The 230,686-nt window shown below is 41.5% G+C and carries 205 protein-coding genes, 1 other RNA gene and 4 pseudogenes (2 of these 210 only partly in view); 103 read left to right on the top strand and 107 right to left on the bottom strand.

Annotated elements, in window-relative coordinates; genetic code table 11:
- A protein-coding gene (locus tag V7K32_RS21840; protein ID WP_334995874.1) for an ABC transporter permease crosses the window boundary here: on the bottom strand, positions 1 to 568 show its start. Its footprint begins 650 nt before the window's first position; only the first 568 of its 1,218 coding nucleotides appear in the window; its start codon is at positions 566 to 568; the stop codon falls past the left edge of the window.
- Positions 569 to 578: 10 nt separating this feature from the next.
- Positions 579 to 2,042 (bottom strand): efflux RND transporter periplasmic adaptor subunit, encoded by a 1,464-nt coding sequence (locus tag V7K32_RS21845; protein ID WP_334995875.1) that lies wholly within the window; start codon positions 2,040 to 2,042, stop codon positions 579 to 581.
- Between the two features lie 1,283 nt (positions 2,043 to 3,325).
- Between V7K32_RS21845 and V7K32_RS21850 the strand changes: the two genes are divergently transcribed.
- Positions 3,326 to 4,087, top strand: a complete 762-nt coding sequence (locus V7K32_RS21850) for an ABC transporter ATP-binding protein (protein ID WP_334995876.1) — start codon at positions 3,326 to 3,328, stop codon at positions 4,085 to 4,087.
- A 249-nt stretch (positions 4,088 to 4,336) separates the two neighbouring features.
- Here V7K32_RS21850 and V7K32_RS21855 read toward each other — a convergent pair whose 3' ends face one another.
- On the bottom strand, positions 4,337 to 4,867 hold the full coding sequence (locus V7K32_RS21855; protein WP_334995877.1) for an orange carotenoid protein N-terminal domain-containing protein: 531 nt from the start codon (positions 4,865 to 4,867) through the stop codon (positions 4,337 to 4,339).
- A gap of 222 nt (positions 4,868 to 5,089) precedes the next feature.
- On the opposite strand from V7K32_RS21855, the gene V7K32_RS21860 reads away from it, so the two are divergent.
- On the top strand, positions 5,090 to 5,464 hold the full coding sequence (locus V7K32_RS21860) for a hypothetical protein (RefSeq protein WP_334995878.1): 375 nt from the start codon (positions 5,090 to 5,092) through the stop codon (positions 5,462 to 5,464).
- A 593-nt stretch (positions 5,465 to 6,057) separates the two neighbouring features.
- Here V7K32_RS21860 and V7K32_RS21865 read toward each other — a convergent pair.
- Positions 6,058 to 6,696: an HAD-IA family hydrolase gene (locus V7K32_RS21865; protein WP_334995879.1), complete on the bottom strand. Its 639-nt coding sequence runs from the start codon at positions 6,694 to 6,696 to the stop codon at positions 6,058 to 6,060.
- Positions 6,671 to 7,645, bottom strand: a complete 975-nt coding sequence (gene queG, locus V7K32_RS21870) for a tRNA epoxyqueuosine(34) reductase QueG (RefSeq protein WP_334995880.1) — start codon at positions 7,643 to 7,645, stop codon at positions 6,671 to 6,673. Before queG ends, V7K32_RS21865 begins: the two co-directional genes overlap by 26 nt.
- A gap of 421 nt (positions 7,646 to 8,066) precedes the next feature.
- Between queG and V7K32_RS21875 the strand changes: the two genes are divergently transcribed.
- Complete coding sequence (locus tag V7K32_RS21875) at positions 8,067 to 8,483, top strand: nuclear transport factor 2 family protein (RefSeq protein WP_334995881.1); 417 nt, start codon at positions 8,067 to 8,069, stop codon at positions 8,481 to 8,483.
- Between the two features lie 102 nt (positions 8,484 to 8,585).
- Here the strand turns inward: V7K32_RS21875 and V7K32_RS21880 are convergent, their stop codons facing one another.
- The 3 genes from V7K32_RS21880 to V7K32_RS21890 all read right to left on the bottom strand — a co-directional run bounded on the left by V7K32_RS21880 (position 8,586) and on the right by V7K32_RS21890 (position 11,557).
- Positions 8,586 to 9,011, bottom strand: a complete 426-nt coding sequence (locus V7K32_RS21880) for an ATP-binding protein (protein WP_334995882.1) — start codon at positions 9,009 to 9,011, stop codon at positions 8,586 to 8,588.
- 3 nt (positions 9,012 to 9,014) lie between these two features.
- Positions 9,015 to 10,688, bottom strand: coding sequence for a SpoIIE family protein phosphatase (locus tag V7K32_RS21885; protein ID WP_334995883.1), 1,674 nt, complete (start codon positions 10,686 to 10,688; stop codon positions 9,015 to 9,017).
- Between the two features lie 149 nt (positions 10,689 to 10,837).
- Positions 10,838 to 11,557, bottom strand: coding sequence for a response regulator transcription factor (locus V7K32_RS21890; RefSeq protein WP_334995884.1), 720 nt, complete (start codon positions 11,555 to 11,557; stop codon positions 10,838 to 10,840).
- A 321-nt stretch (positions 11,558 to 11,878) separates the two neighbouring features.
- Here V7K32_RS21890 and V7K32_RS21895 point away from each other — a divergent pair, with 321 nt between their 5' ends.
- Together V7K32_RS21895 and ftsE are read left to right on the top strand one after the other, a co-directional pair.
- Complete coding sequence (locus V7K32_RS21895) at positions 11,879 to 12,634, top strand: WecB/TagA/CpsF family glycosyltransferase (protein WP_334995885.1); 756 nt, start codon at positions 11,879 to 11,881, stop codon at positions 12,632 to 12,634.
- A 219-nt stretch (positions 12,635 to 12,853) separates the two neighbouring features.
- A complete protein-coding gene (gene ftsE / locus V7K32_RS21900; RefSeq protein ID WP_334995886.1) occupies positions 12,854 to 13,600 on the top strand; it encodes a cell division ATP-binding protein FtsE in 747 nt (248 codons plus the stop codon).
- A 35-nt stretch (positions 13,601 to 13,635) separates the two neighbouring features.
- On the opposite strand, the gene V7K32_RS21905 is transcribed toward ftsE, so the two are convergent.
- Both V7K32_RS21905 and V7K32_RS21910 read right to left on the bottom strand, forming a co-directional pair.
- Positions 13,636 to 14,433: an armadillo-type fold-containing protein gene (locus tag V7K32_RS21905; RefSeq protein ID WP_334995887.1), complete on the bottom strand. Its 798-nt coding sequence runs from the start codon at positions 14,431 to 14,433 to the stop codon at positions 13,636 to 13,638.
- 262 nt (positions 14,434 to 14,695) lie between these two features.
- Entirely contained in the window at positions 14,696 to 15,274 is a 579-nt protein-coding gene (locus tag V7K32_RS21910; RefSeq protein ID WP_442938783.1) for a hypothetical protein, read from the bottom strand.
- A gap of 517 nt (positions 15,275 to 15,791) precedes the next feature.
- Here V7K32_RS21910 and V7K32_RS21915 point away from each other — a divergent pair.
- Both V7K32_RS21915 and V7K32_RS21920 read left to right on the top strand, forming a co-directional pair.
- A complete protein-coding gene (locus V7K32_RS21915) occupies positions 15,792 to 16,688 on the top strand; it encodes an alpha/beta fold hydrolase (RefSeq protein WP_334995889.1) in 897 nt (298 codons plus the stop codon).
- A 386-nt stretch (positions 16,689 to 17,074) separates the two neighbouring features.
- Positions 17,075 to 19,000 carry a hypothetical protein gene (locus V7K32_RS21920; protein WP_334995890.1) on the top strand — a complete coding sequence of 642 codons (1,926 nt, stop codon included), beginning with the start codon at positions 17,075 to 17,077 and terminating at the stop codon, positions 18,998 to 19,000.
- A 2-nt stretch (positions 19,001 to 19,002) separates the two neighbouring features.
- Here the strand turns inward: V7K32_RS21920 and V7K32_RS21925 are convergent, their stop codons facing one another.
- The 5 genes from V7K32_RS21925 to V7K32_RS21945 all read right to left on the bottom strand — a co-directional run bounded on the left by V7K32_RS21925 (position 19,003) and on the right by V7K32_RS21945 (position 25,725).
- Positions 19,003 to 19,590, bottom strand: coding sequence for a Uma2 family endonuclease (locus V7K32_RS21925; RefSeq protein ID WP_334995891.1), 588 nt, complete (start codon positions 19,588 to 19,590; stop codon positions 19,003 to 19,005).
- A 375-nt stretch (positions 19,591 to 19,965) separates the two neighbouring features.
- A complete protein-coding gene (locus V7K32_RS21930; RefSeq protein WP_334995892.1) occupies positions 19,966 to 20,928 on the bottom strand; it encodes an orange carotenoid protein N-terminal domain-containing protein in 963 nt (320 codons plus the stop codon).
- Between the two features lie 589 nt (positions 20,929 to 21,517).
- Entirely contained in the window at positions 21,518 to 23,044 is a 1,527-nt protein-coding gene (gene trpE / locus V7K32_RS21935) for an anthranilate synthase component I (RefSeq protein WP_334996242.1), read from the bottom strand.
- 95 nt (positions 23,045 to 23,139) lie between these two features.
- Complete coding sequence (locus V7K32_RS21940; RefSeq protein ID WP_334878531.1) at positions 23,140 to 23,565, bottom strand: photosystem I reaction center subunit II PsaD; 426 nt, start codon at positions 23,563 to 23,565, stop codon at positions 23,140 to 23,142.
- Between the two features lie 150 nt (positions 23,566 to 23,715).
- On the bottom strand, positions 23,716 to 25,725 hold the full coding sequence (locus V7K32_RS21945) for a DICT sensory domain-containing protein (RefSeq protein ID WP_334995893.1): 2,010 nt from the start codon (positions 25,723 to 25,725) through the stop codon (positions 23,716 to 23,718).
- A 967-nt stretch (positions 25,726 to 26,692) separates the two neighbouring features.
- Here V7K32_RS21945 and V7K32_RS21950 point away from each other — a divergent pair.
- The gene (locus V7K32_RS21950; protein WP_334995894.1) at positions 26,693 to 28,978 is read left to right on the top strand and encodes an amylo-alpha-1,6-glucosidase; all 2,286 of its coding nucleotides are present in this window, start codon (positions 26,693 to 26,695) and stop codon (positions 28,976 to 28,978) included.
- Positions 28,979 to 29,025: 47 nt separating this feature from the next.
- Here the strand turns inward: V7K32_RS21950 and V7K32_RS21955 are convergent, their stop codons facing one another.
- The 5 genes from V7K32_RS21955 to V7K32_RS21975 form a co-directional block, all read right to left on the bottom strand.
- On the bottom strand, positions 29,026 to 29,322 hold the full coding sequence (locus tag V7K32_RS21955; RefSeq protein WP_334995895.1) for a hypothetical protein: 297 nt from the start codon (positions 29,320 to 29,322) through the stop codon (positions 29,026 to 29,028).
- On the bottom strand, positions 29,312 to 29,608 hold the full coding sequence (locus V7K32_RS21960) for a BrnT family toxin (protein WP_334995896.1): 297 nt from the start codon (positions 29,606 to 29,608) through the stop codon (positions 29,312 to 29,314). The genes V7K32_RS21955 and V7K32_RS21960 overlap by 11 nt, the downstream gene beginning before the upstream one ends.
- Positions 29,609 to 29,799: 191 nt before the next feature.
- Complete coding sequence (locus V7K32_RS21965) at positions 29,800 to 29,925, bottom strand: hypothetical protein (RefSeq protein ID WP_334995897.1); 126 nt, start codon at positions 29,923 to 29,925, stop codon at positions 29,800 to 29,802.
- 162 nt (positions 29,926 to 30,087) lie between these two features.
- On the bottom strand, positions 30,088 to 30,417 hold the full coding sequence (locus tag V7K32_RS21970) for a DUF2973 domain-containing protein (protein WP_334878535.1): 330 nt from the start codon (positions 30,415 to 30,417) through the stop codon (positions 30,088 to 30,090).
- A gap of 327 nt (positions 30,418 to 30,744) precedes the next feature.
- The gene (locus V7K32_RS21975; protein ID WP_334995898.1) at positions 30,745 to 31,062 is read right to left on the bottom strand and encodes a DUF2605 domain-containing protein; all 318 of its coding nucleotides are present in this window, start codon (positions 31,060 to 31,062) and stop codon (positions 30,745 to 30,747) included.
- Between the two features lie 192 nt (positions 31,063 to 31,254).
- Between V7K32_RS21975 and V7K32_RS21980 the strand changes: the two genes are divergently transcribed.
- The 3 genes from V7K32_RS21980 (at position 31,255) to V7K32_RS21990 (ending at position 34,171) form a co-directional block, all read left to right on the top strand.
- Positions 31,255 to 31,383, top strand: a complete 129-nt coding sequence (locus tag V7K32_RS21980; protein ID WP_334995899.1) for a hypothetical protein — start codon at positions 31,255 to 31,257, stop codon at positions 31,381 to 31,383.
- Between the two features lie 94 nt (positions 31,384 to 31,477).
- Positions 31,478 to 33,328 (top strand): threonine--tRNA ligase, encoded by a 1,851-nt coding sequence (gene thrS / locus V7K32_RS21985; RefSeq protein WP_334995901.1) that lies wholly within the window; start codon positions 31,478 to 31,480, stop codon positions 33,326 to 33,328.
- Positions 33,329 to 33,787: 459 nt separating this feature from the next.
- Complete coding sequence (locus tag V7K32_RS21990) at positions 33,788 to 34,171, top strand: hypothetical protein (RefSeq protein WP_334995903.1); 384 nt, start codon at positions 33,788 to 33,790, stop codon at positions 34,169 to 34,171.
- Positions 34,172 to 34,299: 128 nt separating this feature from the next.
- Here V7K32_RS21990 and V7K32_RS28875 read toward each other — a convergent pair.
- From V7K32_RS28875 to V7K32_RS22005, 4 genes and pseudogenes are all read right to left on the bottom strand, one after another.
- A pseudogene (locus V7K32_RS28875) lies at positions 34,300 to 34,482 on the bottom strand (hypothetical protein); the annotation flags it as partial.
- A 64-nt stretch (positions 34,483 to 34,546) separates the two neighbouring features.
- Positions 34,547 to 34,885: a hypothetical protein gene (locus tag V7K32_RS21995; RefSeq protein WP_334995905.1), complete on the bottom strand. Its 339-nt coding sequence runs from the start codon at positions 34,883 to 34,885 to the stop codon at positions 34,547 to 34,549.
- A gap of 181 nt (positions 34,886 to 35,066) precedes the next feature.
- Positions 35,067 to 35,867: an RMD1 family protein gene (locus V7K32_RS22000; protein WP_334995907.1), complete on the bottom strand. Its 801-nt coding sequence runs from the start codon at positions 35,865 to 35,867 to the stop codon at positions 35,067 to 35,069.
- A 726-nt stretch (positions 35,868 to 36,593) separates the two neighbouring features.
- Entirely contained in the window at positions 36,594 to 36,869 is a 276-nt protein-coding gene (locus tag V7K32_RS22005) for a hypothetical protein (RefSeq protein ID WP_334996244.1), read from the bottom strand.
- 1,154 nt (positions 36,870 to 38,023) lie between these two features.
- Here V7K32_RS22005 and V7K32_RS22010 point away from each other — a divergent pair.
- The 4 genes from V7K32_RS22010 to V7K32_RS22025 all read left to right on the top strand — a co-directional run bounded on the left by V7K32_RS22010 (position 38,024) and on the right by V7K32_RS22025 (position 40,980).
- Positions 38,024 to 38,176: a CopG family transcriptional regulator gene (locus V7K32_RS22010; RefSeq protein ID WP_334996246.1), complete on the top strand. Its 153-nt coding sequence runs from the start codon at positions 38,024 to 38,026 to the stop codon at positions 38,174 to 38,176.
- A 184-nt stretch (positions 38,177 to 38,360) separates the two neighbouring features.
- Positions 38,361 to 38,498, top strand: a complete 138-nt coding sequence (locus V7K32_RS22015) for a hypothetical protein (protein WP_334995909.1) — start codon at positions 38,361 to 38,363, stop codon at positions 38,496 to 38,498.
- 428 nt (positions 38,499 to 38,926) lie between these two features.
- Positions 38,927 to 39,331: a response regulator gene (locus tag V7K32_RS22020; protein ID WP_229454871.1), complete on the top strand. Its 405-nt coding sequence runs from the start codon at positions 38,927 to 38,929 to the stop codon at positions 39,329 to 39,331.
- Between the two features lie 668 nt (positions 39,332 to 39,999).
- Positions 40,000 to 40,980 (top strand): aldo/keto reductase, encoded by a 981-nt coding sequence (locus tag V7K32_RS22025; protein ID WP_334995911.1) that lies wholly within the window; start codon positions 40,000 to 40,002, stop codon positions 40,978 to 40,980.
- 339 nt (positions 40,981 to 41,319) lie between these two features.
- Here the strand turns inward: V7K32_RS22025 and V7K32_RS22030 are convergent, their stop codons facing one another.
- Positions 41,320 to 43,038: a PAS domain S-box protein gene (locus V7K32_RS22030; protein WP_334995913.1), complete on the bottom strand. Its 1,719-nt coding sequence runs from the start codon at positions 43,036 to 43,038 to the stop codon at positions 41,320 to 41,322.
- Positions 43,039 to 43,735: 697 nt separating this feature from the next.
- Here V7K32_RS22030 and V7K32_RS22035 point away from each other — a divergent pair.
- A complete protein-coding gene (locus V7K32_RS22035) occupies positions 43,736 to 43,987 on the top strand; it encodes a hypothetical protein (RefSeq protein WP_334995915.1) in 252 nt (83 codons plus the stop codon).
- A 757-nt stretch (positions 43,988 to 44,744) separates the two neighbouring features.
- Here the strand turns inward: V7K32_RS22035 and V7K32_RS22040 are convergent.
- Positions 44,745 to 44,966, bottom strand: a complete 222-nt coding sequence (locus tag V7K32_RS22040; protein ID WP_334995917.1) for a DUF4327 family protein — start codon at positions 44,964 to 44,966, stop codon at positions 44,745 to 44,747.
- A 223-nt stretch (positions 44,967 to 45,189) separates the two neighbouring features.
- Here V7K32_RS22040 and V7K32_RS22045 point away from each other — a divergent pair, with 223 nt between their 5' ends.
- Positions 45,190 to 46,422 (top strand): cysteine desulfurase-like protein, encoded by a 1,233-nt coding sequence (locus V7K32_RS22045; RefSeq protein WP_334995919.1) that lies wholly within the window; start codon positions 45,190 to 45,192, stop codon positions 46,420 to 46,422.
- Here V7K32_RS22045 and V7K32_RS22050 read toward each other — a convergent pair.
- The 7 genes from V7K32_RS22050 to V7K32_RS22080 all read right to left on the bottom strand — a co-directional run bounded on the left by V7K32_RS22050 (position 46,419) and on the right by V7K32_RS22080 (position 55,448).
- Positions 46,419 to 47,657 (bottom strand): molybdopterin molybdotransferase MoeA, encoded by a 1,239-nt coding sequence (locus V7K32_RS22050; protein WP_334995921.1) that lies wholly within the window; start codon positions 47,655 to 47,657, stop codon positions 46,419 to 46,421. The genes V7K32_RS22045 and V7K32_RS22050 overlap by 4 nt on opposite strands.
- Positions 47,658 to 48,193: 536 nt before the next feature.
- Complete coding sequence (locus V7K32_RS22055) at positions 48,194 to 49,954, bottom strand: protein kinase domain-containing protein (RefSeq protein ID WP_334995923.1); 1,761 nt, start codon at positions 49,952 to 49,954, stop codon at positions 48,194 to 48,196.
- A gap of 190 nt (positions 49,955 to 50,144) precedes the next feature.
- The gene (gene rpsU, locus V7K32_RS22060) at positions 50,145 to 50,333 is read right to left on the bottom strand and encodes a 30S ribosomal protein S21 (RefSeq protein WP_012407716.1); all 189 of its coding nucleotides are present in this window, start codon (positions 50,331 to 50,333) and stop codon (positions 50,145 to 50,147) included.
- Positions 50,334 to 50,450: 117 nt separating this feature from the next.
- Complete coding sequence (locus V7K32_RS22065) at positions 50,451 to 50,777, bottom strand: RNA recognition motif domain-containing protein (protein WP_334995925.1); 327 nt, start codon at positions 50,775 to 50,777, stop codon at positions 50,451 to 50,453.
- Between the two features lie 557 nt (positions 50,778 to 51,334).
- A complete protein-coding gene (locus V7K32_RS22070; RefSeq protein ID WP_334995927.1) occupies positions 51,335 to 52,963 on the bottom strand; it encodes a tetratricopeptide repeat protein in 1,629 nt (542 codons plus the stop codon).
- Between the two features lie 97 nt (positions 52,964 to 53,060).
- The gene (locus V7K32_RS22075; protein WP_334995929.1) at positions 53,061 to 53,678 is read right to left on the bottom strand and encodes an SMI1/KNR4 family protein; all 618 of its coding nucleotides are present in this window, start codon (positions 53,676 to 53,678) and stop codon (positions 53,061 to 53,063) included.
- Positions 53,679 to 54,353: 675 nt separating this feature from the next.
- Positions 54,354 to 55,448, bottom strand: a complete 1,095-nt coding sequence (locus V7K32_RS22080; RefSeq protein WP_334995931.1) for a hybrid sensor histidine kinase/response regulator — start codon at positions 55,446 to 55,448, stop codon at positions 54,354 to 54,356.
- A 737-nt stretch (positions 55,449 to 56,185) separates the two neighbouring features.
- Between V7K32_RS22080 and V7K32_RS22085 the strand changes: the two genes are divergently transcribed.
- Both V7K32_RS22085 and V7K32_RS22090 read left to right on the top strand, forming a co-directional pair.
- A complete protein-coding gene (locus tag V7K32_RS22085; RefSeq protein ID WP_334995933.1) occupies positions 56,186 to 56,905 on the top strand; it encodes a response regulator transcription factor in 720 nt (239 codons plus the stop codon).
- Positions 56,906 to 57,105: 200 nt separating this feature from the next.
- Positions 57,106 to 58,794 (top strand): NAD(P)H-quinone oxidoreductase subunit 4, encoded by a 1,689-nt coding sequence (locus tag V7K32_RS22090; protein ID WP_334995935.1) that lies wholly within the window; start codon positions 57,106 to 57,108, stop codon positions 58,792 to 58,794.
- A 114-nt stretch (positions 58,795 to 58,908) separates the two neighbouring features.
- Here V7K32_RS22090 and V7K32_RS28880 read toward each other — a convergent pair whose 3' ends face one another.
- From V7K32_RS28880 to V7K32_RS22105, 4 genes are all read right to left on the bottom strand, one after another.
- Positions 58,909 to 59,343 (bottom strand): DUF3110 domain-containing protein, encoded by a 435-nt coding sequence (locus V7K32_RS28880; protein ID WP_442938784.1) that lies wholly within the window; start codon positions 59,341 to 59,343, stop codon positions 58,909 to 58,911.
- Between the two features lie 121 nt (positions 59,344 to 59,464).
- Positions 59,465 to 60,073, bottom strand: a complete 609-nt coding sequence (locus V7K32_RS22095; protein WP_334995937.1) for a hypothetical protein — start codon at positions 60,071 to 60,073, stop codon at positions 59,465 to 59,467.
- 62 nt (positions 60,074 to 60,135) lie between these two features.
- Positions 60,136 to 60,273, bottom strand: coding sequence for a hypothetical protein (locus V7K32_RS22100; protein WP_334995939.1), 138 nt, complete (start codon positions 60,271 to 60,273; stop codon positions 60,136 to 60,138).
- Between the two features lie 170 nt (positions 60,274 to 60,443).
- Positions 60,444 to 61,334 carry an aspartoacylase gene (locus V7K32_RS22105; RefSeq protein WP_334995941.1) on the bottom strand — a complete coding sequence of 297 codons (891 nt, stop codon included), beginning with the start codon at positions 61,332 to 61,334 and terminating at the stop codon, positions 60,444 to 60,446.
- A gap of 213 nt (positions 61,335 to 61,547) precedes the next feature.
- Between V7K32_RS22105 and V7K32_RS22110 the strand changes: the two genes are divergently transcribed.
- From V7K32_RS22110 to V7K32_RS22130, 5 genes are all read left to right on the top strand, one after another.
- Entirely contained in the window at positions 61,548 to 62,474 is a 927-nt protein-coding gene (locus V7K32_RS22110; RefSeq protein ID WP_334995944.1) for a LysR substrate-binding domain-containing protein, read from the top strand.
- Between the two features lie 125 nt (positions 62,475 to 62,599).
- On the top strand, positions 62,600 to 62,791 hold the full coding sequence (locus V7K32_RS22115; protein WP_334995946.1) for a hypothetical protein: 192 nt from the start codon (positions 62,600 to 62,602) through the stop codon (positions 62,789 to 62,791).
- A complete protein-coding gene (locus V7K32_RS22120) occupies positions 62,776 to 63,075 on the top strand; it encodes a type II toxin-antitoxin system RelE/ParE family toxin (protein WP_334995948.1) in 300 nt (99 codons plus the stop codon). Before V7K32_RS22115 ends, V7K32_RS22120 begins: the two co-directional genes overlap by 16 nt.
- 92 nt (positions 63,076 to 63,167) lie before the next feature.
- Positions 63,168 to 64,082: a homoserine kinase gene (thrB, locus tag V7K32_RS22125; RefSeq protein ID WP_334995952.1), complete on the top strand. Its 915-nt coding sequence runs from the start codon at positions 63,168 to 63,170 to the stop codon at positions 64,080 to 64,082.
- A 30-nt stretch (positions 64,083 to 64,112) separates the two neighbouring features.
- Positions 64,113 to 64,622, top strand: coding sequence for a hypothetical protein (locus V7K32_RS22130; RefSeq protein ID WP_334995954.1), 510 nt, complete (start codon positions 64,113 to 64,115; stop codon positions 64,620 to 64,622).
- Positions 64,623 to 64,693: 71 nt separating this feature from the next.
- Here V7K32_RS22130 and V7K32_RS22135 read toward each other — a convergent pair whose 3' ends face one another.
- The 3 genes from V7K32_RS22135 to nfi all read right to left on the bottom strand — a co-directional run bounded on the left by V7K32_RS22135 (position 64,694) and on the right by nfi (position 68,141).
- Positions 64,694 to 66,649, bottom strand: a complete 1,956-nt coding sequence (locus V7K32_RS22135; RefSeq protein ID WP_334995956.1) for an FHA domain-containing protein — start codon at positions 66,647 to 66,649, stop codon at positions 64,694 to 64,696.
- 191 nt (positions 66,650 to 66,840) lie between these two features.
- Complete coding sequence (locus tag V7K32_RS22140) at positions 66,841 to 67,389, bottom strand: FHA domain-containing protein (RefSeq protein ID WP_334995958.1); 549 nt, start codon at positions 67,387 to 67,389, stop codon at positions 66,841 to 66,843.
- An 86-nt stretch (positions 67,390 to 67,475) separates the two neighbouring features.
- Entirely contained in the window at positions 67,476 to 68,141 is a 666-nt protein-coding gene (gene nfi / locus V7K32_RS22145) for a deoxyribonuclease V (RefSeq protein ID WP_334995960.1), read from the bottom strand.
- A 227-nt stretch (positions 68,142 to 68,368) separates the two neighbouring features.
- On the opposite strand from nfi, the gene V7K32_RS22150 reads away from it, so the two are divergent.
- Positions 68,369 to 68,890, top strand: coding sequence for a hypothetical protein (locus tag V7K32_RS22150; RefSeq protein WP_334995962.1), 522 nt, complete (start codon positions 68,369 to 68,371; stop codon positions 68,888 to 68,890).
- Between the two features lie 633 nt (positions 68,891 to 69,523).
- The gene (locus tag V7K32_RS22155) at positions 69,524 to 69,694 is read left to right on the top strand and encodes a hypothetical protein (protein WP_334995964.1); all 171 of its coding nucleotides are present in this window, start codon (positions 69,524 to 69,526) and stop codon (positions 69,692 to 69,694) included.
- Positions 69,695 to 69,942: 248 nt separating this feature from the next.
- On the opposite strand, the gene V7K32_RS22160 is transcribed toward V7K32_RS22155, so the two are convergent.
- The 7 genes from V7K32_RS22160 to purC all read right to left on the bottom strand — a co-directional run bounded on the left by V7K32_RS22160 (position 69,943) and on the right by purC (position 79,078).
- Positions 69,943 to 71,208 carry a DNA cytosine methyltransferase gene (locus tag V7K32_RS22160; protein ID WP_334995965.1) on the bottom strand — a complete coding sequence of 422 codons (1,266 nt, stop codon included), beginning with the start codon at positions 71,206 to 71,208 and terminating at the stop codon, positions 69,943 to 69,945.
- A gap of 182 nt (positions 71,209 to 71,390) precedes the next feature.
- Entirely contained in the window at positions 71,391 to 72,557 is a 1,167-nt protein-coding gene (gene lpxB, locus V7K32_RS22165) for a lipid-A-disaccharide synthase (RefSeq protein ID WP_334995966.1), read from the bottom strand.
- Between the two features lie 205 nt (positions 72,558 to 72,762).
- Positions 72,763 to 73,581 (bottom strand): acyl-ACP--UDP-N-acetylglucosamine O-acyltransferase, encoded by an 819-nt coding sequence (lpxA, locus tag V7K32_RS22170; RefSeq protein ID WP_334995968.1) that lies wholly within the window; start codon positions 73,579 to 73,581, stop codon positions 72,763 to 72,765.
- Between the two features lie 313 nt (positions 73,582 to 73,894).
- Positions 73,895 to 74,425: a 3-hydroxyacyl-ACP dehydratase FabZ gene (gene fabZ / locus V7K32_RS22175; protein WP_334995970.1), complete on the bottom strand. Its 531-nt coding sequence runs from the start codon at positions 74,423 to 74,425 to the stop codon at positions 73,895 to 73,897.
- A gap of 154 nt (positions 74,426 to 74,579) precedes the next feature.
- Positions 74,580 to 75,428 carry a UDP-3-O-acyl-N-acetylglucosamine deacetylase gene (gene lpxC / locus V7K32_RS22180; RefSeq protein WP_334995972.1) on the bottom strand — a complete coding sequence of 283 codons (849 nt, stop codon included), beginning with the start codon at positions 75,426 to 75,428 and terminating at the stop codon, positions 74,580 to 74,582.
- Positions 75,429 to 75,632: 204 nt separating this feature from the next.
- On the bottom strand, positions 75,633 to 78,197 hold the full coding sequence (locus tag V7K32_RS22185) for a BamA/TamA family outer membrane protein (RefSeq protein WP_334995974.1): 2,565 nt from the start codon (positions 78,195 to 78,197) through the stop codon (positions 75,633 to 75,635).
- 143 nt (positions 78,198 to 78,340) lie between these two features.
- Positions 78,341 to 79,078 (bottom strand): phosphoribosylaminoimidazolesuccinocarboxamide synthase, encoded by a 738-nt coding sequence (gene purC, locus V7K32_RS22190; protein ID WP_334995976.1) that lies wholly within the window; start codon positions 79,076 to 79,078, stop codon positions 78,341 to 78,343.
- Positions 79,079 to 79,807: 729 nt separating this feature from the next.
- On the opposite strand from purC, the gene V7K32_RS22195 reads away from it, so the two are divergent.
- Positions 79,808 to 80,068 carry a DUF7219 family protein gene (locus V7K32_RS22195; protein WP_334995978.1) on the top strand — a complete coding sequence of 87 codons (261 nt, stop codon included), beginning with the start codon at positions 79,808 to 79,810 and terminating at the stop codon, positions 80,066 to 80,068.
- Positions 80,069 to 80,145: 77 nt separating this feature from the next.
- Here the strand turns inward: V7K32_RS22195 and V7K32_RS22200 are convergent, their stop codons facing one another.
- The 5 genes from V7K32_RS22200 to V7K32_RS22220 all read right to left on the bottom strand — a co-directional run bounded on the left by V7K32_RS22200 (position 80,146) and on the right by V7K32_RS22220 (position 86,691).
- Positions 80,146 to 82,743 (bottom strand): GAF domain-containing protein, encoded by a 2,598-nt coding sequence (locus V7K32_RS22200; protein ID WP_334995980.1) that lies wholly within the window; start codon positions 82,741 to 82,743, stop codon positions 80,146 to 80,148.
- A gap of 303 nt (positions 82,744 to 83,046) precedes the next feature.
- Positions 83,047 to 84,192 (bottom strand): glycosyltransferase family 4 protein, encoded by a 1,146-nt coding sequence (locus tag V7K32_RS22205; protein WP_334995982.1) that lies wholly within the window; start codon positions 84,190 to 84,192, stop codon positions 83,047 to 83,049.
- A 148-nt stretch (positions 84,193 to 84,340) separates the two neighbouring features.
- The gene (locus V7K32_RS22210; RefSeq protein ID WP_334995984.1) at positions 84,341 to 84,847 is read right to left on the bottom strand and encodes a DUF4291 domain-containing protein; all 507 of its coding nucleotides are present in this window, start codon (positions 84,845 to 84,847) and stop codon (positions 84,341 to 84,343) included.
- 12 nt (positions 84,848 to 84,859) lie between these two features.
- On the bottom strand, positions 84,860 to 86,014 hold the full coding sequence (locus V7K32_RS22215) for an NAD-dependent epimerase/dehydratase family protein (RefSeq protein ID WP_334995986.1): 1,155 nt from the start codon (positions 86,012 to 86,014) through the stop codon (positions 84,860 to 84,862).
- A 158-nt stretch (positions 86,015 to 86,172) separates the two neighbouring features.
- Positions 86,173 to 86,691 carry a hypothetical protein gene (locus V7K32_RS22220; RefSeq protein WP_334995988.1) on the bottom strand — a complete coding sequence of 173 codons (519 nt, stop codon included), beginning with the start codon at positions 86,689 to 86,691 and terminating at the stop codon, positions 86,173 to 86,175.
- 220 nt (positions 86,692 to 86,911) lie between these two features.
- Between V7K32_RS22220 and V7K32_RS22225 the strand changes: the two genes are divergently transcribed.
- From V7K32_RS22225 to V7K32_RS22245, 5 genes are all read left to right on the top strand, one after another.
- Positions 86,912 to 87,394 (top strand): FHA domain-containing protein, encoded by a 483-nt coding sequence (locus V7K32_RS22225; protein WP_334995990.1) that lies wholly within the window; start codon positions 86,912 to 86,914, stop codon positions 87,392 to 87,394.
- An 86-nt stretch (positions 87,395 to 87,480) separates the two neighbouring features.
- Positions 87,481 to 87,711 carry a hypothetical protein gene (locus V7K32_RS22230; protein ID WP_334995992.1) on the top strand — a complete coding sequence of 77 codons (231 nt, stop codon included), beginning with the start codon at positions 87,481 to 87,483 and terminating at the stop codon, positions 87,709 to 87,711.
- A 258-nt stretch (positions 87,712 to 87,969) separates the two neighbouring features.
- Positions 87,970 to 88,317, top strand: a complete 348-nt coding sequence (locus V7K32_RS22235; protein WP_334995994.1) for a hypothetical protein — start codon at positions 87,970 to 87,972, stop codon at positions 88,315 to 88,317.
- 96 nt (positions 88,318 to 88,413) lie between these two features.
- Complete coding sequence (ycf46, locus tag V7K32_RS22240) at positions 88,414 to 89,925, top strand: stress-responsive protein Ycf46 (protein WP_334995996.1); 1,512 nt, start codon at positions 88,414 to 88,416, stop codon at positions 89,923 to 89,925.
- Positions 89,926 to 90,067: 142 nt separating this feature from the next.
- Positions 90,068 to 90,418 carry a DUF1257 domain-containing protein gene (locus tag V7K32_RS22245; RefSeq protein WP_012407317.1) on the top strand — a complete coding sequence of 117 codons (351 nt, stop codon included), beginning with the start codon at positions 90,068 to 90,070 and terminating at the stop codon, positions 90,416 to 90,418.
- Between the two features lie 139 nt (positions 90,419 to 90,557).
- Here V7K32_RS22245 and V7K32_RS22250 read toward each other — a convergent pair whose 3' ends face one another.
- Complete coding sequence (locus V7K32_RS22250; RefSeq protein ID WP_334995997.1) at positions 90,558 to 91,376, bottom strand: GIY-YIG nuclease family protein; 819 nt, start codon at positions 91,374 to 91,376, stop codon at positions 90,558 to 90,560.
- Between the two features lie 242 nt (positions 91,377 to 91,618).
- On the opposite strand from V7K32_RS22250, the gene V7K32_RS22255 reads away from it, so the two are divergent.
- The 3 genes from V7K32_RS22255 to V7K32_RS22265 all read left to right on the top strand — a co-directional run bounded on the left by V7K32_RS22255 (position 91,619) and on the right by V7K32_RS22265 (position 93,561).
- Entirely contained in the window at positions 91,619 to 91,879 is a 261-nt protein-coding gene (locus V7K32_RS22255; protein ID WP_334995999.1) for a hypothetical protein, read from the top strand.
- A complete protein-coding gene (locus V7K32_RS22260) occupies positions 91,879 to 92,808 on the top strand; it encodes an SMP-30/gluconolactonase/LRE family protein (protein ID WP_334996001.1) in 930 nt (309 codons plus the stop codon). Before V7K32_RS22255 ends, V7K32_RS22260 begins: the two co-directional genes overlap by 1 nt.
- A gap of 204 nt (positions 92,809 to 93,012) precedes the next feature.
- Entirely contained in the window at positions 93,013 to 93,561 is a 549-nt protein-coding gene (locus V7K32_RS22265) for an antibiotic biosynthesis monooxygenase (RefSeq protein WP_334996003.1), read from the top strand.
- 98 nt (positions 93,562 to 93,659) lie between these two features.
- On the opposite strand, the pseudogene V7K32_RS22270 reads toward V7K32_RS22265, so the two are convergent.
- A pseudogene (locus tag V7K32_RS22270) lies at positions 93,660 to 94,850 on the bottom strand (NAD(P)H-quinone oxidoreductase subunit 4); the annotation flags it as partial.
- A gap of 183 nt (positions 94,851 to 95,033) precedes the next feature.
- Positions 95,034 to 95,456 (bottom strand): annotated as a pseudogene (locus V7K32_RS22275) (NAD(P)H-quinone oxidoreductase subunit 4); the annotation flags it as partial.
- Positions 95,457 to 96,097: 641 nt separating this feature from the next.
- On the opposite strand from V7K32_RS22275, the gene V7K32_RS22280 reads away from it, so the two are divergent.
- Complete coding sequence (locus tag V7K32_RS22280; RefSeq protein ID WP_334996005.1) at positions 96,098 to 97,987, top strand: tetratricopeptide repeat protein; 1,890 nt, start codon at positions 96,098 to 96,100, stop codon at positions 97,985 to 97,987.
- On the opposite strand, the gene V7K32_RS22285 is transcribed toward V7K32_RS22280, so the two are convergent.
- Positions 97,935 to 98,345 (bottom strand): reverse transcriptase N-terminal domain-containing protein, encoded by a 411-nt coding sequence (locus tag V7K32_RS22285; RefSeq protein WP_334996007.1) that lies wholly within the window; start codon positions 98,343 to 98,345, stop codon positions 97,935 to 97,937. The genes V7K32_RS22280 and V7K32_RS22285 overlap by 53 nt on opposite strands.
- Positions 98,346 to 98,957: 612 nt before the next feature.
- Complete coding sequence (locus tag V7K32_RS22290; protein ID WP_334996009.1) at positions 98,958 to 99,455, bottom strand: pentapeptide repeat-containing protein; 498 nt, start codon at positions 99,453 to 99,455, stop codon at positions 98,958 to 98,960.
- A gap of 242 nt (positions 99,456 to 99,697) precedes the next feature.
- On the opposite strand from V7K32_RS22290, the gene gcvT reads away from it, so the two are divergent.
- Complete coding sequence (gene gcvT, locus V7K32_RS22295; RefSeq protein ID WP_334996011.1) at positions 99,698 to 100,834, top strand: glycine cleavage system aminomethyltransferase GcvT; 1,137 nt, start codon at positions 99,698 to 99,700, stop codon at positions 100,832 to 100,834.
- A gap of 125 nt (positions 100,835 to 100,959) precedes the next feature.
- Positions 100,960 to 101,349, top strand: a complete 390-nt coding sequence (gene gcvH, locus V7K32_RS22300; protein WP_229454445.1) for a glycine cleavage system protein GcvH — start codon at positions 100,960 to 100,962, stop codon at positions 101,347 to 101,349.
- Between the two features lie 456 nt (positions 101,350 to 101,805).
- Here gcvH and V7K32_RS28885 read toward each other — a convergent pair whose 3' ends face one another.
- Positions 101,806 to 101,997: a pentapeptide repeat-containing protein gene (locus V7K32_RS28885; RefSeq protein ID WP_442938785.1), complete on the bottom strand. Its 192-nt coding sequence runs from the start codon at positions 101,995 to 101,997 to the stop codon at positions 101,806 to 101,808.
- 34 nt (positions 101,998 to 102,031) lie between these two features.
- Positions 102,032 to 102,169, bottom strand: a complete 138-nt coding sequence (locus tag V7K32_RS22310; protein WP_334996014.1) for a pentapeptide repeat-containing protein — start codon at positions 102,167 to 102,169, stop codon at positions 102,032 to 102,034.
- A 311-nt stretch (positions 102,170 to 102,480) separates the two neighbouring features.
- Here V7K32_RS22310 and gcvP point away from each other — a divergent pair, with 311 nt between their 5' ends.
- A complete protein-coding gene (gcvP, locus tag V7K32_RS22315; protein ID WP_334996016.1) occupies positions 102,481 to 105,405 on the top strand; it encodes an aminomethyl-transferring glycine dehydrogenase in 2,925 nt (974 codons plus the stop codon).
- 471 nt (positions 105,406 to 105,876) lie between these two features.
- Here gcvP and V7K32_RS22320 read toward each other — a convergent pair whose 3' ends face one another.
- The 5 genes from V7K32_RS22320 to V7K32_RS22340 all read right to left on the bottom strand — a co-directional run bounded on the left by V7K32_RS22320 (position 105,877) and on the right by V7K32_RS22340 (position 112,067).
- A complete protein-coding gene (locus V7K32_RS22320) occupies positions 105,877 to 106,746 on the bottom strand; it encodes an SDR family oxidoreductase (RefSeq protein WP_334996018.1) in 870 nt (289 codons plus the stop codon).
- A 79-nt stretch (positions 106,747 to 106,825) separates the two neighbouring features.
- Entirely contained in the window at positions 106,826 to 107,569 is a 744-nt protein-coding gene (locus V7K32_RS22325; RefSeq protein ID WP_334996020.1) for a tetratricopeptide repeat protein, read from the bottom strand.
- Between the two features lie 398 nt (positions 107,570 to 107,967).
- Positions 107,968 to 109,662, bottom strand: a complete 1,695-nt coding sequence (crtO, locus tag V7K32_RS22330; RefSeq protein WP_334996022.1) for a beta-carotene ketolase CrtO — start codon at positions 109,660 to 109,662, stop codon at positions 107,968 to 107,970.
- Positions 109,663 to 109,848: 186 nt separating this feature from the next.
- A complete protein-coding gene (locus V7K32_RS22335; RefSeq protein WP_334996023.1) occupies positions 109,849 to 110,589 on the bottom strand; it encodes an LmeA family phospholipid-binding protein in 741 nt (246 codons plus the stop codon).
- A 101-nt stretch (positions 110,590 to 110,690) separates the two neighbouring features.
- Positions 110,691 to 112,067: a cytochrome P450 gene (locus tag V7K32_RS22340; protein ID WP_334996025.1), complete on the bottom strand. Its 1,377-nt coding sequence runs from the start codon at positions 112,065 to 112,067 to the stop codon at positions 110,691 to 110,693.
- An 878-nt stretch (positions 112,068 to 112,945) separates the two neighbouring features.
- Here V7K32_RS22340 and V7K32_RS22345 point away from each other — a divergent pair.
- From V7K32_RS22345 to V7K32_RS22370, 6 genes are all read left to right on the top strand, one after another.
- Entirely contained in the window at positions 112,946 to 115,159 is a 2,214-nt protein-coding gene (locus V7K32_RS22345; protein WP_334996027.1) for a phosphoketolase, read from the top strand.
- Between the two features lie 192 nt (positions 115,160 to 115,351).
- A complete protein-coding gene (locus tag V7K32_RS22350) occupies positions 115,352 to 116,380 on the top strand; it encodes a GTPase (protein ID WP_334996029.1) in 1,029 nt (342 codons plus the stop codon).
- 402 nt (positions 116,381 to 116,782) lie between these two features.
- Positions 116,783 to 117,802, top strand: coding sequence for a tRNA-dihydrouridine synthase family protein (locus V7K32_RS22355; protein ID WP_334996031.1), 1,020 nt, complete (start codon positions 116,783 to 116,785; stop codon positions 117,800 to 117,802).
- 175 nt (positions 117,803 to 117,977) lie between these two features.
- On the top strand, positions 117,978 to 118,208 hold the full coding sequence (locus tag V7K32_RS22360) for a hypothetical protein (protein WP_334996033.1): 231 nt from the start codon (positions 117,978 to 117,980) through the stop codon (positions 118,206 to 118,208).
- Positions 118,209 to 118,690: 482 nt separating this feature from the next.
- On the top strand, positions 118,691 to 119,278 hold the full coding sequence (locus V7K32_RS22365; RefSeq protein ID WP_334996035.1) for a LemA family protein: 588 nt from the start codon (positions 118,691 to 118,693) through the stop codon (positions 119,276 to 119,278).
- Positions 119,279 to 119,284: 6 nt separating this feature from the next.
- The gene (locus V7K32_RS22370; RefSeq protein WP_334996037.1) at positions 119,285 to 121,216 is read left to right on the top strand and encodes a M48 family metallopeptidase; all 1,932 of its coding nucleotides are present in this window, start codon (positions 119,285 to 119,287) and stop codon (positions 121,214 to 121,216) included.
- A gap of 271 nt (positions 121,217 to 121,487) precedes the next feature.
- Here V7K32_RS22370 and V7K32_RS22375 read toward each other — a convergent pair whose 3' ends face one another.
- Together V7K32_RS22375 and V7K32_RS22380 are read right to left on the bottom strand one after the other, a co-directional pair.
- Positions 121,488 to 124,616 carry an efflux RND transporter permease subunit gene (locus V7K32_RS22375; RefSeq protein WP_334996039.1) on the bottom strand — a complete coding sequence of 1,043 codons (3,129 nt, stop codon included), beginning with the start codon at positions 124,614 to 124,616 and terminating at the stop codon, positions 121,488 to 121,490.
- An 85-nt stretch (positions 124,617 to 124,701) separates the two neighbouring features.
- On the bottom strand, positions 124,702 to 126,117 hold the full coding sequence (locus tag V7K32_RS22380) for an efflux RND transporter periplasmic adaptor subunit (RefSeq protein WP_334996041.1): 1,416 nt from the start codon (positions 126,115 to 126,117) through the stop codon (positions 124,702 to 124,704).
- A 690-nt stretch (positions 126,118 to 126,807) separates the two neighbouring features.
- Here V7K32_RS22380 and V7K32_RS22385 point away from each other — a divergent pair.
- The 3 genes from V7K32_RS22385 (at position 126,808) to V7K32_RS22395 (ending at position 129,847) form a co-directional block, all read left to right on the top strand.
- Positions 126,808 to 127,689, top strand: coding sequence for an Npun_R2479 family HD domain-containing metalloprotein (locus V7K32_RS22385; RefSeq protein WP_334996043.1), 882 nt, complete (start codon positions 126,808 to 126,810; stop codon positions 127,687 to 127,689).
- A 279-nt stretch (positions 127,690 to 127,968) separates the two neighbouring features.
- Positions 127,969 to 129,087: an ABC transporter permease gene (locus tag V7K32_RS22390; protein WP_334996045.1), complete on the top strand. Its 1,119-nt coding sequence runs from the start codon at positions 127,969 to 127,971 to the stop codon at positions 129,085 to 129,087.
- Between the two features lie 163 nt (positions 129,088 to 129,250).
- On the top strand, positions 129,251 to 129,847 hold the full coding sequence (locus tag V7K32_RS22395) for a hypothetical protein (RefSeq protein ID WP_334996047.1): 597 nt from the start codon (positions 129,251 to 129,253) through the stop codon (positions 129,845 to 129,847).
- A gap of 25 nt (positions 129,848 to 129,872) precedes the next feature.
- Here V7K32_RS22395 and V7K32_RS22400 read toward each other — a convergent pair whose 3' ends face one another.
- The 3 genes from V7K32_RS22400 to V7K32_RS22410 form a co-directional block, all read right to left on the bottom strand.
- Entirely contained in the window at positions 129,873 to 130,898 is a 1,026-nt protein-coding gene (locus V7K32_RS22400) for an ABC transporter permease (protein WP_334996049.1), read from the bottom strand.
- A 251-nt stretch (positions 130,899 to 131,149) separates the two neighbouring features.
- A complete protein-coding gene (locus V7K32_RS22405; protein WP_334996051.1) occupies positions 131,150 to 132,802 on the bottom strand; it encodes an ABC transporter substrate-binding protein in 1,653 nt (550 codons plus the stop codon).
- Between the two features lie 170 nt (positions 132,803 to 132,972).
- The gene (locus V7K32_RS22410; RefSeq protein WP_334996053.1) at positions 132,973 to 133,833 is read right to left on the bottom strand and encodes a DNA adenine methylase; all 861 of its coding nucleotides are present in this window, start codon (positions 133,831 to 133,833) and stop codon (positions 132,973 to 132,975) included.
- A 296-nt stretch (positions 133,834 to 134,129) separates the two neighbouring features.
- On the opposite strand from V7K32_RS22410, the gene V7K32_RS22415 reads away from it, so the two are divergent.
- The 10 genes from V7K32_RS22415 (at position 134,130) to V7K32_RS22460 (ending at position 145,110) form a co-directional block, all read left to right on the top strand.
- Positions 134,130 to 134,456, top strand: coding sequence for a hypothetical protein (locus V7K32_RS22415; protein ID WP_334996055.1), 327 nt, complete (start codon positions 134,130 to 134,132; stop codon positions 134,454 to 134,456).
- Positions 134,457 to 134,915: 459 nt separating this feature from the next.
- Positions 134,916 to 136,445 (top strand): photosystem II chlorophyll-binding protein CP47, encoded by a 1,530-nt coding sequence (psbB, locus tag V7K32_RS22420; RefSeq protein WP_334996056.1) that lies wholly within the window; start codon positions 134,916 to 134,918, stop codon positions 136,443 to 136,445.
- 190 nt (positions 136,446 to 136,635) lie between these two features.
- A complete protein-coding gene (locus V7K32_RS22425; protein WP_084227385.1) occupies positions 136,636 to 136,743 on the top strand; it encodes a photosystem II reaction center protein T in 108 nt (35 codons plus the stop codon).
- A gap of 300 nt (positions 136,744 to 137,043) precedes the next feature.
- Positions 137,044 to 138,195, top strand: coding sequence for a 30S ribosomal protein S1 (locus tag V7K32_RS22430; protein WP_334996057.1), 1,152 nt, complete (start codon positions 137,044 to 137,046; stop codon positions 138,193 to 138,195).
- 163 nt (positions 138,196 to 138,358) lie between these two features.
- The gene (locus tag V7K32_RS22435; RefSeq protein WP_334996058.1) at positions 138,359 to 139,093 is read left to right on the top strand and encodes an HAD family hydrolase; all 735 of its coding nucleotides are present in this window, start codon (positions 138,359 to 138,361) and stop codon (positions 139,091 to 139,093) included.
- 619 nt (positions 139,094 to 139,712) lie between these two features.
- On the top strand, positions 139,713 to 140,345 hold the full coding sequence (locus V7K32_RS22440; protein WP_334996060.1) for a DUF4360 domain-containing protein: 633 nt from the start codon (positions 139,713 to 139,715) through the stop codon (positions 140,343 to 140,345).
- A gap of 533 nt (positions 140,346 to 140,878) precedes the next feature.
- Positions 140,879 to 141,511, top strand: coding sequence for a DUF4360 domain-containing protein (locus V7K32_RS22445; RefSeq protein ID WP_334996063.1), 633 nt, complete (start codon positions 140,879 to 140,881; stop codon positions 141,509 to 141,511).
- Between the two features lie 203 nt (positions 141,512 to 141,714).
- Positions 141,715 to 142,356, top strand: coding sequence for a DUF4360 domain-containing protein (locus V7K32_RS22450; RefSeq protein WP_334996065.1), 642 nt, complete (start codon positions 141,715 to 141,717; stop codon positions 142,354 to 142,356).
- A 1,327-nt stretch (positions 142,357 to 143,683) separates the two neighbouring features.
- Positions 143,684 to 144,316, top strand: coding sequence for a DUF4360 domain-containing protein (locus V7K32_RS22455; RefSeq protein WP_334996067.1), 633 nt, complete (start codon positions 143,684 to 143,686; stop codon positions 144,314 to 144,316).
- A 182-nt stretch (positions 144,317 to 144,498) separates the two neighbouring features.
- Positions 144,499 to 145,110, top strand: coding sequence for a DUF4360 domain-containing protein (locus V7K32_RS22460; protein ID WP_334996069.1), 612 nt, complete (start codon positions 144,499 to 144,501; stop codon positions 145,108 to 145,110).
- 67 nt (positions 145,111 to 145,177) lie between these two features.
- Here V7K32_RS22460 and V7K32_RS22465 read toward each other — a convergent pair whose 3' ends face one another.
- The 4 genes from V7K32_RS22465 to V7K32_RS22480 form a co-directional block, all read right to left on the bottom strand.
- The gene (locus V7K32_RS22465; RefSeq protein ID WP_334996071.1) at positions 145,178 to 145,417 is read right to left on the bottom strand and encodes a hypothetical protein; all 240 of its coding nucleotides are present in this window, start codon (positions 145,415 to 145,417) and stop codon (positions 145,178 to 145,180) included.
- Positions 145,418 to 145,470: 53 nt separating this feature from the next.
- Positions 145,471 to 146,487, bottom strand: a complete 1,017-nt coding sequence (locus V7K32_RS22470) for a sulfate/molybdate ABC transporter ATP-binding protein (protein WP_334996073.1) — start codon at positions 146,485 to 146,487, stop codon at positions 145,471 to 145,473.
- Positions 146,488 to 146,597: 110 nt separating this feature from the next.
- Positions 146,598 to 147,560: a transglutaminase domain-containing protein gene (locus tag V7K32_RS22475; RefSeq protein WP_334996075.1), complete on the bottom strand. Its 963-nt coding sequence runs from the start codon at positions 147,558 to 147,560 to the stop codon at positions 146,598 to 146,600.
- Between the two features lie 241 nt (positions 147,561 to 147,801).
- On the bottom strand, positions 147,802 to 148,050 hold the full coding sequence (locus tag V7K32_RS22480) for a hypothetical protein (protein WP_334996077.1): 249 nt from the start codon (positions 148,048 to 148,050) through the stop codon (positions 147,802 to 147,804).
- 236 nt (positions 148,051 to 148,286) lie between these two features.
- Here V7K32_RS22480 and chlP point away from each other — a divergent pair, with 236 nt between their 5' ends.
- The 3 genes from chlP to V7K32_RS22495 all read left to right on the top strand — a co-directional run bounded on the left by chlP (position 148,287) and on the right by V7K32_RS22495 (position 153,161).
- On the top strand, positions 148,287 to 149,507 hold the full coding sequence (gene chlP / locus V7K32_RS22485; protein WP_334996079.1) for a geranylgeranyl reductase: 1,221 nt from the start codon (positions 148,287 to 148,289) through the stop codon (positions 149,505 to 149,507).
- Positions 149,508 to 150,091: 584 nt separating this feature from the next.
- Positions 150,092 to 151,462: a DUF3370 domain-containing protein gene (locus tag V7K32_RS22490; RefSeq protein ID WP_334996081.1), complete on the top strand. Its 1,371-nt coding sequence runs from the start codon at positions 150,092 to 150,094 to the stop codon at positions 151,460 to 151,462.
- 346 nt (positions 151,463 to 151,808) lie between these two features.
- Complete coding sequence (locus tag V7K32_RS22495) at positions 151,809 to 153,161, top strand: pentapeptide repeat-containing protein (RefSeq protein ID WP_334996083.1); 1,353 nt, start codon at positions 151,809 to 151,811, stop codon at positions 153,159 to 153,161.
- A 434-nt stretch (positions 153,162 to 153,595) separates the two neighbouring features.
- On the opposite strand, the gene V7K32_RS22500 is transcribed toward V7K32_RS22495, so the two are convergent.
- The 5 genes from V7K32_RS22500 to V7K32_RS22520 all read right to left on the bottom strand — a co-directional run bounded on the left by V7K32_RS22500 (position 153,596) and on the right by V7K32_RS22520 (position 158,209).
- On the bottom strand, positions 153,596 to 154,210 hold the full coding sequence (locus tag V7K32_RS22500; RefSeq protein WP_334996085.1) for a Uma2 family endonuclease: 615 nt from the start codon (positions 154,208 to 154,210) through the stop codon (positions 153,596 to 153,598).
- Between the two features lie 373 nt (positions 154,211 to 154,583).
- The gene (locus V7K32_RS22505) at positions 154,584 to 155,264 is read right to left on the bottom strand and encodes a calcium-binding protein (RefSeq protein WP_334996087.1); all 681 of its coding nucleotides are present in this window, start codon (positions 155,262 to 155,264) and stop codon (positions 154,584 to 154,586) included.
- Positions 155,265 to 155,670: 406 nt separating this feature from the next.
- Positions 155,671 to 156,285: a Uma2 family endonuclease gene (locus V7K32_RS22510; protein ID WP_334996089.1), complete on the bottom strand. Its 615-nt coding sequence runs from the start codon at positions 156,283 to 156,285 to the stop codon at positions 155,671 to 155,673.
- Positions 156,286 to 156,401: 116 nt separating this feature from the next.
- Positions 156,402 to 157,187: a type I methionyl aminopeptidase gene (gene map / locus V7K32_RS22515; protein ID WP_334996091.1), complete on the bottom strand. Its 786-nt coding sequence runs from the start codon at positions 157,185 to 157,187 to the stop codon at positions 156,402 to 156,404.
- Entirely contained in the window at positions 157,187 to 158,209 is a 1,023-nt protein-coding gene (locus V7K32_RS22520) for a Gfo/Idh/MocA family protein (RefSeq protein ID WP_334996248.1), read from the bottom strand. The genes map and V7K32_RS22520 overlap by 1 nt, the downstream gene beginning before the upstream one ends.
- Positions 158,210 to 159,104: 895 nt before the next feature.
- Here V7K32_RS22520 and V7K32_RS22525 point away from each other — a divergent pair.
- Positions 159,105 to 159,404, top strand: a complete 300-nt coding sequence (locus V7K32_RS22525; protein WP_334878730.1) for a ferredoxin — start codon at positions 159,105 to 159,107, stop codon at positions 159,402 to 159,404.
- Positions 159,405 to 159,604: 200 nt separating this feature from the next.
- Here V7K32_RS22525 and V7K32_RS22530 read toward each other — a convergent pair whose 3' ends face one another.
- Positions 159,605 to 161,194, bottom strand: coding sequence for a SpoIID/LytB domain-containing protein (locus V7K32_RS22530; protein WP_334996093.1), 1,590 nt, complete (start codon positions 161,192 to 161,194; stop codon positions 159,605 to 159,607).
- Between the two features lie 262 nt (positions 161,195 to 161,456).
- Between V7K32_RS22530 and V7K32_RS22535 the strand changes: the two genes are divergently transcribed.
- From V7K32_RS22535 to V7K32_RS22550, 4 genes are all read left to right on the top strand, one after another.
- Entirely contained in the window at positions 161,457 to 161,720 is a 264-nt protein-coding gene (locus tag V7K32_RS22535) for a sulfiredoxin (protein WP_334996095.1), read from the top strand.
- 143 nt (positions 161,721 to 161,863) lie between these two features.
- Positions 161,864 to 162,355, top strand: a complete 492-nt coding sequence (locus V7K32_RS22540; protein ID WP_109009651.1) for a Dps family protein — start codon at positions 161,864 to 161,866, stop codon at positions 162,353 to 162,355.
- Between the two features lie 263 nt (positions 162,356 to 162,618).
- Positions 162,619 to 163,293 carry a nucleotide exchange factor GrpE gene (gene grpE, locus V7K32_RS22545; RefSeq protein ID WP_334996098.1) on the top strand — a complete coding sequence of 225 codons (675 nt, stop codon included), beginning with the start codon at positions 162,619 to 162,621 and terminating at the stop codon, positions 163,291 to 163,293.
- Positions 163,294 to 163,984: 691 nt separating this feature from the next.
- The gene (locus V7K32_RS22550; RefSeq protein ID WP_334996100.1) at positions 163,985 to 164,311 is read left to right on the top strand and encodes an STAS domain-containing protein; all 327 of its coding nucleotides are present in this window, start codon (positions 163,985 to 163,987) and stop codon (positions 164,309 to 164,311) included.
- On the opposite strand, the gene V7K32_RS22555 is transcribed toward V7K32_RS22550, so the two are convergent.
- The 3 genes from V7K32_RS22555 to V7K32_RS22565 form a co-directional block, all read right to left on the bottom strand.
- The gene (locus V7K32_RS22555; protein WP_334996250.1) at positions 164,300 to 165,448 is read right to left on the bottom strand and encodes a PP2C family protein-serine/threonine phosphatase; all 1,149 of its coding nucleotides are present in this window, start codon (positions 165,446 to 165,448) and stop codon (positions 164,300 to 164,302) included. The genes V7K32_RS22550 and V7K32_RS22555 overlap by 12 nt on opposite strands.
- A 337-nt stretch (positions 165,449 to 165,785) precedes the next feature.
- On the bottom strand, positions 165,786 to 166,553 hold the full coding sequence (locus V7K32_RS22560; RefSeq protein WP_334996102.1) for a DUF1350 family protein: 768 nt from the start codon (positions 166,551 to 166,553) through the stop codon (positions 165,786 to 165,788).
- A 277-nt stretch (positions 166,554 to 166,830) separates the two neighbouring features.
- The gene (locus tag V7K32_RS22565) at positions 166,831 to 167,550 is read right to left on the bottom strand and encodes a hypothetical protein (RefSeq protein WP_334996104.1); all 720 of its coding nucleotides are present in this window, start codon (positions 167,548 to 167,550) and stop codon (positions 166,831 to 166,833) included.
- Positions 167,551 to 168,275: 725 nt separating this feature from the next.
- Between V7K32_RS22565 and V7K32_RS22570 the strand changes: the two genes are divergently transcribed.
- Both V7K32_RS22570 and V7K32_RS22575 read left to right on the top strand, forming a co-directional pair.
- Entirely contained in the window at positions 168,276 to 168,839 is a 564-nt protein-coding gene (locus V7K32_RS22570) for a pentapeptide repeat-containing protein (protein ID WP_334996252.1), read from the top strand.
- 271 nt (positions 168,840 to 169,110) lie between these two features.
- The gene (locus V7K32_RS22575; protein ID WP_334996254.1) at positions 169,111 to 170,295 is read left to right on the top strand and encodes a M20 family metallopeptidase; all 1,185 of its coding nucleotides are present in this window, start codon (positions 169,111 to 169,113) and stop codon (positions 170,293 to 170,295) included.
- Positions 170,296 to 170,376: 81 nt separating this feature from the next.
- On the opposite strand, the gene V7K32_RS22580 is transcribed toward V7K32_RS22575, so the two are convergent.
- The 3 genes from V7K32_RS22580 to V7K32_RS22590 all read right to left on the bottom strand — a co-directional run bounded on the left by V7K32_RS22580 (position 170,377) and on the right by V7K32_RS22590 (position 172,567).
- The gene (locus V7K32_RS22580; RefSeq protein WP_334996106.1) at positions 170,377 to 171,429 is read right to left on the bottom strand and encodes a hemerythrin domain-containing protein; all 1,053 of its coding nucleotides are present in this window, start codon (positions 171,427 to 171,429) and stop codon (positions 170,377 to 170,379) included.
- A gap of 201 nt (positions 171,430 to 171,630) precedes the next feature.
- Complete coding sequence (locus tag V7K32_RS22585) at positions 171,631 to 172,008, bottom strand: hypothetical protein (protein WP_334996108.1); 378 nt, start codon at positions 172,006 to 172,008, stop codon at positions 171,631 to 171,633.
- The gene (locus V7K32_RS22590) at positions 171,980 to 172,567 is read right to left on the bottom strand and encodes a Panacea domain-containing protein (protein ID WP_334996110.1); all 588 of its coding nucleotides are present in this window, start codon (positions 172,565 to 172,567) and stop codon (positions 171,980 to 171,982) included. Before V7K32_RS22590 ends, V7K32_RS22585 begins: the two co-directional genes overlap by 29 nt.
- A 404-nt stretch (positions 172,568 to 172,971) precedes the next feature.
- Here V7K32_RS22590 and typA point away from each other — a divergent pair, with 404 nt between their 5' ends.
- The 3 genes from typA to V7K32_RS22605 all read left to right on the top strand — a co-directional run bounded on the left by typA (position 172,972) and on the right by V7K32_RS22605 (position 177,047).
- The gene (gene typA / locus V7K32_RS22595) at positions 172,972 to 174,762 is read left to right on the top strand and encodes a translational GTPase TypA (RefSeq protein WP_334996112.1); all 1,791 of its coding nucleotides are present in this window, start codon (positions 172,972 to 172,974) and stop codon (positions 174,760 to 174,762) included.
- A gap of 357 nt (positions 174,763 to 175,119) precedes the next feature.
- Positions 175,120 to 176,085, top strand: a complete 966-nt coding sequence (locus tag V7K32_RS22600; protein WP_334996114.1) for a DNA-methyltransferase — start codon at positions 175,120 to 175,122, stop codon at positions 176,083 to 176,085.
- Positions 176,082 to 177,047, top strand: coding sequence for a hypothetical protein (locus V7K32_RS22605; RefSeq protein ID WP_334996116.1), 966 nt, complete (start codon positions 176,082 to 176,084; stop codon positions 177,045 to 177,047). Before V7K32_RS22600 ends, V7K32_RS22605 begins: the two co-directional genes overlap by 4 nt.
- 261 nt (positions 177,048 to 177,308) lie before the next feature.
- Here V7K32_RS22605 and V7K32_RS22610 read toward each other — a convergent pair whose 3' ends face one another.
- Both V7K32_RS22610 and V7K32_RS22615 read right to left on the bottom strand, forming a co-directional pair.
- Complete coding sequence (locus V7K32_RS22610) at positions 177,309 to 177,752, bottom strand: DUF29 domain-containing protein (protein ID WP_334996118.1); 444 nt, start codon at positions 177,750 to 177,752, stop codon at positions 177,309 to 177,311.
- A 167-nt stretch (positions 177,753 to 177,919) separates the two neighbouring features.
- A pseudogene (locus V7K32_RS22615) lies at positions 177,920 to 178,021 on the bottom strand (transposase); the annotation flags it as partial.
- 228 nt (positions 178,022 to 178,249) lie between these two features.
- On the opposite strand from V7K32_RS22615, the gene V7K32_RS22620 reads away from it, so the two are divergent.
- Complete coding sequence (locus V7K32_RS22620) at positions 178,250 to 179,413, top strand: DUF58 domain-containing protein (RefSeq protein ID WP_334996120.1); 1,164 nt, start codon at positions 178,250 to 178,252, stop codon at positions 179,411 to 179,413.
- 40 nt (positions 179,414 to 179,453) lie between these two features.
- Here V7K32_RS22620 and V7K32_RS22625 read toward each other — a convergent pair whose 3' ends face one another.
- Positions 179,454 to 180,119 carry a PEP-CTERM sorting domain-containing protein gene (locus V7K32_RS22625; RefSeq protein ID WP_334996122.1) on the bottom strand — a complete coding sequence of 222 codons (666 nt, stop codon included), beginning with the start codon at positions 180,117 to 180,119 and terminating at the stop codon, positions 179,454 to 179,456.
- Between the two features lie 467 nt (positions 180,120 to 180,586).
- Between V7K32_RS22625 and V7K32_RS22630 the strand changes: the two genes are divergently transcribed.
- The 7 genes from V7K32_RS22630 to V7K32_RS22660 all read left to right on the top strand — a co-directional run bounded on the left by V7K32_RS22630 (position 180,587) and on the right by V7K32_RS22660 (position 186,532).
- Positions 180,587 to 180,952, top strand: a complete 366-nt coding sequence (locus V7K32_RS22630; RefSeq protein WP_334885197.1) for a ferredoxin thioredoxin reductase catalytic beta subunit — start codon at positions 180,587 to 180,589, stop codon at positions 180,950 to 180,952.
- A complete protein-coding gene (locus V7K32_RS22635) occupies positions 180,949 to 181,341 on the top strand; it encodes a DUF309 domain-containing protein (RefSeq protein WP_334996124.1) in 393 nt (130 codons plus the stop codon). The genes V7K32_RS22630 and V7K32_RS22635 overlap by 4 nt, the downstream gene beginning before the upstream one ends.
- 248 nt (positions 181,342 to 181,589) lie before the next feature.
- Positions 181,590 to 182,183, top strand: a complete 594-nt coding sequence (locus tag V7K32_RS22640; protein WP_334996126.1) for an IS607 family transposase — start codon at positions 181,590 to 181,592, stop codon at positions 182,181 to 182,183.
- A gap of 42 nt (positions 182,184 to 182,225) precedes the next feature.
- Positions 182,226 to 183,683 carry a hypothetical protein gene (locus V7K32_RS22645; protein WP_334996128.1) on the top strand — a complete coding sequence of 486 codons (1,458 nt, stop codon included), beginning with the start codon at positions 182,226 to 182,228 and terminating at the stop codon, positions 183,681 to 183,683.
- A gap of 257 nt (positions 183,684 to 183,940) precedes the next feature.
- Positions 183,941 to 184,438 carry an LptA/OstA family protein gene (locus V7K32_RS22650; RefSeq protein WP_334996130.1) on the top strand — a complete coding sequence of 166 codons (498 nt, stop codon included), beginning with the start codon at positions 183,941 to 183,943 and terminating at the stop codon, positions 184,436 to 184,438.
- Between the two features lie 29 nt (positions 184,439 to 184,467).
- Complete coding sequence (lptB, locus tag V7K32_RS22655; protein WP_334879242.1) at positions 184,468 to 185,196, top strand: LPS export ABC transporter ATP-binding protein; 729 nt, start codon at positions 184,468 to 184,470, stop codon at positions 185,194 to 185,196.
- A gap of 220 nt (positions 185,197 to 185,416) precedes the next feature.
- Positions 185,417 to 186,532 carry an LptF/LptG family permease gene (locus V7K32_RS22660; RefSeq protein WP_334996256.1) on the top strand — a complete coding sequence of 372 codons (1,116 nt, stop codon included), beginning with the start codon at positions 185,417 to 185,419 and terminating at the stop codon, positions 186,530 to 186,532.
- An 81-nt stretch (positions 186,533 to 186,613) separates the two neighbouring features.
- Here the strand turns inward: V7K32_RS22660 and V7K32_RS22665 are convergent, their stop codons facing one another.
- Positions 186,614 to 187,234 (bottom strand): CP12 domain-containing protein, encoded by a 621-nt coding sequence (locus V7K32_RS22665; protein WP_334879248.1) that lies wholly within the window; start codon positions 187,232 to 187,234, stop codon positions 186,614 to 186,616.
- Between the two features lie 750 nt (positions 187,235 to 187,984).
- Here V7K32_RS22665 and V7K32_RS22670 point away from each other — a divergent pair.
- A complete protein-coding gene (locus tag V7K32_RS22670; protein ID WP_334996134.1) occupies positions 187,985 to 189,352 on the top strand; it encodes a hypothetical protein in 1,368 nt (455 codons plus the stop codon).
- A 30-nt stretch (positions 189,353 to 189,382) separates the two neighbouring features.
- Here V7K32_RS22670 and V7K32_RS22675 read toward each other — a convergent pair whose 3' ends face one another.
- Entirely contained in the window at positions 189,383 to 190,063 is a 681-nt protein-coding gene (locus V7K32_RS22675) for an S-layer homology domain-containing protein (protein ID WP_334996258.1), read from the bottom strand.
- A gap of 154 nt (positions 190,064 to 190,217) precedes the next feature.
- On the bottom strand, positions 190,218 to 190,697 hold the full coding sequence (locus tag V7K32_RS22680; protein WP_334996136.1) for a hypothetical protein: 480 nt from the start codon (positions 190,695 to 190,697) through the stop codon (positions 190,218 to 190,220).
- Positions 190,698 to 190,889: 192 nt separating this feature from the next.
- On the opposite strand from V7K32_RS22680, the gene rpiA reads away from it, so the two are divergent.
- Entirely contained in the window at positions 190,890 to 191,600 is a 711-nt protein-coding gene (rpiA, locus tag V7K32_RS22685) for a ribose-5-phosphate isomerase RpiA (RefSeq protein ID WP_334996138.1), read from the top strand.
- 152 nt (positions 191,601 to 191,752) lie between these two features.
- Here rpiA and V7K32_RS22690 read toward each other — a convergent pair whose 3' ends face one another.
- From V7K32_RS22690 to V7K32_RS22715, 6 genes are all read right to left on the bottom strand, one after another.
- Complete coding sequence (locus tag V7K32_RS22690; protein WP_334996140.1) at positions 191,753 to 196,045, bottom strand: DUF4347 domain-containing protein; 4,293 nt, start codon at positions 196,043 to 196,045, stop codon at positions 191,753 to 191,755.
- 783 nt (positions 196,046 to 196,828) lie between these two features.
- Positions 196,829 to 198,031 (bottom strand): FtsW/RodA/SpoVE family cell cycle protein, encoded by a 1,203-nt coding sequence (locus V7K32_RS22695; protein WP_334996142.1) that lies wholly within the window; start codon positions 198,029 to 198,031, stop codon positions 196,829 to 196,831.
- Between the two features lie 660 nt (positions 198,032 to 198,691).
- Complete coding sequence (locus tag V7K32_RS22700) at positions 198,692 to 198,898, bottom strand: phycobilisome linker polypeptide (protein WP_334996144.1); 207 nt, start codon at positions 198,896 to 198,898, stop codon at positions 198,692 to 198,694.
- Between the two features lie 222 nt (positions 198,899 to 199,120).
- Positions 199,121 to 199,609: an allophycocyanin subunit beta gene (gene apcB, locus V7K32_RS22705; RefSeq protein WP_094349822.1), complete on the bottom strand. Its 489-nt coding sequence runs from the start codon at positions 199,607 to 199,609 to the stop codon at positions 199,121 to 199,123.
- A 65-nt stretch (positions 199,610 to 199,674) separates the two neighbouring features.
- Positions 199,675 to 200,160, bottom strand: a complete 486-nt coding sequence (apcA, locus tag V7K32_RS22710; protein ID WP_334996146.1) for an allophycocyanin subunit alpha — start codon at positions 200,158 to 200,160, stop codon at positions 199,675 to 199,677.
- Between the two features lie 365 nt (positions 200,161 to 200,525).
- Complete coding sequence (locus V7K32_RS22715; RefSeq protein ID WP_334996148.1) at positions 200,526 to 203,801, bottom strand: phycobilisome rod-core linker polypeptide; 3,276 nt, start codon at positions 203,799 to 203,801, stop codon at positions 200,526 to 200,528.
- A gap of 539 nt (positions 203,802 to 204,340) precedes the next feature.
- Between V7K32_RS22715 and V7K32_RS22720 the strand changes: the two genes are divergently transcribed.
- The 4 genes from V7K32_RS22720 to V7K32_RS22735 all read left to right on the top strand — a co-directional run bounded on the left by V7K32_RS22720 (position 204,341) and on the right by V7K32_RS22735 (position 206,242).
- Positions 204,341 to 204,871 carry a hypothetical protein gene (locus tag V7K32_RS22720; protein WP_334996150.1) on the top strand — a complete coding sequence of 177 codons (531 nt, stop codon included), beginning with the start codon at positions 204,341 to 204,343 and terminating at the stop codon, positions 204,869 to 204,871.
- Positions 204,872 to 205,071: 200 nt separating this feature from the next.
- Entirely contained in the window at positions 205,072 to 205,452 is a 381-nt protein-coding gene (locus V7K32_RS22725) for a type II toxin-antitoxin system HicB family antitoxin (RefSeq protein ID WP_334996152.1), read from the top strand.
- Between the two features lie 144 nt (positions 205,453 to 205,596).
- A complete protein-coding gene (locus tag V7K32_RS22730) occupies positions 205,597 to 205,902 on the top strand; it encodes a BrnT family toxin (RefSeq protein WP_334996154.1) in 306 nt (101 codons plus the stop codon).
- 4 nt (positions 205,903 to 205,906) lie between these two features.
- Positions 205,907 to 206,242, top strand: a complete 336-nt coding sequence (locus V7K32_RS22735; protein WP_334996156.1) for a helix-turn-helix domain-containing protein — start codon at positions 205,907 to 205,909, stop codon at positions 206,240 to 206,242.
- Between the two features lie 262 nt (positions 206,243 to 206,504).
- On the opposite strand, the gene V7K32_RS22745 is transcribed toward V7K32_RS22735, so the two are convergent.
- Both V7K32_RS22745 and V7K32_RS22750 read right to left on the bottom strand, forming a co-directional pair.
- On the bottom strand, positions 206,505 to 206,888 hold the full coding sequence (locus tag V7K32_RS22745) for a barstar family protein (protein ID WP_334996158.1): 384 nt from the start codon (positions 206,886 to 206,888) through the stop codon (positions 206,505 to 206,507).
- A 35-nt stretch (positions 206,889 to 206,923) separates the two neighbouring features.
- Entirely contained in the window at positions 206,924 to 207,223 is a 300-nt protein-coding gene (locus V7K32_RS22750) for a ribonuclease domain-containing protein (protein WP_334996160.1), read from the bottom strand.
- 148 nt (positions 207,224 to 207,371) lie between these two features.
- Between V7K32_RS22750 and V7K32_RS22755 the strand changes: the two genes are divergently transcribed.
- Positions 207,372 to 207,713 (top strand): type II toxin-antitoxin system HicB family antitoxin, encoded by a 342-nt coding sequence (locus V7K32_RS22755; RefSeq protein ID WP_334996162.1) that lies wholly within the window; start codon positions 207,372 to 207,374, stop codon positions 207,711 to 207,713.
- 5 nt (positions 207,714 to 207,718) lie between these two features.
- Entirely contained in the window at positions 207,719 to 208,144 is a 426-nt protein-coding gene (locus V7K32_RS22760) for a type II toxin-antitoxin system VapC family toxin (protein ID WP_334996164.1), read from the top strand.
- Here V7K32_RS22760 and V7K32_RS22765 read toward each other — a convergent pair.
- From V7K32_RS22765 to V7K32_RS22790, 6 genes are all read right to left on the bottom strand, one after another.
- Positions 208,113 to 208,553 carry a PDZ domain-containing protein gene (locus V7K32_RS22765; protein WP_334996166.1) on the bottom strand — a complete coding sequence of 147 codons (441 nt, stop codon included), beginning with the start codon at positions 208,551 to 208,553 and terminating at the stop codon, positions 208,113 to 208,115. The genes V7K32_RS22760 and V7K32_RS22765 overlap by 32 nt on opposite strands.
- A 15-nt stretch (positions 208,554 to 208,568) precedes the next feature.
- Positions 208,569 to 208,886, bottom strand: coding sequence for a hypothetical protein (locus V7K32_RS22770; protein ID WP_334996168.1), 318 nt, complete (start codon positions 208,884 to 208,886; stop codon positions 208,569 to 208,571).
- Positions 208,887 to 208,984: 98 nt separating this feature from the next.
- On the bottom strand, positions 208,985 to 210,301 hold the full coding sequence (locus tag V7K32_RS22775) for a helix-hairpin-helix domain-containing protein (protein ID WP_334996170.1): 1,317 nt from the start codon (positions 210,299 to 210,301) through the stop codon (positions 208,985 to 208,987).
- 228 nt (positions 210,302 to 210,529) lie between these two features.
- The gene (locus tag V7K32_RS22780) at positions 210,530 to 211,078 is read right to left on the bottom strand and encodes a PP2C family serine/threonine-protein phosphatase (protein ID WP_334996172.1); all 549 of its coding nucleotides are present in this window, start codon (positions 211,076 to 211,078) and stop codon (positions 210,530 to 210,532) included.
- A gap of 10 nt (positions 211,079 to 211,088) precedes the next feature.
- Positions 211,089 to 211,262 (bottom strand): hypothetical protein, encoded by a 174-nt coding sequence (locus V7K32_RS22785; protein ID WP_334996174.1) that lies wholly within the window; start codon positions 211,260 to 211,262, stop codon positions 211,089 to 211,091.
- A 166-nt stretch (positions 211,263 to 211,428) separates the two neighbouring features.
- Positions 211,429 to 211,776, bottom strand: coding sequence for a hypothetical protein (locus tag V7K32_RS22790; protein WP_334996176.1), 348 nt, complete (start codon positions 211,774 to 211,776; stop codon positions 211,429 to 211,431).
- 452 nt (positions 211,777 to 212,228) lie between these two features.
- On the opposite strand from V7K32_RS22790, the gene V7K32_RS22795 reads away from it, so the two are divergent.
- The 12 genes from V7K32_RS22795 (at position 212,229) to ssrA (ending at position 221,738) form a co-directional block, all read left to right on the top strand.
- Positions 212,229 to 212,645 (top strand): XisH family protein, encoded by a 417-nt coding sequence (locus tag V7K32_RS22795; RefSeq protein WP_334996178.1) that lies wholly within the window; start codon positions 212,229 to 212,231, stop codon positions 212,643 to 212,645.
- Positions 212,633 to 212,962 (top strand): XisI protein, encoded by a 330-nt coding sequence (locus V7K32_RS22800; protein ID WP_334996180.1) that lies wholly within the window; start codon positions 212,633 to 212,635, stop codon positions 212,960 to 212,962. The genes V7K32_RS22795 and V7K32_RS22800 overlap by 13 nt, the downstream gene beginning before the upstream one ends.
- Before the next feature lie 82 nt (positions 212,963 to 213,044).
- Positions 213,045 to 214,247: a class I SAM-dependent methyltransferase gene (locus V7K32_RS22805; protein ID WP_334996182.1), complete on the top strand. Its 1,203-nt coding sequence runs from the start codon at positions 213,045 to 213,047 to the stop codon at positions 214,245 to 214,247.
- Positions 214,248 to 214,778: 531 nt separating this feature from the next.
- Positions 214,779 to 215,219 (top strand): ATP synthase subunit I, encoded by a 441-nt coding sequence (locus V7K32_RS22810; RefSeq protein ID WP_118167295.1) that lies wholly within the window; start codon positions 214,779 to 214,781, stop codon positions 215,217 to 215,219.
- A gap of 60 nt (positions 215,220 to 215,279) precedes the next feature.
- The gene (atpB, locus tag V7K32_RS22815) at positions 215,280 to 216,041 is read left to right on the top strand and encodes a F0F1 ATP synthase subunit A (RefSeq protein WP_334996184.1); all 762 of its coding nucleotides are present in this window, start codon (positions 215,280 to 215,282) and stop codon (positions 216,039 to 216,041) included.
- A gap of 131 nt (positions 216,042 to 216,172) precedes the next feature.
- Positions 216,173 to 216,418: an ATP synthase F0 subunit C gene (atpE, locus tag V7K32_RS22820; protein ID WP_251959337.1), complete on the top strand. Its 246-nt coding sequence runs from the start codon at positions 216,173 to 216,175 to the stop codon at positions 216,416 to 216,418.
- A 259-nt stretch (positions 216,419 to 216,677) separates the two neighbouring features.
- Positions 216,678 to 217,109 (top strand): F0F1 ATP synthase subunit B', encoded by a 432-nt coding sequence (locus V7K32_RS22825; RefSeq protein WP_334996186.1) that lies wholly within the window; start codon positions 216,678 to 216,680, stop codon positions 217,107 to 217,109.
- Positions 217,110 to 217,298: 189 nt separating this feature from the next.
- The gene (locus V7K32_RS22830; RefSeq protein ID WP_334996188.1) at positions 217,299 to 217,871 is read left to right on the top strand and encodes a F0F1 ATP synthase subunit B; all 573 of its coding nucleotides are present in this window, start codon (positions 217,299 to 217,301) and stop codon (positions 217,869 to 217,871) included.
- A complete protein-coding gene (atpH, locus tag V7K32_RS22835) occupies positions 217,868 to 218,422 on the top strand; it encodes an ATP synthase F1 subunit delta (RefSeq protein ID WP_012411165.1) in 555 nt (184 codons plus the stop codon). Before V7K32_RS22830 ends, atpH begins: the two co-directional genes overlap by 4 nt.
- Before the next feature lie 189 nt (positions 218,423 to 218,611).
- On the top strand, positions 218,612 to 220,132 hold the full coding sequence (gene atpA / locus V7K32_RS22840) for a F0F1 ATP synthase subunit alpha (protein WP_334996203.1): 1,521 nt from the start codon (positions 218,612 to 218,614) through the stop codon (positions 220,130 to 220,132).
- A gap of 97 nt (positions 220,133 to 220,229) precedes the next feature.
- Entirely contained in the window at positions 220,230 to 221,177 is a 948-nt protein-coding gene (locus tag V7K32_RS22845) for a F0F1 ATP synthase subunit gamma (protein ID WP_334996205.1), read from the top strand.
- A 171-nt stretch (positions 221,178 to 221,348) separates the two neighbouring features.
- Positions 221,349 to 221,738, top strand: a transfer-messenger RNA (tmRNA) gene (gene ssrA / locus V7K32_RS22850).
- A gap of 276 nt (positions 221,739 to 222,014) precedes the next feature.
- On the opposite strand, the gene V7K32_RS22855 is transcribed toward ssrA, so the two are convergent.
- Positions 222,015 to 222,470: a helix-turn-helix domain-containing protein gene (locus V7K32_RS22855; RefSeq protein WP_334996207.1), complete on the bottom strand. Its 456-nt coding sequence runs from the start codon at positions 222,468 to 222,470 to the stop codon at positions 222,015 to 222,017.
- A 1,422-nt stretch (positions 222,471 to 223,892) separates the two neighbouring features.
- On the opposite strand from V7K32_RS22855, the gene V7K32_RS22860 reads away from it, so the two are divergent.
- The 4 genes from V7K32_RS22860 (at position 223,893) to V7K32_RS22875 (ending at position 229,835) form a co-directional block, all read left to right on the top strand.
- On the top strand, positions 223,893 to 225,632 hold the full coding sequence (locus V7K32_RS22860) for a diflavin flavoprotein (protein ID WP_334996209.1): 1,740 nt from the start codon (positions 223,893 to 223,895) through the stop codon (positions 225,630 to 225,632).
- A gap of 178 nt (positions 225,633 to 225,810) precedes the next feature.
- Positions 225,811 to 227,523, top strand: a complete 1,713-nt coding sequence (locus tag V7K32_RS22865) for a diflavin flavoprotein (protein ID WP_334996211.1) — start codon at positions 225,811 to 225,813, stop codon at positions 227,521 to 227,523.
- Between the two features lie 467 nt (positions 227,524 to 227,990).
- Positions 227,991 to 229,064 (top strand): TIGR03032 family protein, encoded by a 1,074-nt coding sequence (locus tag V7K32_RS22870; RefSeq protein ID WP_334996213.1) that lies wholly within the window; start codon positions 227,991 to 227,993, stop codon positions 229,062 to 229,064.
- A gap of 591 nt (positions 229,065 to 229,655) precedes the next feature.
- A complete protein-coding gene (locus V7K32_RS22875; protein WP_334996215.1) occupies positions 229,656 to 229,835 on the top strand; it encodes a hypothetical protein in 180 nt (59 codons plus the stop codon).
- 20 nt (positions 229,836 to 229,855) lie between these two features.
- Here V7K32_RS22875 and V7K32_RS22880 read toward each other — a convergent pair whose 3' ends face one another.
- Positions 229,856 to 230,686 carry the 3' portion of a dicarboxylate/amino acid:cation symporter gene (locus V7K32_RS22880; protein ID WP_334996217.1) on the bottom strand. It continues 462 nt past the right edge of the window, so only the last 831 of its 1,293 coding nucleotides appear in the window; its start codon lies off the right edge, out of view; the stop codon is at positions 229,856 to 229,858.

The following is a 230,686-nucleotide window of genomic DNA, read 5'->3' on the forward strand; positions in this document are numbered from 1 at the left end:
TGGCTATTAACGTCCCAATCACTTGAAAGCTGGTGTTTCCAACTCGCAATTGCTGACCGATAGCGTTACTATTACCAAATAGTTTTTCTGCCAAGTCTCCACCTAATACAACGACTTGGTTACTTCGTTTAATGTCTATCTCAGAGAAAAACCTGCCTTTATCAGTTTCAAAATCCCGTACCGATAGAAAGCTGGGAGTTGTGCCAATGATGTTGACATCGGTGTTTCTGTTGCGGTATACAACTACCTGTCTGGTGTTTAACTCCGGCGCAACTCCTACTACTGTTGGTACTTGAGAAGCGATCGCTTCAGCATCTTGTAACACCAGAGTTTTTGGCACTTCAAAGGATATACGCTGAGTTTCTCGATTCCCTGGCAGTACAAAAAGCACATTTGGCCCTAATGACTCCAACTGTTTATTAACGTATTTTTGCCCACCTTCGCCAATACCAATCATGGCAATCACTGAGGCATTACCAATAACTATACCCAACATCGTCAGGGCGCTACGCAATTTATTTGACAGCAGGGTTTTACCTGCCATTTGGACACTTTCTAAAAAATTCATGTCTTAAAAATTACGAATTCTTCTGTTCTTTCGCCTTCTCAATTTTGTAATCTTTGGGTGGATTAACAAAAACGCGATCGCCTTGTTTAACTCCCTCTAAAATCTGAGTTTGGTTTTGAATTTGCGCCCCAATTGTCACTTCACGGAACTGGGGTTTATTCTTTGCATCTGGTACAAGTACGCCAGTTTTACCCTTTTCGGTGACGATTGACACCGTTGGTAACACCAAGGCATTATTGACGCGATCGCCTAAAAAAGTCAAATCCACATTTAAGCCAGAACGCAGTTTATCTATACCAGTATTCAGAGCAACCCGCACCTGGAAAGATGTCACACCTTGTTCCACCACTGCTTCTGGAGCAATTAAACGCACATGACCTTTAAAAATGCGATCGGGATAAGCATCAGCGACAATTTCCACCTGCTGTCCCGGTTTAATTCTGCCAAGATCGGCTTCGGGAACTTGAGCTAATATTTCTAACCCGCGTGCTACGGCGACAATTGAACTAGAAGTTGCCGATGCACTAGCAGAAGCCGAAGTTGTAGGTGTGACAAACGCGCCAGGATCAGCATACTTTTGGGTAACAATTCCCGAAAGAGGAGCGCGAATAATTGTATCTTCCAACTGCACTTGCACACCCTTCAACTGAGCCTTAGCCCCTTCAACAGCTGCTTGACGCTGGACAATTTCCTCAGAACGAGTTCCATCTTCCAACAATACCAATGCAGCCCGTGCTTCATTAACTGCTGCTTGACGTTGGTCGATTTCTTCAGTCCGAGTCCCAGTTTGGACTAAGGAAAATCGTTTTTTAGCTTCTTCTAAATTGGCTCTAGCACTTTTGTCATCGCTGAGGGCTTGATCGAATAATTGTTTTTTCTCTGCTCCCTGTTGATATAGATATTGATAACGCTTTACCTGTTCACTGGTGTAATTCACCTTTGCTTGAGCCGCATCCACTTGGGATTGAGATTGAGCAATCTCTTGGGGACGATTACCGGCTTTAGCTTGGGCTAGCTGGGCTTGAGCTTGTGCTAACCGCGCCCTTGCTTGAGCAATTTCTTGAGGACGACTACCAGCAAGGGCTTCGGCTAATTGTGCTTGACTTTGGGCTAAGTTAGCACGGTATTGGCTCCTTTGAGCTTCAATACCTGCGCTATCCATCCGGGCGAGAATTTGCCCTTGTTGAATGCGATCGCCTTGTTGGACATATAATTGCGATAGCACTCCAGGGTTCTTCGGACTAATATTTACGGTCTGAACTGGCACGACTTTGCCACTAGCTGTAATCCGCAAGGTGACGTTTTTCGCTGCTACTGGCACAGTTAATTGAGCAATGTCTTCTTTTGTCCCTTGATTTACCAGGTTGTAGGTTGTAATACCAACAACCAAGACACCCCCTGCTATCAACCCCATCAGCCAGCGTAATGGATATTTAAGTTTGCCAACAACAGGAATTTCTATATGCGTAGCCATATCTAGAAGCCTATAAATCTTGCTTTATGGGAGTAGCCTGTAGTTATATTGATGATGCCCATCGAATTGCCCATAGTAAAATCACCCCTTCAGAGCAAACAGCTGCGCTTTTGCTCCCCTCCCCGCTTGTGGGGAGTGGTTGGGGGTTCCTCTTAACTATGGTTAATTGAGCGGACATAAATATTAAAGGGCAGATGCAGGAATACGCAGTTGTTAAAATTTTTGGATTAAATTTTTCGTTAATAAACTAACAACTAGACGCATAGTTAGCTTCATAGTTGCTTAATCTTCCTTAATAATAAATATTATATGCCTGTATGGCTTCACCTGAATGGGTGACTTTAGCCACATTATTATTTGACACCCTAGTAGTCTGTCCCAAAAGTTTTCAGAGGTTCGTGGTGTTGAGATCCCCGACTTATTGAAGAAGTCGGGGATCTCGCAGCCCCGCAAAATTAATGCGACAGACTACTAGTCACTTCATTGAAAAAACAAATAAAGTTGAATTCAATAAGCAAAAAGGCGTATTGCTTTCTCAAAATGCTTGATTACTTTCTCATTTCAGTAGATTTAGCAAGCAAAAAGGCATATTGCTTTCTCAAAATGCTTGATTGCTTTCTCATTTCGGTAAATTTAGCAAGCAAAAAGGCATATTGCTTTCTCAAAATGCTTGATTACTTTCTCATTTGGGTAGATCGCGCACTCATTTTAGTCTTTTGAGCAACCAAAAAGGGAGCATCCCCCAATGAGTGCTTAAATCTTTTCCCTCACCCCCAGCCCCTCTCCCATATATGGGAGAGGGGAGACATAATTCTAGTTCCCCGAATTCCGTCATATGGGAGAGGGGAGACATAATTCTAGGGACTGACAAATAAAAAAATGTTCCAAAACTGACGCAAAAACTCTCTCTATTTCTTCTCTCTGCGTTCTCTGTACGGCAGTCGCTCATGGGGGAAACCCCCAAGACCGCGCTGCCTTGTCTTTGTGGTTCGTTTATTAAAATAATTTATTTCTTGGAAGTCCCCTAGTTCCCCGAATTCCGTCATATGGGAGAGGGAAGACATAATTCTAGTTCCCCGAATCCCGTCATATGGGATTCGGGGTTAGGGGATGAGGGCTATCAAGGTTTTTGCAATTTTAACAATGATTGGGAGAGATGGAACGCTCAAAGGATTTAGCAGCAACTCTTTCTCTACCAGACGCCCTGGCGTTCACAATCCAAAATCCAAAATCTAAAATGGTATAAATTACTCTCTTCCCAGTCCCAGATTATCTATATCCTTATGGCAAACACTATTACAATTACCGATTCCCTGGTTCCTAATGGTCTACCGAAACCAGCAATCATTCGATTAGAAAACATTTTCAAGATTTATGGTAGTGGTGAAACAGAAGTACGAGCGCTCAATGATGTCAACCTAATCGTGGAACAGGGCGAATATTGTGCAATTATGGGGCCTTCTGGTTCTGGTAAATCCACAGCCATGAATATTATCGGTTGTCTCGACCGTCCCACTGGCGGACATTATTATTTAGATAACCTCGATGTAGCTCAAATGGACGATCGCTCCTTAGCACACATCCGTAATAAAAAGCTGGGGTTTGTGTTTCAACAATTCCATCTATTACCCCAACTAACAGCACTAGAAAATGTGATGTTGCCAATGGTGTATGCTAGTGTGAACCCAAAAGAAAGAAGCGATCGCGCAATAGTTGCATTGACACGAGTGGGTTTAGCAAATCGCCTCAACAACAAACCAACTCAACTATCTGGTGGACAACAACAACGAGTTGCGATCGCCCGCGCGATCGTTAATCGTCCCGTGGTACTCTTAGCCGATGAACCCACAGGCGCACTTGATTCGCGCACAACCCAAGAAGTCTTAGATATTTTTAGCGAACTCAATGCTAGTGGAATTACCGTTGTCATGGTAACTCATGAACCAGAAGTTGCTCGTCAAACCCAGCGCATCGTTTGGTTCCGTGATGGTCAAGTTGTCCACTCCAATATCACACCATCTGACTTGAGTAACCTTGTCTCATAACTTATTAAAGTCCGCCTACCCTTGGCGTTCCCATAGGTAGGCGGACAAGAGTTTGTGTAGCCGCGACTTCTAGTAATCTGTCAAGTTTAAAGAACTAAGTTCGTAGTGAGTTAGTCGCTCAGAGGGGTTTCCCCCATGAGCGACTAACGAACCCGTTGGGTAAGGAATTTAGTCCTTGATTTGAGCGCCCAAGCGCTCACTACAAACCAAGCATTCTTGAGGTGGCCGACTACTAGTCGTCAGTTCCGATTACAAACTAGACGTTTTTCCAGTTTCTGCTTGCGTCTCAATTGGCTTAACATCGGTGTAACCCACTTCACCAGCTATTGTCCGAAACACCGAAATTTGCTCGTCAAAATCTAATCCTTCAATTTGCGAAACCAGATTATTAATTGCCTTAGTTGGCTCATAGCTAGCTGGTAAGTCAACTACGGTATCTCCCATAGCTACTGCCCAAGCATACCAAACTAACAGTTGATTGTTTTCTTTTATCGCCCCATAAGCACGGGAATATTCTGTATCTTTGCAATTAACTATATCCCGCATAATATCTAATTGCTGCTCATCTGATAACTTAAAATAGTCTCCTAGCAGAAGTGGTGCTAACTCAGGTTCGGCCGCAGCAGGAGCAGCTGGTGTGATAGAATCACCCATTTTTTTATAAACTAAATAAAACCAGGCTAATTTGGCATCGGTATCTAAATTGTTAAACCCATCTACCAATTTTTGACTTTCATTGCTCTGGGCTTGAGAAATAGTTTTATCGTAACTTGCAGTCATAATTTTATTTCCAAAGAAATTTTACAGGCCAAACTAAGGCTTACCAAAGTTTGAGCATCAGTTTCTACTATCAAGAGAAAGATTTATATTAATTACAAATTGCAGCTTTAATCTATCTTTTAATAGAGGTAAAGCCTCTCCCAAGGGAGCAAGTAAACAGCTAATTACTTTGTTATGCTCTTTCGAGTAAGCAATAAAAAATTTAACCTAAGGATTTTAATTATGCCTGATGAAATAAAGCCCAATGTTAATGAAGCTCCCACCCATGAGGCTCAATTAGCTGCCGATAGCATAGCTAGTGGTGAAGAAAATGCGCCAAAGGTCGATTTTGATTCTGATTATGCAACTGCACAACAATTCAGCGTTAGTGAAGTCGATCGCACCGGTGAAGGCGCAGCAGCAGCCGAAGCAGCCACTGCACCTAAATATCAAACCTCTAAACCAGTAGAGACAAAAACTCAAGCGCAGCCAACTGGTAATCCTGATGATTTTATCGAGTTAGCAAAGGAAGTTGGGAATTCTAAGACTGAGGGTGTAACTAATGTCAGTGATGATCTAGTAAAACAAGCTTTAGAAAAGGGTGAACGCAAAAATTAAGTTTTCCTAATATTTTGATATTTTGTAGGGTGGACATTGATATACATGACCCACCCTACTGTTTTAGTGAATCACCAATAGTTAAGATTTTCCCTATCGACTTTTTATATCATGTCCGCATAAATAGTTATGCTTACCACAGTCATTAGACCCCACACGCCAGATGCTTTGGCTCTTTGGGGGGCTACGATGTACCTTACGTGATTAGGAAACGCTATACCTCGCCCCTTTTGGGCGAAAAAAACTAATAATTAAGACTAATTCAAACCACGTCTACAAGGGACGTGGTTTCTCTTAGACTAATGACTAAAGGGCTGACAAATAAAAAAATGTTCCAAAACTGACGCAAAAACTCTCTCTATTTCTTCTCTCTGCGTTCTCTGTGCGGCAGTCGCTCATGGGGGAAACCCCCAAGACCGCGCTGCCTTGTCTCTGTGGTTCGTTTATTGGAATAATTTATTTCTTGGAAGTCCCTAATGACTAATGACTAATAGACATCTCCGGAAATTAAATATCTGCAAAATGAAACCCTTGTAGAGACGCGAAATTTCGCGTCTCTACATTCTTTTTTGGAGATGTCTAATGACTAATGACTAATCAGCACTATTCATCACTTCTAGTAGTTCGCTAGGCCGCTGAATTAAATAATCTGGATTTTGCTTGGCTAGTACTTCCGGCGAATTAAAGCCCCAAGTTACTGCAATCACTTGGATATTTGCTTTCTTTGATGCTTCGATATCTCTGGTTTCATCTCCAACATAAATAACTTCTTGAGGTTGGAGTTGATTTTGCCTTAATACATTATTGATTATGGTTGTTTTACCAAAAATCGTAATTCCTGAGTAGATAAAATCAAATAGGTGATTTAAATCATTGATTGTCAGAAACTGCGTAACATTGTCTTTAGAATTAGAAGTGATAATTCCCAGTTTATATCCTTCATTTTGAAGTTCCGTTAATGCTTCTTTAATTCCCGGAATGGGCTTTAATTCTGGGATTTTGTTTTTTAATTCTCCTTTAACTTTTTTAACTAGAAAAGGTATCTTAAATAGAGAAACTCCTGAGTACTTAATAATTTCCCTAGATGTTAAGTTTTTAAGTAGGGATAATTGCTCTGGGCTTATGTGTCTATAACCAAAGTCTACAGCTAGACGATTGGCAATACTAACAAGGGCATCTACTGTATCAGCAATAGTGCCATCAAAATCAAAAATAATTACTTTCGGGGTCATTATTTCGCCGGGATGCGTCAAGATTAGCTAGGGCGTTGCGTCGTAACATTTCTGGCTTAATCCGCCGCAAGGCAGATGCTGGAAATCGTTTATCCCACTCCTGATCTGAGATTTGGGCTAATTCTAGCAGTTGGGGAGCAATATTCGCAGGATTTGGCTTAAACTCTTCAATATCAGTTGTGTTGGCAAAACGTTGATTCCAAGGACAAACATCTTGGCAAATATCACAACCAGCAACCCAGCCTTGCAAATTGGGTATTAGTGTCTCTGGCAATTCCTCTGCCCGATTTTCAATAGTATGATATGCAATGCAGCGATTAGCATCCACGACAAAAGGCTGAGTAATCGCACCCGTAGGACAAGCCTGAAGACAACGAGTACAGCTACCGCAGTGTTCTGTATGTGGGCGATCGCTCTCTAATTCCAAATTCGTCAATACTTCTCCTAAAAATACCCAAGAGCCATATTCTGGTGTAATCACATTACCATTTTTGGCAATCCAACCAATTCCGGCAAGTTGTGCCAACACTTTTTCTTGCACCGGGCCAGTGTCTGCATAATAACGAGCTAATACACCTTCACCAAGTGATTCTAACCATCTGGCTAGCTGTTTGAGTTTTTTATGCATTACTTTGTGATAATCCCTTCCCCAGCCATAACGAGAAATTTTAGCGTATTCCTCGCCTTCTGGACGCTGATGTGGCGTATAGTAATTTAGCGCTACACACACTAGCGATCGCGCCTCTGGCATAACTTTGCGAATATCCTGGCGTTTTGGGTTAGCCATCCATTCCATATCAGCGTGATAACCCAGTTCAATCCATGCTTGTAACCTCTGCGCTTCTATAGCATCTACCCTATCTACAGCAGCAATTCCAACTTTGTGAAAGCCCAACTCGCCAGCTTTCTCTTTCACTATATTGCTGCTTGTTACGGAATACTGATTCATTTTTTTATCGGGATTGTGCCTAAGTAAAGGCGATTTAATTCTACATTACCTAGTCAATACCTTTGATTAACATTTGTTGCTTATCCTATATATAATAAATTTTATTTATATATAGTAGTTTCCGTTTGGATTCAAAATATGCTTTAGGCACAGCATTGCTGTAACTTTACGAATGGTCTGTATTCCCATGCAATTGAAAACCGCTATATTCCAACATCTCAACCATCGTCAGGAAGATTTTTACAAATGTGCCAATCTATCTCAACAGCAGGTTTCTTTTTAGCTATTTTTGTATTGAAATTAATATTTAGGTAGCATAATCTAGATAATTCTATGCTCAAGGTAAAAAAATATACAACTCCATAAATTTATGATTTATGGAGATTGTAATGGGTGAATTTTGAATTCGGAGCAAAACGACGTGACCTCTGCTGAACAGTTGAAAGAAGAATTCCAGATTGAGGGAATTACAGAAACAAGTGTACTGGGTTATTTTAAAACCTTAAATGCAGGAGAATTTGAGGCAACTGCTGCCTTATTTGCGGAAGATGGTGTGATGCGCCCACCATTTGAATCTGATATTGTGGGGACAAATGCGATCGCAGCCTACTTAAAACAAGAATGCCAAAAGATTAAAGCTTATCCCAACACCGGAATAGCCGAGGCTTTAGAAAATGCTTCGATTCAAATCCAGGTAACAGGGAAAGCACAAACTTCGTGGTGTAGTGTCAATGTCTTGTGGTTATTTATCCTCAACCAACAACGGCAAATTTCTTATACTAAAATCAAACTTTTAGCTTCTCCCCAAGAGTTACTTTCTTTACGTCGTGAAAACTAGCAAATAAGTATAATAGCTTAGGCAATGTTTGATCGTACCCAAAATCAAATCAAATCCCAGTAAATTCACATAACACATTACTTGAAAAGTAGTAACTTTTGTCTATTTCACTAATTCGGGTAAAGTAGCTTGTAACTTTAGACAGTTGGCACCATCAATTTGCAATTCGTAGTCTACTTTATCCATGAGACGATTCATAATTAGCCAACCATAACCACCTTCTTGTTTTTCCATCGGGTTTGGAGCATAGTAGTCAGACATATCAAAGCCTTCGCCGTAGTCCCAAACTTCGAGGGCAAGATCCCGATCTTTCACTTCCAAACGCAGTAAAATCGGTAAATTTGGTTTGTCCTTGTGGGCATGACGGACTGCATTTGAGTAGGCTTCTACTAAAGCTAGTCTCAAACGGCTTGATTGTCGTGACCAGTCCACAGAATCTCCTAACTGGATTTTCAAACATCCCAGCAGCCAGGTTTCGACAATATTAAGAAAACTCAAGTCACTTGGTACATGAAGCTCACTTTTCATTAGTTACAAAATCTCCAGTGAAAGTATAGTTTGATCATCTTCTTGAACGTGATTGTCTGCCTGGATGCGAGCTAGTAAATGGTTAAGAGAAAGGGGTTGTTGCTCTTGTTGCAAGAGTTGCCAAAGACCATCTTGATTCAGCATAGAACGGTTAACGGGGTCAACGCCAGACTCGGTTTTTACTGATAAATCTGATAAATTTGATACCGTAGCTTCTGTAATTCCATCGCTGGCCAGTAACAATGTGTCTCCAGCAGCGAGAACCAAGCGACCAGACTGTGCCTGCCACTTAGGCAAGATCCCCAAAGGAACACTGCGAACTTTCAAGTAATTGGGATTGTCGCTTAAAGCACCTTGACGTGACCATAACAGTGGATAAATATGACCAGCATTAGTGTAGACGAGTTCCTTAGTGGTAGGGGTATAACAAGCTAAAACAAGAGTGATGAAATAATTGTTGCTAATTAAGTCTTCACTGAGAGCGTGGTTGAGGTTCTGCATGACCACATTTGGTTCTGCTGGTGCTTCTTGAGATAATTCTCGGCGCAAAACTGAAATAATACTAGCCATAAATAAAGCAGCTGGAACGCCCTTGCCAGAAACGTCACCCACTGCTAACCATAAGTCGCCCTTGGGATGGACAAAAACTTCAAAAAAATCGCCTCCTACTTCCCGCGCTGGGTAACAGCAGGCTTGCACTTTCACACCTTTGATGTCAGGTAAAGTTTGGCGTAGCAAGTTATATTGAATTTGGCGGGCTACTTCCAACTCATTGTGAATTTGCTGTTGTTTTTCTTGGAGGCGTTGGTAGAGTTTTGCTTGAGAGAGGGCTAAGGCTGCTTGTTCGGCAACACCTGCAATTAGTCGGATGTCTTCGTCTTGCCAAGGGCGATCGCGTCCCCATTGATGGAGAACCAGCACAGCCAATAAATGCTGCTGATAGCTAAGTGGCACAACCAGGTGGTGAGAAGGATTACCCTCATATACATCTTGAGCAAGTTGATAATGACCTGTTTCCAGAACTTTTTCAATTAAAACACTGGGGTCGAATAAGCAATCTGATACATCGGATTTGGGATCGCGGTATGAGAACTGGTCTGGTGTGAGGCGATCGCCCTCTACTGGTCTGAGTAAGCAATTGCTAGCTTCAAATGTTTGTCCAATAGTTGCGACAATTTTTTGCAGCATACTGTCGTAGTCTAGAGACTCTCGAATTGCCGTTGTTACAGCATTAAACAAAGATTCTCGCTGTAAGGCCCGACCTAACTCTTGGGTGCGCTTCTTAACTAGACAATATGTATCAGTGGCTTGCTCAACTAAGGCTCTAAGCCGTTCAGGATTCCAGGGTTTAGTAATATACTTGAATACCTGACCGGAGTTAATCGCATCCACCAAATCTTCGACATCAGTAAAACCAGTTAACAAAATCCGAATCGTGTCTGGAAACCGCTCTACGGTGCGACTAAAAAATTCAGTGCCATTCATTTCTGGCATTCTTTGGTCAGAAATAATCACCGCCATTTCACCAAACTGATCCAAGATTTCCATAGCGCCAAAGGCATGATTGGCTTTATATACTTGAAAATCTCGCCTAAAAGTGCGGTAGAGTAAATCTAAGTTATCTGGCTCATCATCTACCACCATGAGCTTAAGTTTATCCACTCCGATTTCAGCCATATTTGACTTTAGTTTTCACATATTTGAATGGCGAGATAATATAATTTTTATCCCACCTGAAAATCAACAAAAAATTAATAACTAATCATTTTCAACAGCTAGGAGTTATCAGTGTTTTAAAAATTGATAACTGTTCACTCAATTTAACCTTATCCTACTAACCCAGAACGCAAGGCGCGGACTGCTGCTTGGGTACGGTCATCGGCACATAGCTTATTCAAAATATTGCGAACGTGAGTTTTAACAGTCCCAACAGTGATGTAAAGCCTTTCGGCAATTAGTGCATTACTACAACCTTCGACAATCAACTGTAGCACTTCCAATTCCCTTTCTGTCAGGGTGTAAGGTTGAATTCCTTCCAGATTCTCGACATAATCAGGGTTAGAGGCAATGGTCTTGGTATCTACAAAAGCTGATTCCAACTTTTGAGGATTTTGTTGCGCTTGTTGTAATACAATCCGAGCGATCGCGGGATCGATCCAGGCGTTGCCATTGTAAGTTACTCGTACTGCTTCCAGCAAATTATCAAATTTTATATCTTTCATACAGTAAGAGTCTGCACCAGCCGCAAAAGCTGCCAACACAGCTTCTTTGTTATCCCGCAGCGTCAAAATTAACACCTTTGTTAGTAGCTGCTGCCCATTAGCAATAGATTTTAACTCCCGTGTTAACTCAATGCCATCCTTATCTGGTAAACCAATATCTACAATGGCAATATCTGGTTGTACCATTTTTAACATCTTTAACCCCTCAGCAGCATTGGCAGCTTCACCTACAACTTCAATGTCATCTTTTTGCAGTAGTGCTGTCCGAATACCTACACGAGTTAGGTCATGATCTTCAATCAGAGCGATACGAATTTTACTCATAGCCAACTTCAGCCCGTTACACTACCTTAACCAGAAAGTCGAGTTTCGTGACATATTCCCACACTAACTGCAAGCAGTATAGTGGGGGCTTCTGTTCGCGGAACCAGAGTTGCAAGTTGAACGTTTTATACTTAGTGAATATTACACTTCAACAATCAAATTTGGACTGGTTCAGCCCAAGTACAAGCGCCCAAGACTAATTAGTTATGCTTTCTATTGTTGCAGGGCAATGGGAATCTCTTGTGCCTAAGTTCTAATATAAAAAATTTGATAAACTTAACATTCAAGTAAATCTGGTGTGAGGTTAATCCAGAATAGGCTATGTCTAAAGGCAATCAAGCATTTTTAGTATTGGGAATACCAGTTCATGTGATGGATAACTATCCAGGCTGGTTGTTAGAATGCCTGCGTGCAGGCAGAGGAATTCATGTAGTAACGCTCAATGCAGAAATGACTATGCAGGCAGAGCAGAATCAAATCCTAGCTCAGGTGATTAAAAATGCTGAATTAGTGATTCCAGATGGAGCCGGGGTTGTTTTGTATTTGCGATGGCTATTATGGCAAAAAGTGCAGCGTTTTCCAGGGATTGAATTAGCAGAAAAACTTTTGCAAGAAATCGGACAACAGAAAACAGGGGCAAAGGTTTTTTTCTATGGAGGAGCGCCTGGAGTGGCTTCAACTGCGGCAGATTTTTGGCAACAGCAAATTCCAGATTTGAGTATAGTTGGCACTCACTCAGGCTACCATTCCCCAGAAGAAGAAGCACAATTGCAAGAAACTCTGGCTCAATTGCAGCCACAAGTGATTTTTGTCGGTTTGGGAGTGCCACGTCAAGAGTTATGGATTGCCGAAAACCGCCATTTGTGTCCCCAAGCAATTTGGATTGGTGTTGGTGGTAGTTTTGATATTTGGTCGGGAACTAAAACTCGCGCTCCCGCCTGGTTAGGTAATAATAATTTGGAATGGTTGTATCGGCTTTATCAAGAACCTTGGCGTTGGCGGCGGATGTTGGCTTTGCCAGCATTTGCTGTGAAAGCTTTTGTTTATCGTTTAACAGCAAGGGGTGTAATTAGTTAAGAGTTATGAGTTATGAGTGCTGAGTTATGAGTGCTGTACATGGATAGCGGGGCGTTTAGCCCGTTATGGGTGCTATTACTTAGTTAGTATTCAAAAAATTTAAATTTTCTTTATTAAATTTTCAATTTTCAGGCGAAACCTGGGAATCCTTATTTTGGAGAGGAATGTCAAATCTAAACCCGTAAGCTATTTGGTTGTGGGGATAAGGAAAATTTAAAAATGCCAGTATTAACAACTCAAGTTAAGACCGACAAATCCGTTCATAGAGAGGACAATAAAACTCAACAGCATGGTAGCAATACTACTGTCAAGGTGCAATTGCAATCTGTAACCAAGACTTATACTAATGGCTCCCACGCCTTGTTGAATGCGAACCTTGAGGTAAAAAAGGGAGAATTTTTGTTTATCACAGGCCCAAGTGGTTCTGGTAAATCAACGCTCTTGAAACTGCTGTATGGCCAGGAATTAGCGACGCAGGGAGAAGTAATTGTTGATGGATGTAATGTAGCGAGTTTAAGGGGCGATCGCTTGTCATTATTGCGGCGAAGGATTGGCATTGTGTTTCAAGATTACAAACTGATTACTCAACGAACAGTAGCGGAAAATGTAACTTTTGTGCTGCAAGCTCAAGGGTATACTCGTAAAGAAATTCAACGACGCTTAGAACCAACCTTGAAGTTGGTGGGTTTGCTGAGTAAAGCTGACTGCTTTCCAGATCAACTGTCTGGAGGAGAGCAACAACGGGTGAGTATTGCTCGTGCGATCGTTGGTACACCACCCCTGCTGTTGGCGGATGAGCCGACTGGAAATCTCGATCCAGATAATTCTTGGCAAGTCATCCAGATTCTCCAGAAGTTAAATTCCTTTGGGGCTACAGTAATTATTAGCACCCATGATGAACAATTGGTACGGCGATGCAATCATCCGGTAGTACAAGTTCGCAATGGACAGTTGTCTCGAAAATAGTCATTGGTCATTTGCAAAAGACAAAGGACAAAGGACTAATAAACGTGATGCTTGGCTTTTGCTGATACGGGTGTGAAAGTTGCTACTGTTTTGGGGGGTAGAACTTGTAAGCGATGGTCTCCGACCGACCGAAGGTCATCGCAGGCTTGTAAACTTTTAAAAGCTGCCTCTCTGATTACAACTTCCTCTTCTCGACTGAGTAGGAGTTGCAAGCATTCGACAACATCTTGCTGCACTGAAGAATCAACTCGCTTACGGCTGATGACTTTAGTTAACTGACGTAGGGCAATCATCCGCTTTAATGGATCTTTTTCTGTTAAATTTACCAACAACTTATCGAGGTGGTCTTCTTCTCGATTTTCATAGAAGTTGACAATTTGCCAGACCAATAAAATTAAAGTTAACAATGTTCCCACGCCTTGCACAATCGCACCAGCAGCAATCCAGGAACTATGAGAGTCAACCCAAATTGCAGCAGCCATGTAAGTAGTGACAGTAGCAACACCACCACTTATGACTGCTAAGGCTAACCGACGATTTGAACTGTTTAAGAACTTACGTATCTTAGACCAGTGTAATTGCCAGTCCCACTCCTGCATTGAATAAACCAATACCATTATCCCAACACCGATTGAGAGAGCCAATAGCAGCATCCAGTTCCACAACAACATAGCGACGACAATTGTCAAGAACCCAAGAAAGCCCCCAGGCCCAGAGAAGCGCTTAAATGTTTGCTGTTTTGTTGCTCCCTTTGTCTTGAACAATGGATGCGACCAGTTCCAGTTGGGAATCTGGTTGATCAATTGCTGCCAAGAAGACGAAGCCTGTGCCACAGTGTTTACCTACTTGATTATGAAATTAACTATTGTATAAGTTTTACTACGGTTGCAGAAAGGGTGAAGACCCAAACCACAAGATGCCCGATTTTTAAGGACAGCATAACACCTCTTGCAAAAGTCCCTAACATCCCACCCCGATATTTTGGGGTGGGGTTCTTATTTTGGATTTATGCAGGAGGTGTATAGTAGACTAGTACAGCACGGCGGAAATCAAGATACCATTTTAAATGGCTCAGAGCAAGGGCATAAAAGCTTTTTAAAGACAAAAACGAAAGTTATCAAGGGTGAATTGACCATCAAAAGCACAGAAGGTAACGCTGTAGATGTTATTCCCAGTTATAGATAATAAGCTATTGGGGGAAATTGCCGAGTCTGAATTGGCAAGATTGGCGCTTGGTAGTACAGTTTGAGCGATGAGTTGGCGATCGCGATCGTAGGCGGAAAGCACTAGCCGTTGCGAACTAGTCACAAAGGCGCTAACCGAATTAACCGGATGCAAGAAAGTAGCTTCTAAAAATCCGCTTTTGGGCGCTGCCATTAAAACTGTTAGCCCTGAATAGGCTAGAAATGCTGGATTTGATGGCTGTATTGCTATAGAATTGTGAAAAATTACTCCGCAGCGTTCATACTGGCGCTCTACTGGTTCAAAACACTTTAAGTCTTCTAAGTCTAAACAAATACAAGTAGGTACAGTCACTCTGCCAGCGTCAATAGCTGACTCGCCCTGATCCCCCCAAGCTGAAACTTTAATTTCATTTTGTATATTAAAGTCAAGCCCAAATTTAGCGTCTTCAATAGTTGGTAGTTTATTTAATTGAAGAGTAGCCTGTACCATAACATCCCGCCTTACCATTACTTAGATAATAAATAGATTTAGTAATACATCAAAAGCTATGTTTCTACATATCTAACTAGAATTAATAGCTTTTTAAAATGAGCATTTTGAATCTTATTGACGCTTAAAATTATTTATGAGTTTCTTGCTAGACTACCATAAAAACTTATGTCTTATTGACGCTTTAGTGATACTTGATACCATGAAAAGCCCTTATAAAACAGTAATTTCAACCTTTAGTCACTTTTTACTATGAAAAAAAATCACCAAATCTTTACAAGTAATCCAGTAATTTTATATTTACTTAATCTGATGGTAGGAAGAAGTCTTAAAGTGATTGGTTCGCTGATAATAACAAGGAGTCAGGAATTTGAACTAAATAGGTAAGTATTTTGGGATGACCAAAAAAGATGCGGTGATGCGGATAAATTATCAAATGCTTTCCCCGTATCTACGTATATCCAAAAAGAATATATTACTTATGCTACTTAATTACTCCAATCAACAAAAAGTACTTATGTTTCAACCACCAGGATTTGAACAACGGTCTATAAATACCTCACTAGGTAGGATGGTATATTATACAGCCGCTAAGTCACCTTTTCCGGACAATTTAACAGGAAAAGATGATCGAGAAACTTTAGTGTTTCTGCACGGCTTTGGTGGTGGCTCTTCTGCTTATGAGTGGTCAAAAGTATATCCGGCTTTTGCCGCCGAATATCGGGTCATTGCGCCAGATTTAATCGGTTGGGGTAGGTCTGAGCATCCGGCACGGAGTTATAAGATTGAAGATTATTTAACCACGATTCGGGAGTTTTTCGAGCAGACTTGTACAAGACCTGTAACAGCGATCGCTTCTTCTTTGACCGCAGCCTTTACAATTCGAGTCGCATCAGCTCATCCTGATTTATTCAAATCTTTAATTCTCACTACCCCCGCCGGACTATCCGATTTTGGCGAAGACTACTCCCGTAGTTTTTTTGCCCAGTTAGTCAGCGTTCCCGTTGTTGACCGTTTACTTTACAGCACTGGAATAGCAACCAGTGGGGGTATTCGCAGCTTCTTAGAGCAACGGCAATTTGCTCAATCTAATCGAGTGTACCAAGAAATTGTAGATGCTTATTTACAATCTGCCCAACAGCCTAATGCTGAGTATGCAGCACTCTCCTTTGTCCGTGGCGATTTATGCTTTGATTTATCCCTTTACATTCAACAACTAACTACTCCCACCGCGATTATTTGGGGACAAAGGTCAGAATTTACTGGCCCCTCAATTGGTCGCCGCCTTGCCGAAATTAATCCCCAAGCGATCCGATTTTTTCAACAATTGGAAGATGTGGGGTTAACACCGCAGTTGGAGTTACCAGCAGTGACAATTGGCTTAATTCGCCAATTTTTGCCTTTGCTTAATTAGTACTTTGTTCAGTAGTACTGGGTAGGGGCGCACAGATGTGTACCCCTACGAGTATCTGTGTTGATTTGTGTTAATTATTTATTTCTGTACCTTAATCCATGCGGAAAGGGCTATATAACCAAGCCAGTGCATTGTAAAGCAGCACTGTTGCCTAGCGTCTCCCTCAAGAGAAGACAGGTTTCACATCGCGGGTGATGGAGTCCGAATTCTATTCGCCAGGGCTGGGCATATTTTTACAACAGTGAAATGTTCTCAGGTCAAGTTAAAGACGATTGGTTTCATTATAGTATTCAAAATAACTATACTATTCAACCTGACTTGATAAATTGCTAATTATACAAACAATATAAGGCATAGCAAATTTATACTAGCAGGGAAATTATCTGATGACTATTCCAGAGCCAATTAAAAAGTTTATCACATGGATACAAGGTTTTGACCATCGGATTTTACGAAATGAAGATGATGTAAAAGAAAAGTTGATTTCACCAATGTTTCGCTATCTCTGTTATCCAGAAAAATGTCATCGTGAATACCCTTTAAAAATATCTAAATTAGAAAAATACGGTAAAAATCCACAAAAAAGTCATATTTATTATATTCAAGATGATATTCAGCAAGAAAACACTGGTAATTCACTTGTTTTTATTAAAGTAATAGAACCTCAAAAGGCTAAATTAAATGAGCCTATCGAGAAATGTAAGTTTTACATTAATCAATTTAATCCATTATTTTTTATTGTCACTAATGGATATATTATCAAGGTTTTCAAATGCCTAGATTACTCTAAAAAAGAATTGGTATTTGATATAAATATAGATAACCTTAAAGATAATGATATTGCTTCAATTTTTTATAATCAACTAAACTTCGATTTTGTAAAAAATACAGTAAATATTTTAATCAATTCTAAATATAACTTAATAGAAAAATTAATTAGACATCATCCAGATTTACACGATGTTTTAGAAAAAAGTGATTTTGAGCCTTGTACTACGAGAGAAGACTACCGCTTGGTTGTTGTGAGCAAAAAAGTAGCGATCGCATGTAATTTACCCAAAGCTTTTGCAGAGGGTAATTGTGAAATAGAGTTCAGTAGCATTATTTTAAGAGGTCTAAAAATTTACTTAAATCATCAAGATATTTTAGGTCAATTAATGACTGGATTGCACACGCAGCCAAATTGGGGATGTCGTCGGTTTTTTAAACAGTTAAATAAAAATACTTTTGAAGTATATTTAGGTAAAACAACTCTAATTTTATCAGAGTTAGAAGTAGCAGACTTGTGTTTTTGTATTGATGGAGTTTGCCAAGAATATAAAAATTTAATAATTGAATTTGAAAATGCTTTAGAAACATGGAGTTTTGAATTCGTAAAACTTTCAGATAGTTGGGGTTTTATCCTTTTTTCTGTAAAACAAGAATTATGGGAGTTAATGCAGCAGTTTGCTAATGAATTTGATTATACTAAAGGCAAGTCAGAATGGCATATATTCCATAGAAAATATATATCAATTCGAGTAAGTCGAGGAATTCGCGATCATACATTTATCTTACCTAAACTTGATATAAAATTAGATTTATTGCCTAATAATCAAATTAACATCATCTATGAGCTAAATGATGTTAATTTAAAATCTATTGAGACAGGTAAATTAACCTTATGGAAGCAAGATATTGGAGTAAAGGGAACTTGGACAGCTAAATATACCAAACAGTGGTTATTAGAGAAATATATTCCAAAAGTTATTAATTATTACTCAGCATCTCAACTATCTGAAGCTGAATTGCTGGCCAAAATCACAAATTACACAAGAGAGCGGGCGCTTATTATAGAAATTGATAATATCAAAGAGTTAGCACCTTATCTTCGTGACATACAATCTTGGCTACATATATATGTAGAAAATATTGCTGCTGCGCTCTTGAAACCATATTATCAAGCCTATACAAATTTGGTGCGTAATACTGATTCATCCATAACAGGCATAGACTATATTATAGGAAATTTGCGTAAGGTTGAGTGGACAAACAGCCAAGAAGAAATTACTAACAATTTGACAGACTGGAAAAACTTGACTTTTAAACATGCTATAGATTGCTTAGATCAGCAAATAGCAAGAATAAATAATTGTGAATACGAAAATAGTTTAAAAGCAGATTTAATAACTCGGACATTTATTTGGATTATAGAAAATGGGAAAATCTCTTTCTCGCAAGCTCAGTTAAATGCTGCTAAACAGGCTTTAATACCACTTTGGGAACAAAGTCGTTTTGAAATGCGCTATATCTATCCTAATCAATATCAATAAAACTACATAATCTGCTGTAAATCCAACACAAATCCAGGTAGTACATTTTCTCCTGATAAACTAGCAGGATTGTCTAATATCTCTACATCTTTACCTGGACGATAAATTTCCACCCGCTTGTTTTTCCGGTCAATTAACCAGCCTAATTGAGCGCCATTTTCGATATATTCTTGCATTTTATCTTGCAATTCTTTCAAGGAATCAGTGCGAGAACGCAACTCTACTACAAAATCAGGACAAATCGGGGCAAATTTTTCTTGTTGTTCTGGGGTTAAAGCATTCCAACGGTCAATTTTCACCCAAGAAGCATCGGGAGAACGTTCTGCACCATTAGGTAGAGTGAAACCACTTGAAGAGTCAAAACCTTTGCCTAATTTAGTCTGTTTATTCCAGATTCCTAATTCAACAACCATATCAAAGTTACGGTTGCCAGTATCACTACCTGTAGGTGGCATAATTAATATTTCCCCTGATGCTGTGCGCTCAAATCTATAATTACTATTTTTCTGACACATCTGGAAAAATTGCTCATCAGTTAAGTCAATTTTCAATTTGAGTGTAGAAGGTAAAGTGGTTGTAGTGGCGTTCATAGGCTATTTTGAGCATCTTACTTTCTATTTTAGTGGTGTGTGGGGTGCGATCGCATGATGACCGATAACACCAATGAATTCTGGGGACACGATCTTCTCAAATACAATAAAGCTGAATTAAGTAAGTGGGCGCAACTACGAGCCAAATACAGAGATTTTACTTTTCGTTACATACTTTGGTTTTATCTTGCCTACCTACTTAGATCGAATGATTTCATTTGTAAAACCATTTTCTGTTTAATTTAAAGTAGATAAGTAGGTAGGCGTAATTAAATATAAGATCAAACCTCACCCTCAATCCTTCTCCTTAATATTGTCGGGGGAAGCCAGATTGAGGGTGAGGTTTTATATTTAATTTGACCCTAAAAGAGTGGTTTATTTACGTACTAGGTTGAGCAGTTCTTTCGGAGAAGCGAGCAAGTCAATCGCTACAAAAAAGATTTTGCCTTGGGGATCTATCAAAAACCGCCATGCAATATTCATCCCAACACTGGCACCGAACCAAGGGGTTTGGACTTTACCTGTGACTTTAACTTGTGTATAGCCATCTTCTACTGGCTCAGATATACCACGCTCTGGGATCATCTTTAATCCCTGGCATTCTTCACGCATATAAGCGCGGATTGCATCTTGACCAACAACCGGTCTTTCAAAGGGAGGTTGCAAAGCACCTTCAGAACGAAACAGAGCAACAGCAGCCTCAAAGTCATTGGCATTCATGTTGTTGATATAGCCCAGCACTGTAGCGTTGCTGATACCCTCAATGGTGACTTTAGTCCGAAATGCTGGTGCAGTGGGAGGAGACACAGGTTCTAAGACTTTTTTGTAACTACCGGGAGCGTTCGGGTCGAATCCCATGCTAATTACGGTATTGCGTAGAATTGTGATTTGTTGACCTGAATCAGCATTCCTGATTGCTTGTAACACATCAGCAGCCTTGGGAGAAAGCTTGTAGCCTTCTGGAATAGGAGCAACGATTCCCTGAGCCATCCATTCTCCTAACTGATACCAGAAGCCCAATTTGATGTTCACGGTGAAGGATGCATAGGAACGACACAAGGGAGTGTCAGCACGGTTAGCCAAATCGTACATGACTTGGGTTTGAGCCTCAAAAGGCATCTGCTTAATTTGTTCGAGTAAGCCTTGTGCGAGAATCATGTTAGCTGCCCCTGGAGCGGCAACCGTAATGCTTCTACCCATCTCGGTATAGGCAAACCAGAGTAATGCTAGTTGATCTTCAGCATTGAGCTGTGAGAATGATTCGACAACAGTTGGAACAATGTCAGCAACTAGGGTGCCGGGAAAAATACTTTGAGCCGACTTGATGGTAAAAGACATAGCAGATGTTCCCAAAAGAAAATTAGAGTTCTATCGAATGTGAAAATCAAATGTGCAAAGACGAAGGGGAATACCTTTAGCTGTTAACAAAGGCACTCAGTAGTCTTGGCATAGACGTAATTTGTCGTAGCCATCGCTATACCTTTGGTATAGCAATTTTCTTGCCTGTGAGTTTGGATACTCGGCAAAGCACATTGCAGGCTCAACTGCATAGTTATCTAGAAAACCTTGATTAACAGTGGTTTAACGCATTAAGGTTGCTTTTGTATCTTTATGTAAAGAAACATAACAATTTAGTTACAAAGAAGCAAGACTTTCTCAGTTATAAATTACGAAGTTCTATTTATGTTTTATATAAGTTTTACTTAAGACGCATTTTGCACAATTGGTGGCTTTGTGTGTATTCACTTCCAAGAGCGGAACCAACCGCAGCCCGCACTTCCTGTCAAGTAGTTATAAAAAATCTTTACAATTTATAAATAAAAAAATGATATAGTACAGCACAGCGTAAATAACAATTCAAAAATAAACATACCATTTCAAATGGCGCAAAAGCTTGAAATACAATTCTTAGTCCCCAAGCCCCAGTTCAACGCAAACAACGAATCGCCTCTAATAGACCTCTAGCTTTATTGAGCGTTTCTTCGTATTCTTTTTCTGGCTCAGAATCAGCCACCATACCTGCACCGGCTTGCACGCTTACGGTATTATCATGTACTACCATTGTGCGAATTGCGATCGCAGTATTTAATTGCCCTTCAAAATCATAATATCCATACACACCAGAATAAACACCCCGACGGCTAGACTCTAACTCGTGGATAATTTCCATTGCCCGAATCTTGGGTGCGCCGCTTACCGTACCTGCTGGGAAGCAAGCTTTCAATAAATCCCATGCTGTTTTAGCAAGTGCTAATTTACCCACAACATTGCTGACTATGTGCATCACATGGGAGTAGCGCTCAACTACCATTAATTCATCAACTTTTACGCTACCATTTTGACAAACACGCCCCAAATCATTCCGCCCTAAGTCTACAAGCATCACATGTTCAGCAACTTCCTTGGGATCTTCGAGTAAATCATAAGCAAAGGCTGCATCTTCTTGGGTGGTTTTACCCCGTGGACGTGTGCCGGCAATTGGGCGTACCGTTGCTATCACTTCACCATCTGAATCGGTTTCGGCTTTCACCATCACTTCGGGACTGGAACCGATAATTTGCCAATTTTGGAAGTTAAAGTAAGCCATGTAAGGCGAAGGATTTATCTGACGTAGGGAGCGATAAAGGGCAAAGGGGTCGCCTGTGTATGCTGTTGATAGTCGCTGGGAAATTACTACTTGGAAAATATCGCCTGCTTTAATATATTCTTTTGCTTTTTGGACACTAGCACAGAAATCTGGGCGGGTGAAGTTGCTGGTGTATTCTTCTGCTCCTCCTGGCTCCCTGCTCCCTGGCGGTTTCCATTCCAATCGAGTTTTTTCTGGCGATAGAGGTAGAGATAGCTTTTCGAGCATTTGGGTGACGCGATCGCAGGCTTGTTGATAGGCTGCCTGTAAAGACGTTACATGTAACGTCTCTACATTACGTAAATCAGCATAGGCGATCGCCCAAATTTTCCGCTTTACCTGGTCAAAAATCAATAGGTGGTCTACCTGCATCCACAACCCATCAGGGATATTTCGCTCATCTGGTGGGTGAATTGGCACACGCGGCTCAATCCAGCGAATTAATTCATAGCCCCAAAACCCAAACAAACCGCCTATTCCTGGCGGTAGCTGTGGTAACTTGACTGGGTGATAAGGTGCTAAACATTCGGCTAAAGCTGTAAAAGGGTCGCCTGCAAAAACGACTTGTGAACCATCACGGTTTTTCTGGGTTGTGCGATCGCCCCTTGCTTCCAAAACCCACACTGGATCGCAACCCACTAAACTATAGCGCCCCAGTTTTTCTCCACCTTCGATCGATTCCAACAAAAAGCTATAGGGCTGACCTGCACATACTTTATACCAAGCAGATACGGGCGTATCTAGGTCTGCCACCCATTCTTGATATACCGGGACGAAGTTGCCTTGTTGCGCTAAGGCCGAAAACTGGGAGAAATCCGGAAACATAATTATTTTTTTAAAAGTAATTGCTAATTGGTAATGGGTAATGGGTTTTTACTTACCAATTACCCATTACTAATTACCCATTAGCTACTAACAGCTAGTTATGGAGCGTCGTAGGTAGTAACACCGCTAAACTTAAGTTTCGCGGGACTGGGATTTTGTCCGATCCGACGGTCTACATAACGAACTTTGTCACGACCTGGGTTAACCTTTTCAGGGAAGACACCATCAGCTGGGTGAAGTAAAGTGGTTTCTCCGTTGGGTAAAATCCGGTAAACCTTGTAATCTGTAATTTTGAGTTTCCGGAGTTGTTGACCGCCCAAAAATATTCCATATTCTTTACGAGCTATATACAGGAGGTTTTCACCTTTCCGCATAATAGCAGCACCACCTGTAGGCAATTCAAAAACTTGCTCTTTCGGGCTAGTCCAAGTGATCGCGTACTTTTCTTCCAGTTCTGCTTTTGTGAGCAAGCCGCCGGTGCTGCCACCGTATAGCGGGGTTTGTCCAGAGAGTGTTTCTGCCATAAGTGATTCTCTCAACGTTTTTAGGGAATCCTAACACCGCAACCAGGATCATATTGCGATCGCGTCATAGACTGTAACAGTTTTTAGTCATTTGTCATTGGTCATTAATCATTCTCCCCCTGCCCATGCCCCATGCCCAATCCCCAATCCCTATCTACTCTTGACTTTTGTCCGCTTTTCCTCTTGGCTACTTTGAACAATCGGTATGGTGAAGTGAAACTGACTACCCTGGTCTTTGCCTGTTGACTCTGCCCAAATTTCGCCACCCCAGCCATTAACAATTTGACGGCAAATTGCTAAACCAAGTCCAGTGCCGCCAGTGGTGCGGCGTAGCGCTCCCTCTTCTTGATAGAAGCGGTCAAAAACTATTTCTAAACGATTCGGTTCAATGCCGCGTCCAGTGTCTGCTACAGTCACCTCGACCATTTTATGGCTGTTGTAAATCGCTTTAATGGTGATTTCTCCTTGGGGTGGCGTAAATTTACAAGCGTTATCTATGAGTTTTGCCAGTACCTCTACCAGCCAATCACCGTCAGCTCTAACCAAAGGTAGGTTTTCGGCAATTTGAGCCTTGATTTTGGGTGGCTTTTCAGTTGAAGAACGCGGGCGATTTCGGCTGAGTGATAAATCTATACACTCTTGTAAAGTCAGTGATTCTGGATGCCATTCCACGCGGCCGCTTTCCAAGTTGGAAAGTGTGAGGAAATCTTGTACCAGTTTTCGCATCCGTTCTGAGTCGGAAAGAGCAGTGTTGAGCATGATTTGCTGCAACTCTAAAGGCATATCCGGCTCACTAGCAAGGCTTTCCAGGCACACTTGAATGGTGGATAGGGGGGTACGCAGTTCATGTCCGGTGATGGCTATGAGGTTACTGCGGGTGCGGTCTAGGGCTTCTAACTGCTGGTTAAGTTCTTCTAGGTTGGCGTAAGCTTCCGCTTGGATGAGAGCTGCTCCCACTTGGGTGGCGATCGCTTCTACCAAATCCAATTCCCCAGGTTGGCACTCGTGCGGTGGCATTCGGCAATAGTGTAACTCCACGATGCCCAATAATCGCCCCTGATAGAATACTGGTTCTATCAGCCAAGAACGAATGGCAAACTTTTTGGCGATCGTGGAAAGGGCTGGCGAATTAGTAACGCGAGGGTCACTCAGCGTATCGCTTACACAAACGCCTTCGCCAAGTTCTACTATGCCCCGAAATAGAGAATTTTTCTCTAACTCCCAGGTTTGCCCACGAACAGATAAAACACCAGGATTTAAAAACTCGTGTTCAATCATGGCTTGGCTATCTGTGGCTTGAGCGCGGTAAATTAGACAGCGACAAGCTTCTAGGTGTTGTCCTAATTCTTGTGCCGCCACCTGGAGAACTTCGTGCGGATCGAGCGATCGCCGAATGGCTGTGCTAATCGAGTTGACTAATCGTTCTTTTCGTGCTTGGGCAGCAATAGAACGGTAGGCTTTGTGCAATTTGTACTGACTAGCTTGCAAGTAAGTTACTAATCGCTGCACAAAAGGATCTGTATCAATGTCACAAGCATATTCATTGATCTGTTCTGCTCCAGAGTAGCTTCGCGGCTCTCCTATACCAAACCTGTAACGGCCCTCCTCAATTTTACTTGCCAGTTCTGGTCTGTAAACCAAAATCCTATCTAACAGCAATTCGGCTGCTTTGAGGCTAGCTCCCCTTTCCGATGTCCAAACTCCCTCAAATCTTCGCGCTGCATCTATATCCAGATTGGGGCTTAGTTCTGGTAGTTGCTTGTTTTTAGCAATAGAACCAAGGCTTTCCCGGCAAACTAGACAAGTTGCATAATTGTCAGCAATCACTACTAAATGCCACTCATGGCTTAAGCCATCAGTTGGCTCAAAAGCGACCTTTTCGTAGTGTTCTGAACTGTTGGCGAAATCCGTTTCTGGAGCAGATAATACGTATATTTGGTTACTCCGCAACGCTAGTCGCAGGTAGCGATGAGCTTCTTGGCGGTAGAATCGCTCTCGCTGGAAACTAGCAATTACAAGAGGTTGAGCTAAAGTCGCAGCCAAAACTTGATCTTCCATCGCATGGGAGAGCGCCGTTAGTGAAGCCTTAAAATATAGCTGGGGCCGCAAGTATGGTAGGGACTTTAGCAGATCACTCAGCACAGAAGTCGAAATGCTCATGAATTATTGTTAAACGCTCAACCTCGATAAGATCAAAAGTCACAGCTGCATTGTACAAATTCCAAGGGACTCTCAAGTTAAATAGAGAGTTGCAATATGTAAAGAACGCGTTTAAGCACTTTCTGCCAAAGCAGGCGCAACACTTTGTTACCAATTAGAAGGAGTGCGGACAACTTGATTTGTTGATTGGCAACCTACTACGCCCAATATACATTCTCGACCAAGTTTGAAATATGCTTGCACAACCAAAATATTTCCGCACTAAGTAGCAAAGTACTATTTTTTATATAATTTTAACTATTTATTTTACTGATAACCACTGAAAAATAATAGTCTACGTGTAGGCAAAATAGCCCATTGTAGTCATCCCCTACTTTGCCTACGTTGATTTATGCCTACTAAATAAATTTTCTTATCCAAAAATTATTACGGGAGCATCCCAATTTTGGCTTAAATCTTTTCCCTCACCCCCAGCCCCTCTCCCATGATATGGGAGAGGGGAGACATAATTCTAGTTCCCCGAATCCCATCTATGGGATTCGGGGTTAGGGGATGAGGGCTATCAAGGTTTTTGCACCTGACGGGATGCTCCGATTATTAGTGCTACATTCACATAATTTAATCATTAATATTGATTAAAATTAATCAATTAATGAATTATCATAAATTAGTTTAATCAAATACCAGAGATATTTAAAACAAAATCGTATAATAAATAATTAGTAGAAAAAAATAATCTCCGCCCTACAAGTGCAAAGAGTGTCAATTTAGAGTTATAAAATGTAAGTTTATCATCTGCTTATACGGGTTTGAGCGCCGCTATGTTATCAGCAGTAGTTAAGTGTTATTTTGGCTCCAATGGCTCAAGCAAGTTTTAGAAAGCGTCTTTTTTTTGAAAGTTGTAAGGGTCAGTAACCTCTACTCAGAAGACCACAAAAATATAGACCTGTACACGGAACTTTGGCTAATGACACCGGATACGCTAATGACCCCGGAAAAAATTTTCCTGGATGGAAAAACTTTTATTCCTGCCGAACAATTACCTATCCCGGAGTGGCCTTGTGTTGTGAGTGAAAGGCCACAACCGACACTGACGGTTAAAGATGATGATTTATTTTTTGTGACTGATACTATCGGGAACATTTCTGGCTGTTCCCTTAACAATGGCAATCCCAGTATGGGACTGTTTTGTTGTGATACGAGATTTCTCAATCGCTTGGAGTTGCAAATTGAGGGGCGATCGCCTGTACTTCTCAGTAGTACTGCTGAAAAGGGGTTTTCACTCTCCGTTTTGTGTACCAACCCCAGAATCGACGAACGCCTAAGAGCCGAAACTGTAGGAATTCGCCGGGAAATGGTGCTGAATGGCGCACTATTTGAAGAAATAGAGGTATCTAACTACAGCACAACAACTGTTGATTTTGAACTAAGCATCAGCTTTGATGCGGATTTTGTTGATTTATTTGAAGTCCGCGGCTATGACAGAGAAAAACGAGGTCGGCTCTTACGTCTAGTAGAACCGACGGCTGATGAAGCAATTTCTCTAGCCGATAGTGTTTCGCTTATACCCAAAGAGCCACCAATTAGGGAAGAATCTTTAACACTCGCCTATCAAGGTTTGGATGGCTCGGTGATGGAATCCCGGATTTTATTTCAGCATCGCCAACCAGACTATTTCAAGGGTTACACTGCGGTTTGGCAGCTAGAGTTAGCTTCTCACGAAACTCAAAAGCTGGGTTACCGAGTCAGCATGTTGAAAAACAACCAGTCTAGTTCAACCGTAAGCGCCGCCTTCACTTTAGGACAGGCAAAAGCTGCTGAGTTGATGGAGGAGCAACACTGGGTAGAACAAATTACCCGCATAAGCTCAGATAAAAGCACCTTCAATCGAGTCATTGAGCGGGCCGAGCAAGATATGTATTTGTTGCGCCAGTCTTTTGGTAAGCATAAGACTGTTTCGGCTGGAGTGCCTTGGTTTTCTACACTCTTTGGGCGGGATTCGCTGATTACAGCTTCTCAAACCCTGATGTTAAACTCGCAAATCGCCAAAGAAACCTTGATATTACTAGCGACATACCAAGGTAAAATTGACGACGAATGGCGCGAAGAAGAACCGGGTAAGATTTTGCACGAGTTACGTTTGGGAGAAATGGCTCGTTGTCAAGAAATTCCCCATACACCCTATTACGGTACAGTTGATGCCACTCCCCTGTGGCTAATGCTGTATGCCGAACATTATGCTTGGACTCACGATCAAGAACTCCTAGAGCAACTTTGGCCCAATGCTCTAGGAGCAATGGAGTGGATCGATCGCCATACAAAAGAAACCAGTTACCTTAACTATTTTTGTAAATCTAAACGCGGTCTTGCTAACCAAGGTTGGAAAGATTCTGGCGACTGTATCGTAGATCATAAGGGAGAATTAGCCAACGGCCCAATTGCCCTGTGTGAGGTGCAAGCTTATGTCTATGCTGCAAAAATGCGTCTAGCAGAAATAGCTAGGATGAAAAAGCGGCTTGATTTGGCAGATCGTTGGCAAGAAGAGGCGAGAAATCTTAAGGTTCGTTTTAATCGAGATTTTTGGGTAGAAGATTTAGATTTCTGCGCTTTGGCTTTGGATGGAGATGGCAACCCAGTAGACAGTATTACCTCAAATCCTGGTCATTGTCTGCATTTGGGTCTTTTCAACCACGAAAGAGCCTATAGTGTCGCAGAACGGTTGCGGGCACCAGATATGTTTAATGGTTGGGGCATTCGGACTCTGAGTAGTTTGTCACCCGCTTACAATCCAATGGGCTATCACACTGGTTCGGTTTGGCCTCATGATAACGCTCTGATTGCAATGGGATTGCGATCGCTCGGTCTTATCGATCAAGCCCTGGAAATTTTTCAAGGTTTATTCGACATGACTAGCCAGCAGCCTTATCAACGTCCTCCAGAACTCTTCTGTGGCTACGAAAGGAATGGTGATAATGCCCCTGTACAGTATCCAGTTGCTTGCACTCCCCAAGCTTGGGCTACTGGTAGTATTTTCCAACTACTACAAATGATGGTTAACTTAGTGCCTGATGCTCAAAATAACTGCTTGCGAATAATTGACCCCGCTTTGCCAGAATCGATTAATCGCTTGTCATTTCATAATTTGCGAGTCGGCCCCACCATCCTCGATTTAGAATTCGAGCGTTCTGGGACTACGACTGCTTGTCGCGTTGCAAAAAAACGCGGTAATTTGCGGGTAGTTATAGAAGCTTAGGAAGGCAGTAGGGAGTATGCCAAGACTCCCTATTTTATCTACCGTTACTAACTGTTGCTGCGTCGCCCAGTAGCTTCGCTGAGTGCTTCACGAATTATCTCATCACTCACACCATGCCGTTTCAGGCTCTCAATCAATGTTGAAACAGTATCACCCTCAAGTCGCTCAATATCTGCTCTAAGTCCTTGTCCGATGTAAGCGCGAACTAATGGCTGATAACCAGAAAACCCTAACAATGGTGCTACCCGCTTCAAATCCTCAATCACATCTTCGGGAATGCGAATTGTAATTGTTGTCATTGGACGACTTTTATCGAGTCGCTTTTTTAAAACTTCAGCTTTCATAGTATTCACGTTCCTTGCGCGTGGCTTTCCGAGCCGAGATGATCCTAATAATGTCGTTTTCACGCTCCATGTAGACGACGTACAGAAGATTCCATCGTCTGTCCAAGCCAATCACAGCATCTCGCTCCTGATCGTTGCGGCTTGCATCAACCACCACTAGAAACGGATCGAAGAAAGCTTCTACGGCTTGCTGAAATGTGATGCCGTCATGATTGCTAGGATTAATCCAAGCTTTCTCCTCGTTCCAAAGGAAGGTAACACCATTAAGCACGAAAAACACATCCATACCTCATAGTCTAGGCAAGATGTATTTACGTTGTCAATACGTTTTCTTGTAAAAACTCACAGTTACAATTCCGGGCTGAATCTTGATGCGTGCCAGAATCTTGCAATGCTCACCTGTTTTTTATCTAGAGAATTACTTGGTAGTCCATGCATCGATTATCTGCTCAACCTGCTCAATTGGAACCCCTACTCTTAGTCAATCTGGTCAAACCCTTCTCGTATAGCCGCAATAAACTCAATTTTCTGAACAATTTCTCGTAGGGTTACATCCTGGAGTAAATGTTTCACCAACTCAATAACGGCTTCTTTGTCACTCATAGCAACTTAAACCTGTGCCAAGTGGACAACACAATGTTAACTTACCAGCCTACCGATGCGATCGCCTCAAATTTAAGGATGGTAATAAATTTCTCCTAAAAAAAGGTTTGAGGATGTAAAAACAACAATAATTTACACCCAAACTCCAAACTCCTAACTTTTTTACCCTTCCTCAGAATTATCTCTTTTATGTCCTGGGGATGCTTCGTAAAGTGCATCGAGATGTTGACGCGCGTCTTCAACGTTAATCGAACGCATTACCAAAAGTGGCTCTTTAATTAAATTGCCTGCGCTATCTAATAACTCTGGATGGGGTACAAACTGTTTTTTTGATGAATAATAGCCATAGTTGCCTTGATTATTCATTGGCGAGCAATTCGTCGGGTAGGTTCGCTCCCGATCAAAACTGAACATAATCAGGTTACGAATTAAGTTGCCAACAGCTATAAATGCAAGGATTGTAAAAGCAAGAATGTAAAGCAAATGTAACATTAGATTTTCCTCCAGGACAGCAATTTTTAAAACTTTATTTTGATTTTGTAACGCTTTGTTTCGCCGACACTGTGACTCACAGTTAAGACTAGTGTTTGACGCACTTTTTGTGCGGTTACATTTATATGAAGCTATTTGTCAACCGTTATTCCACTTACGGTAGCATAGGATACATTACTTTGTTAATCCAAAAAATGTTAAGAAAGTGTTAAGAGGTATTTAGTATTTATTTGACGGCTGATTTACCATCTTGTGTAGACGCAAAGAGGGTTGTCGTTATAGATCGCTAAATAGTCTACCAAAATTTAGCAGATTTGCATGTGTTACTTAGGCTTCACGCCCTTGGCGAAAGCGCATTGCGACATTCCAGCATTCTGTTACTAATTCATGCATTGGCATTAACGTTGCCATATCAATTCCGACTTGTTTATCAGTTGCACTAAACAACATCTTTGCCGTATTCAGTTCAAGCTGCGCTTGCTTAACCCGCAGAAGCAAGTCAGATTGCTCTTGCTGACTCATAAATGATAGTTGCTCGGTTTCGAGTAAATGACGCGATCGCGTAAACCAATGCTGAAAATCTTCCAGCAGGGGTTCTAAAACCGTTTTCAGCAAATCAGTCCCTGGTAAATTCGAGTCTGACATAAATGCGAAGGATATTTCAAACTTTCTTACTAATATTAACGTTATTTACGTTTCTTAATACTTTTTTTAATTCTCTCATAATTGGAGGATATAAAAATTTGTAACAAAGAATACAGTTTTTATTATATAGTCTTGATCTAGGGTTTGTACAGTTCCTTTGGAGAGGGGTCTATAGGTATAGGTGACAGCAAGTTGCAATTCATAAGAGAATTTAGCGATGTCTACGACGGGCTATTCGGCGTCGCGCGCAATCCTGAATTTGATACTCAGCAAACCGATGAAAAATTTATCTTTATCCGCGATCGCAAATTAAGTCAGTAGTTGGATGATATTGCTGAACTGCCAAAAATCAAAGTCGTTATAGTTGAATAAGCCTACAGATTCAGATAAATCACCTTTTGTAATCACTTCGCCAATGGTTCAGCAGCCAATGTCGCCAAATTCATCAAATCAGTCCGAACACTCAGAACAAGTTGAAAAAATTTATTTACCGCGTACCAGCGAATCGGAGAACTTAAAGAAGATTCGCCACACTGCTTCCCATGTAATGGCAATGGCAGTACAAAAGCTGTTTCCCAAGGCGCAAGTTACAATCGGGCCTTGGATAGAAAACGGTTTTTACTACGACTTCGACAATCCAGAACCATTTAGCGAAAATGATCTCAAAGCCATCAAAAAAGAGATGGCGAAGATTATTAATCGCAAGTTTGCGGTTATTCGAGAAGAAGTCAGCCGCGAAGAAGCCCAACGCCGGATTCAGGGAATTAACGAACCTTACAAGCTAGAAATCCTGGCAGATATCAAAAACGAACCAATCACGATTTACCACCTGGGGAATGAATGGTGGGATTTGTGTGCAGGGCCTCATCTGGAAAATACCAGCGAATTAAACCCCAAGGCAATTGAACTAGAAAGCGTTGCTGGTGCTTATTGGCGTGGGGATGAAACTAAAGCCCAATTACAACGCATCTACGCCACCGCTTGGGAAAGTCCAGAACAACTCGCTGAATATAAGCGACGCAAAGAAGAAGCGCTGCGGCGAGATCATCGGAAACTGGGTAAGGAACTGGGATTATTTATATTTTCTGATCTAGTGGGGCCGGGTTTACCTTTGTGGACGCCCAAAGGCACTCTGTTACGGAGTACTTTAGAAGATTTCCTCAAGCAAGAACAGTTAAAACGGGGTTATTTATCTGTAGTAACGCCTCACATTGCCAGAGTAGACTTATTTAAAACCTCTGGACATTGGCAGAAATATAAAGAAGATATGTTCCCCTTAATGGCAGATGATCAAGAAGCTGCTGCACAGGAACAGGGCTTCGTCATGAAGCCGATGAATTGCCCCTTCCACATCCAAATATATAAGAGTGAGTTACGCTCTTATCGGGAATTACCGATGCGCTTGGCGGAATTTGGTACTGTTTACCGCTACGAACAATCAGGGGAATTGGGCGGTTTAACGCGGGTGCGCGGTTTTACTGTAGATGATTCTCACCTGTTCGTCACCCCAGAACAGCTAGATAGTGAATTTCTCAGTGTGGTGGATTTGATTTTGTCAGTGTTCAATAGTCTGCAACTGAAGAAATTTAAAGCTAGACTCAGTTTCCGCGATCCTGCTAGTGATAAATATATCGGTTCCGATGAAGTTTGGGACAAAGCCGAAGGTGCAATTCGCCGTGCAGTTGAAACTTTGGGGATGGATCACTTTGAAGGTATTGGCGAAGCGGCATTTTATGGGCCAAAACTTGACTTTATCTTTAGTGATGCCCTAGATCGGGAGTGGCAATTAGGAACTGTGCAGGTAGATTACAATTTGCCAGAACGCTTTGAGTTGGAATACGTCGCTGAAGATGGTGTTCGCAAACGCCCAGTGATGATTCACCGTGCGCCTTTTGGTTCGCTCGAACGACTAATTGGGATCTTAATTGAAGAATATGCGGGCGATTTCCCTTTGTGGTTAGCGCCAGTGCAAGCTAGATTATTGCCAGTGGGTGATACACAGCTAGACTTTGCTAAAGATGTGGTGGCGAAGATGCGTGCGTTGGGCATCCGTGCAGAAGTAGATACTAGTGGCGATCGCTTGGGTAAACAGATTCGCAATGCAGAGAAAGAAAAAATACCCGTGATGGCAGTGGTGGGAGCTAAGGAAGTGGAAACCAACACCTTGAGTATCCGTACCCGCGCCTCTGGGGAATTGGGGGTTATAGCTGTAGATGAGGTGGTGGATAAAATGAAAGATGCGATCGCTAAGTTCGAGAATTTCTAAAATCTAACATCGGGAATTTCTAAAATCTAACCGCAAACGCACACTAATTATAATTGGTGTGCGTTTTGTCTAGCTGATAGGTTTTGGAAAGGGTGCGATCGTAACGTATTTAATAGACATCTCGTGAAAAAGAATGTAGAGACGCGATATATCGCGTCTCTACAAGGGTTCTGCATAACGCATATTTAATTTCTGGAGATGTCTAATTATCAAAGACTCGTTAACGGAGTTCAGAGGTGGATTCATCCAGTTCAAATACTCATTTTAATTTTAACTTTTCATGAGATTTGGAAAGTCAGAAAGTATCACAGGCAACAAAAGTTTTCTCAATCACCGCACTCAAGAAAACTTTCTGATTTATTCAAGACTGATAGCATAGATTTAAAGACTTGTGGAATCTGCTTTTCCTAAACAGACTGGACTTGCATCAATTAATGTCAATAATTTTTGACTAACATTATGAACCGCTTTACCTCTATTTTGCTGGCTGGCTTGATAGCATCTGCATCAGCTTTAGCTATTTCTCCAAAAGCTGGGGCTAATACACCAGCGTCTTATGTTGCTGAGTTTGATAGCTACGGCTATGAACGCAACGATGATGGTAATTACGAACGTCATAATCGTCACTACAGAAATGGTGATTATGACCGCCAGAACGACCTTCGCAACATTCGTGACGACAATCATCGCCGCTATGACCGTGATAACAATCGTCAATATAACCGCGATAATCATCGCCGCTATAACCGCGATAATAATCGCCAATATAACCGCGATAATAACCTTCGCAACATTGATAATAACCGTCGCTATGAACGCGATCGCGACTGGGGACGTGGTTAAGGGACTTCCAAATAAAAAGATATCCCAAAACTGACGCAAAAATCCTCTCTATTTCTCTTCTCTCTGTGTTCTCTGCGTCTGGAGTGGTTCGTTTATTTGGATAATTTATTTCTTGGAAGTCCCTAAGACTTTACTCCATCATGTCCATCATCAAGGCCAGCAACGATACCGTTAATCTGCCACGCTTCCGGCTTCGGCTTAGGCACTTCTTTCGCGCTTACCCAAGGCAGGGCGAGGAGGAGTGTCAACAGCAAGGTAAAGGGGAAAAGGAAAAAAGGCGATGATCGCTTTTTAAGTACATACTTAGGCATGGTTGAAGCGAATTGGTAATGCGCCACGTCCCGGCGAGTTGATCTGATCAACTCGCCACCTACATTAAAGCTCAATTAACTTGAAGCCCCAAGGTTTGAGAGCCGCTTCAGCTAGTTCTGTATTTACACCTTCATAAGCCTCCCATTCCAAGGGATGCTCTTTTGGATGTCCATCGCCGACATTACCTGCAACTTTGATTATGGGACAGTTGGCGATGCGATCGCGCTCCAGCCCTTTGGGAATTGCTAACTGGATTTTATGCCCGACAAACTTCGCTGTACTCTCCTCAGCTACAGCTTCACGGATTAAACAAATATCCCCAGCAGTCCCCCAAGTCGTTTGGTAGATGTGGAGGAACGATATATAGGGTGCTGGCTTGATGGATCTTTTGAGAACGTGCATTATCTGTAATCCTTACACTATGAGTCAAAAATCATAAATCATACAAGTATTTTCTATCACGCTCGTAGGGAAGAATGTTTTTTACTAACATTTTGCACCTAGCCCAGATGATTATAAATCGTCTGGTGGAATATAGCGGTTTTAGGTTAGTCCAATAGGTTTAGGCTCTCCAAATATAGCCTTAGCCTTTGAAAATGATCTCGTATAGTGACAGCAGAATCTCTACCACAATCAGAATCACCACATACCACTCTACTCGCTGGCTACTGCTATGCTGCATGAACTCCAGCACTGTTTGTGCGGTTTGGGTAATTAGCTCTAGTTTGCGTTCTAGAGCATGGTGACGCTCACGGATTTCGTATTCATCTTCCAAGCGCAGATATAAGTTTTCTAGCTGTGGGGATTCCCATAGTAACTCCGGCTTATCGATAATCTCTACTCGACCGACAATCTTATGTTGAACTAATAGAGTAGTCCCAAGTTGACGGAGTAATTCTCGGCTCTGGCGTCTACTCCTGTTTTCACGCTGGAGACTTGCTGCAAACGGTTCAATTTGATCGAATACAGTCGCTAGGCTGGTTTCATAGTGAGACAGCACAATACTCTTGGCAAGAATATCAGCCACTATCTGCAAGCGTTCTACACTAAATTCATGCAGCAAAATTTTTCCTTCTTTAACTCGCTCACTCTCTGCTACATTGAGATGAATTTCTACCTCTTCTGTTTCTGGGTTGGCAAAAGAGCCACTAACTTGAGAGGACAATTTGGTTAAGAAGGCTACCTTTTCCACAGGTTGAAGATTAAACAGGACAACTGCACCATAGTTCAGCAGTACCGCACAACCGTGTTCACCGACTGTAACTATTACTGGCATAGTCGCCAAGCAAACGTAATTCTCCAAGTTCTGTAAGTTAATATCTTTACCAAGGAATAAGGCCTGCGCTCTAAATCTATCTTTGTCATTAAAAAGGAGTTTTTGCATTGTCGCCCTATGGTATATTCTGCCTGCTGAACTACTTAAGTAGCGATGTCTACGATGGGCTATTCGGCGTCGCAATTAATGCCTGTTGTGAATATCGCTACAATCTCAGCTTACCAATAAATCTATCCAGCACTACCTGAGTACGGCTCACAGTATTCTTGAAGATCCGGTTTTTTAGCTATCTATACCGATCATTAATTCTTAGCTGCCTTTTCATAGTAAGAGGATGTAATGATATCGATTCTAAGTAACTGGGTCAAATTAAATATAAAACCTCACCCTCATCCTCAATCCCTCTCCGAACTCACGGAGAGGGATTGAGGATGAGGTTTTATATAGATGTTTAATTACGTCTACCTACTTAATCAGAATTTTTATGCAAGTTGCTACAACTATTTATCAGGGAGCATCCCAATGCAAAAATCTACTAAGTAAGTGGGCGCAAATAATCATCACTGGCTCGTAGTTGCGCTAAAGCGCAAGAGGGCGCAACTACGAGCCAAATACAGAGATTTTACTTTTCGTTACATAGTTTGGTTTTATCTTGTCTAGCTACTTAAGATAAAAGACTGATATCAAATCCGGTAGCATCTGAATGATTAAAAAACCGCTCCAGACGCAGAGAGCCAAGAGGAACAGGAAAGAGGAATAATTCCTATACAAACGGATTTGATATGACAAAGAAAAAAATACTCCTTATAATTTTGCTTAATTATTTAGTCTTAATTAATACTGAATTTTGAAAACGATAAGACTAATAAGTACGGCAAGACCTAGCGCTCTCCGAAAATAATTAACGCCTTGAAATAATTCCAGCCACGCCCAAGTAAACAAAGAGCCGTATGCTACTAGGTCTAACAATGTATTGATTTTGCCGCTTGTAAAAATTAGAGTTAGTAAACTAGTTACTATCCAAACAATAAGCGGTAGATTTGGCATCTGAGCTATAACAATGTTGCCTTCGTTGTCGCGGAAGGTTTTATCAACCAATGTATTTTGCATCATTTTTAATTGCTACTTAGCTACAAATAATTAACTTACAAAAACGACTCGCTACTCTCATGATAATAGATTTGTATTTAATTGCAAATCCATTAATAAGAGTAAAACATTTCAAACGCTCTTTTGAACTATCTAATTGCTGAGATTAGAGCGCTAAAGCATATTCCTATATGACTATGTTAAGAGGCATATTTACACGAAATCTGCCAAAATATCTATCTGTCGGGAGTCTTTTGTAATTTGGAGCGATTGTGATAGTTCTTACCTCCAGCAATAACTGCCTGAAAATCCGTAGTTTTATACTTTATCTAAAAGAAAACTGCTGTATATCTAAAGTTGAGGATCAGTTTAAAATGATTCTCTCTCCAGAGTCATGAAAGTAACTTATTTAAACAGCTAAATTAAAAAGGTTAATAGATTAATAATCATAAAGACTTATCGAAAGTTCAAGGGGCTATGCAGTAATTGCTGGAAATTGGGAAGATTATATTCAGCAGTTTTTTGATAAACCTTTCGTTCACCTTATCAGTCTCGATTTCTGTCTGATGTGCTTGATATTTCCAATTAGTTGATTATTTGATGATGATATGGCACGCCGAGGGGTCAAGGATATACGTATTTTTTGGTAGTTGCTCTTTTTCGCTTATTTGGGCTATTAGTATATCTGTGTTTACGTCCGTCATTACCAGAAAGTTTTTTAAAAGAGTGTCACGCCACAGCAAATAGCCCGTTATCACAATGCTACTGTTCTTCATCCAAAGGTAAAAGCGTGACTAAATCAGCCAAAATACAGTTTTCTAATTTAATTGCGTAGGCGCAGCCCGCCGTAGGCATCGCTTCCTCAATTGTCCTAATATCTCCAATGTGTTACTGTAGCTTGGGTTGCTAATGTGGGCTAAGGTAGATTTGGGCAAAATACTTAGTTTAAGTCAACCTATATTATACTTTCTTTATACTGGCTTGATAGTTACTACTTTTAAGAGAGTTAAACTTTATATTCTAAAATAGACTTTACATAGTTATTATTATTTGGAAAAATATTTTAGTCTACTTCATCATTTCTTGAATTAAAATTCCTTGATAATACCCATGTAGTAACAGATTAAGTGATTGATATTAGAGAAGTAGTTGAGAACTGGAACGTGTCTAATATCATGAATAAAAAATGGGCTGTTAAACGACTTACAATCAATCTCACATCAGGTGAGTCCGAGAAATTAGAAAAATATTGCTCAAGCACTGGCAGACCAGCAACTGATGTAATTCGGGAATTAATTCGCTCTCTTGTGACTGAAGATGAAGAGTAAAAAACCCAAAAGAAAAGTAAATAACACTGGATAAAAACTTAACCAAGAGAAGGATTGAAAGTTTCAATGAGCTTGATGTTAGACAAGACTTGTCACAGATTTCGGCAAATTGGCAACTGATGTTGTGCTGTTGGATCTTCAATGGAGATATCAACAGCGTTAGACAGTGAAGAAGCTGTGGTTTGTGAAACACAGCTTTAACCCTGCATCACTTCTCCCTCTGTATGCCAGTTGTTGTGTGAGTGCTGTTAAACGCCTCTACATGATTGATACAGTACTCACAATTCAGTTCCGGCTCTACAACTGGCTAGAAATCACATAAAAACTACATAGAAGCAGGCTTCTTCGAGAATGAAGCATTATTTGCGTTTTGGAGTACAAAGCGATCGCATTATCGCACCCTCTGGCCCAATAGACATCTCCGGAAATTAAATATCTGCAAAATGAAACCCTTGTAGAGACGCGAAATTTCGCGTCTCTACAATCTTTTTCGGAGATGTCTAATAGCGTAGTCAATCGCCCAACTATCTAACTTCTCAAGAATATCGAAAGCCGTGTGTTTATCAACTTGTAAATCACAGAGGACTGCGATCGCATAAATTATAGCGGTTCTCGTTTACCTGAGGGACACCCTACACTTCGTGATATAATCTTGTACCACATCTGAAAAGGTCATTTTGAGGGTTTCTCAACCCCTGATTTTATAATTAGCAGGTAAAAGTCACAGAAAGTTATTATAAAATGACATTTATGGAACCTTCTGGAACTCTTGCTGGTTTAGATATTCTGGTAGTTGAGGATGATGATGATACTCGCTTCTTCATCACTACTGTCTTGGAAATGGATGGAGCAAAAGTTATAGCAGTAATATCAGCAGATGCGGCACGCAAAGTTTTATCTGAATTGCAACCCGATGTTTTAATTTCTGATATTGGGCTACCTGGGGAGGATGGCTACACTTTCATCCGCAAAATTCGTGCGCTCAAACCAAAGAATGGTGGACGAGTCCCGGCTATTGCTTTAACAGCCTTTGCTGATAGTGAGGATCGTATCCGGGCCTTGGAAGGTGGCTTTAACACTCATGTATCTAAACCGATTGATCCTGAAGAACTAGTTGAGATAGTGGCTAGTTTGGTTGGTTCTTGTAATTGGTAATAGGACTTACGCACAGGTAACGGAAAATTGAACCTTATTAGCCACAGAGAAGCCAGTGCGCCCTTGCGGTTAAGAGACTTTTCCCTTGCGCGTCTCCCCTTGGGAGAAGCAACTGGCACGACACGGAGGAATAATTTGAGAAGTATTTTGCGTAACTCCTGGGTAATTATAAAGCCTCGTAGGCGATCGCTCTCTTGAAGTGACAGCATTGTATCGAATAATCGATTTATTTGCCGTTGCATGGTTTCTACTTCTCTAAAAGGTTACCAAGGAATTAAAGCCATTTTTTCCTCAATTTACTTAATTAGATTACATCTTAAAAGCTTGGTTTATGCCTACTAAAAAAAATATTTTTCTGCAATAATTTCTATCCAATGGTTTGAAGCTCTGTGAACAATTACTGCATTTTTTAGATCCAAATAAAATTATCAAGAAAACCAACAGTAGCTAAATTGCTTATAGCGTTTCCTAATCACGTAAGGTACATCGTAGCCCCCTCTTCGCAAGCGAAGAGGGGGTTGGGGGTGGGGTTCTTGTACTTCACTCAACTGAGAAATGCTATAAAATACTACTAAAGAGCTAAGACGGATTCCTGTAATTTAGGTAAGATTTTCTTATTTGTTTTAATACTGATGTTTATATAAGACTTAATAGCTAGGAGATTTTCAATGAATTCTAGAAAGTTAGGCAAACAAGGACTGGAAGTTTCACAACTGGGACTTGGTTGTATGGGAATGTCGGAGTTTTACAGTGGTCGTGATGAATCGGAAGCGATCGCCACTATCCATCGTGCTTTGGATCTTGGAGTCAATTTTCTCGATACTGCTGATATGTATGGGCCTTTCACTAATGAGCAATTAGTAGGTAGAGCAATTAAGGATCGTCGAGAGCAAGTAGTATTAGCAACCAAGTTTGGTAATGTTCGTACCGAAGAAGGTGGTTGGAAAGGAGTTAATGGCAGTCCCGAATATGTCCAAACAGCTTGTGATGCTTCACTTAAACGTTTGGGAGTAGAGGTTATTGACCTGTACTATCAACATCGAGTTGATCCAAAGGTGCCAATCGAAGATACTGTAGGGGCAATGGCTCAGTTAGTACAGGCTGGTAAAGTGCGGTATTTAGGGCTGTCGGAAGCTGCTCCGGCGACAATTCGGCGGGCTGTGGCAGTTCATCCAATTACCGCGCTACAAACAGAGTATTCTTTATGGAGCCGCGATCCAGAAGATGAAATTTTACCTACTATCCGAGAACTAGGAATTGGTTTTGTTGCTTATAGTCCTCTTGGTCGTGGGTTTTTATCGGGAGCTATCACCCGTCCTGAAGACCTTGCAGCAGATGATTTCCGGAGAAATCATCCCCGTTTTCAGGGCGAGAATTTCTCTAAAAACCTGCAACTAGTTGAAAAAGTCAAGGAAATCGCTGAAGAAAAAAAAGTCACACCTAGCCAACTTGCTTTGGCTTGGCTACTGGCTCAAGGTGAAGATATTGTGCCGATTCCTGGTACAAAGCGGCGCACTTATTTAGAAGAGAATATCGCCGCAACTGAGATTGTTCTAACTAAAGATGACCTCAGTCGGATTGAAGCAATAGCAGTAAAGGGGATTACCGCAGGCGATCGCTACCCTGATATGAGTACTGTTAATCGCTAAGGAAGATCCAAAAAATAAAACTTTCTTCCCTTTCAAAGATATTGTTGCCAAAACCAGGATATTTTGCAGCTTTCGCCCCCGTAATATCGTGTCCGGGTAATTAGTTATGATTCCCACAGTCATTTCTCCCCACCCCAAAGCATCGGGGAGGGGAGACGAAGCGTAGCTTTGGCGGGGTGAGGTTCTTGGAGTTTAGTAAGTAATCAAGGGGACATTATATAATATCGTGTCCGGTTAAAGACTTATGATTAAGACTGCAAGGGGGCAGTCTTGCTGGGGGAAAGAGGGTTTTCCAATTTTTGCACAGATGTAGTAAGGGACTGACAAATAAAAAAATAATCAATCGTTTTGGTAAGCAGGGGGAGCAGGGGGAGAAGAAATCGGATAGTCGTATTGGATAGAGGAATTGAGTAATTTAATTTTTGGAAATCCCTTATCGGATTTCGTAACTTCTCCAAGTTGGCGTTCGTGTAGCGCTGCTTGCTGTTCGGTAATATCTCTGCCTACTGCTTGGATTTCAACAAGCTCTCCTTTGTCATTACGAATTGCGATCGCATTCCATTGAAACCACCGGATACCATTGACTGTAAATGCACGTCGCTGACGATTAGTCAAGGGATAGGATGAAGATCCTAAAGCTGCCATATCTTCCATCACTTCAGACAAGTCATCTGGATGAAGAAACTGGAAAAATGACTGACCACAAAACTCATCTTCTTTGCAACCGAAGGTTTGACAAGCAACCGCATTGGCAAAGCTAATCTGCCCTTGCAAATTAGTGCGGATAATTATGTCAATTTGGCTTTCCACGAGTTGGCGATAGAGGTTTTCGCTCTGCTGTAATACAACTTCTGTGCGTTGGCGTTCGGTAATTTCTTGTTGCAACAGAACATTGGACATAAGAAGTTCTGCTGTCCGTTTTGCCACTCGTTGTTCTAACTCTTCGTTAGCTTGACGCAGTGATTCCTTTGGCTGTTGGCGATTGCTAATATCGCAGAGTAACCATCGCCAACCAACTTGCTTACCCTCAAAATCGTACATGCCAGCCGCTCTAATGCTAGCCGCAAAAGCTTTACCTCCCCGTGGTTTTAGGTAAATTTCCCACTCCTGTTCCTGCTGTGAATTATTTAGTCGGGTGTTAAAAGTCTGCCGATCTTGGTGAGCAATAAATATACTTAATGGTTTGTTCACTAAATATTTTTGGCGGACAGCCAGCAAGATTGCTGTTGCTCGGTTAGCCTCTTGGATAATACCTGCTGTATCAGTTACCAAGTAACCATCTGGAGCGAACTCAAATAAATCTTGGTAACGCTGGCGCTCCAATTCTACTAGCTCATGGGCAACGGCCAACTCTTCATTTTGCTCGCGCAGTTCTTCTTCTACAACCTGGAGTTCTTCGAGGGCTAGCTGAAGTTCTTGATTAACTTGCATAATTTCAGCCGACTGTGCCTCAACCCATAGTTTTAAGTTATTTTGAGTTTGGTAGCGGATTTGTTCTATCTCTGTGTGCTGATTAACCTGCCTGAATTCATCTTTGGGTTTTTGTAAATATTGCTGCAACCCTTCAACGACGCCAACCATTTTTACTAGGTCAAAGGCTTGTAGTAAGCTACTCTCAGTGATAATTCCTTGCAATTGTCCGCGATCGTCCAAAACTGGCAAATAATGAGTCTGATGCTGACGCAATAACGATAAAGCAATGAAAATATCCTGAGAATCTGATTGTATAAGTGTAACCACTGGCTGCGTCATCACTTGTGCGATCGTCACCGTGGATAAGTCTATTCCAGAAGCTATAAGCCTAAGTACATCTTTTTCAGTAAAAATGCCTAATAAATTTCCTCCCTCCATAACCAACACACAACCAGTTAATGGTTGATTTACTGGGTTTAAATCTAATGAATAATTTAAGTTGCTAGGTACATAATTACTACATATTTTCTGGTTCATCAAGACAATAGCTTCGACTACAAAACTATCAGGGTTAATCGTTAAGGGAGAACGGTTAATAACATGATTTAAGCTAGGTAAGTTTATTAGCTGATCGTTGAATCGCATGGTTTATTTGTCAAATCTAATAATCTTTTTGATATCAAAATTAACTAGCAGAAGCTAGCGAAAGCCAGAGGAAGTAAACTGTTGAAAATCAGTAATTATACTGTTCCAAGTTTAACTCAATTATCAAGGAAGTAACTTGACAGTGAAACCTGTAAATAAATGCCTAATTAAAACCCCCGTTACAAAACGTAATTGCGTTATGGTAGCGGAAACCCTTCTCTACGATACGCTGTTCGCGTTCGGGATAGCAAGGCTATAAGCGAGTCCGCGATTGTCAGCCCCAACTCTTGGAGATGAATTTGCCTTTGGGGAAGTCACGCATTCACCCATTCAAAAATTTACCAAGCCCATACTTCGACTCCCTTCGACTACGCCCAGGACAGGCTTAAGACAGGCTTAGAGCAAGTCTGCTCAGTAACCATAAATAAATTTACTTGCTCTGAGTCAACGGATGTAGTATTTATTGCACTACGTGTCTCAAAATACATTTTTTTATTTTCCATAAATAAATTTAGTTGCTCTGCACCTTTTTATTTCTGGTCATTGCGAATTGCGAATTATTTAAATTTCCTCACAAGTTCCTCATATTTAAATACTATAGTAAAAATATAAACACATCGTTTTAAATACCTCCGGGCTTGTCAACTAGCTACCCTCATTTGCAATAAAACTTTTATTAACAGGATTTGAGAAAAATATGAATTACTGTCCTTGCTGTTCAAGTTTACTTTTAGAACATGTACGCGGTGCAGAAAGTTACTGGTTTTGTCGCCACTGCTGGCAAGAAATGCCAGTTTATAATCTGAACGAATCCAGTTCATTCACCGAGGCTGTCAAGGGAAAACTATCTAGAAAACCTCAACAAGAAAAACGTAGAAATACTACTGTTTACGCAAGCCAATGGCAATCTATCACCGAATGGATAAGGCTACAAGAATTGTCTCCCTAATCCTAAGTGACTGAAATTGGTTTAGGAGAACTCCAAGAAATAAATTATCCAATTTTGTGGGGTGGGCGACACCTGACAATTCAGGTCATCTGAAAAACTTCACTTTTATTTCTCTCTTCCTTTAATAAGGAGCGACTACGCCATTGAAGCAAAGCCCGACAGCCAAGCACGTGGCGTCAGAGACTTTAAATTTTCACCCTTAGAGTGTCGGGAAGGGGGTTAGGTGAATCGTTACCTTTTCCACATAAGGGACTTCCAAGAAATAAATTATTCAAATAAACGAACCACTTCAGACACAGAGAACGCAGAGAGAGAAGAAATAGAGAGAGTTTTTGCCTCAGTTTTGGAACATTTTTTTATTTGGAAGTTTCTAACGTGAAAAATTAGACCTACGTAGAAATTGAGTTTAAGGCTTAACGGGACTCAATACTGCGTAGGTTTTGAAGATTTGTAGGTTGGGTTGAACTTAAGTGTTACCCAAAAAAGTCTTAAAAATGTTGGGTTACCCTGCCTTAAGCCCCTTTGGGTCTACGTTCCTCAAACGCCACTTCACTCAACTCTTTGACCCCCCGCACATGAGTGGCTCCCCAACCTACACCAGAGTGATTTTTTAGGCAAAACCTACGCAGTATTGTAACTGAACTGTATTGGTTTATAACCCCCAACTTAATTCGAGAGTTTTTAGTGTTTAAAAATGAATTTATAATTTTAATTTTATGGAGATGCGGCTAATAAGATTTAGCTTCTAAATGCAGGCTTAATCGTCTTCCCATGATTCGTGATTCAGGAGGTCAATAATTCTATCTCTAAGCAGAAATTCGTTTTTTTCTAACTCCAGTTCAAAATTAACCCACTCACAATGAGGAATATATTTACAGAGAGTATAAATTGATTGCTGACGGTTAACAAGTCTTTTTTTAACAAGTTGAAGTGCTTCTTCCTTAATCACCTCAATGTAGTATTTAACTGTAGTGTTCATAGCTTGTTCCTTTATTTTCAATCAAGGAATTAAAAGTCAAAGCAACTATTGTTTTGACTCTCCCTTAAACTTATCAAATAAAATTGGCGAGAATTGTGAAGAATTAAGAACTCTAGCACAACAAGCTGTAAACACTAAGAGAGGATGTAGATGCTCTCCGTGCGACTTGCCAAAAGGTAAGCTAGGGTAAAGAATAAAGAACATTCTCCAAAAAACTTATACTATGATTTTGAATCTTGATAAAGTTCGCCAATATTTTCCCGCCCTAGCTGGTGAATGGACTTTTTTTGATAATGCTGGGGGTTCACAAACCCTGAAAAAAGTAGTAGATAGAATTAGCGAATTCCTCCTAAGTTCTAATGTCCAGTTGGGAGCTTCTTATGCAGTTTCTGAACTTGCAGGAGAACGATTGGCTTCAGCAACTAGGGGAATGGCTACTTTGATTAACGCCAATTCTTATAAAGAAGTGGTTATGGGACCATCTACTACAATGATGTTGAAAGTTCTTTCTATTTGCCTTGGTCAAACTTTTACGCCTGGTGATGAAATTATTGTGACTAATTGTGACCATGAGTCCAATATTGGTGCTTGGATGGCTCTGGAAAAACAAGGAATGAAGGTTAAAGTGTGGCAAATTCGCCCAGATACCTTGGAACTTCATTTAGCAGATTTAGAACCATTGATGAGTCAGCGGACAAAACTAGTAGCTTTGACTCATGCTTCTAATGTTCTAGGAACCATCAATCCTATCAAAGAAATTGCTGCATTTGTACACGATCGCAACGCGATGATTTGTGTAGATGGTGTAGCTTATGCACCCCACAGGTTAGTTGATGTCCAAGATTTAGATGTTGATTTCTATACTTTGAGTTGTTATAAAGTTTACGGGCCACATCATGCTTTACTTTATGGCAAAGAAGAACATTTATTAAGATTACCTGGTCTTAACCATTATTTTATTGAGCAGACAGATATACCTTATAAATTTCAGTTAGGGAATGTAAATTTTGAATTAAGTTATGGCATGTTGGGGTTATGCGATTATCTAAGTGAATTAGCACAACTACACTACGGCGATCAAACTGCACCTGATTTGAGAAATCAAATGGTACAGGCGTTTGATTTAATTAGCATACATGAAGAACAGATTAGCGATCGCCTCCTAAATTACCTCAACAGTAAGTCTAATGTGCGAGTAATTGGTCAATCAAAAGCTAACCGTAAATTCCGTGTGCCAACTATATCTTTTGTAGTAGATGGAATGAATAGCTCAACCATTCCAAAAAAAATTGACCAAGATAATATTGCGATTCGTTACGGAGACTTTTATGCTAAACGGCTGATTGAATACCTGGGTTTAGCCTCGCAAAGTGGAATAATCCGGGTGAGTATGGTGCATTACAACACCATTGAGGAAGTTAACAGTTTGATTGAGGCTTTTGAACAGGTATTTTAACCGTTATTAAACAGCAAAACTTGCACCTCTTCTTGTGGGTAAATTAATGTTTTACCCACCGGGAGAACAGCTAAAGCATTGGTTTGAGTTAAATTAATTAAATTGCCAGAACTTTGACTACCATCAGCTTGATGAAATTCGTAAACTCCATCAATTAAATGCAATTTACCCCAAAGGTAAGTTTCGCGCTTCCCGTTCGATCGCAACTCATAATGCGATCGCACTTTCAAAAACACTGGTTCCCAACATAAAGTAATTCCCGAAAGTTTCTTGATTGCTGGTAGCACAAACCGCCAAAATGTCACCAACGCAGCAGCAGGGTTTCCTGGTAAACCAAAGTAGAGTGGGGAGTGGGGAGTGGGGAGTGTGGCGACGGTGAGGGGTTTTCCTGGCCTCATTTCCACAGAGCGAATGTGGATTTTTGCTTTTAGTGACTCTAGAATTTTATCAACATAGTCATAATCTCCTACTGAGACACCACCAGAAGAGAGAACTATATCAGCGATCGCAACAGCATGGGCAATAACTTTCTCCAAAGCAACTGGATCATCTTTGACTATGCCTAAAAGTATTGGTTCTGCGCCACTTTGTCTTACTAAAGCTGCTAGTGCATACTGATTAGAATCCACAATTTGCCCCGGTTGCAACGGTTGATCGAGTGTCATCAATTCATCACCAGTCGAAAAAATGGCCACACGCGGACGGCGGTAAACACTTAATTGCGGACATTGTACTGCTGCCAATACGGCAATTTCTGGAGCATTTAACTTAATTCCTGCTGGTAGTAACTGTGTTCCAGATTGATAAAAAGATCCTTTGTGTCTGACAAATTCTTGCGGTTTTGGCGCATCCAGGATAAATACACGGTTTTCCTCGCGGCGTGTCTTTTCTTGCATGACTACAGTATCCGCACCTGCTGGAATCACCGCACCTGTGAAAATCCGTGCGGCTTGCCCTGGTTGAATTGTAGACTTGGGCTGATACCCAGCCGGAATATCTTCAACAATTTCTAAAACGGCTGGGTTTTCGCTACTATGCTGTACATCTTCGTAGCGAACTGCGTAGCCATCCATTGCCGAATTATCCCAATGGGGAAAATCTAGCGGACTGGTGACAGGTACTGCCAAAATCCGACTATCTGCTACTAATAAATCGACAACTTCTGTATCACGCTGACGATCTAACGGTTGTACTAAATTTAAAATAATTGCTTGTGCATCGCTGACTGATACCATAGCGATCGCCTCCGATTTTAGATTTTAGATTTTAGATTTTAAATTATGGATTTTAAAATTCAGTTTCTACAACAATACAATATTTCTCAAAAACAGACCGAACCGCATTAGTTTCATATCCCGCCTCGGAATAAATTCCGTAGCTTAAATCCACGCTTAGTAAACTCAACGAACAATTTAGTCCACAAAGCGTGGACTTCAGCTAAAAGCCAAAGAACTTTAGTTCTGGGCGGGATGTCGGTGAGAGGGTGAGGTTTTTGGGTAATCGCATTTAGGGACTGACAAATAAAAAAATGTTCCAAAACTGACGCAAAAACTCTCTCTATTTCTTCTCTCTGCGTTCTCTGTGTCTAATAAGGTTCGTTTATTGTAGGACTTACGCAAAATCAGGATAAAACGAACCGCAAAGTCCGCAAAGGACACAAAGGAATAAAAGTTTTAAAGGGTTCTTGCGTAAGTCCTGTATTGGAATAATTTATTTCTTGGAAGTCTCTTATGTACACCACCGTAGCCTAAAAGGGGATCTCCTGCGTTCTTCATCGCCACCCTAAAAACCGCAATCCAGGGACAATTAGGTAGTAACTCACTCCTAACCAGAAGCTAATAAAGACGCCTACAGAACCAAAAAAAATCAGAGGTAACTGTAACTCTGACCAGGCTGGTTGACTAGAGAATTGGAAAATCGGAGGCGCTAACCTGAAAAGAATCAAAACTGCATAGGCGATCGCACTCCCAAAGGCAGCGAAGACAGCGTACACTATGTGATGGCTGCGGAGTCCTAAACTTAAGGTAAGTAGGCAAACTGCCACTAAAATTACTGCCACTAAACCCTCACCGCTATCTTTGGGTGTCATTAATTGCAAAATCAACCAGCCGAAGCCATAGCTAATCATCCCCATCAGCGAGGCTACTAAAAAGCGCCGATGTTGACCAAAACACCCGGATACTGTCAGTCCCCAAGCGGTTCCCCAGCCGGCGGTGACGAATACCAAAATATCTGCCCCCAAGAGGGGTTGAGTATTTGGTACTAATTGGTTTTGCTGATTCCAAATAAATTCCACAACCTGACGACCCAAGCTGGTGTGATATGCCAAAATAAAACCTGCGATCGCACCAAAACAAGCGCCAACATAAGCCAAAATCATCGCCCAAATCGTCGCCAAACAAGCTAAGAAAATTTTAATAATTGTCTGAACGATAAAAATAACGGTTTTAGTTACAGCTTGGCTAAAATTAGCTAAAACTTGTTCAATAGCTTGTATTAGCTGGGTAAATCTTTGGTAAACTTGCGTTGAGACTTGTTTAATGTTGTCTCGCAGTTGGGCAAATAATCCTGATGGCGGTAATGGTTGAGAAATCTTCGCCAAACGTTTTTGAATTATAGCTGCATTTGCTGGACGCGATCGCACATCCTCCTGCACCATCTCATCCAGCAAAGAAGCTAATTGGGGGTTGACATTTACCGTAGTTCGCCAACGCAATTTCCCCGTTTGCTGATCTTCCAATTCTAGCGGGTACTTGCCTGTTAGTAGTTCAATCACCGTTCGACCAAGGGCATAAAAATCGGCACTTGGCCCGACAATCCCTCCGATCACTTGTTCTGGTGGACTGTACCCAGAAGAAAATAATCGGGTGGAACTAGACTGAGAACGCAGCTTAGAGGCGCTAAATTGTTTCGCCCCGCCAAAATCAATTAATACTAAGCGATCGCCCCCTGTTTGCCCTTGAGACGCGTTTAAAGATGGCGAAGAACTGCCTAGCATTAAATTAGAAGGTTTGATATCCCGGTGAAGAATCTGACGTTTGTGTAATTCTTGTAAAATCTGTACAGTTTGGGCAAACCAGTCTAAAACCAAATTCTCTGGACATCCTTGGGGAAACTTTTTTAATATCTCCTCTAAAGTCTGCCCATTGATTTTTTCCATTACCAGACAAGGTAGTTGGTGCGGTTTGGGGTTAAACAGTTGTACCTGAAAATACCCTTCGGCATCGACTCTGGGGACACCTGCATGGTGCAAACTAGATAAAACCGCCGCCTCTTGGGTAAATAACTCCAGTGCCTTTGGTGAATCTTCGACCAACACCTTCAGCACTTTCTCTGTTTGAGTTTTTTCATCCCAAACCGTGTAAATTTGAGCAAATCCTCCCGACCCCAAAGCCTGAAGTGGAACATAGCGGTCTAACAGTTGTAGTGGTGCGCCACAACTGTTGCAAAATTTGTTTCCCCAAGGCTGAGGATAAGGACGTTGACAATCAGGATTTATACAGTGAACCGCCCTCTGAGTGATGTGGGACACAACCGCTACAATACAAAGGCTGACTTGATTTTAGCGTTTCTTTAGGTTTCCTGATTTTAAAATAGGCAAAAGGAAAACCCTCATAGATTCTATGAAGGCATTCATTTATATCTATTTCAGATGCTAGGGGCATGTCTTTGCCATGCCACTAGGAGAAATCTATACACATCAGGATTTTCGTGAATTGTTATTAGTTACGAAAACTTCTCTTACTCTGCCTGTGCTTGGCAACTTCTTTGCGCTTGCGTTTTTCTAGGGGTGTTTCAAAATGACGATGCTTTCTCATGTCTGGAAAAATTCCAGCCTTAGAAACTTCTCGCTTAAATCGCCGTAAGGCTGACTCAATGTGTTCATTGTCACCTACGATTACTTGGGTCATTATTTCTCCTAACTAAGTTGACTTCATCAATGGCTATGGAAACAGTAACATTACAAAAAAAAGACAGACACCTTGTCTGACCTTAAGACTCTAGGTAAATTTTTTTTGTTTCCAACCTTAGTAGCGGTTGCGTCCACCACCGCCGCCGCCGCCGTATCCTCCTCTACCACCACCACCAAAGGAACCTCTGTCTCCTCTATCTTCTTTAGGTTTAGCCTTATTTACCTTCAGGTCACGACCCATCCACTCAGCACCATCGAGAGCTTCTATGGCAGCTGCTTCTTCAGCTTCGGTTCCCATTTCCACAAAAGCAAAGCCGCGTGGACGACCTGTTTCACGGTCAGTAGGTACTTGAACCCGTTTTACAGTACCATATTCTGCAAAAATACCACTTAAATCTTCTTGTGTAACGTCATAAGAGAGGTTACCTACATAAATTGACATCGATTCTCTCCAAAATCATCACTGTGTAGAGATTTTAATTTCTCTGAGTAGTCTGTAAATACTAAAAGGAAAAAGCCTTTCAATACTAAAATCAAAGACATCACCAAATTAACTCTCTTAATCTAGGATGACATACGAGCCAACTCTCTGCATCCAGTAGATAATTAACTAGTGATGCGATCGCACTTAGGCGATCGCCTGCCCCCACTTCCCATAACAGCCCACCGCAAAAAAGGGTTGAAAATGGAAGAAGATAAATCCTGTAGGGTGATAAAGGAAATCAGACATGCAGGGGCGCATCTTTAATATCCGAATTGAACGTTTGACTGTATTAACCAAAAGTATTACTCCCAAATTTTAATATGAAAGGCAAAGTCAGGCAACAAATAAAGGGTATAGCAATCCTAATTTGAGTTAGAAAAATTATCTAATCGCTTTCTGGTGCATCGCTTTTAGGACAAGGGAGCAGGCTTGCCGTGAGCGTAGCCGAACGGGAGCAGGGGGAGAAAAAGTGGTTTTGATTCCAAAAATTGGATAATTTATTTTTTGGCGTTCCCTCAATACATGTTCGCTATAGCAAGTTGCTTATCATCACCTTTCCAAGCTGTTTTCAATTCGGCTTTGACAAGTTGAGCGGCCTTATCTTTGCCCAGTGCTTGCAAACTTGCCTGCAAGCCAAATAGAGAACGCCCATTATGGGGATACTTTTTTAGATCAGCACGAAAGACTTTCTCAGCCTCTTTATAGTCACCTTTAGCCAAAAGCACAGCGCCCAAAGATTCCCGCGTGGGAAAGTACCAGTCTGGTGGTTCCACGTAATCAAGGGTATCTTCTACTGCCACTGCTTTTTCTAACAATAAAATTGCAGATTCATAATCATGCTTTTCTTTAGCAATTTTGGCGTCTAGAACTTTTGAGGCAATGTCTAAAATGCGACTGGCGGGACTGAAGCCAATGGTTGCTTCGGTAGAAATTCCCTGTTTGGCGGCAACTAATGCCTGACTTTCACTTGCTGCATCTTCAGGTTTGCCTGTGGCTGTGCAAGCCATGCCGCGAGCAAAATGCCAAAGGGCTGTGGTAGTAGGCAATTTAGCATCGGGGACGGGAGTTTTTAAGATGGCATCCCAATCGCTAAAGCGTGTCTGAATCAGCATTTTGCTGCCCAGGAATCCCTCAAGCATTGGTGCATACGGGTCAATGGCAGTAGCATTGGCAACTAACGTCTCTGCGGCTTGGAGAGCATCTTTATATTTTCCTGCCATGCTGCTGGCCACCATGAGAAAATATACGTTGTGGTTGTAGTACATCATCGGGTAAGTACCCTGGACAAGATATTTTTTGATGTAAATATCATCTTGAGCGATCGCCTGCTTGTTTGCCTGCATTGCCCCTTCATAATCTCCCACACGAAAATAAATATGACTTGGCATGTGTACTAAGTGTCCCGCCGTTGGTGCTAGGGTTTCTAGTCGTTTGGCACTCACAAGGGCCTGTTCTGGGAAAGGTGAGGCTTCCATTGCATGAATATAGTAATGATTAGCCCCGGTATGATTCGGGTTACGTTTGAGAACAGATTCTAAAATAGCCACAATTTCTTCTGTATCTGGCTGTGGCTTGCCATCTTTAGTCCAGTGCTGCCAAGGATGCAGATCCATCAAGCTTTCAGCGTAAAGCGTCGCCGCATCGAAATCATCAGGATAGCGCTTAACTAGGGTTGCCATTGCTTTTGTGTAGTCAAGCGCTAGTTTATACAAGTCTGCATCAGGATTTTGAGAGTAACGTTTTGCTAAGGCGGTAATATAGTCTCGTTCTTGGGCAGATGCTTGGGTGGAAAGTGCTAAAGCTTGCTGTATTGCTTGGTAAGCAGCTAATTCTCGGTTGGGGTCGATTGCTAAGTTAATATTAGGGCCTAGAGCTAGAGCAATACCCCAATATGCGATCGCTAAATGCGGATCGAGTTTGGCACTGTGTTGAAAAGAACGCACCGCCTCATCATGATTGAAAGCGTAAATTAAATTTAATCCCTGATCGAAAAACTCTTGTGCTTGGGGATTAGAAGTAGAAACTGGATGGTGGATTGTCCCAAGTCCAGATATTAAAGTATAGGGCTGTCTTGGTTGAGCGATCGCCGCACTAGGAGCGACTAAATAGAGTATAAGCACCCAAATTATAAATAAGTACTTCATTATTCTTTTTATTCAAGCTCTTTTTTTATTAATATTTAAATATCACAGTTTCTCTAAGGAAGCAATTTGTTTTTATACAGCTTCATATTTCCTGTAATTATGAGTTATATTTTCGATATATCTCTTTTTCAAGTTCCAGCTTTTCTTCATCTATTCGGATTATCATGTCATCTTCTTCTCCATCTTGATCTGGTATAAGTTGATACAAGGTAAACTCACAACACTCTGCAATTACAGATATCATACTGATGAGATTTTTATAGACTCTTACTGAATCCTCAAGGCAATCAACATCCCAAAGATAAACCGGAGATGGATCGAGATCGCCAACTACATAAAGCATTTTTTTACTTTCATATGCAGCAATAGGAAACCATTTTTGGTTCCAATATTCATCACTAGTAGCTTCTCGTAGAGTTTTGTAAATATCAACTGAATCTTGCAAGGAACAAAAAGAACAAATGACATCGGCTCTTAATTGCTCAGGAAACAAAAAATAGAGTGGTAGATAGCCATTGTTATAACCAAGATCGGCGGTTCCATTGCGCCATTGATAAAGTTCGTATATTTCTTCGGATAACCTGAATGGTAAATCCTTAGTAATTTCGTCAATCTGCTGGCGAGTTAAACCTGGATTGTAACAATCAAAGAAATCAAGATTGGTAGATTTTAACCAATTCAAAATATATTGAAGTTCATCCGTAAGTTCAGACATTTAACTAACCTCATTTAGTGATTAAAGACGAAAAAATTTTGAATCATCTCGTCTAATTTACCCAAAATTGAGTACACGGACTCGCTAATACTGAACTATCTACCACCAAGTTGGAAGCCTCCGCACCCCAGGGCTATTTCATTCTCATCTACCTGGCCTTAGAATAAATTCTGAGGCTAATAGCACTCATTCGTTTAAAGACGACTAATAAAGGAAAGGTTTTTAGTCCACTAAAGTGGACTAGGGCAGTTAGCCTGGAACTTTAGTTCTGGGCGGTTTATGTCTAGAACGAAATAGTCCTGCTTTGCACTCTATTGACATATTTACCATATCCAGTTCTCTTGGTGAAACTTTATTTAGAAAGAAGGTGTAGGTTAAATAATTATTTACTGAACCTTTTCCCTTTTTTTAATCTGTGTTTTAACTGAGATTTTTAGGGATTTGGATAAAAGCGATCGCAAAATATTTTTTCAAGCTATCATTGATTTTTTCAAAAGTGCTAAGTAAGTGGGCGCAACTACGAGCCAAATACAGATATTTTACTTTTCGTTACATAGTTTGGTTTTCTCTTGTCTACCTACTTAATTCATGATTAATCTTATATTTACCAGAAACATAATTTAGGAGTCAGGAGTCAGAATTCATGCTAAATTCTGTTTCGATAAGTAATAATTTTTAGTTTTCGCCAGTTACAGGTAGCCGGATAGTGAATGTGCTACCTTTCCCTGGTTCAGATGTAACATCGATTGTGCCTTGATGTGCTTCAATAATGCAGCGAGATAGATATAGTCCTAAACCACTACCAGAACGTTGGTGTTTACCTTGACGAAACCGCTCGAATAATATTGCCTGATCTGGTTTAGAAATTCCTGACCCTGTATCTTGGATATCAATATTCATAGCTACCGGAGTGAGATAGCAGCGAATATCTATAGAACCTTTGTCTGTAAACTTGATGGCATTGCCGATGATATTTGTCAAAACTCGCCGCAGTTCTACGCGATCGCCCATAATGGTAGTTGCAATTTCATCTCTATCAATGTTTACAACTAATCCTTTTTCTTCAGCTAAAGGAGTTAATTCTTGGCAAACTTCAGTAACTAATTCTTGAATATTGCAGTGAGAAATTTTTAAACTTTTGCAGCCCGCTTCATGACGATAAACTTCTAGTAAGGTATTGACCATTTCTAGCAGGTCTCGATTACTGCCAATCATGGTATCAATTATTTCTTGCAATTGTGGCGAAACATCGCAAAACCTGCCTTCGAGCAATAGTTTTAATACGCGGTTGGAGGCTACTAGTGGTATGCGTAAATCGTGAGTAAAACGGGAGACAAAATCTGCCCGGAGGTTAGCCATCTGATCTCGTTCGTCGATACTATGCTTGAGGCGCAGGAGCGATCGCACTCGTGCATGTAATTCATCAGGATCGAATGGTTTACGAATAAAGTCATCTGCACCAGCATCGAGTCCTTCTACAACGCTAGACGCATAGTGAGCCGTGAGCAGCAAAATGGGGATAAATGGCAACGCCGGATTCTGCCGGATGCGTCGAGTAAATTCATACCCATCTATCTCTGGCATCATCACATCTAAGAGAATTATATCTGGTGGTGACTCTTCAACCATAGCCAGAGCAATTTTGCTCTCTTCGACTAAGCTAATTTCATAGCCCTCATCTTCTAGTACAGCTTCTAGAACCAGTAAATTATCAAAAATATCATCGACAACCAGAATTTTATCTTTTTTGACAGTTTTAGTTAAAGACATGGCTAAATAAAAAAAGAAGTGCTTGGCTATCCCTCGCAAATCTAGTAATAGCTTACTTCACCAGCGCTGAGATTATTAAGGATTCATATTTTCGTTTAAAGTTTCCTAAATTAAAATCTAACCCTTTTAAGTAATTCCACTGGGTTTATATTGAATAAATGTATTAATATACTATTGTCTTAACAAATATCTTAGCCGTCTGGTTATCCAAACAATATCTGTGTCTCGATCTTAGGGTGAGGTAGCTTAGTCACTTTTATGTACATCATCCTAGCTACTCCAAGGGCAAGTATTATAACGAGCTTTGGCGGTTTAAGTCCCCTCTGCCTAAGAAGGCCAGCGCGAATTGAATGCCTAAATCTAAATCCCCGACACAAAACGTAATTGCGTAAAGCCTCCGTCAAGGCTTGGCTTAACGCAAAGCGTGCCAGAGGCAAGAGTGCGAATTAATTTAATGGTCACCCACTCTTTTCCTACCGGATTTTCAATCGGAAATTGTTTTCCATGAAATATCTATCCTGAGATTAATGTATAAAAAAAATTTTTGATTGACTTATTATTGTCATATCGAAAGTCTTGCTTTAGAAAAACTTCCGAGATAAGGTTATTTATGTCTAAGGGTAGATGAAGTTAAGGGAACAATACCAACTACATTGCTTTTTGTATAAGATACCGAATAGAAGAACGAGATTATTTTAATCTGTACTTTAGATAAATAACAGTAAAGTTAAGTAACTATGAATGAAATCAAGATCCTCGTGATTGAAGATCACAACCTTACGAGAATCGGCTTACGGGCTGCCTTGCAAACCCAGCCAGAGTTTAACATTGTTGGTGAAGCAGCCAATGCAGCCGATGGCATCAAGCTTCTGAAAACTCTCAAGCCAGATGTTGCTACTATTGACATCGGTTTGCCTGACATGGATGGTATTGAGCTAACACGCACATTTAGGCAATATCAAGCACAGAACGAAGACTATACCACAAAAATGCTAATTTTGACCATGCAGAATAGCGAACAAGCAGTTTTAGCAGCATTTGCAGCAGGTGCAGATTCTTATTGTATGAAGGATATCGAAACTGAGAGACTAGTTGAGGCTGTGCGAACGACTTATGCAGGTAGCTCATGGATCGATCCAGCGATCGCAGACCTTATACTACAACAAATACGTCAAGATTTTCCCGATGGTAGCAGAGGCGCATCTGGAAAAAGAGTATTGATTGAAGGGATTGACCCAGATGTTGAGAAAAGTATAGTCACCTATCCTTTAACTCATAGGGAGATGGATGTTTTAGAGTTGATTGTCGCCGGGTGTGACAATGCAGAAATTGCTAAAAGGCTCTATTTAACAGTCGGTACTGTAAAAACTCATGTTCGAGGTATTCTCAATAAACTCTGTGTTGCTGACCGCACACAGGCTGCCGTCCGTGCTTTGCGGGCTGGATTAGTACCGTGAGCAAAGAAAAATCTTTCTTCCCCACTCCCCACTACTTCGGCTTACCTCGGCAACGGTTGGCACAAGTCGCTCAGTACAAGTCCCCACTCCCCATTTTTAAGTCAAAGCCGTTAACTAGAACAAAGATTTATGAAGAATTTGTTACACAGTTTAGTAGAATGACATAATTGACAAACAAATAAGTATTTTTTCTTATATACATGATAGCGGCTCAATTTCCCTGGCTTACCGCAATTGTCTTGCTGCCACTCGTTGCTTCCTTGCTTATCCCTGTGCTGCCTGATAAAGATGGCAAGCGCGTGCGGTGGTATGCACTGGGTGTAGGTATCGCAGACTTCGCCTTGATGTGCTACGCCTTTTGGAAGCATTACGATGCCAGTAGTGCTAGTTTTCAAATGGTAGAAAATTATGCCTGGATGCCTCAGTTGGGTCTTAACTGGGCAGTGTCGGTCGATGGACTTTCAGCGCCACTTGTGCTATTAGCAGGGTTTGTCACCACACTCTCGATTTTTTCAGCTTGGCAAGTCGATCATCGTCCCCGCCTCTTCTATTTTTTGATGCTGGTACTGTATTCGGCACAGGTAGGCGTGTTCGTTGCCAAAGACTTGCTGCTATTTTTCATTATGTGGGAAGTAGAGTTGATACCCGTCTACCTACTAGTCTGCATTTGGGGTGGGCAAAGGCGTCGCTATGCGGCTACCAAATTTTTGTTGTATACCGCAGCCGCTTCTATATTTATTTTAGTGGCAGCCTTGGCAATGGGTTTATATGGCGGCGGTGATATGACATTTGATATAACTGCCCTCGCCAAGAAGGAATATCCACTTGGACTACAACTGCTGCTTTATGCAGGATTGTTGATTGCATTTGGTGTCAAACTCGCTGTATTCCCGATGCATACCTGGTTACCTGATGCCCACGGCGAAGCATCATCTCCTGTGTCGATGATTTTGGCTGGTGTATTGCTGAAGATGGGCGGATACGGACTGATTCGCCTGAATCTTGAGTTGCTTCCTGATGCACACATTTATTTTGCGCCGGTTCTAGCCATTCTCGGTGTTGTCAATATTATCTATGGTGCATTGAACTCTTTTGCTCAGACGAATATGAAGCGACGTTTGGCTTATTCGTCGATTTCTCACATGGGGTTTGTGCTGCTTGGGATTGCGTCATTCACTGATTTGGGAATCAACGGCGCGATGTTGCAGATGATTTCGCATGGTTTGATTGCATCGGTGCTGTTCTTTTTAGCAGGTGTTACTTACGATCGCACCCACACAATGGTAATGAAAGATATGGGTGGTATTGGTCAAGCCATGCCCAAAGTCTTTGCCCTATTTACAATCTCCGCGATGGCATCCCTAGCACTTCCTGGTATGAGTGGCTTTGCTGGCGAACTCTCGGTATTCGTTGGGATGACAAGCAGTGACGTTTACAGTTCGACTTTCTGCACCGTCACAGTTTTTCTCGCCGCCGTTGGAGTCATGCTCACACCTATCTATCTACTTTCCATGCTGCGAGAAGTATTTTATGGTCAAGGTGCAGCACTTATATGTGACATTAATAATGCAGGTTCAGAAAATCAAGAAGATGACGGAACAGTTTGTTTTGGTACAGACTGCTTCGTACCAGAAGATGCAGTTTATGATGATGCTAGACCGCGTGAGGTGTTTATTGCTGCCTGTTTTCTGCTGATGATTATTGGTATTGGTTTCTATCCCAAGATGGCGATGCAGATGTACGACGTGAAGACTGTTGCAGTTAATGCTAATCTTCGCCAGTCTTATGCCATAGTTTCTCAAACAAATCCCCAGATTTACGCTAAGGGTTTTTTGGTTCCGCAAATTTCAGAGGTTGAGGTTGCGCCCGTTTTGGGAACTTTGAAGTAGCTTTTTGACTAATAGACTTGTCGAAAAGAGCAGCACTAGGTATCTTTGTGAGGAAAAACAGAGTATGTAAGCATTTAGCCGTGAAACCAATTTCAGTTTTAGACAGTTGCCAGACTACGGAGTAGCGTTATTGGAGGAAGGTCTCCAGTCTGTGTTCTCGACAAATTCACTTGGAACAGAGATTTTACTGCCTTCAGGAACCCGTTTGCAGGTGTAATGCTCAGATTGACAGAAACTTAACATTTCACTGATATTAATGGATTCGACTGAAGCAGATGGAAATTTAATTTTAGCTGTCTGCGTTAGTATATTGATATCTGATGCATACCTAACCGCGTCTGCTCGTGAACTAAACATTAAAATTGTATTAGTTTGACCCTGCTTAATAGTGTGTATACCTTCATTTTTGGTATTCGGCTCGAACAGGAGAACGTATACCGAAGCAGGCTGCCCAAGCACTGAAATTCCTGTGTTTGTTGATAAAATTAGGGAACCAGCAGTAACTGCCAACCAATTAGTTAAACGATTTTTTAGAAGTTTTATTTGCATATAGTATGAAATGGTGAACTTGGTATAAGTTATTTAGTACAGCTTTAGAGAACGACATTAAGGCTTGTCGTAATTGGTACAGTCATTGAACAAGTTATTAGCGTAAGTTCTTGCATGGATGCTACACGAACGACGTAACAGACTTAATTCTTCCATTGTCTAGTGAATTAGTTTGAGGAAAAGCTTGCATTGAAGTAGCTAAGGGAAAAACGTGATATCCCATAAGCTCTGGTTTACTATCTTTGACCAGCCAAACAAATGTTTCTTGAATCGATGATTGTGAAGATTTGGTTTCGTAACGAATTAGAATATATTTTTCAGAATCATTATTAGTTAATTGCCACCAATAATCTAATTGTTGAACTGATTTAATGGTCTCAATTTTAATATTTAATTGATGACAAAAAGTTAGAAATTCAGCATAGTTAGAAGCTTTTTTAAAAGCTTCATTAGCTTGTTCGTAAATTTCTTTGCACTTGCCTTGCTCTAATTGTGAGTGAAACTGCTTAACAGCCAATTCAGCTGCTTGATATTTAGTTTCTAAATCATTTGAATCAATATTTTTGGAAGTTTGCCAACTATTAACAACGCTACCAAAACCAAATACATAATCACCAAATTTCACTGCAATACTAGCTCCACCAAATATAATTGAACCAATAAATAGAAGAAACAAGATTATTCCCAAACAGCCACAACAACCTGGAGAACTGGAAGAAGAATTTGGCATAATAGCCTCCTAATAGTTTATCTTTTCAAAATCAAACTTTAAAAATTTTGGTTTTTCTAATACTACCTATCGCGGTCAATAGATGGAATTAGTTCTAATTTCTCTTTTCTAGCAGAACAGCAATGACACTGGCAGACAACTAAACGTTTGCCCTCTTCCGCAGTTGTTGCTTTGGAAAGAATTATAGAAGTTTTGGTCATGGTAACTTCATTGCAGTTTTGGCAAAATGCGAACTCGTCAGACAAATTTACATAGGCTCGTAGATGTGTAGACTCTTGTTTAAAGATTGGAGAGCAGCTATGACAATACCATGCTTCAAAAGTAATACTTTTAATTTTTTCAGCCACTATACTTATTAAAATTCTGGCTATCAGAAAGATAAGATTTCTTGGAATTGTTGAGTTATGCACATGGCAATACCTTTTTCGTAGTAGGCTGCTTCGTTGATGAATACTGGGTATACAGTTGAGTCACCTTCATAGACAATTTCTTCACCATCAAAAGTCAAAAACAATGGTTCTCCAGGATGCAGCGCTTCATAATCCCGAAATTGTAACCGAGGATGAATCATTGCTTGAATTTCTCCAACCTCATTTCTGGGATAATCTATTGTCCGAATGTCTTGATAAATAGTAAGTGTATCTTTTACTCTTGGTGGTGTTCCTTGATTGTAGGCTTCCACGTAGTCAAGAATTGTGTGGACAAGTTCTTCAGTCTGCTGAAATAAGGTCGCGTCCAATACCCCTTGAGCAACTGCACCGACTTCAATAGTGCAACCAAATTTGCAAATTGAATCTAAATACGGGTTTTCTAGAGTTTTTTGTGGTGAATAAAATACCTTAACATTTGAATTGATATAAGTGAGATAAGCTGCTAACCACAAGTAAAATGGATGCTTGCTTGCCAGAATGATTGTTAGTCTCATGTTGGATGTTGTAGTGTGTAAATCAACAACCAAGTCAGCCTCTAGATTACCCCCAGTTCCAAACGTCAGGTAAATTGCCTTGGCTCGTTGCGCTTCGTAACTCGACAGACTTGAATTATCCAAAAAAGAGCGCTGAAAACAGCGATTGAGGTCAGTATCTACATATCGTCTTCCAATTTCAGATGCTTTGGGATTGGCTAACAAAGTGCAACTCTCAAAGGTAAATCGTTTAATTAACTTGGGCATTCGCTCAAATTTTTTAATCAGATAAATTCCTGTGAGTTCATTTCCATGTGTTCCACCAACAATGACAACACGCCTAATTTGATTTGTCATAATAGTATTTCTCCCTGAGTGTTTTAAACGGTATTCAACTAAGAATGAATGTTGTTATTAACATTAGAAGAAAACTAAGATATTGGCAAGCATCACTTATTTATATTATAATATTGTGCAAGATATAGTATCTTTAGAAGAAAAATAATATATTTGCAACCATTATTTATTTATATTAAAATATTTTCAAAAATATAGTAGCAGTAAAAAGTTATGGATTATCAGCAACTAAGCAAATTTGAGCTTCGACAACTGTGCTGCTTCATGGCGGTGGTTAAAGCGGAGAATAATTTTAGTGAGGCTGCTAAAAGCTTGTACATTCAGCAAGCTCCTCTCAGTCAAAGAATTCTTGCCTTGGAAAAAATGCTGAAGGTAAAGTTATTTAACCGCAATACACGTCCGCTTACACTTACGGATGCGAGAAAAGTCTTTTTAGAAGAAGTTAAGGAATCGCTCTCTCATCTTGAACGCGCCATTGACCAAGCGCAACGAGTGAGTCGCGGCGAGATTGGAAGGTTGGTTGTAGGCATGAATAGTGCGCTTGCTAATAGTGTGTTACCTGAGATTTTGCAAAATTTCCGCAGTTGTTCTCCTAACGTGCAATTGATACTGCGCGAACTGACTGCAAAGCAGCAAATACAAGAACTACGCGATTGTCAGATTGATGTGGGGTTTGAGCATTTGCCCAATGATTATGAACAGGATGCAGACTTGATTTTTTTGCCGATTGTCCAGGATGCATTAGTCATCGCGTTACCAGAAAAGCATCGCCTTGCTGCTCTACCAGAAATTCCCCTGCAAGCATTAGCAAAAGAGGCGTTTGTTTTACCCTCATCAGAAAACGCTCCCTCTCTACACAATGAAACAATAAGGTTATGTAAAGATGCTGGATTTTCGCCTGAAGTGGCTCAAGAAGCGACTTGGTTGATTACGGTTCTCAGTTTAGTCGCTGGTGGGGTTGGTGTAGCGCTCTTGCACAGCAATGTGCAGAACCTTCAGCGAACTGGTGTCGTTTATAAAACCATTCAAGGCGCTAATCTCAAACACCAACTTGCAGCTGTGTGGCGCAAAGAAAGAGAATCTTCATCTTCTCTATTGCGCGAATTTTTGAAGATTATTAAGAATGTCATATCCATTTGAGTATTGATAGCCGCTCACTATGGGTAGGCTATCAATGTCACATTGAAGTTATATTAATGTTAATGGTGGACTCTACACTCGACCAAAGCGTTAAGTTGCCTTATTAATGAACTAAAAATGAGCCTATGAATACCACAAAAGAAAAAGTTCAATCTCTGCTGAAGCAATTGCCAGATGATTGCTCAATCGAAGATATTCAATACCATCTGTATGTAATTGACAAAGTTAGTCGTGGATTAGAAGCAGCCGACGACATAGAAGGAGCGATCGCACAAGAGGAAGCTGAAGAACGTTTGAGCAAATGGCTTATCAAATAGTCTGGTCTTCTAAAGCACTAGAAGATGTAGAAGACATCGCCACATATATATCTCGTGACTCGACTGCTTATGCTGCGGCAGTGGTTCAGAGGATAATTGATGTAACTCGTCAATTGAATAACTTTCCACTCTCAGGTCGAATAGTACCAGAGTTTGGCGAAGATGCTATTAGGGAAAAGTTTGTATACAGCTATCGAATCATCTATCGAATTCAGGGCGACACTGTCACTATTGCAGCAGTAATTCATGGAAAAAAACTACTGGATACACTGGATGCAGATTGAGGGCAAGTCACAATCAACATTAGATTACTATAAGTCATAAGCAAATCAACCACTTACATGAGATGCTAGTTGATGATTACTGAGTTTTACCAATGTCTGTTGTTTCTGCCATCACTGTTACCGTTCCCGCCACAACTGCGAATTTGGGGCCTGGTTTTGATTGCATCGGTGCAGCTTTAAAGTTGTACAACGAATTCAAGTTCACTCGTCTAGAAGAAGGTGGGCTAATTATTAATGTCACTGGTACAGAAGCTGAACGAGTCCAAACTGATGAAAGCAATCTCCTTTACCAAGCGTTTATCAAGTTCTATCAACATATAGAGCAGACACCGCCAACTGTGAAAATAGAGATTAAGTTAGGTGTGCCGTTGGCGAGGGGTTTGGGTAGTTCGGCGACAGCTATTGTTGGTGGGTTGGTTGCTGCTAATCAACTTGAGGGTGCAACTCTCTCTCAGTCGCAGGTGATGGAGTTAGCGATCGCAATGGAAGGACATCCTGATAATGTAGTCCCAGCTTTGTTGGGAGGATGTCGTCTCGCTGCTACCAGTGGCGCAGCTTGGGAAATTTGTGATGTTCCCTGGCATCAAAATATTGTACCAGTTGTAGCTATTCCTAATTTTGAACTTTCCACTTCAGAAGCGCGGGGCGTTCTCCCAACAGAGGTGAGTCGCGCTGATGCGATTTTCAACACAGCACATTTGGGGTTGTTGTTGCGCGGCTTGGAAACTGGTAACGGACAATGGTTAAAGGCAGCTTTGCAAGATAAGTTGCATCAGCCTTATCGCAAAGCTTTAATTCCTGGTTATGACGCTCTCAACATCGCAGCTGTTAATGCTGGTGCTTATGGTATGGTGATTAGTGGTGCGGGGCCGACACTATTAGCTTTGGCGGATAAATTACACTCAGAGGCTGTGGAGGCGGCAATGTTAGCTGCTTGGCAAAAAGAAGGAATTACAGCCGAGGTGCGATCGCTTTCTCTCGATACCCAAGGTGCAAAAAGCTTTTAATATTTTACTCAGCACTTAAAAACTCGATTTATGGAGCAAATTCAGGCTGAAATGGCGGCGCTTAAATCTCAAATTCAGATTCTCCTAGAAGAACGCGCTGCACTCACTATTAATAATGTAATCTCTGGCGAGAATGATTCACCCCAGGCAATGGTTGAAGCGTATCGCCGTCAAGCCAGAGAAAATGCCCAATTATCAGTTGAACTCCAGGGCATAGATGCAGCGATCGCAGCCTTGGAAGGACAGATAAAACAAAAACAAGGTAAGTTAGTGCGATCGCAAGGTGAATCAAAACAACTTATCCAACAGCAACAGCTAGAAGAAGCGAAAGAAGTCGCACAGGTTCATGCTCAACGCATTAATCAACTTGCGGCTGAACTCGCCGCAGAAGTCCGTTTTCTTAAGGCTTGTGCTAATCAACTCAGTCCAATGTATTGGCAAGTTTATTACAAGCCTTTCATTACTGGGTTTAAGACAATCTCCGTTCCTTATGTCCGCTCAGATGGGGAAGTGTGGACAATTGTCAACCGGATAGTTTAATGCTTGGGGTTGTTTATTTTTGATTTATGCAAGAGGTCTACTGTATTCATCCTACCTCCTGCCTCCTGACATTAAGGTGACTGATTTAACACCCACTTCAACCACTGCCTAAAAGAACTTATAGTATTCAACCGATGGACTCCAGTAGCACGGGCGGTGGCGAGTCCATCAACGGCGACTAATGCGGCGTATTGCAAGCCCAAGAAACTATCAACTGCTGCATAAGGGCCACCTAAAGTAATAGCCCCAGCAGCATACATTTGACCTTTATCATTACGCATTTCTACTAATTCAAAATTGTTCCCTACAGTCAGTCGCCCCAAGTCATTAACTGGGAGATTGTAATGTTTCACCAAATCTGCTATTAGGGGATTAGTATCTACCTTGGCATCCAGTCCAGTAGCGTCAACAATAAAGTCAGCTAACAATTTTATTTCCCCAAAGCTTTGTTCTCGGATACGGGTAATAGTCCGGTTTTGGCCATCTCGTTCTACATCCAGAACCTCACCGAAGGTAATTTGATACCAGCCTTCGCTTAACCCTTGGGCAGTAATTTGCTGCCAGTCTTGACGGTCGGCGGTGGTAGTTCCACCCCAGTCTGCTAATAAACGTTTGCGTTCATCGGGAGTCGCTTTTTCTAACATTGCCCGGAGTTCTCCGCCCCAACAGGCTTTAGGCCAGTTAAAGGGTTGAAATTCGTAATGATTTTTGACTAAGCGCTGGGTATTTTGAAATTTGTTGCCTTGAGGTTTAGGCGATCGCATTAAATGTAAAACTGCAATATTCCGATTTATTTTTCTAGCTTCATAAATCCGCTGCACAATCCGCGAAGCCACAATTCCCCGCCCCCGAATCAACACCGTACCACCTTGTTGTTCTAGTTGCTGATAAACATGATCGTGAGCTTCATAAGCATTGACCACAGATTTAAAATCTTGATATTTTTCCCTATAAGCTTGCAAATCTGGGAGAAACTGAATTGCTGGATACCCAGTAGCTAAATGTAAATAACGACTAACTAAAAAAGCATAATTTCCTGGGCCGCGAGAATAAGCTATGCAATATCTACCATCATCAGTTTTGCGAATTCCCCTAACTCGCCCATAGCGATAAATTTGATTCCAGCCAATGCGCTTGGCTTCCCTATCTATAGAATCAAAGACATTACCCGCACGGGGTGTATAAGTTTCTGCAAATGTTGGTTCAGCAAAAACTTGCCACAAATACTTGAATGCTGATTTTATCTGTCCCTTAGTGAAATCGTGCCAAGCCTCACGCAAGGCATAACTAGGCCAACCCCAAATATTATCAGGACAAGAGTCAGAATTAGAACGCAATCTTTCATATAAAGGAATTTGCGAATTCAAACACAGGCGCTTGTAACGAGCATAAGGTTCCGCCTCTAATCCCAAAGCCACAATCTTCTCAGCACGGACACCACTAATTCGCAGCAAATCAGCCCAAACAAAGCTACCCAGTCCCGCCCCGATCGCTAGATAATCAGATTCATCTACTGGTAGTCCCGTAGCATGAAGTGCTTGCACGGTGACATTTTCTGCCTGAAACGCTAGCGGCGGGAAATTACTTGCCAAGGGCGTTATCGGCTGGGCTACAGGCAATGTGGGGTCTGGAACATTGGTATTTGCGTTGAAATGAATCGTTGAAGGAAGGCTGGTATCTGGTGCGGGTACATTAACAGCAAATGTCACTGTTATTAAATACGGGCCAATTTGTAACGTATCGCCATTAGCCAGAACACTGCGCGTTTGTGGTTGACCGTTGACATATATACCATTAACGCTGCCTTGGTCAATCACTATTAGATGGTCTTGTTCCCAGTCAATTAGGGCATGGTAGCGAGAAACTTCGTTACTGTTAAGCAGCATCCTAGAAACCCGCACTCCCCTAAGTTCCGCAGGTAAGCGAGCGAATTCTCGACCAAAAGCGATCGGCATACTCAACCTTGGTTGTCGCCGTTCTCCCGTCGCTGGTTCTTCCCAACTCAATTGGATTTGTTCATTTGTCATTTGTCATTGGTCATTGGTCATTGGTCATTGGTCATTTGTCAATAATCAATAAATAGTTTTTCTTCCCCTGCCTCCCCTGCCCCCCCTGCCTCCCCTGCCCCCCCTGCCTCCCCTGCCCCCTGCCTCCCCTGCCTCCCCTGCCTCCCCTGCTCCCCCTGCCCCCTGCTCCCTCATCCCCCACTCCCCACTCCCTAACTCCCTCCTACCATCACACTCACGGCCGCAGCCAAAGATGTCCCACACCAATTACAACCAATTTGGAGATTCTCTCCTGGGGAAACTTTATGACATTTGGGGCATTCTAAGCCATAAACTCCTGGCAGTGGTGCGGGGGGAGTCGGTGAATACTGGTGATGTGCGATGTTTATTGGTGGATGGGGTGGTAGCAAAATTGTTGCTGGAATATTACCAGTGGAAACGCTAGTAACGTTGAGCTTGATTTGCCCCAAAGTGATACTAGTGCCTTGAGTTAAAGGCATTTCACCTTGGACTAATTGCTGTCCATCGATAAGGGGGGGATTTTGCGATCGCAAATTCCTAATATAAAAGCGTTGTTGCTGGTGATCAAAAAATATTTCAACGTGCAGTCCAGAGACAGTGGGGTGACTCAGAACAATATCGCACCGCACGGGATCGCGACCGATGCGGACAGTGCCAAGATTTTTACTTGGCTGTTGTTCGTAAATGTTCTGAGTTTTATCTTGGCCTGCATCGTGCCACTGTAAAGTTAGTGCGTTCATGGTTAGCTACTTCAACTCCTTTCTGTGCGATTCCTAACACGATTGAGTCGGTGCAAGCAAGTATTTAGAAAAAATTTCAACAAGATTTATTTAGCCGACGCTAATTTATCAGCGATGCGCGTAGTTTCTGGTAGCCGATATTTGGGCGTGCAGCGTAATACGTAGTCAATCGCCGTAGGTAAACTAACTCGATGACCACTGGAGATGTAAAGAGGTTTTACTCCTGTGCGCGATCGCAAAACTGCCCCAACCGTTTCACCTTTATATATAAGTGGTTGGCTGCTGCCTTTAGTTTCTGCCAATTCCTCATACTTACCTACTAACCTAGACTTGGCTACACCAATTGTTGGCATATCTATAAGTAACCCTAAATGGCTAGCTATACCTAATCTGCGGGGATGGGCAATTCCTTGGCCATCACAAAGGATGATATCTGGTATTGTTTTAATCTTTTCCAAGGCATCGAGAACTGCTGGAATTTCCCGAAATGACAGGAATCCAGGAACATAAGGAAACGTCGTAGGACGGTGTGCTAGGCTTGTCTCGATTACTTGCAAATCAGGAAAACTCAGTACTGCTACAGCTGCACGGCTAATGGTTCCATCAGCTTCAAAACCCATATCCACTCCAGCAACGGACTCGATAGGTTCTTGGAGTTGATCCTCAGTAATTACTTGATCGCGCAGCTTTTCTTGGATAACTATGGCTTCTTCCAGCGTTGAGGGCCAAGCATGATCTCGATAAAACTTCATATTCAAAATTTTAATTAAACTGATTAATATTAATTCTGTTAATTTGCAAGTACAACAGCAATTTTGGATGTTGATACAGGGAAAATATATTTTGCAAAGGTCTGTGAATAACTCTCTTTATCCTAGACATTTTAGCCCACGTTAGCTGATATCTTACATCATAATGTTACTTAAGGCTGTGAAGAGGGAACCCTGAGAATATAAGTTGATTTTCTCTTTTACTGGTTATGACACAGCCAAATCTTCTGGAACTTGCAAGACAGGGAGATGTAGAGGCGATCGCATCTCTGATGAACCGCCACCTACACTCCAAAGGGATCAACGCACAGGTTGCCTTCCAAGACACTTACTTGGAGGTAATATTAGAATCTGACCAAGTACTAAATCAGCAAATTTTAGTTGCATTTATCCGCAAAGGGTTAACCGCTTTGGGGTCTGCATCTATTGAAATAGTGAAAGTTTACGGACAAGAAACTGGCAAGGAGTTTCCAGCTTGGAGTAGAGAGTTTAATTTAGGCATAGCAGAACCTGAACTAGAAGCAGTAGATGATGAACACTCTTCTAGTAATCCTCAACCCCTAACTATTTGTATTAACTTAAGCGGTGATACCGCACAGGGATTAACAAACCAAGATTTTGAATTTATTGCTAATCAAATCAGCACTGATATTTTATCATCTTGCTATAACGTTTTTATTCAAAAAGTAAGTATTAGTAATGGTAGCTCTGTAATTACAAAAGAACGCTAGTGTTTAAATTGCCTTACCTATAGGCATAGAGAAAGAGTCTAAAGCTATGATTTTTTCAAGAATTATAATAATTACAGCTAAATATTAGAGGATGTTTTAGAGGAAGTAAATAGATATGTTAATAGTGTAATAGATGCTGACCCGATTGATTTTGATAAATTTAGATTTTTAGAGCTTAAAAAACTTAATTAATTAAGAATTAAGGAAGGGGCAGAGAAGTGAATAGCTTCAAGAGAAGCGGTTTTAACAAAGAAGAAAAAAAATCCATTAACAACATTGATTAAACTTCTAATTGGAGCTTGTCTTATATTGTTTGTATTTTTTTTACTTACACCCCAAGGTTCTGTTTTTAACACTTTGTCTGGAAGTGCATTATTAATAATAAGCCTTGTATTTATCTGTATGGTTTTGATTAAGCCTGATTAGGAAAGAATTGATCCGATTTCTCGGAAATACGAGCGCACCTCAAAGCTAAACTAGAAAAAGCAGTACGTAGGCGTAGCCCGTCGTAGACATGGCTCTTATTTCCACCTATCCTGATGAAATGCTATATTCCGACACTAATGAGGATAAATTATCATACTTAATGGACTCAGGCAAAAGGCGATCGTCAAACCTGGTGGTGTAGTAGAAATGTGTTCTCCACAACTTCCAACTGGTGTAACTGTCGAGATGATAGTACTTCTGGAGTCACCCCCAAAGCATTTTGAAAAGCCTCTAACTAGCTTTATCGGATCTGCTAAAGGCAATTTTCCCACAACGCAAGAAGTGGATAACTTTATTCGCCAAGAACGAGATAAGTAGGTAGGCAAGATAAAATCAAACTATGTAACGAAAAGTAAAATCTTTGTATTTGGCTCGTAGTTGCGCCCTCTTGCGCTTTAGCGCAACTACTAGCCAGTGATGATTATTTGCGCCCACTTACTTACATGGCAATACTGCTCGGATAAGACCAAAAGCCTTGTGTAGAGACGCTAAATTTCGCGTCTCTACAGGTCTAAAACACTATCGATAAATCCAAAAACCGAGCAGTATTGAGATGCATGGGAATTCTAGATGCTATTCAAGTCTTGCTGATAATATTGTGCCGCTTGCGACATATTAAATTGTAATAGCTTCTCCTCTGGCAACTTGTATCCCAAACTTGGCTTAAAAGGCGAAATATTCATACTACGAATAATTTCCCCCGCTACAGCCTTTGCTAGTAACGGTGGTACAGAGTTACCAACTTGTCGAAATCCGTGCCATTTGGTTACATGAAATCTAAACCAATCTGGGTAAGAATGCAATCTCGCCGCTTCCCTGACTGTGATACACCGGGGCGTAATTGGATGAATCGGTCTAGGAGATGTAAAAGAACCCCTATACTTATCTGTTCCCGCTCTTAAAGTATTACAGACACCAGCAGGATGCAGCTTGTAAAAACGACTAATTTTTTCTCTCTCGCCTTGTTGAGTATCCTGAAAACGTTGAATAGTTTCTGCTGAATGTTTTGTCCTTAAACTTGAAGAAAGTATTCGCAAATCATATTCTCGTTTATAAGAATAATCATCATCTAGGCATTTGATACCGCGAAGTACAAGAGCATAGTTACTAGGCTTTTCGTATTCTGCTACAACCCAATCTCTTGTTACTAACTCTGGATATTTTTCTATTTCAGGTAAATCTCCAATTGCATCCAATACTGTAGGACTCAATGGGATATCAGATATTTTTTTAGAAGTTAAATGATTTGGTAATGCTTGTTTAGTAATTGGCTGAGGGTATTTCGGTAACTCTACATCCTCCCTTGCACCTATGAGAAATAATCTCTCACGCGACTGTGGTACTCCGTAATGTGCAGCGTTGAGAACTTGGTAATTTTCTTCTACTTTATAGCCGTCAATTCTAAACTCGCTAATTAAGCTTTGGAGGATTTGTTTATGTTCGCCAACTGTAATCCCCCGAACATTTTCCATTACAAAGAACTTTGGTTTTAGCTCAAAAACCAGCCGATGAAAGTGAAACACCAAAGAGTTTCGGGGATCGTTAATAGCCCGTTTACCAATTAGAGAAAATCCTTGACATGGAGAGCCACAAATTACCACATCAATTTCGCGATCGCCAATCTCAGACCGATTCCTAATTTCTTCCCCGGTTGTATCCACAACACTTTTACATAACACTGAGCAAAAAGGGAAGTTAAACTCATGTGTTGCACAGTGGATCGGGTCAATTTCCACAGACGCTAGCACATCAAAGCCAGCTTGTTCAAAGCCAAGAGTCATACCCCCCGCGCCAGCGAATAAATCAACTGCGATCGCTCTTTGTTTTTTCATCTCATAAGCCATGACACCCCAATCTAATTCGTAATTTATAATGACGCTCCTACGTCGCTAACGCTACGCTAACGTAGTTCGTAATTACCCTATGGATAAATGCGGCTTTTAGCAAAAACAGGTGGTTCACACTTAATTTTACTCATAAATAAACTGATTGATTCTCTATTTTTAATTACGAATTACGAATTATTTAGTCGCATTTCCAAAATTTCTTGAGCAACGCGATCGCACACGCCAACTTCTCCTAAACTTTGCCGCATTTCTTGATAATCTAGCAAAGTTTGCTCTCTGCGACTGGGATTGAGTAGCAGTTCCATCGCTGCTTGGATAATATTCTCTGGTGTGGCTTGCTCTTGTAAAAATTCTGGCACAATCGGCTTCATCACTACTAAATTAGGTGGTGATGCAAAGGTTATAGAACCTTTGAGGATTTTACGAGCTATCCAAGCAGTCAGAGAACTTAGGCGGTAAACTACAACTTGCGGCACATTTAACAGAGCAAGTTCTAAATTGACAGTACCAGATTTACTAATAGCTAAATCAGCCGCAGCAAAAACTTCTATTTGTTGACCTGATATAATTGTTGCCCGTAAACCGTAACGCTCAATAGCTTCCTCAATTGGCTGTCTATAGGCTTCCAGCGACAGGGGAATCCAGAAATGAACTTCAGGTAATTTAACTTGAATAGTTTGGGCGGCTTGAAAAATAATTGGTAAAAGATATTTTAGTTCTTGGCGACGAGAGGCGGGGAGAAGTGCGATCGCAATTTGTTCTGGTGGAATCCCCAGTGTTGCACGCGCTGCTTCACGACTAGGAGCGTCTTGCATTCGGTCAACCAAAGGATGCCCTACCCAACTAACTTTTGCCCCTTTCTCACGAAAGTAACGCGCTTCTTGTGGGAAAATTGCCAACAGCTTATCTGTAAAATCAACAATCCGGCTAGTTCTACGCAAACTTATTGACCAAGCCCACTCCTGAGGAGCAATATAATACACTACAGGCACATGTGGTAATTGCTGTTTCATATAAGTCCCAATTTCCAGATTGGGAGTCATATAATCGATCAGCACTACTAAATCCGGTGGATTTTGTTTTAAGAAAGCGATCGCCTGACGTTGTACCTGGAGAGTCGGTAAAAGATAAGGCAACCCTTCTAAAATACCCATTGAGCCAATACTACTGGTGTTTCCCAACAGAATTGCTCCAGCCTCTACCATTTTTTCGCCACCCAGCGCCACAATCTCTAATTCCAACCCAATCGCCCCAGCTTGACGCTTCAGTGCTGTAATTAGCAGCGACCCTTGTAAATCGCCAGATACTTCGCCAGTGCTGATAAATATCCGCATTTGATAATTAAAATTAGGAGTTAGAAAATAAATAGTTAGGAGTTAAAACTGAGGATTTAGAAGTGAGGAGTTAGAAGTTAAAAGTGAGCAGTTAGGAATGATACAGTGAAGCGTTAGCAGTTCAAAAATTTAATTTATCAACTCCTAACTCCTAACTCCTAACTCATACCTCCTAACTCCTACCTCCTAACTCCTAACTTATAATTCACGATTCATCACTCACGCCTTTTTTCCCCTTACCGGGAATCAAGCCACGCCTTCCTGGCATCTGAGAAAGTAGCAGAAAGCGGCGCAGATGCTGCAACTGTTCGCTATCCCCTAACAATTCCAACTGTTCTAAAGCATCCTTAAAGGGCAAATCAGAACGGTAGAGAATGCGGAAGGCTTTTTTCAGCATTTGCAAATCTGTAGAGTCCATACCAGACCGTTTAAGTCCGACAAGGTTGAGGGTTCGTACCCGCGCCGGATTTCCCTCCACTAGCATATATGGGGCCACATCCCGGTCAATTCGGGCCATGCCTCCCACCATTGCTTGTCTACCAATATGCACAAATTGATGGACACCTAAAACCCCACTCAGCCTAGCGCGTGACTCTATATGCACATGACCAGCCAACGCCACAGAGTTAGCAATCACCACCTGGTCTTCAATCACGCAGTTATGAGCCACATGGACATAAGCCATCAGTAGGTTTCCATCGCCAATCACCGTTGCTTCGCCAGCACCAGTAGCGCGGTTAATGGTAACGTACTCACGAATTAAGTTGTTATCACCAATTTTGACCCAGGTTGGTTCGCCCACAAACTTCAGATCCTGGGGTTCCATGCCGATGGCTGCACCTGTAAAAATCTGATTTTGCGCCCCAATTTCACAAGGTCCCTCTAGCACGGCATGAGCGCCGATTATTGTTTCAGGTCCCACTTTGACATGCTCTCCAATCACAGCATAGGCACCGACTTGCACTGTATGGTGGAGTTCCGATTTCGGATGAATTACAGCAGTTGGATGAATTAGCGTTTTCAAGGGTGAATCTCCAGAACTGTCTTGATAAGCCAGCGCCGGGTGGGATTTTTAAAGCAGTGCGTTACCCTGGTTAAGAGAGTTATACTGACTGCCGTCCCATTGAGGCGACTGGCATTGTTGAGCGTTAGGTATTTCAGTGAACGAAAGTGTCGGGCAAAGCAAGTTAAGTGTGTTAGCGAGTGCGTCTCGTAAAGAGGGCGTCGAAAATCAAGAAATTATTCAGATGCTGTTGTGGATTTTTTTTAACTGCGATCCTTTTTCAGGATTCAGTAAGGGCATTTCACGGCTATGCCAATACCACCAAAGCAAACTTTTAATTAACTAGAGAAAACATTAATTCCCCTTCACAAGCAAGTTGACCGTCAACTTCGGCACGACCTTGCATCTTACCGAAACGACGTTGTTTTACCCATAACAGTTCCACCGTCATTACTAGTTGATCCCCCGGTACAACCTGGCGGCGAAAGCGAACTTTATCGATACCAGCGAAGACGAACAGCGCGTCTTCTACCGGAGACATTTGAGTAAGAACAATGCCCCCAACTTGTGCCATTGCCTCGACAATTAGCACCCCTGGCATCAGTGGCCGTCCTGGGAAATGTCCGGGAAAATGGGGTTCATTGATAGTAACATTTTTAACACCAACAGCTTTTTTACCTGGAACGTAGTCAATTATTTTGTCTACAAGTAAAAATGGGTAGCGGTGGGGTAGCAATTTCTGAATTTCTTCAGATGTAAAGGTTGTTTTAATCTCAGATATGATTTTAGTCTCATTTATAGCCTGTGATTCGGTAGATGTAGGTGTAGTCGGATCGATGGTATTCACTTCAGTGAGGATTGACATTGGCCGTATAGTTGATTTTTCATGTGAAAGTTGAGTAGGTAGCCGTATATCGAAAGCCTTAATAATCCTGGATTGTAAACTTTAAATTAAATCTTTGCGGGTTCAGCAGTCACTGATAGGGGAAACCCCCAAGACCGCGCTCTTTCACTAAAATCTAAAATCCAAAATCTAAAATTTTCTGAGCCAGTTGAATGTGTAAATTGTGGCTGGCTTTATACGCTAAGAAATGAGCAATAGGAAAAGTTCCTAGTAAACTTAAATCTCCTACTAAATCCAAGATTTTATGACGGACTGGCTCATTTGCAAATCTTAATGGTGGATTTAGCCAGCCTTCTGGCCCACAAACGAGTGCATTATCCAAACTGCCACCTTTAATTAACCCTGTTTTTTGTAAGTGTTCAATTTGATGCAGTAACCCAAAAGTCCGGGCGGGAGCAATTTGTGCAGCAAAGCTAGCAGAAGCTTTTTCTAGTTCAGTGGTTAGTGACCAACTGTGCCATTGATTACCAATAGCGGGTAGGTCAAAATCAATACCGTAACTAAAGCGGGTTTCTGCTGCTGGGAGGGCGCATACAAAGGCATCGCCTTGATAGATCCATATTGGTTCTGTAATAGCCTTGGGAACTTGGTTGTTAACGGGTTGTGATATTAAGCCAACTTGAGCAATGTTGGCTGTCCATACACTTGCTGAACCATCTAAAAGTGGAACTTCTTGGCCATCAATTTCAATCCGGGCATTATCCACACCCATACCCGAAAGCGCAGCCAACAAATGTTCTACCGTGCGGACATATACCTCATCCTTACCCAACTGAGTTGAGAGAACAGTGTGACTAACTGCCGCAACTTGGGCTGGAACGATCGGCAAATCCGGTAAATCTACGCGCACAAAGTAGCGTCCACTTCCCGCCTCAGCTGGTAGTATCCGCACCTGGGTACTCACACCGCTATGCAATCCCACCCCTATTTGGGTGATTTGGGCTGCTAGAGTGTGCTGTTGCATATCCGACAAGTAAGTATATTTCCTTTAATATTGTTCATTGTCTATTTTGGTAAAATCCCTGATATTCCCCTGAAAATGTCATTAATCCCTTTATCGGAACAGTATTGAGGTAAATGTCAAAATTAGCAAGCTAATCCAAAAAAGTTAATTGTCAGTTGTCCTTTCTCCTTTGTGATTCACTAATGACCAATGACTAATGACAAATTAAAACCTTTCGCCGATACCGAAATTAATCCGGCTATCACCCTCATCGTTAATACCGTAATCAATCCGAATTGGCCCGAGTGGAGACTGGACGCGAACGCCAAGACCATAGCCGTAGCCACTACCATTTTTGTTCAACACTTCAGCCGCCCTAGTACTAGTCCCCAGATCGCTGCCAAGATCAAAAAATAGTGCGCCACTGACTACTGAAAAAACTGGAAACCGATACTCAACTGATGCTTGCACATAAGAGCGTCCACTACCTAATGTTCCTTCGTCATAACCCCGAACGGAGTTGCTACCCCCAAGGGTAAAAGCTTCGTAGGGAGGCAAATCACCAAGAATAGTTCCTGCTTGCAGATTAAATGCTAAGGTTTGTGCGCCTTTGGAGAGGCTAATCAGCTTGATGGGTAAATATTGGCTGTAGCTTCCCCGAAATCTGGTGAGTAAGATGTTGCCTAGCCCGATGGGAACCGACTGATCGACTCCGAAGCGGAGATAAGAACCGCTAGTGGGTTGCAGGGGGTTATTACGGAGATCGCGCTGGGCCCCCAGTTGCAACAGTAGCAAATCGTCTTGACCGCGGCTAGACAAGGTTAGTGGAATTTCGTCACTAATGCGGTTGCCGTTATCATCAAATATCGCTCCTGTTTTTCTGAGATTACCATCAGCATCACGCGCAGAAACTCGTTGATATTGTAAACCTGCTGAGGCAGTCCAGACAGAAGTTTTGTAGGGATTGCTGGAAAGGGGACGGGTAAAGGTGACACCACCACCTACACGGAGAATCCGGGGGCGATCCTGAGAATTTGTATTAGTAGGATTACCTGGGTCAAACGTCCTAATATCTTTATCTTTGCCATTAAAGATCAACGAAATGGAACTGCGGCGGAAAATATTAGTTGTGTACGAAGTCCGGTAAGGATCTCCGGCAATCCAGGGGTCTGTGAACCGCAGGTCAAACAGCAGTTCCCGTTCTCCCACCTGTACTTCTGCTCCCAGTTTTTGGTTTCTACCGTTCAGGTTTTGCTGTTGATAGCTAATTGTTCCAAAAAGTCCGCTAGCAGAACTAATCCCTGCACCAGCCGCAACCGAACCACTGCTGCGTTCCGCTACATTCACTACTACATCCACCTTGCTGGGGTCAGTACCAGGGTCAAGGGAGACATTCACATCTTCAAACAATCCTAGCCCATACACGCGCTGTAGGTCTTTTTGTACTGTGTTGCGATTGAATACTTGTCCTGGCTTCAACTCCAATTCTCGTGTAATGATGTAGTCCTGTGTGCGTCCCCGAATTGGTTGTCCTTTCTCGTCTGTCTCCTGACCTTCTTTATTGCGGAACCGGACTCTAATATTCTCTACTACACCTTCTGCTACTTGCAAGGTAACAATTCCGTTTTCAGAGACTTTGGGCGCTCCAATCACGTTAGCTAGTACGTAACCTTGGTCTTGATAGCGCTTGTTTAACTGCTTGATGCCTTCCTGCAAGTCACGCAAGTTAAGGATTTTGCCATACTGTTCCCGAAATACTTCATCTACAGTATTCGTTGGGAGTACAGAAGCAACACCAGTGCCAGGATTGGCTTGCACTTCGACTTTGGTTAGGACGGGGTTAGGCTGTACAACAAAGCTCACCCGCACTCCCAAGGGGGTATCTTCTGGCGCTGCTTGCACGTTGGAGAAGAAGCCAGTACCAAAGATGGCGTTAATATCTTCTTGCAGTTGGCTGCGGGTTGTCGTTCGTCCTGGTTGGGTACGAATTACTTTGTAAACTTGGTCTTCTAGTCCTGGTGGTAGTTGCCCAGTTTGCGCTTTAACTACTACTTCCGATACCAGTACACGGGGATCATTGGCTTCTGGGGCTGTGTTGGGTTGAGTATTTCCCGGAGTTGTCGGCGGGTTAACATTCTGCGGAGTAGGAGTCGCACCTGGGCTTGGAGCAGGTGTTCTTTGTTGACCATTTGGGAATGGAACATCGGGAGCGGTAGATGGTTCTGGAGTTGTGGGTAATAAAGGTTGTGTTGTGGGTGGGTTGACATTTTCTGGGACTGGAGTAGTCTCAGGAGTTGGGGAAGCCGTTGGTTGTTGAGGCTGTGTTGTGGGTGGGTTGACATTTTCTGGGACTGGAGTAGTCTCAGGAGTTGGGGAAGCCGTTGGTTGTTGAATTTCTGGCGGTGGAATGTCTGGAGCGGGAGACGGCTGTTGAGTAGAGTTAGGATCTATTTGAGGGGTTTGTGCCGTTTTTGGCGTTGTGGAGGTTGGCACGATTACCTTTGGGGTTGCTTCGGCGTAGCCCCCCGCAGGCATCGCTCCTGGATTGGCAGGGTAAAGTCCGACAATGTGGGATTTTTTCGCCTCCATAACCCCTGTGGGATTAGGTCGAGATTCTAGACTTTTACTATCAACCTGACCAGTATCTTTTTCTGGCCGCTGATTTGTTTCTAGTGTCAAAACTTCTGTTGTCTGTTTTGAACTGTTGGCGGTTTCTGCATTTGCACTCAATGAACCGCCCAAAGGGGCTGCAATTGCTACTGCTGCCAGCAACATGGGAGATAAACGCATTTTACTTATAATTCCTCTTCACGACCACACACACAAATAGTCATTAGTCATTAGTCATTGGTCATTGGTCATTAGCCCTTGATGAATAACAAAGGACAACTGACAAAAGACAATCCACACGAGTTTAATCGATTTTTACTCACTTAATTATTACTCTCTACTGCTTTTAGCACTCTTTGTAAAACCTCCTGGTAGGCATCCTCTACATTTCCTAAGTCCCGGCGAAAGCGGTCTTTGTCCATTACCCGGCGGTTTGAGTCCTGTTCTGCGGTATCCCATAAACGGCAGGTGTCGGGGCTAATTTCGTCTGCCAAGAGCAACTGCTGCTGTGAGTCCAAACCAAACTCTAGTTTGAAGTCTACTAGGGTAATGCCGCATCGTTGCCAAAAGTTTTTGAGAAATTCATTGATTTGCAATGCTAGATGTGTAATTGCATCTACTTGTTCCGCAGTCGCTAGTTCTAGCAGGTACAGGCGATCGCGTGTCAACAAAGGATCTCCTAACTGATCGTTTTTGTAATAAAACTCAACCATTGGCTCTTTTAGAATTGTACCCACTGGTAAGCCTGTTTGCTGACACAAACTGCCAGCAGCAATATTTCTGATAACTACTTCTAGGGGTAAAATCTTTACTGCCTTCACCCGCATCTGATTTGGGGTAGGGCTGTCGATAAAGTGAGTTTTTATACCATTTGCCTCCAATTGTTTAAAAAGCTGGCTGGAAATGCTACAATTTATTTTTCCCTTCTCTTGGATACTGCCACGCTTTTGGGCGTTAAACGCCGTGGCATCGTCTTTAAAATCGGCCAACAACACTTCCGGATCGTCCGTGGTGTAGAGAATTTTGGCTTTGCCTTCGTATAACTTGGAATTAACAGACATGGTGGCAGGTAAAGTTCTAGGCGATGGACAAAAGTTGTCATTTGAGGCTTCACCATTTTATCTTTAGTTATTAACTATTAGCTATTGGCAATTATTTACAAGGGTGCGGGGACACGGTTATTGGGCAGAGGTCTATGGCAGGAACCCCTAACGCAAGGAGAGGGCAAGACGGACACAGAGGAAATTCCCGCTCTGCTCTAGTACGCCTTTGTGTATTTTTGGTCACAGCCCAGCAGAGAGTTGCTAAAGATTCACAACTCAATTTCTAACTTTTAACAGACGACAATTGGCTTTAAAATATAGTATGGTTACCTAAGTAATATTGCTACTATAAAATAGTAAATATTTTTACAAAAATGATAATTGCTAGATAATAGGAGTATTTTTTAGCAAATTGTCACTCAGGGTTTCAACTGAAGTTAATTACACTCAGAAATTTATAAATTAAGATGAGATAAATCAACAACTGGGAGGGAAGTCAAATATTCTCTTTAGTGACTTTAGCAGAAACTTTTTTTGTAACTTTTACTGTAAAAGTATTTCAAGGTTTATTTTCTACTCTCTAAATCTAAATCAACCAATTCCCGCTTATTGCATCATTAATAATTGGAAAAAAAGTTTGATGCTTCGAGTTTCCGCACTCTGAGGACAATAAAGATCGGGGTAGCTAATGATTCAGCTTTAGAGATTCAAACACAAGGGGAGTTGAATAAATTGGAGAACAAAATAGTGAACAAGGATGACTTTCTTTACCCCCGCGGCCGTTACTACGGTCAGGTAAAGCCAGAAAACTTGGTTTTTAATGCAAATCTACAAGAATTTGCCCAACGAGTAAGCTACATTTGCAACTTAGAAACAGGTGGAAAACTGCCTCCAGGTCAAGCTTACGAACAAATCAAGGATCTATGGAAACAGTTGAAACGCTCAAAAAAAGAGCTAAGAATTGGCGAAGATCCGTTTCAGGATGAGCAGGGGGAGGTTGGAGGGTGAAGGGGGGTGAGGGGGATGAGGAGGCAGGGGAGGCAGGGGAGGCAGGGGAAGAATGACAAATGACAAATGACAAATTACTATTTAGTAACCATTGTCCAGATACCATCCCAGGATTGTGGGGGCGGGGTTTGTTGGTAAGTACGCGCACGTTCTAGGTGGATATCAACAGCTTGGTCTTGGGGTTGGATGCATTTGGCGGCTTCAAAATAGGCGATCGCTTGGGAGAAGTTGCGCGATAAATAAGCCGAGCGTCCGGTATGATAGTGAGATAAAAATTCTTGAGTGTTGGCATCTAAGGGAGTGGTGCGATCGCCAATTAACTCGTAGATATTAACTGCTTGGTGTTTCCCTTTGACTCGAATTTTATCTAACTGGCGCACCCAAATGCGATCGCTGCAAAGTTGATAAGTAAATTCGCTTAAAATTATATCACAACCATAATCCTTCGTTACCGCTTCCAAACGCGAACTCAAATTTACGCCATCTCCAATTACGGTGTAATCCATGCGTTTACGAGAACCAATATTACCCGAAACCACATCCCCAGAACTAATCCCAATGCCAATATGAATTTGTGGCTGCGCCTGGATAATTCGCCGATGGTTAAATTCCTCTAACCGGTGTCGCATATCTAATGCTGACTGCACAGCCCTCCAAGCATGATTTTCTGTAAGTGGTAGCGGCGCACCAAATACCGCCATTAAGGCATCACCAATAAACTTATCGAGAGTGCCTTCGTGGTTAAAAACCGCCTCTACCATCGTTTCAAAATACTGATTGAGCAGCAATACCACCTCAGCTGCACCAAGATTTTCTGTAAGCGTTGTGTAGCCTCGGATATCAGAAAACAAGATAGTTACTTCCTTACGCTCACCCACCATTAAAGCATCTTCCCCCAAAGCCATAACTTGCTCGGCGACATGGGGAGTTAGGTAGCGGGACATGGTAGTTTTCATTCGTTTTTCCTGGCTGATATCTTCTAACACCACCAAACCACCCCGGACACCGCCTTCGGGGTTAGTTAGGGGATTAACAGTTAGATTTGTGCTGCGTTCTAATTTTTGCACCTGATTAGCGCTGAGAAACTCAGATTGGGAAGTCAGGGGTAGATTCCAGGGAATGAAAATATCGGGGTTAGTGCGATCGCGGACTGCTAAAATTGAATCCTGAGTCCCGAATTTTGATTCTTGAGTCTCACTTTTAACTCCTAACTCCTCACTATTAACTTGATAAATTCCCACTATCAAACTTTGCTCTGGCACATAATGTTTAGCTCCAGTTTTTAAACTATCTTCTAGCCGCATTTGGAGATTTTCAATCGGCACAACTTCCCAAACTAGGCGACCAATCAAATTTTGTTCCCACAAAAACTTGTTGTTCTTACTATTAGCATCTTTTATAGGACAGCCCAGCAACACCAGCGCCGCATCATTAATCGTGACAATGCGTCCTGCCATATCTGTAGAAATCACCGCATCTGATAGACTTTGTAAAATATCTTTTTGATACTGTTTTTCTAACAGCACATTTTCAAACAGACGAGCATTTTCTAAGGCAACTCCTGCCTGAATATTAAAAGCTCGCATAAATTCTTCATCAGAAGCGGTAAAACTGCTTTGTTGTTTATTAATTAATTGTGTAACGCCAATTAATTCATTTGCCGAATTAAATACTGGCATACACAGGATATTGCGAGTTACATACCCAGTTTTTCTATCTGTAGTCGGGTCAAATCGGGGGTCTTTATAAGCATCAGAAATATTTAAGGCTTCACCAGTAGAGGCCACATAGCCAGCAATGCCACGGTTCGCAGGAATGCGGATTTCTATCAAGTTTGTGCCATCTGCTGCCGCAGCAACTTTCGTCCAGAGTTGGTTCATCTCTTTACGATATAAAAACAGTGTACTGCGGTCTGCTTGCATTAAAATTCGAGCTTGCTCCATGACTATTTGCAAAGTTGCTTCTAAATCTAAACTTTGCCCCAGTGTCTGAGTTGCCCGTAACAAAGCAGTTGCGCCTCTTTGATTACGAGCGGCTACATAAAAAGATTGGCAGCTTTCTAGAATAATACCAATAGAAGCGGCGAAGTCTCGAAACCGTTCTTCATCATCAGAATTAAACGGAACATTCCCGGTTTTATTAGCCAGTTGCACTACTGCTACAGTTTGGTTTTTGCTACTGATAACAGGCATACATAAAATATTATGCATTTTGTAGCCCATTTGTTTTTCAAGTTCTGGGCTAAATAAGGGATGAGTAGAAGTTTCAGATATATTTAAATATTCACCTGTACTGGCAACATGACCGGGGATACCCACTTTAATGGGAGTCCGAATTTCTAAGAATTTTTGGGAATTATCTTGAGGAACTTTTGACCACAATTGACCTTTGTCATAGTCAACTAAAAAAATAGCAGTGTGTTCTGCTTGCAGGATTTGACCAATTTTGAGTGTGATAGCTTCTAAAACCTTCTCCAACATAGTTTCTAGAGCTTCATTATTGATTAGTTCAATAGCTCTAAGAAATTGCTGAAACTCAGCAGTTATGAAGTCGAGTAAACAAACAAATTCATTAACAGATAAGTCTTTAACACGACGCAATAGGGCGTGAGTACGATTAACTTGAGTCAATTCAGTTAATGTAGCCAAGACGCTACCAGAATTGGGGAGTGTCACGTCGCTTTGCTCCGAATTCAAAATTCAAAATTAATAATCCCCATACATAAATTTAGGGGCAAGTTAACGGACGCCGTATTTCTCTCTACGAGACGCCAAAGGCAAACGCGCAGTGTATCACTACATCCATTTTTTTTCTTCTCCATAAATAAATTTACTTGCTCTGTATCATGAGTCTGTTTCGGTCATAGGAATTTTAGATTTTAGATTTTAGATTTTGGGCATGGGGTATAGGGCATGGGTCAATAATAGTTCTTCTTGCCCTGCTCCCCCTGCCTCCCCTGCCCCCCCAGTCCCTATTCTCTACTTTCTACTACTTGAGTTTGCCAATTTTTCAGAGAATATCACCTTTTGATAGTAATCTTGTAGCTGTTTAGTGGCTGATGGCCAACCCCAACTTTCTGCTTCCTGGCGAGCATTTTGACGGATGATGTCTCGTTGTTGTTTTTGTTCTAAGAGGCGAACAGTAGCAGCTAATGCTCCTTCAACATCTGCTGTTGGCTCAAAAAGATATCCATTTACTCCATCTGTGACAATATCGGGAATCCCCCCAGAACGGGCTGCTACTACCGGACAACCAGCTGCCATTGCTTCTAGTAGTACTAAACCTAGTGTTTCTGTACGCGAAGGAAAGATAAAGGCATCAGCACTCGCAAAAGCAGAACCTAATTCTTGCCCCATGAGATACCCAACAAAATAAGTGTTTGTACCAGCAAAGTGTTTTTGCAATGCTTCACGGTGGGGGCCATCCCCAACCAATGCTAACCGCGCTTCGGGGATTGCTTCTAAAATTGGTTTGATGCGCTCAATTTCTTTTTCAGCAGAAAGCCGCCCCACGTAAAGTAGTAATGGACTTTCTGGATGATTTTTTGATAGGCGCGATCGCATCTCTACACTAGCTAAATCTGGGTGAAATAATTCCGTATCCACCCCACGCTGCCATAAATCTACACGTTCAATACCATGTGCTGTCAGTTCTTCCACCATTGCTGTTGAGGTACACAGATTTAAAGCAGCTTGATTATGAGCGCCTTTGAGCAGTTCCCAAAGAAAACCTTCCAGCATCCCCAAGCCGTAATGTTGGAGATATTGGGGTAAATGCGTGTGATAAGACGCTACTAAGGGGATTTTGAGGATTTTGCTATAAAATATGCCAGATAAACCTAAAACGGCTGGATTCACAACATGGATAATATCTGGCTTGAACTCTTCTAAAGCGTAACCAATGGCGGGGCGGGGAAGTGCCATTTTCAATTCTGGATACAATGGCAGAGGAAAGCCAGTAACGCCGTAAACTTTAGCGCCTTTGTGTTCTGTGATGCCTCCGTCAGGGGCAATTACCAGCACTTGATTACCACTGCGCTGTAAATGGTCAACGGTATGGCGCAGGCGCGTTACAATGCCGTCAACCTTGGGTAAAAAGGTTTCGGTAAATAGGGCAATTCTCATAAAAAACTATTCAGTCCAGGCAGATAATCTCAGCTTTGCTTGCGTTTCAGTATCAAACACAGAATAGACTCTCTCCTGTGGTGTAATCAACTCTGCACAGTCAGATTTAATGTTTTGGCGCTGTTTCTGTACAAAGTCCGAGATATTCTCAATGTTCACACACAATCCAATCTTTGGCGTAAGCAGCTAGTACTTCACCACGTAACCCTAACTGAATAGCGCGTCTTTCTAATTTTGTCCCCGATGGGTGATGGTCCAGGTCCCATTGCAAGCGAACTTGTGAGCGCTTGAGTGCTTTTTGCCATGCACTTTTATCGGGATAAAGTTCTGGAACGTAGCTGGAATGAACCGCCGCCGCTAAAATTTCTTCAATTGCCGAACGCTTAATCCAAATAGCTAAGACTACCTCTTGCCCATTTTGTGTACCCCATCGAGAACGATACATCATCCAAAGGAAGTTAGGTTTTATCCAACTCATACGCTCAAAACTGAACTCACCACCAAAATAACCGTAGGTGGCGGCGAAGTGACCAATAGCGGGACGATATGCAGCGTAAACAACAATTGAATGGTCGTCATATTGTGCTAAAATATGACGACCATTTTTTGGACAGTTACTGACTTGAGTTAAATAAGGTTCTGTTATCAGCCGCACGCAGAGTTTATCCTAATTTCTGTGCCAAGACACTTTGGGCAGAATTTGCTTATGATCGACTCGTTTCTGATACTTAATGGCAAAGTTTAACAGAGAATCGAGTAGAGAATCAGAAAGTAAGTGAGGCTGTAAACCTAAATCGAGCAATTTAGTGTTTTTAGCGTTGAAGTAATGTTCTTCTTTCTCGACTCGGGGATTATCTAAGTGATTGATTTCTACCTTCAATCCCATAGCGTTACCAGCATTTTTTACCATTAATGCCAATTCGCCGACGCTGAATTGTTCGGTAAATTGGTTAAATACGCGGAATTCACCAGCCTCGGCAGGGTTAGCGATCGCTAATTCTACACATCTGACTGTATCCCGAATATCCAAAAATCCGCGAGTTTGTCCACCTTTACCATAAACGGTTAAAGGGTGTGCGATCGCTGCTTGAATACAAAAGCGGTTCAGTGCAGTACCAAACACACCATCATAATCCAGGCGATTAATCAATAGTTCGTCCATCCCCGTTTCTTCGGTTAAGACACCATAAACTACACCCTGATTTAAATCAGTTGCCCGCAATCCCCAAATCCGGCAAGCAAAGTGGATGTTATGACTATCATGGACTTTGCTTAAATGGTACATCGAACCGGGCTGCTTGGGATAAGGTAGGGTATCCTTGCGGCCATTGTGTTCAATGGTGATATACCCTTCCTCTATATCAATGTTGGGTGTACCGTATTCACCCATCGTCCCCAGCTTCACCAAATGACAGTCGGGGAAATCTTCCCGCATGGCGTACAGCAAGTTCAACGTCCCAACTACATTATTAACCTGGGTGAGAACTGCATGTTCTCGGTCAATCATGGAAAATGGGGCCGAACGCTGTTCACCAAAATGCACCAGAGCATTTGGCTGAAATTGCTGTAATGTTTTATGGAGAAACTCGTAATTAGTAATATCGCCGATGAACAAATCGATAGATTTACCCGTCAAATCTTGCCAGCGCTGGAGACGTTGTTGAATTAGTGCGATCGGAGTGAGAGTTTCAACACCTAGTTCAGTATCCCAGTGCCGCCGCACCAAACTATCTAAAATTCCAACTTCATAACCTCGACTGGAAAGGTAAAGAGCAGTTGCCCAACCGCAATATCCGTCACCACCAATAACCAGGACTTTCATCTTCACCAGTTTTTACTCGCTGATAGCTAAATCTATCAGGTTTGTGTACCCTCTCAATCATCATTCTGGGAGAGATGTGGATTTTGGGGGGAGTGGGGAGTGGGGAGATTAGGGAGCAGGACCAGAAGAATTAATAACTAATGCCCAATGCCCATTTTTCAAGGTTTCGGAATGCGATACTGCTGGGCAATGTAATAAAAGAAACGATAGTAACTTTGAAAATCTTGGCTTTTGCTTCGTCCCCGCAAACAGTATTTCACTTGACTCTGAGTTAGTGTCAGTGTCATCGAACCAACTTGTTGAGAAACTTCTACAACCAGCACCCCAGATACTCCTTGGTAAGTCTGAAAGTTGGATTTTATCTTTTTCACCGACTCTCCATTATTCGGTAGCTGCTGACTTGCCCACCCCCGAATTTCCACGGAGTTATCCTGTCGTGAAATAAACGCAATTCCATCATCATTTTCTGGGGCTGCTAAAGAAGTCCAGTTACTCGGATATGGAAATTCAAAGCCATAACGGGAGTTGCTATAAGTTTTCCAGGCGATCGCTTTGGCGTTAAAATCATTTGCAATACAACCCCACAAAATTATTAACAGGGCAATGACTCCGCTAAGGGTGGCGGCAAACCGATACATTCTTCGCCCCAAAATACAGGTTTTATTAGCAGTAGCCATTTACATTACACATTTTGCCAAAGTCACTGATTTTATAGAAGTACCAGAAACTCAGATCAATACCTTCGCCAATTTACTAGCTATTCCCGAATCCGTAAACTGCTGAGTAAACTGCACCAAAAGAGCGCTCATTAAAAATTCAATAATATTCAGGATATTTACCATTCTCTTTTGAGTTGTCAGTAGAGAAACTTATAAAGAGTGCTTTATCACACAATTTATGCACAGTGCATCTCAGACAGCCGAGCTAACTTTAGAGCTTTTTCACTTCCAAACCAACACATCTTTACAATTTCCAGCGAATCTTTCTGTAATTTGCATCGGTAAGCCAAATGACCAAAAATCACCAGATATTGATATTTCTGGCTTACCAGATTCGGATGTGGCATCTCGCATCCACGCGCAAATTTGGATAAATGGCGATGAATACCATATCACCGATTTGGGCAGTTCTAATGGCACATACATTAACGGTGCGAGACTTCAACCTCAAGTTTTTTTTCCACTGCATCCAGGAGATAGAATTTCCCTTGGCCAGGGAGACAAAATAACTTTCATGTTTAGGGTGCAGACTGCTGCTGCATCTACCACAAAAAATCCTACAGCAAACTCCGCGCCAAAAAAAATTACAGCGCCCAGCATCGGTAAAGAAGAAGAACAAGTAATCTTTGTCAGTAAGATGCCAGTAAGATTATTCGTTTAGGGCTAATCCTAGCAGGGATTACATTTTTAAGTACAAGCATTTATGTAAGCGTTTACTTACGCAGCACACCTGGAATTTTGCTGTGTATGGGAGGTGTAGTAGCTCTAAATTGGGGTGGGCGCGATAATCGGAAACTGGGATGGGTGTTGATTGGCATCGGAATTGCTCTATTCATCGCCAGTGGTGTGGTAATCGGCTCTGTGTCGCTTTTCTCTATGCTGGTGTCATTCGCTGGCATCTCTTGTGGATATCAGTTGTTTACAACCGGCAAGGTGTTCAACTTTAATCCGCTTACGCTCCAATTACGCTCCAAATAGTTAAAAAATCAGCCAACTCAGGTAATCATTAAATTAGCGATCGCTAATTTCCATTAAGGTTTCAGATTTTGACTGCCTAAGTCCTGATTAATTCTACTAGGTTTGTAATCAGCTATTTATCACTCAATAAACAGCATTTCAAGCTAAAATGTAAACAAATGTAACAATATTGGCGTCAAAACGTTTTACTGTCTTGACAACCAATAGAAGAACCGATAAGTTAATATACATACCCGGGTAAGACCGTTAAAGAGTTATATGCAAACGCAAACTAAGCAAAAGGTCACTTTGTATTTATCGCCAGAGTTGCACAGAAAATTGAAGATTCGTTCAGCAGTAGATTCCGAACCAATGTCAGAACTTGCGGAACGGGCGCTGGTTTTTTACTTGTCTAATTCAGAATTGGTTGACGAGTTAGAAGATTCTTCTTATGGGCGGACTCATAGAGTTTATTCATGCCCAGCTTGTGATAGCTCACTAGTATTACGTGATGGGGAACTAGTTGCTTTAGGCAATCAACCAGGAGTAGTTGCTCAACCACATCTTTCCATAATGGATGAAGATGAAACGCATCCCAAAGGTGAGGAAGAGTTAGTTCCTTGCTAGATAAATAAGAATCATGAATAAATAATTCATAATTCGGTTGTCTTTACCAGAAGCAATGTCTCTACTGTCTCTATAAGGTCTCAAGTAGGTCGAAGTATGAAAGAAGAGCTCAATATCCTAATTCAAGCTCAATACCCTTTAATCTACCTTGTGACCTCCGAGGAAGAGCGGGCCGAGCAAGCAGTTTCCACAATCGCCCAGTTGTTAAAGCCGCAACGTCGAGTATTTGTTTGGACAGTAACACACGGCATTGTTGAGTATGGTCAACCCCGGAATGTCACCCAACATAATACCGTGTCTCCAGAGGCGGCGATTGAGTGGATAATTCGGCAGAAAGAACCAAGTATATTTATTCTTAAAGATTTACACCCCTTTATTGATGCGCCTGCAACCAACAGATCGTTACGAGATGCGATCGCTAGCTTTAAAGGTACGCAAAAGAACATCATTTTGATGTCACCAATGCAACAAGTACCGATAGAGTTGGAAAAAGAAGTTGTAGTTATTGACTTTACATTGCCAGATATGGCAGAGTTGAATAAAGTACTAACTCAGCATGTAGATCAAAATCGTGGACGGCGGTTGACAACAGAGGCTAGAGAAAAACTTCTCAGAGCCGCTTTGGGTCTAACTAAAGATGAAGCCGAGAAAGTCTACCGAAAGGCGCAGGTAACTACAGGGCGTTTGACGGAAGATGAAGTAGATATCGTTTTATCTGAGAAAAAGCAACTAATTCGGCGCAATGGCATCTTAGAATACATGGAAGAAGATGAAACCATTGATGCAGTAGGTGGCTTAGAAGAGTTAAAAAGATGGCTCAAACAACGCTCTAACGCTTTCACAGAAAGAGCGAGAGAGTATGGTTTGCCTCAACCAAAGGGGATGTTAATTCTCGGAGTTCCCGGTTGTGGTAAGTCATTAATAGCCAAAACTACTTCCCGGCTGTGGGGTTTACCACTGTTGCGGTTGGATATGGGGCGAGTTTACGACGGCTCAATGGTGGGACGAAGTGAAGCAAATCTGCGGAATGCCCTGAAAACAGCAGAATCTATTTCCCCAGCGATTTTGTTTATCGATGAATTAGATAAATCCTTTGCTGGTAGTGGAGGTTCTTCTGATTCCGATGGGGGGACTTCAAGTAGAATATTCGGCTCTTTCCTCACATGGATGCAAGATAAGAAATCACCAGTGTTCGTCATGGCAACTGCCAACAGAGTAGAACGCTTACCTGGGGAATTCTTGAGGAAAGGACGCTTTGATGAGATTTTCTTTGTCGATCTGCCAACACCGGAAGAACGGCAACACATTTTTAATATTCATCTGACCAAGCGCCGCGAAGACATATCACGATTTGATCTTGAGCAACTAGCCAAGATGTCTGACGGCTTTTCTGGGGCAGAAGTTGAGCAAGCGATCGTTGCGGCAATGTATGAAGCTTTTGCCCAAGATCGGGAGTTCACCCAACTAGATATCATTGCTGCACTGAAGGCAACATTGCCGCTGTCTCGAACGATGCAAGAACAAGTAACGGCTCTGAGAGATTGGGCCAGACAGCGCGCCCGCCCCGCAGCATCCTCCGTAGCTGAATATCAGCGAATGGAGTTTTAAAAGCTTTCCTCTGCCATCCCAGGGGGAAAGGCTAGCTCCCAATGCTAGCAGTTATAAAAAAAGCCGCATCCTGTTAAGCGCGGCTTCGCTCAAAACAAACCGTTGTCGTTTTTCTCAATCTTCATCATTGGAGGAAACCCAAATGTCTCACTTTAGCACCCTGCGTACCAAAATCACCGATGCCGAAATCCTCAAGGCTTCCTTGCGCGACCTAGGTATCAGCGTAAAGACTGAAGCTGATGTCCGTGGTTATAACGGTCAGCGTGTCCGTTCTGACATCGTTGCTATGTTGGATGGCGAATATGACCTCGGCTGGTCTCGCAACAGCGATGGTTCTTTTGACCTAATCGCTGACTTGTGGGGAGTTGCTAAGAAGCACAACCAAACCGAGTTGATCAACTCAATCAACCAAAAGTATGCCGTTAACAAAACTTTGGCTGAAGTAAAACAACGCGGTCTGCAAAACGCTAACGTGAAGTTGGTATTGCAATAACAATTTCTCTGCGCGTTCCCAAAGCTGCACGGGTTAACCATATAAAAAGCGGTTAGCCCGCTTTTTTATCGGGACTGAGATTTATTTCTCAGTCCTTATTTTAATGCTTTATATCATCAGGGAAACACAAATATATAGGTTAGAGTAAATTGAATTCGCCTAAACGCAACAATTCCTTGACAAAGGGGGAGCGTTCACAATTAGTAAATCCTAGTTTTAAATAGCTTCCTCTAAATTCATCAAATCCTGGTCTGTTATTGAGTATGATATAAGGGTTAATAAATACTTTAGATGTTGCCCCATAAACAACATAATTGTAATCAGGGCAGTCAGACTGCTCTTTTTCATAAGGTACGAAACGACTTACAAGAAGATAAATCCTATCATTGCTGTAGGAAGTAAGTTTAGATAAATTGGGATAATTTGCCATCTCATAATTTTCGTAATACCCAGATGCTATCAAAAATATGGGTCGCTGTTCTTCGATAGCTCTAGTAAGTAAAGATAATTTACTTGTGTTTATTGCCAATTCGTCCTCATCTTGACTATCAAAATGTAAACAGTAGCCTTCTTCTCTAACTTTATGGATTTGAATATAAATCGGGCCATGTGATGTTCTAAATATCGGTTGATTTGGTAAGCGTGTGTAATTGAGAGGTGGCCTATAGTAGTCTATGGATTGCTTCTCTAACCTAATTAGAGCGGCTTCTAAGTTTGAGATTTTAGCTAATAAATTCTTTGGTAAAATCTGGTAGCGTATAACGGGATTATCGATACTCTCAAACTGTATCTGACGATGATGATTAATGTGGCGTTTTTTCAAATTGCGTGAAAGACCGATATACATAACTGGGCAATTATAATTACCCACGTAATAAATACCAGGCACTGATGGCAGTTCTCTCCGATGAATATAGGATAAAACTGACATATCTTTATAGTTTAGATTTAACTTCATAATTTTTTCTTTCCATCTAGTGATATAAAGGTTGCTTACTAAGTTAGTTTGCCCAATTAGTCTGTGATCGCTACAAATATCCAATAAAGTTAAAATTACGCTCTTCAGTTTTTGTTCCCCTAATACACATAATTTAATTAATAATTACAAGTGAAAATAGAGAGAGTATTTACAGGAGCTATGAGTACCCAAATCATCATTACCCAGACGATATTTACCAACGTGCAGAACGCTTTGTACGGTTGGCAAATCGTGATGTTGCCAGCATTTTAGTAGATACCATTCAACTTTCAATTCCGCCCGTTAGTGGAGACATTACCAACCTTCAGCCTGTCTCTATCCTTTCTGATGAACAAGTCCTGGTGCTGACCGAACTGCAAATAGAACCAGAACAGGATGCTCGGTTGAGCGAACTGCTCGTAGGCATAGCCCGTCGTAGACATCGCCAACAAGCAGCCACTCTTGCTGAAGGCGATCGCTTCGCTCAGAGTTACAAACCCTGATGCAGGTTTATCCACCTATTTACGCAGATACGCAAATCGAATTAGCACCTGCTAAAATTCTTACCTCGTTCCCGGTCAATACTTTTTTAGAAAATCTAGCGATCGCTGCGGCGGGCTACACCTACGCACCAGATGGCACAATCTTTGTAACCAATCACGAAGTCGGCAAGATTGTTCGCATTACCCCAGATGGCAATCAGCAAATTCATGCCAGTGTTGAAGGTAAGGTAAGTGGTCTTGCTTTTACTCCCAACGGCAATCTAGTGGCAACAGGCTGGAATGCTGATTCTATACCTGTGGTTTCTCTAGTTGCCAACGATGGCACGGTGGAAACGTTGCTGACACTGCCAGATGCTATATTTCTTAATGGTATCACTCAACTGTCTGACACTCAGTATCTGACGGCAGATTCTTATCGTGGTGCAATTTGGCTGATTGATATCGCTCAACGCCGGGGATCAATTTGGCTAGAACATCCAATGCTTGCTCGTAGCAGTTCGGAGAGCGTTACCCCAGCAGCAAATGGCTTGAAGCGTTTTGGTGATTTCTTGTACGTTTCCAATACAGAAAAAATGTTGCTGTTGCGGATTCCCGTTGATACCACTGATAAACCAGGTGAGCCGGAGATTTTTGTTGAGCAGACCAATATTGATGACTTTGCCTTTGATGTGGAAGGGAATCTTTATGGAGCAACGCACATTTACAACAGTGTGATCCGAATTGCGCCCGATCGCAGTACAACCATTATTGCTCAAGCCGAGTCAGGTGTAATTGGTAGCACAGCAGTGGCTTTTGGTCAAGGGAAAGGCGATCGCACAGCAATTTACGTTGTGAATAATGGAGGAATGTTTTTACCTCCGCCCACAGGGGTGGTTCCTGCCAATGTTGTTAGATTTGAGGTTGGTAAAGCTGGATATCCTTTGGCTTGAGAATAATGCAATTTGAAATTTTGGATAATGGAATTAAAAATTCCAAATCCAAAATTTAAATTCGTTTGAGAGCAAACAAATTTATACTCGCTTTGCAACAAGCAAGCTACCTCAAACAAATCCAAAATCGAAAATCCTCAAGCCCTGAATTTATTCATAGGATCAATCCAAAATCTAAAATCTAAAATCCAAAATTGATTAGAGATGGAACAGGACGATCAATTTGTAACTATGGTCATTACACAACTTGTCAAACCAGGATGTGAAAGCGCTTACGAGATTTGGTTAAAAGATATTACTAGTGTTTCCAGAACCTATATAGGACATTTGGGAACAAATGTGATTCGTCCGCAACTTGGGGTGCGAACTGAATATGTGATCATCTTCCGGTTTGACAATTACGAAAATTTGAAGGCGTGGATGACATCGCGCGATCGCGAATCCTGGCTAACTCAAGCCCAATCTTTGGTTGAATCTGACCCTCATGTTCAACAAATCAGTGGATTAGAAGCTTGGTTTTCTCTTCCCGGTAAACCACTGAAGACTCCACCGCGCTATAAAACAGCATTACTGACTTGGGCAGCTGTATTTGTGTTGATTAATATTTTGAGTACGTTTTTAGTCCCTGTACTTCGCGGTTTCCCACCTTTGATTGTTTCGCTGATCGTTACCATTATTATGGTTGTACTTTTGACCTACGTTGTCATGCCCAGAGTCAGCCGTTTGTTTAGTTGGTGGCTGTATGCTAAATAGATTCAATAATACAAAAGTTTCGGGGTGGTTTCATAACCACCCCTTCATTCCCCTCATATTTATAATTTACTTGCAGCACCCTATAATGGGAAGTTAATTTACTCAGAAATATTAATCGAACTTTCAACTTGAGAATTAGCTAATGTTGGTGCAGAGAAAACACGCGAGTACAGACTTGACGGTTGCTGATGAGCAACAACTGGTAGAACTTCACGAGCATGGGCGGTTAATTCTACTGCCTTCACATCATAAGTCTGCGTTGCCAATTTGGGATAGAAACCGATACCGATGATTGGCAGCAACAAACAAGCGGTAATAAATATTTCGCGGGGTTTGACATCAGATATTCCAGCATCCAAGTGTAACTCTTGACTTTGTTCACCATAGAACACTTGACGCAGCATGGAGAGTAAATAAATCGGTGTCAAAATCACGCCAACGGCTGACAGCAACACAACTACAATTTTGAAGCTGGAACTGTAAACATCACTGGTGGCGATACCGAGAAACACCATCAACTCACCAACAAAACCACTCATTCCGGGTAAGGCTAGAGAAGCCATTGAACCAATAGTAAACAGAGCAAAGGTTTTGGGCATTACCTTCGCCATACCCCCCATTTTATCCATCATCAAGGTGTGGGTGCGATCGTAAGTCACGCCAGAGAGGAAGAACAAGCTAGCAGCAATCAAGCCGTGAGAAACCATCTGTAGCACTGCACCGCTAATACCCAGTTCTGTGTAAGAAGCAATCCCAATCAGCACAAACCCCATGTGAGCAATTGAAGAGTAAGCCAAGCGGCGTTTGAGATTGGTTTGGGCGAAGGCACAGCAAGCACCGTAGACAATGTTCACTACACCTAAAATTGCTAACACTGGCGCAAAAGTCACATGAGCATTAGGCAACATTTCCACATTAAAGCGGATGAGAGCATAACCACCCATTTTTAACAACACACCAGCCAAAATCATCGAACCCGGTGCTGATGCTTCACCGTGAGCATCAGGTAGCCAAGTGTGAAAAGGGAAAATCGGCAACTTCACCCCGAAGGCAATTAAGAAACCTGCATAAACCAACAATTCCAAGGTTTTGGGGTATTCTTTCATTCCCAGAGTCGCCATGTCGAAGCTGACGGTATCTCCAGAGAAGACAAGGGCGAAACCGGCTATCAAGATAAATATTGATGCGGCGGCGGTGTAAATAATGAACTTGGTAGCCGCATAACGGCGGTTTTGTCCTCCCCAGATGGAAATCAACAGGTAAACCGGCACTAACTCGATTTCCCACATTAGGAACCCACATTCCGCACTTCAAAATGTATTATCTATCTTTTCAATAAAAATTCCTAATAATGTTCAAATTATTAAGTATTAATATTGAATACCATTGGCGATTTATGTTGTTGATTTAACCATTTTTTTCCACCTATGGGAAATCTACGCATATTACACGATGAAGTGCGGAAAGTCGGTTAGGAAGAACAACAGCAAATCTTGGGCGACAAATACGCCAAGCTGGGCGCTGTACATCGCTAACATCAAACCATAAAATAATCGCGGCTTGGTGGTAACTTTCCAAGCCGCGAATATTGCGAGGGTATTTATTAAGCCTGTTAGAAGCAGCAAGGGCATCGATAAACCATCAACCCCTACCGCCCAATGCAAACCTAACTGCGGTATCCAAGGATAGTTTTCAACAAATTGGAGTCTTGAACTTTGGAAGTCGTACTTATACCAAAAGGCATAAATTATCAGTGCAAAGTCGGCAAAAGCAACTCCCAGACCATACCACCGCACAGTTCTACCTTCTTTATCTGGGATTAGAGGGATGGCTAAGGCAGCCACCAATGGTAAGAGGATTATGGCTGTTAGCCAGGGAAATTGAATAGCATTCATCACTTCTGACAATTAATTTGCCTTCTCGCTTTTAATTGCATTATATTAAGGAGTCCATACTTTTGTAAACATTCTTGAACTCTAAAAGATTAAATTTTTGAGATAGACACGAACATATAGCGGTTCCTGTTTGAGTAAAATACAGTATGGGATGATAGAGTTTATTAACGTCTAAGTACCTGTGGAATAAAAGCTTACTCTGGCGATCTGTGCCAAAAAGCGATCAATGCACATAAGAATAAAGAAAGCTCTCAACTTTGATGACTTGGCGAGAGCTTTCTTGCTGAGTTAAATCTGCAATTAGATTATTTTTATGAGGCATCACAGCAGTGTTTGGAAATAACAGAACTGATTGCTACACCTTGCATAAATCAACACCAAACTCCGCCATCACGCCTAAAATCTCTTCCTCCGTGTCCTCTGCGCCTCTGCGGTTCGATTCTCATGCTAATTAACAACGTGCGTAGGCATAGCCATTTTGAGTACAAAACTCGAAATCTGAGGTTCAAAGGCTCAAGTGGCGATGTCAAACCGTAAGCACTGCGTTTCAATCTTTCTATGCAAATGGTATTTTTACCCCAAAGGAGGAGATTTCCAAATGGAGACAAAGTAGAATTAAAAATAAATATCACAAGCTGTTTATGCAATGGGCTAATTTTCTAGCCAAAGAAGCTGCTACTCATAGCTTATCTCTAGAGCAAACAGCAGCTTTTTTAAAGTATTTTAATAATGAAATTTTAGGTAAAAGTGAAGCTAAACTTATCAACGAATTAAACGTTGATGTTGTTGCTTTCAGAAAGTGGATGGGTGAGATATATAACAAGTTCGCTCAGAGTTATCTTGAGTTAGTTATTTCTAACAATCGGGACAAACTAGAAAAGTTACAAGCTTACTTGAGGGCGAAATATAATAGCGAATTGGATGTCCTCAAACCATTGGCGGCGATGAAATTATTAAAAACGCTGGTGGTTCGGGAACGACTGCAACAAGAACCTTGGGTTGCCAGAAGAATTTGTAAATTTTTGGGATATTCGCCTTTAGCGTTAGAGTTAGTAGGGCGATATCTGGATAAAATGCCAGATTTGTCTCTGGAAACACTACTGAAGCGGCTAGAAAAGAAACGAGTGGAACATGAAGCAGTAGTCAATGCTAACTCATTGATGCCTTATGAATACGGTGTAGCTGAAGCTTTTGAATTAAGTTGGGAACAGTTGGATGAAAATGCACAAAGCTTTGGCTGTTTGCTAAGTTTGTGTGCCTTAGCTGACATTCCCTTATCTCTTGAGGCGAGAGAAGATAACAAAAAACAAGAATGGCTTTCTGCCATAGCCAATTTACTAGAATTGCATTTGCTACAACAGAAAAGTAAAGGAATTTATTGTCTAAATCCCCTAATTCGCCAACTTTTCCAAATGAAGTTGAATCAGTCAAATAAGGCGGATGAAGCAAAAACTAACTTTGCAGCGATGATGTTAGAAGTAGCAAAGCTAATTCCGCAACAGCCTAACCCTGAAGATATTTTTAACCTGACTCCACATATCCCGCACATTACAGAAGTTGCAACCCAACTATTCCAGTATGTGGGCGATGAAAATATAATCACTCTGTTTACCAAATTAGCGTGGTTTTATCAAGGCCAAGGACTTTATCAGCAAGCAGAATATTGGTTACAACAATGTGTAGAAGTGACTCAAAATCATCTTGGTTTAGAACATAGTGATGTCGCTGCTAGTTTGAACAATTTAGCAGGATTTTACAAATCTACAGGACGTTACAGCGAAGCTGAACCTTTGTATCAGCAAGCTTTAAAACAGAGAAAACACCTGCTGGGAGACAACCATCAAGATGTCGCCACTAGCCTGAATAATTTAGCACAACTTTACGATTCTACAGGACGTTACAGCGAAGCCGAACCTCTGTATCAACAAGCTTTAAAACTGAGAAAACGGCTGCTGGGAGAAGAACATATTGATGTCGCCACTACCTTGAGCTATTTAGCATTACTCTATGAATCTATAGGACGCTATAGCGAAGCCGAACCTTTGTATCAGCAAGCTTTGAAACTGTGGAAACGCCTAGTGGGAGAAGAACATCCCCATGTGGCCACTACCTTGAACAATTTAGCAGCATTGTACTGTTATACAGGACGCTACAGCAAAGCTGAACCCTTGCTTAAAAAAGCTTTAGAACTCAGAAAACGGTTGCTGGGAGAAAACCATCAAGATGTCGCCACTAGCCTGAATAATTTAGCACAACTCTACGAATCTACAGAACGCTACACCAAAGCTGAACCCTTGTATCAACAAGCTTTAGAAATGAGTAAACACCTGCTGGGAGATAATCATCCTGATGTCGCCATTAGTCTGAACAATCTCGCAGCACTCTACCGTAATACAAGACGCTACAAAAAAGCCAAACCCTTATTTGAGCAAGCTTTGAAAATTTGTGAACAAACTTTAGGTGTAAGTCATCCTACTACTATGACAATTCGGGCAAATTATGCCAGCTTTTTAAGAGAAGCATATCACTAGCGATCGCTGCGCCTAATTCATAATTCGTAATTCGTAATTCATTAAAATCTATCCCTCTCTCCCCCAGCCAAGAGAGGGGGATAGAATTAAACTCAACGAGGCTGTCGCCAACCCCGTTGGTCTTCAAAACGGAACGTGAAAGTTTCCCTTCATTCCGCTCCTCAATGATACGAACCGCTAAAGCTCTTGCTGACCATGACTTCATCAGCGTCTTTTGGAGTCTGCGATATGCTTTCACATCACCACGGGCAGAGGCTTGATAAATTCTCTTTTGGAGCTTATACACACTACGTTCTAACTTACGCCAGTTAATAGAGTGCCATTCCACCATCAGTTGTTGAGACTGTGTATTAGACATTTGTACTCACTACTTGAGACTTCATCTTCCAAATCACCGTAAGTCTGTCTGCATATTCTGGGAATTACCCCAGACATTCGCTTCTGACTAAATCTTTCCTACTCGCTGCATACGGTTAGCACCTACTCAGGTATTCGACCACCTGAGAGCATACGAGAGGTTATCTCGTTCCGAATGACCATACTATGTACCAATAGAAGTGATGCTTTTCGCCGGGTTTATTGGAAGTGCTTGTTGGTCAGGTAGAAACATGCCAACTGCTTATCCTGTGCCTTTTGGCTCCAACGCATTAAGCCTTATTTCGCTGGTTAATGTTGACGACGATTCAAACGCATCTTCAAGCCGAGGCTTTATTCATAGGTACTTTGCTCGGTGCTTACCAACTTAGGCTGTCAGTAATAACACCTTTCTTTTCACCCCGCTTCAGGCTTTGATGGCTAGTCTCAAACCTGGGGGTGATGCTTTCAGCGTTGCACATACGGGGTAGGATTTGAGGGTTCTAGGATAATAACTCTCACCTACATGGTCATTCAGTTGTCAAGGTTCTGTATCCCTTGCGGCTAATCCCCCTTATCCTTGATAGGATTGGTTTCTAGCCAACGATTCGCACTTCTACTTACATCCTAAAGACTTGCGTGTATTTACACCAGTTTTAGAATTCACACCATTTGCCTTAACACAAAGCTTTTTAACTTGTATCCCATCTAAAATTGCATTCGTAAAATCAGTACCTGTGACATTTACATCATCAAAAGTAGAACGTAGCATCATTGCATCGGTCAACACAGCATCACTTAAATCAGCATCCTTAAACCTTGTTAGATAGGCTATGCCTTCACTAAAATCAGCACCATGCAGATTTACTCCCTCCAACAGGGTGCCGTTAAACACGCCACCACGTAAGTCCGCATTGCTAAAATTAGCATTCTCTAGTTTGAGATTAGTAAACTCAGTGCCAACTAAACTTTGACCAGAGTAATCCTTGCCCTTGAGTTCATCATTACCCATAGAACGGGTAATACTGGAAGAACTTGCAGCTTGCGCCGATAGGGGAAACCAAAAAAGAACCATCGCGAAGACAAAGCTAGCTAACAGTCGCCAATATTTCATAATCTCTTCTTAATAAATCTCAACACTTACACCATTAACTATTAAAGCTTACAGAAGGGGATAAAAGAGTGGGGGGATGAGGGGGATGAGGGAGCAGGGGAGGCAGGGGAGGCAGGGGAAGAAGAACTATTGATTATTGACCAATGACTAATGACTAATGACTAAATTCAATACATAAGACTCAAAAACCAGAAAGCATCTCGTAGGATTATAGATGTTGAGGTGCGATCGCAAAATTACCTGTGGCTAATCAAGAAAACAACGCCCAATCTCTGGCGCGAACCCCTTTATATCAAGTGGGTGTAAAACTTAAAGCACGCTTTACCAGCTTTGGCGGTTGGGAAATGCCTGTACAATTTAGTGGCATTAGCCGCGAACACGAAGCTGTAAGAAATACAGCCGGAATGTTTGATATTTCCCACATGGGCAAATTTACCCTTCAAGGTAAAAACCTCATTTCCCAACTCCAGCCTCTAGTGCCTTCAGACTTGAGTCGATTGCAAGCTGGTCAAGCACAATACACCGTATTGTTAAATCCCCAAGCCGGAATTATTGACGATATCATTGTTTATTACCAAGGTGAAGACACCATTGGTATACAAAAGGCATTTATCATCGTCAATGCCTCAACCTCTGCTAAAGATAAAGCATGGCTATTGCAACACCTTGACTTGGATAAAGTGCAATTCCAAGACCTTTCACCAGAAAAAGCCTTAATCGCCGTGCAAGGACCAAAAGCGATTAAATATCTCCAGCCCTTAGTGGAATTCGACTTACAACCAATCAAAGCCTTTGGACATTTAGAAGCAACCCTACTAGGGAAACCTGCCTTCTTAGCCCGCACAGGTTACACCGGAGAAGATGGCTTTGAGGTGATGGTAGACCCGGATGTGGGGGTAGAATTGTGGCTAAGTCTCCAGAATGCTGGTGTTATTCCCTGTGGACTTGGTGCCAGAGACACTCTGCGGCTAGAAGCGGCGATGGCACTTTACGGACAAGATATCGATGACACCACTACACCCTTAGAAGCAGGTTTGGCTTGGCTAGTTCATTTAGATACCAAAGGCGAATTTATTGGTCGGGAAATTTTAGCACAGCAAAAAGTTGTTGGAGTGCAGCGGCGATTGGTGGGTTTACAAACTCAAGGACGCAACATTGCCCGTCACGGCTATCAAGTGTTATCAGCTGGTAAAGTTGTGGGAGAAGTTTCTAGTGGCACTCTGTCGCCTACACTTGGTTATCCCGTTGCTTTAGCTTACGTTCCTACCCAATTAGCAACCATCGGTCAACAGCTAGAAGTCGAAATTCGCGGCAAAGCTTACCCAGCAGTTGTAGTGAAACGTCCCTTTTATCGGTCAAAAAATCGTGTCGCTAACTGATAAGCGTCGAGGTTTTTGAGGAATAATGTGTTGTGAGTTAGTCAATCTACAGTAAGGTTCATTACCAAATATGGCTTTGATGACTGTTGGGACAATAATTTTTTTGATAAGGGAGAGGAAGTGATATGTCTTTTGAATATCCTCAAGATTTCAGATACCTGGATTCTCATGAATATGTGCGAATAGATGGTGAAATTGCCACCATAGGTATTACTGAATTTGCTGTACATGAATTGGGCGATATCGTCTTTTTAGAACTGCCAGAAGTTGGCGACGCTCTTACTAGGGGAGAAAACTTTGGCACAATTGAATCAGTCAAAGCCGTTGAAGAACTGAATTCACCAGTTACAGGAACAGTTATAGAACGCAATGAAGCCTTAATTAATTCTCCTGAAGACGTGTCAGAAGACCCCTACGGGGAAGGGTGGTTTTTGAAAGTGCGCGTCAATGACCCTGATGAAGTAGAGGATGCCTTGACAGCAGACGAGTATCGCGCCCAAGTAGAAGGCGAGTAGGGAGTAGGGAGTGGGGATGAGGGGGATGAGGGGGATGATATAAAACTTTGTCCCTTATCTACCCCCTCTGTTTTATCACCAACTCTACCTAAACAGTAAACCAAAAAGTTTTTCCCGAAAGAGCGATCGCTAAATACTTTGTAGGCTACGATACTTTTTAACAGAAGACATAGTATCGATAATGATTACTTATGATCAGTTAATAGTATTAACGATTGGAAAGATTGGACAAAATGGACAATTCCTATTCGCCATTTAGAAGAACTAACTGGATTAAACTTTTTGTCTACATTGTCAGAAGCAACACAAAATAGGATTGGAAATCAAATAAGGCTAACTTTGCCAGTGAATTTATTTGATTCATCAAATGACATTGATGATGACGAAGATTTTAACTCTACTAATCAAGCGGCAAACTTGTTGGCTGAGTTGCCGCTTAATCAAGCATCAAAGGTTTCAGTCGAAGTACTCAAGTCCGTCAACAATATCCCCTTCCTCAGTAGTGGTATTGTGGAAGAAGGCTCCAGCAAACTCAGTTTCGATAGTTATAGCACCCAGCAGAGTAGCGTTTTTCAAATTAGTTCCTTGCATAGCAACACTTTCCAAATTGCTTCTGCCCAAATTAGCTCCACTCAAATCGGAACCCATGAGGCTCCCACCAAGCAAATTTGCCCTAGAAAGATTAATAATTTCGGAGATTACATCTGCACAGATCAATTTTTGGCAAATTAGCTCCGCTCAAATCAATACCACTGAGGTCTATCTCAATGAAGCGCCTCTCCCCAGCAGCATAACGTTGCAACAACTCTTCAGCATCCATAGCCCAACCCTTGTATTAACTAACACTAAATATATAGCGGTTCGCATTTAGATTCCTGTTCCCCCCTTAAAAAGGGGGGTTTATAACCTTGAGGGACTTCCAAATAAAAAAATACCCCACAAGATTGGGTAATTTATTTGTTGGAAGTCCCTTATGCTACTGACTTTTTAAGGGTGTAAGATAGGTTGGGGTATCTTAACCGAACCGTATTGCGCTATAAGTCATGAAATTTAGATAAAGTGAAAAGTTACACCTATTTATCATGAGTATTTATTGCAAAATATGAAATAGTACCGTCTGGAGAGTAATTTGTGGTATTGAACGCCCCTATTCTCAAGTCTAATGAGCAGCAAGTGCTGGATGAAAAAAGTCAAACAAGTCAAAAGCTAAGTAGTTTTGTGCCAAGACACATTGGCCCTAACTCCGACGATATCCAGCAAATGCTTAAGGTTTTGGGGTTTTCCAGTTTGGATGCCCTAATCAACCAAACAATCCCACAGGCAATTCGGCTGAAGCAACCGTTAAAGTTACCAGAAGCCGAAAGTGAGTATGCAGCACTAACATCATTAAAAAAAGTTGCTGCCAAAAATCAGGTTTTCCGTTCATACATCGGTATGGGATATTACGACAGTATTACCCCACCTGTGATTGGACGCAACATCCTAGAAAACCCCGGTTGGTATACTGCCTACACTCCTTATCAGCCAGAAATTGCCCAAGGGCGATTAGAAGCGCTGCTAAATTTTCAAACCCTAATTATCGACTTAACAGGTTTGGAAATTGCCAATGCTTCGTTGCTTGATGAAGCCACAGCCGCAGCTGAAGCGATGAGCCTAAGCTATGGTGTTTGTAAAAATCAGGCAAATGCCTATTTTGTCTCTGGTGATTGTCATCCCCAAACTATCGACGTGTTGCAAACACGCGCTAAACCATTAGGGATTAAGATTATTGTTGGCGATCATCAAACATTTGATTTTGATCAACCAATTTTTGGGGCTGTTCTGCAATACCCCGCTAGTGATGGCAGCATTTACGACTACCGCGCTTTTATAGAAAAAGCCCATGCTAAGGGTGCATTGGTGACGGTAGCAGCAGATCCTTTAAGTTTAACTTTGCTGACCCCTCCTGGGGAATTTGGGGCTGATATTGCTGTGGGTAGCACCCAGCGCTTTGCTATTCCGTTGGGGTTTGGGGGACCTCATGCGGCATACTTTGCTACGAAGGAAGAGTATAAGCGGCTGGTTCCAGGGCGAATTGTGGGTGTATCAAAAGATGCTCAAGGTAAGCCTGCATTACGTCTTGCCTTGCAAACCCGTGAACAGCACATCCGCCGTGAAAAAGCTACTAGTAATATTTGTACTGCACAGGTGTTATTAGCGGTAATGGCGAGTATGTACGCCGTCTATCATGGTCCTGCTGGACTGAAGCAAATTGCCGAAAATATCCACTCTTTAACAGTGCTATTGGCGGAAGGACTGAAGCGTTTGGGTTACACTATCAGTTCCAAAGATTTCTTTGATACACTGCGCGTAGAACTGGGAAGACGCGATTTAAAAGATATTCTGGCAGTTAGCGAACAACTTCAAATTAACCTGCGGGTTTTTGATGCCACTGCTGTTGGTATCTCACTGAATGAAACAACTACACCAGAAGATTTAATCGACCTCTGGCAGATTTTCGCTGGTACAGATGATTTACCTTTTACCCTAGAAGAATTAACTTCTCCCTCTCTTCCCCATCTATCTCTCTCTCGTACAAGTACATATCTCACCCATCCAGTTTTTAACCGCTATCATTCAGAAACTGAGTTATTGCGCTATCTGCACAAGCTGGAAAGCAAGGATTTATCGCTAACAACATCGATGATTCCTTTGGGTTCTTGCACAATGAAGTTGAATGCGACTGCTGAGATGATTCCGGTAACTTGGGAGGAATTTGGCAAGATTCACCCGTTTGCACCTGCGTCGCAAACTCACGGTTATCAAATGCTATTTAAGCAACTTGAGGCATGGTTAGCTGAAATTACTGGTTTTGCGGGAATTTCTCTACAACCAAACGCTGGTTCTCAGGGCGAATATGCGGGACTTTTAGTGATTCGCCAATATCACGAAAGCCGTGGACAAAAACACCGCAACGTCTGTTTGATTCCCACGTCGGCACATGGGACAAATCCAGCCAGTGCGGTGATGTGCGGCATGAAGGTGGTGGCTGTTGCCTGTGACTCACAAGGTAATATTGACGTTGATGACTTGAAGAGTAAGGCAGAAAAACACAGCAATGAATTAGCTGCCTTAATGGTGACATATCCCTCAACTCATGGTGTTTTTGAGGAGCCAATTCAGGAAATCTGCGCTGTTGTCCACAGTCACGGCGGACAAGTTTACATGGATGGGGCAAATATGAACGCCCAAGTGGGAATTTGCCGTCCTGGAGATATTGGCGCGGATGTCTGCCATTTAAACTTGCATAAAACCTTCTGTATTCCTCATGGTGGCGGTGGCCCTGGTATGGGGCCGATTGGGGTTGCCTCTCATCTTGTGCCATTTTTGCCCGGACACCCTGTTGTGGGGAATGGGGAAGAAATCTCTAATTCCCAACGTATTGGTGCTGTGGCGGCTGCGCCTTGGGGTAGTGCTAGTATCTTGGTGATTTCTTGGATGTACATCGCCATGATGGGTGCAGATGGTTTAACCGAAGCAACTAAGGTGGCGATTCTCAATGCTAACTACATCGCTAAGAGACTGGAATCGTACTATCCGGTTTTGTATCAGGGGAAAAATGGTCTAGTTGCCCATGAATGTATTTTAGATTTGCGATCGCTCAAAAAATCAGCTGCGATCGAAATCGATGATGTTGCCAAGCGTCTGATTGACTACGGTTTCCACGCGCCGACTGTCTCCTGGCCTGTAGGGGGTACAATCATGGTGGAACCTACAGAAAGTGAATCTAAACAAGAGTTAGATCGTTTCTGTGATGCGTTGATTTCTATTCGCCAAGAAATTGCCGAAATTGAATCAGGTAAGCTGGATGTTCAAGATAATGTTTTGAAGAACGCACCCCACACTGCCGAAAGTCTGATTACTGGAGAATGGCATCATCCCTATTCTCGTGAACAAGCTGCCTACCCTGCACCTTGGACTCGTGAGTATAAATTCTGGCCGGCTGTCGGTCGAATTGATGCAGCCTTTGGTGATAGGAATTTTGTTTGTTCTTGTCTGCCAATGGATGCTTATTAAAATCAAGTGAGGAGTTAGGAGTTAGGAGTTAAAACTCCTAACTTCTATAATAGACTTGTCCGGTTAATCACTTATAATTACCGCATCTGTGCAAAAATCGGAAAAGCCTCTTTCCCCCAGCAAGAACTGCAAGAACTGCAAGAACTTCGCTCTAAATGATAAGTCTTTAGCCGGACACGATATAAGCGACTTCCAAGAAATAAATTACCCAAATGAAACGAACCTTATTAGGCACAGAGAACACAGAGGAATGAGGAGGAGAGAGTTTTTTCCTCAGTTTTTTGGGTATTTTTTTATTTGGAAGTCCCTAAGAGGATGTTTGAAAAGTATTGGGTGAATAAAATTCGCTACTACACAAGCAACGTCTACCCCCGTGGAGTAAGAGAAAATCAAGGGTTTCAAACCCACGGAGGTGGGTTTTGTCTGTATAGCCGCGACTTCTAGTCGCCAGGGCTAGTATGAATTAAGACTTTACAAACAAACATCCTCTAATTCTTCCTTTACAGATAACGGCTGATACCCCAATGCAAAAGCTTTGGAACTATCCAAAGAAACATCTGCTGGTCTAGGTGCTGCCATTTTCACATCTTGCTGTCGGCAGGACTTAAGACCACTGGCGGGAAGTTTAAATACCTCAACTAATATCTGCCCAAAATCATAACGCGAAATCCGCTCTTTTCCACCTAAGTGAATGATGCCGTTAACTTTTTCTAATGCTAATAAAAGTCCTTTAGCCGCGGTTATTCCACTTACTGGGGTGCGAAATTCATCTATAAATAAACTTAGTTCTTTTTCTGCTTGTAAAGTTTGAATAAATGGCTGAATAAAGCTTTTCGCTGTGGGTGTTTCTGCACCAAACATTAACGGCATCCGACACACTGCTGTCATAGGATATCTTTCTAGCATACCTGCTTCTGCCATGACTTTCTGCTCACCGTAAAGATTGACAGGACACACGGCGTCTGTTTCTCGATAGGGAGCATTTAAACCATCAAAAACTAAGTCGGTTGAGGTAAAAGCACAAGGAATAGAATTATCCGCGCAAAGTCCAGCAATATCGCAGGATGCTGTGACGTTAATTGTGTGCGATTCTTCAGGGTGAGTTTGACAAAAATTTGGTTGCGAATGTGCCGCAGTATGAATAACTGCTGTTGGTTTTATATCACTAAAGATACGTTTCAATTCCTGAAAATTTGTTAAGTTTGCTTTTAACGTTTTGATTTCAGGAATCTCTAAAGGATGGCATAAATAAGTGCCATAAATCTCCCATTCTTGTTTTGCAAGCTGGCAAAGATGCCATCCTAAAAAACCACTTGCTCCGGTGATTAACAATTTTTTCATGTCTAATTGTAAACCGCTCAAGAAAAAAATCTTTGTTATAACAAGCTTTTATTCTACACTCAGTAATGGTTACAAAATACTATTGTAGTAATTCTTGAAACTGTTTTGCACTACGTACTTTGCTAAAGTCTGGGTCAGTTTTTGCTAATTTCTTGTATTTATCAGGAACAAGTTCGATTGCTTTATCTAAATTCTCAATTGCTAATTCGAGATTGCTTTGTAAGGCATAAGAGCAAGCTTTGTTGTAATATGCTTGGTGCAAATCCGGCTTGATGCCGATCGCTCTATTATAAGACGCGATCGCATCTTGGTAGCGGTGTAGTTTTGTTAGAGCAATGCCTCGGTTAATTAAGGCTTGATATTTGTCGGGTTGGATAGCGATCGCTTTGTCGTAAGATCCGATCGCGTCTTGGTAGCGTTGCAACGATGTTAAGGCTATACCACGATTATACCAGGCTTCATATTTGTCGGGTTGGATAGCGATCGCTTTGTCGTAAGATGCGATCGCATCTTGGTAACGTTGCAACGATGTTAAGGCTATCCCACGGTTAATCCAAGCTTCAGGACTCTCAATTTTGATGGCGATCGCTTTGTTGTATGCTTTTATTGCATCGTCGTAATGTTGTCTATCTAATAAATTATTACCCTGATGAAAGAAATATTCTGTTTTCTGGGTAGCCTTCGCTTTTATGAAAAGCTGGGTTACATTACTTTCTTGCACAATTTTTGTAGTATTTTCTGTTGATGAGTTTGCCCCACCACTACAGCCAAATGCGAAGAAAGCTATCAAGCCAGATGTAACCAAGCAGCGCCGAAAAACCATGCTGTACCTACAAAAATTATAAAATGATCTTAAAATTTGTTTGTTTTCTCAGTATTATCAAAATACACTAGTTTTCAGCCATTAATTTACTTAATTTTTTCAGAAAGAGCTTTTTTGACAACCCACAGATGCTTATTAGAATCAAGCGTATATTACATTATCATGTTAAATACACACAAAGCAATTATTTAGGATCAATTTGAGCTAAAAAACGATAATTTTATGTTGTTATAGCAATCCGTGCAGGAGTTATGAACAAAAAGATCCCCGACTTCTTCAACAAGTCGGGGATCTAAGCTTCTTGGTGGAAAGCAAATCAAGTAGAATTGCTACATAACTGATGTCAAAACGCAAATAAGCAAAGCCTGACTTCGTAGCTTTGCCTCTTTACATAAAACCTAATTAATGCCAAAGACTGACTCGACAGTTGACTTAATTGAATCCCGCGCATCCTTCAAAGTTTGGCTAATGGGATGCTTTGCTTGCAAAAACACACGCGCACAATTGCGTCCCGGCATTCCCGAAATCGAACCACCTGGATGAGTTCCTGCACCAGTTAAAAATAGATTCTCAATTGGCGTTTTGTAGTTGGCTATTTCTGGTAAAGGACGGAAAAATACCATCTGATCTAAAGTCATGTCAACATGGTAATAATTCCCTTTATATGCACCTAATCTTTCTCCTAGTTCTGCTGGACTTTCTACACGACGGGCGATAGTTGCATTCTTTACATTTGGTGCATAGTCTGCCAATTTATCAATCACTCTATCTGCAACTTTGTTTTTTAATTCATCTGTCCAACCAGTACCTTTTAAACCAGTGCCTTCTGCACCAGCAATTTGATAAGGGGCAAAAAACTCAATCCATACAGTGTGCTTACCTGGTGGCGCTAATGTGGGGTCTAAATAACTAGGCATCACCACATACATTGATGGGTCAGCATCAGGAATTTCCCCCAAGGTACATTTACTATGAGCTTGTTCTACATGAGCCACAGAATCAGCAATTAAGATAGAACCAACGAGATATTCGTCTTTATGGGCGTGGTATGGAAAGCGCAGTGGTTCGTCTAAAGCTAAGTCTATCTTGAGGATAGTTTCGTTATTGTTAACGATGCGGCGTTCTAATCTTTCCCATAAGTTAGGATCGGCTCCATCGATATCGCTTTTATCAGTCATTTGCAAAAATAACCGCTTGGCATCAATATTAGAAATAACGCCGTATTTAGCGCGATATTCGGTGTTTCCAGCTACTCGTACACCAACAGCTTTTCCATCATCAATTAAAACTTTTTCAACATGCTGATCTGTCAGAATAACGCCACCTTTACTTGTGACTAAATTCACCAAAGCCTTCACAAGTGCGCCAGTTCCACCGCGTGGTCTGGCCATTCCCGGATTGTGACGCATCGCCATCATAATTGCACCAATGGCAAGCGTTTTTTGCGATGGCGGCGCACCAAGTTCTGCTGCTAATCTTGATAGTGGCGCTTTTAGAAATTCCTCATCAAACCACTCGTTAAGTAAATCCTCAGCGCTGGTTAACATCGTGCGAATAAAGTCCAGCGTTTTGTTTGGGGAACCAATCATCGAAAATAAATCTTTTAATTTTTTGATATCGTAGTTGCCAACGATATCTATAATTGACTTTGGCGGTGCATTAAACATAGGAACCATTGCACCGATCGCTCGTTGCCAATAATCGACAAATTCTGCGTATTTCTTAGCATCACGTTCACTATAACGAGCGATTTCTGCACAAGTTTTTTCTAGCGATTTATGTGCTAAGAAATACTTTCCATCAGGATGAGGACAGAAAACAACTGGATCGCATTCCAAATAATGCAAACCGTATTTTTCTAGTTCTAATTCTTCAACTACTGGCCCCAAGTGAATAAATTCATGGTCAATAGCACACAAGTTAAATTTAAATCCAGGAGCCTCTTGTGGTAAACATTCTTCAGTTGTTGCTGCACCACCTGGAACAGAACGCTTTTCTAGTAACAGGACGCTATAACCAGCTTTCAGCAAATAAGCTGCACAAACTAAACCATTGTGTCCAGCACCGATTAGCACAACATCATACTCTTGCATAGTTGGAATTTAGAAATAAGTAGGTTTCTAAATAGTAGAAACATTTTACTACTTTTACATCATCCTTCAGTAACAAAAGTTCTGCTAAATTCAAGGATTCAACACCCCAATATCTACATGTAGCATCAGTTTTAGGTGAGGTTTAAATCTCCCTCTGAAATGTCTTTAATTTTTAATTTTTAATTGTTAATATGATGGTATTTGCTTGATTTTAGTTTCTACGAGAAGCACTAAACTACCAGTTTCTACTTTTATATCTTTAATATGAAACACCATATCTTCCCATTTAAAATACGGTATATTCATCAATTCTTTGGCTTTGTGCATTAAAGCTGTAACTACTTCTAGAGAAATTCCCCCTCCCTCAGTGCAGTTAAAACTCTCCAGCATCGCGGGTTGTGAATGAGTGCGTGGACGTGCGATCGCAGTGTAAGCCAAAAGCCGAGTATTTCCCTTTTCCTTTAACAGTACTCTTCCGTTACATTCTATTTTGCCATCGCCAGGTAAAAATATTTCAATTTTTTGTGCCTCAAAACTCACAATTGTGCCATCTACATCCAAATCAAAGCTTTGCATCTGGCTGCTAACAAAGTCTGATGCCAAAGCGCGGTTCATATCTACTTCTGTGAGTATAATCCGAGCAGTGGCATTTACTGGCTCATTGAGTTCTATTTGACCAAAAATAGCGCTGAAGGGATTGATGTTAATACTATCTGTTTGCAGTTTGATTTCCTGTACACGAATATCTTCTTGGATTACTAATCCAAGTCCAGCAACCGAAACTCCATCGGCTTGTCCCTGAACTATTTTCAACAGATCGGTTTGTACATCTATTTCTATTTTCTCTGCACCATCTAGCTTTTCAGATATTATTTTTTCAGCTTCCTGGGATATAAATTGTTCTTCCAACCGATGCTCATCAGGCATGAATTAATCATCTTCTAAATGTCCTCTTACTATTTACTGTAAAGGCTAGATACTAAGAATGAATCTACATTCCGGTATATGCAAATTGGAGGATTGAGTAATCAAGTAGAAATTCTTGTTCGTCTTTTAAGTTTTGTTATTTTGGTAACAACCATTTTTACACCGCCGCTAGGGACAATTGTAATACCACGACGGACTGGATGCACTGGACGTTTATCAGTAAGGCTTAGTTCAAAATGGGATAATATTATGGCTGTTACTAATTTTAGTTCATACATGGAAAATGCCGCACCGATGCAACCGCGATAACCCCCACCAAAGGGTAAATATTCATAAGGCGAAAACTTTTGGTTGAGGAATCTTTCTGGACGAAACTGTTCTGGTTCTGGGTAAGTCTCGCTTCGGCGATGTGCTAAATAAATACAGGGAACTAAAACTGTTTCTGAGGTAAATTTTTGTCCGATAATTTCTACAGTATCTTTTACCATTCGTGGTGTGCAAATTAAAGCAATAGGATGAATTCGCAGTGTTTCTTGACAGACGGCGGTGAGATAAGGTAATTGTGTAATTGCTTCAGGGTTTGTCAGATCATCCAAGGTGTTTAGTTCTTGCATTAGCCGATGTTTCACTTCCAGATGAGAGTGAATTAAATAAAATACCCAGGCTAATACGCCAGATGTAGTTTCGTAACCCAACAGCAATAATGAAACTAGTTGATCGCGTAATTCCTCATCTGTCATTTGTTTTCCATTTACGTCACCCGCTGACATCAGCATACTGAGAATATCTGTACGCGCAGCATCATTTTGCCAACGTCTTTCAGAAATTTCTGCATAGATGAGTTTGTCAATTTCCTCTCGTCTTTTTAAGAAAATTCCCCAAGGACTCCATGCACCTAAATCTTGTTGCAGCAAAGGAAAGAAAAATAGGCTAGAATACCAAGGTTTAGTTACGTCTTCTAATAAAGAACTCAATTTTTCTTTTAATTGTTGGTAACGCCCACCATGAGTAATACCAAATACTACTTTTAAGATAATTTCTAAAGTGATATTTGACATTAACTTGTGTATACAAATATCTGTACCTGATGTCCAATTTTGTGTAGCTTCTTCAGTTATTTGACAAATTGCCTGTCCATAATATTTTAAATTATCGCCATGAAATGCTGGGAGTAATAATTGGCGTTGTTGTTGGTGCGATCGCGCTTCTTGAAATACAATAGAATTCTCTCCAAACAAAGGTTTAAATACATGGGTTGCTTTCTTAAAATCTAATTTGTGTGGAGGGATGGCAAAACAATCACTAATTGCTTGGGGATGGCTAAAAAATACTATCGGTGGCGACTTTAAACCCATTACCCGCATTGTAAGAATGTCACCATACTTAGCAGCATAATTTTCTAATGTTTTTGTAGGTTGAGCAATTAATTGCAGAGTTTGTAGCAACGCTGGTGTGCGTAAATTATCAAGTTTTTTCATTGTTGATTCAATACCGTTACGATTTAGGAAAGTGCAAGGAATTTAATAAGTTTTGGTTAATAATTGCTCCTCTGTAACCCTGTTTAAACGGGAGCATCCCGTCAGGTGCAAAAACCTTGATAGCCCTCATCCCCTAACCCCTTCTCCCATATTACGGGAGACGAGGAACTAGAATTACGTCTCCCCTCTCCCATTTTTGGGAGACGAGGAACTAGAATTATGTCTCCCCTCTCCCAAAAATGGGAGAGGGGCTGGGGGTGAGGGAAAAGATTTAAGCACTCATTGGGATGCTCCCGTTTAAACAGCAAGGAATTAGAACAATAATTTTTAAATTTTTTAAGTAATTTATAGAGCCAATTACTAAGTTAATCGGATTGGCAAATCATTAATATTAATTTTTACAAGGATAATAATATTTTTTTTGAATCTTTAGAAGTATTTACAAAAAAAAGTTACTAAAAATATTTTGGGTGGACATCCAATTAAATTACGTCTTTTGGTAATACCCAAATATCCTATATTGGTGTATATAAGCAGTCTAAAAACTTATTTTTAGGAGAGTCGGAATATATTAAAATACCCCCATAAAGCTTAATACTGCCTAGGTTTTGCCTAAAAGCGGGGTTTGTTGGGTAACACGAATGTTCTAACCCAACCGACAAATATTCTTAAAACTTACCGTATTGCGTTAGCATCGCTACTGGGTAAATTTGCAAGGTTTCGGAACAAACACTGAAACTGATAAATTTTTGTTGATTGAAGTTACTTATACTGAGGTTGCGAAAAAGCAATAAACTGTTACAACCTCAAAGATGTAAAATTTTTGTTAAATTCAACGAGCATCTACAGTTTCACCTAATCGTCAAAAGGTACTCAGCATGACTGCAATTTCTCCAAAGGCATCTTCAGCGCTTCCCGATTTTTCTGAAGGAATTCAATATTTTGGTGAAGCTTTGCCAGATTTTGAAACTTATGGTGCAAAACCTGCTATAGAGTCGGGCAAAATAGCGATCGCATCTCCCACAGACAAAGCAGCTGTATATCAAACTTTACTTGCTGCTGATGCCCTCCGCTACCTAACTTTGCAAGTTACTGCTAGTAAAGCTTCTGGGCATCCCGGCGGATTCGCCAGCCAAGCAGAAGCTTATGCATCTCTTGTCATGCTGGGATACAAGAACATTATTACCGAAGTCGGACACCACGCCCCCGGATTTTATAGTGCCATGTTCTTGGATCGATCGCTAGAGGACATGGGAATTTTTACAGTTCAACAATTGCGCGATCGCTTCCGAGAAAAGCACGGACTTTTAGGACACCTTTCTGGTTTTATTCCTGGTATTCTCGCACCTGCGGGGCCTTTGGGACAAGGGCAACACTTTGCAATGGCGGCTGCACTGTTACACAAAGATAAGTTGTTCCCCTTTACAGTTGGGGATGGTGGATTGGGTGAGCCTTATATTGTAAGTGCGATCGGGCATTTCCATACAGCTTATCCGGCTGTCACCAACTTTTTACCGATATTGGTGTGGAATGGTTACAGCCAAGAACATCACAGCATGGTTTCTTTAAAAACCAACGAACAGATGCAAGCATATTGGCAAGGTAACGGTTTTGATGAAGTGGTGTTAGTGGATGCCAAAGATTTCGATGATCAAAACCAGCCAGGGGATTATGTTGATAGTACTGCCTTTTCCTTTGAGAAACGCCTAGCATTTACTCAAGCAGTCCTTTCGGGTGTGGATAAAGCAGCGCGTTTTGCACTGGGTGGTAAACTTACCGTCTTCATTATTAAACAACTCAAAGGTGCAGGAGTCCACGCGCGGGGGGCAAAATCTCACAACCTGTATCCTAAAGATACGCTGGATGCGCCGCATATTATTAGTGCATTGCAAACCCGTGCTTTGTCTGCGGAAGCTTGGCAATTAGTCAGAACAAATGCCGAACGCGCCGGTGGTGGCCCAGCAGCAAAAACTGTGGTAACAGAATTTGAATTTCCATTACCAGATTTAGGCGAATTACCTTTAGAAGAATATGCAGTTGGAAGTGAAGCAAAAGTTTCTACAACCGCAATGGGACGATTAGTAGGAATAGTTGGAAATAAAGATCGGCATTTTCTTGTCACCAACGCCGATGGTAATGAAGCATCAGGAATTGCCAACATCAACCAAGCATTAAAGATTATCCACCCTACAACCGACGACTTATATAATCAAGCACCAAATGGACAAGTTTATGAACCATTGAGTGAAGATGCTTGTGCCGGTTTAGCTGTCGGTTTAGCGTTAATGGGTGCGAGAACATTGTGGTGTTCTTACGAATCTTTTGCCATCAACGGATTACCAATTTGGCAAACTGTGACTCAATCAATGGCAGAATTGCGCCGTCAAACTCCCTCAACTATTACTTTATTCACAGCCGGCGCATTAGAGCAAGGGCGCAACGGTTGGACTCACCAACGTCCTGAGATTGAAGCTTATTTTGCTGCGTTGATGAGAAATGGAAATGTTTTCCCATTATTTCCGCCTGATGCTAATAGTATTCAAGCTTGTTATGATTGGGCGTTGAAAACTAAGAATAAGGGAATTGTGATTACAGCAAGTAAAACGCCGTTACCAATTCGCACAACTTTAGAACAAACTCGTCAAGGGTTGCGCGATGGTGCAGTGCTATTACATGAAGTTGCTGGTGATAGACAAGTTGTATTTGCTGTGATTGGCGATTTAACATTAATGCCAGTATTTGAAGCTGCTGCTTTCTTAGAAACTGAAGGTATTGGTGCCAAGATTATTTCTGTCATCAATCCTCGGCAATTGTACCGTAGCCATGATACCGCATGGGATACTTGTTCTGAGCCTGAAGGCGGTTTCTTAGATGATGCCAAATTTGCCGAATTATTTGATGGCGATGCCTTAATTGCTGTTACAGGTGGTGCTGCGGGGATGTTAGAACCGATTCTGTTACGGAGTACAGCCAAGCGCGACACCTTTGCTTGGAAACGTGGCGAAACTACAGCCAGTGCTGGTGAGTTGATGGCGTTTAATGGATTGACTGCTGAAGCGTTAACGAAACGTGCGATCGCGTTAGTGCATTAAGATTAGTATTTAATAATTAGGAAAATCTCAATTTTTAACCGCAGGTGTACGCAGATAGATGCCGATAGATTGGCATTTTAATGCGTGTATATGCGGTTCTTATTATTCATGGTGTTTTGTTAACTTTTAATTAGATAGATTGTTTGAATTTTTCTTATTGTCTATTGAGTCTAAATAAAATATAAAAACACCATGAACATCACAAAAGATAATAATTTAATAAATAATCTAAAAAACTTGTTTTCCTCGATAGATTATAAAACTTATCCATCATTCATAGATGATTTATTTTCCCTAATTAAATCCCTACAAAAATCTCGTAATCAATCATTTGTTTTTCTCTTGGTTGGTCGTACAGGAGTCGGTAAGTCAAGCACTATAAATTCACTAATGGGTGAACCAATTTGTACTACAGGTGATTACGATCCAACCACAATGGAAGTTCAGTCTTACGAGCATGAAATTAACGGTATTAAATTCACTATAGTTGATACTCCGGGTCTTTGTGACGATATTCCAGAAAAGGGTAATGACCAAAAGTATATAGAACTTATACGAAACAAAGTAAAACAAATTGATTCACTATGCTTTGTAACTCGTCTTGATGAGACGAGAGTTAGTCCTGATGAAAGGCGAGGTATAGAAGTTATTTCAGAGGCATTTACGCCGGAGATATGGAAACATTCTGTTATTATTTTCACAAGCGCAAATAGAGCAAATGATTATCTAATAGATTTACAAGAGAGAACAAAACGCATTCAATATGCAATTGCAAAGTATACGGGTGATGAAGTAGCCAGTACTATTCCATCAATTGCAGTAGATAATAAGAATCAAACTACCCCAGATGGGAAGAGATGGTTGGAAGAACTTTATACACAAATATTTAAAAGAATGTCTGATAGAGGTGCTTTACCATTTTTTTTAGCAACAGTTACAAGAATAAAGAAAACAGGCAAAAAAAGAAAAAAACAGACTCAAAAAAATCCTTCAGAAAATTACGAACCAAATGATGCTAATGATAATGAGTCAGATATTAATTTTAATAGCCAACAAAGGGAAGATATTAAAACTAAATTATTTAGTGTTGTTCCCATTTTGGAAAAAATATGTGGCTCCCTTGGTTCCATCTTTGGTGGTTCAATAGGTAAAACCATAGGTGAAACAATAGGTGGTGTAATAGGTCATGGACTTGACTTTATTTTTTCACTCTTTTCATAATTTTAATAATACATAACATAAGAATAAAATCAACCATTACGCTTTAAAATCTGCCTTCACAGGTTTAGGTTTTATTTGTATAGCAGCGACTTCAGTCGTCCGGCATAAGTGTTGAATAAGACCCTCGACTTCTCAAAAAAATCGGGGATTTTTAATCTAGCCTATTTTTTTCGTCAATATCCTTATCCAGCAAGGATTTCAGAAATACCGTGCGATCGCCCTGATGATCTCACCCTGCCATCACCTCGGAGTTTATAATAAGATAATACGAAAATTTTTACTCAATTGAGGAGTTAAAGTTATTTATAATGGTGCAAATCATCCAAGCAACCTGTTTGCAAAGAAGCACTAAATATGGCTTTTTTTTGATAGAGTGATGCTTTGTCGATCGCTAAAATCTCTATGCCCCAGGTATCGCTCCCCCAATCGCGGCATCCAAACCTACCCCTCACGGCTCTTGCGCCCATGCAGGATGTGACAAACCTCTGGTTTATGAAGGTCATTGCCCACTACGGCAGCCCTGACTACTTCTTCACCGAGTATTTTCGCGTGAACGATACCTCACGGCTCAATCGTAACATTCTGGCAGCAATCACCGAAAACGACACGGGTCGCCCCGTTTTTGCTCAAATGATTGGCGAAAGCATTCCACACTTAGTAAGAACAGCAAAGGAACTCTGCAATTATAATATCGCTGGAGTTGACTTGAACATGGGCTGTCCAGCACCTAGAATCTATCGCAAAAATGTTGGGGGTGGATTGCTGCTATATCCAGAAAAAGTGGATCGGATTTTGGGAGAACTGCGTTCTGCTGTCAACGATCGCCCTTTAACCGTGAAGATGCGCGTAGGCTTTGAAAATACAGATAACTTTTACGAAATTTTAGATATAATCAATCGCCACAGCATTGATTTGTTGAGTTTGCATGGTCGCACGGTGAAAGATATGTACCACGGGGTAGTGAAATATGATTTGATCGCCTCTGCGGTGAAACGGGTTGATTGTCCAGTGCTTGCCAATGGCAATATCCACTGTGCGACAACTGCTCTTAAAGTGCTTTCTGAAACGGGCGCGGCGGGTGTGATGGTGGGACGCTGGGCGATCGGGAATCCTTGGCTTTTTAATCAAATTCGGCAAGCTTTGCGCTTTGAGCCGATCGCGCCCGTTCCTTTAATAGAGGTACGCAACTATATTGATCGTTTATGGCAAACCCCTTATTCAGCAACTATGCCAGTGCGATCGCGCGTAGGCTACCTGAAAATGTTCCTCAACTACATTGCCCCGAATGTTGACGCTGAAGGTCATTTCCTGCGGCTGATGCGACAGATGCAGACTGAGGTAGAAATCTTAAACCTCTGCGATCGCTTTCTCCTTGGCGATCTGACGAAAACTTTAGCCCTAGCACCCTACTCAGGCGTGTAACCTGCTTGCTATTTCGCTAATTCTCTGCTAAAAATTCTTGAACAGTCAGAATTTCAATGCCTCTCCAGGGCTTTAGCACTAGTAAATCATCTCCGATCAAGCAAAAAGGCAAATATATCTGGATTGCAGATGATAACCAAAATCTTGAAACTGAAATTATTGGTATCTAAATAGCATGACAGACAGAACAGATTTATCAAAAATAATTGTTAACAAAGCCGATGAAAAATTGCAGTCACAAGAAGATATAGAACTTGAGCGAAAACTGCTAGAACTCAAGTTTAAACAAGAACTAAGAAAAGATTGGATTTTATTTATTGTCAGGGATGTAGTCATTTTTCCTGCGGCTATCCTTTTTATTTTTGCTGTCAGTGGTTATTCTCTATTTCTTCATATTCATGGGTGATTTATCTGGCTAAGTAAGTGGGTCAAATTAAATATAAAACCTCACCCTGCCTCCGGCTGACCCCGACAATATTAAGGAAAGGGATTGAGGGTGAGGTTTGATCTTATATTTAATTACGCCTACCTACTTACAATTTTTAATCAACCACAGAGACGCAGAGTACACAGAGAAAAAAGAGATGATATTCATAAACAATAGACATCTCCCGAAATTAAATATGCGTTACCCAGAACCCTTGTAGAGACGTAGCAGTGCTACGTCTCTACATTGTTTTTCGGAGATGTCTAATTTGGAATTGTTGGAAATTATTTCTCTCTGCGTTATCTGCGCCTCTGGGGTTATTTAAAAAATCCTACACCAGTAAAATTGCGTAACTAATTTTACAGACGACGAAACCAACTTGCTACAAGTAAACTCATCTTTATATCCACACAAATTTTGCTGGATATAAAGTAAGTCTCTGATGGAAATCATCTAACAATATGGGGATTTTAATATTTTTTGTTGCTTTAGTTGCCATTATTGCTGTAATTATCATTAATAGCTATAACGATTTAGTCAAGTATCGCAATCGTTACAAAAATGCTTACTCTCAAATCGATGTTCAATTACAGCGCCGTTATGATTTAATTCCTAACTTGGTGGAAACTGCCAAAGGGTACATGAAACATGAGCGAGAAACTCTAGAAGCAGTTATTGCGGCTCGGAATTCTGCAATTAATGCTAGCAGTGGGGCGGCACAAAATCCCGGAGATCCGCAAGCAATGCAACAGTTGGGCAATGCTGAAGGAGCGCTGACGGGTGCATTAAGTCGGTTGATGGTACTTTCAGAATCTTATCCAGAATTGAAAGCCGATCGCACCATGACTCAGGTTATGGAAGAATTATCTTCCACTGAAAACCGGATTGCTTTTGCCCGTCAGGCTTTTAATGACGGGGTGACACTTTACAACACCAAGAGCGAATCTTTCCCCAGCAACCTTGTAGCCAATAGTTTTAACTTTACTGTTGCAGAATTGCTCCCCGAAGCTACTCCAGAAATTAGAAATGTCCCACGCGTGTCTTTTTAAGTGTCTATGAATTTCTTTGAACATCAGGATCGCGCACGCCAAAATACGCAACAATTAATCGGCTTATTTTCCCTGTCGATCGCAGTTATGATTATGGCGATTTATATTGCCACTTTATTTCTGTTTCGCATGGCTCCCCGTGTTTGGTGGCATCCAGGGATATTTATTTACGTGGCTGGGATTACAATAATTGCGATCGCAGTTGGAAGCTTATATAAAATTGCCTATCTCCGTGAAGGCGGAAGCGTAATTGCCGAGGAGTTGGGGGGAAGACTCCTGATAGCAGATATGGCGGATGAACAAGGGCGACAACTATTAAATATTGTCGAGGAAATGGCGATCGCTTCTGGTATTTGCGTCCCAGAAGTTTATCTTCTGGAAAGAGAAACCAGCATTAATGCCTTTGCTGCTGGATTTTCGCCCAATGATGCTGTAATTGGAGTTACCCGTGGAACTCTGGAACATCTGAATCGGGATGAACTACAAGGAGTCATCGGCCACGAATTCAGTCATATTCTCAATGGAGATATGCGGCTAAATTTGCGTTTGGTGGGATTGTTGCACGGGATTTTGTTCATTTATTTAACTGGGGAATTGCTCTGGCGCATTCGTGGTAGCTTCCGTTTAGGAAAGGAAGACAAGGGTTTACCTATCTGGGCTTTTGGTTTAGCACTGATGGCAATTGGCAGTATCGGATTACTCTGCGGACGCTTAATTAAAGCCGCAGTTTCTCGCCAACGGGAATTTCTCGCCGATGCTTCGGCTGTACAGTTCACTCGTAACCCCAATGGACTTACCGGAGTCTTCCAAAAACTCCAAAAGATGGATTCACGCTTGATTGCGCCTGGAGCAGAAGCCGCTAGCCACATGTTTTTTGGTAACGCCCTCAACCCCTCTTTCTGGGAAAATATGTTTTCTACCCACCCACCCTTAGCAGAACGTATCCGCCGCGTTGGGGGTTTAAACGTCAGCAATTTACCAGCAATGCCATCTCGCAATCAAGGGCGTTCCCCCTCCCAGGAATCTCTAACAATGGGCTTTGCTGGTGGTTCTGGCCTCACTCCAGAACAGATTGTAAACCAAGTGGGAAGCGTCACACCAGAGCATTTTGCCCATGCTCAAGCGCTATTATCGCAGTTACCGGAATCGCTGCGTTTGGGTGCGCGGGAGCAAGAAAGTGCAATGGCAATCGCATTTGCCCTAGCCTTAGATACTGAAAATATCGAGATCCAACAACGTCAAATTGCTTGGTTACGCGACGTGCAGCCTGCTGAGTTAGTAGATAAAACTCTGGAATTGAGCAGCGAAATTAGCCAGTTAGATCCTAAAATTCGCTTGCCACTTGTGGATTTGGCAGTACCCGTATTGCGCCAAAATTCTGCCAAAGAATGCCAAAGGTTGTGCAAATGCGTCCACGGTTTAGTTGTAGCTACCGGAAGTTTATCACTGTGGCATTTTGTGTTGCAGTTAATCCTGTGGCATCGCCTCCAACCTATTATAAATCCCACCTCGGCGACAACGGTAGAATTCACATCCATAGAAGAGATTTGGCCAGATAGTCTATTAGTATTGTCCGTCATTGCCCGTGTCGGATACTCCCAATCAGATGCATCCATCGAAGACATCGCCTATGCTTTTCGTTCTGGAGTTTTTCGGCTTCCCAAAGCTGGAGAGCAAGAAAAACCAGAAATACCACTTACTTGTAATTTCACTCAGCTTAAGAAAAGTATCGATCGCCTCCGTCTTGCCAGTCCCAAACTGAAGCAAGCTATTGTTGATGCCTGCGCCCACACTGTACTTTTGGATAACAAAGTTACACAGCCAGAAGCAGATTTATTAAGAGCGATCGCCATGACGCTAGACTGTCCCATTCCCCCATTTTTAAACCCTCAGCGTAGCGTTTCCAAACAGAAACAATCTTCTGCACAGCGAAGTTAAGTAGATAGGCAAGATAAAACCAAACTATGTAACGAAAAGTAAAATCTCTATATTTGGCTCGTAGTTGCGCCCTCTTGCGCTTTAGCGCAACTACGAGCCAGTGATGATTATTTGCGCCCACTTACTTAGCAGTTTTAGTCTTAATAGCGAATGTTGGGTTTCGTCCCTCAACGCAACAAAGCCTTAAGCGCTGGCAATGTTTACAGCTTAAGCGGTTTCAATATGGTTCGGTTAAGGTGAGAGACGCGATAAATCGCCGTCTCTACAATAATTATTGGCGCGATGGTTTTTTACCAAAGCCATAGCGCAATCTATCCTTAATCCAAGTTTGGAAGTTGTCAATGTAGCTAAATATGACTGGCACTACCACCAGTGTCAACAGGGTAGAAGTTGTAAAACCGCCCATAATCGCAATTCCCATTGGTTGGCGAACTTCAGAACCGGCGCCAATTCCTAATGCTAAAGGTAAAGTCCCGGCGATCGTTGCCAAAGAAGTCATTAAAATCGGACGCAGACGTGACACACCCGATTCTACAAGTGCCTGACGCTGAGTTTTACCTTCCTGCATGTTGATGATTGTATAGTCAACTAACAGAATCGAGTTTTTGGTGACAATCCCTAACAGCAGGATGATACCAATCAGGGCATAAAGTCCCAAGGGTTTTTGAGCAAGCATCAACGCAACCAATGCGCCGCCTAAACAAAAGGGCAAGGCTGCCATAATCGACAATGGATGCAGAAAGTTGTTATATAACAGCACCAGAATTGCATAGATACACATTAATGCCAATCCTAATGCACCGCCAAAGCGCCCGAAAATATCTTGCATAATTTTGGCGCTACCTGAAGGTTGCTGTACTACCCCTGGGGGTAAGTTTTGCATCGCAGGTAGTTTGTTGATGGTTTCTACTGCCTGTCCCAAAGAAATGCCTTGCAAATTGGCTTCTACGGCAACTTGACGGGCGCGATCGTAGCGGTTAATTGTAGCAGGGCCACTCCCAAAGCGGATGTCTGCAACTGCGACGAGGGGAATCAATCTACCACTTTGACTGAGGACTTGCAGATTTGTGATTGTGTTGATGTCAGCCCGCGCTTTCGGATCGATTTGCACACGAATGGGGATTTGCCGATCGCTTAAATTAAATTTTGCCAAGTTGGCCTCATTGTCGCCGATGGTAGCAAGAGAAGCAGTCCGAGCGATCGCTTCCACTGTCACCCCCAAATCTGCCGCCCGTTGCGGGTTAGGAATTACCAATATCTCTGGTTTAACTAAACTCGCAGTAGAAGACACTTCCACTAATCCGGCTAGCGATCGCATCTGTTTTTCTAAGGCATCAGCACCTTGAGTCAACGCTTCGGGATTTTCACTTCTAAGGACAATTGATAAACCTTTGTTACTGTCACCTGGTGACTGACTTTGAAAACTAATTCTAGCTCCTGGTATTTGCTCAAAGGAAGGGCGTACTTGTTCTTCAAACTGTTTTTGGGAAATATTTCGTTCTTCTCTAGGTTTGAGATTAATCGCAAGGGTTGCAGAATTGATCTCTTCGGTTGCTAGTACACGTTCAACTACTGGGTTTTGTCGGATGATGTCAGTGGCTTGTGTGACTACCTTATTAACATCTTCTAATGTCGAACCTGGAGCTAATTCTATAGATACGTTAGAAATTCCAAAATCGCCATCATCAACAAAACCCTTGGGAATCAAGGGAAGCAGCGTCAGACTCGCAACAAAAAAAGCTAATGCGATCGCCATTGTTGTCAATCTATGGCGTAACGCCCACTCTAGGAGTGATCTATAAGGTTGAAAACGCCGCCGCTTTTCAGTGATGAATTTTTTACTTCCGTTGCCGCTACCTAAAAGGGTAAATTTGAAATTGAAGAATTTTATTACTTTCCCGGCTTTGCTCCCCTCTTCCTTATCCTTTAAGAGATACGCCCCCATCATCGGTGTAACCATCCGCGCTACCAGAGTTGAAAAAATTGTCGAAACGGCAACGGTAACACCAAATGGTTGGAAAAATTGCCCCGGAATTCCACCCATAAAGGCAACGGGCATAAACACCGCAATAATCGTCGCTGAACTTGCTATTACGGCTAATCCTACTTCATCAGAAGACTCGAAAGCAGCTTCCCAAGCTGACTTGCCCATAGCAATATGCCGTTCCATGTTTTCAATTTCTACGACGGCATCATCTACCAAGTTGCCCACCGCCAGCGCTAATGCCAACAAAGTCATGTTGTTGAGGGTGTAACCAAGGGCTTGCTGCACTGCGAAGGTAGGAATTATTGACAAGGGTAAGGCAACAGCCGTAATTAATGTTGCTCGCCAGTCCCGCAAAAATACTAAAATAACGAACACTGCCAGCAGCGAAGCTTGAATCAATTCATCAATGGTGGTTTGGTAGGATTGGCGAACAATATCCGCTCTAGTAAAAATTAAATCCAGCTTGACATCTGCGGGAAGGGTTTTTTCCAGTTCTTTAACTGCTGCTTTCACTCCTTGTTCCACTGTCACCAGAACACTGCCGGTACTACGCAATACTTGGAAAGCTACCACAGGTTGATTATTCAAGCGGGCGGCTTGACGCACATCGCCAAATTTATCTTCTACGGTTCCCAGGGTAGATAAGGGTACGGAACCACCTTGTGGTAAGAGGATTTCGTAGGTTTTCAACATATCTACACTGGCTGCACTCCCTAAAGTGCGGATACTTTGTTCGCTACCACCGACTTCGGCGCGTCCCCCAGGTAAGTTAATGTTCAAAGTGCGGATTTGGTCATTTACCTGGGTGGCGGTGATACCCAGAGATTGTAAGCGATTTGGATTAAGATTAATCCGAATTTCTCGGTCAACTCCACCCACACGCTGAATTTGGGCGACACCACGAACTCCCAATAAGGCGCGGCTAATAGTTTGATCGACAATATTGCTTAATTCTTCTACAGAACGTCGATCTGATTTAACTGCGTAAGTAATCACCGGCCCGCCGGAAAAGTCCAGACGTTCCACAATTGGATCGTTGATATCTTGGGGTAAATCTTGGCGAATTTGAGCGATCGCATTCCGAACATCATTGGTGGCGCGATCGCTATCTGTACCCAAAACAAAATTGATTGTCGTGTTAGAACTCCCATCGCTGACGGTGGAAATCATATAATCGATATTGCCCAACCCGGCGACGGCATCTTCAATTTTTTTCGTCACTTGGGATTCTAGTTCGGCCGGGCCTGCACCTGGTTGGCTGACTTTTATCGTAACTGTTGGCACATCAATATTTGGGTTAGTATCAATCCCCAAGGATATGAAGGAGAACCAACCCACAACCGTCAAAATTAAAAATAATACTATTGTAGGAACAGGTTTCTTAATCGACCAAGCTGAGATATTAAAAGACATGGGAAAATTTTAGATTTTGGATTTGTCGTTTGTCATTTGTCATTTGTCATTTGTCCCTCATCCCCCCATACCCCTCATCTCGTTTTTACTTTGCAACTCGAACCTTATCGCCATCTTTAAGATATCCTGCACCATCAACTACAACGCGATCGCCTAACTGTAAACCACTTTTGATTTCCACTTTATCTTCATTAGCGGGATCTCCTAACTCTACTTTCTGGCTGCGGACTATATCTCCACTCGATAAGGTAAATACAATTACACTTGAGTCTGCTTGAGATTGCACTGCTTTTTGTGGTACTACCATCCTCATCCCAGAGTTAGTAGTAATTGCAGCACTAGCAAACATCCCTGGTTTAAGTAAAGTTGTTGGTGGTAAATCAATTTTGACTGTAGCCTCTCGCCTTTGATCGTTTACCTGTGGCTGGATCTCTCTGACTCGTCCTTGCGATCGCACGCGCTGATCGACATCTGAAGTAATTTGCACAGATGCACCAATTTTCACTTGATTTAGTTGAATTTCGGGTACTTTCGCCTGAAGTTCCAGTTTTTCATCTCGGATAATCGAAAATAGCTTTTGTGTGCCACCAATCACGGTTCCCACTTGGGTTTGTGGCGGTACACCAGTCACATCACCGACTCTGGCCAGTTTCTCAGCAATTACTCCAGCAACCGGCGATCGCACCACAGTTTGTCCCAACTGAGTTTGTAGTTCTTGCACCTTAGCAGCACTGTTTTTGATATCGGCTTTGGCTTTGTTGATGATAGCTTGGGCGCTGCCGATATTAGCTTGGGCGCTACGCACATTTTCTTGGGATAGATTCACAACTTCTATGGCAGTTTTCACAGCGTAGGAACGAGTATCGAGTTCTTGCTTACTAATCGTCCCAGAATCAGCGAGTTGTTTATAGCGCTGATAATTCTTCGCTGCTTCTTCTAACTTCGCCTTAGCTTGAGCTAAATCTGCTTTTTTTTGCTGGACTATGGCTTTATTTGATGCCAAATCTGCCTGTCTAGCTGCTAAATCGGCTTGTTTTGATTCCACATCTGCTCTGGCTTGGCTAATTTGGCTTTGCAATATGGAACCATCCAACACCGCTAACACTTGGTCTTTTTTGACAAAAGCCCCTTCTTTTACATCTTCGGGGATGCTTTTGATTTGTAAGCCGTTTGTCTGCGGTAACACCGGAATTAAATCGCCTGCTGCTACAGTCCCAGTCGTTTTTAGAGTACGGACAACACGGCCATTTTCGACTCTGGCGATAGTAACTGTCATCGCTGGGTTAACTTTTTTATCCGCTACCGCGCTTTGTTGACGGGATGGAACACGACTTAATACACTCATACCACCAAAGGCGATCGCTATTCCTAAACCAGCCCCTAAGAATAATGGCTTCAACCAAGCAGGGCTTAGTTTTTTATCTGATTTGCTTAAAAAGCTAGCATCTTCAGATGTTACAGGTTTATTCACCTCGACTTCTGAAACACTTTCATCGCTCACAGTCCTACCTCCACTTTCGGTCTATGCATCTCAAGCTTGCTATTTTCTTAAGAAAACTTGAAGTTTATTTACTTCATATCAACTATGACGCATTTCATAGTAAATGTCTTTTAGATACCAACGTCACTAATAGAACAAGCTTGCTAAGAGTAATTACTCACCAAACAAGCTAAAAAAAATTATGTGAATTATCATACAAAAAATTAGCTTATCTCATCTACCTACTCAAGGTCACACACAATATGTATTTAGATCACCGCCAAGCAATGGTTAGATATGAAAAACTAGTGAAGCTAATCTAGATTGATCTAATTTCAAATCCAGCCTTTTATGTATAAACTTATAGCAAATAAATATTTTTGTCCGGCATAGATAATTCCTCGGAAGCCTTTGTGTCACTAGAAAACGATTCTCTATCATGCAATTTAGGCATAAGACAAGCTAGCGTCCACAGCTACACATGAGTTACAAAGGAGCAAAATCTATTGTCCTAAATTCATCTGAGTTCGACCAACCTCTCCTACCCAGCCTCCCTGCAAGGGGGAAGCAATGAAATAATCAGGTTTTTAAGCCTCTCTCCTAGAAAAAGAAAGGAATGGAATTAAGGAGAAATTCCAGCAAGGGTGAGCCTGATTATGGAATTTTGAAATCAAATCAATAAATAATTGGTATTTACCAGAGTAACCAGATATGTTCAATGCCACTGAAATTTTAATTGATGCCTTTGTAAATGAAATTCGAGACGGTTACCGTCGCACCTACGGCTGCTTCAAAAATGATTATCAGGATATTATCGCCTGGGCTGGTAATATGGCTTTAGAAAACATTGCCAATAGCGACGCCCTTTATCACAATGTTGAACACACAGTACTTGTAACCCTGGTGGGGCAAGAAATCTTACGTGGCAAACACATTAGGGAAGGCGGTGTTTCTAGTGAAGACTGGCTGCATTGTATCATTTCTTTGGTGTCTCATGATATTGGCTACGTTAAGGGAGTTTGCCGACAAGACCGAGAGACAGCAGGTTTATATGCCACAGGTAAAAATGGCAAAATGATTTCTGTAGCTCCTGGCGCTTCTGATGCGAGTCTGACACCGTATCATGTTGATAGAGCCAAGCTTTTTATTGATGAGCGTTTTGGAGGTCACAAGTTAATCGATGCTGAGGCAATTAAGAGCAATATTGAATTGACTCGATTTCCCGTGCCTGCGGCAGAAGATCATCATGATACAAGGTGTTTTGCCGGATTAGTCCGGGCTGCTGATTTGATTGGTCAACTAAGCGACCCGCGTTACCTGAAGAAAATTACTTCTTTATTTTACGAGTTTGAAGAAACTGGTGTAAATAAAGTTTTAGGCTATAAAACCCCTGCTGATTTACGGAATAACTACGCTAAGTTTTACTGGAATGGCGTGTTTCCCTATATCCAAGAGGGGCTACATTATCTATCACTGACACAACAGGGAAAACAAATTCTGGCTAATCTCTACTCAAACGTGTTTGTTGTGGAACATGAAAAACAACAGGAAGAACAGCAGCGCTATTTAGAGAAGTTAGGAGTTGGGAATTAGGAGTTAGGGACTTCCAAATAAAAAAATATACAACTATTTATTGTGGGGTGGGCGTCTCGCCCGCCCATAGTCAAAGGCGGGCAAGTTGCGCTATTTAGAGAAGTTAGGAGTTGGGAATTAGGAGTTATTCAATTTTGGATTTTGAATTTTAGATTTTAGATTTTTCCTTCAATCCAAAATCCCAAGTTGCATTGGGAGTTGAGAATTATTAATCATGAATTATGAATTAAGATAAAAGCTTAATAACTCATAACTCATAACTCTTAACTCCTAACTACTATGGATTGGTGGCGACGACTGAAGAAAAATCCTTTGGCACGATTTGGGGCAATTTTGCTGTTAATTTTCTACATAGCAGTAATTGCAGCAGATTTCGTGGCTCCTTATGACCCCTATGCTTCACAGCCCAATGGTTCATTGCTTCCACCAACTAAGATACATTGGGTTTCTAAGTCAGGGCAGTTTATCGGGCCGTATATTTACCCGACGACTCAGGGAGACACAAATTTAGAAACAGGCGATCGCAAACTCATTGTAGACTTGACAAAGCCCTCACCCCTGCGTCTATTTATCTCCGGGCCAGAATACCGATTGTTGCAGATGAGTTTGCCATTACCCCCAAAGTGGGATGAGGTGACAATCTTTCCTGGTATTCCCTTAAATTGGCATTTATTTGGCACAACAACTGGCGCCAACTTCAACATCTTGGGGACTGATGACCAAAGCCGCGACCAATTTAGTCGCCTCTTGCATGGCGGTCGCATCAGTATGTTTATCGGAATTTTTGGCATTATCATTACCTATCCCCTCGGTTTGATTATCGGGGGAATTTCCGGCTATTTCGGCGGTGTGACTGATAGCGTCATCATGCGCTTGGCAGAAGTGCTAATGACTTTCCCTAGTATTTATCTTTTGGTGACTTTGGGGGCAGTCTTACCACCTGGTTTAAGCAGTACCCAGCGCTTTTTGCTGATTGTGGTAATTACTTCGGTTATAAGCTGGGCTGGTTTAGCACGGGTGATTCGAGGACAGGTACTATCAATTAAAGAGCGAGAATTTGTCCAAGCAGCACGCGCAATGGGCGCGAACCCAATTTATATCATCCTCCGCCACGTTTTGCCGCAAACGGCTAGTTATGTAATTATCTCTGCTACTCTTGCAATTCCCAGCTTTATTGGTGCAGAAGCGATATTGAGTCTCATTGGCTTGGGTATTCAACAACCAGACCCCTCTTGGGGCAATATGCTTTCTCTGGCTAGCAATGCTTCAATTTTGGTACTCCAACCTTGGTTAATCTGGCCGCCTGTTGTGCTGATTATCCTCACAGTGTTAGCATTCAACTTACTCGGTGATGGGCTAAGAGATGCACTTGACCCGCGTAGTTTAAATAGAAGATAATCTCTTAGAATAGCAAATGCGTAGGCGTAGCCAGCCGTAGGCATCGCCGACAGCAAATTTTAAATTAGTGAAGTAGACTATCTAGGTCATCTTCTAAATCAAGCTTTTGTGCAAAAATTGACTGTACATTCTCCAACCAGAAACTAAACAAAGTAGTAGTTCTATGGCCTACAGCGAGTTTAGTTTAGCTAAAGCAAAACAAGAGTTTAGTTTAACCATATTAGAAAAACGTGATATTTTCGCCGAAGCTCCTGAATTAACAGCTAGTAATTTACTAGTAGAAACACTTAATTATAACCTGGCGATCGCTTTAGGTAGTAATAGTGAAAAAGCTCGTTCTGAGTTAATTATTGCTCCAATTTTAGTTGATTTACGCCGGCAATTACGAGAACAAATTGGTTTATTTTCTGGGGTAGATTTCACTGTCGATAATAGCAAAGGATTAAACGGTACTTGTGATTTTATTATTACTAAATCCCCAGAAATTCTAATTTTGACAGCACCAGTAATTACAGTTGTAGAAGCTAAAAAAGAAAATATTAATGCGGGTTTGGGTCAGTGTGCAGCAGAAATGGTAGCAGCCCAGATTTTTAATGAGCAATCTGCAACTGAGATTAAAACAATTTACGGAGCAGTCACAACTGGCAGTATTTGGCAATTCCTTAAACTAGAAGAACAAACATTGACCATTGATTTAAGCGAATATTATCTTAAAGATGTGAATAAAATTCTTGGTATTTTAGCGAGTGGTATTTCTTAATAAAATTAACAAAATATTAAATACCTTAATACCGAATTCGCGGATCTACATAAGCATTTAAAATATCAATCAAAATGCTGGCACTGACAACGATCGCACCAAAAAATACTAGCACTCCCTGAACTGTGGTATAATCGCGATCGGCGATCGCTTGATAGAGTCGATTAGCTAACCCTGGCCAAGAAAATGTTACCTCTGTCAAAATCGCCCCACCCAACAGAGATGCAAAAGTTAATCCCAAGACTGTAATTACTGGAATTAAAGCATTCTTTAAAGCATGGGAGGCTAAAATTTTATTTTCCCCAATCCCTCTAGCTCTAGCGGCTTCTACATAATCTGCTTGCAAGGTTTGCTTTAAATTCACTCGCACAATTCTTTCAAAAATCCCACTCAGCAAAATTCCCAAAGTGAGACTCGGTAGGGCAAGATGGTGCAAAGATGCGAAAAACTGGGTGATATTTCCACCGAGTAAGCTATCAATTGTATACAATCCAGTGACAGTAGTGGGAGCCGGAAGATTGGGCGGAAAGCGGTTGGAATTGGGAAACCAACCCAATTGGACAGAGAAAATCAACTGCAAAAGCATTCCCGCCCAAAACATCGGGAGTGCGTAAGTGATGATACCAAACAAGCGCCCACCAACATCAAAATATGTTCCAGGACGAGAAGCCGAAAGAGTACCAACCGCAATTCCAACGATGAGTGCAACGGCCATACTACATACTGCTAACTCCACCGTCGCTGGGAAATATTGTCCAATTATGTCCGAAACATTTTGTCCTCGAGTCATTAAAGAGGTTCCTAAATCAAAACGCAGTATGCTTCCTAAATAATTGAGATACTGTAGCCACAGAGGAAGGTTTAAACCCATCTGTTTTCGCAATTCTTCTTTAGCAGCTTCTGGCGCACGTCCGCCGAGAATTGCATCTTCTGGACCTCCTGGTGTTGCTCTTAGTAAAAGAAATACAATGGTGATAATCGTTAATAGCTGAAGTGGCGCGAGAAGCAACCGGGAAACAATGTAATATTGTAAAGCTTTAGAACGAGACATAAGCAATTCAAAATTCAATTTTTGAAAGTATCTTGTCTATTGACTAGATACGAAAGATATTTACTTAAGTACCAAGAGTCAAAATAAAAAATATTGGACATAACCCTTTCAAAGTGACTTGTAAAATTTCTTTATTCTCTCTGCGCTCTCTGCGTCTCTGCGGTTAAAAATTAATTAAATCAACCACAGAGGCGCAGAGAACACAGAGGTAAGAGGTTAAAGAGTAATTTCTTGTCCCTTTGACTTTTTAACTACTTTTTAATTGTCTGGTAAACCAGAATTTGGGTAGGGTTAAGTTGTACACTACTAACACCTTTTTGGGCAAATACATAGTCTTTGCTTTGCCATAAAGGAACATAAGGTACATCTGTAGCTACTTGCGTTTGAATTTCTGTAAAAATTTTCTGACGCGCTTCGGGATTTAGTTCTTTGCGTTGCTGATCAATCAGTTTATTCATGGCTTCGCTATAGTAAAACGAACCCTGAGCTTGACTACCTCCATCTTCGCATCCTTTAGCAACTGAACCTTTATCACAACCTAAAAACGGCTGGACGTAATTATCTGGGTCTAAAAAATCTGGATACCAATCAAGTAAAGCTCCTGGATATAAACCTTTAGAAATGTCTTTAAAGAAGGCTGGCCCTTCGGCGGGGGTGACTTCAAATTGCAGTATTCCATCCATTTTCGCATCCACAAGAGATTTGAGGGTTTGTGCTGCCAAACTACGAGTAGGTGAACTAGAAGGATACCAAATTTGTACTTTTGCCGGATTCTCTTTAGAAAAACCAGCAGTAGTTAACAATTTTTTAGCTTGATCAAAGTTAGCATCACCATATTTTTCTTTAAATAATGGTACAGAAACTTTAAACGTTGTGGGAATCATGCTATAAAGGGGATCTGCTTGACCAAGTAACGCCCGCTCATTTAACAGGGGACGGTCAATTATTGACGCGATCGCTTGTCTTACCTCTAATTTATCTAAAGGCTTTTGATTCCGGTTTAATACCAGATAACTTACTACACTACCTTCAGCTGCGATCGCTTGCCAATCCCCTTTTTTACCACCTTCTTCTAAGCTCCGATTTTGATCTGGCTGTAGCGATAGATAAGCTACATCCACTGCACCAGTACGGAAAGCATTAAACAAATTAACCGGACTTGTTTGAATTTGCAGGTTAACACCCTTGTTAGCGGGTTTTTCTCCCCAATACTTATCAAACGCATCAAATCTGATTGAATCAGTACCATACTGCGCTAACTTGTAAGGGCCAGTTCCGACAAAAATATTCGGCTTAAATTTACCAGCACCCAGTTCGTAAGCTTTTGGTGAAACCGCACACACTCCAGGAAACGCCAACAATGAAGGAAACGCTGCAAAGGGCTTTTTCAATTTAATAGTTAACTCATACTCACCTGTAGTTTTTACCGAATCTACTACATCAGCTAGTAAAAATGAGGGTTTACCTTTATTTTGAATAAAACGCTGGATGGTAAAAGCCATTGCTTGAGCATTAAAGGGAGTCCCATCGTGAAAAACTACTCGCTGACGTAAGGGAATGGTATAAGTTAAACCATCTTGAGTGACTTTAGGTAATGCTGTAGCTAGCTGCGGCTTAATTTCCGTGCTTCCTGGTTCGTAGGTGTAGAGGCGATCGCTCATATTAAACACCAAACCTAAAGATGCTAACTCATAAGCATCAGCCGGATCAAGGGTTCTTGGTTTTGCTGTTGTACCTATAGTAATCCGGCCATCACCTGTAGGACTATTCACAGAACCCGATGGTATCGTAGTTACCTGTGGACGAGGAGCGCAACTAACAACTAAAAATAAACATAGACAGAACAAAGATAGGAATTGTGTAATCCGACCCCACCGTTTTACGGACAAGGAAAACCAGGTCATACAGTTAAATTTTATGTAATTAGCGGTGAGTAATTTTACTATATATTCGTTAGTTTTATAGCAAGTTTTACAATTAGTTACTACTTTACGCACTTTTTATAGAGTCTAGATACTCTAAAACTTTAAATTTACATTAATTATTTCTATAGAATCATTCAAACTGTTAGACTCTACTTTTGAAAACTTTGAAAAGTAGAGTCTAGAGAAGAGTAGTTTAATATAAAAATTTCTTTCCCCTTATATCGTTCGCCTTTAAAGTTATCTTGTTTACTTTTTCCATTTTTTTGGTCGTCGGTTCTATTAATTCTGTAATTCCATTCTTTGTCGTGTATTTCCAACGCCCATTCATATAGATTTCTAATTTCTTCGCTATTATCGTAAGTTATAAGAAATTTTATCCTCTCCTTATGTCTGTTTAATATTTGGCATAGCCTAAAATGATCGTCTTTACAAAATGAATGAACATAAAATTTATCTTGATTTGCATTGAAATAAGGAGGATCAAGAAATAAGAAAGATCCATCAGGTACAGATTCTATAACTTCTTCAAAGTCGAGATTAGTGATTTTAACGTTTTGAAGTTTCTCAGAAGTTCGCCGTATATTTCTAGGCCAATTCTCTGGACGCATACTGTATTTTTCACCATATCCCCAATAACAGTTCTGATGCTTCATGATCCCAGAGTAGGAGGTTCTGTTGAGGTAAAACCATCTACCAGCTTGTTCTAATTTATTTTGTGCTATAAATTCGTTTTTGTAATATGTATGTCTTTGTTTAGTCGCAGATTCAGCTTCTAAAAACTTTATTAAGTCTTCGGGTTTATCTCGAATTATTAATAAGGTATTTATTAATAATTCATCAATATCATTGAGCCAATTAATATTTACTTTATCTTTTACAAAAAAGATCGACCCACCCCCAGCAAAAGGTTCAGCATAAGAGGAGTGAGAAGGAATATAATTAAGAATCAAATTACGAGCATAAAATTTGCCGCCAGGATATCTAAATGGTGAATTTATAGGTTTGTTCATAATTACCTGAAATATTCATACAATTATGTTGAGCATTTGCTAACCATAGTATACATAAATATTCCTTAGTGAACTTGGTACTCAAATAAAATTCGTAGTTTTAAATCAGATATCATGATTTTGTTATTTATTGTACTGAGTTAAATGAGATAAATCAGTCTTTTTCCTATTAATAAGACGTGGGCAATAATAATTTAAATAACTTTAAGTTAAAATATCATTATTTATACATTATTAACAAATAATATACGATATCCTAAACAGCAGATTGAAAGTCTAATAGTGAGAGTAAAAGCGTGAAATATTTCTTTCTATCTGAAGGATGGGCAGTTGCTAGAGTCTGGGCATCTGATGGACTCTGGCAAATAACCGCATGGCGACGCCAACCAGATATTCAGCGAATGAATATTTGTTTAGTTGAAGAAAACGAATTGCTATGGCTTTATCGAGTTGAAGAAGCCGTTTTAACCGTGGAAGTGAAGCCAACAACACCAGTAATTGCCAGTCAGACCATAGGCCAAGTAGTACTCAAGCGTCTGATGAGCGCCGAACAGGTAATTGAACGCCTGGGTACGGCTGAGACGAAATGTCAGCTGCAAAACATCCAATTGGTGGTTCAGTAGATAGTGGGGCATTGACCACTTGTACTGAGCGAAGTCGAAGTATTGGGCATTGGTTATTAATTCTTGTCCCCCATCCCCCTCATCTCCCTCATTCCCCACTCCCCTGATAAAGAAAGCAAATTTAATCCCCGACAGCGATTGGTAGCGAAAAAACTTGGACATGCTACGCGATCGCATCAATTTACACGCTTGCAAACAATTCCATCAATAGTTACACTTTTTAAAACATTCTCATTTTTGCTTAGTGATGGCTACCCTACAAGGTAAACCTCAAGGAAGCGAGTAAGCATTGCCAAAGTACCCACGCCTGTCTAACTTATAAGACTAAGCTGTGGTAAGGCTCTGGCTCTGGCAATAACAAAAAACAAGAGAGAGTTTTCTGAGTAGCGAGTTTCGTTTCTCAGAATCTCAGTAAGAAAATTGCTTTGTAAACTAACTCATCGAGGAGGAGCGTAGTCGATGGGACTACCCTGGTACCGAGTACATACAGTCGTTCTGAATGATCCAGGACGGCTAATTTCTGTACACCTAATGCACACAGCCTTAGTAGCAGGCTGGGCTGGTTCGATGGCACTCTACGAACTAGCTGTTTTTGACCCTAGCGATCCGGTTCTCAATCCCATGTGGCGTCAAGGGATGTTCGTTCTCCCCTTCATGTCACGTTTGGGTGTCACCCAATCTTGGGGTGGTTGGAACGTTACTGGTGGCCCATCAATTGATCCTGGCTTCTGGTCATTTGAAGGCGTTGCTGCGGCTCACATTGTTCTTTCTGGTCTTTTGTTCCTAGCTGCCGTTTGGCACTGGGTTTATTGGGATTTGGAACTCTTTAGAGATCCCCGCACTGGTGAACCGGCTCTCGACTTGCCAAAAATGTTTGGCATTCACCTGTTCTTATCTGGTCTACTTTGTTTTGGCTTTGGTGCTTTTCACGTCACCGGACTATTTGGGCCGGGGATATGGGTTTCTGACGCTTATGGTGTAACTGGGGCTGCCCAGGCAGTAGCGCCGGAATGGGGCCCAGATGGTTTTAACCCATATAACCCTGGTGGCATTGCGGCTCACCACATTGCTGCTGGTGTTGTTGGTATTATTGCAGGCTTATTCCACCTCACAGTTAGACCCCCCGAACGGCTCTACAAAGCCCTACGGATGGGGAACATTGAAACAGTACTTTCTAGCAGTATTGCAGCAGTTTTCTTTGCTGCTTTCGTTGTTGCAGGTACTATGTGGTACGGTAACGCCGCCACTCCCATCGAATTGTTTGGCCCAACCCGCTATCAATGGGATCAAGGCTACTTCCGTCAAGAAATTCAGCAGCGCGTCCAAACAAGTGTTGCCCAAGGTGCAACCCTTGAACAAGCTTGGGCGCAGATTCCCGAAAAGCTGGCTTTCTATGATTACGTCGGTAATAGCCCCGCTAAAGGCGGTCTATTCCGTACAGGGCCGATGGTTAAGGGTGATGGCATTGCCCAATCTTGGCAAGGTCACGCCGTATTCAAAGATTCTGAAGGACGGGAATTGACCGTGCGTCGTCTCCCCAACTTCTTTGAAACCTTCCCAGTGATTTTGACCGATGCAGATGGAATTGTCCGCGCTGACATTCCCTTCCGTCGGGCAGAATCTAAGTATAGCTTCGAGCAATCTGGTGTCACCGTCAGCTTCTATGGTGGCGATCTGAATGGTAAGACCTTTACAGAACCAGCTGATGTGAAGAAGTATGCCCGGAAAGCTCAAGGCGGTGAAATCTTTGAATTTGACCGAGAAACCTTGAACTCTGATGGTGTATTCCGCACCAGTCCTAGAGGTTGGTTTACCTTTGGACATGCAGTATTTGCTCTATTGTTCTTCTTTGGTCACCTCTGGCATGGCTCTCGGACAATCTACCGAGACGTATTTGCTGGTGTTGATGCCGATCTAGAAGAACAAGTTGAGTGGGGTCTATTCCAGAAAGTGGGTGACAAGTCAACCCGCCGGAAAGAAGCCCTTTAAAATACTGAGGACTGGGGACTGGGGACTGGGGACTGGGGACTGGAAAAGAAGCAAGGGAGCAGGGAGCAAGGAGTTCTCCCCTCTGCCCCCCGCACTCCTCCCCTCTGCCTCTTTTCAATGCCCAATCCCTAATACCCAGTACCCAATCCCTAATCCCTCATTACTAGCTGCATAGGCAGGAAATCGTAATATGGAAAGCGTTGCGTACATCTTGATTTTTACTCTGTGTATAGGTACTCTATTTTTTGCGATCGCATTTCGGGAACCCCCTCGCTTTGAGAAACCAAAAGATAAGTAGATCCTATATACCAGACCTTTAAGCAGATTGAATCTTAATATCCGTTGCTACTAAGTATCGTAGCAACGGATATTATTTTGTGTGTCCTTTGTCTCATTTCTCACTATTTACTAATAACAAATGACCAATGACTAATTGTTGTGATATAATTTCCAATCTTGGAGTAAATATGTGTTAATACTAGCTTTTCTGCGCTAGGATGAAAATGGATGTTAATGTAAGCTGCCATAAAAGTTTTTGCATAACACATCGCGCTTGTCGCACAACCTTTACGGAGACTAGAACCAGGAACAAATAAGCATGGTCAATCAGAATTTAACCGCTACAGAAATTGGATTCACTCACGAAGATTTCGCTGCTCTACTTGACAAATACGATTATCATTTTAGCCCTGGTGATGTTGTCCCAGGAACAGTTTTCAGTATAGAGCCGCGCGGCGCTCTGATTGACATTGGTGCTAAAACCGCAGCATATATTCCTATACAAGAAATGTCTATTAACCGGGTAGATAGCCCGGAAGAAGTCTTACAGTCAAATGAAACACGGGAATTTTTCATCCTCACCGATGAAAACGAAGATGGTCAATTAACCCTTTCAATTCGCCGGATTGAGTATATGCGGGCTTGGGAGCGCGTGCGACAGCTGCAAGCAGAAGATGCTACTGTCCGTTCTGGCGTATTTGCAACCAATCGCGGTGGAGCATTGGTACGGATTGAGGGATTACGCGGCTTTATCCCCGGTTCCCATATCAGTACCCGCAAACCTAAAGAAGAATTGGTAGGCGAAGATTTGCCATTGAAATTCCTAGAGGTGGACGAAGAACGTAACCGCTTAGTTCTATCTCACCGTCGGGCGCTGGTTGAACGTAAAATGAACCGCCTAGAAGTCGGCGAAGTAGTAATTGGTACTGTTCGTGGCATCAAACCCTACGGTGCTTTCATCGACATCGGCGGCGTCAGTGGTCTACTCCACATTTCTGAGATTTCCCACGAACATATTGACACACCTCATAGCGTGTTCAATGTCAATGATGAAGTAAAAGTTATGATCATTGACTTGGATGCAGAAAGGGGTCGGATTTCCCTATCTACCAAGCAGCTAGAACCCGAACCTGGCGACATGATTAAAAACCGGGATTTGGTTTACGATAAGGCAGAAGAAATGGCTGCTAAATATCGTGAACAGCTGTTAGCCAAGCAACAAGGTGCTACTGCTGCTGCGGCTGCATCTGCGGAACTTGAAGAAGATATTCCACCAGCAGAGGAACTTGAAGAAGATATTCCACCAGCAGCGGAACTTGAAGAAGATATTCCACCAGCAGCGGAACTTGAAGAAGATATTCCACCAGCAGCGGAACTTGAAGAAGATATTCCACCAGCAGCGGAACTTGAAGAAGATATTCCACCAGCGACGGAAACAGAAGAAGATATTCCACCAGCTATTGAAGAATAATACATTTATAGTTTTACTTATTTTTAAGTAAGAGTATTAAATCATACAAAAAAGAGGGAACCCCCTCTTTTTTTATGTGGAGAATTGCTAACCGTAAGGAGTTAATATAAGGATAAAAACTCATAACTTTTCACTTTTAACTAAATAAATGGAATGAAATATTGTGGCAACTATTAAATGTAGAAACATCACTTTTGATAATATCCAGGCAATTTTGTTTGACAAAAACGGTACTCTAGAAGATTCAGAAACCTATTTGCGATCGCTCGCACAAAGAGCAGCCAGGTTGATAGACGCTCAAGTTCCCGGTATTGGGGAACCCCTATTAATGGCGTTTGGCATCGATGGGAATATTCTAGATCCCGCCGGGTTAATATCAGTAGCGAGTCGCCGTGAAACAGAAGTTGCGGCTGCGGCATATATTGCCGAAACAGGAAAAGGATGGTTTGAGTCCTTAAAAATAGCCCGTCAAGCTTTGGATGAAGCGGAAAAATACATTGAAAAAACTCCTTCACCTCTGTTTGTGGGTAGCTTAGACTTGTTGAAATACCTACGGAAAACTGGTTTGAAACTCGGTATCCTCTCAGCTGCAACAAGTGATGAAGTACATAAGTTTGTAGAGAATCACCAATTAAGTGATTACATCCAGTTGGAAATGGGAGTAGATGGAGGGCCGACTAAACCAGATCCAGTGCTATTTTTGCAAGCTTGCCAAGGTTTGGGAGTCCAACCAGGCACTACATTGATGGTAGGTGATTCCGTTGGTGACATGCAAATGGCGCGTGATGCTAAAGCCGCAGGTTGTATTGGTATCACTTGGGTGGATAAGTCGGATAACGTCCGAGGTGCAGATGTGGTGATTAATCAACTTGATGAAATCCAGATTTTAAAAGATTAATTTACCAAGCGAAACCCTACCAAGAGGGCTGTCTCACCGCTACGTATCTACGTGCTTTCCCGTAATAATTTGTTAAAATTTACATGATCTATGCCTTTAGATAGATATAAAATATTTCTCATATAAATTACTATTTTTTCGAGACTAGTTGTAAAAGCAATTCTCAATATAAAAATTTAGAAGTCAGAATTCAGGAGTCAAAATCAATTAGTGGGCGATTGAGACTCGCCTATCTGTGATTGATTACTAAATCTTCTCCTTTGAAGACGCACTTGCGTTCTATTTAGTCGCTCTATTAAAGCCATTTATTCATCCGCTCGTAAACTAGCTACCGCCAGTTTTACAGAATTAAATTCTAAATTCCCAATTTTAACTCCTGAATTCTTGTCTGATAAGTGAAATACGCTGATAAATAATTAATTTCTGACTAGGAAATTAATTGTTTTATCCTGTTTCTGTCTGTCTTAACAGAGCGTATTGCACACATTTAAGAACTAGTAAAAGTCCCCAACCCCAAACATGCTGCTGGGTAAGATATCTTTGTGTAGAAGTATCTTAGGAATTTTAAGTTGCAGCTAATGTCCACAGGAAATTACACCTTTTTGCGGAGTCGAAAACTATGAAAATTTTAACTGGCATTATTTCCAGTCTGACGCTACTGAGTTTAAATCTTGTCGGTTTATCTCAGGCACAAGCTCTAACAAAAGGATTTACGTTTCAAAAAGTTCCAGTAACTCTTTTCGGAAATGGTTGTCCAAAGGGAACAGCAGAGGGAATTTTGGTTGGAGATACTCTTTCAGTAACATTTTCTGAATTTGAAGCTTTAGCTGCACCTCCTAAAGTTGTATCAAAATCTTGTAATCTGCGGATCGGTCTGAATGTACCTTCTGGATTGAACGTTCAGCCCATTAACGTCAACTATCTTGGCTTTGCAGATGTGCCTACAGGAGGCAGTGCTAACTTGAATGTTAGAATACTTTTTCAAGGTCAAATAGTTCCAACTAACAATAATCCAAACGCAACGTTTAACCCTGGCTTCTCAGATGTTTGGAACAAAAATGTAGGTATTACATTAGGCACAATAAATGCATGTAAGAATCCAGTGAATTCGATTTTTGGTATCAATACAAATCTGACAGCAAGAGCTACAAATATACCTGTAAATCAAGAAACCCAAATCCGACTTGATACAATAGACACAACAATCGGCCCTGTATTGTTCCAAATCAAGTTTGCTTTTAATCCTTGTTAGGTTTTTTGAATGCATAGTCAGTTTTGCATTTAATTTTTCTTTTTCGCAAAAGCTGATGCCTCTTTGAGGATGTTTTAAAAGTCCCAGAAAGTATGTTTTTACGTTCTCGCTCAGGTCAACTGCGACAAAAAATAAGGTTTCAGCTATGCACTGAGATAATTTACTTTGCTTTATCATGAAAGCAAAATACCGTTTTAAAACATCCTCTAAAGCTGCTTTACGAAAAGTTATCCAAAGATTTCTTGCAATCGCTCTGAAGAAATCTTTGGCACTCTGTTTTTAAAAAAAGTATTGGCAACAAATGGCAATTCTTAAATAAATGAAATACGCTGATAAATAGTTTAAAAGCCAGAAATTTATTATCCTATTTCTGTCTGCTTTAACCAGAGCGTATTGCAGACAATTAAGAACTTCCGTCCCCAAACCCCAAAGAGGCTGGTGGGTAAAATTCTTTTGTGTAGAAGAATCTTAGGGAATTTTAAGTTGCAGCTAATTTGTACAGGAAATTACACCTTTTCGCGGAGTCTAACAATATGAAAATTTTAACTGGCATTATTTCCAGCTTGACGCTACTGAGTTTAAATGTTGTGGGTTTATCTCAGGTACAGGCTCAAACAACAGGATTTGAGTTTCAAAATGTTCCAGTAACTCTTTTCGGAAATGGTTGCCCAAAGGGAACAGCACAGGGTATTTTGAATGGAGATACTCTTTCAATAACATTTGATCAATTTGAGGCTTTAGCTTCACCTCCTAAGGTTGTATCAGCATCCTGCAATTTGCGGATCGGTCTGAATGTACCTTCTGGATTGAACGTTCAGCCCATTAGCGTCAACTATCTTGGCTTTGCAGATGTGCCTACAGGAGGCAGTGCTAACCTGAACGTGAAAATACTATTTCAAGGTCAATTAGTTCCAACTATCAATAAACCAAACGCAACGTTTAACTCTGGCTTCTCAGATGTTTGGAACAAAGATGTAGGTATTGTATTAGGTACAATAAATGCATGTGAAAACCCAGTAAGTTCGGTTTTTGGTATCAATACAAATCTGACGGCAAGAGCTACAAATGTAGCTCCAAATCAAGAAACCCAAATCCGAATTGATACAATCGACACAACAATCGGCCCTGTATTATTCCAAATCAAGTTTGCTTTTAATCCTTGCTAGGTTTTTAAGTGCATAATCTGCATTTAATTTTTCGCAAAAGCTGATGCCTCTTAGAGGATGTTTTAAAAGTTCTAGACTGCTATAAGTCCCCAAACATCAAAGAGGCTGGTGGGTAAAATTCTTTTGTGTAGAAGAATCTTAGGGAATTTTAAGTTGCAGCTAATTTGTACAGGAAATTACACCTTTTCACGGAGTCTAACAATATGAAAATTTTAACTGGCATTATTTCCAGCTTGACGCTACTGAGTTTAAATGTTGTGGGTTTATCTCAGGTACAGGCTCAAACACAAGGATTTCAGCTTCAAAATGTTCCAGTAAGTTTTGCGGGAAGTGGTTGCCCAGAGGGAAAAATACAGGGAGTTTTGAATGGAGATACCCTTTCAATAACATTTTCTGCATTTGAAGCTAAAGCTCGACGTTCTCAGGTTGTAGCAGCATCCTGCAATCTGCGGATCGGTCTGAGTGTACCTTCTGGATTTAACGTTCAGCCGATTAACGTCAAATATCTTGGCTTTGCAGATGTGCCTACAAAAGGCAGTGCTGACCTGAACGTGAAAATACTCTTTCAAGGTCAAGAAGTTCCAACTAACGATAATCCAAACCAAAAGTTTAATGCTGGCTTCTCAGATGTTTGGAGCAAAGATGTAGGTATTACATTAAACACAATAAATGCATGTAAGAACCCAGTAAGTTCGGTTTTTGGTATCAATTCAACTCTCATAGCAAGAGCTACAAATGTACCAAGTAAACCTAAAGGTCTAGAAACCCAAATCCGAATTGATACAATCGACACAACAATCGGTCCTGTATTGTTCCAAATTAAGTTTGATTTTAATCCTTGTTAGGTTTTTTTCCCAAAAGATACTCCCTATCTATAAAGCTGGTTTACCAACTGAATAAATCTTTGACTCTCTGTCTTGATAAATAGTTAGGTCAAGTCAAAGTAGCTGTTCAATCTAACGAAATCACAATTTGCAAAACAGATGTCTTTGCATAGGTAAAATATATTTATCTGTGATTTTGAATTTTTCAAGGTTTATTATGAAGGCAATTCTGAATTGAAGAAGAATTCAGAAGTAAGAATTCAGGAGTTAGAACAAGAAAGTGGAGGGTTCAGATATTTTATTCTTGAACACTAAATCAAACGCCAGTCCGTCTCTAAAACAGAAGATTTAGTGGGGGTATTAAACCTATCTATTCATCTGGTGGTAGAGTAGCTAACGCTAGACTATCTGCCAGTTACACAGAACTAAATTCTGAATTCTAAGTGCTGACTCCTGAATTATTTTCTGAGAAGTCAAATAGGTTTATAACTCTGATAGCAAGAGCTACAAATGTACCTAGACGGTAAGAAGTCCAAAATCCGATTTGATACAATCGACACAACAATCGGGCGTCGATTGTTCCAAATCAAGTTTGAATTTAATCCTTGTTAGGTTTTTTAAATGCATAGTTAGTTTGGCATTTAATTTTTTCCAAAACCTGCTGTTTGTAAAGCTGTAACAACTTATCGAAAGATTTATTCATAGCAATTGAAGAAATCTTTGAGTCTCTCTCTAGATAAATAATTGGGTCAAGTCAAAGTAGCTGATAAATCTAACGAAATCACAATTGGCAAAAAATATGTCTTTGGATAGGTAAAATATATTTTTAGTTGATGGTAAAATGTTTGTAAAACTTCTTTTGAGGGATAATTCTTAATTAAAGAAGAATTCAGAAGTAAGAATTCAGGAGTCAGAACAAGAAAGTGGGGGTTGAATACCACCATTATATTCTTGAACGCTAAATGGAAGGCGAGTGAGTACATCTCCAAAGGAGAAGATTTAGTAGGGGTCTTAAACCCGTTTATTTATTAATCTGCTGGTAGAGTTGCTACCTCTGCGTTATCTGTTTTTTCGTACAGAATTCGATTCTGAATTCTAAGTCCTGACTCCTGAATTATTTTCTGATAAGTCAAATACGCTGGTAAACAATTTCCAAGTCATAAATTGATTATTTTATCATATTTCTGTCTTTGTTAACCAGAGTGTATTCCATACATTTAATGATTGCTAGAAATCACCAAAACCCAAAGAGTCTGCCAGGTAAAGTTTTTTGGTCTAAAAGTATATTAGGAGATTGACATTCCATGTAATATTCATAGGAGATTACAGATTTTCGCGGAGTTATTAGATGAAAGTTTTAACTGGTCTGATTTCGAGTTTGACGTTACTGAGTTTAAATGTTGTCGGTTTATCTCACGTACAGGCTCAAACACCAGAATTTGAGCTTCAAGAAGTTCTAGTAACTCTTTTCGGAAATGGTTGCCCAAACGGAACAGCAAAGGGAATTTGGAATCGAGATACTCTTTCAATAAGATTTTCTGAGTTTGAAGCTTTAGCTTTACCTCCTAAGGTTGTATCAAAATCCTGCAATCTGCGGATAGGTCTGAATGTACCTTCTGGATTGAACGTTCAGCCGATTAACGTCAAGTATCTTGGCTTTGCAGATGTGCCTACAGGAGGCAGTGCTAACCTGAACGTGAAAATACTTTTTGAAGGTCAAGAACTTCAAACTATCGATGATCCAAACGCAACGTTTGCGCCTGGCTTCTCAGGTACTTGGAGTAAAGATGTAGGTATTGTATTAGGCACAATAAATGCATGTCAAAACCCAGTAAATTCGATTTTTGGTATCAATACAAATCTAACGGCAAGAGCTAGAGATATACCTGCAAATCAACAAACCAAAATCCGAATTGATAAAATCGATACAGAAATAGGCCCTGTATTGTTCCAAATCAAGTTTGCTTTTAATCCTTGTTAAGTTTTTTTAAATGCCTAGTCACTTTTGCATTTAATTTTTCACAAAAGCTGTTTTCTCTAAAGTTGATTTACCAACTTATTGAAATATTTCTTTCAATCGTTCTGAAGAAATTTTGACTCCGTGTCTTGAGACATAGTATTGACAACAAACCTGATAAGCTCTCCTTATTTGAGATGAAACATATGAAAGTTTTAGGTGCTTTTATTTCCAGTTTGACGCTACTGAGTTTAAATATTGTCGGTTTATCTCAGGCACAGGCTCAAACACAAGGATTTCAGTTTCAAAATGTTCTAGTAAGTGTTTTGGGAAATGGCTGCCCGTCGGGAAATGCCCAAGTAAGTTTGGCAGGAAATACTCTGTTTGTAACTTTTCCTCGATTTCAAGCTATAGCTGCATCTCCTAAGGTTGTATCACAATCTTGCAGTCTCAGAATTGGGCTTAATGTGCCTAAGGGCTACAAAGTTCAGCCGATTAACCTTAGGTATTCTGGTTTTACAAATGTGCCTCAGAGCGGCAGTGCTGCCCTAAGGGTTAGAGGAGTATTTCAAGGGAAAAATATTCTAAATTCTAGTAATAATTTAGACGCAGACTTCTCGTCTGGCTTTTCAAATGGATGGCTGAAAGATGTATCTGTTACAGGAGATACAATAAACGCGTGTGCTAACCCAGTGAATTCGGTTTTCGGCATAAACACAACTTTGATAGCGCGTGCCACAAATGTAGCTGGGGGGCAGCGAACTCAAATTGGATTCAATGGGACTTATAGAATTAGGTTTAATTTGATTCCTTGTTAGTAGGGGCAGATAAGCGGTGCGATGTAGAAAGTCGAAGTTTAGAGGATTAAATTAATCCTCACAAAAATCAGTGAAAAGCCAGCGCACCAGCCTCAGTATCATACTGTGCTGGTGCTTTTGTATACTGTGATGCAGCTATCTGAGCGGTATCTCCGATTACACTAGTACAATTTGGCGGAAATAAACCTACCATTTGATTACAGCCAGAAAGCCCAAAATTAAAGCAGGCGTGAATGTATGATTTTTGAATGCGTGACTTCCGCCTTGCGGTACTAGCTACTGGTGGATTAGGCAAATATTCTGGCAACGCTTTTCTGCTGCAACCTCAAGCAGCGAGCATAAATACTTGCACATTGCCAACTAAATTGAATAAGACAGGGGGAAGGATTTGGCATCCTTTGGCTTCACATACACGCGTTGTTTCGGTTCTAACTCTAATTGGTTAAAGCGATCGCGTGTTAAATGCGCCGTCACTACTTGCCCGTCATCGAAAGTTAATTCTACCTGAATTTCCCAACCCAAATGTACTAATCGGCTGACTGTCGCAGGTGTAGTAGAACCGTTGGCAACTTTTTCCAAAATCACATCTTGCGGACGCAAAAATACTTGTGGGTGTGGCGCATCAAATCCGCTACTTTGAAAAATCTTCGAGTTGCTGGGTAAGACATTCACCGGGCCAATGAAGCTCATTACAAATGCAGTGGCAGGATTATCGTAAATTTCTGCTGGTGTCCCCACCTGTTCCACACGCCCTTTATTCATGACCACAACTTCATCGGAGACTTCCATTGCTTCTTCTTGGTCGTGGGTGACAAAAACTGTGGTAACATGAACTTCATCATGGAGGCGGCGTAACCATGCCCGTAAGTCTTTGCGGACTTTAGCATCAAGTGCGCCAAATGGTTCATCTAGCAATAAAACTTCCGGTTCTACTGCCAATGCCCTTGCTAATGCTACCCGTTGTCTTTGACCACCCGAAAGTTGTGATGGATAGCGATCGCCTAATCCAGTCAATTGCACCAATTCGAGTAACTGTTCGACCTTTCCCTTAATCTTCTTTGGCTGTGCCTTGCGAATTTCTAAGCCAAAGGCAATATTTTGCTTGACAGTCAAATGCTTGAATAGGGCATAGTGCTGAAACACAAACCCAATATTGCGCTGTTGCACGCTTTGGTATGTAGCGTCCTTACCAGTAAGCAGGATTTTGCCGCTATCTGGCATTTCTAAACCTGAAATTAACCGTAGTAGCGTAGATTTACCCGATCCCGATGGACCGAGTAATGCAACTAGCGAACCACTCTTAATTTCCAGGCTGACCTGATCAACTGCCTTGAAACTCCCGAATTGTTTGGAGACATTCTCAACTACTATACCCACTGCCGCTATACCTCTGCAACTAATCTACAGTTCCCTGCTAGGATTACCGTGTCTTATATATACCATACATAGTTATTTTTGAATTAAAAAGATTTAGCTACTTCTGACTTCTAGCGTAGTACAGCATGAAATTTCAGTTGGCCCAGGAGGCTAAGTTTTTGTTCAAGACTAAACACAAAAACTTCATAATCTCCTGCTTCTGGAAACTGACAGGAGATTTCAGTTGACCCTTGTGCATTCCATTGACTCTGGCATTTTTTGATATTTTGTAGTCTTTGTTGGGTATCTTGATTACCTTCTAGCAAATTCCCAGATTCTAGTAAGTCCCAAAGTGAAGACTCGACTTTTTGTGCTTTAGTAAAGAGGGCAACAATCTTCTTCTGGTAATTTGGAGAACTGGCAATTTTAATTGCAGCGACTTTTTGAACATTTGTTTGATATTCAGTTGGTGAAATCAGCATTAACTCATCCATGAAAAACTGAGGTGTCAAAACTGGCTTGTTTTCAAAAGTTTTGTAGTCTTCACGACGATGTAAAAGTTGCCAATTTAACTGCTGAGGAAAATGACTCATGCTCATTACTTGAGGAGGAAGGATGAGATAATCTGCACTATATGAACCAACTTCGCTAGAATCACCATCATCCCAGGTTGTATCAACTAATTGCCAATTATCTAAAATTTTGACTGCATTCCAAGCATGGTTTGTCCAATCATAATCAGAATGTAGCAGTCTAAATACCTTAGGAATTAAGTCTATGGGCGCTAAGTCTCGACGAATTTTCCCTCTGACATAAACAACATCTGCACCCATAGCTCGTCCCAATGCCATAAATAAATTAGCATAGCCCTCGCAAACCCCTTTGTGAGTCAAAAAAACAGTTTGAGCATCTTGAGCAGGTCGGATTCCCGTTTTCAGCACATCTAAATCATAAGTAACCCGACTAATAACATAGTCATGTATAGCTTTAATTCGTAAATATGGGTCTGATTCCTGTTGAACAATATATTTAGCAACAGATTCAATAGTTGTTTCAATATTGGATGGCATATTGGCAACAATTGGATGAATCATTGCATTCTCTTTCCACGGCCAAGGTGAATTTAATCTAGGAGGTTTAGGTTTATATACTATACCAGTAACAAAACCGTTAATTGGGTTAAGAATTAGAGATGGATTACTTTGATAAATTAGTGCTATCAACAGTAAACTATAAGCTAGCCAATATTTAGCCTTGATCCGTTTTAAACGACTAAATCGCCAAAATTCTAAAGAAGATAGAGAAAATTGATAACGAGTTCTCGATATTTGATATCTAAATAATATAAATAATTATATTTAAAAATAAAATTAGTCCAAGTATGCTGAATACAAGGGATGTTGTGCTAATAGCTGAATTGCCTATTTTCCAAATGGGATTACCTTGAAAAAACAAATATGCAAAGCCACTAACTATACCCACAAGCAGCAAAAGCACCCCAACTCTCTGAACCATGCGGTTTCTGTTTTTCTGCTTCAGCTTACGAACTTCTTTTAGAAAATGTTTTTCAATATTCTCAGGCATACAATACCTTTGTGAACAATAATGTATTAATGATTAAAGAGAGTATTTCAGTTATGTTACAAAAAATTATACATTTAAATTTCAATTTACCTTTAACTAAATTGCCAATCTGGTTTTTTGTATCGAAACATTAAGGAATATTGCATTTGTGCAGAAACCTAGAGGTAAAGCGCCAAATCAGCAGAAAGACCGTGGTAGTATGCTCTGGGTAAATGTGAAGATTGGGAGAAAGACCTTTGACACTACGGGTTGCTGTTATTGGGTCAGGCCCTGCTGGTTCATCTGCCGCAGAAACACTGGCAGCCTCTGGGATTGAAACCTACCTGTTTGAGCGGAAGCTAGACAATGCAAAGCCTTGCGGGGGTGCAATTCCTCTATGTATGGTGAGTGAATTTGACTTACCACCAGAGATTATCGATCGCCGGGTACGGAAGATGAAAATGATTTCACCTTCCAATCGTGAGGTTGATATCAATCTGGTAAATGAAGATGAATATATAGGAATGTGCCGCCGGGAAGTGCTGGATGGCTTTTTGCGCGATCGCGCGGCAAAAGTCGGCGCAAATTTAATTAATGCCACTGTTCATAAACTCGATATACCAGGAAACAATACCGATCCTTATACCATCCATTACATTGACCATACAGATGGGATATCACAGGGGATTGCCAAAACTCTGAAGGTGGATGTAATTATTGGGGCGGATGGGGCTAATTCTCGCGTTGCTAAGGAAATGGACGCTGGGGATTACAATTATGCGATCGCTTTCCAAGAGCGAATTCGCTTACCCGAAGACAAAATGGCCTACTACAACGACCTCGCCGAAATGTATGTCGGTGATGACGTTTCTACTGACTTCTACGCTTGGGTTTTCCCCAAACATGACCACGTAGCTGTCGGTACTGGTACAATGCACATCAATAAAGCCAGCATCAAACAGTTACAGGCTGGTATCCGCGCCCGTGCTTCCGAGAAGCTCGCAGGCGGTAAAATCATCAAAGTAGAAGCCCACCCCATTCCTGAACATCCCCGTCCCCGTCGTGTTGTCGGTCGTATTGCTTTGGTAGGAGATGCTGCTGGTTACGTTACCAAGTCTTCTGGCGAAGGTATTTATTTTGCCGCTAAATCTGGGCGGATGTGTGCGGAAACTATTGTAGAAACATCTAATAGTGGTAGCCGTATTCCTACAGAAGGCGACCTTAAGGTTTACCTGAAGCGTTGGGATAAAAGATACGGACTCACTTACAAGGTGCTGGACATTCTGCAAAGCGTCTTCTATCGTTCTGACGCTACCCGCGAAGCGTTTGTGGAAATGTGCGATGACCTGGATGTACAACGGCTAACATTTGATAGCTATCTGTATAAGACGGTTGTCCCTGCTAATCCCATCACCCAACTGAAAATTACTGCCAAAACCATTGGTAGTCTAATTCGGGGTAATGCCCTTGCACCTTAATTGAGGGCAAAGGACTGGGAATTCCAACAAGTACATTACTCAATTTTGTGGGGTGGACATCCTGCACGCTCATGAATCAGGGCGGGCAAGATGCCCACCCCACAATATATATAAATACTTCGGGCAGAATTAAGCAGTCTAAATACAGTGTCTTCTTGGCATGGTGCTTACAAGCGCCACGTTTTACGAGATTTACACAACGGATTAATTCGAGCCGTTGATGTTACTAAGTAGCTAGACAAGATAAAACCAAACTATGTAACGAAAAGTAAAATATCTGTATTTGGCTCGTAGTTGCGCCCTCTTGCGCTTTAGCGCAACTACGAGCCAGTGATGATTATTTGCACCCACTTACTTAATGTCATTCAGGTTTGGGTGCATTTACATCAAGGACTTCCAAAAAATAAATTATCTACAGAAACGAACCTTATTGGGCACAGAGAACACAGAGGAATGAGGAGGAAAGAGTTTTTTCGTAAGTTTTTTGGGTATTTTTTTATTTGTCAGTCCCTCAGGCTTCCGGAGAAGTATAGATTTAGGTATGCTGTATTCTTAACTTCAGCGATAAATTGATTTTTGAATAAATGCTTAATCTTATTTCTTATTTGTTTTTGGCTCAAGCATCGCCTTCTCCTGCACCTGCACCACAGGAAATCTTCATTCCCCAACAAACAAGACCTTTAACAGGACATCTTGATGAAGTACCGGTATTTAACAGTAATAACCCAGAAGTAGTTCAGAGTGAAGGAATTCTGTTGTCTACATTTCCTCCTCAAGGCAAAAGAGTACCCAGCGCCCACCTGAACTTTCCATTTCAGGGACGGTTTGATTTATTTTCTCACCATATTGCTAAAGCGATTGAGACTCCAAATGATTTGCGGACTCTTTATTTGGGGGTGATTGTTTACAATCCAAGCGATCGCTCTGCAACTGTCAATATATTGCAAGCAGCTAGTTACGTTAGTCAACCTGATGCACCTTTTATCAAACTTCCCGCTATGCAGTCAAATAATTCGGGAAACATTTATGCAGGACCAGGCGATCGCGTGATGAATGATCTGCTGCGAGTCAGACGACAGTCAGGATGGCCAGCCCAGTTGGTAATTCCACCAAAACAAAGCCGGATGTTAATGAATCATCCAATTCCAGTGCGTTCTTTAACCCCGCCATTGAATGGACGTTCTACTTTGTTACGTTTGTATAGTGATAGTCCAGTTTATATGGCGAACCTAGCTATGTTTGCCAAACCCAATCCTGATGGTAGTGAACGAGCGCCCACTTTAGAAGAATGGGAGAATTTGTTAGAAAATGGTGATTTTGCAGGTCCCCGTGAACAGCCTCCCAGCCCTCCCAATCGCCTTGAAGGGGCAAAAGAAATTTACGGACGGGTAGCGGGGGTAGCTATTGGCTCTCGTTGGCAAGTACAAGTTACTAACTCGAATAGTTCATACCTGACAATTCCCGAATCAGGACAAGCTTTTTCTTACGGTTTAAGTACACTTTTGGCAGGCAAAATGGGTACTGGACAAAACCAAACTGCTAAACTAGTGGCGCGTTATCCTGGTACTGCTTACGAAGCTCATGGCAACTACGGCATTGAATACAACATTTCTCTACCATTAATTAATAATACCGATAAGCCGCAAACTATAAAGGTACTTTTCCAAACGCCTATCAAAGAAGATGAGTTAAGTAAACCAGGGCTTCGCTTTTTTTCACCACCCCAACCATCTGTCTTTTTCCGAGGCACAGTTCGTATTCGCTACAATGACGATAATGGCTTACCCAGAACCCAATACTGGCATTTAGTTCAACAACGGGGACAGATGGGAGAACCGCTTGCTCAATTAAAAATATCCCCTGGCCAGCAGCGACTGGTAGAAGTGGATTTTCTCTACCCACCTGATGCTACGCCCCCTCAAATGCTGACAATTGAAACTGTAGACCATACTTAACAATTCAAAATCAAAATGATGCTCTCTAAGAGACGCTCTTGCTAGCTTGCTTCGACGTAGGAGTATATGGACTTAACAAAATTCTTGCATGAATCAAAAGCCCTCACCCTAAATCCATCTCCCAAGCTTGGGAGAGGGACTTTCAAATTCTCTCCCCAAATCCCAAAATTGGGATTCGGGGTTGGGGGATGAGGGCTAGTTTTGCATTCGTGCAATGCTTCGACGTAGGAGTACATGGACTCTAACAAAATTCTTGCATGAATCCTATGGAATAAAGGTTTTTGGTTTAATGCAATTTCTGATAAAACAGATGTTGAACTGAATCTGCTGGGGCAAAATAGAAGACATGACGATTGAATCCAATTCCTCTAATCTACCAACCCCAGAACCAGCCCCGGAAAATGATTTGCAGCCAGATGACTTTGACGGTAGCGTAACTGAGAAAAACCTAAGCTCAGAAGTACTAGCGACACAACAAGCCCTAGCAGCGATCGCATCTTTGAAATCTCCGCAATATACAACTGCTCTCCAACAAGCCCGTGCTGATCTCAACCAACCTACTACCAAGCAATTTTTAGTTAAGCCGAGGGCATTGCTAATTACTTTAATAGCGATCGCCATCACTTTCATTGGAGTTATCCTCAATAACTGGATCGTCGGCATGATCGGAACGCTGATAACTTTGCTGTTATCCCTAGCGATATTATTGCCTTGGTTGCAAAAAGCATTATACGAGTGGTTTTCACCCGAAGAACGCACCCTGTTTGTTGCCATTTTGGGACTAATAGTAGCGATCGTCGGCTTGATCAAGTTTACAGGTGTGGGCGATCGCTTACTGCTTTGGGGACGCCAGATTAACTGGGACGTTTCTGGAACCCTAGCAGAATGGTTTGGTGCTTTGGGGCAAATTCTGATCGCCGTCATCGCCGTTTACGTGGCTTGGCGACAATATGTTATTTCTAAAGACTTGACAATTCAGCAAAACCTGCTAACAGTTCAGCAAAACATAATTACCCAGCAACAGACAATTGATTCCTATTTCCAAGGCGTTTCAGATTTAGTATTAGATCAAGAAGGATTATTAGAAGATTGGCCCCAAGAAAGAGCGATCGCTGAAGGACGGACTGCGGCAATTTTAAGTAGTGTAGATGGCAGTGGGAAAGCGAAAATTCTCCGCTTTCTCTCACGTTCCAAGTTGCTCTCACCCTTACAACGCGATCGGCTATTAGGTCGAGCCATTCTCGACGGCAGTGGCGGATATGCAGAAGACCGCCTAGAAGGTGTGCGTGTCATCGATTTAGGCGTAACGCTAGCCGCAGCAGACCTTTCTGGTACTGATTTGCGTTGGACTGATCTGAGCGAAGCTAATCTTGTCCGCGCTAATCTGAGCGGTTGTGATTTAGTAAAAGCCAACCTCTCCCGTACAATTTTATATAGTGCTAATCTCAGTGGTGCAGACATCAACGGGATTCGCCTATTCTACGGTATAGTGGATAAAGCATCACCCCGCAGTCGCACTCAACCACCAAATTATCAAACAGGCGAACAAACTGGCGCTGTGGTGGAAAATGCCGATTTCACCAATGTACAACGCATGTCTGAGTCTACACGTAACTACTGTTGCACTTGGGGTGGCGAAAAAACTAGAGCTACTATCCCTGGTGGTTGTGAAGGTATTCCCAATAAGTTGGGACGGTAGTTATACCAATTTTAGATTTTAGATTACCTTTAACTACAGGACTTACGCAAAAGACTTCTCAAACTCTTATTACTCCGTGTTCTCTGTGCCTCTGTGGTTCGATTTTTCATTACCTGTGCGTAAGTCCTAAACTAATAAGGTGCAAAATCGGATATATAGTAGTCCTAAATCATTTGTAAAAATAAATTAACCGCAGAGGCGCAGAGAGCGCAGAGAGGCGCATATTTCGATATGATTTGTCACGAAAAATATGACTCTCGCGCCTAACGCACCGTGTTATATCAAGTCCGGGTAATTAGTATATGTAGGGTGTGTTACGGCTTCCGTAACGCACCATTCATAAGGATTTGGTGCGTTACGCTGTCGCTAACACACCCTACGTATCTTTTCAAAAATCAAATATGAGTCCTATAGTTATAAGACTAGATAAAAAATTAGTTAGCCGCATTAAAAATTTGCTGTGCAGTTAAATTTAATTGGGGAAAAGTAGGTGATAAAATCGCGGTGTTACCTTGAAACGGTGTCATTTGATATTCACCATCAACTAATTCGCATACAAAAATAGTGGGTTGTTTGGGATTGCCGATGAACTTTCTTGCACCCAATGCAGCATAATCAGCAATCCAATATTCGGGAATGCCCATTTCCTCATAATCCCTAAGTTTATTGTAGTAATCATCTCGCCAGTTGGTTGAAACAACTTCGATAACTATTGGAACCGATGCTGCTTGGCTTACTGTTGACTGTTTTTGAAAAAGTGGTTCATTGTCGAGATTATCAAGATTTAGCAGCAAAACATCAGGCGAATAAGCGGATTCCGCAGAAGGAGTTTGGATCAATGCAGTTTTGGGAATTCCGTAGGGTAAATTAAGACGATCAAACTCCACGGTTAATTTCCGCGATAAAAACCCAATAACTTTTTCATGCGCTCCGGTTGGGGGCGGCATTTCAATAATTACTCCTTTGTGCAATTCATAGCTTTTCCCATCGTTGGGATACCATTCGATAAATTCATTAAAGGTGAGTAATTTGGGCAACGCTTGGGTCATAATCTTACCTCCATATATGTTTTACTTTATGATGCAAACGCTCCCCTCCCCTTAGCAAGGGGCTACGGTGTATACACAAGTCTGAAATAGCTGAGAAATCACGGTTTTACCCCACCCTAACCCTCCCCTTGGAAAGGGGAGGGAACTAGATTTTCCGGTTTCCCCCCAATGCATCGGGGGGATTAAGGGAGGTAATTCGACTTCTGTATACACCCGTAGTAAGCTAAACCACATCTAGTTTGCATATCTAAAGTTTATATAACTCTTGTGGGGTGGGCAACATGAGCGCCGTAATTATGCAATTTAAATGTGGAACAGCTTACCAAGGGGAGGGGTTGGGGGTGGGGTATTAAGAACTTTTGCAAGAAGTCTATTAAACGATAATATCGCTTGCCACTAGTAGTGGTGATCCTTCAAGTTTAATCTCGAAATTAGCCGCTAGATTACTATCAGTATTACCTTGGAGAATACCTCCAGAATAACGAATCTGACCTGCTGCGGTGAATGCGCGAGTTCCAATGTAACTGAAGGCTTGGTCGCCTTTTATGGTGGTGTTAGCGTCTATGCGAGATAAATCGATTCTGTCACCGGCCAAGTTACCGTTTCCAACAAAATCTTTGATAATATCCCGTGACAAACCAGGTTGACTATCTGAAACTGAGTCGAACTCGAAAACATCGTTGCCAGCACCCCCATAGAGAGTATCAGTCCCAGCACCCCCAAAGAGAGTATCATTGCCACCAACGCCAAAGAGGGCATCGTTGCCCTCACCCCCACTGAGGTAATCGTTACCAGCAACGCCAGACAAATCATCCCCTAAGAGGTAATCGCCGTTAATACTGCCAAAGAGTAAATCGTTGCCTGCACCGCCAAAAAGGAAATAGCTGCTAAAAAAATCAAACCCAACGAGAACGTCGTCACCGCCAAATCCGTTGATGGTAACTAGATTATATTCAGGAATTTCAAGACTGGAGTCCGGCCCATCAAATAAAGAGCGACTGTCGTCAGTCAGATTCTCACCATCATTAGTACCGTTAAGAGTTTTATCTGCCATTGATGAGTTTCTCCTTAACTTAGAGGATAAAAAAATTACCTCATCACTTCCCCATCATCAAACGGCGTTGCTGATTAAAAGTATGAATTTGGTTTCCTCCAAAGGCGCGAAGGAAATAGTTTCAAACATGGAGTTTCACACTTTCATTCACCAACACGGAGAAAATCAGGTAGAAAAATAACGAGTGGGAAGAGATAACAGAAATACACCCGATTTGAAGAGGTCTTTGCTATTAACTCTGAATATTTGATAAGCACTGGATTTATTGATGATGTTGACATCAAAATAGTGCTAAAAGTCATGTTATATTGTTTTTGCGCTTTCCAACATAACCCCCGCTAACGAATTATTAAGCAGTTCACATACTTCTCCCCAAAGAGCGCCACCTGTTCCCCAATCTCTAACTCTAGTGACCTGCAACAAATATCTGTTCTGCGGTCAAATTCAGGTCTGGAAATGTTTGGGAAATGAGGCGTTCTGTTCCTCTAAACTGTTGTGCTTGATAAGTTCCATCTAATAACTGATAAATTGTAATTACAGGTTCTTTGGATAAGCCAATGTAGCGTTTGCCTCCTAACCCTAGATAATCTGCGATCCAATACTCCCCAATCCCCAAGGCTTCGTAGTCTTCCACTTTTCGGGCATAGTCATTCTGCCAATTGGTACTGACAACCTCCACGACTAATTTAACAGAATTGCCTAATGTAATTACTGGCTCAGTTTTCCATAATGGCTCATTCACCAAAGCCGTCTGATCAATAATCACAACATCGGGTCTAAATGCTGAATTTTGACCTAATGGTTTAATCAGGCATTTCATGGGAATAAACCAAGGCAAATTGAGTAGATCAATTGCTACGTTGAGCTTACGATTAATTAACCCAGCTACTTGTTCATGAAGTCCAGTAGGTTCCAAGTCGATTAATTCTCCGTCGATTAACTCGTAGCGGACATCATCTAGATAGCCAGCAACGAATGCCTCAGAGCTAAGATTATCTATATTAATAGTGGCTGAGACCATAGAGATTTATCCTTCCAGGTTCAGAACTAGAGCAGGTATTGCTGCTCTTGATTATTCTAACTACCTTGTGGCTTTGGTTCCTCCCAAATGAAAGGAATTTTTTCATAATTATGTTGTCATACAGCCCAGTAATTCTCGCCTTCTAGTAGAGTCAGAATTTCGACGCCATCTTCAGTTACAGCTAAGGTATGCTCACATTGTGCCGAAAGTTTGCGATCGCGCGTTACCGCAGTCCATTTATCGCCCAGAAGTTCGACTTCATAAGTACCTTCGTTAATCATTGGCTCAATAGTAAAAACCATCCCTGGTCTGAGGCGCTTACCCTTACCGCGTGTGCCATAGTGAGGAACATCGGGCGCAGTGTGGAAAATGTTACTGATGCCGTGTCCTACGAAATCTCGCACTACAGAAAAGCCTTGTCCTTCAGCATACTCTTGAATAGCTGCACCAATGTCTCCAATGCGTGCCCCAGGTTTAACTTCAGCAATACCTAAGCGCAAACACTCCTCTGTCACCTCTACCAACTTTCTGGTTTTTGCCGAAGGTGTACCAACAAAGAATGTTTTAGATGTATCGCCGTGATAACCCTCAACAATCGGCGTTACATCAATATTAATAATGTCACCTTCCTTGAGAATTTGCTTGCCATTGGGAATGCCGTGACAAATTACCTCATTTACACTGGTGCAAATTGATTTAGGATAGCCTTTATAACCAAGGGGTGCGCTTTTTGCTCCATGCGCTTGTGTCCAACGTTCGGCTTCATCGTTTAGCTCAAGAGTACTAACCCCTGGCTTCACAAACGGTTCGAGATGCTGGAGAAGTTTAGCTGCTAAACGCCCAGCTTGACGCATTTTCTCTATTTCTCGTTGGGATAAAATAACAATTAGTTCGGTTTTCATCAACTTTTGTCTAAAGTATCTTTCATAAACATAGTTAACCCTGTCTGTGCAGCTCTTTGGGCAGCATCAGCAACATGCAGCGTATACAAGCTCTCCTCTGGGGTAACATACAAAGGAGTGCCATCAAAAAGATGATCTAACACCATACTTGTGTCTTTAGCGAATAAACCCCGCCGAGGAGCAACCTCTATAGGTGTTGTTTCCCCTGGCTGGATGAATATTCCGGTGTCACCATCAAAAATTAAACCACCTTTTTCACCGTGAACTTCAAACTTGCGTTCTGATTGCCAAATAGTTTCGCCTTTACCATAGACTACTTGGGCTAAAACTCCACTGTTAAAACACAGTTGACTAGTGCAGAAACAGGTTTGGTAATATTCCGGTTCTATTTCCCAATATCGCTGGTGACAGTTAACAGTAAATACTTTACCAAATAAATCGGTAAGACGATGTAGGCGAGACAAGGCACCAATTAAGGGAAAACCGAACAACTCGTGGTTATAAGTCCATTTGCGGGGTGCAGGATTCTGGGGATTGATAGTGCTGTAGCGAACATAAAAAACTTCACCAATTTTGGCTAAGTTTTGCTTCAAGGATTGATGCAAACCACCTAAAAGTTCTAGGTGTTCAACGTGCAGGAGTTTTTGTTGTGCTTTGGCTAAGGCAATCAGTTCTTCTGCTTCGACTACATCCAACGAAAGGGGATATTCTACAACTACATGTTTGCCGTTGGTAAGTGCTGCACGAGCGATCGCACCATGATCTCGATTTATGGTGCAAATCAGCACCAGGTCTATATCATCACGCTCTACTAGCTCTTGCCAAGAACTCAACGCTTCAATCTCGTACTCTTTGGCAAAGGTTTCTGTTGTTTCTGCGGTATGACCAACAACTGCGACTAAGAGCGATCGCATTCCCTCATTATGGAGCAATGCCTCAGCTCGAAACTTTGCCGCATACCCAGTACCCACCAAACCTACACGCACTTTTGCTTTTTCCAAAGCTGCTTCTGAATTATACATGATCCTCACCAGTTCTGTTTTTGATTCTTTCACGCTTCTAAGCTAATCGTCATTCATTTTTCCAAAATGATTCGCTTTTAGTAAGGGCTTCAGCCCTGCTCTTATGCAACTTAAATCCTCATTAGCTTAGTAGTGAGATTGTCTCTTCATCGAAAATCAAATCACTTCACCAGTTTAGACTCTACAACATTCGTACTAAGTAGGTAGGCAAGATAAAATCAAACTATGTAACGAAAAGTAAAATCTTTGTATTTGGCTCGTAGTTGCGCTGTCTTCGCTAAAGCGCAACTACGAGCCAGTGATGATTATTTGCGCCCACTTACTTAGGGCATGTTTTCAAAACTATAACCACAAAATAATCAAGGCGATCGCGCAACCAACGTCTTTGGTGCGGACGCGCTACGTATAGCTAGCTTAAGACTAAGGCTACGGCAAGGCAACTCTTAAAGAGGCTACGCCAACGCACTTAAATTTACGGAGTTGCTACGGTATTCTTTGGATTACTAACTCCAGGCTTATTTCTTGTTGATGATATTGAGAAAATCTCTAATATATCCAATCAAACAGCCTTAATTTTGAAAGGACGTTGGGGATCTGTTCTCCGTAAATCCTACAAAATATAGGTGGCATTAATCCTACCCATATTTTTTATCCATTAAGATAATTTTTTCTAATTACAGCCTGACTAAGACCAAAAATAATATAAATAAAACTTATCAGTATTAAGCAACTAAATTTCATTACTAATCGGGTTCAATTTCCAGTTACATCGTTTAATTTTTCTCGTAGTATCAGAATTGAAGCAAATTTGAATAAGCGGCTAATTCCCCAGAACAGCCGTGACCTTTGCCTAAAGATAACTTATACTACCGTTTGCAAAAGAGAGGATTAGTTAATGCCAACCTATAAAGTGACACTAGTAAATGAGGCCGAAGGACTCAACCAAACCCTTGATGTTGATGACGATACCTATATTCTAGACGCTGCCGAAGAAGCTGGTCTTGACCTGCCTTACTCTTGCCGCGCTGGTGCTTGCTCGACCTGTGCAGGTAAACTCGTAAAGGGTACTGTTGATCAAGGTGACCAGTCATTCTTAGATGACGATCAAATCGAAGCTGGATATGTACTGACTTGTGTTGCTTACCCTACCTCTGATGTGACAATCGAAACTCACAAAGAAGAAGAACTCTACTAAGAGTTAGGACTCTCAACAATAAACCTCTTGCAAGAGTAAATAATGTTGAAAAAATAGAAGCACTGTATATAGTGTCAACGCCTTCTCAATGCCGTGTCTATAAAGCGAATTTGACAAAAAGCCTAATTTAATGTTGAGCAGGAACACAAAGTTTACTGTGTTCCTGCTTGATTTTTTAAGTATGAAATTTCCCGATTAGCTTAAAGTTTTGTCTCTTTGCTAAAAATCTGAATCTGAGTACCAGGATAGTAAAATTGGAGAATTTTTGGACTTGACCAACCTAATTTAGCTAAATTTTGAGCGCCAGTTTGACTCAAGCCGACTCCATGTCCTAATCCACCACCAATAAAGGCGTATCCCCACAGTTCGGGTTTGCCTTTATTCAGGGGTTGTATATAAAATAGCGTACTTCTAGGAGCAGCAAAGGCACTACGAACTTCGTCTTTGTGGAGAACAAAGGTGCTGTTATCAGTTTTAACGGCAAGTTCAAGGATACGCCCACTCTGGCTTCGCTTCACTACTGCCATAGCCTGAATTGTCTTAAATTTGGCATAAGGACTGTTTTTCACCTGCAAAAATTTCTGCAAGTCCTTGGTAATATCCTCTAAAGAGGTTTCCTTATGCCAACGAAACATATCCCACTTGCTTTCATTAAATCCTTCTTTGATATTAATAAATTTTTGGAAGTTCTTTTCATCTGCTAAACTCTGCTTAGACAAGTTCCAAAAAGTAGTTGCAGCATCCAGTACAGGGCGCAGATAGGGACGATCGTCACCATTCCAGACATCGCTGAAGGAGGCAGTAACGCCACCAGTAGTGGAAGAATAAAGGGCATCTACTAGTTCGTTTTTATAGGTTACTACCTTACCCCTGGTTGAGGCGATCGCTTTGTCTGTTTTAGCCCCTGCTCCATTCAGCCCATAATAAACTTGACAGTGAGTATCAGCACACAACTGATAGTTATCTGCTGCGAACCTGCGTAAATTTCTCAACACATAAGTCCGGGCGAGAATTGCTTGGGCTTCTAGCGCAGCTGTTGGTGCATCTGCGCCTATTTCATAAGGCACAACCCCACGCAAATAAATTTCTAAAGGAACTTGGTTAACTAAAGTGTATGTGCCATAAGCATTTGGCTGCAAATTCATTCGCCCAGCATAAAGACGAGCAAACTCCTGTTTCTCGCTTTTATTCACCCGAATCAAGTTTTTATCAGTACTGATTTCCAAATCATTCGGGCTATAGCGCTTACCATCCACAACCCAACTAACTCGCGGCACTTGTTTTAAAACTTTAGTATCAAGATATACTTTTTCTTTGGTAGAAGCTTGGATGTTTTGCAATAGCAACCGCCGCAGTAAAGGAGTGCTATAAACATCGCGTTTCGCCCAAACCTGCCAGCGTTCTGGCTGGGCTATTTCCACTTCCATTCCTTGAGAACGCCATTTATTAGCACTGTCTTCCGCAGTTTCAAAGGTGCGGTATGTGCCTAAAACTACCACTTCCTCAACTGTTGGCTGGGGTAAAGCTTGCATGACTGTTTCCAGCTTTACAGGATTTTTGGTAACCAGAATTTGCTGCTTATTGCCCACAACAAATTTTAGCTTTAAGCGATCGCCTTTTGTGGGTTCTAGTTGCAGCTTGGCTGTGGGTTGTGAGCCAAATCGCTGCACAATCCCAATTTTCAGTTCCATACCCTGAATGTTACTCTCAGGCGCTGATGCAGCAGTTAGTCCCAATAGACAAAATGTGGTCAGCACAGTGTGGGAAAAACGCCAAAGTGAAAATTTCATAGCTACCTGATAGCGTAACCCTACGGGGGAGCAAGCTAACAAAAGCCTCTTTAAGAAGTGCGATAGCGAGTAATCGATCGTCTTCTGCCCCTTAATGCAGTGTTGGAGCTGATTTTCCGATTGCTTTGTAGTGCGGTTTTTTTGTCGCATGAGTGCTCCAATGATACCATTAGCAGTTTTGCCCAAACTGGTGGCAAAACGTAGTCATAATGACTATGATTTATTTAGAGACACAAAACAGAACTAGTTGGATAAACTCCTTATGGTTAGAGTCCAAGAAATTCCATTAAATCAGATAAAACGGCCCTTGCCTGGTGCAAACGATCCAAATAAAGTGCAAGCCTTAATGGAATCGATTGCGGAGATTGGGCAGCAAGAACCTATAGATATCCTAGAAGTAGATGGACAATATTATGGCTTTTCTGGTTGCCATCGGTATGAGGCTTGCCAGCGTTTAGGCAAAGAAACCATTTTAGCCAGAGTCCGTAAAGCACCCCGCAGCGTTTTAAAGATGCACTTGGCATAGAGAATGGGGAATGGGGCATGGGGCATGGGGAGATGAGGGAGATGAGGAGAAGTTGCAGTAAGTTTTTCCCCAATCCCCAATCCCCAATGCCCCATGCCCAATTTGCAATCCCCAATTACATATAACCTAATTAGGAGAAAATTATGTCATCGAAAGTAACAGTTAAAAATGTAAATATAGGCATTGACGAGGCGAGTAGGGCTAAAATTGCCGAGGGTTTATCTCGCCTGTTGGCTGACACTTATACACTTTATCTGAAAACTCATAACTTCCATTGGAATGTAACGGGGCCGATGTTCCAAACATTGCATTTGATGTTTGAAACCCAGTATACAGAATTAGCTTTAGCAGTTGATTTAATTGCCGAGAGAATTAGAGCGCTTGGCTATCCTGCACCGGGAACCTACAGCGAATATGCCAAACTGAGTTCGATTCCAGAAACTCCCGGAGTTCCGAAAGCTGTGGAAATGATCGGTTTACTAGTGGAAGGACAAGAAGCCGTAGTCCGAACTGCACGCTCTATTTTCCCTGTGGTAGAGGAAGTTAACGACGAACCTACCGCCGATTTATTAACTCAACGGATGCAAGTACACGAAAAGACAGCTTGGATGTTGAGAAGTTTACTGGAAGAATAGGGACTGGGGGACTAGTAGTCTGTCAAGAACTAATTGACGGATAAATTAAGAGTAGAGACGGCGATTTATCGCGTCTCTCTAACCGTCAAAATGAATTTGACAGACTACTAGGGACTGGGGACTAGGGACTGGGGACTAGGAACTAATAAAGACTTAATTTTTTTTGCCAATCCCCAATACCCACTTACCCTGAGCGAAGCCGTTCGCGTAGCGTCTCCAAGAGTTGGGATGCCCAATAACCAATACCCAATCCCCAATACCCAATGCCCAATTCTCAATTCCCAATGCCCAATTCCCAAAAGTTACAATATTTAATGCAACAGGTGGGAATTCCTAGTTTTAAAGCGCTGAGTCGCGCTGCTGGTGTCTCAGAGCGTCAACTTTTGCGGTTACGCCAAGGAAAGCTTGAGCAGATGCGGGTAGATATACTGCTTAAGCTGTCGCTAGTGCTACAGATGCCATTGAATGAATTAATCGCAACTTTTTCAACTGTAGAGTTGTTAGCAGAGAAAGCAGCGCCTACTCAGGAATTATTAGAAGAAATTGCAGATTTAAGAAAAGAGTACCAGCGATCGCAGCAACAAATAGAACAGCAGCGAGAGATATTACTACAAGAACTCCAGCAGTCGAGTTTGCAACTGCTGGAGTCTTTATTATTGCAATGGCCAACCGCAGCACAGAAAGCGCAGGAGAATCCCCAGCTAGCAGCAGTCAAAATAGTACCGTTGGTGCAAAAACCTCTCGAAAAGCTTTTACAGGCGTGGGGAGTGGAAGCGATCGCACCCGTGGGAGCAGAATTAGCTTATGATCCCCAACTGCACCAATTGATGGAGGGAACGTCACAACCTGGAGAAATAGTCAAGGTGCGCTACACTGGCTACCTTCAAGGTGAGAAGCTGCTTTATCGAGCTAAAGTAAGTCCTCTTAGAGACAGCTAGAAGGCAAATTTTCGCCTTCCACTAACGCCTGCAAAGGTTTATAACTTGTTCGCGTAATTCGTCCCTGTCTCGGCTACAAAACCGCTTATACGAACCATATTGCTGCTGAAACCAAATTTTTTTGCTAATGTTTTTTAATTTAGACAGAAATTATTGCAATTATGTAAGTAATCGGACATAAATAAATTTAAATGCTAATTACTATCATAAAAAAGGCTGGAAATCTGGTGTTACATAAACAAAGCCTGCTTTTGCAGGCTATTTTGGTAATTTTTAGGGAGGATTCCAATTTTGCATTGACAATTAATAAGCTGCCTTTGATATAACTTACACATTTAGGATGCTCTCAATTTTTATTGAACAAATTTCAGTTTTGCAAAAATCTTTAGCTAATGATCCGAAAAGGTGGAACTTTTACTTGTAGTTTAATATTAGACTCCCAAAATAAGATGTATCTCCGTTATTTTTACTTGCTAGTTTACTCATGATGAGGCAATTTTTATTTAACTAAAGATTAGCTTTTGATTAACAATAAGATAAAAAAATAGTTGAGCTTTACTTATTATGGTATTACTTCTCAATAAAAATTCATCAGTATATGATTTTTATTTGTAAGGATTTTTAAATTTTATCTGATGGGTATATAATAGCAAAATCAGAGCATATTTACATAAATCAGCATGACATAATTATGATAGAACAAGTGAAAATTATTAAGCTCACCGGTAATTTAAACGCCACAACTTCACAATCTTTTCGACAAAATATTACTGAAAGTTTAAAATTGGGTACAAAAATTGTGTTAGTTGATTTCCAAGATGTAACATTTATGGATAGTTCCGGTTTGGGGGCTTTAGTATTAGCTTTTAAAACCTTGCGGGCGGCGGATAGTAAGCTTGTTCTCTGCTCAATTAATGAGCAAGTCAGGATATTATTTGAACTGACTAATATGGATAAAGTATTTGAAATATTTCCTAGCCAAGACGCATTTAATCAGGTTTTAGTCTCAAAGACTTAATGAATCAAAGTTAATTTGCAATATCGATAAATCATCATCAAAAGCATCTTTGGAGTTGAGAGCGACTAAATAACTCAGAACATGGTCGAGTTGGCACTTAACCGGATTTTGTAAGCTAACTAGTAGCTGAATAAAAGCATCCAAACTCCAAAGTGTGCCATCTAATTTAGTGATTTCATAAGCACCATCACTAAAAATGTAAAGAGTACTGAATTTTTCAATATTGCAAAATCCATCAACATATTTTGCTTCTGGAAACATCCCAACTGGCATACCGGGGCTTTTCAAGAGTTTAACTTCAGACTTTCGTGGAGATGTGCCAGTTACTAAAACTGCTGGTGGATGACCTGCACTAGCATAAATTAACTGGCCGTTGGTTCGGTTGTAAACTCCATACCAAATCGTAAAGTATTTGTCATTTTGATAATTCATCTGAAAGGTATCATTCAATGCCTTCAATACCTCGCTAGGCTGATAATAATTTAGGCTTTTGAGCGCACGGGAACGCAGCAGATTCAGCACTGAAACAGAGGGAAGAGTAGCTTTGAGTCCATGTCCGGCAGTATCAAGTAAGTAAATTGCCAGATAATCAGCATCAAGCCAATAGTAATCGAAACAGTCACCGCCAAGTTGCCGTGAGGGAATAAATCGGAAATTTATATTGAAGGGTTCAGTCATGGGAAAAGGCAGTAGCGATCGCACATATTCTGCGGCTTCTGACATTTCTGATTCTAAAAGCAACTTTTGAGCCTGCAAATCTCTACTCAACTGATGCAGACGTAATCCCGCTCTTACCCGTGCTTGTAATTCATTATGCTCGATAGGTTTAGAAATAAAATCATCAGCACCAGCATCTAGACCTTTGACGCAATCGGCAACCGAATCTAAAGATGTTAATAAAATAAAGAATGTGGTGGAAAATTGGGGATCTTTCTTAATGTGGTGGCAGACTTCCAGACCAGTTAACCCCGGCATGATCCAATCACAAATAATTAGTGCTGGACGGTAAGCCAGTGCCTTTTCTATCCCTTCCTCACCGCTACTGGCAGTAACTATCTCATAACTCTGTTTTTCCAGTATCCTTTTCAGAAGTATTCTTATTGAATAATCATCATCAATTATTAATATTTGGAACATCATAATTTTTAGTAGGCACTAATTAATAAATTACTCTAAAAATAGAAAATAAAAGTAGTTTATGAGCTAATGAGTCAGTAGCATCTGTATGTTAAACCTCATCTAAGTTGAGAACCGTAGTTTTTGCCCTCACCCTAAATCCCTCTCCCAGATATGGGAGAGGGACTTTGAAATTCTGGCTCCCCGAATCCCAATTTTGGGATTCGGGGTTGGGGGATGAGGGCAAATCCTTTTCATCACTGAAGAACTACAGGTTTCAAGATAGACGCGGTTTAATACTACTAACTCATTTCTATTTTTTCGTCGAATTTATGAGTTTTTAATTAGTCATAAAACATTATGGAGGTGCAAGAGGGTTAACCCACAAGAGGATAGTATTTTTTAGCTGGTTCAAGTCGCGGTATGCTTCTTGTTTGAACCATTGCCCTAAGGCATCAAAGGGGGTAAAAGATGTTCCAGTTTGCCATTTAATGTCTTGACCTAGAGGTGTTGTATGAGTTCCTGGTAACGTTTGTGTTGTCACCATCTCATCAAAGCGTTTTTGTAAGATTTTGGTTAAAGCTGCGGATTGGTCAATGGTGTCATTGCTAAATTTTATTAATAAATTGCGCCTGATGTCGTAACGCTCTTGGACAAGCTGGTTGGTTTCCAATGGTGAGGGTGTAAACTCAATCGCAAAAGTAGAATTGAATTGTTCTACTAAGGGGATAGCTTCTTTAGCGGCGTAGTTGTTGAAGGATATTAAAATATTTCCTGCGCGTTCTACTTTAAAGAGGCTACCAATCAGCAAGTGAAGTTTACAGCCCATACTGTGTCCAATGCCGTAGATGGGGTAGTAAAGCTTGCGTAATGCCCCAGAATCGTGTAAACGTTCGAGGGTGCGGTCAAAGTTTAGCAGCACAGATTTTGCGATCGCAGTATGATCCAAGGTATTGACGAAAGGCGTAGCAATTACAACATAACCTTTACTTGCCAATTGTTCGAGTAACCAGCGATAAGTGATGTGCGGTGCAGTGGCGACAAATGCACCTCCTAAAAAATGGATGATACCTATGGGATTTCGGGGAATGATTACCCAGTTACCTCTGACTTCTTTCCAGTCCATGCCGATAAGCGATCGCTTTTTTGTATATTCTTTATGTTAGATCGGCGATCGCAACCCTGGGAAGGATTATGGAAAAAGCCATTGAGTATATCTAGCGAGTAGGTTGGAAGTCAACCCATCCAGCAGCGTCTATCGACTTATCGAAACCATCTACGCTTTTTCCAACTCTTCCTGAGTACTGAGTGAATGCAGGAGTACTTTCTAAATCCCCATTACAAAACTTAATTACTTTAGTGCAGCGTCTCCTAGAAAGCATCATTACAAATTACGAATTATCTTAACGCTGAGTCTGTAACCTTTTCATTTCGTGTTGCACATCTAATGCAATCTGTAATGCTTCATTCAGTAATCTTCCATGCTCAGTAGCCTGTTCATTTACTTGCATGGCTGTTAAAGCTGCTAAATTGTTGACGAATAGCTCTGTATTACTAAGGATAAAGCTCTTATTTTCTCTCAAAATTCTTTCTGTCTTTAAAGCCCGAACTAAATCTGATTTGGTGAGTTTTAGTGCTTCGATAACACTCTCTCTTTCCTTTATAAGCACTTCTGGATTACCAGCTTCTTCGATTTGGTCATTGATATCTATTGCTCTAATAACACTATTATATCTTTCAACATCGCTTAATAATATTTGCAAAGAATTTGTCATGTTAAATTTGACAACCTTGCTTCTACTTTTCCATATTAAATATAATACCATTTGTGTAAAAACGCCAACCCAAACACCTAAGATAATTAATAATATCCAGGATGAAATTGTTATCCACGATAAAAACATTTTTATAAAAATATCAAATAAAAGATAACCAAAAACACATATAGTAAAACCAATAAAAACTACAGTTGCCCCTTCCGAGCTTTTAATGTTTTTGATGTATATTTTTGCTAAATTTTTCAGAGGATTTGTAATAATTAAAAGTTTCTCGTTGACAGGTAAATTAGTCAGCCTTTGCAGTTCTTCCTGACTAATTTCCAAGCCCTGTAAATCATACCGCACAGCTTCTCAATCCTTGCCAGAATAGTTATTGAATCTAATATAGCAATCAAATTTATAGAATGCTGGCATTTTGTCTAAACTTTTTCAGGCAAGTTAATACTGCTAGGCAGATCAAGATTTTTTGTACAATATGATACTCTTTTTTTGAAGATCACTATTTCTACTATAAGAGTAACTACAACAAAAATAAATCAATTGCCTGTAAATGCAATGAAAATTTAATAGGTTATTGTCTTGCTAAAGAACCATTTTCAACTACAATAAACAATCAGAAAAAATTCCGCAATAACTAAGATTTTGCAGGATTCTCGATTAGTATCATCGCCCACCCAAAAATAAATTTTAGCAAATTAGAGCTACTGTCCACTCAACTGGACTAAAACCCAAGTTCAGTCTTCTTTAGAGTAATACCAGGCGTATTGGTTATAAATTCCTTCTGCCCTCTGCCTTTGTCTTAATCCAATACCCAAAAACAAGATCCCCCTAGTCGCTTTTTTCATCGCGCTAGGGGGATCACATATTTGGTAGTCTATAAGAGATTCGGTATAGTTCCTTACGCCTCGATTCTATAGCCTATACTTTGGTTTGAGTAGTCTTACTATTAGAATTTATTGTATTTTTACAGCTTCTTAATCAATGCTTCATCCCTGTTGTTCCTTAGGGAGGCAGTATATGTAAGTATGACAGTACGCAATATATCATTTTTGTGGATATCTGTAAAAAATATGAAACTCAAGATTGTGGCTACCGTCGCACTGTTAGCGTGTTTCGGGTTTGCAGAGCAAGCCTTTGCATCAAATCAGCTAGATTTGGATCAGTTGAAGGCAACAAGTGCCTGTCCCAGGTGTAATTTGAGTGGTGCTGACCTAACTCGACTGAATCTAACTGGAGCAAATTTGCGAGGGGCTGACTTGAGTGGTGCTACATTATCTCAAGCTAATCTTACAAATGCCGATCTCACCGGTGCAAATTTAGAAGCTGCGGTTTTGAATTCGGTCAATCTCAGTGGTGCTTCCTTAACAGGTGCAAATTTGAAATCAGCATCTCTGGAAAATGCCGATCTGTCTTATGCCGGTTTGATCAGCGCCAATTTGGAAGCAGCAAACTTAAAAAATGCCAAATTGCAGTTTACCAATTTTCGGGGGGCTAACTTCCGACTAACAACTATGGCTAATGGTGTCGTTACCTCCGACAAGCCCTATAGCTGGTCGTTAGAGAATCAAAATCTTAGAGCATGTAACGAGTTCAAACCCGAAAATACCTTAGGCACAACCTGTTATTCAAAATAAACTGGCGAATGGGGAGTGGGGAATGGGGAGTGGGGAATGGGGAGTGGGGAATGGGGCATTGATTATTTCTTCCTCATCCCCCCTGCCCCCTGCCCCTAAGTTCTCCTTAGACATCTCCGACAATGAATCTAGAGACGCGAAATTTCGCGTCTCTACAAGGGTTTCAGGTTACGCATATTTAATTTCTGGAGATGTCTCTTGTATAGCAAAAGCATTTTGTTTGTTAACAGTTCCTTATCATGGGAAAAAAGCCTGTAGATTAATTGAATCCATGCTTACCCATATTAAAGACTTAGCAGCAAAACTAGCGCCCCGTTTAATTGAAATTCGCCGCCACATCCACTCTCACCCAGAACTGAGCGGTCAGGAGTACCAAACAGCAGCTTTTGTGGCTGGTGTTTTATCTTCCAATGGTCTGCACGTACAAGAAGGAGTTGGTAAAACGGGCGTTATTGCAGAACTGCAAGGCACTAGCCCAAATAACCGTTTATTGGCAATTCGCACCGATATGGATGCCTTGCCAATTCAAGAGAACACCAATTTGGAATATGCCTCTCGCGCAGACGGTATTATGCACGCTTGTGGTCACGATGTCCACACCACAGTGGGCTTAGGAACGGCAATGGTGCTATCCCGAGTGGGTGAGGAGTTGGGTGGAAAAGTGCGGTTTTTATTTCAGCCAGCTGAGGAAATTGCTCAAGGGGCAAGCTGGATGCTGAAAGATGGGGCGATGGAAAATGTCTCGGCTGTATTAGGGGTTCATGTTTTCCCTTCTATCCCCGCAGGATCTATTGGCGTGCGTTATGGGGCATTGACAGCCGCCGCCGATGATTTAGAAATTCTGATTATGGGAGAATCTGGACACGGGGCGCGTCCTCATGAGGCGATTGATGCGATTTGGATTGCTTGCCAAGTGATTACTGCACTGCAACAAGCCATCAGCCGGACACAAAATCCTTTGCGTCCTGTAGTATTGAGTATAGGGAAGATTAATGGTGGTAGGGCGCCGAATATAATTGCTGATAAAGTGCAGTTATTGGGAACCGTGCGATCGCTCCATCCTGAAACCCGTGCCCAGCTGCCGAACTGGATTGAAAACATTGTATCTAATGTCTGCCATACCTACGGGGCAAAATATCAAGTCAATTATCGTCAGGGTGTACCCAGCGTCCAAAATGATTATACCCTAACGCAATTGTTGCAATCAGCCGCAGAAGAAGCTTGGAGTAGCGATCGCGTTCAAGTCTTACCCGAACCTTCCCTTGGTGCTGAAGATTTTTCTATGTATTTAGAACACGTTCCCGGTTCTATGTTTCGCTTGGGTGTCGGCTATAAAGAAAGAATGATTAACCACCCATTACACCATCCCCAATTTGAAGTTGATGAATCTGCTATTATCACCGGCGTTGTAACTATGGCATACACCGCTTATAAATACTGTCAGCAAAATTTTTAAACAAAAACTCCCAGTGCTGATATGCTGGGAGTTTTTGTTTAATTAACCTTTTTTAGCGGATATAGAAAGCTCGAAAGCATCCTACACATTCGATTCACTAACAACGCCTAATTTCTTTTGAATTTTGGTTTTAGCGGCTTTGAATTCAGTAGCCAATTGTTCACTTTGCTCAGTGCTTAAGTTGTTGCGAATGGCAGCAAACATTGTGCTTTCTTCTTGACGAATGTGATCGCCAATAGCATCCATCAACTGTTTGACTTTCTCTTTGAATTGGGGTGAAGATGGGCTAAGAGCCTTAATTTCTTCTAACGCCTGCTTCGCATGAGCTTGTTCATCAAACAACTCTTGAGTGTTATCTTGACCGTAGAAAGGACGTACTCTTGGGTAGACTACTTCTTCTTCAGCTTCAGCGTGAGCAGTTAGATCCTTGTAAATTTGACCGAAGTACTCTTGGATCTTCTGTGGATTGTCGCTTTGCAGCAGTTCGGTAAATAAGGTATTTACCTTGCCGTGATCGAGGCGGATGACATCTTGGATATTCAGATCGCTTTTGTCGCTAGTTTGGGTAACAGCACTACCTACTACACCACTTACCGCAGCCATAGCGTCTTGAACACGCGCCCAAATTCCTTGATCTGCATCTTGTCCAGTCAATTCACGTACCCCCAGAATTTCTAGGATACCTTTGAGTTGTTCTTGGTGAGCGCGGTTCTCAAAGTTAATGGTATTCAAAGGCCCGATCGCTAACAAAACATCAGCACCAACTTTTTGAGCAGCCTTGTGAACAATCAAGCCACTCATTACTACTTGATGTTTCAGCAATTCATGCTGAGATACTTTTTCATACAGGCTTAACTCAGAACCTTTGAACAATTCACGAGCTTTCTCAATGAATTGTGTAACATTTTTTTTGGGTTCAGCCTGAATACCATACTGACCAATTACAGTTTCTAAAATACCTAGGTTTTTTTGATCATCATTTATGAAATTTCGGATGCGATCGCCAATCTCGGCATCAAGTCCTTGCGTCAAAAGTGATTGCTCATTTTCAATCACCAACTGTTGGAGTGCTTTAAGACTTGCAAGTTTTACAGCAATTGCATTGCGTTTCGTATCATCTAATGTAGCTACCATCCGTGTTCTCCTCGGCAAAGTGTTAGTAATTCTTACTTGATATAACCTTGACACAGAGGTTAGGGAGATTCCATCTTTCTTTTGAGCGATCGCGTTCACAACTCAGGGTAGATAAACATAAATTTTAGTTACAATTTCTGTTTTTAGACTTTTAGATAGATAATATTTAAATTTGCATTCTATCCCCAGGCGGATACAATATTAATAATCTAAGATTTCTTTAATAACGCTCTTTAAATCCACTTCAGTAGGGCGTTTTTCAAATTGCTCGTGGCTATAAATCCACACGAGCTTGATTACACAATCAGTTGTATTGAGTAAATACATTAATCTAATTTGTCCCGAAGCGCCTTTGGATACCTTAAACTCTAGCTTGTGAAATGACCATCCTTGAGCTAATTCAATCTTTCTAGGTAAAGGTTCGTTACGAGAATTGATGGGATATTGATCTTCAATTAAATCTTCCAAAACTTGTGCGACACACTCAACAAAATCCGACCTGTAAGCTTTTGCGAGTTTTTTGAAAGAACGGTTGAAATTATCGGATTTTTCAATCGAGAAGGGAGTTGAGCCAGTCACGCACTTCTCCTTTATGAATACGAGTTGATGATTCCGAAGTACAAGCGTCCTTTAAAATTTCCTGCATTACGAATTGATATGCCGGATGATCACGCTCTATTTGGTCTAGTTTCTGGTGTCCCAATGCTTTCAAGTCTTCAAGAAGAATTGCTTTAGTTGAGCTAGCTTCAGGTAGTAAACCTTTACGCGCCTTTTTCCAAGGAAACTCCAAGTGGGTCATACCACTAAGTTGATAAGCATGGTAGCCACCAAAATATTCCCATACTTCTTCTAGAAGTTGTCTTTTATCCTCAGGCATCTCTAACAGTAATTCTTGACTAGGAATAGGCAATTGTTCAGCTTCAAATTCACTGTAAAATCTGTAAGCCGGAGGACAAACAGGCCCATAGCGCCATGCTTGTATTTCTTCTTCAAACAATGGCTCATCATACATCGCCAAATGTAAGCTTTGTGCGTAATACAGAAGCTTTTGAACCTTCATATTAGTCATTTCTGCTTCCATACTGTTTTCGTAAGCTCTGACAATGAAGTAGCGAGCCACATTTAGACAATCGATCATAATCAGACTCGCAAATTAAGGCTGGTTAACTATCTTAGCTATTTTTAACGGTCACTTACACTTACCATATTAGTACATTTTTACTATTGGTAATCAATTTACTACTACAGGACGACGTAAATCCAGCTATCATCTCAATTAACTAGACCAGTTGCTCTGAGCAACTAATTAAAGGTAGGCAAACTTCGGCATCAAGTCTCAATATTTCCGAACCCCTTTTGGGGTGACGTTTACTCATGCGATCGCAATGCAGCATTGACAAACCTCACCGCAATTGTGACGATTAAGCTAGAATTATTAAAGGTTCTTTACAGAGTTTTGCTAATCATACCCAATTCTGTTAAAACAGCCTAGCATTCAAATGTAAATCTTAAAACCCCCTCTAGAGTGAACCATTAGCTTCTATGACGCTCCCAATTCGCAACGTCGCCATTATCGCCCACGTTGACCACGGCAAAACCACCCTGGTTGACGCACTCCTCAAACAATCCGGCATTTTCCGCGAAGGCGAAGACGTTCCGGATTGCGTTATGGACTCCAACGCCCTAGAACGGGAACGGGGTATTACTATCCTGTCGAAAAATACGGCAGTTCGCTACAAAGAAACCCTAATTAATATTGTTGACACTCCTGGACACGCTGACTTTGGTGGCGAAGTCGAACGCGTACTTGGCATGGTTGACGGATGTCTTTTGATTGTCGATGCCAATGAAGGCCCAATGCCCCAAACACGCTTTGTCCTCAAAAAAGCTTTAGAAAAAGGGCTGCGCCCCATCGTTATTATCAACAAAATTGATCGTGGACAAACTGACCCCCACGTTGCTGTTGATAAAGTCTTGGATTTGTTCTTGGAATTAGGGGCAGATGAAGACCAGTGCGATTTTACCTATCTGTTTGCCTCTGGGATGGCAGGTTTTGCGAAGGAAAGCCTGGAAGCAGAATCGGTAGATATGCAACCCCTGTTTAATGCGATTCTGAAACACGTTCCATCACCAGTGGGCGACAGCAATAAGCCTCTGCAATTACAAGTTACAACCCTAGATTATTCTGAATATCTGGGGCGGATTGTCATTGGCAGAATTCACAACGGTACTATCCGAGCAGGACAACAAGCAGCTTTAATCACAGAAGATGGCACCATCGTCAAGGGTAAAATTACCAAATTGATGGGCTTTGAAGGACTAAAGCGGATAGACATGGAAGAAGCAACCGCAGGTTATATTGTGGCGGTGGCTGGTTTCGCTGATGCTTATATTGGGGAAACCATTACTGATCCCAACGAACCGCACGCTTTACCACTAATTAAAGTGGATGAACCAACCTTGCAAATGGCCTTCTGGGTGAACGATTCGCCCTTTGCTGGTCAAGAAGGTAAGTTGGTGACTTCCCGTCAAATACGCGATCGCCTATTCCGCGAACTCGAAACCAACGTTGCTTTGCGTGTCGAAGAAACCGATTCCCCCGATAAATTCCTCGTTTCCGGTCGTGGGGAACTCCACTTAGGTATCTTAATTGAAACCATGCGTCGGGAAGGCTTCGAGTTTCAGGTATCTCAGCCACAGGTAATTTACCGCGAAGTCAACGGTCAACCTTGCGAACCTTACGAACTTTTGGTATTAGACATTCCTGCTGATGGTGTGGGTAGCTGTATCGAACGCTTGGGACAACGCAAAGGCGAAATGCAAGATATGCAACCAGGTAGTGGCGATCGCACCCAGTTAGAGTTTGTCATTCCCGCCCGTGGTTTGATTGGTTTCCGGGGTGAATTTATGCGGATGACTCGTGGTGAAGGCATCATGAACCACAGTTTCTTAGATTACCGTCAACTGAGTGGTGATATTGAAGCCCGTAACAAAGGCGTTTTAATCTCATTTGAAGAAGGTGTTTCTACCTTCTACGCCATGAGAAACGCCGAAGATAGAGGAGCATTCTTTATTGTTCCTGGTACAAAGGTTTACAGAGGTATGATCGTGGGAGAACACACTCGTTCCCAAGATTTGGAACTAAATATCTGTAAGACCAAGCAGTTGACCAACCACCGGGCTGCTGGTGGCGATGAATTGGTGCAACTGCAAGCACCGATAGACATGAGCCTAGAGCGTGCTTTGGAATACATCGCGGCCGATGAATTGGTGGAAGTTACACCCCAATCGATTCGTCTGCGGAAGATGTCGAAGAAGTTAGCGAAACGGTAAGTAAGAATTCTTAATTGATTTAGAAAGCCCGCATTAGCGGGCTTTTTAATTTTTTAGTTACATCTGCCTATCTAATCAGGATTCAGCTTGCTATGAAGGATTAAGTGACTAGATGTATCTCCTGTAATATAATTTGATCCCGAACGTTTTTATAACCGACTTTCCGCACTTCATCGTGTAATATGCGTAGATTTCCCATAGGTGGAAAAAAATGGTTAAATCAACAACATAAATCGCCAATGGTATTCAATATTAATACTTAATAATTTGAACATTATTAGGAATTTTTATTGAAAAGATAGATAATACATTTTGAAGTGCGGAATGTGGGTTATAAGTAACACAGGATTAACGATAATGTTCAGTTCTAATAGTGCATTGAACATGGCAAAAATCCCCTTAGATGTTAAAGTTACACAGCAACAAGTCAGTCCAGAAGAGTTACAACCTTTAACACAAGAATTTCAACTACAATATAAACATCCTCACGGACAGCTTTATCAAGGTAATTCAATTGATTGGCTTGAATCGCTTGATACTGAAAGCGTTGATCTAGTTTTTGCTGACCCACCTTATAATATTAAGAAAGCAGACTGGGACAACTTTGAGAACCAAGAGAAATATATTGAGTGGTCAATTCAATGGATTAGTCAAGCTTCACGTATCCTAAAGTCAACTGGCTCTTTTTATATTTGTGGTTTTTCCGAAATATTGGCTGATTTAAAACATCCAGCATCAAAATATTTCAAAAATTGTCGTTGGTTAATTTGGCACTATAAAAATAAAGCTAACTTAGGTAGTGATTGGGGACGTTCTCATGAAAGCATCATTCATTTTCGTAAATCTGATGCCGTTAAACTAAGTATTGACGATGTGCGAATCCCTTATGGCGCACATACATTAAAATATCCATCTCACCCGCAAGCAGAGACAAGCGCCTACGGAAAGGGAGCAATCAAGAAACATAATAACTGGACACCAAACCCAAAAGGTGCGAAGCCTAAAGATGTAATAGAGATTCCTACTACTTGTAACGGGATGGGTGAGACAACACCCCATCCAACTCAAAAGCCAGAAGAATTATTGAGAAAATTTGTTCTTGCATCGTCTAATGAAGGAGATTTGGTCATTGACCCATTTTCAGGTTCAGGAACAACTCTTGTGGTTGCAGAGCAACTTAACCGTCGGTGGATGGGATGCGATCTAAATATTGAGTACAACTGTTGGGCAACTAAACGATTAGAAAATGTCCGTCGTATGACAAAGGAAGAATGGATAGCCTTCGATCGTAAAAATGCAGAACGAAGAGAGTCTATCCGATGAGTCTAGAAGATTTAGTAAATCACGCAGTAGACAAACAACGTTTTCAGACTATTCAAAACTACATTACCTTTTGTAGAAATTATCTAGAATTTATAACGACGGGTTTGCAAGCTAGAATTGTTTCACAAAATGAAAATCATTACCAGTTTTATCAATATCAAGATGATGGTTATTACAACATTAGTCGACCTATTAATACTCACTTAATGTATGAAGCACAAACATTTGATATTGCTTCTAATCAGTTTTTACAAGCTCTTGAACAGTTGCGAGAGAGACAGTTACCTGATGACTCATTGAGGCAGGTTTTCATCTCTACCATCTATACAGTTCAGCAAGCTATTGGCGCTACCCTCGACGCATTACCTTCTGGAAAGTCTAATCAAGCTCGTAAAGTGAACGGGGATATTTTTGAGCGTCTAATTCGTCTTCTGATTGTATGTCTCAACGTAGATTGTGTTTCTGGAACAGTACAAGTTCCAATTAGAGACGACGACAGTGGAGCAATATTGTTTCATACTAGCTATCAGCATGACTTATTGATTAGTAAAGACGACGAACTCAAGATAATTGGTTCGGTTAAAACTTCAAGTAAAGACCGTATTGATAAACTCTTTGTAGATAAGTTCTTATACAACAAGCTGACTAGCACTGCTTTGCCTCACATTGCAATTTTATTGAACGATGTACAGAGAAAGAAAGCAAAGCAGCAAAACCGTTATGGCATTAATACAACGTTTTTACCAGGACATTTCAAAGCTTATACCATCAAACTAAATCCACTTGACGGCGTATATTACTGCGATATTCGTCCGAATATGATTGCAGATGGATTGCTTTCACAACACATCCAGACCATTGACAATTTCTTTTATCGTGATATTTGGCAGTTACTCAGTATTAATGGGCAGTCTCTGGAAGAAGTTGAAATTGAGGAAGGTGAGAATAAGGAAAGCGAATAATAGTGAAGTTGATTGCCATCTAATAATTAGATATCGATTAGAGCGCAAAGGTTAGAGCATCAAGTTGTCGTTAAGAGGTTATCGGTGAGAAGCGCGAATTCGCTCACTCATTCCTCAACTGAATAAAAAGGAAATTTTCGTGATTATTTGTGACATTGCGATCGCCAATTAGTAGTATAAATTTACAGTGCGTAGGCGTAGCCCGTCGTAGACATCGCCTCTCGGCTTTCATTTCACAAAAATCACATAAGACTGATATATTTAAGGTAAATAATTGTCATCTAATAACTGTGCAAGAGTGTAAGGACATTTTTCTGCAAAAATAGTTAAATTGGTTTTAATTTGCACAAAATCAACCGCACTTTGATAAATATTCTCTAAATCATCCTGTAATTTATTCATTAAATTCGTGGTTAGATGATTATTTAAGTCATATCTAAAAGTTTTAATTTCTCCAATCCAATGACGATAGTTTCTTTCATATTCCACCTGCCAATATTTGAGTAATAATATATGAATAATAATTTGCCTTAAAAGACCTTTGGTTTTAGCTAAATCTCTTTTTCCGAAATTGATCAATTCCTCAATTAAATTTTCTAAATCAAGTTGGTGAAACTGTTTTTGTCTTAATAATCCAATGGTTTCTTCTAACCATAAATTTTCATCGGTTTCATAGAGTTGCTTTAAGTTGGTAGTAATTGTCATATTTTTAGCTTCTACCTACATTCCATAATCTAATCATATACAATTATAAATTTATAGATGCAAACCACTAAAATACAGATAAATTGCATTTACCCCTATTTTTATTGTCCGCCTCGACGAGCAAACAGGTAATGTATTTATGGTTCTTCAGTACTTGTTATGCAAAACTAACAAAAAGAATGCCAATTTAATAAACATCTAACTCTGAAATTTTCAAAGTTTCTAAATCCATATCCAGAACGTTTAATCAGTTTAAGCGAACAATTGATGATCTGATGACATTGCTTTGAAATTGTAGCCTCCGTTCTAACTCAAAAACCAGTTATCACAGTTATTAACTGAATTGGAAGAGTTATTCAGGACGAAGATTCATGAGTCCATACAGCATATCCCTGAAGCCCGCACGCTTCAAATTGCATAAATACTATTTTTATCACTTTTTTGGCGAACCCCTGAGACACTGTGAATTTTGGGTGGTGTTGGGTTAAAAAAGAAACATGAATTTTATCAAACCCATCACCAATTGGTTAGAAACCCGCGCCAGTACCCCTGCTTATGGCGGTTGGGTATTAGCAGCAACGGCTATTTGTTTTTTTGGCGCAGGTATCAATACGATGGCTGGCTGGCTATACGCCATTAGCGGCATTAGTTTTGCCCTTTTGGGTGTAGCAGCCATCTTACCGCCGCGATCGCTCACAAATCTATTCATCACCCGCCGTCCCATTCAACCTGTGTCAGCAGGCGACGATCTGACTGTGGAATTAGAAATCCGCAATCAAACACAGCAGCCTGTCAGCTTATTGCAAGTTGAGGATATATTACCCTTCGTCTTAGGGAAACCAGTACAAAAGGCTATCGAGACAATTCCTAGTAAAGGTAGTTACCGTTGGGTATATTACCACCCTACCCAGCGCCGAGGAGTTTATCGCTGGCACACAGTCGAACTGGGTTCTGGTGCACCTTTGGGATTATTTTGGTGTCGCCGTCAGCGTGATTGTGCTGCCACAGCGATCGTCTATCCTACAGTGTTACCCTTGGCTACCTGCCCCCTAGTAGACGAAATGGGGCAAGAAGAGAGCAAAAGGGGCGATCCTCGTGGTAAACCTTTGCAGACAGCGACAACAGGGCTGGTGCGATCGCTCCGCCCTTATCGTGTAGGAGATCCCACCCGTCTAATCCACTGGCGAACTAGCGCCCGCTATGGAGAATTAAGGGTGCGGGAGTTAGAAATGGTTACAGGTGGACAAGAAATAGTTATTGCCCTTGACAGTGCTAGCAATTGGGAAGAAGAAAACTTTGAACAAGCAGTAATTGCCGCAGCTTCGCTGTACTTTTATGCACAGCAACAGCAATTACAGGTGCAACTCTGGACAGCATCTACAGATTTAATCAAAGGCGATCGCTTTGTTCTAGAAACCTTAGCAGCAACCACCGCTCTAGAAGATGCCAGTTCAGTTATTCCTAAAAGCCATCCTTTGATTTGGCTAACTCAAAACCCCCTGAGCCTTGCTAGTCTTCCTCAAGGCAGTCGCTGGGTAATGTGGCCAAATATTTCCTCACCAGGAGAACAAAAGGTAATCAATTGGGAATACCCTGGTATAGTTTTACAAAGCGATCGCGCACTGCAACCCCAGCTACAAAAAACATTAAATTCGTATTAACAAAGTTTAGGGGTTTAATTCAAGAGCCTAACGACGGCAGTTAACTTTGCTTTAGCTTTGTATTTTGTTGGTGTTTACGTCTTAATACTGAACCAGCACTTAAAGCAGCTATTGATAGTAGCGCTGGTAGCAATGTAGGTTCGGGAACAGATGTAGCTTTTTCATTAAAGGTAAAATTATCTAGTGCAAACTGTGTCCCGGCACCACGAAGATAATATGGCTCAACGCCACCAAATGACGTAAACTTTAATTCATCAATACCAAAATAATCAAAATTAACTAAAGTTGGCTGTGTCGTATTTACAACCACAGTTTTTGAATACAAGGTTGCGCCCTTGTTTAAACCTTCTACAGTAACCGAAAGACCATTATTCCAAGTAGCTGATAGGTAAGCACTGTTGAAGTCAAAAACACTATCACTTACTAAGGCTGGGTTTCCAAATCCGTTGAAAGCCACATAGTCTCCTGAGACTCTTCCATTGTCTTCGCCTGTACGTGTAATTTTAGGATTTGAGCCATTTATGTAGTTAAAATTATCCCAATTGAATCCACCGTAACCATTAGGAATCCGAACAAAATATGAAATAGGCGCTATATCATCAAATGTTAAAACAGTTGCTTGTGCTACTGATCCTATTCTCAAAACAAAGACTGCTCCTATCAAAGCAGCAGTTGATAACTTTTTCGCAACAGTTGAAATACTCATATAGTAGTTGTAACTCTTGATAAAATTGTGCTTTTTTTTACACATTTAAGACCTTACATTAAGTTGCAATAAGTAACAAGTATTATTACTTACTAATTTCATAAAGTCTGATAAAGTTATGATGAAGAGAATTCAGCACAATGTAAAAATAAACAAAGCCTGACATAAGGCTGATAAAAGGATCGCGCTTGGCGTCTTCCCTTATACGCGTCACAGTGTCGTTTTTTGATGAGAATAAATCAACCTCTTGACTTTTAAATTCTGCCTCAAGATGCAACTTGAATTGTAATTAGCTAATAAGTTAAACTTCTATGATTTACTAGATTTTGTCTGATCCCAGCACACCGGATATATCAGCCTTTGAGCGAAGGTAAAACAATTGAGCAGGTAAGTTTGGGGAAATACACCCAGTAATCCTCTAGTGAGGCTGAGGTACAATGCAAAGAAATATTTAAATTATGAGCGACATGATCACATCAGAACATAACACAAAATCCAGCGATAAAAGCCTAGAGGCAATGCGGCATTTTTCCGAACAATACGCCAAGCGGACTGGAACATACTTCTGTTCTGAGCCTTCTGTTACCGCAGTTGTGATTGAAGGACTAGCCAAGCATAAAGACGATCTAGGTGCCCCTTTATGTCCCTGTCGCCATTACGAAGATAAAGAGGCTGAAGTTCACGCGACATATTGGAACTGTCCCTGTGTGCCAATGAGAGAACGCAAAGAGTGCCATTGCATGTTGTTCCTCACTCCTGACAACGAGTTTGCTGGAGAAAAACAAGATATCTCTCTCGAAACAATTAAAGAAGTACGAGAGAGCATGGGATGAGCGAAACCATCCCCCAAGAGTTTTGGCAAGGCGTAGAACAGTTCAATTCTGGTCAGTTTTACGCCTGTCACGACACTTTAGAGGCTTTGTGGATTGAAGCTGGCGAACCGGAAAAAACCTTTTATCAAGGCATTCTCCAAATTTCTGTGGCGCTGTATCATTTGGAGAATCGCAACTGGCGAGGAGCAGTAATTCTACTGGGAGAAGGCAGCAATCGCCTACGCCGTTACCCATCTAGCTACTCTGGCGTTGATGTAGATAAGCTATTGAGTCAGAGCGCAGTGTTGTTGACGACATTACAACAAATAGGGCAAGACTTGATTACATCTGGAGATTTGGGTGAAAATCAAGTCTTATCTTTGCCTAAAATTGTGTCGTCTACTGATTAGACATCTGGTAAATTAACAAACTTCGGCGCTTTTTTCTCCCAAGGGGTGACGCTAAAAGCGATGGCGGTTCCCGTCGTTAGCGCAGCGTAAAGCGCTAGCTTGCTTCCACAAAGTGGTACGGCATGGCAACACTATGAGCGACGCTTTTAGCGTCACCCCCGAACCCGGAAGGCTTAAGACAGGGTTTACGACTGTTGCCATAATATATAGATTTACCTAGAATTATAGTAAGTAATTCTGGGTAAAGAATGGATAGGCTGATTAGCATTGGTGAACTAGCAGAGTTAAAGGCAGTTAGCGTTGACACAATTAGACGGTGGGAACGTGAAGGCAAGATTAAATCTGTTAGAACAGATGGCGGTCATCGCCGCTACAAACTTGGTGACTTTGTAGAACAAGCTGTTGGAAAAACAATAGCCTATGCAAGAGTTTCAAGCCACGATCAAAAATCAGACTTAGATCGACAAGATGCTGTTTTGTCAGCTTATTGCGCTGCAATGGGATGGAGTTACGAGGTAATTCGGGATCTTGGTAGTGGTATGAACTACCGCAAGAAAGGACTTACCAAGCTAATTACCACGCTTTTGGATGGTGATGTTGCAAGGCTAGTCATTACTCACAAAGATCGTTTATTAAGATTTGGTTCCGAATTGATATTTGCAATTTGTGAATATCATAGTGCGGAAATTGTGATTCTCAACAGGAAAGAGGATGCAACTTTTGAAGAAGACCTGGCCTCAGATGTCCTTGAAGTCATTACTGTCTTCTCCGCCCGATTATATGGATCTCGCTCTAGTAAAAACAAAAAGCTCCTTGAAAACCTTGCAAAATCTCTAGGATAGCGGTACTCTCTAGGGAAATAACTACATTGAGAGGTCGAATCAATGTCAATCCTAACCTACTGCAAGGGATTGCCCACACCAGAGTCAGAAATGAACGGACTTGGGCAAACCGAACTTGAAATGTTTCTAGAATGCTATGCACCAATCTTTCGTAGTGCTGCCATTGAAACAGTTAATCAATTACTATTGAATGACTTCAACAAGTCTCAATGGAACACGCATCTACAAAAAGCTTATGGCATCAACAAGCGACACGCCAATGGTGTAATTAGCGCGGCTATTGGGAGAGTAGATGCTGCCAAGGCGCACCGAGAACTACATATCAAAACTACTGCGGGTAAGATAAAGTCAATTGAAAAATGGCTTAAATCATCTGAACGCAAACTCAAATTAGCAAGGAAGTTTTACGCTAAAAAGAACTGGCAGCATTCTAAAACAGGGTGTAATTTGCCTCTGTCTTGTTCATTGAAATACCGTGACACTAACTGGAGTAATTTAAGATTTCAGATTCATGGGAAAAAACGTAAACTAACTTTATTTAAAAACAAATTAGAACACTTGAGAGTGAAGCCTATTCGGGTTTGGGTGCCACGCGGCAATATTTTTATAGTTGGCTCTAAGGATGAATCTCATGGAAATCAGGTTGCACAATGGGACGAGCAAACAATCAAGATTAGAGTCCCCGAATGCCTAGAGTTCAGATTTGGTAAAACAGTCAGTTCCAGCATTGGTGATTATAAGCGCAACATAAACCGATTGCCGGAATCTGGTTCAAAGACTTGGCACTTTTTCTATAAAAATGGTAGATGGGTTGCAGCAGTTCAGTTTACACCTAAAGCTGTAAAACAGCAGTCACAGACTGTTAGATATGGCTGTATAGGTATTGATATGAACCCTGGCTCAATGGGATGGGCGTATGTTGACAGTGATGGTAATCTTAAAGCTAAAGGACAAATCCCTTTACAAATGGGATTACCAAATGGTAAACAAGAAGCTCAAATAGTAGATGCTTGTTTGCAATTAGCAGGATTAGCAATTTCTTTTGAGTGTCCTGTTGTCTGTGAAGAATTAGATTTTAGTGACAAAAAAGAGCGCCTGGGTGAAGAATCGAGAAAGTACGCTCGAATGCTATCTAGTTGGGCATACAGCAAGTTTTACGAACTACTTCAATCAATCTTATCGAATCGTGGCATTGAGCTTGTAACTGTCAATCCAGCGTATTCTAGCTTAATTGGATTAGTGAAGTACATGAGGATGTATGCCCTATCTAGTGATTGTGCTGCCGCGTTAGTAATTGCCCGTCGCGGCATGAGACTATCCGAAAAAGCGCAAAGCTCCATAACCGCCTATTCTTCAGTGAATGAAGAAAAGCACGTATGGAGCTTTTGGAATGAACTAAATAAAATTATCAAACGTTCCAGTGAAATTAATCGCAGACACGATTATTTTACTGTTTCTAACTGGAGTTTCTTGGGCAACCTCAACAATGGGGAAGCGTAAGCACTAAGGAAGGACGTTTTAAACTTACACCGTAGAGTTAAATAAGGCTTACATAGGTTTGCCTATATTTTTAGAAGCGGTATTGTGCCTACGTTATTTTCACTCAGATGTCAATTTCCTGAAACCTTGAGGTTGGGGGTAGCGTCACTATTTCAGCCATTACTTATCAAAAATCACTCCAGATTGGATATTTCATATCTGGATAAAGTACTTGAGATAATTAGAATGCAAGCTGAAATCCTGAATCCCCAATTGCTATGATGCCCTGCTATCAATTGCCCATATCCCAAATGCGTCGCTTTGGATTAGCTTTAATGCTGCCAGTTACACTATTGGGCGCTTTTGTCTTGCCTACTCAAGTGCTAACCGCTACTGCACAAACATCTCAGGCAAATCGCCCTTTAACTATCCGCGCTGATGTGCAAGAATATGACGCGAAAAACCAAGTAATCACTGCTCGCGGTAACGTGCAAATGTTGTATCCTGCTCGCCAGATTCAGGCAACATCTGCCCAAGCACAGTATTTTAGTAAAGAACGCCGAATTGATTTCAGTGGCAATGTCTATATTTTGCAACAGGGCGGTAATAGTATCCGGGCGGAGAAAGTAACCTATTTAATCGACGAAGGGCGATTTGTTGCCTTACCCCAATCCAACCGTCAGGTAGAGTCTATCTACATGATCCAGGAATCAGATAATAATGGGCAAACTGCAACACCTGCTCCACAAACACCAGCATTCAAGCGTTCTAATTAGCATCTTCCACCAAGAAAAGGCACGAACAATTGAAAATTGTTTTAGAGAATATTCACAAATCTTACGGCAAGCGAGTAATTGTCAATCGTGTCAATCTTTCTGTTGCTCAGGGCGAAGTCGTTGGTTTACTAGGCCCCAATGGGGCTGGTAAAACGACGACATTTTACATCGCTACAGGTTTAGAAAAACCCAATCAAGGAAAAGTTTGGCTGGGTAATCTGGACGTTACGGAAATGCCAATGCACAAAAGGGCGCGACTGGGTATTGGTTATTTAGCACAAGAACCAAGTGTTTTTCGCCAACTCTCGGTAGAGGATAATATTCTGTTGGTACTAGAGCAAACGAATGTGCCACGATGGGAGTGGGCAAGACGACTCACAACTTTACTGCGGGAGTTTCGGTTGGAAAAATTAGCCAATAGCAAAGGAATTCAACTATCTGGTGGTGAGCGACGGCGGACGGAATTAGCAAGGTCTTTAGCTGCTGGACAAGAAGGGCCAAAATTTTTACTTTTAGATGAACCATTTGCGGGAGTTGATCCTATAGCAGTCTCAGAAATTCAGCAAATTGTCGCACAACTGCGCGATCGCGGCATGGGAATCTTAATTACAGATCATAACGTCCGCGAAACCCTAGCCATCACCGATCGCGCCTATATAATGCGCGAGGGACAAATTCTTGCTTTTGGTGCTGCTGACGAACTCTACGGCAACCCCCTGGTGCGGCAATATTATTTAGGTAATAATTTTCAAGTCTAAATTAATGATTATTTAGTTAATAATTTAAAAGCCTATTTTTAATTTTTAAAGATGAATTGATAAGTTGATTTTCAGATATTTAAAATTAAATCATCCTAAATACATGAGATATCCTTTGTTTGCCAGGGTTGCCAATAATATTTAACTTTTCAAGCTAGTCATGATATCAAAGAAACTTACGTCTTTATACAACCTCTATTCGCTGCTACCTTTTACGATCATGGATCGCTATCTTACCAGCGAATTGTTAGCGCCGTTTTTCTTTGGTGTCGGAGCTTTTTCATCACTTGGCGTTACCATTGATGCTGTATTTGATCTCGTCAGGAAAATTGTAGAATCTGGGCTACCCATAGACATTGCCATTCAGGTTTTTTTGTTAAAGTTTCCCAACTTTATCGTTTTAGCCTTCCCCATGTCTACGCTGCTGGCTACTTTGATGACTTACAGTCGTCTTTCTAGCGAGAGCGAACTAATTGCTCTGCGTGGTTGTGGGGTCAGCGTCTATCGCATAGTGCTAACTGCTGTGATGTTAAGTCTTGTGGTTACAGGAATGACATTTGTGTTTAACGAACAAATTGCACCAGCAGCAAATTATCAAGCGGCGATGACTCTGGATAAAGCCCTCAAATCAGACAAGCCAACTTTTAAACAGCAAAATATTTTTTATCCTGAATACCAGGATGTTACACAGCCGGATGGCTCTAAGAATAGGATATTGACACGCTTGTTTTATGCCGACCAATTTGATGGTAAGCGGATGTCAGGTTTGACGATTATAGACCGTTCAACAAAAAATCTGAATCAAATTGTGGTATCAGAATCTGCCCAGTGGAATCCTTCTCAAAATGTCTGGGATTTTTACAACGGTACCATCTATTTTGTTGCTGCCGATCGCTCCTATCGCAACATCGTCAGATTTGAACACCAACAACTGCAACTACCGCGCACGCCATTAAGTCTGGCAGAAAAAAGTCGGGACTATGGAGAGATGAATATTGCTGAAGCACTAGATCAACTACAAGTAGAACTTCTCGGTGGCGATCGCCAAAAAATTCGTAAACTTGAAGTGCGGATTCAACAAAAAATCTCCTTACCTTTTGTATGTGTAGTTTTTGGCTTAGTAGGTGCAGCGATGGGAAGCATACCCCAGCGAACTGGCCGAGGTACCAGCTTTGGGATTAGTGTCGTAATAATTTTTTCCTACTACTTAATTTTCTTTATTAGTGGTGCGATCGCGCAAGCAGGTGTCCTCTCTCCCTTTATGGGGGCTTGGTTGCCCAACTTTCTTTTTTTAGGAATAGGTCTATTCTTATTGAGGCGAGTTGCCAATCGATGAGGGGGATGAGGAGGATGAGGAAGCAATTTTTCTCCCCCTGCTCCCTCATCTTTCCCTGCTCTCTTCATCCCCACACTTCAATTACGGGTGATAATTTCGACATTCCGGTGCATTTGGGTTTTCCTTACAGTACTCTTCAAAAGATACTTTGGCTGATACCATACCCTCAGCTTTCTGATGAGCGGCTTCTGCTTGAAGTTCTTCTACCTCATCCCAGGCGGCTGCACAGGCTTTAGAATAAGCACCTTGTTCGGTGCAAATAGCCCGAGACTGCTCAATTGCTTTTTGAATTCTCTCGTCCAGCAATAGGGCTTTTGGCGCTTCCACAAAGTCGCTTTTGGTCAAAATGTCGGTAATCGAGATGATGCCCAACAGCTTACCTTGAATCACAGGCGCTCGATGAATACCAGTGTTAGCAAATAACCGCGCTACATATTCCACACCCAAATCAGGATTGACCACAATGCAGGGCTTGCTCATAATTTCGTAAACCCGCACTTGCTTTGGGTCTTTACCGTAGGCTGTTACCTTATAAACAATATCCGTTTCTGTGACAATGCCATAAGCATCATTTTCATGGCGATGATCCACAACCAGCGCCCGCAATTTTTTTTCCTTCATCAGCCCCACTGCTTCAGCAACAGTCGCCGAACCGCGAATGGTAACTACATCTTTGGTCATGATATCTTCAGCTTTCATCATTGCTGTAGTCTCCTGGTTAATAGTACGGTGCAGCACAGTGCCTTCAGAGGCATATCGAAATTGCAGCACACATTTATAGTTCGCTAACTAGAAAGAAAGTAAAAAAGTTTAATTTTTGTCCAGCTACAACAATAAATTAGACCAGTTGTCAACTCCTGATGTTATCCAATGTGACCGATACCCAAAAAATAAGCATAAATTACCATAACTTTCTCGAAAATCTCGTCAACAAAAGAACAAGGGGCAGGGGGCGGGGGGAAGAAAGAAAAATATTATCTGAGTAAATTGGATAATTTATTTTCTGGAAGTCCCTTATACCAATTCACAAAAATCCTCTACACTTCTATTGGTACTGATACCATTTCTTTGTGAGGCTGCGCCAAACCCTCTTAACTTTTTCTTTCTTTCTTTCTTTCTTTGTGTTCTTTGCGGACTTTGCGGTTCGTTTTTCTTTCTTGTACTTAAATATGGTTTAGCGCATCTTCATACAGAATTGGTATGACTAATAACTGATGGAGAGGTTAGGATAAAATTACTATCCAACTTCAGTTGAGATATTTCCTGTTGAGGAAAGCTTCATGACTTAAGCAAAAGTACACGCGCTCAGGGGCAATTCATCAATAGCCTTAAGAATAAAATAAGGGTTTCGGCTATTGTTTGCGTAAGTGATGAAGCAAAAGAATTAAACAGCAACGCCTTGGGCTGCCATCAAGTTTTACAGATTTCAAGTAAATTTCAATTATCAATCCCATGCCAAACCGTCATTATCCTCCCGCCTACTTACGCTATCTCAAAGCCAGGTTACGGAATCTAGGGCGACCTGGTTTTTGGGGTACTGCAATTTTTTTATCTGTAGTCGGGCTAGTAACTTGGGAATACTGGTCAAACCCAGATATTTTCGTTTATAAGCAAAAAAGCCAAGTCGCTTCACAAAATCCTGCTAATTCCTCGCTCTCAGAAGAAAACAGAGCGATTGCAGCAGATATTGATAACCTGCCAGTTTTATTTAATGACTTTGACCAAGCAACTCCTTCAGTAACGCCAAATAACTCCAAGGAAAATACTGAGGCAAAAAATAGCAAAAACCCCTTAGAGGATGTAATTAACAAACAAAAGTCTGATAATGATACCAAATTAAATCCTGGTCTAGGCGTTAATGCCGTCACCTCCCCAGCTGCTAAAAATCCCTTTGTTGTCCAAACAGAAAATTTATTGCGGACTGGGACGGTTGATAATAATAACCAGTTTTTAGGTCTTAAGCCTTCAACTACGGCATCTGAACCAACAGAAGGGGAAACATCTTCTAGTTTGGGAATTGGATTTACCAATCAAACCAACAAGAATCAAAATTCTGTCTCTATCAGCCCTCTGCAAGCAGCACTCAGCCAATCGACAAACCAGAAATTTTCTAGCTTTAATGGGACTGCAACTCAGACAAATGCCTTGGGCCGAGCCTCTGAGCCAGGAACAACATTAATGCCATCCATTAACAGCTTACCCAGTCAGATACCAAGTGCTGGATTAACTACTGGAACAGGCTACACATCAACGGGTACGAATTTGCAGCAAAATCCCTACAATAATTTAAATAACGGTAATAACGGTCAAGTAGTGCCTAGTAATGGATTAACTACTGGGACAGGCTACACATCAACGGGTACGAATTTGCAGCAAAATCCCTACAATAATTTAAATAACGGTAATAACGGTCAAGTAGTGCCTAGTAATGGGTTAAATACTGGGACAGGCTACACATCAACGGGTACGAACTTCCAGCAAAGTCCCTACAATAATTTAAATAACGGTAATAACGGTCAGGTAGTGCCTAATTTAGCACCAGTGACACCCCCAGTCACCCCTGCTGCACCAAGTAATATTGCACCTTACTCTAGTCAGATTCCAAGTCAAGGCGTTGTCACCCCTACAAAGCCTGTGGGATATGGGAATTATGGGTTGCAGCAACCGATGCAACCACCACAATCTAATTATGGAAATTATGGGTTGCAGCAACCGACGCAACCACCACAATCTACTTATGTGTTGCAGCAACCAACACAGTCTAATTCGTTATATCTTCGCCAGATTCAAGAGAAGTATAGAGGTTCCGGTCAAAGGTGATTTTAAGCACCAAGGCTTGATAAAGTCTAGCTAAGGTGATTGTGGGCTATTTGGAATAATCGGAACTTCTGGTGTTTCGGGTTGTTGCTGTTGTCGTTGTAAATATTTACTCAATACATAAGCCATATCTGCACGGGTTACAGGTTTTAATGGGGAAATATTGCCTTGAGCATCAGTATTGAGAAATCCTTCAGTAGCTACTGTAGCGATCGCTTTTCTAGCCCAAGTTGGGATAGAATTTTCATCTGGATATGAAGCCAGAATATCATTCACAGCCTCATCGGGAAACTGAAATACACCATAAGCCTGGGCGAAAATAGCCAGAGCTTCAGCCCTTGTCACCTTTTGGTTAGGGAAGAATTCATTGCCGCGATAGCCTTTCATGATGTCAGTTTTTAAGACTGTCTGTATATCATTAAATGCCCAATGAGAACTAGGAACATCTGGAATAGCTAAATTTTCTTTGCTAACAACTTGTCTTTTATTTAGCCCAAATGCTTTTACCATAATTGACGCTAATTCGGCCCTACTAAGTAACTTTTCTGGATAAAACTTGCCATCAGAAAAGTTTGTCATCCATTTTACAGCAGTTACCTGTTGAATGGCATCAGATGGAACTCCAGAAGTATTTTCTGGCACTGGGGCTTGAGCAATTGCTGGTAAGTTTTGTAGTAGTGCCACTAAAGATAGAGTAATTGAAAGCTGACGCATCATCATAACCACTTTTAGCTGCTAAGGTGAATTTAAAAAACTACGTTACTGAGGTTAACGTAAAATTTGGTGTTTTTAATAACCTGTAACTCAGCTAGTGACGAATTTAGGCTGGGCAATGTTGCTCTAGCTACATAGGGTATGGCTATAAATTTTAAAAATTAGGACTTTGTTCAGAATCCCAGCACTTCCCATGATTCCAGATTCTACCAGTGTGTTCACATTCTGATTTATCCTCAATCCAAGGAATTGAAGTAGGGTAATAGGAGCTAGACATGGGAGTAAGTGAAGACAATACAGAAGAAAATATAGTGTAGGTACAAATCGACAGAATGATTAGAAATCCTATGAAAAACAAAATATTGCCAGGAGTCCAAAAAGGATATAAACTTCTTTCAGAGCGTAAACGCATTTTAGAACGACGTTCTGAACCTGCTAGCAACACCAAATAAAAGCTTAATCCGGGAATTGGTACTGAAACTCTTATGTCTAAAAAATGACGTTTCCTAGCACGAGAGTCCAAACCCCTTTTTATCGCTTCTAATTGCTCCACCGTAAAGGTATTTGCTACTTTCGGGTCAATTTTAGCGAAAAGTTGCTCAAAAGTAGGATCAGTGTACTGGGACTTACTCATGCTTTTTGTATAGTATAATACCTTATTTTTACATTAGTTATCTACTTTGTTCCGGAAACTAGGATGCTTTATTTTTTGGAAGTCCCTAATCAAGGAAGTAGAAATTAGCAAAAACTTGTTTTTTACCTTTCATCTTTTGAGGTTATCTGCCCACTACTATGGACTATAGTCAGTTTTTCAGGAGTTTTGGCAATGACCGCAGCAGCAGATCCCGTAAAGTTGATGAAGCAAGAAGTAGGCAAAGCCGCCGCCGCCTTAGTAAAGTCGGGTTCTATTGTGGGGTTGGGTACGGGGTCAACAACAGCATATACGATTCAGTTTTTAGGCGATCGCCTCAAGTCTGGTGAACTTCAAGATATTATTGGTATACCTACATCATTTCAGTCAGAAGTACTGGCGAAGCAATACGGTGTACCTCTTGCCACCTTGGATGCTATTGACCACATCGATATTGCTATTGATGGCGCAGATGAAGTCGATCCGCAAAAGAATCTGATTAAAGGCGGTGGTGCAGCACATACCCGTGAAAAAGTCGTAGACTACCTGGCAGAACAGTTTATCGTCGTTGTAGATAGTGGTAAATTAGTAGAACGTTTGGGTTCTACTTTCGCTGTGCCTGTAGAAGTGATTCCAATGGCAATTACTCCTGTGACTAATGCCATCAAAAAACTTGGTGGGAAACCAGAACTCCGTATGGGTGTAAAAAAAGCTGGCCCCGTGATTACCGATCAAGGCAATTTTGTTTTGGATGTCAGATTTAACTCTATTGATGATCCAGTCAGCCTAGAAAAGACATTGAATAACATTCCCGGTGTTCTGGAAAATGGTATTTTCGTTAACTGTGTCGATTTAGTTTTGATTGGTGAAGTCAAAGATGGTCAGCCATTAGTGCGCCAACTCTAAGAGTTATAGATTTTGGATTTTAGATGTCTGTGAAATCTAAAATCCAAAATTAAGCAATGACATCTGCACAAATTAATTATGCGTTATCCAGAACCTTTATAGAGACGTAGCAGTGCTACATCTCTACGTTGTTTTTTAGTAAATTAGGACTGCTAGACGATAACATTAGTACCAACTACCAGATTTGTAGCGGTGAAATTATTCAAAGTTGTAAAGGTATAAAAATTGTCACTCAAGTAGGCAAACTGAACTTGTGTAGAAGTACCCGATTGCACAAACCGCAGATAACCATCTGATATGGGATTGCTGCCACTGTAGCCTCTACTCTTAAACAAGTCAGTAAGGATTAATTTATCCTCGCTTTTATTAAAGTCAGCTATTGTATCACTATTGCTAAGGGTTTGGTAGATGAACTGGTCATTACCGCTACCGCCAGTCAGCGTATCACTAAAATCACCGCCAATGAGGATGTCATTACCAGCACCTCCGATGAGGATATTATTACCTGTACCACCAACCAGGGTATCATTACCAGCACCACCAAGCAGGGTATCATTACCAGCACCACCGCGTAGCAGGTCGTTACCACTCAAGCCGTCAATGCGGTCATTACCCCCCTGACCATTAATGACATCTCCTGAGTTGTCAAACCCATTAACATTGTTGTTCAGGTCATTGAGAAAGGTGACTGTGTTCTTGTTGAAGATAGTGTTTTGGGTGGAGTTGGCATCGAAGACATCAAAGTTTTCACTAATGGTGGTTTGGCCATTAAACAGGATATTGCCTACGCCCGATACGTTCTCTAGGTTTTCCAGGGGAAAGTTTTGCAGAATAACTTTGTCATCAGCCACCCCATCAAAGGTGATTTCTAGATTGTTACCATTCTGGTTGAGTAACAGATTTTGAGCTGTCAATCCAGCACCTTGAAATTTGAGGGTATCCACTTCGGCAATGATTGCTGCTGATGGATTTGAGCCTTTACCTAACCCACCGAAATCGGTAATGGTATCAACACCGTCACCTAAGTTGTAAACAAATGTATCTTTGCCACCGCCACCAGTTAGGATATCGTTGCCTTGATTACCTGTGATGGTATCGTTCCCAGCTTGAGCGTTAATTATGTCACTGTAGTTCTTGCCCACTAAATTATCAGCGCCATTGGTTCCATTCAGCCCGTTAAACTCTAATGCACCAATATCAACTGTACTCTTAGAGATTCTGCTAAAATTACCACCTCGTTGATCAGTGGTGATACTGACTGGAATCAGAGCATTATTGCCAGCGTTAATGGCGGGACTATCCGCAAGTAAAGCATTAGTAAAGGTTGCACCACCATTATTTTGCAGGGGGGTGAGTTTTGGATCAATGGGGTTAGTTCTGGTGCCAACGAGGGTACTGGTAGTAAAGCCAGTGCTAGCAGTGCGATCGCCAATTAAGTTATTACCCGCGTCGCTGAACTTGCCCTTAACGTCGCGGGAATTACTAGAATCGCGGGGATCATCAGAATTGACTATGTAGAAATTGCCTGCAATGATCGTATCGCCAACGATAACAGTGCCGCCATTACTTACAACACCCCCACCGTTGCCACTAACACCGTTATAGCCAAAGCCCTCTGCTGTGTTATTGGTAATAGTGTCATTGGTAAGAATGAGAGTGCCACTGTTCAATATGCCGCCACCGGTGTAATATACACTATTATCAGAGACAGTGCTGTTAATCAGGCTAAAAGTACCTGAGTTAGAGATGCCACCGCCATCTGCCGCACTATTATTAGAAACAGTGCTGCGATTGATATCGAGGCTGCCTAAGTTATAAATGCCGCCGCCATAAGATGGGTAAGGGTCAGGCCCTCCCCGATTAAGACCGCTAGCGAACGCACTATTATTAGAGACAGTGCTGTTATTTATACTGACTTTGCCTGTGTTGAATATGCCGCCACCATAGGCTGTGTTGAAACTGACGTTTGCATTATTGCTTGAGACAGTGCTGTTAGTTAGGCTAAGGTTGCCTTTGTTAAAGATGCCGCCGCCTAAGGAAGACCCGTTATTGCCAGAGACAGTGCTTCCCGTCAGGCTGAGAGTGCCTCTGTTAAATATGCCGCCTACCTCCCCTCTATTGCCAGAGACGGTGCTTCCCGTCAGGCTGAGGCTGGTATTGCTATTGAGCAAAATACTGCCTAAGGGATCATTAGCATTAGCAATCTTCATACCATCAATGTTGGCATCTGTCCCAGAACCGGATATCTCGAAGACGCCTGATGAATTATTCCCACTCACAATCAGGTTAGATGCACCAGTCCCCAAAATCGTAATATCATCGGTAATGGTTAATTTGCCAGAGGTCAGGGTGATGATATCTGGGGTGGCATCGGTGAACACGCCCGCAAAGGTAATCGTATCTGCCCCAACGGTCGCATTGGCGTTGAGGATAGCCTGCCGCAATGACCCCGATCCAGAATCATTGGTATTAGTCACCACAAATGTGTCAGTATTAACAGGTGGTGGGGCGATGGGGGATTGGACTTCGTAAGCACCAATATCAACAACACCGTTGAATATCCGGTTAAATGGAGCGCCGCGTTGGTCAGTGGTGATACGAGCAGGTACTAGGGAATTCTTGCCAGCATCAATAGCAGGACTACCCGCAACTAACGCCTGGGTAAAGGTTGCACCACCGTTATTTTGTAGCAGTCCGAGTTTGGGGTCAATGGGGCTAGCACTTGTGCCGACAAGGGTGCTGGTAGTAAAGGCAGTGCTACCAGTATTATTGCCAATCAGGTTATTGCCGGAGTCAACCAACCCACCACTCACGTCGGGGTGTATATCACCGGACGTGGACTTGTCAAAGTTGCCTGCAATAATGGTGTTACTAACCTTGATGTTAACAGAGGAATCCAAGGAACTAAAAACACCCCCGCCATTGCCAGTACCATTACTATCTGAGTCAGCTGTGTTGTTATTAATTGTAGTGCTGATTAGGGTGAGGCTGTTGTCACCGACGTAGGCTGCGTCATTGTATATGCCACCACCATCCTCTAACGCTTTATTGCCAGAGATGGTGCTATTAGTTAGAGTAGCTGAACCGGAATCATAACCACCATCATTTCCGTTAAAAATGCCACCGCCGGAGGTTGCAGTATTGCCAGACACACTGCTATTGGTCAGCGTGAGACTACCGCCTTGATTATAGATGCCACCACCGGAGTTTGCCGTATTGCCAGAGACACTGCTGTTAATTAGGTTGAGAATACCAGTTTTACCAGAGGAACCGTCATTAAAAATGCCGCCTCCGGCAGTATTGCCATTAAAAATCTTGCTTGACCCGGTATTGCCAGAGACACTGCTTCCCGTTAGGCTGAGAGTACCACCGTTATAGATACCGCCTTGCGTATTGCCAAAGACGCTAGTGTTAGCAAGACTGAGGATGCCGCTGTTAGAGATGCCACTTCCTGCTGTATTACCAGACACACTGCTTTTAGCTAGGCTGAGGATGGAAGTTCTATTAACCTTAATACTACCGCCAGCGATCGCCAGTCCATTAATATTTACACCTGTCCCTAGTCCCGATATCTCGAATACTGTAGAGGCATTCTTTCCACTCACAGTCAGCTGAGATGTCCCAGTCCCCAAGATGGTAAGATCATTGGTAATCGTCAGTTGCCCAGAGGTGAGGGCGATGGTATCTGGGGTGGTATCGTTGAATATTCCCCCAAAAGCGATCGTATCATCTCCAGCAGTAGCATTGGCTAAGTCAATTGCCTCTCGGAGTGTTGTGATGCCGTTGTTCTGATTGCCATCATCTGTGTCCCCAGTATTATTCACCGTGAACGTCGCCAGTACCCCTGCGTAAGCCTTGCGCGTCCTTTCTGCAAATGCTAAACTCGCTTCCATATCACTGGTACGGACTTCTAACTCCCAGTTACCACCTAATGCTGCATTGCCAATTCGGCGACAGGAAGCGGCAATATTTGCTTTGGTGAGTTGGTGCAGTTTTTCTACAAATTCTGTCCCTGCATCACCCAAAGCCACATTGCAACCATAGATGAGTAAGTTCCAAAGGTTATCGTTTTTGGCAGAGGTTGAAAATATCTTTTGCCATAGTTGCAGTTGCTTTTTGTATTTGTCAAGGGTATCCAGTCCTAAATGGGTGTTGCCCAATTGTAAGTAACCTGGGGCACCGTGGCACACAATATGAATATTAATCAAATTCGGGCGATGTCTAGCGACAAGCCGCTGCGCGTCTACGCAACTCGCTAGAATTTCTGTAATTTGTTCAACACCGTCCTGGGTCGAGTCAAGCACGAACACTTGGGCATTATCAAGCACGCCATTGACTAAATCGCTATAGTCTTCAACCGCCATGTCGATGAAGACTAAACTATGGGTATTGGAGGTGGAAGTTGCAGGATTTTCTTGGAAGCGTGAGGTATTTAGTGTTGCCATTTCTTTACTTCGAGCTAAGGTAATGAGGGAAACTCAAACCGACTCCAGCTGCGTAATTACAGGATTTTCACACAACTACCGATAGCTAAAAATAGTATATATTTACTAATTATTTTCCCTTTCGTTGTTATCATCTAGCAAGTTGACGTTTTTGTAAAGCAATAAAGTAGTTTTACAAAATTTTCCAACTCACATCTAGCATGGAAATCAAAAATCAGGCTACATGCTGGCTTAACGGGAAAAGCTCAGTTTTTCGCCCATCAGCTTGGTTTTTCAAGTTGGGTTAGTAATTATACCAGATATTAAATTGCCTATGAAGGTCACAAAACAAAAATTACGTAAAGCCTGCGGCAACGCTTGGCTTTACGTGGAGCGTGCCGGAGGCTCTATTACGAACTTGTACTGAGCGACTTGTGCCAAGCGTTGTTGAGGTAAGTCGAAGGATTACGAATTAGGAATTACAAATTATTTAAGACTCCCTTACCTCTGAGGTAACTTTTTGAGTGATGTGAAAAGCAGAGATATATGAAAGTTGCAGACTGCCTCCAAAATCATCTTCTATGCGATGTCTTAATCCTAAAAATAAAGACTCTTTATTTTCTGGATCTAATTTTTATGTATGGCGAGTAAGTATTCAAAAGTGTTAAATATTCATCGACAGTGTAGGTTACTTCTGATATAAATTGTCCAGATATCAAATTTTGTTTCTGCAAGAGTAGCTGATTATTGTTTGTTTTAGGTCTTCCATAATCTATTTAATTCCTGCAAAAAGCTTTTGTTAGCTCAATTCTTATTTTTATCAAAACCCCGGCGTCTGCGCCCATTTTCCAATAAGGGTTTTCGCAACGGTACTACCTCAGCTTCGCTACTCTCGCGTGCTACCCGAATCAGCAACCCAGCAGCTATTAAGCTAGCAATCATGGAATTACCACCATAACTAAACATGGGCAAAGGTAAGCCAGTAGTCGGTAGAGAACCTGTAGCAACACCAATATGAAGCAATGATTGTCCGACCAGCAAAATCGTCACGCCGATCGCTACCAATCGATGTACTATATTTTTAGCCTTCAGGGCCACAATTAATCCAAAAGTGGCGAATGTAGCTAAAAGTGTCAGCAATACCATACTGCCAACAAAGCCAAACTCTTCGGCAAATACCGCAAAAATAAAATCAGTATCCTGAATGGGTAAATAAAACAGCTTTTGTTGAGAAAGCCCATATCCTGAACCCCAAGTTCTACCAGAACCCACAGCTAGTAGACTTTGCACTAACTGGTAGCCATCTCCTGTAGCATCCGCCCAAGGATTGAGGAATGACATTACCCGCTTACGCTGATATTCTTTAATACTAATACTGAGTACTGCCAACATGACTCCACCAATTGCTGTTCCTCCCAGGTACTTGTAAGGTAAGCCAGCTGCTAAAGCAATTAGCCAAATAGTCATGCCGCAAAGTGCTGTTGTACTCAAGTTAGGCTGGGCAAGAATTCCTAAAAGTACCAGACCGAAAATACCCAACCAAGCCAAGCGAACCCGCCAACTGATTCGTTCCCACTGACCAAAAAGCCGCGCACTTTGCAGCACCAAAAAGGGTTTAATTAATTCTGATGGTTGAATCGGAATAGGCCCTATCGCAATCCAACGCGCTGCATCAAAAGCCTTTTTCCCCAATCCTGGGATCAGTGTAATAAAAATTAACGTCAAAAACAGTAATAAAAACCAATGGGATACTCCCAAAATTTTTTGCAATGGCGAATTAACAATAATATTGAATCCGACTAAGGAAACTAAGACCCAAAGCAGTTGACGTTTAAAGTAATACAACCCATCTTGATGACGGGCATCAGCGACAGGATAAGATGCTGAAAATAGCATGATCAAGCCGACGAACAGCCAAATCAACGTTAACCAGCGCAACAGCCGCGCTTCTAATGCCCAGTTGGAGACTGAACTATCAAAAATTGGAATCAGGCGGCGTAGATTCACGAGTAGTACAGGTAAAAAGTTAGGAATTAGGAGTTAGAAATAAAACTCATAAATCATAACTTATAACTTATAAGTAGGCTTTACAACCATAAATCTTAAAGTTGTCAACTTCAATACACCGAAGCACAACTACAACACGGCACAATGTACTTTAATGATGCCCGTGGATTGCATTAAACAGTCAGAAGGAAAACTGAAGGTCTAAGAATTTCAGTAGATTTCCGGTTTCGTAGAAAATTTAATGAAGCTTACCGGGCAATGGTAGCACCTAATATTGGTGGTATAGAGTAAGACATGAGTTTTTCCTATGAAGACGGGCTAAAAGTTGGGAAAGAAACGCTAATTATGTTTGATTAAACTGTTAAGTAAGTGGGCGCAAATAATCATCACTGGCTCGTAGTTGCGCTAAAGCGCAAGACAGCGCAACTACAAGCCAAATACAGAGATTTTACTTTTTGTTACATAGTTTGGTTTTATTTTACTTACCTACTTAAACAGGCTAAGAATAAACAGAATGCTAACGCTCCAGTTCCCCTTTATACTCGAGGTTATCGCCTTTTAAATATGTTCAATTGTTGATTTTCAAAAATACTAGCTACAAAAAAGAGGTCTTTGCTGACCTCTTAGCAATTCTCTAAAATAATGTTTTATCTACAGCAATTACAACAACCCAGTATTAGCACCTTGCTTACCAGTTGCCAGTTCTACCTTAATTATTGTACCGCCTGCTTTTTGAATGCGTTGCTGTTCGCGGAACCAATTCTCATAAGGAACTAGCTTAGTGAAGTAAGTATTTTGGAGTTCGCGTTGGGTACGAATTCTGGTTTGACTGGGAACTAGAGCAGTAATTTTAAAAAAACGGGCCATGTTTTGAAAATCTCCTGTAAAATTTGTGAAAACTTTTTTATCTCAAAATCTTGAGTGCAAATCTTTTAATCATTCAAAGGCTGGAAATCAAACATCAATACTAGACCACTAACACTCATCAGTGATAATTTACCAAGATAAGCAATATAACGTTCTAGCACTCACGGCTGATTTCCAGACCTTAATAAAGTAGCACCTAAATTCTTAAGCGCAAACTAGTTCTTAGCTTAAGCCAGAAGAGATATAGTCTAAGTAAACACCCATTTCCTTACCAGCATCAGAACCAACCAAGCTAGCGGTTACTTCCTTGATTGCTTGGATAGCTTGCACGGTAGCACCAACGGGAACTCCTAAAGAGTTGTAGGTTTCCTTCAAGCCATTTAATACACGCTCATCCAAAATGGAAGGATCGCCAGCTAACATAGCGTAGGTGGCATAGCGGAGGTAGTAGTCCAAATCACGGATACAAGCAGCATAGCGGCGGGTGGTGTACATGTTACCACCGGGGCGAGTGATATCAGAGTATAGCAAAGATTTTGCTACAGCTTCTTTAACGATCGCAGCAGCGTTAGCGCTGATGGTGCTAGCAGCCCGGACTCGCAGTTCGCCAGTGGCGAAGTAGCCTTTTAGCTTTTGTAAAGCAGAAGCGTCGAGGTATTTACCTTGAACGTCTGCGGAGTTAATTACAGCAGTAATTGCGTCTTGAGCCATGTTGTTAATTCCTTATTTCCAACCGTATTGCAATACTTGTGTTTCGGCAGAGAAACAGCATCACCCTATAGCAGGGCACCAACTAAGTAGTCGAAGTAAGTACCAGCTTCAGCAGCATCATCACCAGACAGCAATGTAGCAGCTACATTCTTCAGCCCACGGATACCTTCAGCAACACCATCGATAGGAGTTCCCAAGGACTTGTACAGTTCACGGGCACCTATAACACCAATTTCTTCGATGGGGGTAACATCACCAGCAACGATACCGTAGGTAACGAGGCGGAGGTAATAATCTAGGTCACGCAGACAAGTAGCGGTCAATTCTTGACCGTAAGCGTTACCACCAGGAGACACAACATCAGGGCGCTTTTGGAACAGTTGATCGCCAGCTTGCTTAACTAGGCGTTCACGATTTTCTGACAAAACTTGAGCAATCCGCACACGGCGCTCACCAGTGGCAACAAAGGATTTGATCCGATCCAATTCACCAGGGCTGAGGTAGCGAGCTTCTGCATCAGCATTCACGATAGCTTTCGTGACAATACTCATTAATGGATTCCTCCAAATACGAATGAAACCAGGATTTGATTAGAACTGGTGTGACTTTAATTTGGTTCACTGAGTTTGTTCTCTCGTTCTTTTAGATACAACAGTGTAATAACTGTTACGGCTAATAAATTACGAGTTTTCTTGAGTCAACACAAGTAAACAAGCTTTTAAACTCAGTTACCTTCCGCAAAACATTTTCCGGCATTCTGTTGAGCATTTATTGCTGCTCTTAACACTTTGTAATATTCTTTTTCAGAATTTCGGGTTTTAGCTCTAATCTGAGAGCAATATTACGAAAGGTTACGAAGGGACTGGGGGGCAGGGGGCAGTAAATAATCTACTCCCTACTCCCTACTCCCTACTCCCTACTCCCTATTCCCTATTGGAAAGCGGTTGTAAGGCACAACATCTTCACCGAAGTAGCGGCTATATTCTTGGCTCTCGACTATTGCTTCTACAGCAGCAGACAAACCACTATCAGCTAGCAGATTGTTATACTGGCGAATTTCTTCCTGATCTGCGGGTGTACGCCCCAACAGGTGACGGAAGAGGAACTCAATCACCTTGGCATGAGGATAAGGTGATAAGAAGCGCTGGCCATAGATTTCGGAACTAGCTAGTTGACGCACAAACTCTCGCACGGAAATTTCACCATTCTGGAGTTTGCCCTCTAGGTCACTACGGCGGAAATTATCAGGCACTTCATCGCTAAATACATCCAACACTTGACGGTAAATAGCGTTGATTGCCTGTTGTCTTTCGGCTTGGTTTGTGGTTTCAGCTAGACGGTAAATACGTGCATGTTTACGCACAGCCACTTCCACTGATTGTCCGTTCCCATCGTTGTAGGAACGACCCAGTTCAGCAAATGAGGGCTTACCATTTGTTTGCGCTGCTATATCTGCGATCGCCTGCGTCAAAAGCGGCGTATCGCTAGCTCCGACCCGTGCTTGGACTGGCTTAAAGCTCGGTACAACCACGTCATCGTTTTGCTTAGTCAGCTGGTTGTAAAGCTTCTCTGTATTCGGGAAGTTTGCCGCAGGTAGGGTTGGGAAGCGACGGTAAGGCACCGTATCTTCACCAAACACCTGGTTATATTCCACACTATCAACCAAAGCACCAATAAAGGCACGAATACCTTGAGTAGCCAAAATCTGGTTATATTTGCGGATTTCTGCTTGGTCTAGTGGCGCACGTCCCAAGAAGTGTTTGGTTCCCAACTCAATCACTTTGGTGTTGGGGTAAGGTGTGTAGAACTCTTTCAGGTAAAGGTTAGAGTAACCCAAACCTTCAACAAATTCCTTCACACTAATTTCGCCGTTACCCAGCTTGCTTTCCCACGCTGTAAATTCATTTTTGGCGATATAGGGTGCAATATCCCGCTCAAAAATCTGACGATACGCAGCGCTTATCAAAGTTTTTACAGCAACTTTGTCACTGGTATTGGCCACCAGCTTGAAGATTTTGGTTTGTTCGCGTTGCTTGCTGACGCCTTGGTTAATGCGGAACTGAATATCTGGCTCTGACCGATTTTCTGTGACTGTACCCAATGTCACAAAGCTCGGCGTTACTTGCTTCTGAACTTTTGCCGCAACATCTTCACGAATACTACCAACGCGCAATTGTCGCCCTGATACACCACCAGGAGTCAGATACCGTTCGTAAGGAATTGTATCTTCACCAAACGCTTCGCTGTATTCTACGCTGTTAATGATGGCATCAACCACCGCGTAAAAGCCTTGTTTGGAAGCGATATCAAAGTACTTGTTGATTTCTTGACGACCATAAGTCGGACGACCCAACAAGCGGCGGTGAATATACTCAATCGCTTTACAAACATAAAGCGATGACCAGTATAGATTGCGGAATACATCAGACTTAGCCAAAGCACGGATAAACTCCCGTACAGAGATGTCGCCGTTTTCCAGCTTGATTTCCAATACTTTCGGGCGCTGACCTTCGTAAAGATCGCGACCAAAAACTTGCAGGTAAGCAGCTTTAATCACTGCTTGCGTCGAGCTTTCAGAGAATCTGACGCTAGAACCTTTGTCAGCCTTTCTACCAATAGTACCAGGCAGTTGATCTAACTTGAACACCTTGGGGCCAAGGATACCAGGAGCTTCACCCCGCGCCTTGGGATTGCTATTTTGGTTATTAATCCCTGCCCCTTGGTGAATCAGGATGCGCTTGGTATCCTTGCCAAAAGGAGCCGGACTGGTGCTGGGGTTGCGAGTTTCTTTCGGGAAAATCGCCCCAAATTGAATTTCCAAGGGATCATTCCCAGAACCATAGGGATGTTGGTCTGGTAGTGGTTGTTCGTAAGCAGCAAATGTGGTAATAAACTGAGGTATCTTGCGGAAAGGCGCACTGTAGTTAAACAGGTCTTGCTGCGGACCCCAGTTGCGACATTCTTGTGCTTCTTGACCAAGACCCCGGAGGTAGGGTACTGTTTCTTCGCCAAAATAGTCGCTGTATTCAGCAGAATCTACTAAAGCATCTACTAAGGCTGGTAAACCACCGTTTGAAATAATCGAGAAGTATTTTTGTACTTCTTCGCGGCTACTTGGGCCCCGTCCCAGAATGTGACGGAAAGCTAGTTCGATGACTCGGCTGTTAATAAAAGGCTGGTAAAACTGTTTTTGGTAAAGGGGAGATTTAGCTAGACGACGGACAAATTCCTTCACGGAGATGTCGCCATTTTTCACCTTGGATTCTAGGTCAGATATGGACAAGCTATAAGCACGGGTAATATCGCGCTCAAAGATTTGCCGATAGGTAGCTTTGATTACCTCATTTTTTTCGCTAGCTGACAACCCAGTTTTCATTACAAACTTGGGACGCCGTTCTGCCGCATTAAAGTAAATTTGTGGCAGTTCCAACCCTTGCTGGTCGCTAGAGGGGCGTTGGCGAACTTTATTTGAAGGTGTGGCTGCTTTGAATTCTGTTAGCAAAACATCCATGTACTGAGACACAATCTCTGTAGCCTCAGCATCTTTGCGGAAAAAGGAAAGTGACCCGGCTTTGATTTCCTGTAAAGCTACCAGCGTTGCTTCACCAGAGCAGGCATTTTCAATTATTTCCCGCAAACCCCGTGTGTTCACCGCTATGATGTTGGGGTCGCCAGCAACGATCGCATAAGTAGCGTAGCGCAAGAACCAGGATAAATCCCGCAAGCTCTTGGCCATGTTGCTTGGCCCATATCGAGCAATGTTAATTGGTCTGAAACCTGGAGGTGTCGGGCCACTGGGGGATGAGTTAAATATTGAGCGTAAATTTTCTAGGAACCCACCACGACTTTCAACGTAGGTTACAGTTCCCAGTTGCATCCCTTGCTGAACATTAGCACCAGCACTAACAGGTACTATTTCTATTTCTCTGGGCTTTTCTAAAAAAGCCATTGGCGAACCACCGACAAAAATCCGGTTGGCAGCGCGAGATACGATAATCTCGGCATTATCCGTCAGCGTCTGGGAAATTTCTAGACGCTTTGCACCAGACGCAAAATAGCTTGCCAGTTCATCTAATTCACCACTTCCCAAAAAGCGGTCTTGCTGCTCGGCTTGGGTAATTGTCGCTACAGCTAGGGTTTGATATAGTTGCGGACGCGCAACTGAGCTTCCACCACTTGCCTTAACACTCATCGGATTTGTAAAACTCCCATCATAATCATTTATGTGTTAAGTCTGGGTCGCTTTGAGGCTTGACACATCGGTGCGTCTGTGCTTTATAAGCTTGAGAGTAGTGCCTGCAAAACTACCAGTAAATTAACCCGGTTAGCTTTTAGATTAGAACGTTTTGCGTTCTCAAAGCTGGTTTATTAAGAACTGTGTAGAACCTGTAGCTTAGATACATCCAGTCTTAAGAGTACATACTCTTCTTTGGCTGAGACAAAATCTAAGTTTTGTAACTAGGTAATAGGGTAAGCATGGTCTACTGATGCCGAAAACCTCTATTTTGATGTTTGTGGCAGTGTCCACCCTTACGATTATTACAACTTATACAAAATTTTAGTTGAAAGCAAATTGCCTATAGCAATATCAGTGGACAGTAGTCAATGGTCGATGTTAAGTTGTTTTTGCTACTGGCAAATGAGTCTTAATAAATAACTCACCCTGAAAATAATTCTTAGATTCTGGTGGTTTAAGCATTTGCTCTCAGGATTCTTTAACCGGAAAATACGATGCACAAAAGTTCTAAATTTAACTATTTACTTAATGCTACTCTGTCTGCGATCGCAGTTATTTTAGCTGTCACTCCGGCAAATGCGCTTCCAGAACAGAATATTAGCACCGTTGTGAAGTGGGCGAAAACGCGATCGCAATTACCAGCTTTGAGATATAACAGCGAAGCTCACGGCTATGATGGTACAAAGGGAAATTTATACTTTTATGCTGATGTCACCAAAGAAAATGGGACAGTGACCAAAGAAAGCATAACCGTTAGTGGTGACTCAAGCCTCAAATTCACCACAAAAAATGCCAAAGCGGTAAAACTGTTACAAAATATTTATAATTCTAATATTGCTAATGACTTCCAGAAGTCTCAGTATGTCACCAAAGTTGGACGTGACCAATTTTATAGCGGACAAAAGTTTGCTTACATCACTGCGGCGGTACAGCATGGCACATCATTTCAGATAATTCCCTTGAATAAGTTGCAAGATTTTATAAAAAATGCCAGATATTGCCAAACTAATCAATGCGACCTTTGATTACTTGTGTAGCCGGGAATTTACATAAGCATTTTCAGTAAATAAAGGCACGCAACCACTAACAATCATTGGTGCGATCGCAAAAGACAATATGATAAAAATCAAACCACAAATTAACCAAGTCAGTGATCTTAATTTGTCTCAAGGCTAAATTGACCTAAATGTTATAATTAATATCAAACTTTAAATATCAAAATATTATGAATTTAGCTGTAAAAAGTACTTCTATAACAACTGTACCTAAGTTAACTTATGATGTGCTGATTGAAAACCAACCAGACGGCACAATTAAAGCAACATTGCTAGGTTTACCAGACTGTCAAGGCTTAGGAAATACGGAAACGGAAGCAATAAAAAAAGTCAGTCAAAGTTTGCAAACTCGATTAGAAACAGCCAAAATTGTGACTTTAGAAATTGAAGCACCCAAAGTAGAAAACCCTTGGATGAAATTTGCGGGAATGTTCAAAGATGATCCGCAATTTGACGAGATGCTGGGATATATAGAAGAATATCGCCGTGAACTTGATGCACAAATGGAGGAATATTACCAGCAACTCGATGTGGAGAATGAAGCTAAGTGAGTTTATGGATACTGATCATATCTCACTTTTTCAAGAGAGGCAATTACCAGCCAGCCCCCTGTGTTTTTCATTCAGAAATAATCCGTTGTGCCATGCTTTGATTTACAGTAGAGAGTTGACAAAACTACTGGTATTCCGTACCTTATGAAGGATGGGGATAATTTTGAATGGGATAATGACAAGGCAATTGCTAACTCTCAAAAGCATGGTGTCAGCTTCCATCAGGCAATCAAAGCGTTTGACGACCCTTTTGCGGTAGAACGTTTTGATGATCGTGAAAATTATGGGGAAGAGCGCATCAACCTGATGGGTATGTGTGACGGGGTACTACTTCATGTAACCTATACCGAACGGGGAGAGCGTATCCGTTTAATATCAGCCAGAAAAGCAGAAAAGCATGAAAGAAACGATTATTACCGCGAGAATGCACAAGGATGGAACGGCGGTTGAAGTGTTGCCTGACGGTAGTGAAAGACCCTTTCCAGAGCAGCCCATGCGTCCCATGACAGAAGAAGAAATTCACGCTGCGGCTATTAGCGACCCTGATGCCCGCCCCATGACAGAAGCTGAATTACGCAACGCCAGACGTGTTCCCCGTGTTAAAACCATGCGGCGCGCCTTGAAATTGACGCAGGAGGAATTTTCGGCGCGTTATCATATTCCGCTTGGCACTTTGCGTGATTGGGAGCAGGGACGCACTGAACCCGACCAAACCGCACAGGCTTACCTCAAGGTTATTGCTGCCAATCCTCAAGCTATTTATGAGGCATTGCAGTTTACCCCGCACTAATTTTCAAAATAGATTTTTAGGCGCACGAAAAAATCAACGCTATGTTGGGTTGGTAAAAAGGTTTGAGAAGCACATACAAATCGCTATGAAAGTTCCGACTCCAATTAAAATGAGAACTTTTTAGCTATGAAAATCATTGCGGCAATTACGCTGTCAGCGAATGGGATTTTGGTTACTCGCAACCGCAAGGATTTTGAAAAAGTGCCTAATTTGTGTTTAGAAGATTGGACTATATCTTAATTTTTCTCAAGGCTAAATTTACTTATTTGTTTATAGTAAAAAATTTCAGAGTTATATTATTAGCTTCCCAGTATTTTTTGGCTGAATTTAAAATATCTAATGCTATTTGGTACTGTGTCGGTTCAGCTTGAGCAAATATATCAGCATGGTCATACAATATGATGTATCTCTGGGCCGGACACCATGTTAAATCGGTGATACATTCATCAAAAGCGTCCCAGTTAGCACCAAAGTATGTAGGAAATTGCATTGCTTCAGCAGCTTTACTTAAAAATGTTTCTTTGCTATTAATTTTTTTACCATCAAGATAAAAAACTTTAGTTCCTGGTTCTGCGGCTATTTGTTCCACTGTTTTATGTATACCTTGTTTTACATCTATTGACGAAACATTTATAAATTCGCTCATGTATTTTTTCTTACTTATCACGACTAATAAATGACTTATTGAAAGCTATTGTAGTGATTATCTGTATAGTAAATTTCATCATTTTGCCCAGTAATCAGACGGCGGCTACCTCTGTCTGTTGCTCCGGGAGTTGGTACTGTGTACTCTCTGTAGTATCCTTGCGGTTGTGGTGGCAGTAATCCTTCAAGGTTTTTGAATACAATGCCATCTTTGCTATGAGGGTAAGAACCGCCTACGGAAATAAGATTGATAGTAGTTTGAACTTCTGGAGGTAATTTACTAAGTTCAACTTGTGGTATTACACTCCTTATAAATACTTTCTTTGATTTTCTCAACCACTAGCTGAAGGATATATAGAAGTTTAACGCCGTGAACTTGATTTTGAGAATGAGACAAAGTAAGTGTTGTGTGGATATTATATACAGATTACTTGGTTACTGAGTAATGTTATAATCAGTATAAAATTTCAAGGTTAAAAATATTATGAATTTAGCTGTAAAAATTACCTCTCCAACAACTGTACCTAAGTTAACTTATGATGTGCTGATTGAAAATCAACAAGATAGCGAAGTTAGTGCTACAGTGCTAAGCTTACCAGATATTAAAAGCTTTGGTGCGACTAAAGAAGAAGCACTAGACAAACTAATTCAACTTTTACAAGAGCGAAAACCAGAAATAGTAACTTTGGAAATTGAACTTCCCCAAACCCAACATCCTTGGATGAAATTCGCTGGAATGCACAAAGATAACCCTCTTTTTGCTGAGGTGCTGGAATACATAGAAGCTGAACGGAGTCAAGTTGACTTAGACAATGAGACAAAGTGAGTATTATGTGGATATTAGATACAGATCATTTGTCCTTATTTCAAAATACTCATCCACTAGTCACGCAACGCATAAGACAGCAGAATCCTGAAAATTTAGCCATAACAGTGATTACATTCGAGGAGAAAGTTAAAGGATGGCTGAATGTTATCAATAAATATAATAATCAGCCTTCTAAGTATGACAAATTAATCTGGGCATACAAGGGGTTATGGGATGAAATAGAATATTTAAAAAATATACAATTACTTAAATTTAATACTCAAGCTTGTAGTGTTTATGCTGAGTTAGTTAAGCATAATATTCGCATTGGCACACAAGATTTACGCATTGCGGCAATTACGCTATCAGTGAATGCGATTTTAGTAACCCGCAACCGGAAGGATTTTGAGAAAGTTCCTAATTTTCGTTTAGAAAATTGGAATTCTTGAGGATTTCCTTCGCTCTTTTGTGTCCTAAGCTTGCAGCTTTTCGTAAATCTTCCACTCCTTGATATTTATTTCTATTCATAATATGACTAAGACCCCGCCAATAGTAGGCTTTGTCATTATTGGGATTTATCTTAACTGCTTCGTTACAGTCATCTACTGCATCACTATAGTCTTTTAATTCAAAATGGGCTGAACAACGCTTTACATAGTGTTTATCGACGTTAGTATTGATGAAATTTTCCCTAATCAGCATTGCTTCTTTATCTCTGAAACCTGAACGTCTAATCAGTAAGAAGACAGTAGTATTTACATCTCCTTCCATCAAATTAGCTACATCTGTCACACTCATTTTTGATGTCGATATGCCATTTACTTCCAAGATTTGATCGCCAACCTTAAGATTTCCCAATCTTGCTGGAGATTTTTAAAAGATATTAGTAACTGTTGGTATTTTAGTTTTTTTATCAAATTGAAATGAAATACCAATGCCGATTATATATTTTTCAATTTTACTATTGCCTATTTCTCTCAATTTAGATTGAGTTAATTCCTGCCGCTCATCTTTTGCAGAAATAGAATTGTTAGAGGGAGAAAATAGACTATTAGCAGCAAAATTCACAAGTGAACCTAACGCTAATGAGGATAAAACTAAAATAATAATAACTTGAGCATAATTTTGAATCGGGTTTGTAGTAGACAACTGTTGAGGTGTATTATTATTTGCAGTTGTATTAATTGTCAATATTTTCGCATGAAGAGAATTTATAGATAAAGAAACGCTGTTTACAACAGCACTTTTAAAAATACTTTTTTTACTAGTGAGTGTACTTATTACTCTAACTAAACCTCATCTAAGTTGAGAACCGTAGTTTTTGCCCTCACCCTAAATCCCTCTCCCAGATATGGGAGAGGGACTTTGAAATTCTGGCTCCCCGAATCCCAGAGAGAGGGATTCGGGGTTGGGGAATGAGGGCAAATTCTTTTCATCATCGAAGAACTACAGGTTTCAAGATAGACGCGGTTTATTACACTTATTCTTTGCTCTTGTTGCAGAACTATTTGTATAATTTTATCTGCGGTAAAAGCTTTATGTTGTGATGTTAATTTAACAACAGCAGATTGTTGTTTTGGTCTAGCAAAGCCAGGAAATATATCAACACCAAGTTTTGTAGAACGATCGCACCAATAACACTTACCATAAGTTCGGCTATAATAGTGGCTGTCTAACTTTCCACAGATAGTTAACTCATTAACAGCCAGTCTGAGCGCCTTTACCCAATCCCCAGCAGTTGGGCGCAAGTTAGGATTTTTATAACCATCATTAAAACATCTGAGAAAACATCGCTGAACCTCTGGGTGAACAATCTCAAGCGGAATTGTCCTTTCTACAGGTTGAATCAAACTGTTTGGTGCATACAGCCATAAACCCTGACGGATAAGTTCATTAGTTTCTGGAGTTCCACCCGCGCCTATCCACTTTCCCGCAAAAGGAGTTTCACCAAGCAACAACTGATAGATAATGACTGCTAACCGGAAGCGATCGTGTACTTCTGTTTGATCGATGCTAGAAAAATCTTTATCAATCAGTTCCGGTGGTGTATAATCTTGTGAACCAACTGGACAACGATAAATCTTGCCATTTACCGGATTCCGAACCTGAAAGGAATCAGTATCAATAATTGAAGGTAAGGCGCGATCGTTAACAAGAATATTTTGCTGCTTGATGTCACCCAAAACATAGCCAGAAATGTGAATTGCTTCAATAATTGAGGCGATATTCAGCGCTGTTGTGTGGAGAAAACGCCAATCAACATCAAGTTTTAAAGCCTTTCTTTTGCTGGGATTGTATACATGAATAAGTTCTTTTGCTTCCTTGATTTCCGGCATCAAAAAACCCACACAATCACCCTGAACATCTTTCAGTACCGACTTAGGCCAAGCAAAAGAAATATGATTGAGGTGAGAGTTTGGCTCTTTGGGTCGGTGCGCTATCATCACCGCCAACTTTTGCACACGCTCAGGAATTTGCAAGTGGTAAATTTTTGCTAAGTAACCATTGTGATTAGTTCGCCAAACCTTACCCTCACCACTATCAGCTATCGGTTCACCAAGCAAAGTAATTGATTTTGCCGTACTAGCACAGGTGAGAACTTTCATCGAATTTTACTCTTTATTAAAAAGACATAAAAGCAAAGTTTTATCATCGTCAGTACGAGAATTTAGCCGCTCAGAGTTGAGGAATTCCGTTAGATATTTATCCTCTTTTGGAGCAACACTTTCATGCAAGTATTCCTCTAAAGGTTTAAAGAAAGGTGAGAAAGGTTTCCAGTCGCTCAAACGAATTACTACTTTTTCCAGCCCATCAGTAGAAGCACAAATAAACTCTTATTTTTCGGGAATCACCTCTACCTGCATCTCATTTATTGCATTTTTTGAGGTGATAAAAGTTGTTTCATTGGCAAACTCACCTTTATCTGGCTGAAACAACAGTTGATATTCTGACTCTTGGGAACGCATTACAATAAATCCATCCCCAATTTGCATAGCTGCAACCCAGTCAGGAGTAGCCACGAAAACCAACAACGTACAAGCTAAATCATTGACAGAATAATTTTCTTCGTCTGCTTGCTTCTGTAATTCTGTAATAACCTGGTTCATAATCTTACCAAAAACTTCCTCAGCTTCTTCTTTGGACAGTGGTTGAGAAAAAGCTTCCTTCTGAGGAGATTCATTAATATCAGAAAAGCATTTGAGTACCGTTTCTACAGCCAACTTAGAACCAACATCAGAATGTTTTGCACTACCAGCACCATCAGCAACCGCGCCTACAATCACATCATCAAATATGAGATAATTTCCATAATCTTGACAAAGTATCCCCTGGTTTAGATGACTTGTTCCGATCGCAAAACGCGCAACAGCTTTCCAATTCACAAAATTTCCCCTAACTAGTAATTTGATCCCATCCCACAGCCGATAAAGCTACAGCCTGTCCCACTTTGCCACTAGAAACCCGTTTCATCGAAGCAGAAAGCCAGACAAACAACTCACGAAAATCTAAGCCATTTAGCGTAACTGGTGGACGTTTAGGTGGGGAAATTTGTTTGAGTATATTCATATCAGCACCCTGTACACCCAACCACCAAAAATAAACCCCGTGCTACATCATGCGCTACGGGATATTGAGGGAATTATGGGGTATTGAGTCGCTTAGATCGTATGCTTTTCTCTTTTTATGATGTCAAACAGTTAAAGCGACAAACAATCTGTTAACCGACAATTAATTAAAGTTTTGTGTAAACATAGTCTTCAGTAAAATTCTGCGGTAGATCGCATTTACCGTCTGTTGAATATGTGTTAATTCTGATAAGATTTGGCACACTAAGAACAGTAAGTGTAGTATACATCTTTGTCTGACAACCAGTTGAAAGACCGGTACGACTTACAACAGCGTCAGCAGTGCGATTATCAAAGAACACACCACTGATTGTATGAACCAAAGCAGGGGCATTGGTTATCGTACCCCCTAAAGTGCAACGGTTTTGGGTAAAATTCCAAATAGTGCCATCTGCTCTTTGCCAAAAACCGCTGATATTGGGGCAAGTTTGTTGAGCGATAGCGGATTCTTCCATGGGTACAAAATAACCCAAGAGTAAACTCGAACTAACAATAAGCAAACCAAAAAAATTTTTCATGGAGATTAGTTATCCTAATGGTAAATGGTCAAACTCTCGTTCTACTATTTGTTTAACCAAGTTAATTATTGGACAAGTGTAAAATTAGCATATAGCTTTTTTAAAAAACTAATATGTTATAAAAATAAATATCTACTTAAAAATAAATTAACTTCGGTTTAAAACTGGACTTTAGACTAAAAAAGAGCGTTGGCGCTAGCCTTGTCGTCAGACATCGCACTCAATAGAAAGTAGGGCAATACGGTTCGGTTAAGGCAAAAACCAGATAGACTAAGGGTTATCATCCAAGTGTAGTGAGATTGAATGCAACTAAAAGAATTCTCACTGTTCTCACCTGTAGTTGAATTAAGTACGGTATTCAAAACTCTACGATACCTATCCATTTCCCTATGCCATCTAAAGATATATTTCATCAGTCTGTCCGCACTGCTTTAGAAAAAGATGGTTGGATAATTACCCATGATCCACTGCATCTGAAAGTTGATGACATTGAATTTTTTGTGGATTTAGGAGCAGAAAGACTATTAGCAGCACAAAAACAAGGTCAAAAAATAGCTGTAGAAGTTAAATCATTTGTAGGTGCATCTGAAGTAACGGAATTTCATCTCGCTTTAGGTCAAACCCTGAATTATCGGCTAGCATTAAAAAAAGAACAACCAGAACGCATTTTATATCTAGCTATTAGCCAAGATACATACCAAGACTTTTTCTCACGTCAATTTATTCAAGATTCTTTAAAAGAATATCAAATTAAACTTTTAATATTTAATTCCTTAAGTCAGGACGTTGTTTTATGGAAGGAATAAATTACTCTCAAATAATTCAAGATATTTTAAGTAACCATTCTGCTAATGACGTGGCTAATGGCTCAGAAGTTCAATTGTTGTTTGACGCAGAACGCCATCATTATCAAGTCTTAAATATTGGCTGGAAAGAACAACGGAGAATTTATGGAGTCATTATTCATGTTGATATCAAAGACACAAAATTTTGGATACAAAGAGATGGTACAGAAATCGGTATCGCTAATGAATTAATTGCTGCTGGTGTACCTAAAGAAGATATTGTATTAGGATTTCACGCTCCTTATAAACGCGAATTTACTGACTTTGCTGTTGGATAAGTAGCAAGAAATAAGCAATAGTAATCTTTGCCCCGATCATCCACTATCCGCTAAACTCAGAAATACTGCGTTATTCCTGATCATGTCCGATTCCCAAACTGTTAGTGCTGCTGTTGCCAAACTCTACAACACATATCCCTTTCCGCCGGAAGCCTTGTTGGATGAACCACCTCCCGGCTATAACTGGCGCTGGAATTGGCTAGCCGCTTATAACTTCTGTACAGGCCAAAAACCCCAAAGGCAAGATATTCGTATTTTAGATGCAGGTTGCGGTACTGGTGTGAGTACAGAGTACTTGGTTCACCTCAACCCCCAGGCTTCTGTTGTGGGAATTGACCTCAGTACTGGCGCTTTGGCTGTAGCAAAAGAACGTTGTCAGCGTTCCGGGGCTAACCGCGTTGAGTTTCATCATCTCAGCTTGTTTGATGTGGAACAGTTACCGGGTGAGTTTGATTTAATCAACTGCGTTGGCGTTTTGCACCATACACTCGATCCCATTGGTGGTATTCAAGCTTTGGCGAAAAAGTTAGCCCCAGGCGGTTTGATGCACATTTTTGTGTATGGGGAGTTGGGACGCTGGGAAATTCAACTCATGCAAAAAGCGATCGCACTTCTTCAAGGTGACAAAAAAGGCGACTACCGCGATGGTGTCCAAGTCGGGCGACAAATATTTGCTTCTTTACCAGAAAATAACCGAATTGTCAAATCCGATAAACAGCGTTGGTCATTAGAAAACAACAAAGATGAATACTTTGCGGATATGTACGTTCATCCTCAAGAAATTGACTACAACATTGAGACGCTGTTTGAATTAATAGATGCTTCGGGGTTGGAGTTTATTGGTTTCTCGAATCCGAGTTTCTGGGATTTGGAGAGACTTTTAGGCAAAGCACCGGAGTTATTAGAACGGGCAAAACAATTGAGCGATGCCTGCGGCGGGCAAAGCCAACGCCAGCTTTACCGTCTGATAGAATTACTAGATCCAGAAGTAACTCATTATGAGTTTTTTCTCGGTCGTCCTCCCTTCATCAAGTCCGACTGGTCAGACGATAACGCCCTACTAGCAGCAATTCCTGAACTTAATCCTTGTATTGAAGGATTCCCCAGCCAATGTTTCTTTAATTACGATTACCAAATTGTTAATTTATCTGTACTAGAGTTTGAATTTATGCAAAAGTGTGATGCTAATTCAACAGTGGCAGATATTTTGGCAGGTCTGCAACTGGGATTGGATGCGGTAAGAACGCTTCTTCAGCAGCAGCTGATTTTATTGACACCTGCTTAATTACACTAGATTTTGCTCCTGGGTTAAGATTTGTAAATTTATACTTATGGTGATGAGCGATCGCCCATCACCACTTTTGGCAAATTAATGTAAATTAAGAAAGTGCCTAAGAAACAGGGTATTGTACATCCCAAAAGTTGGAGCTTTCTGGAATTCAGCAGTGGTGCGATCTTTAATGGCTTGCCGCTACTCTACGATTTCTGATTTGCGGTACGTTCATACCATACCAGAATTGCACCAGTTGATTTTATTGACACCAACTTAATTCAAACTTTGGAGGATAATTATTCACTCAAAAAAACTGAAATTGGAAGAAATTTTGAATTTTCAGGCAACATTTATTGATTATTCACCTACACGCTCCCTCACACGATCAGCCGCTCTCTCGCTTCTGTGAGCGCGATTTTACTGACTGCCTGATGTTGACAAGAAGTTAATTGTTTTTTCCTAAAGTATTGTTACCGGATCGTGATATGATTCAGCTGACTGAATGTGCAGTCATCATATTTAACTGTACTGGTTTCAAGTCCCGTGAGCTTGTCAGACGAATCAATTGCGCCCACTCCGACAACGCAACAAGATGCTAAAACTGGTTCTGGAGACACAGAATCAGGTAACTCCATGCAAGAGTTCCATCAACTCTTCCAGCGATTGTTGGTAATCACGCTTGTCTTGACGGGGGTTATTTTTATCTCTGTGTGGATTTTTTATTCCTTAAACATTGCCCTAAATTATTTAATTGGGGCGTGTACAGGTGTGGTTTACTTAAAAATGTTGGCTAGAGACGTTGAGCAGCTTGGTAGTGAGAAAACCAGCCTGAGCAAAACTCGTTTTGCTCTGTTCATTGGAGTGATGATCGTGGCAACTCAATGGCGTGAGCTACAGATTCTGCCCATTTTTTTGGGATTTCTAACTTACAAAGCCACGCTCCTCGTCTATATGGTGCAAATTGCGTTCATTCCTGATTCTTAAAAAGTCAGGCTCACAAAGATAGTAATCCCATCCTCGCTCGTTGGGGAAAATGCTTGAAGAATGCAAATGCTTAGTGTCTTAAACGCCTTTAATTCTTTTCCCCTCGCCGCATTAGAAGTAGGCCATCACTTCTACTGGCAATTGGGCAATCTTAAAATTCATGGGCAAGTTTTTCTCACCTCATGGTTTGTGATTAGTATTCTAGTAGTGGCTTCAATCGCAGCTACTCGCAATGCACAAAGAATTCCCCAGGGCATCCAGAATTTGATGGAATATGCCCTAGAATTTATTCGTGATTTGGCCAAAAACCAACTTGGTGAGAAAGAGTACCGCCCTTGGGTGCCATTTATTGGCACATTGTTCTTGTTCATTTTCGTATCGAACTGGTCAGGAGCGCTAATTCCCTGGAAGCTCATCAAGCTACCTTCGGGCGAATTGGCAGCCCCCACCAATGACATCAATACGACTGTTGCATTGGCACTGCTAACATCCTTAGCGTACTTTTACGCAGGTTTTAGCAAGCGAGGTTTAGGCTACTTTAAGAAATATATAGAGCCAACACCGATTTTATTGCCGATCGCAATTCTTGAAGATTTCACCAAACCCCTCTCCCTAAGTTTCCGACTATTTGGTAATATTTTGGCGGATGAATTGGTTGTAGCGGTGTTGGTGCTGCTAGTTCCTCTATTTGTACCTCTGCCTGTAATGGCCTTGGGTTTATTTACCAGTGCAATTCAAGCCCTGGTTTTTGCCACCCTAGCCGGAGCATACATTCATGAGGCCATGGAGGGACATGGTGAAGAAGAACATGAGGAGCATTAAACTTCTCAGTTGATAGCACAGTCAAAAAGAGCATTTTTGCTCAAAACATCGCAAAGCAAGCGTGAAAACCACGTTTTCTAATCGTTAACGTAATGTCTGTTAGTTTTGTAATCAAAGCAAGGAAAATCAACATGGATCCATTAGTTCAGGCTGCTTCAGTTCTCGCTGCTGCTTTAGCGATTGGTTTAGCTGCAATTGGCCCTGGTATCGGTCAAGGAAACGCTGCTGGACAAGCAGTAGAAGGTATTGCTCGTCAACCTGAAGCAGAAGGAAAAATTCGCGGTACTCTGCTATTAACCTTGGCATTCATGGAATCCTTGACTATCTATGGTCTAGTAATTGCCCTGGTATTGCTGTTTGCTAACCCCTTCAGCTAATACCTAAAATTTTTGTGAGTGTGGAGACGTGAACCATCACGCCTCTACAATCAAAATATTTTCAGCATCTACAAATTTTAGATTTTGGTTTTGGATGATCAAGAGTTTTCGGTCTATGCCCCTGAGTATGCCCCCTCTAAAATCTCAAATCTAAAATTGAAAACCCCTTGACCCTTGTTGGCTATGGGTCTCTAAAATATGAAAGGTTGGATGACGTTGCTAGCCATGAAAACTGCTACTCCAGCCAAAGAGGAGACAAATGTTTGATTTCGATGCTACCTTGCCCTTCATGGCATTGCAATTCTTGCTATTAGCAGCATTGTTGAATGCAATTTTCTATAAGCCACTGACCAAGGTACTAGACGATCGCGATAATTATATCCGAACGAATACCCTTGAGGCGCAAGAAAGCTTGGCTAAAGCCGAGCGCTTGGCTACCGAATATGAGCAGCAACTCGCAGACGCTCGCAGACAATCGCAAGCTACCGTAGAAGCCGCTCAACTTGAAGCTAAGAAAATTACTGCCGAAAAAATAGCCGAAGCCCAAAAAGAAGCTCAGACTCAAAGAGAGCAAGCCTCTGTTGAAATAGAACAACAAAAGCAAGAAGCTTTTCGCAGCTTAGAGCAACAAGTTGATGCTCTAAGCAGGCAGATTCTGGAAAAAATATTGGGGCCAACTCCAGTTAGATAAGCTAACTAGACTGGTTCTGCAAAAGCATACGCGCAACTGGTCCCTAGTCCAGAGCGCAAAATTTAAGTGTCAAAAAAGGCACTTTTTCCCATCTGGGGAAAGATACTTAAATTTCCCTTCGGGGAAAAGATACTTAATTTCCCTTGGGGAAAATACTAACGTATTAGCAAGCGAGCAGCGCACTTGTAAATGGGTATCATGGGGACATTCTTATTAGTTGCCGCAGAAGCGAACGCTGTTCACTCTGAATTGGCAGAAGGCGCAGCAGAAGGTGGTTTCGGTCTAAACCTAGACATTTTTGAAACCAACCTGATTAATCTAGCGATTCTGGTTGGCATATTATTCTACTTCGGACGTAAAGTTTTAAGCAATATCCTGAACGAGCGACAATCCAATATTGCTACCGCAATTCAGGAAGCAGAAGGGCGCTTAAAAGAGGCGAAGATTGCCCTTTCCAAAGCGCAAGAGCAGTTGAAGCAATCTCAGGCAGAAGCAGAACGCATCCGCCAATCAGCCACAGAAAACGCCCAAAAGGCGAAAGAAGGCTTGTTGGCGAAGGCAGTGCAAGACGTAGAACGCTTGAAACAAACAGCAGCAGCAGATTTGAACACCGAAACAGAGCGAGCGAGCGCTCAACTACGGCAGCGAGTTGCTACACTAGCATTGCAAAAAGTCGAATCGCAACTCAAAGGCGGGATTGCCGACGATGCTCAACAAAGTTTAATTGACCGCAGCATCGCACAACTGGGAGGCAATGTATGACAAGTCAGGTAGCGGCAGCCGAAGTAGCCCAACCCTACGCACAGGCACTTTTGTCAATAGCGCAATCGAAAAATTTGACAGAAGAGTTCGGGGAAGATGCGCGGACTTTCCTGGGACTGTTAAGAGCAGACAAACAGCTACACAACTTCTTCAGCAACCCGTTTATTCAGGCTGAGAACAAAAAAGCTCTCATCAAACAAATACTCGGTGAAGGCTCTAACCCCTACTTACGCAACTTTTTGTTGATCCTAGTAGACAAACGCCGCATTGCATTCTTGGAATCTATTTTTCAACAATATCTGGCGCTGTTGCGGCAGCTGAATCAAACCGTATTAGCGGAAGTAATTTCAGCCGTTCCCCTCACAGAAGCTCAACAGCAGGCAATCATCCAAAAGGTCATTGCCATCAGTAATGCTCGCCAGGTAGAACTAGAAACCAAGGTAGACAGCGAGTTAATTGGTGGTGTAATCATTAAAGTAGGTTCGCAGGTAATTGATGCCAGTATCCGGGGTCAATTGCGTCGCCTTTCATTGCGCTTAACTAATAGCTAGAAAGTTAGGATTAGGAGTTAGAAGTTAGGAGTTAGGAGTTAGGAGTTAGGAGTTAAGTAAATAGTAATTTATCTTGAATTTTAACTTTTAAGCTTTGCTTTTTTAACTCATCCCTCTTAACTCCTCACTCTTAACTTATCACTCTTAACTCTTGAATTTTTCAGTCTCGAAAGCAAAAAAGATAGACACATGAGCATATCAATTAGACCTGACGAAATTAGCAGCATTATCCAACAACAAATCGAGCAATACGATCAAGAGGTCAAAGTTGCTAACGTTGGTACCGTCCTACAAGTAGGTGACGGTATTGCCCGGATATATGGTCTGGAAAAGGCTATGGCTGGGGAACTCTTAGAATTTGAAGATGGCACAATTGGCATCGCCCAAAACTTAGAAGAAGACAACGTGGGCGCGGTGCTAATGGGTGAAGGGCTAGAAATTCAAGAAGGTAGTTCTGTAACCGCTACCGGTAAAATTGCTCAGATTCCAGTAGGCGAAGCCTTAATTGGACGAGTTGTAAACGCTTTGGGTCTTCCCATCGATGGTAAGGGAGATGTCAAATCCTCAGAAAGCCGTTTAATTGAATCCCCAGCACCAGGTATCATTGCTCGTCGGTCAGTACACGAACCCATGCAAACGGGTATCACAGCTATTGACTCAATGATTCCTATCGGTCGTGGTCAACGGGAATTGATTATCGGCGATCGCCAAACCGGTAAAACTGCGATCGCAATCGACACCATCATCAACCAAAAAGGAGAAGATGTAATTTGTGTCTACGTTGCCATCGGTCAAAAAGCTTCTACCGTCGCTAACGTGGTGCAGACATTGCAAGAAAAAGGCGCGATGGATTACACCGTCGTCGTCTTTGCTAGTGCCAGTGAACCAGCAACACTACAATACCTAGCTCCTTACACAGGCGCAACTATTGCTGAGTACTTTATGTACAAAGGCAAAGCTACCCTGGTAATTTATGATGATCTCTCCAAGCAAGCCCAAGCTTATCGCCAAATGTCACTACTGCTGCGTCGTCCACCCGGACGCGAAGCTTACCCTGGAGATGTATTCTACATTCACTCCCGCTTGCTAGAAAGAGCCGCCAAGCTAAGTGACGAATTAGGTAAAGGCAGTATGACCGCCCTACCAATTATCGAAACCCAAGCTGGTGACGTTTCAGCATACATCCCCACCAACGTAATTTCCATTACCGATGGTCAGATATTCCTATCTTCTGACTTGTTCAACGCTGGTATCCGTCCGGCTGTGAACCCCGGTATTTCTGTATCGCGCGTGGGTTCTGCGGCGCAAACCAAGGCAATGAAAAAAGTTGCCGGTAAGATTAAATTGGAACTAGCCCAATTTGACGACCTGCAAGCCTTCGCTCAATTTGCTTCTGACTTAGATAAAGCCACCCAAGACCAGTTGGCACGGGGTCAACGGTTACGCGAACTCCTGAAGCAGCCACAAAATTCGCCACTCTCGGTATACGAGCAAGTAGCAATTCTATATGCTGGTATCAATGGTTATTTAGATGACGTTCCTGTAGATAAAGTGACAACCTTTACCCAAGGTCTGCGCGAGTACTTAAAGACTGGTACAACCCAGTATGCCGAAGGAGTAAAAGCCTCCAAAGCACTAGGTGACGCAGAAGAAGCTGCCTTGAAGGAAGCACTTACCGAATACAAGAAGACCTTCAAAGCAGCAGCGTAATTCCAAGTTAGAAGTGAAGAGTTAAGAGTTAAAAGTTAATGAAACACTCCTAACTCTTAACTCCTAACTCCTAACTCGTAACTCAGAACTTAAGAATATGGCCAATCTAAAAGCAATACGCGATCGCATTCAGTCGGTCAAAAACACCAAAAAAATCACAGAAGCCATGCGCCTCGTAGCGGCAGCTAGAGTGCGTCGGGCGCAAGAACAAGTGCTAGCGACTCGCCCCTTTGCCGATCGCTTGGCACAAGTATTATATGGTTTGCAAAGCCGTCTGCGGTTTGAAGAAGCAAACCTACCACTGCTGAGAAAACGGGAAGTTAAGTCAGTCGGGCTATTGGTAATTTCAGGCGATCGCGGTCTATGCGGCGGCTACAATAATAACGTTATCCGTCGTGCAGAAAACCGCGCCAAGGAAATTAAGGCAGAAGGTTTAAACTATCAATTTGTGTTAGTTGGACGCAAAGCAACCCAGTACTTTCAACGCCGCGATCAGCCCATTGATGCTACTTACAGCGGCTTAGAGCAAATCCCTACCGCAGCAGAAGCGAATCAGATTGCCGACCAACTACTTTCCTTGTTCCTTTCCGAAGAAGTAGACCGCATCGAATTAATCTACACCAGATTCCTTTCCTTAGTTAGCTCCCGTCCTGTGGTGCAAACCTTACTACCCCTCGATCCGCAAGGTCTAGAAGCAGCCGATGATGAAATTTTCCGCTTGACAACCCGTGGCGGTAAATTTGAAGTCGAACGCGAGAAAGTGGCTAGCCAAGTCCGCGCGTTGGCTCCTGACATGATTTTCGAGCAAGATCCAGTGCAGATTCTCGATTCTCTGTTGCCCCTGTATCTCAGTAACCAGCTATTGCGAGCGCTGCAAGAATCGGCGGCTAGTGAACTAGCAGCCCGGATGACAGCCATGAGTAATGCCAGCGAGAATGCCGGTGAACTGATTAACACCCTCACGCTGTCTTACAACAAAGCCCGACAAGCTGCAATTACCCAAGAACTCCTAGAGGTTGTTGGTGGTGCTGAAGCACTAACTTAGAAAAATACTTGTTGTGGATCGCGGCAAATAGCCAATTGCTAGTTGTTTCAAAATTAGCAATTGGCTATTTTCAGTAATGGGAGCCATATATCCTAACTTTCATAATTGCGAATTACGAATTACGAATTACGAATTAAAAATCGTGTACTATAATTGAAATATGAAGCGCATGGGTCCGTCACGGTTTCGACAGGTTGGCGAACGCTGCTCTGTGATTCAGGTCGAGAGTGAGTCTCCTCTCGGAAATCAAAGGCTCAAACAAAAAGTAAATGCGAATAACATCGTTAAATTTGCTCGTCGGGAAGCTCTAGTAGCTGCCTAAACACCTCTTATAGGTTCGAGCGTCTTTAGTTTGACTCCGTTAAGGACTGAAGACCAAACCCCAACGGATGCTCTAGTAAGCGTTCTCTGGTTGGCTTGCTAGCTAAGATTAAATCAGAGCATCCTACGTTCGGGATAATGAACGATTCCCGCCTTGAGGGTCAGAAAGGCTAAACCTGTGAATGAGCGGGGGGTCAATACCCAATTTGGACAGCAGTTCGACTCTGCTCGGATCCACTGAGAATAAATAACAAGTCCACCAAACAGTTTAATGTTTAGGTGGATTTTGTTTATAAGAAGAATTCGACTGTTATTTACTTCTGTCATCCCCTCAGAGTCTAACTTACAGAAATGTTAAGAAATATCCGGGTAATTGATAGTTTATAAGGGGAGGGTTAGGGTGGGGTAAAACCTTGCTTAATCAGCTATTTCAGACTTGTGTGTACACCGTAGCCGATGGGCGAGAGGGACAGACTTGAATGAAAGTTAGACAGGGAGAGCTTTGTCGAACTCAGGTTAATTATTCTGTTCTTGGGGTTGTTTGCGTGCGTTTCCAAACCTCCTTCCCCTTTTTTTAAGTACGCGTCGTAATCTATCTGCGCTCAAGTTGACTTGACGCTCAGATGCCAGTTTATTTGCTAATTGTTTAGAGTTATAAGTCTCTGACTCTTGAGCTAAACAATTTTCTAGATAAGCTAAGTCTGATTCCGAATATCGGGGTTTTCCTCCTCGTCCAGGAGCATCCCACAAACCTGCTAAACCCATCTTTTCCCAGCGATGAAGAGTTTGACGCACTGTTGAAATCGCCCAGTTCAAGCCTTTAGCAATTTGCTCATTTTTTAAGCCGCGAGTATTAAGCAGTAAAACTTGAGCGCGATCCTTGGTACGTTGAGGAACATCTTTGGCTTTTCTTAACTCTTCTAAAGTCAGCTTTTGTTCGTCAGTTAGAAAGACTTTTAATCGGCATCCCATAAACAATAACCTTTTACACTGTCAATTTTTGGCATTTTTTTATGTCTATTCACGCCTATATACTTACAGGACTTACGTATTTAATAGCACGCTATAAAAGCTGAACTATAAGCATTAAGGATGTCGGCGTTTAAAAGGCTGCTACGCGATAAGTATTGGCTTGAGAACGCGTAATCATTGTTTGCAATTTATCATCAAGAATGGATTTTTATAAAAAGTTAGGTACATCATAAATGACACCATTAAGCTGGATAAACAAATTTTTTAGAATAGCCAAAAACTACAGCTTTTGGCTATGACAATAAGAATTTATTCGTGTTGGCTTGATTAATGTTTCAAGCCCATAATAAAGGACTGTATCATTAAATTTATTAGATCGTTCGTATAGTTACGGAGATTTATCGAAACTTTAAAAATGATTTTTACGCTAGTTTACATTTGAATGAACCGGAAAAGGTATAGAAAAGCTATACAAGCCTAGTTCCTTTTTCTCCTACTCGGATTTAGAAATTTGCCTTGGTTATCTCCATACAAATATTTGTTTTCTCAACTTTACATAAAGTTTATATTTGCCATGAGAATATTTTGGTTGAGACAAAAATTTATTAGATAGCCATTAGGAAAAACACTGCTAACAGATTATTCGATGCGGGATGGAAACGGAAGTTTATCTTACTTTTCCTACTTTTCCCACCATTCCTACTTTTCCTACTTTTCCTACTTAATAATAGAGGATATTCAAAAAAAGTAACTTTTGATGAGCGACATCTCAATCTATTCTCTTAATATCTCTATTTTGCGATATATCAATATTTTATAGCACAATTAAAAAATATATTTGTGATTTCGCCCTCATCCCCTAACCCCGAATCCCATCATATGGGATTCGGGGCAATACTGCTCGAATAAGACCAAAAACCTTGTGTAGAGACGCGAAATTTCGCGTCTCTACAGGTGTAAAACACTATCGAAAAATCCAAAAACCGAGCAGTATTGGGATTCGGGGAACTAGAATTATGTCTCCCCCCAGCGCCTCTCCCATATGACGGGAGAGGCGCTGGGGATGAGGGAAAAGATTTCAACCAAAATTGGGATGCTCCCATTTCTTTAGTATTCATACGTCATCAAAAAAAAATACAATAAAAGTTCTGGGTATGTTCTTCTAAATTTTTAATAGAATAAACACAAATCTTTTTGAATTAGGATAAAATGAAAGAAATAGCAAAATCAAATACTCAGTAAAATCTGAAGAATAAATTAATAATTAGTATATTTTTTGAGTCATAATTTTTGCTAAAAAACAGCAATAATTGATACAAGTTAAATTTTTGAAAAACTGATATTCATTACAACTTAAACAAAAAATAATAGGGACAATGGAGGCAGAAGAAAAACCTGTTAATTTGCGCTCGGAGACGAATAATGGTAGCGATGTCTACGACCGGCAAGGCCAACGCAGAGAACGTTCAACATCGGCTAACTATACAAACTGTAGAAATTGCCCCTAACACAACGGCGATTCGCTCTCTTGATTGGGACCGCGATCGCTTCGATATCGAATTCGGACTGCAAAACGGCACAACCTACAATTCATATCTAATTAGGGGTGAACAAACAGTTTTGATTGATACTTCTCACCAGAAGTTTCGCGATCTGTATTTAGAGACTCTAAAAGGTCTTGTCAACCCCAAAACAATTGATTACATAATTGTCAGCCACACAGAGCCAGACCATAGCGGCTTAGTAGAAGATGTCCTGCAATTAGCTCCTAGAGCTACCGTCTTAGCTTCAAAAGTTGCGCTTCAGTTTTTAGAAGGCTTAGTCCACGATCCATTTTCTAAGCGAGTTGTCAAAACTGGCGATCGCATAGATATAGGTAAGGGACACGAAATGGAATTCGTGAGTGCGCCTAACCTGCACTGGCCGGATACAATCTTTAGCTTTGACCACAAAACCCAAATTCTCTATACCTGTGATGCTTTTGGGATGCACTTCTGTGACGATCGCACCTTCGACGAAGATTTAGAAGCGATCGAAGCTGACTTTAGATTTTACTACGACTGCTTAATGGGCCCTAACGCTCGTTCGCTGCTGAATGCAATGAAGCGGATGGGCGATCTTGGGAAGATTAATATTATCGCCAACGGTCACGGTCCATTATTATACCACCATTTAGATGTTCTAACCGGGTGCTACGAAAATTGGAGTCAAAAACAAGCTAAAGCAGAAACCACCGTCGGCTTGTTTTTTGTCTCAGATTACGGGTATGGCGAACGTCTTGGTCACGCAATTGCCGAAGGTATATTGAAAACTGGCATTGGCGTAGAAGTACTCGATCTGAGTACTGCTGAGAGCCAAGAAATTCAAGAACTAGCCGGCAGAGCATCTGGCATAATTATTGGTATGCCCCCGACTACCTCCGCCGCTGCCCAAGCTAGTATCAGTTCGGTGCTAGCTGTCGCCAAAAACAAGCAATTAATTGGGCTGTTTGAATGTTACGGTGGGGATGATGAACCCATTGATACAGTCCGCAGACAATTTCTCAACTCTGGCATCAAAGAAGCTTTCCCACCGATTCGGATAAAAGAAGCTCCCACCGGCTCAACATTCCAGTTGTGTGAAGAAGCGGGTAAAGACATCGGACAATTGCTGGTGCGCGATCGCAACATCAAGCAAATCAAGTCCCTCGATGTCAACATGGAAAAGGCATTGGGTCGGATTAGTAGTGGACTATATATAGTCACAACTAAAAAAGATAATGTCTCAAGTGCAATGCTGGCATCTTGGGTAACGCAAGCGAGTTTGCAACCCTTAGGATTGACAATTGCCGTTGCGAAAGACCGCGCCATTGATTCCTTAATGCAAGTAGGCGATCGCTTCGTCCTCAACGTTTTGGAAGAAGGCAATTATCAAGAACTCAAGAAACACTTCCTCAAGCGCTTGCATCCTGGTGCTGACCGCTTTGCTGGGGTGAAAACTCAAACCGCGAAAAACGGTTCCCCAATTCTAACTGATGCTCTGGCATACATGGAATGTGAAATCCAGAGCAGCATGGAATGCAGCGACCACTGGATTTTATATTGCACCGTCCAAGAAGGTCGTGTCTCCAAAAACGATGGATTGACAGCTGTTCGCCATCGCAAAGTAGGTAATTATTACTAAGAAAGAGGGGGAATGGGGAGTAGGGAGTAGGGAGTAGGGAATAAAGACGCGGGGGAGCTTATGAGCAGAGGAGAACTTGTACAAGTCTTTGCCCGTTCCCTATTTCCCATTCCCCATTCCCCATTCCCCATTTCCCATTCCCCGTTCCCCATTTCCCATTCCCTATTCACCAACAGCTATGACCAATTCCAAGCCACGCGACGTACAAGTTTTACCAATTGCTACAAATACTAAGGCGATTAGAGCACGTAGTTGGTCACGTCTGCGGTTTGAAATTGAATATGCACTTGAAAGAGGTACTACCTCCAATTGCTATTTAATTGAAGCTGATAAAACCGCACTTATCGATCCACCGCCAGAAAGCTTTACCGAAATTTATTTAGAGGCATTGCGGCAGACTTTAGATTTGCAAAGTTTGGATTATATAATCTTGGGTCATTTTAGTCCGAATCGAGTTGCAACCCTCAAAGCAATTTTAGAACTGGCACCACAGGTAACTTTTGTCTGTTCTCTTCCCGGTGCGAACAATTTGCGTGCAGCTTTCTTAGATCAGGATTTGAAAGTCTTGGTGATGCGGGGGAAAGAAACTCTGGATTTAGGCAAGGGTCATGTTTTAAAATTCTTACCCACTCCCAGTCCGCGTTGGCCGGAAGGACTTTGTAGCTACGATCAGCAAACCCAAATTCTCTACACAGATAAGTTATTTGCAACTCATCTCTGTGGTGATGAAGCATTTGATGATAACTGGGAAGCGCTTAAAGAAGACCAGCGTTACTACTTTAACTGCCTGATGGCTCCCCAAATTCCTCATGTGCAAGCAGCTTTGGAGAAAATATCGGATTTGCAGGTGAGAATGTATGCTGTGGGTCACGGGCCTTTGGTACGCACCGGCTTAATTGAACTTACCAAAGCTTATGCAGAGTGGAGTCGTTCTCACAACGATCGCGAGATTTCTGTTGCCTTACTTTATGCTTCAGCTTACGGGAATACGGCGACTTTAGCACAAGCGATCGCTCTGGGACTAACTAAAGGTGGAGTTGCAGTCAAATCGATTAACTGCGAATTTGCTACCCCTGATGAAATTCGCATCAACCTAGCACAGTCAGAGGGTTTTATCATTGGTTCTCCTACCATCGGTGGTCATGCACCAACTCCCATTCATACTGCTTTAGGGATTGTGCTATCAAGCGGTGACAATAGCAAACTCGCTGGGGTTTTTGGTTCCTACGGCTGGAGTGGCGAAGCCTTTGACTTGATTGAAGGTAAACTCCGGGATGCTGGATATCGCTTTGGTTTTGACACCCTGAAGGTGAAGTTTAAACCTGATGATGTCACTCTCAAGTTTTGTGAAGAACTAGGTACAGACTTTGCCCAAGCACTGAAAAAGGCTAAAAAGGTACGCGTACCACAACAAGCCGCTACTCCAGTAGAACAGGCTGTTGGTCGGATCGTTGGTTCTGTCTGCGTGGTGACAGCGAAACTTGGAGAAGTGTCTACGGCAATGTTAGGCGCTTGGGTTTCTCAAGCTACCTTCAACCCACCTGGACTTACAGTTGCGATCGCCAAAGACCGAGCGATCGAATCTTTGATGTATCCCGGCGGAAAGTTTGCCTTAAATATTCTACCTGAAGGCAATCATCAAGATTACATGAAGCATTTCCGTAAATCTTTCGCCCCTGGGGAAGACCGATTTGCCAACTTTAGTACAGCAGTTGCAGATAACGGTTGTACTGTCCTCACTGACGCATTAGCATATTTGGAATGCTCAGTCAACCAACGTCTGGAATGTGGCGACCATTGGGTTGTGTATGCAAGTGTGGATGAAGGTAAATTACTCAAGCCTGATGCGGTTACTGCCATTAACCATCGCAAAACCGGCACTCATTATTAGTTAGATAGTGAGAAATTTAACTTAACGGAACGCTTTAGCTTAAATATCGCTAAGGCGTTTTATGACAAAAATTCTCTTTTTTCTTGTGGGATGGACATCTTGTCCGTCCCATTTTTTTTGTCAAAATGCAGAGTACACCCCAGGGAATTTTAGTTATCTACTAAGCTACCTATCTTTAGACAGATGTTTGAGCTTTTTAAGTTTTAGATTACAGCAAATATACCCTTGTGTTACAAAAACATCTATTGTTTTAAAGAGACTCCGACAATACTCTGGTAAATTTCTGAAATGAGGAACCACAGGCTAGGAAATGTGTGGAGTGCGATCGCAATAAAGCAGATGACGGAAACGCTGTTGTTGACGTATTCCCTAGTTTACGTCCAAGAGTAAGAGCATCATACCCTGCGGCGAAATTATCACCGACCGAACACCAGAGTTATCAAGGAGTCAAAACCAAGTGAATTCCAATGACAAACATTAAACCATCTCTAGAAATCAACGCTTCTCGCCAGTTTACTGCTTGGCTATATGAGCAAAACCTGAGTTTGTCCTTCACTACCTATCAAGCGGGGAAGTTATTCTTCATCGGCTTGCAACCAAACGGCAAATTATCTGTATTTGAACGTAGCTTTGAGCGGTGCATGGGGTTGTATGCCAATGACAGCAGCCTCTACATGAGTTCTCTGTACCAACTGTGGCGATTTGAAAACATTATCCAACCCGGACAAAACCACCAAGGCTACGATGCTCTTTATTTGCCTCAGATGAGTTATGTGACGGGAGATTTGGATATTCACGACATCGCTTTGAGTAGAGCAGAAAGAACAATTTATTCACCACAAAAAATAGTATTTGTCAATAGTTTATTTAGTTGTTTAGCAACAGTCAGCGAAACCCACAGTTTCGTTCCCCTATGGCAACCAACCTTTATCAGCAAGCTAGCGGCGGAAGATAGATGTCACCTGAATGGGTTGGCAATGCAGCAAGGAAAACCTAAATACGTCACCGTTGTCAGCCAGTCAGATGTAGCAGAAGGCTGGCGGGAGCATCGGGTAAATGGCGGCTGTGTCATTGACGTAGAAAGCAATGAAATCGTGTTGCAGGGGCTGTCTATGCCCCACTCGCCGCGCTGGCATCAGGAAAAACTCTGGCTGCTCAACTCAGGCGCGGGCGAGTTTGGCTTTGCCGATTTAAAGCGGGGAGTGTTTGAGCCAGTTGCCTTCTGTCCCGGATATCTGCGCGGTTGTGCATTTTATGGCGACTTTGCAGTAGTAGGAATTTCTCAACCCAGGCATAACAAGACCTTTAGCGGCTTGCCCCTAGACGAGAAATTGCACCAGAAAAACGTTGAGCCTCGCTGTGGGTTACTAGTGATTGACCTGAGAAGCGGCGATATTGTCCATTCCCTGCGAATGGAGGGAGTAGTGCTGGAATTATACGACGTGGTAGCACTTTTGGGGGTACGTCGTCCAATGGCGCTCGGATTTCGCAGCGACGAAATTCGGCGGGTAGTAACGGTGGGAGCGGATCAAAATTTATAATTTTAGAGGAATGATGAAATCTTGGCAACGCTGACTGGCATTAGTACCCCAACACTCAGTGCCGCTAATTTTACTATTATCTAAATATTAAGGGAAGCAAGACTTTGCTCCCCTTAAAAACCAATAATTACTATAGAAACAGCCTTCTCCTCAAATTAGCTATAAATTCCCAGTTAGTAACAGAAATCACAAGTCTTCTGCAAGCTATAATTCGACACCTCAATGCCACACTACCCGATTTCTTAACAGGCTACCGAGTTAAGATTCTGAAGAATAATGCGATCGCTTCCAAAAATCTTTGTAACAGATGAATTGACTATAACTCCCTACAAATCTACGCCCTTACCAACGCTGTACGAGGAATGTTGTGAAATGGTATGACTTGTCACGGGCTGGGGAATCAGAAAAATGGTGTGTGCAATTTCAGTATTAAAGCGGAAACAACATAAACTCACTTGCTGGAATTCCGCAATTGCCACCAGGACAATTGCAAAAACGCAGTGTAGCCTTTAACTAGAAAAACAGCATCAGGCAATAGTTAGACAAAATGCCAACTATCACCCCTAAACTTTTATAATATTTGTTGTTCTTATGACTCCAAAACACACCAAAATTCAATTTCCCCTTTGGCACTATCTGAACCAGCCTTTATTTAGTGACGATACTAATTTAGTATTGAATCCCCAACGCTTTGCATTGATCTGGCGTCTTCGACTTCTAGAACGCTGCTGGGCTAAAGAATGTGATGCTAAAGGACCTCAACAGCATTAGATATTTCAAAAGGTGTAAAATTAAGCCTCGTCTACAGAACGAGGCTTTTTGCCATCAAGTAAAGCGCTGACAGTCATATCTCCCATAACATTAATCGCAGTGCGGCAGCGATCCAGAAACCAATCTACAGTAACTAGCAAAGCAATGTATTGAGTAGGTAAGCCTACAGAAGTAAACACCAGTGTCATCGTTACCAGTCCAGCATTAGGAATATTTGCCGCACCTACAGATGCAAAAATCGAGGTAAGAATGACAATTAACTGCTGTCCCAGACTCAGATGTTGCCCAATTAGTTGGGAAATATACAACGCAGACATTGCTTCATAGAGGGCAGTACCATCATTATTGAAATTTGCCCCTACTAATGACCCCAAGGCAGCAGAAGATTCTCTTAAACCGACTTTTGTTTGCAAAACCTCGAAGGTTATGGGCATTGCCGCCGCAGAGGAAGAAGTTGAGAAAGCTGTCAAAAATGCATCAGAACCGCCAGCGAGAAATTTTAGCGGGTGTACCCAAGAACCAAATTTTACTCTGGTGAGGTAGTAGCAGGCTTGCAATAAGAGTGCTAACAGCACCGCCACAATAAATGCACCCAAAGATTTAAACGGGGCAAAGCCTTGCATAGCAATAGTTTTAGCTACAATCCCAAAGACTGCGAACGGCACTAAGGCGATTACCCAGTTCAGGATGCGCACTACCGCTTCAAACAAAATCCCGATGACATCCTCAATGGGCTGGTATCCGTTCTTGCTTTGAGCGATTTGTTCAGATTTTAATGCCCGCAGAACAATGCCAAAACTCAGGGCAATCACAATTAGTTGAATGACATTATTATCAACTAATGGCTTCAG

Origin of the sequence: Nostoc sp., from assembly GCF_036917635.1 — a bacterium.
In the GTDB taxonomy this organism is placed as follows: Bacteria; Cyanobacteriota; Cyanobacteriia; order Cyanobacteriales; family Nostocaceae; genus Nostoc.

What these genes read in the sequence shown, in the direction of transcription:
- V7K32_RS21910 (WP_442938783.1), bottom strand. Translation starts at nt 15,274, where the DNA reads ATGGTACAGGCTACTCTTCAATTAAATAAACTACCAACTATTGAAGAC.
- V7K32_RS22220 (WP_334995988.1), bottom strand. Translation starts at nt 86,691, where the DNA reads ATGGCTACTGCTAATAAAACCTGTATTTTGGGGCGAAGAATGTATCGG.
- V7K32_RS21890 (WP_334995884.1), bottom strand. Translation starts at nt 11,557, where the DNA reads ATGAGTAAAATTCGTATCGCTCTGATTGAAGATCATGACCTAACTCGT.
- atpB (WP_334996184.1), top strand. Translation starts at nt 215,280, where the DNA reads ATGCAAATGCTTAGTGTCTTAAACGCCTTTAATTCTTTTCCCCTCGCC.
- V7K32_RS22785 (WP_334996174.1), bottom strand. Translation starts at nt 211,262, where the DNA reads ATGAATATACTCAAACAAATTTCCCCACCTAAACGTCCACCAGTTACG.
- V7K32_RS21915 (WP_334995889.1), top strand. Translation starts at nt 15,792, where the DNA reads ATGTTTCAACCACCAGGATTTGAACAACGGTCTATAAATACCTCACTA.
- V7K32_RS22790 (WP_334996176.1), bottom strand. Translation starts at nt 211,776, where the DNA reads ATGGAAGAATCCGCTATCGCTCAACAAACTTGCCCCAATATCAGCGGT.
- V7K32_RS22475 (WP_334996075.1), bottom strand. Translation starts at nt 147,560, where the DNA reads ATGATTCATCCAATTGTTGCCAATATGCCATCCAATATTGAAACAACT.
- V7K32_RS22605 (WP_334996116.1), top strand. Translation starts at nt 176,082, where the DNA reads ATGAGTCTAGAAGATTTAGTAAATCACGCAGTAGACAAACAACGTTTT.
- V7K32_RS22700 (WP_334996144.1), bottom strand. Translation starts at nt 198,898, where the DNA reads ATGGCCCGTTTTTTTAAAATTACTGCTCTAGTTCCCAGTCAAACCAGA.
- V7K32_RS22630 (WP_334885197.1), top strand. Translation starts at nt 180,587, where the DNA reads ATGATCACATCAGAACATAACACAAAATCCAGCGATAAAAGCCTAGAG.
- V7K32_RS22535 (WP_334996095.1), top strand. Translation starts at nt 161,457, where the DNA reads ATGGTTAGAGTCCAAGAAATTCCATTAAATCAGATAAAACGGCCCTTG.
- V7K32_RS22225 (WP_334995990.1), top strand. Translation starts at nt 86,912, where the DNA reads ATGCACAGTGCATCTCAGACAGCCGAGCTAACTTTAGAGCTTTTTCAC.
- V7K32_RS22265 (WP_334996003.1), top strand. Translation starts at nt 93,013, where the DNA reads ATGGAACAGGACGATCAATTTGTAACTATGGTCATTACACAACTTGTC.
- V7K32_RS22745 (WP_334996158.1), bottom strand. Translation starts at nt 206,888, where the DNA reads ATGAGCGAATTTATAAATGTTTCGTCAATAGATGTAAAACAAGGTATA.
- V7K32_RS22030 (WP_334995913.1), bottom strand. Translation starts at nt 43,038, where the DNA reads ATGCGATTCAACGATCAGCTAATAAACTTACCTAGCTTAAATCATGTT.
- V7K32_RS22825 (WP_334996186.1), top strand. Translation starts at nt 216,678, where the DNA reads ATGTTTGATTTCGATGCTACCTTGCCCTTCATGGCATTGCAATTCTTG.
- V7K32_RS22160 (WP_334995965.1), bottom strand. Translation starts at nt 71,208, where the DNA reads ATGAAAAAACAAAGAGCGATCGCAGTTGATTTATTCGCTGGCGCGGGG.
- V7K32_RS22775 (WP_334996170.1), bottom strand. Translation starts at nt 210,301, where the DNA reads ATGAAAGTTCTCACCTGTGCTAGTACGGCAAAATCAATTACTTTGCTT.
- V7K32_RS22245 (WP_012407317.1), top strand. Translation starts at nt 90,068, where the DNA reads ATGTCTCACTTTAGCACCCTGCGTACCAAAATCACCGATGCCGAAATC.
- V7K32_RS22430 (WP_334996057.1), top strand. Translation starts at nt 137,044, where the DNA reads ATGGTCAATCAGAATTTAACCGCTACAGAAATTGGATTCACTCACGAA.
- V7K32_RS22185 (WP_334995974.1), bottom strand. Translation starts at nt 78,197, where the DNA reads ATGCGTTTATCTCCCATGTTGCTGGCAGCAGTAGCAATTGCAGCCCCT.
- map (WP_334996091.1), bottom strand. Translation starts at nt 157,187, where the DNA reads ATGAAAACCGAACTAATTGTTATTTTATCCCAACGAGAAATAGAGAAA.
- thrB (WP_334995952.1), top strand. Translation starts at nt 63,168, where the DNA reads ATGTCTGTTGTTTCTGCCATCACTGTTACCGTTCCCGCCACAACTGCG.
- V7K32_RS22135 (WP_334995956.1), bottom strand. Translation starts at nt 66,649, where the DNA reads ATGACAAATGAACAAATCCAATTGAGTTGGGAAGAACCAGCGACGGGA.
- V7K32_RS21860 (WP_334995878.1), top strand. Translation starts at nt 5,090, where the DNA reads ATGCCTGATGAAATAAAGCCCAATGTTAATGAAGCTCCCACCCATGAG.
- V7K32_RS22845 (WP_334996205.1), top strand. Translation starts at nt 220,230, where the DNA reads ATGGCCAATCTAAAAGCAATACGCGATCGCATTCAGTCGGTCAAAAAC.
- V7K32_RS22000 (WP_334995907.1), bottom strand. Translation starts at nt 35,867, where the DNA reads ATGCAAAAACTCCTTTTTAATGACAAAGATAGATTTAGAGCGCAGGCC.
- V7K32_RS21885 (WP_334995883.1), bottom strand. Translation starts at nt 10,688, where the DNA reads ATGGCTGAAATCGGAGTGGATAAACTTAAGCTCATGGTGGTAGATGAT.
- V7K32_RS22285 (WP_334996007.1), bottom strand. Translation starts at nt 98,345, where the DNA reads ATGTCTAATACACAGTCTCAACAACTGATGGTGGAATGGCACTCTATT.
- V7K32_RS22645 (WP_334996128.1), top strand. Translation starts at nt 182,226, where the DNA reads ATGTCAATCCTAACCTACTGCAAGGGATTGCCCACACCAGAGTCAGAA.
- V7K32_RS22155 (WP_334995964.1), top strand. Translation starts at nt 69,524, where the DNA reads ATGTGTTCTCCACAACTTCCAACTGGTGTAACTGTCGAGATGATAGTA.
- V7K32_RS22690 (WP_334996140.1), bottom strand. Translation starts at nt 196,045, where the DNA reads ATGGCAACACTAAATACCTCACGCTTCCAAGAAAATCCTGCAACTTCC.
- grpE (WP_334996098.1), top strand. Translation starts at nt 162,619, where the DNA reads ATGCCCAATTCTCAATTCCCAATGCCCAATTCCCAAAAGTTACAATAT.
- V7K32_RS22460 (WP_334996069.1), top strand. Translation starts at nt 144,499, where the DNA reads ATGAAAGTTTTAGGTGCTTTTATTTCCAGTTTGACGCTACTGAGTTTA.
- V7K32_RS22650 (WP_334996130.1), top strand. Translation starts at nt 183,941, where the DNA reads ATGATGCCCTGCTATCAATTGCCCATATCCCAAATGCGTCGCTTTGGA.
- gcvH (WP_229454445.1), top strand. Translation starts at nt 100,960, where the DNA reads ATGTCTTTTGAATATCCTCAAGATTTCAGATACCTGGATTCTCATGAA.
- V7K32_RS21990 (WP_334995903.1), top strand. Translation starts at nt 33,788, where the DNA reads ATGAACCGCTTTACCTCTATTTTGCTGGCTGGCTTGATAGCATCTGCA.
- V7K32_RS22340 (WP_334996025.1), bottom strand. Translation starts at nt 112,067, where the DNA reads ATGAAAAAACTTGATAATTTACGCACACCAGCGTTGCTACAAACTCTG.
- queG (WP_334995880.1), bottom strand. Translation starts at nt 7,645, where the DNA reads ATGAATCAGTATTCCGTAACAAGCAGCAATATAGTGAAAGAGAAAGCT.
- V7K32_RS22370 (WP_334996037.1), top strand. Translation starts at nt 119,285, where the DNA reads ATGAATTTCTTTGAACATCAGGATCGCGCACGCCAAAATACGCAACAA.
- V7K32_RS22620 (WP_334996120.1), top strand. Translation starts at nt 178,250, where the DNA reads ATGAATTTTATCAAACCCATCACCAATTGGTTAGAAACCCGCGCCAGT.
- thrS (WP_334995901.1), top strand. Translation starts at nt 31,478, where the DNA reads ATGGTTCAGCAGCCAATGTCGCCAAATTCATCAAATCAGTCCGAACAC.
- fabZ (WP_334995970.1), bottom strand. Translation starts at nt 74,425, where the DNA reads ATGTCAATCCTCACTGAAGTGAATACCATCGATCCGACTACACCTACA.
- V7K32_RS22040 (WP_334995917.1), bottom strand. Translation starts at nt 44,966, where the DNA reads ATGAACACTACAGTTAAATACTACATTGAGGTGATTAAGGAAGAAGCA.
- V7K32_RS22540 (WP_109009651.1), top strand. Translation starts at nt 161,864, where the DNA reads ATGTCATCGAAAGTAACAGTTAAAAATGTAAATATAGGCATTGACGAG.
- V7K32_RS22360 (WP_334996033.1), top strand. Translation starts at nt 117,978, where the DNA reads ATGACAGACAGAACAGATTTATCAAAAATAATTGTTAACAAAGCCGAT.
- V7K32_RS22215 (WP_334995986.1), bottom strand. Translation starts at nt 86,014, where the DNA reads ATGAAAGTCCTGGTTATTGGTGGTGACGGATATTGCGGTTGGGCAACT.
- V7K32_RS22530 (WP_334996093.1), bottom strand. Translation starts at nt 161,194, where the DNA reads ATGAAATTTTCACTTTGGCGTTTTTCCCACACTGTGCTGACCACATTT.
- crtO (WP_334996022.1), bottom strand. Translation starts at nt 109,662, where the DNA reads ATGCAAGAGTATGATGTTGTGCTAATCGGTGCTGGACACAATGGTTTA.
- V7K32_RS22805 (WP_334996182.1), top strand. Translation starts at nt 213,045, where the DNA reads ATGTCCGATTCCCAAACTGTTAGTGCTGCTGTTGCCAAACTCTACAAC.
- apcB (WP_094349822.1), bottom strand. Translation starts at nt 199,609, where the DNA reads ATGGCTCAAGACGCAATTACTGCTGTAATTAACTCCGCAGACGTTCAA.
- V7K32_RS21930 (WP_334995892.1), bottom strand. Translation starts at nt 20,928, where the DNA reads ATGTCTTTTACCATCAAGTCGGCTCAAAGTATTTTTCCCGGCACCCTA.
- V7K32_RS22675 (WP_334996258.1), bottom strand. Translation starts at nt 190,063, where the DNA reads ATGCGTCAGCTTTCAATTACTCTATCTTTAGTGGCACTACTACAAAAC.
- V7K32_RS22725 (WP_334996152.1), top strand. Translation starts at nt 205,072, where the DNA reads ATGAATTTAGCTGTAAAAAGTACTTCTATAACAACTGTACCTAAGTTA.
- V7K32_RS22445 (WP_334996063.1), top strand. Translation starts at nt 140,879, where the DNA reads ATGAAAATTTTAACTGGCATTATTTCCAGCTTGACGCTACTGAGTTTA.
- ftsE (WP_334995886.1), top strand. Translation starts at nt 12,854, where the DNA reads ATGCCAGTATTAACAACTCAAGTTAAGACCGACAAATCCGTTCATAGA.
- rpiA (WP_334996138.1), top strand. Translation starts at nt 190,890, where the DNA reads ATGACCGCAGCAGCAGATCCCGTAAAGTTGATGAAGCAAGAAGTAGGC.
- V7K32_RS22355 (WP_334996031.1), top strand. Translation starts at nt 116,783, where the DNA reads ATGCCCCAGGTATCGCTCCCCCAATCGCGGCATCCAAACCTACCCCTC.
- V7K32_RS22130 (WP_334995954.1), top strand. Translation starts at nt 64,113, where the DNA reads ATGGAGCAAATTCAGGCTGAAATGGCGGCGCTTAAATCTCAAATTCAG.
- V7K32_RS22665 (WP_334879248.1), bottom strand. Translation starts at nt 187,234, where the DNA reads ATGATGAAAGCTGAAGATATCATGACCAAAGATGTAGTTACCATTCGC.
- V7K32_RS22235 (WP_334995994.1), top strand. Translation starts at nt 87,970, where the DNA reads ATGCAAACGCAAACTAAGCAAAAGGTCACTTTGTATTTATCGCCAGAG.
- ycf46 (WP_334995996.1), top strand. Translation starts at nt 88,414, where the DNA reads ATGAAAGAAGAGCTCAATATCCTAATTCAAGCTCAATACCCTTTAATC.
- V7K32_RS22345 (WP_334996027.1), top strand. Translation starts at nt 112,946, where the DNA reads ATGACTGCAATTTCTCCAAAGGCATCTTCAGCGCTTCCCGATTTTTCT.
- V7K32_RS22085 (WP_334995933.1), top strand. Translation starts at nt 56,186, where the DNA reads ATGAATGAAATCAAGATCCTCGTGATTGAAGATCACAACCTTACGAGA.
- V7K32_RS22080 (WP_334995931.1), bottom strand. Translation starts at nt 55,448, where the DNA reads ATGTCTTTAACTAAAACTGTCAAAAAAGATAAAATTCTGGTTGTCGAT.
- lpxC (WP_334995972.1), bottom strand. Translation starts at nt 75,428, where the DNA reads ATGCAACAGCACACTCTAGCAGCCCAAATCACCCAAATAGGGGTGGGA.
- V7K32_RS22050 (WP_334995921.1), bottom strand. Translation starts at nt 47,657, where the DNA reads ATGGTATCAGTCAGCGATGCACAAGCAATTATTTTAAATTTAGTACAA.
- V7K32_RS22760 (WP_334996164.1), top strand. Translation starts at nt 207,719, where the DNA reads ATGTGGATATTAGATACAGATCATTTGTCCTTATTTCAAAATACTCAT.
- V7K32_RS22560 (WP_334996102.1), bottom strand. Translation starts at nt 166,553, where the DNA reads ATGGACTGGAAAGAAGTCAGAGGTAACTGGGTAATCATTCCCCGAAAT.
- V7K32_RS22575 (WP_334996254.1), top strand. Translation starts at nt 169,111, where the DNA reads ATGCTTACCCATATTAAAGACTTAGCAGCAAAACTAGCGCCCCGTTTA.
- V7K32_RS22110 (WP_334995944.1), top strand. Translation starts at nt 61,548, where the DNA reads ATGGATTATCAGCAACTAAGCAAATTTGAGCTTCGACAACTGTGCTGC.
- V7K32_RS22610 (WP_334996118.1), bottom strand. Translation starts at nt 177,752, where the DNA reads ATGACAATTACTACCAACTTAAAGCAACTCTATGAAACCGATGAAAAT.
- V7K32_RS22555 (WP_334996250.1), bottom strand. Translation starts at nt 165,448, where the DNA reads ATGTTCCAAATATTAATAATTGATGATGATTATTCAATAAGAATACTT.
- V7K32_RS22075 (WP_334995929.1), bottom strand. Translation starts at nt 53,678, where the DNA reads ATGTCTGAACTTACGGATGAACTTCAATATATTTTGAATTGGTTAAAA.
- V7K32_RS22290 (WP_334996009.1), bottom strand. Translation starts at nt 99,455, where the DNA reads ATGAAATATTGGCGACTGTTAGCTAGCTTTGTCTTCGCGATGGTTCTT.
- V7K32_RS22365 (WP_334996035.1), top strand. Translation starts at nt 118,691, where the DNA reads ATGGGGATTTTAATATTTTTTGTTGCTTTAGTTGCCATTATTGCTGTA.
- V7K32_RS22095 (WP_334995937.1), bottom strand. Translation starts at nt 60,073, where the DNA reads ATGCCAAATTCTTCTTCCAGTTCTCCAGGTTGTTGTGGCTGTTTGGGA.
- V7K32_RS22020 (WP_229454871.1), top strand. Translation starts at nt 38,927, where the DNA reads ATGGAACCTTCTGGAACTCTTGCTGGTTTAGATATTCTGGTAGTTGAG.
- V7K32_RS22405 (WP_334996051.1), bottom strand. Translation starts at nt 132,802, where the DNA reads ATGACCTGGTTTTCCTTGTCCGTAAAACGGTGGGGTCGGATTACACAA.
- V7K32_RS22280 (WP_334996005.1), top strand. Translation starts at nt 96,098, where the DNA reads ATGCAATGGGCTAATTTTCTAGCCAAAGAAGCTGCTACTCATAGCTTA.
- V7K32_RS21995 (WP_334995905.1), bottom strand. Translation starts at nt 34,885, where the DNA reads ATGCACGTTCTCAAAAGATCCATCAAGCCAGCACCCTATATATCGTTC.
- V7K32_RS22830 (WP_334996188.1), top strand. Translation starts at nt 217,299, where the DNA reads ATGGGTATCATGGGGACATTCTTATTAGTTGCCGCAGAAGCGAACGCT.
- V7K32_RS22375 (WP_334996039.1), bottom strand. Translation starts at nt 124,616, where the DNA reads ATGTCTTTTAATATCTCAGCTTGGTCGATTAAGAAACCTGTTCCTACA.
- V7K32_RS22035 (WP_334995915.1), top strand. Translation starts at nt 43,736, where the DNA reads ATGAATTACTGTCCTTGCTGTTCAAGTTTACTTTTAGAACATGTACGC.
- atpH (WP_012411165.1), top strand. Translation starts at nt 217,868, where the DNA reads ATGACAAGTCAGGTAGCGGCAGCCGAAGTAGCCCAACCCTACGCACAG.
- V7K32_RS21895 (WP_334995885.1), top strand. Translation starts at nt 11,879, where the DNA reads ATGTCTAAAGGCAATCAAGCATTTTTAGTATTGGGAATACCAGTTCAT.
- V7K32_RS22875 (WP_334996215.1), top strand. Translation starts at nt 229,656, where the DNA reads ATGACTCCAAAACACACCAAAATTCAATTTCCCCTTTGGCACTATCTG.
- V7K32_RS21950 (WP_334995894.1), top strand. Translation starts at nt 26,693, where the DNA reads ATGACACCGGATACGCTAATGACCCCGGAAAAAATTTTCCTGGATGGA.
- V7K32_RS22390 (WP_334996045.1), top strand. Translation starts at nt 127,969, where the DNA reads ATGGATTGGTGGCGACGACTGAAGAAAAATCCTTTGGCACGATTTGGG.
- V7K32_RS22860 (WP_334996209.1), top strand. Translation starts at nt 223,893, where the DNA reads ATGGTAGCGATGTCTACGACCGGCAAGGCCAACGCAGAGAACGTTCAA.
- V7K32_RS22395 (WP_334996047.1), top strand. Translation starts at nt 129,251, where the DNA reads ATGGCCTACAGCGAGTTTAGTTTAGCTAAAGCAAAACAAGAGTTTAGT.
- V7K32_RS22450 (WP_334996065.1), top strand. Translation starts at nt 141,715, where the DNA reads ATGAAAATTTTAACTGGCATTATTTCCAGCTTGACGCTACTGAGTTTA.
- typA (WP_334996112.1), top strand. Translation starts at nt 172,972, where the DNA reads ATGACGCTCCCAATTCGCAACGTCGCCATTATCGCCCACGTTGACCAC.
- V7K32_RS22335 (WP_334996023.1), bottom strand. Translation starts at nt 110,589, where the DNA reads ATGCCTGATGAGCATCGGTTGGAAGAACAATTTATATCCCAGGAAGCT.
- V7K32_RS22870 (WP_334996213.1), top strand. Translation starts at nt 227,991, where the DNA reads ATGACAAACATTAAACCATCTCTAGAAATCAACGCTTCTCGCCAGTTT.
- V7K32_RS22720 (WP_334996150.1), top strand. Translation starts at nt 204,341, where the DNA reads ATGCACAAAAGTTCTAAATTTAACTATTTACTTAATGCTACTCTGTCT.
- V7K32_RS22090 (WP_334995935.1), top strand. Translation starts at nt 57,106, where the DNA reads ATGATAGCGGCTCAATTTCCCTGGCTTACCGCAATTGTCTTGCTGCCA.
- V7K32_RS22500 (WP_334996085.1), bottom strand. Translation starts at nt 154,210, where the DNA reads ATGACCCAAGCGTTGCCCAAATTACTCACCTTTAATGAATTTATCGAA.
- V7K32_RS21945 (WP_334995893.1), bottom strand. Translation starts at nt 25,725, where the DNA reads ATGAGCATTTCGACTTCTGTGCTGAGTGATCTGCTAAAGTCCCTACCA.
- V7K32_RS22105 (WP_334995941.1), bottom strand. Translation starts at nt 61,334, where the DNA reads ATGACAAATCAAATTAGGCGTGTTGTCATTGTTGGTGGAACACATGGA.
- V7K32_RS22410 (WP_334996053.1), bottom strand. Translation starts at nt 133,833, where the DNA reads ATGAACAAACCTATAAATTCACCATTTAGATATCCTGGCGGCAAATTT.
- V7K32_RS22600 (WP_334996114.1), top strand. Translation starts at nt 175,120, where the DNA reads ATGTTCAGTTCTAATAGTGCATTGAACATGGCAAAAATCCCCTTAGAT.
- V7K32_RS22855 (WP_334996207.1), bottom strand. Translation starts at nt 222,470, where the DNA reads ATGGGATGCCGATTAAAAGTCTTTCTAACTGACGAACAAAAGCTGACT.
- V7K32_RS22590 (WP_334996110.1), bottom strand. Translation starts at nt 172,567, where the DNA reads ATGATCGATTGTCTAAATGTGGCTCGCTACTTCATTGTCAGAGCTTAC.
- V7K32_RS22525 (WP_334878730.1), top strand. Translation starts at nt 159,105, where the DNA reads ATGCCAACCTATAAAGTGACACTAGTAAATGAGGCCGAAGGACTCAAC.
- V7K32_RS22550 (WP_334996100.1), top strand. Translation starts at nt 163,985, where the DNA reads ATGATAGAACAAGTGAAAATTATTAAGCTCACCGGTAATTTAAACGCC.
- V7K32_RS28880 (WP_442938784.1), bottom strand. Translation starts at nt 59,343, where the DNA reads ATGCAAATAAAACTTCTAAAAAATCGTTTAACTAATTGGTTGGCAGTT.
- atpE (WP_251959337.1), top strand. Translation starts at nt 216,173, where the DNA reads ATGGATCCATTAGTTCAGGCTGCTTCAGTTCTCGCTGCTGCTTTAGCG.
- V7K32_RS21865 (WP_334995879.1), bottom strand. Translation starts at nt 6,696, where the DNA reads ATGACCCCGAAAGTAATTATTTTTGATTTTGATGGCACTATTGCTGAT.
- V7K32_RS22505 (WP_334996087.1), bottom strand. Translation starts at nt 155,264, where the DNA reads ATGGCAGATAAAACTCTTAACGGTACTAATGATGGTGAGAATCTGACT.
- V7K32_RS22455 (WP_334996067.1), top strand. Translation starts at nt 143,684, where the DNA reads ATGAAAGTTTTAACTGGTCTGATTTCGAGTTTGACGTTACTGAGTTTA.
- V7K32_RS22440 (WP_334996060.1), top strand. Translation starts at nt 139,713, where the DNA reads ATGAAAATTTTAACTGGCATTATTTCCAGTCTGACGCTACTGAGTTTA.
- V7K32_RS22660 (WP_334996256.1), top strand. Translation starts at nt 185,417, where the DNA reads ATGGATCGCTATCTTACCAGCGAATTGTTAGCGCCGTTTTTCTTTGGT.
- V7K32_RS22385 (WP_334996043.1), top strand. Translation starts at nt 126,808, where the DNA reads ATGTTCAATGCCACTGAAATTTTAATTGATGCCTTTGTAAATGAAATT.
- V7K32_RS22100 (WP_334995939.1), bottom strand. Translation starts at nt 60,273, where the DNA reads ATGACCAAAACTTCTATAATTCTTTCCAAAGCAACAACTGCGGAAGAG.
- V7K32_RS22140 (WP_334995958.1), bottom strand. Translation starts at nt 67,389, where the DNA reads ATGAACGCACTAACTTTACAGTGGCACGATGCAGGCCAAGATAAAACT.
- V7K32_RS22010 (WP_334996246.1), top strand. Translation starts at nt 38,024, where the DNA reads ATGAATAAAAAATGGGCTGTTAAACGACTTACAATCAATCTCACATCA.
- atpA (WP_334996203.1), top strand. Translation starts at nt 218,612, where the DNA reads ATGAGCATATCAATTAGACCTGACGAAATTAGCAGCATTATCCAACAA.
- V7K32_RS22070 (WP_334995927.1), bottom strand. Translation starts at nt 52,963, where the DNA reads ATGAAGTACTTATTTATAATTTGGGTGCTTATACTCTATTTAGTCGCT.
- V7K32_RS22570 (WP_334996252.1), top strand. Translation starts at nt 168,276, where the DNA reads ATGAAACTCAAGATTGTGGCTACCGTCGCACTGTTAGCGTGTTTCGGG.
- V7K32_RS22795 (WP_334996178.1), top strand. Translation starts at nt 212,229, where the DNA reads ATGCCATCTAAAGATATATTTCATCAGTCTGTCCGCACTGCTTTAGAA.
- V7K32_RS22325 (WP_334996020.1), bottom strand. Translation starts at nt 107,569, where the DNA reads ATGGTTTTTCGGCGCTGCTTGGTTACATCTGGCTTGATAGCTTTCTTC.
- V7K32_RS21965 (WP_334995897.1), bottom strand. Translation starts at nt 29,925, where the DNA reads ATGAGTGACAAAGAAGCCGTTATTGAGTTGGTGAAACATTTACTCCAG.
- V7K32_RS22045 (WP_334995919.1), top strand. Translation starts at nt 45,190, where the DNA reads ATGATTTTGAATCTTGATAAAGTTCGCCAATATTTTCCCGCCCTAGCT.
- V7K32_RS22150 (WP_334995962.1), top strand. Translation starts at nt 68,369, where the DNA reads ATGACACAGCCAAATCTTCTGGAACTTGCAAGACAGGGAGATGTAGAG.
- V7K32_RS28885 (WP_442938785.1), bottom strand. Translation starts at nt 101,997, where the DNA reads ATGGGTTCCGATTTGAGTGGAGCTAATTTGGGCAGAAGCAATTTGGAA.
- V7K32_RS22865 (WP_334996211.1), top strand. Translation starts at nt 225,811, where the DNA reads ATGACCAATTCCAAGCCACGCGACGTACAAGTTTTACCAATTGCTACA.
- V7K32_RS22320 (WP_334996018.1), bottom strand. Translation starts at nt 106,746, where the DNA reads ATGAAAAAATTGTTAATCACCGGAGCAAGTGGTTTTTTAGGATGGCAT.
- V7K32_RS22350 (WP_334996029.1), top strand. Translation starts at nt 115,352, where the DNA reads ATGAACATCACAAAAGATAATAATTTAATAAATAATCTAAAAAACTTG.
- V7K32_RS21955 (WP_334995895.1), bottom strand. Translation starts at nt 29,322, where the DNA reads ATGAAAGCTGAAGTTTTAAAAAAGCGACTCGATAAAAGTCGTCCAATG.
- V7K32_RS22680 (WP_334996136.1), bottom strand. Translation starts at nt 190,697, where the DNA reads ATGAGTAAGTCCCAGTACACTGATCCTACTTTTGAGCAACTTTTCGCT.
- V7K32_RS21845 (WP_334995875.1), bottom strand. Translation starts at nt 2,042, where the DNA reads ATGGCTACGCATATAGAAATTCCTGTTGTTGGCAAACTTAAATATCCA.
- purC (WP_334995976.1), bottom strand. Translation starts at nt 79,078, where the DNA reads ATGTCTGTTAATTCCAAGTTATACGAAGGCAAAGCCAAAATTCTCTAC.
- V7K32_RS21850 (WP_334995876.1), top strand. Translation starts at nt 3,326, where the DNA reads ATGGCAAACACTATTACAATTACCGATTCCCTGGTTCCTAATGGTCTA.
- lpxB (WP_334995966.1), bottom strand. Translation starts at nt 72,557, where the DNA reads ATGCGGATATTTATCAGCACTGGCGAAGTATCTGGCGATTTACAAGGG.
- V7K32_RS21920 (WP_334995890.1), top strand. Translation starts at nt 17,075, where the DNA reads ATGACTATTCCAGAGCCAATTAAAAAGTTTATCACATGGATACAAGGT.
- V7K32_RS22800 (WP_334996180.1), top strand. Translation starts at nt 212,633, where the DNA reads ATGGAAGGAATAAATTACTCTCAAATAATTCAAGATATTTTAAGTAAC.
- nfi (WP_334995960.1), bottom strand. Translation starts at nt 68,141, where the DNA reads ATGAAGTTTTATCGAGATCATGCTTGGCCCTCAACGCTGGAAGAAGCC.
- V7K32_RS22425 (WP_084227385.1), top strand. Translation starts at nt 136,636, where the DNA reads ATGGAAAGCGTTGCGTACATCTTGATTTTTACTCTGTGTATAGGTACT.
- V7K32_RS22400 (WP_334996049.1), bottom strand. Translation starts at nt 130,898, where the DNA reads ATGTCTCGTTCTAAAGCTTTACAATATTACATTGTTTCCCGGTTGCTT.
- V7K32_RS22065 (WP_334995925.1), bottom strand. Translation starts at nt 50,777, where the DNA reads ATGTCAATTTATGTAGGTAACCTCTCTTATGACGTTACACAAGAAGAT.
- V7K32_RS22715 (WP_334996148.1), bottom strand. Translation starts at nt 203,801, where the DNA reads ATGAGTGTTAAGGCAAGTGGTGGAAGCTCAGTTGCGCGTCCGCAACTA.
- V7K32_RS22670 (WP_334996134.1), top strand. Translation starts at nt 187,985, where the DNA reads ATGCCAAACCGTCATTATCCTCCCGCCTACTTACGCTATCTCAAAGCC.
- V7K32_RS22730 (WP_334996154.1), top strand. Translation starts at nt 205,597, where the DNA reads ATGAAGGATGGGGATAATTTTGAATGGGATAATGACAAGGCAATTGCT.
- V7K32_RS22510 (WP_334996089.1), bottom strand. Translation starts at nt 156,285, where the DNA reads ATGGTCTCAGCCACTATTAATATAGATAATCTTAGCTCTGAGGCATTC.
- V7K32_RS22755 (WP_334996162.1), top strand. Translation starts at nt 207,372, where the DNA reads ATGAATTTAGCTGTAAAAATTACCTCTCCAACAACTGTACCTAAGTTA.
- V7K32_RS22115 (WP_334995946.1), top strand. Translation starts at nt 62,600, where the DNA reads ATGAATACCACAAAAGAAAAAGTTCAATCTCTGCTGAAGCAATTGCCA.
- V7K32_RS22520 (WP_334996248.1), bottom strand. Translation starts at nt 158,209, where the DNA reads ATGTATAATTCAGAAGCAGCTTTGGAAAAAGCAAAAGTGCGTGTAGGT.
- V7K32_RS21880 (WP_334995882.1), bottom strand. Translation starts at nt 9,011, where the DNA reads ATGAAAAGTGAGCTTCATGTACCAAGTGACTTGAGTTTTCTTAATATT.
- V7K32_RS22205 (WP_334995982.1), bottom strand. Translation starts at nt 84,192, where the DNA reads ATGAGAATTGCCCTATTTACCGAAACCTTTTTACCCAAGGTTGACGGC.
- V7K32_RS21925 (WP_334995891.1), bottom strand. Translation starts at nt 19,590, where the DNA reads ATGAACGCCACTACAACCACTTTACCTTCTACACTCAAATTGAAAATT.
- V7K32_RS22230 (WP_334995992.1), top strand. Translation starts at nt 87,481, where the DNA reads ATGGGAGGTGTAGTAGCTCTAAATTGGGGTGGGCGCGATAATCGGAAA.
- V7K32_RS22120 (WP_334995948.1), top strand. Translation starts at nt 62,776, where the DNA reads ATGGCTTATCAAATAGTCTGGTCTTCTAAAGCACTAGAAGATGTAGAA.
- V7K32_RS22310 (WP_334996014.1), bottom strand. Translation starts at nt 102,169, where the DNA reads ATGGATGCTGAAGAGTTGTTGCAACGTTATGCTGCTGGGGAGAGGCGC.
- V7K32_RS22005 (WP_334996244.1), bottom strand. Translation starts at nt 36,869, where the DNA reads ATGCAAAATACATTGGTTGATAAAACCTTCCGCGACAACGAAGGCAAC.
- V7K32_RS22640 (WP_334996126.1), top strand. Translation starts at nt 181,590, where the DNA reads ATGGATAGGCTGATTAGCATTGGTGAACTAGCAGAGTTAAAGGCAGTT.
- V7K32_RS22625 (WP_334996122.1), bottom strand. Translation starts at nt 180,119, where the DNA reads ATGAGTATTTCAACTGTTGCGAAAAAGTTATCAACTGCTGCTTTGATA.
- V7K32_RS22480 (WP_334996077.1), bottom strand. Translation starts at nt 148,050, where the DNA reads ATGCCTGAGAATATTGAAAAACATTTTCTAAAAGAAGTTCGTAAGCTG.
- V7K32_RS22250 (WP_334995997.1), bottom strand. Translation starts at nt 91,376, where the DNA reads ATGAAGTTAAATCTAAACTATAAAGATATGTCAGTTTTATCCTATATT.
- V7K32_RS22580 (WP_334996106.1), bottom strand. Translation starts at nt 171,429, where the DNA reads ATGGTAGCTACATTAGATGATACGAAACGCAATGCAATTGCTGTAAAA.
- apcA (WP_334996146.1), bottom strand. Translation starts at nt 200,160, where the DNA reads ATGAGTATTGTCACGAAAGCTATCGTGAATGCTGATGCAGAAGCTCGC.
- V7K32_RS21975 (WP_334995898.1), bottom strand. Translation starts at nt 31,062, where the DNA reads ATGTCAGACTCGAATTTACCAGGGACTGATTTGCTGAAAACGGTTTTA.
- V7K32_RS21855 (WP_334995877.1), bottom strand. Translation starts at nt 4,867, where the DNA reads ATGACTGCAAGTTACGATAAAACTATTTCTCAAGCCCAGAGCAATGAA.
- V7K32_RS21960 (WP_334995896.1), bottom strand. Translation starts at nt 29,608, where the DNA reads ATGGATGTGTTTTTCGTGCTTAATGGTGTTACCTTCCTTTGGAACGAG.
- rpsU (WP_012407716.1), bottom strand. Translation starts at nt 50,333, where the DNA reads ATGACCCAAGTAATCGTAGGTGACAATGAACACATTGAGTCAGCCTTA.
- V7K32_RS22260 (WP_334996001.1), top strand. Translation starts at nt 91,879, where the DNA reads ATGCAGGTTTATCCACCTATTTACGCAGATACGCAAATCGAATTAGCA.
- psbB (WP_334996056.1), top strand. Translation starts at nt 134,916, where the DNA reads ATGGGACTACCCTGGTACCGAGTACATACAGTCGTTCTGAATGATCCA.
- V7K32_RS22490 (WP_334996081.1), top strand. Translation starts at nt 150,092, where the DNA reads ATGCTTAATCTTATTTCTTATTTGTTTTTGGCTCAAGCATCGCCTTCT.
- V7K32_RS21940 (WP_334878531.1), bottom strand. Translation starts at nt 23,565, where the DNA reads ATGGCAGAAACACTCTCTGGACAAACCCCGCTATACGGTGGCAGCACC.
- V7K32_RS22495 (WP_334996083.1), top strand. Translation starts at nt 151,809, where the DNA reads ATGACGATTGAATCCAATTCCTCTAATCTACCAACCCCAGAACCAGCC.
- V7K32_RS22635 (WP_334996124.1), top strand. Translation starts at nt 180,949, where the DNA reads ATGAGCGAAACCATCCCCCAAGAGTTTTGGCAAGGCGTAGAACAGTTC.
- V7K32_RS22025 (WP_334995911.1), top strand. Translation starts at nt 40,000, where the DNA reads ATGAATTCTAGAAAGTTAGGCAAACAAGGACTGGAAGTTTCACAACTG.
- V7K32_RS21970 (WP_334878535.1), bottom strand. Translation starts at nt 30,417, where the DNA reads ATGTTACATTTGCTTTACATTCTTGCTTTTACAATCCTTGCATTTATA.